This window comes from Paraburkholderia sp. IW21 (assembly GCF_041321145.1).
GTDB lineage: Bacteria > Pseudomonadota > Gammaproteobacteria > Burkholderiales > Burkholderiaceae > Paraburkholderia.
Window position 1 is genome coordinate 1 of sequence record NZ_JBGGWA010000002.1, and the last position, 229367, is coordinate 229367.

Here is a 229367-nt window from a genome sequence, read left to right on the forward strand (position 1 = left end):
TAGCATTAGCGGTTTGAGCTGCTTTCTCTTGCTTACTTCTCTTTGCAGCCGGCAAAGAGAAGTAAGTGCCGCCCCGCACAGGGGCAACGCCAATAGACCACTAACAATTCAAGGAAAGGCCAAAGCCACAGGCAACCAGACAACAAGCGCCGAGCAGGCAAAAAACCAACCCCCAAAGCCCCCGCGCGCAGCGCCGCTTATAATCGAGCATTATTCGCATTCACCAGCAGATCGACAAATGAGCGACACCCCGAGCGACACCCTCTCCACCCTTGCCAAAAGCTTCGAGCCGCACACCATTGAAGCCCACTGGGGCCCCGAATGGGAAAAGCGCGCCCACGCGGCGCCTACCTTCGACGAGAACAAGAAAGACTTCTCGATCCAGTTGCCGCCGCCGAACGTCACGGGCACCCTCCACATGGGCCATGCGTTCAACCAGACGATCATGGACGGCCTCACCCGCTATCACCGCATGCTCGGCGAAAACACCCTGTGGGTGCCGGGTACGGACCACGCGGGCATCGCCACGCAAATCGTCGTCGAGCGCCAACTGGACGCCCAAGGCGTGTCGCGCCACGATCTCGGCCGCGAAAAGTTCACCGAACGCGTCTGGGAATGGAAGCAGCAATCCGGCTCGACCATCACGAATCAGGTGCGCCGCCTGGGCGCGTCGATCGACTGGTCGCGCGAATACTTCACGATGGACGACAAAATGTCGGCCGCCGTGCGCGACGTATTCGTCCGCCTGTATGAACAGGGCCTGATCTATCGCGGCAAGCGCCTCGTGAACTGGGATCCGGTCCTGCTCACCGCCGTCTCCGACCTCGAAGTGGTCAGCGAAGAAGAAAACGGCCACCTCTGGCAAATCCAGTACCCGCTCACGGACGGCTCCGGCCATCTGACGGTCGCCACCACGCGCCCGGAAACCATGCTCGGCGACACCGCTGCGATGGTTCACCCGGAAGACGAACGCTACGCGCACCTGATCGGCAAAACAGTCACGCTGCCGCTCACCGGCCGCGAAATTCCGATCATCGCCGACGACTACGTCGACCGCGAATTCGGCACCGGCGTCGTCAAAGTCACGCCGGCGCACGATTTCAACGACTATCAGGTCGGCCTGCGCCACAAGCTGCCGCAAATCGAAATCCTCACGCTCGACGCGAAGATCAACGACAACGCACCGGAAAAATATCGCGGCCTGGACCGTTTCGAAGCCCGCAAGCAGGTCGTCGCCGACCTCGAGGCGCTCGGCGCGCTCGAATCGGTCAAGCCGCACAAGCTGATGGTGCCGCGCGGCGACCGCACGGGCGTCGTGATCGAGCCGATGCTGACGGACCAATGGTTCGTCGCGATGAGCAAGCCGGCGCCGGAAGGCACCTTCAATCCGGGCAAGTCGATCGCGGAAACGGCCTTGGGCGTGGTTCGCAGCGGCGAAATCAGGTTCGTGCCGGAAAACTGGTCCACCACGTACTATCAGTGGCTCGAAAACATTCAGGACTGGTGCATCTCGCGCCAACTCTGGTGGGGCCATCAGATCCCGGCGTGGTACGGCGAAAACGGTGAAATCTTCGTCGCCAAGACCGAGGAAGAGGCGCGCCAGAAGGCTGCGGAGGCCGGCTACACGGGCCCGCTCAAGCGCGACGAAGACGTGCTCGACACGTGGTTCTCGTCGGCGCTGGTGCCGTTCTCGTCGCTCGGCTGGCCCGACGAAACGCCGGAGCTGAAGCATTTCATGCCTTCGTCGGTGCTCGTCACCGGTTTCGACATCATCTTCTTCTGGGTCGCGCGCATGGTCATGATGACCACGCACTTCACGGGCAAGGTGCCGTTCGACACGGTCTACGTGCACGGTCTCGTGCGCGACGCCGAAGGCCAGAAGATGTCGAAGAGCAAGGGCAACACGCTCGATCCGATCGATATCGTCGACGGTATCGAGCTCGACGCGCTGGTCGCCAAGCGCACCACCGGCCTGATGAATCCGAAGCAGGCCGCGTCGATCGAAAAGAAAACCCGCAAGGAATTCCCGGACGGCATTCCGGCGTTCGGCACGGACGCGCTGCGCTTCACGATGGCGTCGATGGCCACGCTCGGCCGCAACGTCAACTTCGATCTGGCGCGCTGTGAAGGCTATCGCAACTTCTGCAACAAGCTGTGGAACGCCACCCGCTTCGTGCTGATGAACTGCGAAGGTCACGATTGCGGTTTCGGCAAGCCAGAGCAATGCGGCGAATGCGGCCCGGACGGCCATCTGAATTTCTCGTCGGCCGACCGCTGGATCGTTTCGCGCCTGCAACGCGTGGAAGCGGAAATCGCCAAGGGCTTCGCCGACTATCGCTTCGACAATGTGGCCAACGCCCTATACAAGTTCGTATGGGACGAATACTGTGATTGGTATCTCGAACTCGCCAAGGTTCAGATCCAGACGGGTCAGCCGAACCAGCAGCGCGCAACGCGCCGCACGCTGCTGCGCGTGCTCGAGACGGTGTTGCGCCTCGCGCATCCGGTGATTCCGTTCATCACCGAGGCGCTGTGGCAAAAAGTTGCACCGCTGGCGGGTCGTTATCCCGAGGGGAAAGCCGAGGGTGAAGCGTCCATCATGGTGCAGCCTTACCCTGTTGCAGAACCGTCGAAGATCGACGAAGACGCGGAGCAATGGGCGGCCGACCTGAAAGCAGTGATCGATGCGTGCCGGAATCTGCGTGGCGAAATGAATCTGTCGCCGGCGGTCAAGGTGCCGTTGCTCGCTACCGGCAACGCGGAGCGTCTGCGCACCTTTGCTCCGTACGCTCAGGCATTGGCCCGTTTGTCGGACGTGCAGATCATTGCCGACGAGGCGACGCTGGACGCGCAAGCAGATGGCGCGCCAATTGCTATCGTAGGAAATGACAAGCTGGTGTTGAAGGTGGAGATTGACGTAGCCGTGGAGCGTGAGCGCCTGTCGAAGGAAATCGCGCGACTCGGCGCGGAAGTCGTCAAGTGCAATGCCAAATTGCAGAATGAAAGCTTTGTTGCAAAGGCGCCGCCGGCTGTCGTTGAGCAGGAGCAGAAAAGGCTGGCAGAATTCGAAACCACTATCGGCAAGCTGAAAGCCCAATTGGGCCGTTTGCCGGCCTGATCGGCGCTCCATGTCAGCCTCATGGCGGGCCGACAGGGACTCAAGCTAAACCAGAGGATTCAGGGTAATCACATGCTAAAAGTTACAAAGGCGGTATTTCCGGTAGCAGGTCTTGGCACCCGGTTCCTCCCTGCCACGAAGGCAAGTCCCAAGGAAATGCTGCCGATCGTCGACAAGCCGCTGATTCAATATGCGGTGGAAGAAGCCATGGCGGCCGGCATCACCGAAATGATCTTCGTCACGGGCCGCAGCAAGCGCGCGATCGAGGACCATTTCGATAAGTCATACGAAATCGAGGCTGAACTCGAAGCGCGTGGCAAGGACAAGCTGCTGGAACTCGTACGCAGCATCAAGCCGAGCCATGTCGATTGCTTCTACGTGCGCCAGCCGGAAGCGCTTGGCCTCGGCCACGCGGTGATGTGCGCCGAAAAACTGGTGGGCGACAATCCGTTCGCCGTCATCCTCGCCGACGACTTGCTGTACGGCACGCCGCCCGTCATGACGCAGATGATCGAGGTGTTCGACCACTATCACAGCTCGGTGATCGGCGTCGAAGAGATCCCCACTCAGGAAACCAAGTCGTACGGTATCGTCGACGGCAAGGAGTGGGAAGACTCGATCATCAAGATGTCGGGCATCGTCGAAAAACCGGAACCGAGCGCCGCGCCGTCGAATCTCGGTGTGGTGGGCCGCTATGTGTTGAAACCGCGTATCTTCGAACATCTGCGCGCGCTGAAGCCGGGCGCAGGCGGCGAATTTCAGCTGACGGACGCGATTCAATCGCTCCTCGCCGATGAACAGGTACTGGCGTACAAGTACCACGGCACGCGTTTCGACTGCGGCAGCAAGCTGGGTTACCTGAAGGCGACGGTCGAGTTCGCGCTGCGTCACCCGGAAGTGGCAGCCGATTTCGAAGAGTATCTGCGTACCCGTTCGCCGGTGCTGGAAGGCTGAACGGCTGCGCGTTGCGTGAATTAGCCGGGTCGACAGTCGACAGCATCAGCCGGACGTAAAAAAGACGCTGTGCCCGCATTCGCGGGCACAGCGTCTTTTTTTTGGGGTCGCTCGGTTAGGGGCGCGAGGTTAAGCGCTAGCGCGTCAGCGACGTTTCATCAAAAACGTGAAAACCTTGTCGTGCGCCGAGCTCTCGACGATTTCATTGCCGGTTTGCTTGGCAAACGCGGCGAAATCGCGCTGCGAGCCCGGATCGGTGGCCAGCACCTTGAGAATCTGGCCGCTTTCCATGTCGGCGAGCGCCTTCTTGGCGCGCAAAATGGGCAGCGGGCACATCAGCCCGCGCGCATCGACTTCCTTGTGAACCTGAATTTGCATCGACGATGACCTTCGGGATGAGGCGTCGTTCGCGACGCCGGGGAGAGGGTCAAATTCTACAGCAGGCGTCATTTAGCCGCCCGACCTGACGCTGTCGTGCCGATTATCGCAATCCGGCAGCAATAAAGCGCCCTACAGCGTCACCGCCTGCCCGCTTTGCAGCGACTGCCGCAGCGCCATTCCGATCCGCGTCGCTTCGAGTGCGTCGGCTAGCGTAGCCCCCGTTTGCGCGTGCGATGCCGCCCCGCCCTGCACCGCCGCAACGAAAGCACGCGCCTCGTGCAGAAACGCGTCTTCGAACCGATCGAAAAAGCTCGGCGTGCATTCGTTGCGGATGCCCGAGGCGTCGTAGATCTCGACGCGATTCGCCCGCGGATTGTGGCCGATCGCAAGCGCCCCGGCCGTGCCGATCACTTCGCTGTGCGTGTCGTTGCCGTGCGCTTGCGTGCGCGATGCGTAGAACATCGCGAGCTTGCCGTCTTCGAATTCGCAGATCGCCACGCCATTATCGACATCGCCGAATTCCCGCAGACCTTCGTGCAGCGCGACCGCGCCCGCCGCAAACACGCGTTTGGCGCGCGGCTTGCCAAGCAGCCAGCGCGCGACGTCGATGTCGTGCACGGTGCAGTCCAGGAAGATGCCGCCGGAGGTCGCCGCGAAGCGCACGAAGAAGCCGTCGTTGTCGTTCTTGTCGGTGGTTTGCGAGCGCACAAGGAAAGGTCTGCCGATCGCGCCGGACTGGATCTTGTCGAACGCATCCTTGTAACTCGGATCGAAACGGCGCATGAAGCCGATGGTCACCAGCAGATGGGGATAGCGCGCGGCTTCAGCCAATACGCGCTCGCACTCCGCGAGATCCAGCGACAGCGGCTTCTCGCAGAACACATGTTTGCCGGCGCGCAATGCATCGACGATCTGTTGCGCGTGCAACGACGACGGCGTGACGAGCCACACCGCGTCCACCTCGCGATCGGCGAGCAGGTCCGCATAATCGTCGTAAAGACGCGGTTCGGGCAACGCCTCGCGCGCCCACACCCGCTCCTCTTCCAGCGGGCTGCAAGCGGCCACGAGCGCTGCACCCGGCACGCGGTACGCCAGATTCTCCGCGTGACGCTTGCCCAAACGGCCCAAGCCGACCACGCCCAAACGAAGCCGCCCGCCGACCGCCTTCATCACGATGCCTCGCCGAGTTTCACGGCGCGGCCCTCACGCCACGAGCGGGTGGCGGCTTCGGCGAGTTCGAGCGCTTTCAGACCGTCGGCGACGGTCGTACGCACCGGCTTGCCGCGCGTGACCGCGTCGAAGAAATGGGCGATTTCCAGTGCGTAAGCCGCGCGATAGCGTTCAAGAAAAAACGCCTCGGGCACGTCGCTCGACACTTCCGTTCTCGAATACGCGGTGACCTCGGTAGGCCGCACATTGCCCGCCTGCAGCATGCCGGTGCTGCCGAGCACTTCGAAGCGCTGGTCGTAGCCATAGGCCGCACGCCGCGCGGTATTGATCTGGCAGAGGCGCCCGCGCTTCGTGCGGATCGTGACCGCAGTCGAATCGATATCGCCGGCTTCGGCAATCGCTGGATCTGAAAGACAACTGCCGGTGGCGTGCAGCGTGTCGGCTTCGTCGTCGAGAATCCAACGGAAGATGTCGAAGTCGTGAATCAGCATGTCCTTGAAGATGCCGCCCGAGTGCTTGATGTACTCGACCGGCGGTGCACCCGGATCGCGGCTCGTCACCACCAGCATTTCCGGCGTGCCGATCTCGCCCGCATCGATGCGCGCTTTCAACGCGGAAAACGTCGGGTCGAAGCGGCGCTGAAAGCCGATCATGCAGACCACGCCGGCACGCTCCACCGCTTTCGCGCAGGCTCGCGCGCGTTCCAAAGCCAGGTCCACGGGCTTCTCGCAGAACACATGCTTCTTCTGCGCAGCCGATTTCATGATCAGATCCGCGTGCGTGTCCGTGCTCGAACAGATCACCGTCGCGCCAATCGACGCATCGCCCATCGCGCCCTCGATATCCGCAACTTGCGCGCCATGCTCGGCGGCGAGCGCCGCGGCCGCCTCGCGATTCACATCGACCACATACTTGAGCCGCACGCCCGGTTGCCGTGCGAGATTCGCCGCATGAATCTTGCCGATACGTCCCGCGCCGAATACCGCTACGTCGATCGTCTTGACCGCCTCAGTCATCGTATCCTCCCGTGTCCCTGGATTCTTCCACGTTCAATTCGAGCTTGTACGCGAGCGCGATGAACAACGCCTGGCACAAACAGATCGTGCTGGTCAGCGAACGGAATGCAAACGCGCTGCCCTCTTTCACATACAGTTGCGCGGTGGCGTAGCGCGCGAGCGGCGAAAGTTGGCTATCCGTAATAACCAGCGTCTTCGCCTGATGATGATGGGCGACGCGCAGGCAATACTGCGTTTCTTTCCCGTACGGCGCAAAGCTGATTGCGATCACCACGTCGCCCTTCTTCACACTGCGAATCTGCTCGCGGTACATGCCGCCGAAACCGGACACCAGATGCACGCGCTTGGGCGTGTGCTGCAACGCGTAGACAATGTAGCTCGCCACCGGAAACGAGCGCCGCACGCCGATCACATAGATGTTGTCCGCCTGCTGAAGCATCTTCACTGCGGCGTCGAACTGCTTGTCGTCGAGCCCGGCTTCAAGTTCTTCGAGGCCGCCCCGTGACGCCGCGATGAATTCACGCGCGACCGCGCCCCCGGACAACGCGCCGGGTTTCTCGTCGATCAGCTTGCGAATGCGTTGCTGATAACTCGGCGACGAAGTGCCCTGCCCCGTATAAGCCTGACGAAACACCGCCTGCAGATCGGAGAAGCCGGAAAAACCGAAGCGCTGCGCAAAACGCACTACTGCGGACGGATGCACACCGCAACTCGCGGCAATATCGCTGGTGCGATCCACCATCACGCTCGAGCGATGTTGTTCGAGATAGGTCGCGACATTCTTCAATTGACGCGGCAACGCCTCGTAGTTTTCCGCGATGCGCTGCATCAATTCTTCGACACTCGGCAAGTCTTCGGTGCTCTCTTCCGCCATGGCTCTCTCTTCGTTGCTTATTGCAGTGCGGGAGACGCTTTCAAAGGCCGCCGCACGACGTCCTGACGCTGCCGATTATAGGCAGGCCTCTCCTCGAATGGAATGTATTTTCCATTTTTATTTGTCATGAAATTTTAATTGCAACGCTTCGGAAGATGACCTAATCTTGGTCGTGAGCGATGGTGCTTCGGCAACTGCATGTGACCGTTCACCCGGCGCAACCGCCCGCCCGCCGCTCCCTTCAATAACGACAGACCGAGAAAGGTGGAGACAATGAGACTTTGCAAGGGCAAGGCTACGCTCAGGATTCTGGTGACGGCATTGACGTTGGCGACGGGATTCGGTGCGGCGTCGGCCGCCCGCGCGGCTGACGCTCACTTCGTGCTGATCAGTCACGCGCCGGATTCGGATTCGTGGTGGAACACCATCAAGAACGCCATCAAACAGGCCGACGAGGATTTCAACGTCGAGACCGATTACCGCAATCCCCCGAACGGCGACATCGCCGACATGGCGCGTCTGATCGAACAGGCCGCCGCGCGCAACTACGACGGCGTAATTGTCTCGATCGCCGACTTCGACGTGCTCAAGAGTGCGATCGCCAAGGTCACTCAAAAACACATCCCGCTCGTCACGATCAACTCCGGTACCGAGGAGCAAAGCGCGCAGTTGGGCGCAATCATGCACGTCGGCCAGCCTGAATACGCCGCGGGCAAGGCGGCCGGTGAAAAGGCGAAGGCAGCGGGCATCAAGTCGTTCCTGTGCGTGAACCATTACGCGACCAATCCGGCTTCGTTCGAACGCTGCCGAGGCTTTGCCGACGCGATCGACGTCGACTTCAAGGCCGCCACGCTCGACGCCGGCCAGGATCCGACCGGCGTGCAATCGAAAGTGAGCGCGTATCTGCGCAATCACCCGAACACCCAGGCGGTGCTCACGCTCGGCCCGCTGTCGGCCGCGCCGACGATCAAGGCACTGAAGCAGATGGGCCTCGCCGGCAAGGTCTGGTTCGCCACCTTCGACTTCGACAGTGACATCGCGAAGGGCATCCAGGATGGCACGATCCAGTTCGCGATCGACCAGCAACCCTACCTCCAAGGCTATATCCCGGTCGCCGTGCTCGCTATCGTGAAAAAGGAACACACCACCGATCCGGCGAAGATCCGCCAGATCCTGCAGGCGAATCCGAAGTTCCAGCAACGCCTCGCCACCTACGGGCTCGCGCCCGCCTACGGGCCGCGCAATATCGGCTCCGGCCCGGGTTTCATCACCAAGGCCAATATCGACAAGGTCGTCAAGTACGCCGGGCAGTACCGCTAACGCATTTCGCAGGAAGTGAGGACACGGGCAAACCGTTCCGGCAGATATGAAGAAAGTGGATGCGGCCGGCCGCGATCGGCCCGGCCGCCCCACGCCCGCGTTCGTCACGTTTTACGTGCATCACGCGCCACGCGGTCCGCCAACGGCTGCTACTCACCGGCGCATCAAGGAGAGCTTTATGGGCGTAGCCAACCCCTTCCACTCACATCACCGCAAGCAGCCCCCTTCGGGAACGCAGACGCCTTCAGCGTCGACGTCCAGCGGTGCGTCCGCGGCGTCCGACGAGCGTGTACGCAAGGAATCATGGTTCCGGCATCTGCTGAACCGTCCGGAATTCGCCGCCCTGGCCGGCACCGTGATGGTGTTCCTCGTGTTTGGGTTGGCGGCCGGCAACTCCGGCATGTTCAACCTCGACGGCGTGATGAACTGGTCGCAGGTGGCCGCGTATCTCGGCTTGATTGCCGTTGGCGCATGCGTGCTGATGATCGCCGGCGAATTCGATCTGTCGATCGGCTCGATGATCGGCTTTGCGGGGATGATGGTCGCGCTGCCCACCATGTACTTCCATTGGCCGATTGCATTGTCGATCGTGTTTGCGTTCGCGGGTTCGATGCTGCTCGGCGCGCTCAACGGCTACCTGGTCATGCGCACGCGGCTGCCATCGTTCATCGTGACGCTGGCGTTTCTGTTCATCCTGCGTGGGCTCACGCTAGCGCTGTCGGTCATGTTCGCGGACCGCACGATCATCTCCGGCGTGGGCGACGTTGCCGCCCACGACTGGCTCGCCCATACCTTGTTTCAGGGCGTCGCGTTCAAGGGCCTGTTCATCTGGCTAGGCCACATGGGTGTCGTGAAACTGCTCGACAACGGCAATCCGCTCGTGCCGGGCATTCCGAAAGTCCTTCTCTGGTGGTTCGCGCTTGCCGCAGTCTGCGCGTTCACACTCGCCAAGACCCGCTTCGGCAACTGGATTTTCGCGGTCGGCGGGGACGCCAATGCAGCGAAGAACGTCGGCGTGCCGGTGCGGCGCGTGAAGATATCGCTCTTCGTTCTGACCGCGTTCTGTGCGTGCCTGTTCGCCGTGCTGCAAGTGTGCGACATCGGCTCGGCCGCGGCCGACCGCGGCCTGCAGGCCGAATTCGAAGCCATCATCGCGGCGGTGATCGGCGGCACGCTGCTGACCGGCGGCTACGGCTCGGTGATCGGCGCCTGCTTCGGCGCGCTGATCTTCGGCGTCGTGCAGATCGGCATCACCTACACGAATGTCGACTCCGACTGGTTCCGCGTTTTCCTTGGCGTGATGCTGCTGTTCGCCGTGCTTTTCAACCACTACGTGCGCAGTCGCGTCTCGGCGTCCCGCTAACAGGAGTTCATGATGACCGCCATGCAATCGACCGGCGACGACACCATTCTCGCGCTGGAAAAGGTCAGCCGCTATTTCGGCAATGTGATCGCGTTAAGCGACGTCACGTTACGGCTCAAACGCGGCGAAGTGCACTGCCTGCTCGGCGACAACGGCGCGGGCAAATCGACGCTGATCAAAACCCTCGCAGGCGTGCACAAGCCCTCGTCCGGACAGTATCTCGTGGACGGCCAGCCCGTCCTGTTCGAGTCGCCGAAAGACGCGCTCGATCTCGGTATCGCCACCGTCTATCAGGATCTGGCGCTGGTGCCGTTGCTGTCGGTTGCGCGCAACTTCTTTATGGGCCGCGAGCCGCAGAAAAAATTTTTCGGCTTCCTGAACGTGATGGACCTGGAAACCTGCGCCACCACCTCCCGCGACAAACTCGCGGAAATGGGCATCAACGTGCGCGACCCGCATCAGCCGATCGGCACGATGTCCGGCGGCGAGAAGCAATGTCTCGCGATTGCACGGGCGATCCACTTTGGCGCGCGCGTACTGATTCTCGACGAACCTACCGCCGCGCTCGGCGTCAAGCAGAGCTTCAATGTGCTGAAGCTGATCCACACGGCGCGCGCGAAAGGCATCTCGGTGATCTTCATCACGCACAACGTGCACCACGCGTATCCGATCGGCGATTCGTTCACGCTGCTCAATCGCGGTAAATCGCTCGGCACGTTCACGAAGGAAACCATCAGCAAGGACGAAGTGCTCGACATGATGGCCGGCGGCGCCGAGATGCAGAAGATGATCGGTGAACTCGAAGGCACGACGATCTGATTCATTCGCGCGGCTTTTCCGGCGCTTGCCGCGCCGGTCGCCGCGCCCAGCCATTCAGGAACATTCATGGATCATTCCAGCACATCCAGCGGAACCGGGGTCGCGAACGGCAGCGGGTCCACGTCCGCTTCGGCGGCCACGGCCAGCCGCTTCGCGCCGGGCCGCAGCCGCGACATCGTCTGCCTTGGCCGCCTCGCTGTCGATCTGTACGCGCAGCAAGTCGGCGCACGGCTCGAAGACGTGTCGAGCTTCGCGAAGTATCTCGGCGGTTCGTCGGCGAATATCGCGTTCGGCTGCGCGCGGCTCGGCCTTGCATCGGCGATGCTGGCGCGCGTCGGCAACGATCACATGGGCCGGTTTCTGACCGGGACGTTGACGAAGGAAGGCTGCGACGTCAGTCATGTACGCATCGATCAGGAGCGCTTGACCGCTCTCGTTCTGCTGGGTTTGAAAGACCGCGATACGTTTCCGCTGATCTTCTATCGCGAGAACTGCGCGGATATGGCGGTGGATGAAGCGGATTTCGACGAAACGTACATCGCATCGTCGAAAGCGCTCCTGATCACCGGCACGCACTTTTCGACCGAGCAGGTGAACCGCACGAGCCGTCGCGCGCTGGATTACGCACGGCGCAACCAGGTGCGCACCGTGCTCGATATCGACTACCGCCCGGTGCTGTGGGGTCTCACGGGCAAAGCCGATGGCGAAACCCGCTTTGTCGCCAGCGAAGGCGTGACCGCGCATCTGCAGCGCATTCTGCCTTTTTTCGATCTGGTGATCGGCACTGAAGAGGAATTCCGCATCGCCGGCGGCAAGACCGAACTCATCGACGCGCTCGCGATGGTGCGCGCCGTGACACCGGCGACGCTCGTCCTGAAGCGCGGACCGATGGGCTGCCAGATTATCGACGGCAAGGTCCCCGCAACGCTTGACGATGTGCCGATTCAAGGCGGCGTAGAAGTTGAAGTCCTCAACGTGCTCGGTGCGGGCGATGCCTTCGCCTCGGGCTTTCTCTCAGGATGGTTGCGCGATCAACCGCTCGAAGCCTGCGCGCGTGCCGCGAACGCGAGCGGCGCGCTGGTCGTATCGCGTCACGGTTGCGCCCCCGCCATGCCGACGCCCGCCGAACTCGACTACTTCCTGCGCGAAGCAAAAGCCGATCCGCACCGCATGCGCCGCCCCGACCGCGACGCGACGCTCGCGCGCCTGCATCGCGTCTCCCCTGCCCGCAAACAATGGCAGGAAGTGCTCGGCTTCGCGTTCGATCACCGCAACCAGTTCTTCGAACTCGCGCAGCAAACTGGCGCCGACGAAGCGCGCATCGCGCAACTCAAGGGCTTGTTCGTCGAAGCCGTCGCGCAAACGGAAAACACCCTGGATTTGCAAGGCCGCATCGGCGTATTGATCGACGACCGTTACGGTCAGGATGCGTTGAACGCTGCAACCGGCCGCGGCTGGTGGATCGGCCGACCTGTTGAACTACCCGGTTCCGTGCCGCTCGTGTTCGACCACGGCCGCTCGATCGGCACATCGTTGATCGCGTGGCCGCAGGAGCACGTCGTCAAGTGCCTCGTGCAATTCCATCCCGACGAACCGGTCGAGCAACGTCTCGAACAGGAAGCCCAGTTGCGCACGCTTTATGACGCGACGCAAGCAAGCGGCCATGAATTGCTGCTCGAAGTGATCCCGCCAAAGCACGCGCATCTGCCGCAAGCGCCGGACGTCGTGTATCGCGCGTTGAAGCGCCTGTACAACATCGGCATCTATCCGGAATGGTGGAAGCTCGAACCAATGGACGCCGCTCAATGGCAAGCAGTCGATGCGCTGATCGCCGAGCGCGACCCCTACTGCCGGGGGGTGGTGCTGCTCGGCTTGTCGGCGGGTGTCGAGCAATTGAACGAGGGCTTTCGCGCGGCGGCGCAATCGGCAACGTGCCGAGGTTTTACCGTGGGCCGCACGATCTTTCACGAGCCGAGCCATGCCTGGCTGGCAGGCGAAATCGGCGACGACGAACTGATCGCGCGGGTGCGCCGTACGTTCGAAACGCTGATCGCGTCATGGCGTGCGACGCGCGGAGCGACTACCGCGCAGCCCACCCCGGGAAGCCACGCACATCAGGAGCAGGCGGCATGAACGAGCACGTATTGCATCACGATGCGGCGTCCGCCAACGACGCCACCCAGGCCCACGCGCCATCGGGCGGCACCCTCCGCCTGACGACCGCCCAGGCGCTCGTTCGCTATCTTGCCGCGCAACGCGTCGCGACCGAAGACGACGATGGCACCGAGCCGCTCTTTGGCGGCATGTTCGCGATCTTCGGTCACGGCAATGTGGCCGGCATGGGCGAAGCGTTATATCAGCATCGCGAAGCGTTGCCCACACTGCGCGCCCATAACGAACAGGCGATGGCGCATAGCGCGATCGCCTATGCCAAGGCGCACTTCCGCCGCCGCATGATGGCCGTCACGACCTCGATCGGACCGGGCGCCACCAATCTGATCACGGCGGCCGCGCTCGCGCATGTGAACCGTCTGCCTGTGCTGCTGTTGCCCGGCGACGTGTTCGTCTCGCGCGCGCCCGATCCGGTGTTGCAGCAAGTTGAAGATTTCCATGACGGCGGGGTCTCCGCCAACGATGCGTTCAAACCGGTGTCGCGCTACTTCGACCGCATCGTGCATCCGGCGCAGTTGCTCAACGCGTTGCCCCGCGCCGTGCGTGTGCTCACCGACGCTGTCCTGTGCGGGCCCGTCACGCTCGCGTTGCCGCAGGACGTGCAAGCGCAGGCATGGGATTTCCCTGCTGATTTTTTTGCGCCGCGCGTCGTCACGTTTCATTCCCCCGCGCCGCGTGCCGAAGACATCGAGGCAGCTTTTGTCCGTCTGCGTCGCGCCAAACGTCCGCTGATCGTCGCGGGCGGCGGCGTGCTCTATGGCCGCGCGAGCGATGCACTGCACCGCTTCGCGACCGCGCACGGCATTCCGGTGGCGGAAACGCAGGGCGGCAAAGGTTCGCTTGCATGGAACGATCCGCTGAACGCCGGCGCGTTGGGCGTGACCGGCTCGCCTGCTGCGAACGCGCTCGCACACGATGCCGACTGCGTGCTGGCGATCGGCACACGCTTGCAGGATTTCACCACCGGCTCGAACACCTTGTTCACCCAGGCCGACGTGATCGGTATCAACGCCAATCCGTTCGACGGCCTCAAGCATCGCGCGCTGGTCGTCGAAGCCGACGCACGTCTTGCGCTGGAGGCGCTCGCCGAACCCCTGCAAGGCTGGCACGCGGACCGCACCTGGACCGCGCGCGCACACAAACTCGCGGCGAGCTGGCGCGATACCGTGAGTACGCTCACGCATGCACCGCAACGCGATACCGTGCTGCCCTATGAAGGCGACGTGATCGGCGCGGTGCAGCGCTCGAAGGCGAGGTCCGCGACGGACGACATCGTGGTCTGCGCTGCCGGCACCTTGCCGGCCGAATTGCATAAACTGTGGCGCGCCGGCAAACCGGGCGCGTATCACGTCGAATACGGCTACTCGTGCATGGGTTACGAGATCGCCGGCGGCCTCGGCGTGAAGCTCGCGCGCCCCGCGCGTGAAGTGATCGTGATGCTCGGCGACGGCAGCTATCTGATGATGAACAGCGAGATCGCGACCTCGGTGATGGTGGGCGCGAAGCTGATCGTCGTGGTGCTCGACAATCGCGGCTACGGCTGCATCAACCGCTTGCAGCAGGCCTGCGGTGGCGCGCCGTTCAACAACCTGCTCGACGACTGCATGCAAGGCCCGTTCGGCGCCCCGAGGATCGATTTCGCTGCCCATGCGCGCGCGCTCGGTGCGCAGGCCGAGCACGTCGCGAACATCGTCGAACTTGAAGCTGCCTTGCAACGCGCGCGCGCCGCCGACCGCACTTACGTCATCAGCATCGACACCGACCCTGCCCGTACTACCGACGACGGCGGCTGGTGGTGGGAAGTGGCCGTGCCCGAAGTATCGGCGCGCGACACCGTGCGCGCCGCGCGTGCGCAATACGACGCGCAACTCACCGCACGCGCCGCGGCGGCCGACCCCACTGATCGCCCCGGTCACATCGATCACGAATAAGGACGCCCGCATGACTGCTTTCGACGTACGTATCGGCATCAACCCGTTATCGTGGATGAACGACGACCTGCCTTCGCTCGGCGGCGAAACGCCGCTCGAAGTCGCGCTCACAGAAGGACGCCAGATCGGCTACCAGGGCTTCGAGCTCGGCAACAAGTTTCCGCGCGAGCCACAGGCACTGAAGACGCTGCTCGCCCAATACGATCTGGCCTTGGTATCCGGCTGGTATTCCGGACGGCTTGCACGGCGCAGCGTGGAAGAGGAAATCGCCTCGGTCGGCCCGCATCTCGACCTGCTCGCCCAGAACGGCGCGACGACGATGGTGTATGGCGAAGTCGCCGATTCGATCCAGGGCGCACCGCAACCGCTGTATCAACGGCCGCGCTTTTTCAGCGAAGCGCAGTGGGCCGCGTATGCGGCGCGCGTCGAGGAATTCGCGCGCTATACGCTGAGCCGCGGCGTACGGCTTGCTTATCACCATCACATGGGCGCGTATGTCGAGACACCGGCTGACGTCGACCAACTGATGTCGCGCACCAGCGACGCCGTCGGCCTCCTATTCGACGCCGGGCATATTACGTTTGCGGGCGGCGACCCGCTTGCGGTCCTCGATAAACATATCGGACGTGTGTGCCACGTGCACTGCAAGGACGTTCGGCCGGCGGTGATGAAGCTGGCACGCAATCGTAACTGGAGTTTTCTCGACGCGGTGATCAACGGCGCATTCACGGTGCCCGGCGACGGCGCGGTGAATTTTCCGGCGATCATCGATCGATTGAAGCGGCACGGCTATCGCGGCTGGCTGGTCGTCGAGGCGGAACAGGACCCGGTGGTGGCGCCGTCGTTTGAATATGCACAGAAAGGATTCAGGACGTTGCGGACATTGGTTGATGCGCCGCTTGACGCAAGTGACAAGACTAAGCAGGAGGCAGCATGAGTTTATTGGTGAAGGCGCAGCGCGAAGGCCAGACGATCGCGCGGGTGACGCCGGAGTCGGCGTGCTGGCGGTATGTGGGATTTGCTGCCTATCGACTGGAGGCGAAGGAGGTTGTGCATGTGTTTGAGCCGTCTCGAGAGATTTGCATAGTGGTGCTCGCGGGCGCGGTGGATATTGAAACCGCTGACGCTACCTGGCGTTCGCTGGGGTCGCGCGATAGCGTGTTCGAAGATGCTGCGCCGTATGCGGTGTATTTGCCGCCTGGGGTTCGGGTGACCGTTCGCGCTTGCCGCGATGCTGAGGTTGGCGTGGCGAGTGCGCCTGCCAAGGGCGCCTATCCGGCGAGGTTGATTGAGCCTTCGGCGATGAAACGCTCCACGCGTGGGAAGGGGCTGAATACGCGATATGTATGCGATATTCTTCCGCAGACTGAGCTTGCGGAGTCTTTGCTGGTGGTTGAGGTTCGGACGCCCGGTGGGCATGCCTCAAGCTATCCGCCGCATAAGCACGATACCGATAATGTGCCTCATGAGAGCTCGCTCGAAGAGACTTACTATCATCGGCTCGATCCGCCGCAAGGGTTTGCTTTTCAGCGCGTGTATACCGATATGCGTGATATCGATGAGTCGATGGCCGTTGAGGATCACGATGTCGTGATGGTGCCTCGGGGATATCATCCTGTGGTTGTTCCCTATGGGTATGAGTCTTATTATTTGAATGTCATGGCCGGGGGGCAGCGGGTTTGGCATTTTCGTAATGATCCGGCGCATGAGTGGATTATTACTAAGGATAGTTAAGGGATTTTTTTTGCCTTTGGCGGCGGTATTTGGGGGTGGTTTTTTTATGGCTTTGGCCTTTCCTTGATTTGTTTGTGGTCTATTAGCGTTGCCCCTGTGCGGGGCGGCACCTACTTCTCTTTGCCGGCTGCAAAGAGAAGTAGGCAAGAGAAAGCAGCTCAAACCGCTAATGCTAAGCGGCTCCCGCAGTCGGCCAACGGTAGTGGCCCCGTGGAATCCGTGCCCTCCCACCTCAAGCGTTAGTGACAAAGGACTCATTAGCTCCCACTCCGCACTGCGTGCGTCGCGGACCGGTCTGCATGGGAAAACAGGCGCTTCGTTCGAAAACGGGGGGCCATCGGCTTCGCCTCGGCGCGGCGCCGAAACAGGCGATGGTTTGGAACTACTCTTCGGCGCGCGCAGCGCCGCCGGAAGTATGACGCCCTTGTCACTAGCGCCGAATGTGCGAGAGCACGGATTCCACGGGGCCACTATCGTTGGCCGACTGCGAGAGCCGCTTAGCATTAGCGGTTTGAGCTGCTTTCTCTTGCTTACTTCTCTTTGCAGCCGGCAAAGAGAAGTAGGTGCCGCCCCGCACAGGGGCAACGCTAATAGACCACAAACAAATCAAGGAAAGGCCAAAGCCATAAAAAAAAACCACCCCAAATACCGCGGCGAACGCCAGCCAAGCAGTCAGACGCCGAGACCCACGCTACAACACAAGAAACGCGTAACCACGCCCCCCTACGCTACACCTCGGCTACCCCACGCCGAGCCATTCCTGCATCACATCGGGACGCTTCAAAAACGACGCAAGCTCGCCGTCGAAGACGATCTCACCATGTCCCATCACCGCAACCCGGCTGGCGATATCTTGCGCGATCACAAGCCGCTGTTCGATCAGCAGCATCGCCACGCCGCGACCACGCAGCATCCGCAGACACTGCGCGACCTGCTCCATCACCTGGCTCGCCAGCCCCTCGCCGGGCTCGTCGATGACCAGCAGATCGGGGTCGCCGAGCAGCGAGCGGGCGAGCGTCAGCATCTGCTGCTCCCCGCCCGATAATGCGCCGGCTCGCGTGCGCTTTCTTTCGCGCAGAACGGGAAACAGTGCGTAAGCGTCGTCGAAGGCGAAGCGCGGCGTGCGGCTGCGAGCGCGCGGCGCGACACCGAGTTGCAAATTCTCTTCGACGCTTAGCGTCGGAAAGACGTCGCGATGCTCCGGCACGTAACCGAGTCCCAGGCGGGCGATCTCGAAGGTGCGCAGGCCGCCGAGTGCGTGGCCGGCAAACTGCAATGCACCCTCGCTGCGCACGAGGCCCATGAGCGCGCGCGCCAGCGTCGAGCGGCCGGAGCCGTTGCGCCCGACCAGCGCGACGACCTCACCCGCGTCGATCCGCAACGTGACGCCATGCAACGCCTGGCTCGCGCCGTACCAGGCGTTCAGTTGCCGAATGTCGAGTAAGGCGGTCATGTGCGCAAGCCATCGCCGAGATAAGCGGCGCGCACCGCCGCATTCGCGCGAATCGCCGCAGGTGTGCCGGTCGCGATGATGCGGCCTTGCACCAGTACGGAAATCCGATCGGCGATGGCGAACACAGCGTCCATGTCGTGCTCGACCATCAGCAGCGTGCGGCCGGCGCTGGTCGAGCGAATCAGTTCGATGGCGCGTGCCGCTTCGGCGCGGTTCATGCCGGCGGTGGGCTCATCGAGCAGCAAGGTGTGCGCGCCACCCGCGAGCGCGAGGCCGAGGTCGAGCGCGCGCTGCTCGGCATAGCTAAGCGTGCCGGCCTGGATTTGCCGGCGCGCGCTTAAGCCCACTGCTTCGAGCACCTGCTCGGCGCGCGTGTCCACCACGCGTGAGCCGCTGAAACGCTGCCACCAGCGCGTGCGGTCGCGCTCGGCCAGCATGGCCGCACAGCGCAGGTTGTCGAACACGCTGAGGCGCGCGAACACGCTGGTGGTCTGAAAACTCCGTGCGAGGCCACGGCGCGTAATCGCGGCCGGCGATAGACGCGTGATCTCCGCGCCGAACAGATCGATGCGCCCGGCGCTCGGCCGCGCGCCTCCTGCGATCAGATTGAAGAGCGTCGACTTGCCGGCGCCGTTCGGGCCGATCAAAGCATGGCGCTCGCCTGGCTGGATCGCAAGATCGACGCCCCGCAAAATCTGCGTGGCGCCGAAGCGCTTTTCGATGCCGTAAAGCGCAAGGGCCGGAATCATCACGCGTCTCCGATGGTCGGCGTGGCGCGGGCGCGAACGGCAAGACGTGCTTGTGCCCGAACCGCGTAGCGCGCTGCGAGCGCCCCCAGCGCGGCCAGAGCGAAAACCGCAGCGCCGAGCCAAAGGTGCGACCAGGCCGTCGCCAGCGGCATGCCGATGACGTTGAAGGCCGCGCCATCGTCCGCGCCGAATTGCGCGGCGTATGCCCACTGCACCGCGAGCACAACGGCCGGCGTCCACAGCAACACAGATACCGCGCCCCATAGATAAGCCGCCCCGCACATGCGCCAGCCGTATGTGGCGACGCGTGCCGTGTGCCGCTGTACAAAGGCCGCCAGTCCATCCGGCGACGCCACGACGATCACGATAAAGAACAGTCCCAGATAGAACAGCCATGCCCGCGTGACGCTCGCCACCGCGACGCTGAAAAACGTCAGGACGACCGCGCCCGCGACCGGCCCGAAAAACGCCGCCGTACCGCCGATCACCGTCGCAATCAGCACGGCGCCCGAGCGCATCATGCCGACGCTTTCCGTCGACACCAATTCGACATTGATCAGCCCCAGGGTGCCTGCGATGCCCGCAAAAAACGCGGACATCACCACCACGCCGTAGCGGATGCGGCGCGGATAGCAGCCAATCGCCGCAGCGCGCGCCGGATTGTCGCGCACGGCATTGGCGAGCCGCATGAAGGGTGTGCGCGACAACGCGAACATCGCCACGCTCGCCAGCACGCACCACAGCGCGATCAGCGCATACGCCTCACGAGCCGGGCCGAAACGCCAGCTTGCGAGCATCGGCCCGCTCGCGCGATCGATCGGCACGCCGGCCTCGCCGCCGAACCAGTCGGGCAGCGTCCACGCGGCTGCCGCGACGAGTTCGCCGATGCCAAGCGTGATCATCGCGAAGGCCGTGCCGGCGCGCCGCGTCGAGACGAAACCGAACAGCACGCCGCACAGCGCGGCGCCAATGCCGCCGATCAACGGCAGCAGCACGAGCGGCACGCCGACGCGGTTGAACACCTGCGCGGCGATGAGCGCGCCGAGGCCGGAATAAGCGGCATGACCGAACGACAGCAAACCCGTCTCGCCGAGCAGCAGGTTGTACGAGAGCGCGAACACGATCATCGCCGCGGTCTGCGCGAGATAGGCGAGCAACCAGCCTTGTGGCCACACAAAGGGCGGCACGGCGAGGAACAGGACGAGCGCGAGCCACGGCGCAAGCGGGCGCCACATTGGGCGCGCCGCTCCGGCGTGCCATGCGGATGGGTCCGGCGGCTCACGCATGGTCGTCACGCCGGCCGAAAAGTCCGCGCGGGCGCAACGCCAGCATCGCGACGAGCAGCAGATAGGGAATCAGCGGCGCGAGTTGCGCGAGCGTCAGCGTGTCCCATCCGGACGGCAGCGCGCCTCCGAAAATCGACGTGAAATCGCCCAACGACACGTCGCTCGCCACGGCAAAGGTCTGCACGCAGCCGACGATCAGCGACGCCGCCAGCGCCCCGCTCAGCGAACCCAATCCGCCGATCACCACCACCACGAACACGATCGACCCCAGCGAGTCCGCCATCGCCGGTTCGATCACGAAGAGCGGCGCGCCGATCACGCCGGCCAACGCCGCGAGCGCCGTGCCCGCCGCGAACACGCCCGTGAACACGCGCGGCACGTTGTGGCCGAGCGCTTCGACGGCGCTCGCGTGCGTGAGCGCGGCGCGTACGATCAGCCCCGCCCTGGAGACCCGCAGCACCGCATACAGCGCCGCCAGCATCGCCAGCGACACCGCCATCATGAAGGCCCGATAGCGTGCGAAGGCTGCGCCGTAGACGGTGAACAACGGCCCATCGAGCGCGGCTGGAACGGTCGCACTGAGGGGACTCAAGCCCCAGCCGAGCTTGACGAGTTCGCCGAGCACATACGCGGCGCCGAAAGTCAGCAGCAACTCGGGGAGATGACCATGCACCCGCACGCGGCGCAGCAACCAACGCTCCAGTGCCGCGCCGATCAAGCCGACGATCAGCGGCGCGACCCCCAGCGCAGTCCAGAAACCCGCATGCGCCGCCACTGAAAAGCCGACGTAAGCGCCAAGCATATAGAAGCTCGCGTGCGCGAAATTCAGCACGCCGAGCATGCTGAAAATCAGCGTCAAGCCCGCCGACAACATGAAGAGCAGCAGGCCGTAACTGACACCATTGAGCAGATTGATGACGAACGACTGCACGCGCCTATTCCGCTTGCTCAGCGACGGTCAGCGGTTCGAGCGCCGCGCGCAATGGCGCAGGCAGCGCGACAGGACGACGCGTGACGCGATCCACGTACACGTGCACGAAATGGCCCTGCGCGGCGGGTTGATCTTCGCCTTCCTTGAAAAGCCCCACTTCGTAATGCACGCTCGACGTGCCGAGCCGCACCACCCGCAAGCCCGCTTCGACGCGCTCGGGAAACACCAGCGGCGCGAAGTAGTTGCAATGCGTCTCGACCACGAGGCCGATCGTCGGACCGTGCTCGATGTCGAGCGCACCGGCGCGGATCAGATACTCGTTCACCACCGTGTCGAAGTAGCTGTAATAGATGACGTTGTTCACGTGGCCGTAGACGTCGTTGTCCATCCAGCGTGTGGTGATCGGCAGAAAATGCGGGTAGGCGGTTCGCGCGGCGGGTGCGGGTTTGTTCATCGTAGCGTGGCGTAGGGGTTGGCTTGCTGATTGTCCTGGTGGTTATCGTGGAGGGAGCGGCCCGGTTAAGTAGATACAGGCCATACCGTGCTCCTCCCCGAGCGCGAAATCCTGGGTCAGGCTCGTTGTCCAGGCTTACTGCCCCGGCTTTTCGACAAACTCGAACGGCAAGCCGCGCCGCCGCATCCATTCGCCGAGCGCTTGACCGGTGCCCGCGCGCCATGGCCGCAATTTCGCCGGCTCGATCAGCCGGTATTCGAGCAATTCCGGCGACAGCGCGATCGTTCCGTACGCCTTCACGTGATACGCGATGATGAGTTCGTTCTTGCGAATGAATTCATACACGCCGATCAGCTCGACCGTCTCCGTGTGCAGTGAGGTTTCTTCCAGCACTTCGCGGGCGATGCCCTCTTCCGGGGTCTCGCCGTTTTCCAGAAATCCGGTGATCAGCGCGAACATGCCTTCCGGCCACGCAGCGTTGCGCGCGAGCAGGATCTTGCCCTCGTACTCGACGATCGCCGCGACCACCGGCAGCGGATTATTCCAGTGGACGTAGCCGCATTCCATATCGGGACAGGTCTGACGAAGGCGGCCGCCTTCGTGCTCGGCATCGGCGCGCTCGATCAAGGGCGTGGCGCAGCGCGGACAAAATCGGTGTTCGGTCATGGCGAGTGGGTCGTCTCTTTGTGTTTTGGGTCTGATTATGTTGGGCGTCGAGCTTGCGTGCCGCGCGCTGTTCGGCGCATTGTCAAGTGCGAGGTTTCAACGCCTCGTGCAGCGTCTCGTTCCTGCGCCTCGTGCAGCGTCTCGTTCCTGCGCCTCGTGCAGCGTCTCGTTCCTGCGCCTCGTTCATGCATTTCGTTCCTACGTCTGGGTCACCACGCGGTTCCAGCGCGATTCACGCCGCGCATAGTTCGCGCACTTCGGCTGCGAAACGCTCGACGGTTTCGGGCTGCGTGTCCCAGGCGCACATCAGCCGGCAACCGCCCGCGCCGATGAACTCGTAGAACTTCCAGCCCCGCGCGCGCATCGCTTTGGCGGCTTGCGCAGGCAGTTGCGCAAAGACCGCGTTCGATTCGCCCGGGAACATGATGCTGACGCCGGGGATTTCCTGCAACCGCGATTGCAGCAATTGCGCCATCGCATTGGCATGACGCGCATTGCGCAGCCAAACGTCGTTGTCGAGCAGACCGAGCCACGGCGCGGAGATGAAGCGCATCTTCGAAGCCAGTTGGCCGGCCTGCTTCAGCCGGTAGGCGAAATCGTCGGCGAGCGCGCGGTCGAAGAACACCACGGCTTCACCGACCGGCAAACCGTTCTTGGTGCCGCCGAAGCACAGCACGTCGACGCCCGCGCGCCACGTGATCTCGGACGGATGCACATCGAGCGCCGCGACCGCGTTCGCAAAACGCGCGCCGTCCATATGTACCTTCAGATGACGCCGCTTGGCGATCGCCGCAATCGCGCGCACTTCCTCGACGCTGTAGACGGTGCCCACTTCCGTCGCTTGCGTGAGCGTGACGACCTTCGGCTTCGGGTAGTGAATGTCCGCGCGGCGCGTGACGACGGCTTCGATCGCGTCCGGCGTGAGCTTGCCGCCGACACCCGGCGCGGTCAACAGCTTCGAGCCGCCCGAAAAGAACTCGGGGCCGCCGCATTCATCGGTTTCGATATGAGCCAGTTCGTGGCAGATCACCGAGTGATACGACTGGCATAGCGACGCCAGCGCCAGCGAATTGGCGGCCGTGCCGTTGAACACGAAAAACACTTCGCAGTCGGTCTGAAACAACTCGCGCAGACGATCGCAGACCTGGTTGGTCCAGGAATCGTCGCCGTAGGCCGGCTCGTGGCCGCTGTTGTTGGCGGCGATCAGCGCGTCGAGCGCTTCGGGACAGATGCCGGCGTAGTTGTCGGACGCGAAATGTTGCATGGCAGGCGGCGCGCCCGGCGACAGGCGCGCTCAGATGACGGGAAAGCGGTCATTTTAGTGCGCTGGTGAGTTATTTGTTTTTCGATCGCTTGCCGGAACGTGGGGTGGCGGGTTCGACAGTGGCGTGTTTTCGCTGAACTGTTGAGCGAATGGCTTGCCGTCCGACCGCATCGGTGGCAACAACTGAAGCAGTAGATTTTGGACGGCGGCATGCTCAACACTTACGTGTTTCGCCGAGACGCAAGACCGACGAGCGTACCGTGCGCGCGGCGGCGGGCGGTTGCCGCGGATCAGTCCCCGCCCGGCGTCGCCAGGAAAGCAGTTAGTTGCAACCGCAATTGGGCATGCGGTCGCGGCCGCGAGGCATGCGCGCCACGATGACCAGGCCGGCCGCGCCAAGCACCAGCGCCCCGGCCGCCAGCCATAGCGCCGGCGAAAACGACCCTGTGTGTGCGGCGATCGGCGCGGCCACCAGCGGACCGATGATCTGACCGACACCATATGCCGCGGTCGCATAGCCCATCAGGCCGGCCGCCTCGTCGCCATGCAGACGCCGTGCTTCGCGCATCGCGAACAGCGTAATCGCCGTGAACGGCAGACCGATCAGGATGCTGCCGAGCGAAAAGCCGCCCGCCGTCGGCCAGACGATCCCGAGGGCAATGCCGCAGGCTTGCAGCACGTAGCAGCCGGCGAGCAGCGCGCGGTTGTCCCAATGTACCGGCAGGCGCGCCGCCAGCAGCGCGCCGACGATCAACGCCACCCCGAACATCGGCCAGAACAGATCGGGCCAGGACGAGCCTGGCAGCGCGTGGCGTGCGATCACCGGCAAGAACGTCGCGGTGATGATGTAGCCGAAGCCGGGCACACCGTAGAGCACGATTAGCCAGAAGGCGTCGGCGCGGTGCGGCGTGCGGCCTGTGGGGGGCTGGCCGGTGGGCGCGTGTTGGCTTGCAAGAACGCGTGTGGCTGCCGCGCTTGTACGGAGAGCCGCGCCTCCCGAGGTGGTATCGGACGCGGTCCTGAACACCGGCCAAATCACCATCGACAACACCGCGGCGATGAGCCCGAAGCCGATCCACCCCGCCGTCGCGCCATAGCCGCCGGCCACGCTGACCAGCAGCCCCGTCCCGACGATGCCGACGCCCGGGCCCGTATAGATCACCCCGCCCCACCCGTGCGCGCCGAGCTCCGCGAGCCGCCGCAATCCCCACTGCGATGCGAACACGAAGGTCCACGCGCTGACCACGCCGGCGACGAAGCGCACGACGGCCCACACCCAGAACTGGTCTGTCAGGCCCATCGCCAGCGTCAGCAAGACCGTCACCACAAGCCCGACGCGCACCATGCGCGCCGGCGCGACCCGCAGCGCCGCGCAGGTGACGGCACCGACGAAATAGCCTGCGTAGTTGAACGACGCGAGCCAGCCGCCATGCTGGATATCGAGCTGCGGCTGACCGAAGGCGCCGCCGTGGAGCATCAACGGTAAGAGCGGCGTGAACGCGAAGCGTCCAATGCCGAGCGCCACGGCCAGCGTGAGCATGCAGGCGAGCGCCGCGCGGCGGGCGGCGTGAGGTTCGGCGGTGGCTTCGTGCGCGCTGGAGGTGAGATCGTTCATGGGCAGACGTTAAATGAAATCGGGCCGGCGGTCACCGGTTCTTCCATCCATATTAGCTTGACCTTTCAATCACTAAAAATGAATAATTCGGATATCACCCATCACCGAGAGAGAATCATGGATCTGGCCGCCTTGACCATTTTCCGTGCTGTCGTGCGGGAAAACGGCGTGACGCGCGCCGCCGCCAAGCTCAATCGCGTGCAATCGAATGTGACGACGCGCATCAAGCAGCTTGAGGAGCAACTCGGCACCGACCTGTTCATCCGTGACGGCCGCCGCCTCGTTTTGACGCCCGCGGGTGAGACGCTGCTGCCCTACGCGGAACGTTTGCTCGCGCTCGCCGACGAGGCGCGTCATGCGGTGCGCGAGGACCGTCCGAGTGGGCGTTTGCGTTTGGGCACGATGGAAAGCGTCGCGGCGACGCGTCTACCCGGATTGCTCGCGCGCTATCACCAGCAGTGGCCGGATGTCGCGCTCGAACTCGAAACCGGCACAACGGGCAAGTTGATCGAACGGGTCCGCGAATTCGAAGTGGATGCCGCGTTGGTAGCGACGCCACTCGATCCTGCTGCACTTGGCGAAGTATTCGAAACGGTGCCGGTATTCAGGGAAGAGCTGGTGATGCTGACGCCGCGGGGGCATCGGCCGATTCGCGAGGTGCGGGATGTTGCTCTATCGACGCTAATCGCGTTCGAGCGCGGATGTGCTTATCGGGCTTATATCGAGAAGTGGTATCTGGAGCATGGTGTGAGGCCAGCCAGGGTGCTGGAGCTGGGTTCTTACCATGCAATTGTGGCTTGCGTCGCCGCCGGCGCAGGGGTGGCCGTGGCGCCGAGGTCAGTGCTGGATTTGCAAGCCGATGCCAGCAATATCGCGGTTCATGAGCTTCCCGACATTGGCATGATTGAAACGCTGCTTGTCTGGCGGCGAGGGCATTTTTCTTCCGCGCTCAATGCGTTGAGGCAGACCCTCGTGGCGCGGGAGGATGCGGCAACGGTGGCTGCGGCGGCTGTGACAGGCGTAGCTTGAACCTTTGCCCGCCCGACGTCGGGAATGCGCGACGGCGACCGTTATAAGACGAACCATCAACCGCACCGCGCCAAGCCACGCAGAGGAAAAACAAAGCGCGACGAGGCACGCACAACCCAACGAGGCACGACAAGGAGCGGTCGGGTCCAAAAAACCGAAGGCCACGCGAGACGCCCAGATAACCGGCGCCCTGCGTGGCCCAATCAAACCCCGATCAAATCAAAGCTGGGCTTCGACCCAACCCTTCACGCCTGCCAGTGCCGCAGGCAAATTCGCCGGTTCGGTACCGCCGGCCTGCGCCATATCCGGCCGACCGCCGCCCTTGCCACCGACCTGCTGCGCAACGAAGTTGACCAATTCACCGGCCTTCACCTTCTTGCTGGCATCCGCTGTGACACCGGCAATCAGACTCACCTTGCCGCCCTCAACCGAGGCCAGCACGATCGCCGCGCTCTTCAGCTTGTCCTTCAGCTTGTCGACCGTCTCGCGCAACGTCTTCACGTCCGCGCCTTCAAGCGTCGCAGCCAACACGTGCACGCCGGCCACTTCGATTGCCTGACCGGCAAGCTCATCGCCCTGGCTCGAAGCCATCTTCGACTTCAATGCGCTCAGCTCCTTCTCCAGCGACTTCACCTGATCCTGCACCTGCACGATCCGCTGCGTCAGTTCCGACGGCTGCGCCTTCAACACGGCCGCAGCCGCATTGATCCGCGCGTCAAGATCCTGCACGAAGCGCACGGCGTTATCGCCCGTGATCGCTTCCACGCGACGGATACCCGCAGCCACGCCGCCTTCCATCACGATCTTGAAGAAACCGATGTCGCCCGTGCGGTGCACGTGCGTACCGCCGCACAGCTCACGCGAGAACCCGAGGTCGAGCACGCGCACTTCGTCGCCGTACTTTTCGCCGAACAGCGCCATCGCGCCGCCCTTCACCGCTTCGTCGAACGGCATGACCTTCACGATGCCCGGCGCGTTCGCCAGCACTTCCGCGTTGACGATCGCTTCGACCTGACGGATCTGCTCGTCCGTCATCGGCGCGTTGTGCGCGAAGTCAAAACGCGTCTTGTCCGGATCGACCAGCGAACCCTTCTGTTGCACGTGCGAACCGAGCACTTCGCGCAGCGCCTTGTGCATCAAATGCGTAGCCGAGTGATTGCGGGCCGTGCGGGCGCGGCGCACCGCGTCGATTTCCGCCTTTACGACGTCGCCGACCTTCAGCGCACCCTGCTCGAGCGTGCCGTGATGGCCGACCACGTCGGCCTGCACCTTCAGCGTATCGGCGACGGCAAAGCGCACGCTCGCGTTGGCGAGCAACCCCTGGTCGCCGACCTGGCCGCCCGATTCCGCGTAGAACGGCGTGTGATCGAGCACGACGACTGCCTGCTGGCCATGCGCCACTTCCTTGACCGATACGCCGTCCACATACAGCGCGATCACCTTCGCATCGTCGAAGACGATTTCTTCGTAACCGTGGAACGTCGTCTTGGCGCCCGAATATTCGAGCCCTTGCGCCATCTTGAACTTGCCCGCCGCACGAGCCTGCTCGCGCTGACGCGCCATTGCTTCGTCGAAGGCGGCTTCGTCGACCGACACTTCGCGCTCGCGGCACACGTCCGCTGTCAGGTCGAGCGGGAAGCCGTACGTGTCGTGCAGCTTGAATGCGAGTTCGCCGTCGAGCGTCTTGCCGCCCTTGGCATCCAGGTCGGCCAAGGCGCTTTCCAGAATCGACATGCCGTGCTCGATGGTCTCGAAGAAGCGCTCTTCTTCCTGACGCAGCACGTCGGTCACGCGTTGTTCCGCTTCCTTCAGTTCCGGATAGGCGCCGCCCATTTGCGCGACGAGGTCCGGCACCATGCGGTGGAAGAACGAACCCTTCTTGCCCAGCTTGTAGCCGTGGCGGATCGCGCGGCGCACGATACGGCGCAGCACGTAGCCGCGGCCTTCGTTGCCCGGAATCACGCCGTCGACGATCAGGAACGAGCACGCGCGAATGTGATCGGCGATCACCTTCAGCGAGTTGTTCGTCAGATCGGTCACGCCGGTCTCGCGGCCAGCCGCTGTGATAAGCGCCTGGAACAGGTCGATTTCGTAATTGCTGTGCACGTGCTGCAGCACCGCGGCGATACGCTCCAGCCCCATGCCGGTGTCGACGCACTGCTTGGGCAGCGGCGTCATGTTGCCTTGCGCGTCGCGGTTGAACTGCATGAACACGAGATTCCAGATCTCGATGTAGCGGTCGCCGTCTTCTTCAGGCGATCCCGGCGGGCCGCCCCATACGTCCGGGCCATGGTCGTAGAAGATTTCCGAGCACGGACCGCACGGGCCGGTGTCGGCCATCTGCCAGAAGTTGTCCGACGCGTAGCGCGCGCCCTTGTTGTCGCCGATGCGGATGATCCGCTCGACCGGCACGCCGACTTCTTTCGCCCAGATGTCGTGCGCTTCGTCGTCTTCGTGATAGACGGTGACCCACAGCTTGTCTTTCGGCAATTGGTACACGCCCGTCAGCAATTCCCACGCGTAGTGGATCGCGTCGCGCTTGAAGTAGTCGCCGAACGAGAAGTTGCCCAGCATTTCGAAGAACGTGTGGTGACGCGCGGTGTAGCCGACGTTTTCCAGATCGTTGTGCTTGCCGCCGGCGCGCACGCTGCGCTGCGCGGTCGTGGCGCGCGAATACGGACGCGATTCCGCGCCGAGGAACACATCTTTGAACTGCACCATTCCCGAATTGGTGAAGAGCAGTGTCGGGTCGTTGCCGGGCACAAGGCTCGACGAGCGAACGATCGTATGGCCCTTCGATTCGAAGAACTTGAGGAATTTCTCGCGGATTTCGGCGGCTTTCATAGCGTGCGGGGGACGGTCCTGGCTGTTACCGGCGGCATCATGGGATGCGCCAACTGTTTGTTTCTTAAACGACTGATTATACGGGATCGGCGCCCGTGCGCGGCGGCGCCTCCCCGCCTGCTCGTACAGTTAGCCATTCGGCCAGGTTTGGCCGGGTAGCGCAGGACATGGCGAGGCGCGCCATTCGTCCTATGCCGTTCGGCTGACTGCGCCCACGCCCGGGAATCGCTTAAGATTGCCCACATCTGCGGCGACTTGCGCGCCGCTTTGCTTACCTAGGAGACATCGAAGAATATGGGCGCTCTCAGTCATATCCGCGTGCTGGACCTCACACGCGTGCTCGCCGGGCCCTGGTGCGCGCAGACGCTCGCCGATTTCGGCGCGGACGTCATCAAGATCGAACGCCCCGAGGTCGGCGACGACACTCGCCACTGGGGGCCGCCATACCTGAAAACGCCCGAAGGCGCCGATACGCGCGAGGCGGCCTACTATCTCGCGGCGAACCGCAACAAGCGCTCGGTCACAGTCGATATTGCCTCGCCCGAGGGCCAGCGGATCATCCGCGAGCTGGCCGCGCAGAGTGACGTGGTCCTCGAGAACTACAAGGTCGGGCAGTTGAAGAAGTACGGCCTCGATTACGCGTCGCTAAAGGCAGTGAAGCCCGATCTGGTCTATTGCTCGGTGACGGGCTTCGGGCAAACCGGGCCGTACGCGCAGCGGGCCGGCTACGACTTCATCGTGCAAGGCATTGGCGGCTTCATGAGCATTACCGGCGAGCGCGACGGCCAGCCGGGCGGCGGCCCGCAAAAGGCCGGCGTAGCGATCGCCGACCTGATGACCGGCATGTATTCGACCATCGCCGTGCTCACGGCGCTTACGCACCGCGACCGCACGGGCGAAGGTCAGTACATCGACATGGCGCTGCTCGACGTGCAGGTCGCCATGCTCGCCAACATGAATTCGAACTATCTGGCGAGCGGCCAGCCGCCGGTGCGGTGGGGCAATGCGCATCCGAACATCGTGCCCTACCAGACCTTCCAGACAAGCGACGGCTGGATCATCGTCGCGGTCGGCAACGACGGGCAGTTCCGCAAGTTCGTCGAAGCCGGCGGCCATCCCGAACTGGCCAACGACGAGCGATTTGCGACCAACCCGGCTCGCGTGCGCCACCGCGACATTCTCGTGCCGATCCTCGCCGACATGGTGCGTCTGCAGGGCAAGCAGCAATGGCTCGCCGCGCTGGAAGCCGCGGGTGTGCCATGCGGGCCGATCAACGATCTGAGTGAAGTGTTCGAGAACGAGCAGGTGGTGGCGCGTGGAATGCGGGTCGATCTGCCGCACCCGTCGGGCGGCACGGTCAAACTGGTGCGCAATCCGATCAATATGACCGGGACGCCGCCTGAAGCGCTGGCCCATCCGCCGACGCTCGGCGAGCACACCGACAGCATCCTGCGCGATGTGCTCGGTTATGACGGGGCGCAAATCGCGGCATTGCGGGCACAGTCGGTGATTTGAGTGCGGCGGCGGCACGGCGGCACGGGCTTAGTGCGCTTTCGGAAGTGTGCCGGCGCAGCCCGCTCGACGGCACCTCAATCCCGCCGGCCCAAAGAGGCCAGCCAGTCGCGCCCTTCGTCCCAATCGCCGAGCCCGCTGTCGGCATTGACATGACCGCGTGGGCCGATGTCGATCCAACGGCTGCCCCAAGCGTTCGCGCAAGTCTGCGAAAACGGCACGCCGCCATAAGGATCGTCGCTGCTCGCCACGACGATGCTCGCGAACGGCAAGCGCGTGAGCGGCACGGGCGCGAAACCGCTGGCGTCCCGCGGAAAATGTGTCCCGGCCGGATCGGGCACGGCGACGAGCAGCGCGCCCGCCACCTTCGCAAGCTGAGTGGCGTTCGCGTACTGCGACGCCCAGGAAGCGGTCGCCAGGCAGCCGAGGCTATGCGCGGCGAACACCACCGGGGCATCGGCGGCGGCTACGGCAGCGTCGAGCGTGCGGCACCAGGCCTCGCGCGCCGGATGATCCCAATCCGGCATCTGCACGCGCACGAAGGCGGGATCGAGCGCCTCCCAGCGTGTCTGCCAGTGGCCGATTCCCGAATTCTGATAGCCCGGCAGCACGAGCATGTTTAATTTTTGTGCGCTCATCGCGTTCCCCGTCGCAGTGTGGTCAGTCTGTTTATCGGTGTGCCGAAGCCGCCGTTCAATGCATCACGCGGCCTACGCCCACGCCACGCGGATCGGCCGCGGGCTCGGGCGTCGTACCTTCGACGCGAATCATCTGCACGTCGCCGTTGAACGGCTGCCCTTCCAGCGTGTAGCCCTTGGCTTTCAACTGGTCGGCCAGCTCGCCCGTGATCGGATGGTACGGCTCAAAGTAAATCGTCTTCGGCGGCAGCAACTGATGATGGAACCGCATCGCGGCCAGCGCATCGGCGGGCGCCATCTTGAAGTCGTACAGGTTGGTCATTACCTGGAAGATCGAGGTCAGGATCCGGGAGCCGCCAGGCGTGCCGATCACGAGCGACACCTTGTTGTCTTTCAACAGGATGGTCGGCGTCATCGAGGAAAGCGGCCGGCGTCCGGGCGCCACGGCATTCAGATCGTCGGCCGTTGCGCCGGCGGGACTGGCGGCAGTGGGCTTGGTCACGAAGTCGTCCATTGCATCGTTGAGCACGAAGCCGCCGCCGTCCACCACCACGCCGGAACCGAAGGGCCCGTTCAGCGTGTAGGTGTTCGACACCGCGTTGCCCCATTTGTCGACCACCGAGAAATGCGTGGTTTGCGCCTTTTCCGGCATTGCGTCGCCCAGGCCTCCTTTGACTGGGATGGCGCCGGGCACTTCGTCCGGTTTCACTTCGTCGGCGCGTTGCGCGAGGTAGGTGTCGCTGGTGAGTTTGTCGACCCGCACTTTGTACGAATCGGGGTCGCCGATGTATTGCTGGCGATCGGCGAACACGCGGTCTTCGATCTGCGCGATCAGATGGATATACGGCACGGAATTCAGCTCGACGCCGTCGAAGACCTGCTTCAGGTCGGCTTTCATCTTCAGCATCTGGATCAGCCCGATGCCGCCCGAGCTCGGCGGCGGAGCGGTCACGACCTTATAGCCGTTCCAGTCGGCGGTGAGGGGCTGGCGCCAGACGGCCTTGTACTGAATCAGGTCCTGCTTCGTGACCAGCCCGTGGCCGTACATCTGCTGGGCGATCAGATCGGCGGTGCGGCCTTCGTAGAACTCACGGCCGCCGTCGCCGGCGATGCGCGAGAGGGTCTGCGCGAGTTCAGGCTGACGGAACGTCACGCCCGCTTTCAGGTTCGAGAAGTAGGCATCGAAATTGGTCTTGCCGGCGAAGTTTTTCGCCGCCGCGTCGTGGCGCTGCTGCAACCACGGCTCGACCTTGAAGCCGTCGGTGGCATAACGGATCGCGGGCGCCAGCACCTGCTTCCACTTCAGCTTGCCGAAGCGCTGCTGCGCCTCCCACATACCCGCGACGGTGCCCGGCACACCCACCGCGCGATGGCCGACGAGGCTCATGCCCGGTAGGAGATTGCCTTTATCGTCGAGGTACATGTCGCGAGTCGCCTGTTGCGGTGCGCGCTCACGGTAGTCGAGAAAGTACGGTTTGCCGTCCATGAACAGTGTCATGAAGCCGCCGCCGCCGATGTTCCCCGCATCCGGATAGGTCACGGCCAACGTGAAGGCGATCGCCACGGCAGCGTCTACCGCGTTGCCGCCGGCGGCGAAGATCTGCTGCGCGGTGTCGGCGCTGTAGCGATCCGGCACGGCCACGGCCGACGCCTCGAGCACAGCCTTAGGCGGCGGCGTTTTCGCCAGCGCGGTGGCCGGCGCGACGCAACTGCCGGTGAACGCGGCGAACACCGCCGCGACTGTCGCGATTCGGGCGAAAGACAAAGAGGCGAAAGGCGCGCGAGGCGCGTCATGCGTCGGGACGGACATCCGAGAAACTCCGGGAACTAAGGGCGCCATATTGCATGAACGGAAAGCGTCTGTGCAAGGCGGTCCAATGGGTGAGGTGGGGCGATCCGCGCAACCGCGCCGGATTGCGGGCGCGCTGCACGGCAGAGCACGGGCAGCGCAACCCGCAACAGGTTGAGCGGCGCGCGGGGTGCGCAGCGCGGCGACCCGGCTTGCGCGGCATGCACGCACAGCAGCGCCGGAGAAATCACTGGGCGGGCATGCGGTCTCCGCGCCGGCGAGAGCCGCTGCCGCTCGCATCCTAAGGCGGTAACGTGCCCGTCAACAAAGCGTTTTACCTCCTGTTACAGCACCTTAAACCCAGCTTGCAGGATACCGCCGGAGCGCAAAAAACCGTCGAAACCGCTCAAACGTTGGCTGCGCGCCGCACTCGGCCGCCGCGACCGGACGCGTCAGGTAGAATTGACGAATAAGTGGGCGCATTGCGCGCCCCGGACCGACTTTCACCTTCTCGCATGAATACCGAACGCAACGACGCGCCAGCGGCATCCAATTTCATCCGCAACATCATTGACGAAGACAACCGCACCGGCAAGTGGGGTCAGCGCGTCGAAACGCGCTTTCCGCCTGAGCCGAACGGCTATCTGCATATCGGCCACGCCAAGAGCATCTGCCTGAACTTCGGCGTGGCACGCAGCTACGGCGGCGTGTGCCATCTGCGCTTCGACGATACGAATCCGGAAAAGGAAAGCGTCGAGTACGTCGACTCGATCACCGACTCCGTGCGCTGGCTCGGCTTCGAGTGGGAAAAAGACGGCAAGGAACAGCTTTACTTCGCGAGCGACTATTACGACAAGCTGTACGAATTCGCCGAACTGCTGATCGAACGCGGCAAGGCCTATGTGGACAGCCAGTCGGCCGAAGAAATGCGCGCGAACCGCGGCTCGGCCAGCGAAGTCGGCACACCGTCGCGCTTCCGCGATCGTTCGGTGCAGGAAAACCTCGACCTGTTCCGCCGCATGAAAGCCGGCGAGTTCAAGGAAGGCGAGCACGTGCTGCGCGCGAAGATCGACATGTCGTCGCCGAACTTCAACATGCGCGATCCGGTCATCTACCGGATCCGCTTTGCACACCACTACCGCACCGGCGACACATGGTGCGTGTACCCGATGTACGACTACACGCACTGCATCTCGGACGCGCTGGAAAACATCACGCATTCGCTGTGCACGCTCGAGTTCGAAGACCACCGTCCGCTATACGACTGGATTCTGAACGAGCTGGCCGAAGCCGGCATCTTCACGCGTCCGCTGCCGCAGCAAATCGAGTTTTCGCGCCTGAACCTGACTTACGCGATCACCAGCAAGCGCAAGCTGCTGCAACTGGTGACCGAAGGCCACGTCGATGGCTGGGACGATCCGCGTATGCCGACCATCGTCGGCGTTCGCCGCCGCGGTTTCACGCCGGAAGCAATTCAGTTGTTCTGCGAACGCATTGGCGTCACCAAGGTCGATTCGTGGATCGACATGAGCGTGTTCGAAGGCGCGCTGCGCGACGATCTGGATGAGAAGGCGCCGCGCACCGCGGCCGTGCTCGATCCGGTCAAGCTGATCATCGACAACTTTCCCGAAGGCGTGACCGAGCCCTGCAGCGCGCCGGTCCATCCGCATCATCCGGAACAAGGTGTGCGCGAATTCCCGATTTCGCGCGAGTTGTGGATCGAGCGCGACGACTACACCGAGACGCCGCCGAAAGGCTACTTCCGCCTGTTCCCGGGCAACAAGGTGCGCTTGCGCTACGGCTATGTGATCGAGTGCACGGGCGCGGATAAGGACGAGAACGGCAACATCGTCGCCGTTCACTGCAACTACTTCCCGGACAGCAAATCGGGCACCGAAGGCGCGAACACCTATAAGGTCAAGGGCAACATTCACTGGGTCAGCGCGGCAACCGCGTACGCGGCCGAAGTGCGCATCTACGACCGTCTGTTCAAGGAACCGCAGCCGGACGCCGGTGGCCGCGAGTTCCTCGAAGCGCTGAATCCTGACTCGAAGCGCGTGGTCAACGCCTATCTGGAGCCGGGTGCGCGCGACGCGCTGCCGGAACAGCGCTATCAGTTCGAGCGCCATGGCTATTTCGTCGCCGACCGCGTCGATTCGAAACCGGGCAAGCCCGTGTTCAATCGCATCGTCAGCTTGCGCGACAGTTGGGGCAAGCCGGCGTAAGCCGGCGGCACATCTGAAGTTGAATACGGCGTGCCTCTCGTGAGCGAGATGCACGCCGTTTCGTTGCATCATGTTCCATCCATAGTGACAACGTGGCATACGTGCACACGCCAGTCCGGGAGGTCCGATGAAAGTTGCAGTCCGCCGCGCGGCGAGTGCAGGGGGCATGGCTCAGGGCACGCGCCACGCGCCTGCCATTCCTGCCGCGCGCATGACCCGCGCCGCACGCATCGCACACAGCATGCGTTGCGCATTCGGCGTGCTGGTCACGTCCGGCGTGGTGTCGCTCGCCTGCCCCGCTCATGCAGACGAACTGACCGGCACGTTGAAGAAAATCCACGACGACGGCGTGGTCGTGCTCGGCGTGCGTGAAACGTCGATTCCCTTCTCGTACTTCGACGGCAAGCGCACGGTCGGCTATTCGCAGACCATCGCGCTGAAGATCGTCGACGAAATCAAGAAAAAGCTCGGCATGCCGCAACTGAAGGTACACGAAATCACCGTGACCTCTTCGAACCGTACGCCGATGCTGCTGAACAATCAGATCGATCTGGAATGCGGCTCGACCACGCACACAGTCGAGCGCGAGAATGTGGCCGCTTTCTCGAACAGTTTCTTCCAGTACGCGGTACGCATGATCGCGCGCAAGAGCAGCGGCATCACCGATTTTCCGGACCTGGCCGGCAAGGCCGTCGTGACGACCGCCGGCACCTCCGACGAACACCTGCTGCGCCGCCTGAACACCGAAAAGCACCTGAACATGCGCATCACCAGCGCGCGCGATCATCAGGAAGCGTTCGAGGCGGTCAGGGATGACCGGGCCGCGGCCTTCGTGATGGACGAGCCGATCGTGTACGGCTTCAAATCGACCGCCCCGCACCCCAACGACTTCGTGGTAACCGGCACGCCGCTCGGCTATGAGGTCTACGCCTGCATGTTTCGCAAGGGCGACGAGCCGTTGCGCACGCTCGTGAATGGGGTGATCACGCGCGGCCAAACTTCCGGCGACGCGGAACGTCTGTACAACCAATGGTTCACGCAGCCGATTCCGCCGCACGGCATCAATCTGAAATTTCCGCTGTCGGGGCAGAACCGCGCGCTGTTCGCGCATCCGAACGACCGCGCGCTCGACTGAAGGATCAGATCGTCCACGCTGCCGCGGCCGCCGTGGCCGTTATGGCTGCGATCGTGGCTGCCGGGCGCAACAGCGCGCCCGCTAAAGCGAACGATGCAGTTCCGCGAGCGAAAGCGTGGTCTGAAAAAGCCGTGTGAGACTGCGGCTCGCATACTTTTCGACCTCGTCCGGCGAGGCCCAACGGTACGCGTCCATTTCTGGGATCAGCGTGCCGTCCGAGCGGCGCGGAAACAATGACGTGCAGGTACACAAAGTCAGATCGAGTTCGTCGGCATGAGCCCGCGCCCCGAACAGATGCAGGTCCTTGTCGCGCCGGTAAACGAACAGACCGAGATCGTTCAGTCGTTCAGCTGCGATCGCGATACCCGTCTCCTCGACCATCTCGCGCAGCGCCGTGACGTGAGGTGCCTCGCCCTCTTCGCCGTGACCCTTCGGAATATCCCAGTGAGACGTTTCGGTGGCATGCGCGAGCAGCACCCGGCCGTCCGGATCGAGCAACACGATGCCGCACGAAACGACGCGCGCGCTCATTGCCGCACCGCGCTACCGGCCTCACCCGCGGCTTCGCGCCACGCCGGCGGGAAGCCGGCGCGCATCGTCATACCAGCCCGCACGCTCAGTGCTTTTTCTGCAATTGCCAGCTACCGCCGCCCTGCTTGCAGAACTGCGGGCGCAGGTTCATCGACTGCCCTTTCGCGTTCAGAGCGACGCCGAGGTCGCGGCAAGTACGCTCGCCGTCCTTCGCGGTACTCGCGACGGTGATCGTCGCGTCGATCTTCACGCTATTGCCGGTACCTTCGTTGACCCAGCTCATGCTTTCGCCGTCCTGTTTTTCATCCAGCGCGGTGAAAACGGCCTTCTTGATCGAGTCGACGTCGCGTTGCTTCATGTAGCTGATCGGCGTGTCGTTCAGAAAACCGAGGTTGGCTGCCTGCGCGCCGATCGCTCCGCCAAGCAGCAGACCACCGACGGTCAGGTGAATCAAGGCACGGGTTCGCATCAACATGAAGGGTTCTCCTCGAAGAGTGTTTCAGGCGGTCTCGAGCACGCTCACAGCGGCTCGTGATCTGGACCCCAAAAGCATAGCATGTCGCCCTCGACGTGACGGTCTGAAGCTGGCTTGTCTCGACCTGCAGCGACCTGGAGCGCCTCGCTGCACGCGCAGCAGGAACGGCGACCGCCCAAATTTTCGGACGAGTCTCATATCTTCTTATGAAACGTCTTCTTAAGATAGGCCTATTGCGCAACAGCGCGGATCACACTTCCTACGCCTCATCATGGATCTCTCTCTCGCCCTGGAAACCCTCGCCGTCGCGCTCGCGTTGCTTTGCGTCGCGCTCGTGCCGGTCGCCATCCACCGCGATCCCGGTCTCGCACGGCGCATCGTGCGGATGGACGGATTACCTCATGCGCGCTGGCCTAATCTGCTGACGCGCGTCGGCATTGCGTGCCTGCTGATGTCGTTCGCACTGCTGCTGGTCGCCTGCTATTACATTCTCATCGACACGGGCAACTGAGCATGGCCGCGGCGGCACATGCCGCCCCAACCGGCGACACGATCATCACCCGTTGATCAATTCGCGGCAGCCTTGTTTCCCGCTTCATATCCATCTGTGAGCGTATTCAGAAACGCCACGATGTCCTTGATCTCGGCGTCGTCGAGGGCCGGCTTGTCACCCCGCTTGCGATCGAACGGCGCCTCGGTATTCAGATTGGCCCAATAACGCTGCGGCAGATCGTCGAACTTCTGCACTTTCCCCTTCGAGACCGGATAGAACTTTTCCGGATTCGTGTCGCGTTCCGCATAAAAGCGCACCACCTGATCCAGCGAATGATAAATACCGTTGTGGAAAAAGCTTTTCTTCAACGCTACGTTGCGCAATGTCGGCGTGCGGAAGATGCCGCAAAACTCGGCACGCCCCTGCAGATCGGTACGTTCCGGTCCACAGGCGCCGAGGTCGTAAAAATGCGGATCGCGATTCACCGGCAGCGCGCGGTTGCGCGGCACGCCGATTGCAATCAGACCGAAATCGCTGAACTGTGGCGGCGCACCGTCTCTCGCGCGCTGGCTAATATGGCAGCTCGCGCAATTGCCCTTCTTTTCGTCGTTGAAGATTCGCAGACCGTGAAGCTCAGCTTGGGTCAGTTGTGCTTTGCCCGCCAGATAGGCGTCGTACTTGCTGGTGTACGGATAGAACAGCTCAGGCGTTTGTTCGAAGGTCTCCAGCGCCTGAAGCACGGCTTTGAAGGTGGCGTCGTCGCTATCGAAAATGTGCTCGCCGAATGCCGCGCGGAATGCGTCGGCATACGGAGCCGCTTTCACCGCGGCCGTGACCTTCGTTGCCGTGCTGCCCATTTCGAACGACGACAGCAGTGGAATGCGCGCCTGGTCCGAACCCCGGTCGACCCGCCCGTCCCACGTCAAGCCGCCGGTCGGGCCGGCATCCACGCTTTCATCGCCTTCGTCGTCCGACTCGTGAAAGTGCTCGGCAAACGCCGGTACCGATTGCAGATATTTGAGCGTGGGCGCGGCGCGCATGCCCGTGCGATGCATGTCGCTGCCGCCCAGTTGGACCGACAGCGAATTGGCTGGCGAGAACCCATGATCGGGACTATGGCACGACGCGCACGCCAGCTTGCCCGAACCGGACAGCGACGCGTCGAAGAACAACTGTTTGCCGAGCGCGGTCATCTGCCGCACGGATTCGTAGACTTGGGCGCGGGTCTGACCGGCTTCCGGGGCGGCCGTTTGCACACCAGAGGCCGCCACGGGCGCGGACGCAAGCGATCCATTCGCTTTTGCCTCGATGCCCGCAGTTGCCTTGGCGCTCATATTCGCCCTCGCGCCCGCCGTGGCCTCTGCTGCCGCCGTGCCTGCATCGCACGCCGGCAAGGTCAGGGTCATGGCCGCGAGCACCATCGTCAGCACCGAGCCGATTCCAGCCGGCCCCGCGCGCCGCCGCGCTTTCGGCCGAACCGCCGTTTTCCGAATCCCCGCCAGATCAAGCCGCATATGAATGATGTCAGTTGCGATATCAAGCCCGCGAGCATATTTCATTGATATGTCGCCCCAATGACATCCAGCCGACTAAAATTCTAAAATCCAAGTAATTCGTAATCGATTACATCTTTCTGTCAAATTTCTTAGTCAAACTTTCGCCGGCGGCCATTCGTGTAAGTACCGCACGCGGCCCGTCCCCAACGCGACAGAGAGAACACACACCCTATGAACACAAAATGGATCTGCGCGACGCCTATCGCGATCGCAGCAGCGCTGAGCCTGTATGCATGCGGCGGCCATGAAGTCACACAACCGGATATCACCTCGATCAAGACGGTCGTGGTGATTTACGCGGAAAACCGCAGCTTCGACAATCTGTACGGCAACTTCCCGGGCGCGAACGGTCTGCAGAACGTGACGGCGACGAGCGCCGCGCAAGTCGACCGCGACGGCACGCCGCTCGCGACGCTGCCGCAAGTGTGGAACGGTCTGACGCAAACCGGCGTGACGCCGGCGGTGACTCAGGCGATGACGGCCAACCTGCCGAACAGCCCCTTCGCCATCGACGACCCGAAGGGTTTCAACACGCCGATCACCGCCGCGACGCGCGATCTGTATCACCGCTTCTATGAAAATCAGATGCAGATCAACGGCGGCAAGAACGACAAGTTCGCTGCGTGGGCGGACTCCGGCGGCCTCGTGATGGGCCACTACTCGCTCAACGCCGACCAATTGCCGCTCTGGAAGATCGCCCAGCAATACACGCTGGCCGACAACTTCTTCATGGGCGCATTCGGCGGCTCGTTCCTGAATCACCAGTGGCTGGTTTGCGCCTGCACACCGACCTATCCGAACGCGGACAAGAGCCCGGCAGCCGGCTCGATCTCGTCGGTTGAAAGCGACGGCGTCACGCTGAAGGTCGCGGCCAACTCGCCGGCTTCAGCCTTGAGCGGGCCACCGAAATACATTCTCTCGGGCAACCTGACGCCGGACTTCTACGCGATCAACACGATGCAGCCGCCGTATCAGCCGAGCGGCAACAAGGCGGCTGCGGGCGGCGACGCCAACCTCGCCGATCCGGGCGCAGCCACCACGCTGCCGGCTCAGACACAACAGCACATCGGCGATCTGCTGAACAACGCCCAGGTGTCGTGGGCGTGGTACGGCGGCGCGTGGGGCGCGGCGGTATCGGCGGCGCAAACCGGCACGTCGAACGTGATCTACGGCGCCAATCTGACGGCGCCGAACTTCCAGCCGCATCATCAGCCGTTCAACTACTTCGCCGATCTCGCACCGGGCTCCGCGAACCGCTCGCAGCATTTGCTGGACGGCGGCCTCGCGGGCGCCGAGTTCATCAAGGCGATCGATGCCGGCACGCTGCCGCAAGTGTCGTTCTACAAGCCGCAGGGCAATCTGAACGAGCACCCGGGCTACACCGACGTCAGCTCGGGCGATCAGCACATTGCCGATGTGATCTCGCATCTGCAGAAGAGCCCGCAGTGGAACAACATGCTGGTGGTCGTGACGTACGACGAGAACGGCGGCTTCTGGGATCACGTGGCGCCGCCGAAGGCCGACCGCTGGGGTCCGGGCACGCGGATTCCGGCGCTGATCATCTCGCCGTACGCGAAGAAGGGTTACGTCGATCACACGCAATACGATACGACGTCGATCCTGCGCTTCATCACGCACCGCTTCTCGCTGCCGACGTTGCCGGGTATCGCGGCGCGTGACGCTGCGCTGGTCAGCAACGGCAGCAAGCCGATGGGCGATTTGACGGCCGCACTGAACATCAAGCAGTAGGCAGCAGCGCCCGCGGACAAGTGTGCGAGGGATCCGCGTTCAGCAATAGGCGACTGGCCTCAGGCGATCAGCAATACGCCGGCGGAGAAAGTCAGTGAGCAACAGTCCGCCTCATGGCAGGACGCTTTGACGGGGCAGCTTCGGCTGCCCTTTTTTGTTTTGTTCACGCGGACCCATGACGAGGCACGCGGCTCGTGGCGAACCCAGGCTGCGGCACAACGCGTTTGCATGACCGGCGTATGCTTCGACCCAAGGCGCAATCGCTCCCGTCGATGGCGGCTCGAAACCCCCACCAACGTCTTGCAGGTTTGCCCACTCATCCAGGAGTTCGACGACATGACTGAAAAAACCATCAAGGTCCCCGGCCCCGATCATCCCATCACGGTCGAGCCGGACAAAGCCCGTGTGGTGGTCACGGTAGCCGGCCGCGTAATCGCCGACACGCGCAACGCGCTCGTACTGCGCGAGGCGTCGTATCCGGCGGTGTATTACATTCCGCGCAACGACGTCGAAATGACACTGCTGGAACGCACCGATCATGCGACCTATTGTCCGTACAAGGGCGAGTGCGCTTATTACAGCATTCCCATAGGGGGCGAGCGGACGGTGAATGCGGTGTGGACCTACGAGTCGCCCTACGCGGCCGTGAAAGAGATCGCTCAGCGCCTCGCGTTCTATCCGAACCGGGTCGATTCCATCGATGTGCAACCGGCGGGGTGAATGGCAAGGCGCGCATCGCACCCTTGGGGCTTCGATGCGCGGCGCAGGCATTTGAAGTACGGCAGGAGGGACTCGAACCCCCCACCCTCGGCTTAGAAGGCCGATGCTCTATCCAGCTGAGCTACTGCCGTAATGAAGAGAGGCGATGCTACACGAACGTGTACAACGTGCATCGCCCGCAATGAGAACCCGCTATCGGGCATTGGAACCTGTGCAGTATGACGCCACAGGGTTCGTGGAATACCGAAATTCTAACTGACCGGGCGGCGGACTGGAAATCTCACCCCGCGCGCGGCAGCCCAGATCGGCGATCGCCACATCACAAAACAAACGGGCCCGGCAGCTTGAGCCGGGCCCGGATTATAACCGATCGCTACTCGGCCGCCAGCACGCCGCGGGCGGCAGCAGGCATATAGAACGCAATCAGACCGGCTGCGGGTGCAACATGAACCAGCCGAGGAACACGATCCCCGCGATCACGCAGTACAAGCCGAACGAAGCCAGACGTCCGCGACCTTCGAAATAGCGCATCAGGAAACGCACGCTGAGATAGGCGGCGATCGCGGTCAGCACGCCGCCGAGCAATGCATCGGCGAGTTGGCCCGGCGCATGGAACAGCTTGGGCACTTCGAGCACGCCCGCTGCGAAGATGATCGGCGTGCCGAGCAGGAACGAGAATTCGGCGGCCTTCTCGGTCGTCAGGCCGGCCGCATTGCCCGCGATCATCGTCAGACCGCTGCGCGAGAAACCCGGAATCAACGCGCCGATCTGTGCAAGACCGACCAGAAACGCCTGGCGGAAGCTCAGCTTCTCCGGCGCCCGATGCGCGCGCGCGCGTTGCAGACGATCGCCGAACCACAGCAGCACGCCGTTGATAATCAGCGCGACCGCGACGATGCGCAGATCGTGAAAGAGCCGCTCGAGCCGCTTCTCCAGCAGCAAGCCGACGAGGCCCGCGGGAATCGTGCCGATGATGAGCGCCCACATCATGTGCGCGTCGTCGTTGCGACGACCGCCGAACGAAGCGAAGAAGCCGCGCACCAGCGCGCACCAGCGCTTGCGGAAGTACCACAGCAGCGCGAACGCCGTACCGAGGTGCAACGCGACGAGGAACGGCAGCAGTTGCGGCGCATGCTTGTCGATATGCATACCGAACAAGGCGGGCACGAGCAGCGTGTGGCCGAGGCTGCTCACCGGAAACAATTCGGTGACGCCTTGCAGCACGCTCAGGAAAATCAGAAACGACAGGTTCACGCGGCGTCCTTGTAAGGAAAATGTCGGGAAACAGCACGCCGCGGAAAGAAGAGTCGGCGCATCAAAAGCGCACCGATTATGCCTGGCTGCAATGTCAGCGCCAAGCGTTTGAACCGCATTCGAAGAAATATTGATGCGCTGCGTCACAACTGGAAACCGTTGTTACGCCGCAGAAAAGAAACGGGGCGCCGTCGACGGCCGCCCTGCGATCATGAGGAATTCAGTACGCCTGAAGCGCGAGGCGCTTGCCGGGCGCGCACTGACGCGACGCCGCAGGCGTCAGACAGAGGTTGAATCAGCGCTCGAGCTTGTAGAAGAAATAGACGGTGCTGACTGCGAACATGCCGAACAGTGCCACACCCATTGCCATTGCGAGATCCATCACGCCTCCTGAGCCGGTCTGGCCCGGCAGTCGAAACTACCGGGCAGTCAGCGGATTATCGGCAAAGATGGTGCCTCCGCGACACCCGCAATTTCCCCAGAAGGGTTTCCCCGTAGCGTAAAGCAGCGCAAAATCGTCCTCTCGCACGGCGCCATGCGGCGCGTTCAAACGGCCTCGACCCGCATCCAACCCATTCAAACCTTTATCAACCCAGCCCATCGACCATGCCCCTCTCTCCGCAACAGGACATTCTCGAGATCGCCCAGGACGCCTCCGTGCTCCGTTTCGCGCCGCAAGCAGGCGGCCGTCTTTTATCTTGGACAGTCGACGGCGAAGCGGTGATTCATTGGCCTGAGAACGCCGACTGGAGCCAGCCCGCCAGGATTCGCGGCGGCAACCCGCTGCTGTTTCCGTTTCTCGGCCGACATCGCGTGGACGGCAAGATCGGCTACTGGCGTGACGCAAAAGGCACGGTGCGCGAGTTGCCGATGCATGGCTTTGCACGCGACCTGCCCTTCGACGCCCATGCCGATGTGCACGGCGCCGGCTTGCGCATGACCCTCACCGACAGCGACGTGACCTGCGGCGGCTATCCGTTCGGCTTCCGTTTCGAAGCCGCGTACCGGCTCGTCGATGCGCAGACGCTGGAAGTCACTCTGAGCACGGCCAACACCGGCCGCGCGCGGCTGCCCTACTACGCAGGCCATCACTTCTACTTCACGCTCCCGCACACGCAGCGCAGCGCGACTTCGCTGGAACTGCCGCACACCGAACGGCGCCATCAGCAGGACGACGGCTCGATCAGCGCGGCCGAGCCGGGTGCGGCGCGCTACACGCTCGACGAGGCGCGCATTCAGGACCGTTTTCATTGCCTCGTCGGCGCGCCGGACCAACCCGTGCGCCTCGTTGCCCCCGGCCTGAACCGGCTCGTCACGATCGACCTGCAACGGCCCGGCTCGGTGCCCTGGTACGCGGTGACGACATGGACCGAAGCCGCGGATTCGGACTTCTACTGCGTCGAGCCCTGGCTGGGGCTGCCGGACGCGATCCACAACGGCCTGGGGCTGCGCTGGCTCGAACCGGGACAACACGAGACGGCTGCGCTGCGCATCAGCGTGAGCAAGCTGGGCTGATTGCCGGTTTTTTTGCACCTTTCCTCCCGGTGAGGTTTCGCGGCGTTTCGTCGCGTTCCTCACTGCGCGTGGCTTCCTCCATGCCCGTTTTCGGATGCTGCAGCGCAAAACCGTTAGAATCGGACGCTTTGCATCTACCTGCCGCGTGATCGGGATCGGCGCGTGGCAGCGCTTTGCGAGGTCCAATGCTTAACACAACAAGAATGATGAAACGGCTCGCCTGCGCGTCGTTGCTGGCGGTGCTCGCGGCCTGCGGGTCCGCTCCGGTGGGGCCCGGCTTTTACCGCGTCGAACGGGGCGATACGCTGTCGAAGATCGCGCGCAGCAACCGGCAGTCGGTGCAGAGCATCGCGCGCTGGAACAATCTGACCAACCCGGACAGCATCGAGATCGGGCAGGTGCTGCGTGTCACGCCGCCGGGCAATGCGGCGTCGACAGGCGACGCGATACGCAGTAGCGGTGGCGCGAGCGCTTCCGCCGCGCCGCGCCCGGCACCTGGCGATAGCGCGCCGACGTCAGCGCCGGCTTCGACGATCTCGCTGGTGTGGCCGGCTGACGGCACGGTGATACGGCGCTTCGACGGCGCCCGTTCAAAGGGCATCGATATTTCTGCGGCGGCGGGCACTCCGGTGGTCGCCGCCGCGCCCGGCACGGTGGTCTATGCGGGCAACGGCTTGCGCGGTTACGGCAATCTGCTGATCGTCAAACACAATGCCGACTACCTGACCGCCTATGCACACAACCGCGTGCTGCTGGTGAAGGAAGGTCAATCGGTCACGCGTGGCGAAAAAATCGCCGAAATGGGCGACACCGATACCGACCGCGTCATGCTGCACTTCGAACTGCGCTATCAGGGCCGTTCGATCGACCCGTCACGGGCACTCCCGGCCCGCTAGCCGGTGGTGTGCTCGCTATCCGGCGTCAGGCATGCCATCTGCACCCACGGTCGGGGAACCCGGCGTGCTATAAAGCGCCCAATCCGATACACGACGTGGCCTCGCGCCACGTCTTCCTCGTCTTCTGTAAGGAATTGCAATGAAGAGCGCATTTGCGTCTGTAGCGAGTGCCGCGGCGATCGGCCTCGGCCTGCTGACGCTCGGCAGCCTCGGCGGCTGCTCCAGCACCACCACCATGACCTACCTGCCAAGCGGCGACACCGGCTTTGCGATCAACTGCAGCGGCAGCGACGCGAGTTCCAGTTGGGCCGAGTGCTACAAGCGCGCGGGTGAAGTTTGCGGTAATTATGGCTACGACGTCGTGTCGAAGGACGTCGACAACGGCGCCACCTCGGGCGGCTCGGTCGGCGGGATTTTCGGCGCGAATGTGAAAAACCGCTCGATGGTGGTTCGCTGCAAGCAGTAAATACCCGTGGCGGTGCGAGACGCTGCGCCGCTCAAAAAAAAGCCCGGCACGAGGCCGGGCTAACGGGGGTTCGGCGCATATCGGCAAAGGACCGGTTCACCATGCGCCAGAACAGAATCTAACAACCCGCTTTTACAAGCGCAATCTATTAATTTCAGGGGCAATGTGATACGACGTACGGATTCCGCATTATGTGAAGCAAAAATGTCGGAAATGGCCAGGTTAAACGCGCTCTGAGATTGGATGCGAAGCACCATTGATCCGGCAATTCAAACCCCGCGAATCGCGCGCCCCGCCGAGCAAAACAAGGACCTACTTGAATTTATCGAAAAAGCCTGACGAATGGCTTTTGTCCGATTTCCCCTAGCCTTACCCAGCTTGACTTGGACGAAATAGGCGGTATTTAGCTTTAGTGCGCTAACGCACCATGCCGATGTATTAACCGATATTGAACGACTTAATAATAGTCCGGTTTATCCACAATAAATTCGCGAACAGCGAATGTATAAAAATTTTTAAATCCACCGACAAATCGCGATGCTTTCAAATCGCCTTCGATTATTGAGCCGATCAATCGGATGATAAGCATTGACGCCGATTCAATCAAGCTGGCCAAATAGCTAAAATCGGTCCATTAAAACCAGCGCTTACATGACTCGCAAACCCAGTTCGGTCACGAGCACGGCTGCCTGCTGATGTGAAATCGTCGCGCCTTTGAAGAGCCCGGCATCGACGAGCCGCACGCCGCTCAGGTCTGCCTCGCGCAAGTCCGCTCCGTCGAAGCGCGCGCCCTTCAGATGTGCATCCTTCAGACTGCCGCCGTCGAAGATCGCCTCGCGGAAATCGACCCCCGCCAGATCGGCGTCGGAAAAATCGAGTTGCCGCAGTATGGCCTTGCGAAACGACAGGCCACGCAAATGCGCGCCCACCAGCAACGTTTCGACAAAACTCAGACCCAGCGCAGCGACATTCTCGAAGTTCGCGCCAGTCAGCTTGCAACCGTGAAACGACGCCGAGGCAAGCTTGGCGCGCCGCCAGTTGGTGTTGTTGAGATCGCTCGACTGGAAAGCCGCGTCGACCAGATCAGTCGATGCAAAATCCGCCTCGCGGCCGCGGCAACGGACCCAACGTGTGTGCGACAGCGTCGCGCCGAAAAATGAAGTCTCGACGATCGTGCAGCGATGAAACTCGGCGCCGCGCAGATCGAGTCGCGACAGATCCGCGCCTTCGAAATCGCAATCGGTGAAATGAAGCGGCTCCTGAGTCACCGCCTGATTTGCCGCACTGTTCGCCGCGATGAGGCGCTCCACGTCGGCGCGCGTGAGGGTGGCGTCGGCAACCACGTGAGCTTGCGCGCCCGAAGCCGGCGCCGTTGAATCCAGTGACATGAAGGTTCAGAATCAATTTCGAAAGACCCTAAGCGTACCGGAACGCGTGCCGCCCTGGCGGTCTGCGCCGATGGTTTATAGTAACGGCCCCGTCAGAACCCGCCTTACCATGACCTCTAACGACGCCACCCATAGCCCGCTGTACGCCACGCTGCTCGCCGAAACCGCGAAAATCGGCTGGGCCGAACTCGAACGCTTTTTCGCACGCGGCATCCTGCTGCGCGTCGCGCGCGACCTCGATCTGGTGAGCGTCGCCGAAGCCATCGCCAGCGACGACACCGCGCAGGTCGCACAATGGCTGTCTTCCGGCCTCGTCGAACGCGTGCAGGCGGAAACCGCCGCCGATTTCGCCGCGCGCGATCCCGATCTGTGGGCGGTGGTCGTCTCGCCGTGGGTGTGCGTGCAGGAACGCAATTGACCGACCCCGCGCACGCCCCGAAGGAAGTCCCCTTGGGGGGCGCCCCGAAGGAAGTCCCCTTGGGGGGCGCCCCCTTGGGAGACCGCGCGGCCACGACGGCGCCCGCCGTCCCTGTGCGCTGGCACCGCCGGGTATTGACACTGGCGTTTCCCATCGTCCTCGCCAATCTGACCCAGCCGATTCTCGGCGCAGTCGACACCGCCGTCGCCGGGCATCTGGACGGCGCGTCCTATCTCGGCGGCGTGGCGCTCGGCGGGCTGTTCTTCAACTTCGTGTTCTGGGGCTTCGGCTTCCTGCGCATGGGCACCACCGGCCTCGTCGCGCAAGCGCACGGCGCGGGCGACCACGCCGAGTTGCGCAACAACGTCGTACGCGCGCTGTTGCTCGCGGCCGCGATCGGGGCAGCGGTGCTTGTGCTGCAAGTGCCGCTGATCGGCTACGCGTTGCGCGCGATCGGCGGCAGCGACGCGGTGCAACGCCACGCGCAGATCTACTGCCACGCACGCATCTGGGCCGCACCGCTCGCGCTCGGCAATTATGTGGTGCTCGGCTGGCTGCTCGGTACGCAGAAGGTACGGCTCGCGCTGCTCTCGCAAGTGTTCATCAACAGCGTGAACATCGCGGCGGTGCTGCTGTATGTGTACGTATTCGACTGGGGCGTGGCCGGCATCGGCGCAGCCACGGCCACGGCCGACGCGCTCGGCTTCGTACTCGGCGCCGCGTTGCTGTGGCACGGCAGGCCGCGCGGCCTGCCTGCACTGAACCGCGCCGCCCTGTTCGACGCCACGGCGCTCAAACGTCTGGTGGTGCTGAATCGCGACATCTTCGTGCGCACGCTGTGTCTGCTAGCGTCGTTCGGCTGGTTCGCGCATCTCGGCGCAAAGCAAGGCGATGCTACGCTTGCCGCCAACGCGCTACTGCTCAATTTCCAGACTTTCATGGCCTACGGGCTCGACGGCTTCGCGCACGCTGCCGAAGCGCTGGTCGGCGCGGCGATCGGCGCACGCGACCGGCATGCTTTCGCGCAGGCCATCAAGGTGACGGCGTTGTGGTCCGCGCTCGGCGCGCTGGGTTTCTCGCTGGTGTACTGGGGCGCGGGTTCATGGATCATCGAACGTCTGACCGATCAGGCCACGGTGCGCGCCACGGCTGAAACTTTTCTGCCGTGGGCCGCGCTCTCGCCGGTGATTTCCGTGTGGGGTTTTCTGCTCGACGGCGTGTTCATCGGCGCGACTCGCACACGCGAATTGATGATGTCGATGGTGGTGTCGTTTGCCGTATTCGTGGCGGCGTCGTGGGCGTTGCTGACGCTGTACGGCAATCATGGCCTGTGGGCCGCGATGCTGATCTTCATGGCCGCACGCGGTGTCACGCTCGCGCGCTTTTTGCCGGGCGTCGTGCGCGGCATGGCGGGCGCGGCCGCCTAGCCTTTGCGCGGGCGAGGAGCGTTGCACCGCGTTGCTTTGCGCATGCCGTCAACTCTGCGGCCAATGCCCTGCCCAACGAGCGCTCAAGGCGAGACCGGCGCGGGCGTCATGGCGGGCGGCCGGTCGTCGGTGGGTACGCCGTGGTAGTCGACAGGGTCTTTCGGCGGCGGGCCACCATGATGGCCCGAAGAATCGTTGACACAGCCGGCGAGGCCGGCAGCCAACAGCAACGCAATCAACAAAACGCGGTTCATAGACTCTCAGACAGAACATTAATAATGGCAGCCAGGCGCCGGGAGTCTACCTGCAAAACGCATTTCACGACGTCGCGGCAAGCAGTCTCCCCCCTGCCATTTTGTCACGCGTGACCTACTATAAAGGCACAGCCGCATGTCATAGGAGACTGCCATGGACGCTGAATCGATCGCAGGTCTGATTGGGCTTGCAATAGGTCTGCTCGTGCTGCTTGCTCTATCGATATTCGAAGCGAGAACCTACAGGCGCGAACACGACGGCGAAGGCATGGTGCATCACTGGATCACTCATCAACACATGCCGCACTGGACGCGTCGCCGGCATTGAGCCGAGAAACCGGCTGCTCGTGCGCGTAGCTGCAAATGCGAGCGCAGCGCCCCATCAGCAAATCGCTACGTGCAATTTTCCCGTCCGCTGTCGACGTCAAGTCGTCGCGGGCGGTCAGCCTTGCGTACCACCCGCCCTATTTGCACGCACCCCTCTCTCGCTCCGTGTAGGCACATGCCTTGCTCAGGATCAGCTTACAAGGAGCGTGCGTCTTGCACGTCCATCGTCCCGGCGTGCGTACGCCGGACCAACCGTACTACGCGGCCCGGCAGTCCCGAGGGCCCGACAGGGAGAAATCAAATGACCGTCGGAACCATACTGATTATTGTCCTCATCCTGCTGCTGATCGGCGCGCTGCCGAGTTGGCCGTACAGCAGCGGATGGGGCTACCGGCCGACCGGCCTGCTCGGCGTCGTGCTGATTATCGTGATCGTGTTGTTGCTGATGGGACGCATATAGCCATACCCCTTCGAGCTCATTTTCAGTCCGACGTATTTCGTGGTTGACTCTGGCACCCACTGCCACGTAGAATCTCGGATTCGTCGGAGCGTAGCGCAGCCTGGTAGCGCATCTGATTTGGGATCAGAGGGTCGAAGGTTCGAATCCTTTCGCTCCGACCACGAAAAAGCAATACGAAACCCGCGTCGCCTTCGGCTTCGCGGGTTTTGTGCTTTTGGGCTTCAGGGAAGCCCACACCGCAATCCGAGTCAAGGAGATACGCATGAATCTGATTCTCTGGCGTCACGCCGAGGCTGAAGATTTCGCCGCCAGCGATCTCGCCCGCGCGCTAACCACGCGAGGTCGCAAGCAGGCGCAAAACGTCGCCAAGTGGCTGCGCACCCGCTTGCCCGACGACGCGGTGATCCTCGCGAGCCCTGCGGTTCGCACGATCCAGACCGCGGAAACCTTGAGCGACCAGTATCGCGTGGTGCGCGAACTCGCGCCGAACGCGAGCGCCGTTGACGTGCTCGAGGCCGCCGGATGGCCCAAAGGCATCGCACAGACGGTGGTGATCGTCGGCCATCAACCGACGCTCGGCCACGTTGCGGCACGTCTGCTCGGCAACAGCGAAGCGAGTTGGCCGCTAAAGAAAGCCGGCCTATGGTGGATCGAAAGCCGCGAACGCGACGGCGACGACCAGGCCGTCCTGCGCGCGGCGATGAGCCACGATCTGATCTAAGGCCGCCCCTTTAAACCAGCGCGGCCCCATGGGTCGCGCAGAAACAACACCCCCAGCGCGCCGCGCCCAACATGACAAGCCGCGCGCGCCCAGCTTACGGGCAGTCATCCAATCGTCACAGCTTTGCCATGCGAGCGTCACCAGGCGTTACTACATTGGCGAAAAAAGAAATCTCCCTTTTTTCGACCAGGACGCCCCATGCGAGAACTGCCGACGCCCACCCTGCCCCTCGCTTCGATCTTCGAACCGCGTCGTCTGCCGCGCGCCGAGGAGACGGTCACCGCCCAGCATCGCCTGCAAGTCACGTGGGCCCGCACCGACGAGGAACTGCGCGAAGCCCAGCGTCTGCGCTACCGTGTATTCGCCGATGAAATGGGTGCACGTCTCACGGGCCCTGCGGGTCTTGACGTCGACTCCTTCGATTCGTACTGCGACCATCTGCTGGTGCGCGATCTCGATACGTTGAAGGTAGTCGGCACATATCGCGCGTTGCCGCCGCATCAGGCCGCACGGATCGGCCGCCTGTATGCGGAAAGCGAATTCGACGTGTCGCGTCTTACGCACCTGCGCGCGAAGATGGTCGAGGTCGGCCGCTCGTGCGTCCACCCCGACTATCGCAGCGGCTCGGTGATCATGTCGCTGTGGGCCGGGCTCGCCGCTTACATGAAGTACAACGGCTACGAGACGATGCTCGGCTGCGCCAGCGTTGCGATGGTCGACGGCGGCCACTACGCGGCGAATCTGTATTGCGCGCTGCGCGACAACGCGTTGACGGCACCGGAATATCGCGCGTTTCCGCATACGCCGCTGCCCGTCGACGAATTGCGAACGGGTGCCGACGTAGCACCACCGCCGCTGGTGAAGGGCTATCTGCGTCTGGGGGCGAAGATCTGCGGCGCGCCGGCCTGGGATCCCGACTTCAATACCGCGGACTTTCTGACGCTGTTCCGTCTCTCGGATATCAACGCGCGTTATGCGCGGCACTTCCTGGGCGATGCGTTGCCGCGCTAGGCGGCGTACGAGCCACCCGGTTGCTCGGGTCGACGGCAACGCACATAAAAAAAGCCCGGCACATCGCCGGGCTCCGTCCATTTGAACCGCATGACCTTCAATCGTCCGTATAGACCACGCGATACGGGATGCCAACTTTCTCCCACTCCGCAGCCTCCTGGATCAGGCTGTAATCCGTCAGCGGATTGTTAGCCACCCATTCGTTCGGCAAACGCGCCTCATAACCGCCATTGACCTGAGCGACTGCGATACCCGGCAAGCCGACGTCGGCACGCCGGCGGCACAGCAGCGCCGCAAGCCGCAGACAGAACAACAGCGGCCATTCCACTTCGCGCGTTTGCGACAGCTTGCCGAGTTTGCCCGCGTGGCCGAGCACCAGCGCGGCGAGCCGCGCCTGGTCGGTGCGCGAAAAACCCGGCATGTCGGCGTTACTGGCGATATAGGCCGAATGCTTGTGATACGCGCTGTGCGAAATCGACAACCCGATTTCGTGCAAGGCCGCAGCCCAGTTGAGGAACATGCGGTTCTCGACGCGGCGCTCATCGTCGGGCTCGGCAAACTGGTCGTAAAAGCGCACCGCGAGTTCACCGATACGCCCGGCCTGCGCGCGATCCACGCCATAGCGGCGCATGAAACCTTCCGCCGTCAACGTGCGCATGTCCTCGTGCTGCGAACGGCCCAGCAGGTCGTACAGCACGCCGAGGCGCAGCGCGCCGTCTGTCGTATCGACGTAATCGACGCCGAGTTCGTCGAACACCGCGATCATGATCGACAGCCCGCCCGCCAGCACGGGAATGCGATCGCCCTTCAACGCGACCAGCTTCAGACGATTGACGTTCTCCGCCTTGATCAGGGCGCGCTTGAGCCGCTCGAGGCCGCCGCGCGAAATGCCGTGCGTGACGCCCGGATCGTTGAAACCATTTGCCTCGACCAGTTCGGCGAGCGCCCTTGCCGTGCCGGACGAGCCGATCGCCTGCTCCCAGCCGGTTTTCTTGTACTCGGCGGAAATGATCTGGATTTCCCGGCCCGCCGCGAGTTCGGCCTGGCGCATCGTATATTCGTCGACATTGCCCGCCGGAAAGAACGCGCGGCTATGGCTCACGCAGCCGATATACAAACTTTCCATCTTGATCGGCGTGTAGTGCGAGCCGATGATGAATTCCGTCGAACCGCCGCCGATGTCGACCACGAGACGTTTGCCCGCGCTCGCGGGCACGGAGTGTGCTGCCCCCGCGTAGATCAACCGCGCTTCTTCGCGCCCGGCGATCACTTCAATGGGGAAGCCGAGCGCGGCTTGCGCCTCGCCGAGAAATTCGCTCGCGTTCTTGGCGATACGCAGCGTATTGGTGGCAACGGCACGAACGTGGTCGGGATGAAAGTCACGCAACCGCTCGCCGAAACGCTTGAGCGCATCCCAGCCGCGCACTTGCGAGGCACGGTCGAGCATCTTGTCGCGCGACAGACCGGCGGCCAGGCGCACCGGTTCGCGCAATGCATCGACCTGATAGATCTGGCTGCCCGCGTCGGTTTCCTCGACCCGGCCCACGATCAGCCGGAAGCTGTTCGAGCCCATGTCGACGGCGGCGAGGAGTTGTGGAGTGGTGACCATCGAGTAAGCGGACTCCATGCGCGCGAACGCGGCGGCGGTGGATACGGAAGGTGCCGGATGTCCACTCGTTGCCCTGGACGCCTGATGACCGGCCGCGCTGTTCAAAGACGCCATTCTAAGCGTACCGGACCTCACGATGTCACCTCGCAGTGATGGGTGTGCGCCATGGTCCCATATACACTGCGTCATATTGACGACACGCAACGAATACAGCGTAGAATTTATAACGTCGAGAATGTCATAACAACGTCATCATACTGTGAGAATTTCCGAGCGTCTTCGTGCCTCCCTCCCTGACATTCCATTCTCGCTGCCGATGTCCATCCGCTACCCCTTATTGAATCGCGAGCTGGGCATTCTGGGTTTCAACGAGCGTGTGTTGGCACAAGCTGCCGACCCAGCCGTCCCTTTGCTCGAACGCCTGCGCTTCATCTGCATCACCAGTAGCAACCTCGACGAATTCTTCGAAGTCCGCATGGCCGGACTGCAGGAACAGATGCGCGACAACCCCGGCGCGTTGTCGCCGGACGGCATGTCGTTGCAGCATGTGTACGACCTCGTGGTCGAGCGCGCGCAGAAGCTCGTGCATCGTCAATACACGATGCTGCATGAGACGGTACTCACCGCACTCGAAGCAGAAGGCATCTATTTTCACGGCACCGAGGCGTGGAACGAAGCGCAGACCGAATGGGCGCGCAACTATTTCTTCGACGAACTGCTGCCGGTGCTCACGCCGATCGGCCTCGATCCGGCGCATCCGTTCCCTCGCGTGCTCAACAAGAGCCTGAACTTCGTCGTCGAACTCGAAGGCAAGGACGCGTTTGGCCGTCAGGCGATGATGGGCATCGTGCAGGCACCCCGCGCGTTGCCGCGCCTCGTGCGCATGCCGCAGGAATTGTCGGGCTATCCGCACGGTTTCGTGCTGCTGAGTTCGCTGCTGCAACGCTTTGTCGGCGAGTTGTTTCCGAATCTCGTGGTGCGCAGTTGCAACCAGTTTCGCATCACGCGCAATAGCGAACTGTTCGTTGACGAAGACGAAATCACCAACCTGCGTGTCGCGTTGCAGGGCGAACTGCCGGCGCGGCATCTGGGCAACGCGGTGCGGCTCGAAGTCTCGGCGGAGACGCCTGCGCACGTCGTGCGGCGCCTGCTCGACGAAAGCAGTCTGTCGGACAAGGATTGCTATTACGCCGACGGCCCCGTGAACCTGGTGCGGCTGATGCAATTGCCGGAGATGGTGGACCGCCCCGACCTGAAGTTCATGCCGCATATCCCCGCCATTCCGCAGCAAGTGGCCAACAGCACCAGCATGTTCGACGTGATCGATCAGGGCGACGTGCTGCTGCATCACCCTTACGAGAGCTTTCAGCCGGTGCTCGAACTGCTGTTGCAGGCGGCCAAGGACCCGAACGTGATGGCGATCAAGCAGACCATCTACCGCACCGGCACCGATTCGCCGCTCATGGACGCGCTGATGCAGGCCGCGCGCAACGGCAAGGAAGTCACGGTGGTGGTCGAACTGCTCGCGCGCTTCGACGAAGAAACCAACATCAACTGGGCCTCGCAGCTCGAAGCAGTGGGCGCGCACGTCGTGTACGGCGTGGTGGGCCACAAGTGCCACGCGAAGATGATGCTGATCGTGCGGCGCGTCTCGGCGGCCGGCAAGACCACGCTCAAACGCTATGTGCATTTGGGCACCGGCAACTATCATCCGCGCACCGCGCGTCTTTATACCGACTTCGGCCTGATGACCGCCGATCAGAAGATCTGCGAGGACGTGCATCATGTGTTCCAGCAACTGACCGGCATCGGCGGCGAACTGAAGCTGCATGAGTTGTGGCAATCGCCCTTCACGCTGCATCCGAAACTGCTCGACGCGATTCGCGCGGAAGCCGAGCATGCGCGCGCCGGCAAGAAGGCGCGCATCGTCGCGAAGATGAACGCGCTGCTCGAGCCGACCGTGATTGCGGAGTTGTACGAGGCGTCGCAGGCCGGTGTGAAGATCGATCTGATCGTGCGGGGCGTGTGTTCCTTGCAACCGGGCGTGCCGGGCCTGTCGGAGAACATCACGGTGCGCTCGATTGTCGGGCGCTTCCTTGAGCATCATCGCATCTACTACTTCTACGACGGCGGCAAGGAACAGGTGTATCTGTCGAGCGCCGACTGGATGGACCGCAACTTCTTCCGCCGTGTCGAAGTGGCGTTTCCAATCAACAACCGGCGCCTGAAGCGGCGTGTGATCGCTGAAGGCCTGTCGGCCTTTCTCGGCGACAATCAGTCCGCGTGGCTGATGCAAAGCGACGGTCACTATCGGCGGCGGCGGCCGGGCAAATCCTCGCGCAATGCACAGATGAGTCTGCTGGGAAAGTTCTGTTCGTGAGTTCGCGCGGTCGTGATTGTGTTCGCGTGCCGCTAAACGAACTGCGCGCATAAAAAAGCCCGCCTTGTTTCCAGGCGGGCTTTCTCGTAAGGGCGATGCTTTTAAACCGGTGCCGGTTGCCGACGTGCGGTGCGATACACCGGGAAGCGTACGGTGAACGTGCTGCCACGCCCCTCTTCGCTCTTCACGTCGAGCTGTGCGTCGTGCCGTTGCAGCACGTGCTTGACGATCGCGAGGCCGAGCCCTGTACCCCCCGTATCACGCGAGCGGCTGCGATCGACGCGATAGAAGCGCTCGGTCAGCCGCGGAATGTCCGCAGCCGGAATGCCCAGGCCACTATCCGTGACCGAGAAAACCGCACTGCCGCCGTTGGCATGCCAGCTCACCCTGATCGCCCCGCCGTCCGGCGTATAGCGGATCGCATTGGTCACGAGGTTGCCCAAAGCGCTGAGAATTTCCGTTTCGACGCCGGTGACGGTGAGCCCATCGTCGGTATCGAACACGATTTTGTGATGGTCGCTCGACAGGCTTTCCGCGTCGTCTTTCAGATGCCGCAGCACCGCGCGCATATCGATCATCTGATCGCTCGGCGGCTTGTTGTCGCCTTCCAGTTTGGCCAGCACCAGCAGATCGCTGACGATATGGCGCATGCGCGACGCCTGCTGCTCCATCAGTTCGAGATAGCGCGAACGTTCGACATCGCTTAGCGGCAGCTCGCGCATCGTCTCAAGAAAACCCGACAAGACGGTCAGCGGCGTCTTCAGTTCATGCGAGACGTTGGCGACGAAGTCGCGCCGCATCGCGTCGGTGCGCTCCAGCTCAGTAATGTCCTGCGACAGCACCAGCTTGCGATTTTCGCCGTAGGGAAACACCTGCACCGACAGCACGTTCTGGCGCTTGTCACCCATGCCGCGCATGATCAGCATCTCTTCGTAGCGATGCGAATTCAGGTAGCGGACGAAATCGGGCTGGCGCACCAGATGCGTGATGTGTTGCCGCAGATCGCGTTTCGCGTCCAGACCGAAATGGACTTCGGAGATCGCGTTGCACCACTCGATCTGATCGTGGTCGTCGAGCATCGCGACGCCGTTCGGCGAGGCCTGGATTGCCTGGATGAAACGCGAATGCTGCTGCTCGACCTGACGGACCTGCGCATGCCAACGCTTCGCGAGCTTATGCAAACGGTAGTAGATTTCGCCCCAAATGCCGGGAGCGCTCGGCACTTCGCCGTAGACCGGCGCGTCGAGCAAACGCCACAAACGCTGCTTGTGGAAGGTGCTAAAGACACTCTGCGCGAGCAACATAACGATCGCGAGGGCCAGCCCTGCCTTGACGTTGAGGAGTGCGCCGACCACCACGCACGCAACAGCCAGCAGCACGACCGACACGATGGAGCGCGCCCAGATGATGTTCATGTTCTAGCGATCGAAGAGAAAACCGTGCGCGCCGTGATCGGAAATCGCGACGCCTAACGTAACCTAGGTGACCTATGCGGCGTTTGCGGCGTTTGTGACATCCATGACGCGTTGGGGCTCTAGCGCCGTTACGCTTACCCGCGCCAACCGCCGCTCAGGCGCTCTTCGCGAGCCGGTAGCCGCTGCCGCGTACCGTCTCGATCATAGCATCGCACCCGGCCGGCTTGAGCGCCGCGCGCAGACGCTTGATGTGCACGTCCACCGTGCGCTCTTCCACGAACACATGGTCGCCCCACACCTGATCGAGCAGTTGCGTGCGGCTGTGCACGCGCTCCGGGTGCGTCATGAAGAAGTGCAGCAGACGGAATTCGGTCGGGCCGAGATCGAGCTTGACCTCGCTGCCTTCGGCGTGCGCGGCCACGCGGTGCGTCGCCGGATCGAGTTTCAGGCCGTTGATCGCGACCAGGTCTTCAGTCAACTGCGGAGCACGGCGGCGCAACACGGCCTTGATACGCGCCATCAGCTCTTTCGGCGAGAACGGCTTGGTGACGTAGTCGTCGGCGCCGATTTCGAGGCCGAGCACTTTGTCCTGCTCGTCGCCACGCGCGGTCAGCATGATGATCGGAATATGCTTGGTGCGCTCGTTGTTGCGCAGATCGCGGGCGAACGCGATGCCCGACTTGCCCGGCAACATCCAGTCGAGCAGGACGAGGTCGGGCAATACGTCGCTGATCAGGTTCTGCGCCTGTTCCGCGTTGTACGCGCGAATCGGGCAGTGACCCGCGTGTTGAAGATTGACCGAAATCAGTTCGGAAATGGCGGGCTCATCTTCAATGACGAGAATGCTGCTGGGCATCGGCACCTCTGATCCTTATAACTGATTAACTGAGGGCTTCGCGTTCGAGCGCGTCGCGCGACTTGTGGCGCACGTCGGTACCCTTGACGATGTAGATGATGAATTCGGCGATGTTCTTCGCGTGATCGCCGATCCGTTCGATCGCCTTGGCGATGAACAGGAAATCGAGGCCCACGGAAATCGAACGCGGATCTTCGGTCATGTACGAGATCAGCTTGCGTACGAACGCGCGGAATTCCTCGTCGATCGCCTTATCGTCGCGCACGATCTGCGCGGCGGCCACCGTGTCGAGGCGCGCAAATGCGTCCAGCGCACGGCGCAGAATCGACACCGCCATTTCACCCGACAATTTGATCTCGGCGATATTGATGGTGCGCGAGGCGCCGTCTTCCATCAGGCGCTTGGTGCGCTTGGCGATCTTTTCGGCTTCGTCGCCGGCACGTTCGAGATTCGTGATCGTTTTCGAAATCGCGATCAACAGGCGCAGGTCACGCGCGGCCGGCTGACGGCGCGCAATGATGTTGCTGCACTCTTCGTCGATTTCGATTTCCATCGTGTTCAGGCGCTCTTCGGCCGCGATCACCTGTTCGGCGACGTCGAGGTCGAAGTTGTTGAGCGCGATCATCGCGTTGACGATCTGCGATTCGACGAGGCCGCCCATTTCGAGGACCTTCGACGAAACGAGATTCAGATCGGCGTCGAACTGGCTGGACAGGTGTTTATCGGACATGTCGTACTCCCTTTTTTTGCTCGTCGACGGCTTAGCCGAAGCGGCCGGTGATGTAGTCCTCGGTTTCCTTGCGGACCGGCTTGATGAAGATCTTTTCGGTGTCGCCGAATTCGATCAGCTCGCCAAGGTACATATAGGCAGTGTAGTCCGAACAGCGGGCCGCCTGTTGCATGTTGTGGGTCACGATCACCACGGTGTAATCGCTCTTCAATTCAGCGATCAGCTCTTCGATGCGGCCCGTCGAAATCGGATCCAACGCGGAGCACGGCTCGTCGAGCAACAACACTTCGGGGCGAATCGCGATGCCGCGTGCAATACACAGACGCTGCTGCTGACCACCCGACAAACCATAGCCGCTCTGGCCCAGCTTGTCCTTCACTTCGTTCCACAGCGCGGCCTTCGTCAGCGCCCATTCCACGCGATCGTCCATTTCCGAGCGCGGCAGCGTTTCGAACATCTTCACGCCGAACGCGATGTTGTCGTAGATCGACATCGGAAACGGTGTCGGCTTCTGGAACACCATGCCGATCCGCGCGCGCAGCAGCGAAATATCGCGCTTGGAGGTCAGCAGGTTTTCACCGTCCATCAGGATCTCGCCTTCGGCGCGTTGCTCCGGATAGAGCGCGTACATCTTGTTGAAGGTGCGCAGCAGCGTGGACTTGCCGCAACCCGACGGGCCGATGAACGCGGTCACCTTGCCTTCGGGAATCTGCAGATTGATGTTCTTCAGCGCGTGATACTTGCCGTAGAAAAAGTTCAGGTCGTTGACCTCGATCTTCGGACGCGACGACGCTTGTGCCTGGCCGCTCTGGGCGGGATCGAAGCCGGCGGGCGCCGTGGGACGCGCGAGCGGATTGAGTTGAGTTTCTGCCATATTCATCGGATTACACTCCGCCCTTACTTATTCGAAAAGATCGTGCGCGCGAGGATATTCAATCCCAGCACCGCGAGCGTGATCAGGAAAACGCCGGCCCACGCGAGCGATTGCCATTGCGCAAACGGGCTCATCGCAAACTTGTAGATGGTGACCGGCAGGTTCGCGACCGGCTGGCCCATGTCCACCGAGAAGAACTGATTCGACAGCGCCGTGAAGAGCAGCGGCGCGGTCTCGCCTGCAATCCGGGCGACGCCGAGCAGCACGCCGGTGATAATGCCCGCGATCGACGCCTTCAGTGTGATCGACAGGATCATCTTCCACTTCGGCGTGCCGAGTGCGAAAGCGGCTTCACGCAGCGCGTTCGGCACCAGTTTCAACATGTTCTCGGTGGTGCGGATCACGATTGGAATTTGCAGCAGCGCAAGCGCGAACACGCCGGCCCAGCCGCTGAAGTGACCCATCTTCGCGACGACCAGCGCGTACACGAACAGACCGACCACGATCGACGGCGCCGACAACAGGATGTCGTTGATGAAACGCGTGATGCTCGCGAGCCAGCCTTTCTGACCGTATTCCGCGAGATACACGCCGGCCAGAATGCCGATTGGCGTGCCGACGAAAGTCGCGAGCCCGACCAGCATCACACTGCCGACGATCGCGTTGGCAAGACCGCCGCCATCGGTATTCGGCGGCGGGGTGGATTGCGTGAACAACTCGACCGACAAACCGCCGATACCCAGATGCAGCGTCGTATAAAGAATCCACACGAGCCACAGCAGGCCAAACGCCATGGCCGCGAGCGACAGGGTCAGCGCAACTGCATTCTTCACGCGGCGGCGGCCTTGCAGACGCACGCGCATCGCTTCGAGCGCTGCCGCGTCGTTCGAACCCGGCATATTCAACGTGGACTGGCTCATTTCGCGCCCTCCCCTTTTTCGAGGCGAAGCAGCATGAACTTCGAGATCGCCAGCACGACGAAAGTAATCACAAACAGAATCAAACCGAGTTCCATCAAGGCCGACGTATGCAGACCGGGATCGGCTTCCGCGAATTCGTTCGCAAGCGCCGACGTGATGCTATTGCCCGGCGAAAACAGCGACACGTTATCGAGCAGATTGGTGTTGCCGATCACGAAGGTCACCGCCATCGTCTCGCCGAGCGCGCGGCCGAGGCCAAGCATCACACCGCCGATCACGCCGCTCTTGGTAAAGGGCAGCACGATCTTCCACATCACTTCCCAGGTCGTGCAACCAATGCCGTACGCCGACTCCTTCAGCAGCACCGGTGTGACTTCGAACACGTCGCGCATCACCGAGGCGATGTACGGGATGATCATGATCGCGAGAATCACACCCGCGCACAGAATGCCGATGCCGATCGGCGCGCCCTGGAACAACGCGCCGACAAACGGAATTCCGCCGAGCACCGCGCCGAGCGGTTTTTCGAACCACGTCGCGAAGATCGGTGCGAATACCAGCAGGCCCCACATACCGTAGACGATCGACGGAATCGCAGCGAGCAGCTCGATCGCAATGCCGAGCGGCCGACGCAGCCACGCAGGCGCGAGTTCGGTCAGGAAAAGCGCGATGCCGAAGCTGACCGGCACCGCGATGATGAGTGCAATGAGCGAGGTCGCGATCGTGCCGTAAATGGGCACCAATGCGCCGAATTGCTTGCTGGGTGGATCCCAGTCGGCGGTCCACAGAAACGCGAAGCCGAACTGCTTGATCGACGGCATCGAGGCGACGATCAGCGAAACGATGATGCCGCCGAGCAGCAGCAGCGTAATGATGGCGGCGAGGCGTGCAAGGCCGCCGAAGATGACGTCGCCGGCGCGGCTGGGCGCTTTCTGTTGCGACGCGCTGCCGGGCGGTGTCGATCTCGCCGCGCCGGACGCTAAATGGATATCGGACATGAGAGCCTGATGGACCTGTTTCCAGTTGCCGTATGACACTTGTCGTGCGGCGGGTAATGCGGGGTGAGACTGGTGTAATGCCGTTGGCCGTCCTCACATGAGGACGGCCAACGTGTTTCGAAAGGCTTGCTTCTTACCGCAATGCTCAGTCAGCGATCGGCTTGCCCGAAGCGTCCTTCACCTTCGCTTTCCATTGCGTGCGGATTTCCGCCACAACCGAATCCGGCAACGAGATGTAGTCCAGATCGTTCGCGGCTTGCGTGCCGTTCTTGAACGCCCAGTCGAAGAACTTCAGCGTTTCGGTGCCTTGCGGCGCCTTGTCTTGCGTCGTGTGCAACAGCACGAACGTCGCGCCGACGATCGGCCATGCGTTCTTGCCCGGCTCGTTCGTCAGGATCTGGTAGAACGACTTCGACCAATCCGCGCCCGCTGCCGCTGCCTTGAACGTTTCCGTCTTCGGCTCGACCACCGTGCCCGTCGAATTCTTCAGGCCGACGTACGTCATGTGGTTCTGCTTCGCGTACGCCCATTCCACGTAGCCGATTGCGCCCGGCAGACGTTGCACGAAAGCCGCAACGCCGTCGTTGCCCTTGCCGCCCGTACCCGTCGGCCAGTTGACCGTCGAACCTTCACCGACCTTCGACTTCCAGTCGGCGTTGACCTTCGACAGGTAGTTCGTCCAGATGAAGCTGGTGCCCGAACCATCGGCGCGGCGAACCACGGCGATGTCGGTGTCCGGCAGCTTGACCTTCGGGTTCAATGCAACGATCGCCGGATCGTTCCACTTCTTGATCTTGCCCAGATAGATGTCGCCGAGCACTTCGCCCGACAACGTCAGCTCAGCCGGCTTCACGCCCGGTACGTTGACCACCGGCACCACGCCGCCGACCACCGTCGGGAACTGGAACAGACCGTCCTTGGCGAGCTCGTCGTCCTTCAGCGGCGCGTCCGAACCGGCGAAGTCGACCGTCTTCGCGACGATCTGCTTCACGCCGCCCGACGAGCCAATACCTTGATAGTTAACCTTGCCGCCGCCCGACTTCTGGTAGGCATCGGCCCACTTCGTGTAAATCGGTGCTGCGAAGGTGCTGCCCGCGCCGGTGATGTCTGCGGCTTGTGCTGCGATCGCGAAAAATGCGCCAGCAACGCCAGCGAACACGGTTTGCATCAATTTCATGAGACCTCCAAGGGTGTGAGCGGTGTGAGCAAGTAACACGAACACCGCGAAGCTTAGGGTCTCTTTGTGACAGTAACGTGACTAACCGTGAAACGGATGTGACAGCCGGATTACTAAAATGAAAGGCGTTGAGACGGCCAAAACAACAGTTCGACGGCGTTGTTGCCGTAACAGTACAGGTTAGACGAAAAAGATGGGGCGCGAACGTTTGCGTGTCTGGACGGGCGCCGCGGGGATGGGGGACCTGGCGGGTAGGCGGAGGGTGCCGTGTCTTTGCAGATGGCTACGGGGCAATCTGATCGTCGCCCCGTCCGCCCTGTTCACAAAGTGCGCGGCTTAAGCCGTAGCCTGCTTCACGGCGCCGGCGATAGTCTCTGCATGGTGAAGCGCGTCGGCGACATTTTCCGCTTCGACCATCACACGCAGCACCGGCTCCGTGCCGGATGCACGGATCAACACGCGACCGCGGCCGTTCAACGCACCCTCGGCGTTGCTGATGGCGCGGCGGATCACGTCGCTCCCCTTCCAGTCCGCGCCGGGCTGCATCCGCACGTTGATCAGCTTCTGCGGGAACAGCGTGACGCCGTGGAGCAGGTCGGCGAGCGTCTTGTCGCTGCGCTTCATGGCGGCCAGCACCAGCAGTGCCGAGACGATGCCGTCACCGGTCGAATGACGGTCCAGCGACAGAATATGGCCGGAGCCTTCCGCACCCAACTGCCAGCCATGCTCGCGCAACTGCTCAAGCACGTAGCGATCGCCCACCGCCGCCCGGACGAACTTCACACCGGCTTTCTGCAGCGCGACTTCGACGGCCATGTTGGTCATCAAGGTGCCGACCGCGCCTTCCACTTTGCCGTCTGTCGCCATCCGGTCTTTGACCAGCACGTATAGCAGTTCGTCGCCGTTGTACAAGCGGCCCGCCGCATCCACCACCTGCAACCGGTCGGCATCGCCGTCGAGCGCGATGCCGAGGTCCGCGTGGTTCGCGCGCACTGCGCGTACCAGCGCATCCGGAGCGGTCGCGCCGACGCCGTCGTTGATGTTGAAGCCGTTCGGCGCGACGCCGATCGGAATCACGTCGGCGCCGAGTTCGTGGAACACGTGCGGCGCGACGTCGTACGCGGCGCCGTGTGCGCAATCGACCACCAGCTTCAGGCCGCGCAGGTCGAATGCAGCCGGGAAGGTGCTCTTGCAGAACTCGATGTAACGACCGGCTGCGTCATCGAGGCGCCGCGCCTTGCCGAGTTGCTCGGATGACGCGCACGCGAGCGGCAGATCGAGCTGCTCTTCGATCTGCGATTCCACTTCGTCAGGCAACTTGTTGCCGTCGGCGGAGAAGAATTTGATGCCGTTGTCGTAGTACGGGTTATGCGACGCGCTGATCACGACCCCTGCGGCGAGCCGCAGCGCACGCGTCAGATAGGCGATGCCCGGCGTCGGCATCGGGCCGGCCAGCATGACGTCGACACCGGCCGCGGAAAAGCCCGCTTCGAGCGCGGCCTCGAGCATATAGCCCGACACCCGTGTGTCTTTACCGATTAGTACCGTGGGCCGTGCGCCGGTTCTCGCCCAGCGGTCCGCACCCGCAAGCACCTTGCCGGCAGCGTAGCCGAGCCGCAATACAAACTCCGGCGTAATCGGCCCTTCGCCGACTTTGCCTCGAATCCCGTCCGTTCCGAAATAACGACGTGCCATCTTCTATGTGCCTCCTTGGCTTTTTTGGTTCAGCCGCGCGTGCGGTTGTGATTCGCCGCTTCGCGCATGGCTGCCCATACCTTCAATGCATCCACGGTTTGCGCGACGTCGTGCACGCGCAAAATTGCCGCGCCCCGTTCGGCCGCACACACCGCTGCTGCGATGCTGCCCGCGACACGCTCCGGCGCAGGACGTCCGATTACCGCGCCGATCATCGACTTTCGCGACATGCCGGCGAGAATAGGGTACGACGGCTCGGCTCGCGGTGCCGTGTCCGGCAGATGCGCGAGCAACGCGTAATTGTGTTCGATCACCGCTTTGCCGAAGCCGAAACCCGGGTCCACACTGATACGAGCACGGGCGATGCCCGCTTGCTTCAAGGCCACTACCCGTTCTTCGAGAAACTGGCGAACCTCGCTAACCACATCATCATAGGCGGGCTCACCGAGTTGCATGGTCTGCGGCTCGCCGAGCATGTGCATCACGCATAGACCGCATTCACTGTCGCGTACGGCATCGATAGCGCCGACCATCCGGAAACCCCAGATATCGTTGATCAGGTCGGCACCCGCAGTCAGTGCGTAGCGCATCACTTCCGGCTTGTATGTATCGACCGACAGCGGCACATTCGCGCCGTGCAACTGCTCGACCAGCGGAATCACCCGCTCCAACTCTTCATCGAGCGGCACTGGCGGCGCCCCTGGGCGGGTCGACTCGCCGCCGATGTCGACGATATCCGCTCCGTCGAGCAGCATGCGCTCGGCCTGCCGCAGCGCTTCGCCGCGCACCGCGTATTTGCCGCCGTCGGAAAAAGAATCAGGCGTGACGTTCAGGATGCCCATGACCAACGGGCGTTCAAAGGTCAGCTTGAAGCGGCCGCATTGCAGCGGTTCCGGCAAGGGAAAAGAAGGAAATTCGACTTTCGACACGTAGCGGTCAATCACGTAATACGGATAAATGCAAAACGGGCCGGTGTGAAACACACCGGCCCGCACTTTCTGCTGGTTGCCTATCAGGCCGGCGCGGTCGCGCTACCCGGCTTGACCTCGGTGCCCGGGCTGCCGCCCGACGAGGCGTCGCTTGCCGACGGCGTCGAGCTCTTCGGCGAACGCGGCGGACGGCCTGCCATGATGTCGTTGATCTGATCGGCGTCGATCGTTTCCCACTCCATCAGTGCGGCGGTCATGGCTTCGACCTTGTCGCGGTTCTCGTCAAGCAGGCGCTTGGCGAGGTTGTACTGCTCGTCCAGCACGCGGCGGATTTCCGCGTCGACCTTCTGCTGCGTCGCTTCCGAAATGGTGCGCGTGAAACCACGGCCAAACGGCGTTGCGTCGTTCTCGTCGTCGACGTAGACCATCGGTCCCAGCGCGTCCGTCATACCGAAGCGAGCCACCATGGCGCGGGCCGTAGCCGTTGCCTTGTTGAAGTCGTCCGATGCGCCGGTGCTGATCAGGTTCAGGAACAGCTCTTCCGCGACACGGCCACCGAACAGGATTGCGAGGCGATCCAGCAGGTAGTCCTTCGAATACGTTTCGTTGTCATGCTCCGGCAACTGCCACGTGACGCCCAGCGCACGGCCGCGGGGGATGATCGTGACCTTGTGCACCGGATCGGCCTTCGGCAACAGTTTGGCGATGACCGCGTGACCCGACTCGTGATACGCCGTGGCGCGCTTCGACTCTTCGCGAATCACGGCCGACTTGCGCTCCGGACCCATGAAGATCTTGTCCTTCGCGTCTTCGAAGTCGTTCATTTCAACGATGCGCTTGCCCCGGCGTGCAGCAAACAACGCTGCTTCGTTCACGAGGTTCGCCAGATCGGCGCCCGAGAAGCCAGGCGTGCCGCGTGCGATGACCGCCGCGTCGACGTCGTTCGAAATCGGCACCTTGCGCAGGTGAACCTTCATGATGTGTTCGCGGCCGCGGATGTCCGGCAGACCGACGTACACCTGGCGGTCGAAACGGCCCGGACGCAGCAGTGCCTTATCGAGCACGTCCGAACGGTTCGTGGCAGCGATCACGATCACACCGGAATTCGCCTCGAAACCGTCCATCTCGACCAGCATCTGGTTCAAGGTCTGCTCGCGTTCGTCATTACCGCCGCCCATGCCGGCGCCACGATGACGGCCAACCGCGTCGATTTCGTCGATGAACACGATACACGGCGCGTGCTTCTTGGCCTGCTCGAACATGTCGCGCACTCGAGCCGCGCCCACACCCACGAACATTTCGACGAAGTCCGAACCCGAGATGCTGAAGAAAGGCACCTTCGCTTCGCCAGCGATCGCACGCGCCAGCAACGTCTTACCGGTTCCGGGCGGCCCGACCAGCAGCACGCCGCGTGGAATGCGCCCACCTAGCTTCTGGAACTTCTGTGGATCGCGCAGAAAGTCGACCAGTTCGGAGACTTCTTCCTTGGCTTCGTCGCAACCGGCGACGTCGGTGAAATTGATTGCGTTGTTGTTTTCGTCGATCAGACGTGCACGGGATTTACCGAACGAGAACGCACCGCCTTTCCCGCCTCCCTGCATCTGTCGCATCATGTAGAACCAGAAGCCGATGATCAGGATCGTCGGTCCGAGGTAGTACAGCGCAGACACTAGCGCATTCGGTTCGTCATCAGCCTTGCCGCTCACCTGAACGCCATATTTCATCAGATCGCCGACCATCCAGATGTCGCCAGGCGACACGATCTGGTACTTCTGGCCGTCTGCTGGAGTGACCGTGAGGTTCCGCCCCTGGACAATGACGTTCTTGACTTTGCCGTTCTTCGCGTCGTCCATGAACTGCGAATAGGAAACGCCTTCCTGGACACGGGGCTTGTCGAACTGCTTGAACACCGTAAACAGCACCAGTGCGATAACCAGCCACACTGCTGCCTTCGAAAACATATTGTTGTTCAAAGCACCACTCCTTCACTTAGACGGGCGCCTACATTTGCCTTGCGGCACCACGAAAGCATTCTAATCCAGTCCGCAGACCCCTGCCATAACGTTTCGCTACCACATAAATAGCGCAGCGGGCCATCAGAGCACCGATTTCCGGTGCCGCTGGCCCTGTGACGGCGGATGCGGACCTTCTTGCAGCGCGCCTATGCGGACCGCTTGAGATGCTTACCCAAAATAAACGTTTCTGACGACTTATCCCGCGAGGCTTTCGGCTTGCGGGCCGCCACCATCTTGAACTGGCGCTTGAACTTTTCGACAATCTGGCTGTAACCACTGCCGTGAAAACATTTGACTAAAAGGGCACCATCCGGCTTCAGATGATTTTGCGAGAATTCCATCGCGATATCGCAAAGATGCTCGATTCGCGCGGCATCCGCCACAGCCACTCCCGACAGGTTGGGCGCCATATCCGAAATTACAAGGTCAACCTGGCGTTCTCCCACCAATTCTTCCAGTTGAAGCAGAACCGAGTCTTCGCGGAAGTCGCCCTGAATGAAATGGACGTCGGCGATCGGCTCCATCGGCAGCATATCCAGCGCGATGATCGTGCCATCGATGCCGCCTTCACGCTCGGCGTCGCGCTGCGCGCCCTTTGCGAGCTTGTTACGGGCGTACTGACTCCAGCTACCCGGCACCGAGCCGAGGTCGACAATCACCTGGCCTGGCCGGATCAGCTTGTCCTGTTCGTCGATTTCCTTCAGCTTGTAGGCTGCGCGGGCGCGGTAACCCTCCCGCTGCGCCATTTTTACGTACGGGTCGTTGATGTGATCGTGCAGCCACGCCGTGTTGAACTTGTTTTTTGCCATTAAACGTTGAACTCTTGCTGCGCTATGTCGCGCTTTAGCGGATAATACGCGGTTAATTCTCGCGGCCACCGCCAAAACTGGCAGTCATCCGCGATTCTGTTGTTCTGACGTGCCGCCCTGCCGAATCATCGCATCGACCCAAATCGACCGAATCGATCGGTAATGCAGGTGCCACCATTTTAGTCGAGTCTCCCACTTTCCATGCCAGCCCTTAAAGTCTCTTCCGACCAACGCGCCGAGTTGCGCTCCCAGGCACATGCGCTCAAACCGGTCGTGCTCGTCGGCGCCGAAGGCTTGACCGACGCTGTGCTATCCGAGATCAAGGTCCACCTTGGCGCCCATCAACTGATCAAGATCCGTGTGTTCGGCGACGAACGCGAAGAGCGCATCGCCATCTACGAACAAATCTGCGACAAGCTGAGCGCGGCCCCAATCCAGCATATCGGCAAGCTGCTGGTGATCTGGAAGCCGGAAGCGGCAATACAACCGGCCGTGAAGGCCAAGCGCGGCGCGCTGCCGAGTGCCCGCGAAGCGGCTGTAGAAGCCAAACCCGGGAAAGGCCGCGCACCGCGCGTGGTCACGGTGGTGAAGCCCAGCGAAATCCCGATGCGCAAACCGAAGGCAAAAGCCGTCGTGGTGCGCGGCAATGAACGCGTCACGCAAGGCGGCAACATCAAGCGGGCCAAGAAGCGCCAGACCAGCGCGAAGCGCGCGCATCAGTCGTCGAAGTAAGCGAGTGATGAGAGGTGCGGACGGTGTCCGCACCTTGGGGTGAACTGTTCAGGCCGCCTGGGTAGTACCTGTTTGGGTCGCGCTGCTCGAGTAACGCCGCCCCGGGTATCACTACAGGCAAACCCGCTCAAGCAAGCCGGAACCTTGCCACTCAACTGGTTACTTTCCCGGCAGCGCTGCGAGCGCCCTGGTCCGCGGTCACGACGCCAGCACCCGCCGGCAGCTTCCACACCAGCGCCACGCCCAGCAGGCTTTCGATCAGATAGAACAGACTCGATACGCCGTGCAGGATGCCGAAGCGCATCGCATACGCCGAATGCCCGACGTCGCTGCCCGCTTCGAGCGCGGCAACGCGCATTGCATTCATGAACGGCTGCAACGCAAAGTAACCCACCAGCACGCACACCAGCATACCGGCGATCAACCAGCGCAAACGGCGATACGCCTCGCTGCCGCGACGAACCAGCACGTTCGCAAGACCTAGCAGCAAAATACCGCACACCGCGCCCAGCACGCCTTCAATGCGAAACAGTTGCGCCGCCACGGCGCCCGCTGTCATGCGGTCGAGCGACGTAAACAACACCGGCGCGACAGCATAGCCGATAGTCAACAGACTACCGACCCACACCACCGTGAGCAGACGGAACAGTCGATGCGGCATCAGGGACACCGGGGCCGCCTTCACACGTAGCTAACTGCGATGATTTCGTACTCGCGCACGCCGCTCGGCGCCTGCACCGATGCAACGTCGCCTTCCGACTTGCCGATCAGCGCGCGCGCGATCGGCGAGCTGATCGAAATGAGGCCGTGGTCGATGTCCGCTTCGTCGTCGCCGACAATCTGATATTTAACCGAAGCACCGGAACCGAGGTCTTCCAACTCCACAGTCGCACCGAACACCACGCGGCCGTCTGCCTCCACCTTGGACGGGTCGATAACCTGCGCACCGGCCAGCTTGGATTCGATTTCGGCAATACGGCCTTCGATGAAGCCCTGCTTTTCCTTCGCCGCGTCGTATTCCGCGTTTTCCGACAGATCGCCCTGGGCACGCGCTTCCGCGATCGAATTGATCACCGAGGGACGCTCAACCGATTTCAGGCGCTGCAATTCATCGCGCAACATTTCCGCGCCGCGCTTCGTCAATGGAACAGTGCTCATAAACAACTCTATGCAAAAAACAGCCGTAAAAAAAATCACCGCGGTTAAGTGCATTCCGCGAGGGCCAGAGCGCGGGACAAAGCCCGGGCCCAAGCACCTGCGGAACGCCGCTTAACCGCGGCACTTACATCTTGGACAGGTATTCGAAGCCTTAGTTTAGGCGAGCGTGGAGGCCTTGTAAATCATAGACTTCCAGGTTCTTCAAATAGCGCAAACCTTCCACTGCGGCCCGTGCGCCAGACATTGTCGTGTAGTACGTGACCTTGTTCGCCTGTGCGCTCATGCGGATCGAACGCGAATCGGCGATCGCCGCGCGGGTTTCGTCGACCGTGGTGAAGACCAGCGCGATTTCGCCGTTCTTGATCATGTCGACGATATGCGGACGGCCGTCCTTCACCTTGTTGACGACCTTGACCGGTACGCCGGCCGCTTCGATCGCGGCAGCCGTACCCTTGGTCGCAACGATCGGATAGCCGAGTTCGTGCAGCATGCGCGCGACTTCGACCGCCTTCGGCTTGTCGGCGTCCATCACGGTCAGCAGCACCGTGCCCGATTCCGGCAGACGCGAACCTGCCGCGAGCTGCGACTTGAACAGCGCTTCGCCAAACGTCTGACCCACGCCCATCACTTCACCGGTCGAACGCATTTCCGGTCCGAGCACCGGATCGACTGCCGGGAACTTGACGAACGGGAACACCGCTTCCTTCACGCTGAAGTACGGCGGATCGATTTCCTTCGTCACGCCCTGTTGCGCGAGCGTCTGGCCGACCATCGCGCGCGCCGCGATCTTCGCGAGCGGCAGGCTGGTCGCCTTCGAGACATACGGCACGGTACGCGACGCACGCGGGTTCACTTCGAGCACGTAAATCACGTCCTCTTTCGAACCGTCCGCCTGCGGCACTTGCTGAATCGCGAATTGCACGTTCATCAGGCCGATCACGTTCAGCGCCTTGGCCATTGCGCCGGTTTGGCGCTTCAGCTCGGCAATGGTCTCCTTCGACAGCGAGTACGGCGGCAGCGAGCAAGCCGAGTCGCCCGAGTGCACGCCCGCCTGTTCGATGTGCTCCATCACGCCGCCGATGAACACGGCTTCGCCGTCGGAGATGCAATCGACGTCGCATTCGATCGCGTCGTTCAGGAAGCGGTCGAGCAACACCGGCGAATCGTTCGACACCTTCACGGCCTCGCGCATGTAGCGCTCGAGGTCGCGCGGCTCGTGGACGATTTCCATGGCGCGGCCGCCCAGCACGTACGACGGACGCACCACCAGCGGATAGCCGATTTCGTCGGCCAGCTTCAGTGCTTCGTCTTCGGCACGCGCGGTGCGGTTCGGCGGCTGACGCAGGCCGAGGTTCTGCAGCAGCTTCTGGAAACGCTCGCGATCTTCAGCCGCGTCGATCATGTCCGGCGACGTGCCGACGATCGGCACACCGTTCGCTTCGAGATCGAGCGCGAGCTTCAGCGGCGTTTGACCACCGTATTGCACGATCACGCCAACCGGCTTTTCCTTATCGACGATTTCGAGCACGTCTTCGAGCGTCAGCGATTCGAAGTACAGACGATCGGACGTGTCGTAGTCGGTCGAAACGGTTTCAGGGTTGCAGTTGACCATGATCGTTTCGTAGCCGTCTTCGCGCATGGCGAGGGCGGCGTGCACGCAGCAGTAGTCGAACTCGATGCCCTGGCCGATCCGGTTCGGGCCGCCGCCCAGCACCATGATCTTCTTGTTGTTGGTCGGGTTCGCTTCGCACTCGTCTTCGTACGTGGAGTACATGTACGCTGTTTTCGTTGCGAACTCCGCCGCGCACGTATCGACGCGCTTGTACACCGGGCGCACGTTCAGCTCGATACGGCGTTGCCGCACTTCCGGCGGCTTCGCGCCGAGCAGCCTGGCGAGGCGGCGATCCGAGAAGCCACTTTGCTTCACATACTTGAGTTCTTCCTTCGACAGGCTTGCCAGCGTGCGACCGGCCAGCGCCTTCTCCTTCAGGATGATCTGTTCAATCTGCGCGAGGAACCACGGATCGATCGAAGTCTCTTCGAAAATTTCCTCTGCCGTCATGCCGATACGGAACGCATCGCCGACGTACCAGATGCGATCCGGACCGGCTTCGCCGATCTCGCGGATGATCTCGTCGCGGTTATCGGTCTTCTCGTCCAGCCCGTCGACACCGACTTCCAGACCGCGCAGCGCCTTCTGGAACGATTCCTGGAAGGTACGGCCGATAGCCATCACTTCGCCGACCGACTTCATCTGCGTGGTCAGGCGAGAATCGGCTTCGCGGAATTTTTCGAATGCGAAACGCGGGATCTTGGTGACGACGTAGTCGATGGTCGGCTCGAACGATGCCGGGGTTTGGCCGCCGGTGATTTCGTTTTTCAACTCATCGAGCGTATAGCCGCAGGCGAGCTTCGCCGCGACCTTCGCGATCGGGAAGCCGGTGGCCTTCGACGCCAATGCCGACGAACGCGACACACGCGGATTCATTTCGATCACGACCATCCGGCCGTCTTTCGGATTGATCGAGAACTGCACGTTCGAACCACCGGTGTCGACGCCGATCTCGCGCAGCACCGCGAGCGATGCGTTACGCAGGATCTGGTATTCCTTGTCCGTGAGCGTTTGCGCCGGCGCGACGGTGATCGAGTCGCCGGTGTGGATGCCCATCGGGTCCAGGTTTTCGATCGAACAAACGATGATGCAGTTGTCCTTTTTATCGCGGACCACTTCCATCTCGTACTCTTTCCAGCCAAGCAGCGATTCTTCGATCAGCAGTTCGCGCGTGGGCGACAGATCGAGGCCGCGCTTGCAGATCTCTTCGAATTCGTCGCGGTTGTACGCGATACCGCCGCCGGAACCGCCGAGCGTGAACGACGGACGGATCACGACCGGATAACCGCCGCTGCCCGTTTGCACAGCGATGTCGGCCTGAACCTGCAGCGCTTCTTCCATCGAATGCGCAGTGCCCGACTTGGCCGAACCGAGGCCGATCCTGGTCATCGCGTCTTTGAACTTCTGACGGTCTTCGGCCTTGTCGATCGCCTCCGGCGAGGCGCCGATCAGCTCGACCTTGTACTTCTCCAGCACGCCGTGCGCGTGGAGATCCAGCGCGCAGTTCAGCGCGGTCTGGCCACCCATCGTCGGCAGGATCGCGTCCGGGCGTTCCTTGGCGATGATGCGCTCCACCACTTCCCACGTGATCGGCTCGATGTAGGTCACGTCGGCCGTGTTCGGGTCGGTCATGATCGTCGCCGGATTGCTGTTGACGAGAATGACCTTGTAGCCTTCCTCGCGCAGCGCCTTGCATGCCTGCGCGCCCGAGTAGTCGAACTCGCACGCCTGGCCGATGATGATCGGACCCGCGCCGATAATGAGGATGCTCTTGATGTCTGTCCGCTTGGGCATAACGCTCTCGCTAATGTATTCCTGAATTCTTTCCGTCGGCGCGCGTCGTTATTACGTTGCGCGCGCTCTGTTTTGTGCGGCTCGCCGTGCTTCGCCCTGAGTGCGCCGATCGCGTTGCGAGCCGCGCGCCGCTGGGGCGCTTCACAAGACCTAAGCCGCTGCGGTCTTGCCCGCCTTTTTTTCGTCCATCAACGCCGTGAAGCGGTCGAACAGATAGGCGATGTCGTTCGGGCCGGGCGACGCTTCCGGGTGGCCCTGGAAGCAGAAGGCCGGCTTGTCGGTCAGTGCGAAGCCTTGCAGCGTGCCGTCGAACAGCGAAATGTGCGTGACTTGGGCGTTGGCCGGCAGCGTGTCGGCGTCGACTGCGAAGCCATGGTTCTGCGACGTGATGACCACCCGGCCGTCGCCAAGATCCTTTACCGGATGGTTCGCGCCGTGGTGGCCGGTCTTCATCTTCAGGGTCTTGGCGCCGAGCGCGAGGCCCATGATCTGGTGGCCGAGGCAGATGCCAAAGGTCGGAATGCCGCGTTCGATCAGTTCCTTGGTGGCAGCGATTGCGTAGTCGCACGGCTCCGGGTCGCCGGGGCCGTTCGACAGGAAGATGCCGTCCGGGTTGAGCGCGAGCGCGTCAGCCGCGGAGGCTTGCGCCGGCAGCACGGTGACGTGGCAGCCACGCTCGGCCAGCATGCGCAGGATGTTGTACTTGACGCCGTAATCGAAAGCGACCACGCGGTACTTCGGCGCATTCTGCTTGCCGTAGCCCGTGCCCAGACGCCATTCGGTCTGGGTCCATTCGTAGCTTTCTTTCGTCGACACGACCTTCGCGAGGTCCATACCCGACAAACCCGGGAACGAGCGCGCGAGTTCGATTGCCTTGGCTTCGTCATCCGAACCGGCGAGAATCGCACCGTTCTGCGCGCCCTTGTCGCGCAACACGCGGGTCAGCTTGCGGGTGTCGAGTCCGGCGATGGCAACGACGCCTTCGTCTTTCAGGTATTGCGGGAGCGTGCGCTCCATGCGGAAGTTCGACGCGAGAACCGGCAGATCGCGAATGATCAGGCCGGCGGCATGGACTTTCGTGGCTTCGACGTCTTCGGCATTCACGCCGACGTTACCGATATGCGGATACGTGAGGGTCACGATCTGGCGCGCGTAGCTCGGGTCTGTCAGGATTTCCTGATAGCCGGTGATAGCGGTGTTGAACACGACTTCGCCGATCGTATGCCCTGGGGCGCCGATCGAGTAACCACGAAAGACCGTGCCGTCGGCGAGTGCGAGCAAAGCGGGAGAAAATGACGGCAACACGGGAGACTCCTTGGGGGAACACCCTGTTGCCGACCTGTCTATCCGACTGCGAGCCGCAGCGAAACGCATCGACACGATGCGCGCGCAGACTCGCTCGCGTACTGCTGGTGACGTCGCAAAGGGCGCGATGGGTCCATTGTGTGGACGGATCGGCTGGGTGCGGGGCGTCAAAAGCGCGCGGCGGATGAACGGTATGGGAGAGGTAGGCGCTAGGGTGCGGGTTGATAAGCTCAAACCTTGGAATTATAGCGTGAAACTACCCTTCCCTCCAAATCCGAGATGGCGAGCCGGCGTAGCAGAGCCCGCCCCGAACCCGACCAAAGTCTTGCTGCATATGCCTCGGAAGCCATCGGGCAAGTTTTGCACGAGCCAGAATCGGGATAGAATCGGTAAATATGACACCCCACCCCGCGAACCGCATGCGGGTGCCTCAAGCCTCCTGTTCGGCGTGCAGGTGCGTCGGACGAACCCGCGTGCGGCCAGGCAGCACGTACCAGATGGCGCTCAACACTTGCAACGCCACCAGAATGCCCCAGGCGGTCAGATGCGCAGCTGGCGGATAGTGGCCGCCGCTGGCCGGCCAGCGCGTCAGCACCGCCCCGACGCCGATCTGGAAGCCGAAAATCAGCAGAAAGATGATCAGTGTCAGCGTGGTATTCACCCGGCCGATCATCTGCGCCGGAAAGTGCCGTGCCATCACCGCGTAGCTGAGAATGCCGGTGCCGCCGAAAATCCCGTACGCCGCCCACAGCAGGCTCGCCGGCAATGGCACGCTGAACATAATCAGCAACTGGGTCAGCACGTAGAGCGCCATGCCGATGCCGCAAAACACATACAGCGAGATGCCGCGTCGCTCAAGGCTGCGCGCCGCCGCGCCGAAACCCACGCAGCCTGCCATCATCGCGAAGCCGAGAATCGACACCAGCGACGCCGCTTCACCCGGCGCGAAACCCTGCACGTCGCGCAGCCAGGCGCCGACCCACAGCGACTGCATCGCGTAGAACACGCCTTGCGTGACGATGGAAAACGACCCGATCTTCCAGAACGCCGCGCTTCGCAGGATATGCAGGGTTCCTTTGAACTGGGCGCCGATGCTGGCCTGGCGGTGAGTTTCCCTGGTGTCAGGCACGAGCGTCCACTGAGCCACCGCCACCAGCACGGTTAGCAGGCCCAACCCGACGCTGACCGCGCGCCAGCTCGCAAACGTCAGCACCCAGGTCAGCGGCGAGCCGACCATCACGCCGCCGAAGCCGCCGACCGCCATCACCAGCCCGTTCATCAACGGCAGACGCCCTGGCTCGAAATGCTGCGCCAACGCCTTGAAGGCAGCGCCAAGACATACCGAGACGCCGACGCCGATCAGCAACCGTCCGAACATCATCATGCCGACGCTGTGCGCTGCGCCGAACACCCATATTCCGAGCGCGGCAAACAGCATGTTGAGCGCCGTCACGCGACGCGCGCCGAAGTGATCGAGCAGCACGCCGGCCGGAATCTGCGCCCCCGCGAAGCCGAGGAAATACAGACTGGTCAGCACGCCCAGGTTGGCGGCCGACAAACCGAGATCGTGCGTGATGAAGGGCGCAAAGCCGAGATTGACGCCACGAAACACGTACGAAACGAAGTAACCGGCGGAAAACAGCAGAAAAACGCGCAACTGGGTCGACGACATAGGCTTTGAATTAGGCGGCCGGCCTGGCCGAAGCAGGAACGATAAAGGAAATCCGCCAAACCCGCCCGCAATGATCCGCACAATGAAAAACGCCGTCACCACTGGTGACGGCGTTGAAAAAACACGGTGCGTGATCGGAGCGCAATTCATGCGCTGCCCCCGCAACGCATGTGGTCACTACCGTGGGAGCCGCTTTTGGTCTACTTACCCTTCTTCGCGTTGGCCGCGGTCTTCGGGCGGCTATCTGCCGCGGCCTTCGACGCCTTGCTGGACGTGGAAGCCGACACCTTCGTCACCTTGCCCTTGCTGGCGCCGGACGCGGTCGGCTTGCCGGCCTTGCCTACCGGCTCGGACACCTTTATCACGGCGGAGCGGCCACGACCCCTTTTCTTATCGTAGCGCGAATCGCTCTTCGTGTCTGCGACGCGGGTGCCGATCTTCTCGACCCCGCCACCCTGCACGTCGGTCGCGATACGCTCCGGACCCGGTTCGCTCGGCATAGCCTTGCCGACCGGCACGTGCAGTACGATCACCTGGCCACGCGAAACGTGATCGCGATGCGTGCGATTCCATGCCTTCACCTGACCAACCGAGACACCATAACGCAATGCAAGAGCCGCCATCGACTGATTGCGGCGCACGCGGATCAGCATCTTGCGGGTATCGGGAACGTCGGGCTCCATTGCCAGCACCGCGCTTTCGGCGACGTCCGCGCTGATGTCCTCGTCGTCGTCCGAACCGCGTGGCACGACGATCGTCGAGCCCGGCTTCAGACGCATGCCTGCCGGAATCTTGTTCACTTCCATCAGCGTGTCGGCGTCGACACCGATCTTTTGCGCGATCGCCGCCGGCGCCGCGCGCTCCGTGACCGTATAAGTAGTCCACGACGACAGCGAACCGGAGTACGACTTCAGATTGCGTTCGAATGCGCTCGCGTTGTCGAACGGCAAGAGGATTTGCGGCTGCGTTGCGCCGAGAATCACCGGCTTTTTGAATGACGGGTTCAACGAACGGAATTCGTCCAGCGACATATTCGCGAGTTTCGCCGCCGTGTCCACGTCGATATCGTGCGCGGTGGTGACCGTCACGAAATACGGGTGGTTCGGAATCGGCGGCAGCGTGAGCCCGTACATCTGCGGGTTCATCACGATGTTCTTCACCGCCTGCAGTTTCGGCACGTAGTTGCGCGTCTCGTTCGGCATGCGCAGACTGAGGTAGTCGGTGGGCAGCCCCGCCGCCTCGTTGCGGGCGATCGCGCGCTGCACGTTGCCCTCGCCCCAGTTGTACGCGGCGAGCGCAAGTTGCCAGTCGCCGAACATGTCATGCAGACGCGACAGGTAGTCGAGCGCGGCGCTGGTTGAAGCCAGCACGTCGCGGCGTTCGTCCTGCCACATGTTCTGCTTGAGGTTGTAGGTGCGGCCCGTGCCCGGCATGAACTGCCACATACCGGCCGCCTTCGCCACCGACAACGCCTGCGGGCTGTACGCTGACTCGATGAACGGCAGCAAGGCAAGCTCGGTCGGCATATGGCGCGCTTCGAGCTCTTCGACAATGTGGTACAGGTATTTCTGCGAGCGCTCGGTCATGCGCTGCACGTAGTCCGGACGCTGCGCATACCAGTTGACCTGCATGTCGACGAGGTCGGTTTGCAGATCCGGCATTTGAAAACCACGGCGAATACGACTCCACAAGTCGGCGTCCGCGCTCGTCAGTTGAGTGACCGAGCCTTGGTCGACGTTGATCGTCTCTTTGGCGGTGGCTGTCTTACGAAGGGCGTCGGCTACGGCTTGCTGACTGGCGGGGGTTGTTGCGGTGGTCGCGCTATTCGTCGCCGGTCCCTGGCTCGCGCAAGCGGCGAGTGTCAGGACCAACAACGCACTTAAGATAAATCGCATGAACGTCTCGGTTTCCACAAGGGCTGGAATTTGCAGCCGATAGTACGAAACGAAGCCGTTTACGTCAATCGGAAATTACGAAAAAACCAAGCAAATCTTAGGCTTGGCGAATTTTTGCGATTCTTCGCGTGAGGAACACCCTTATGCCAACCGGGTCAACGGAAGCGGTTTTTCCATTCGCGCATCAGCGTGAACGCCGTTAATCGATCAGGCACTTTTTCGTGCAGCTGCTCCTTCAACGTCGCTTGAACCACCGGATTGCCGGCGCGCAAAAACGGGTTCACTGCGCGTTCGTGGGCGATGGTGGTGGGCAGCGTCGGCACCTGACGCGCGCGCAATTCGCTCGCCTTGTCCCGCCAGGCCTGCAGTTCGGCGTTGCCCGGCTCACAGGCGAGCGCGAAGCGGATGTTCGACAGCGTGTATTCGTGGGCGCAGTGGACCTCGGTGGCGCCAGGCAGCGCGGCCAGCGAATCCAGCGACGCCAGCATCTGCGCGGGCGTGCCTTCGAACAGCCGGCCGCAGCCGCACGCGAACAGCGTGTCGCCGCAAAACACGTGCGGCGTGCCGCGCGGATCCGCCGCCTGAAAATAGGCGATATGGCCGCTCGTGTGACCGGGCACGTCGAGCACGCTGAATTCGAGCGCGGGCGCCGAAATCGTCACGTGATCACCATTTTCCAGACGGTGTGTGACGTGCCGGATCGCCTCACCGGCGGGGCCGTACACGGGAACAACCTGGCCATTCAGCAGATCGGCCACCCCACCGACATGGTCTTGATGATGGTGCGTGAGTAAAATAGCGCTCAACCGCCAACCCCGTTTCGCCAGATAGGCGCGCACGGGGGCGGCCTCACCCGGATCGACGACCACCGCGTGATGCCCGTCGGAAACGACCCAGATGTAATTGTCTTCAAACGCCGGGACCGGTACGTACTCGAGCGCATTCATAGGCGACGCATTCTCTGATATGACTGACCGAGCAATTATAGACTGGCCCGCCTGGACCGATTCGCCACCCGGCCGCTACGTGCTCGACTGGGAGCAGACCCAGCTCGATCGCGTGGTGTCGGACGTGTTCGGTTACCATGCGCTGCAACTCGGACTGCCGCAACTCGATGCACTGCGCGAAAACCGCATGCCGTGCCGCGGGCTGGTGCTCGATGCCGCCAGCGGCGCGAGCGCGCCCTACACTTTTCCGCGAGGCTTGGGGCGCGCCGGAAATGGCTTGAACAACGGCGCTTCGCAAGAGCTTCCCGCGCCGGCAGGACGCAGCGCTGTCTGGTGCGATCTGCTCGACTTACCGTTCGAAGCGCAAAGCGTCGACCTGATCGTGATGCCGCATACGCTGGAATTCACCAGCGACCCGCACCGGCTGCTGCGCGAAGCGGAGCGGGTGCTCATGCCCGAAGGCCAGTTGATCATTCTCGGCTTCAACTCGCTGTCGCTGTGGGGCGCGCGTCAATCGGTCGGCAAGATGACCGGCCGGCCGTTCGTGCCCTCGGCAGTCGATCTGATCGCCTTCACGCGCCTGAAAGACTGGATCAAGCTGCTGGGTTTCGACCTTGAACGCGGGCGCTTCGGCTGCTATCGTCCGCCGCTCGGCAGCGATCAGTGGCTGTCTCGCTATGGCTTCATGGAAGCCGCCGGCGACCGCTGGTGGCCGATTTTCGGCGCCACCTACATGATCAAGGCGATCAAGCGCGTGCGCGGCATGCGCCTCGTCGGCCCACTGAAAGTGAAGAAACCTGTCCTCGCTGCGGGCCTCGCGCCCGCAGCCACACCGAACACACGCAACCACACTCAATGACTTCCGACATCATCGATATTTATACCGACGGCGCCTGCAAAGGCAACCCGGGCCCCGGCGGCTGGGGCGCGCTGCTGCGCTTCGGCGACCAGGAAAAAGAACTGTTCGGCGGCGAAGCCAACACCACGAACAACCGCATGGAATTGATGGGTGTGATCGCCGCGCTCGAGGCGCTCAAGCGTCCTTGCAAAGCTGTCGTACATACCGACTCGCAGTACGTGCAAAAAGGCATCAGCGAGTGGATTCACGGCTGGAAAAAGAAAGGCTGGATCACGGCTGCCAAGCAGCCGGTGAAGAACGCCGATCTGTGGAAGCGGCTCGATGCGCTGGTCGCGCAGCACGACATCGAATGGCGCTGGGTGCGCGGTCACAATGGGCACCCGGAAAACGAACGCGCCGACCAGTTGGCTAATCGCGGCGTCGCGTCACTCGCGGAAATGTGATGCCTGCCGGGATGTCCGCTACGGCATCCAAGCGTGCGCCCTTCTTTTTTCAGCATTTTTTGAAGCAGGCTAATCCGACATGCGTCAACTCATCCTCGATACCGAAACCACCGGCCTGAATGCACGAACCGGCGACCGGATCCTTGAACTCGGTTGCGTCGAAATGGTGAACCGTCGGCTGACGGGCAACAACCTGCATTTCTACATCAATCCGGAACGCGACAGCGATCCGGGCGCACTGGCGGTTCACGGGCTGACCACCGAGTTTTTGAGCGACAAGCCGAAGTTCGCCGAGATCGCCGATCAGATTCGCGATTTCATTCAGGACGCGGAACTGATCATTCATAACGCGCCGTTCGACATCGGCTTTCTCGATGCCGAATTTGCGCTGCTGGGTATGCCGCCGGTGAAAACCTACTGCGGCGAGATCATCGATACCTTGGCGCGCGCCAAGCAGATGTTCCCGGGCAAGCGCAATTCACTCGACGCGCTGTGTGACCGTTTCGGCGTCAGCAATGCGCACCGTACGCTGCACGGTGCACTGCTCGACTCGGAATTGCTCGCCGAAGTTTACCTGGCGATGACGCGCGGTCAGGAAAGCCTCGTCATCGACATGCTCGGCGACTTGCACGGTGGCGGCGATGCACACGCACCGCGTGTCGCGCTCGACTCACTGGAACTGGTCGTGATCTCCGCCAGCGACGACGAACTCGCTGAGCACCAAGCCGTGCTCGACGGTCTCGACAAGGCGATCAAAGGCACGAGCGTATGGCGTCTCGAACCCACCCCTGCCGCGGATGCGCAAACCGCTTAAAAAGTACTTTACGACGAGAAAAATCCCTGACATAATTCGGCTCTCTTCGGGTGGTTAGCTCAGCGGTAGAGCACTGCCTTCACACGGCAGGGGTCACAGGTTCAATCCCTGTACCACCCACCAGATTCGCGTGACCCGCAAGAGAAAGCCCTCGAACGAAAGTCGAGGGCTTTTTTGTTTTTGCATGCATCACCGAATTTGATCGCGCGCAGGTGCATTGATCCGCAGTTGCACTTGCTGCGCTTCGAAGTCAACACCAAATCTTCGTACGATTGTAGTCGCCAAATACTGCTGATATAGTCAGCTCTCGGGTACTCGCCCCGTCTACTTTTTTCACCTCATTCGACTACAGGGAGGCGCCACATGTTCGCAGTGCATATCGTCGTCCCTGGGATGGTCTCACGACCGTTCTCGCGACCTTAAAGTCGTCGCGTCGTCGCTCACGCGGTTCTGCCTGAACACGCAGTCCGCGCACTTCCCAGACAGTCCGTAGTCTCATTGCCGGTACATTCCGGCACGCCTGACTGTCTCTTCCTTTCGCTTCTGACTGGAACCTCGGTGCGCTCACGCGCCACCGGGTCGTGACAAATGACTAGCAAAAAACTCGACTTTCGCGGACAAGCCTTCAAGGACGTCCTCGGCTTCACCTTCCTTCACTGGGCGCAGCAGCCTTGGCGCATCTTCGTGATTACCGCGCTGGTGCTGCTCTCGGCACTAGCCGACGTGCTCACGCCGATGTTCGCCGGACGGCTCGTCGACGCGATTGCAGCCGGCTCCGCCAGCAACGCCGTCGCATGGCACGCGGCGATCACGGCCTTCTGCGTATTGAGCGCACTTGGACTCGGCGCCACGCTGCTTCGCCAGGGCGTGTACTTCAACATCATCAAGCTGACGCTCAGGATGATGAGCGAGATCGCCGCGAACGCGTTTCATCGCGTGCAACGTTTTTCGACGGACTGGCACGCCAACAGCTTCGCCGGCTCCACGGTGCGCAAGATTACACGCGGCATGTGGGCGCTCGACCTGCTCAACGACACGCTCTTGATCGCGCTGTTCCCGTCGCTGGTCATGCTGGTCGGCGCGACGGCGTTGCTCGGCTGGCGCTGGCCGGTGATGGGCGCGGTCGTCGGCGTCGGCTCCGTGCTGTATATCGCGGTGACCGTTGCCATATCGCTCGGCTTCGTTGCGCCCGCCGCGCGCCTTGCGAACGCATGGGACACGCGTATGGGGGGCGCCCTCGCCGACGCGGTCAGTTGCAACGGCGTGGTGAAAGCGTTCGGCGCCGAAGCGCGCGAAGAAATCCTGCTTGAGCGTGTGATTGGCAAGTGGCGTCATCGCACGCGCCGCACGTGGATTCGTGGCACGATCAACGGTGGCTTGCAGGGCGGCATGCTGGTGGCGATCCAGGCTGCGATTCTCGGGGCCGCGCTGCTGTTGTGGGTGCGCGGCGAGGCGAGCGTCGGCGACATCACGTTCGCATTGACAATGTTCTTCATGCTGCAAGGCTATTTACGCGACGTGGGTATGCACATCCGCAACTTGCAGCGTTCGGTCAACGACATGGAAGAACTGGTGTCGCTGGAGAGTCAGCCGCTTGGGATCGAGGACCACCCTGGCGCAGGTCCGATCGTGATCGGCAAAGGCGAGATTCGCTTCGAACACGTCAAGTTCCACTACGGCGCGAAAGCCACGCCGCTCTATGACAACTTCTCCGTGCGCATCGCGCCGGGAGAACGCGTCGGGCTGGTCGGGCATTCGGGTTCGGGCAAGACGACCTTCATCAAGCTGATCCAGCGGCTGTACGACATTTCGGAAGGCCGGATCACAATCGACGGCCAGGACATCGCCCGCGTGCGGCAAGCATCGTTGCGCAGTCAGATCGCGATCGTTCAGCAGGAGCCGGTGCTGTTTCACCGCTCGCTGGCAGAGAACATCGCTTATGCGCGGCCAGGCGCAAGCCGCGCCGAGATCGAACGCGCTGCGAGGCTCGCGAGTGCTCACGACTTTATCGCGGCGCTGCCCCAAGGCTACGACACGCTGGTGGGGGAACGCGGGGTCAAGCTCTCGGGTGGCGAACGTCAGCGCGTGGCCATCGCACGTGCGTTCCTCGCGGACGCGCCGATCCTGATTCTGGACGAAGCGACCTCGAGTCTCGACAGTGAAAGCGAGGTGCTGATCCAGCAGGCCATGGAGCGGCTGATGATGGGCCGCACGACGCTGGTGGTGGCGCACCGTCTTTCCACCGTGCGAGCGCTGGACAGATTGCTGGTACTGGACAAGGGCAAGGTCATCGAAGAAGGCAGTCACGAGACACTGATCAAGCTTGAGAACGGCCTGTACCGGCGGTTATTCGAACGTCAGGCGCTGGAACTCATCAAGGGCTTGAACGACTCGGAAGTCATGCCCAAGGCCGATGGCGCGAGGACGAATCGAACCGACGACTCAAGCTTGCTGGTAGGGAAGTAAGCTGCACCAGGCCCGTTCGACAGTGCGGCAGGCGTTCGGCGCGCCGCAGCCCGATGCGCCGAACGCGTCGGCGCCCTGCAACTACACCACGCCTGCAGGCAGCCCGACGCCGCGCGCCATGCCGGTAGCCGCGAACACCATCAAAACCAGCAGTACCGTCTGGATCACGCTGAGGCGGGCGTACAAACGCGCTTTTCGGAGATCCGGCGCGGTGCCCTTTCTGATACAGGCGCGCCAGCGCAGCAGCGCCAGCATCGACGGGATCTCGAGGACAAGAATCAGCACGAGCAACGTCATCTTGACGTGAAAAAGCGGTTCATGAAGGTAATAGTCGGCACCCTTTTCGAAACCGCCGAAGGCGCGCATCAACCCGGTGACGATCAGCACCAACGCCGAGATACCCCACTTTGTGTCGGCGCGGAGTACGGACCGCAACGCAGCAGGCACGCTGGCCCGCCGCAGCGCCCAGGTGCGCCGGAGAATCGAGGCGAGCGCAAAGCCATAAGCGAGCAGATGAAGGGCGGCAAGCAACCAGCGAACCAACATGGCGACTCCTGCAAACGACGCGATACGATCGAAGTATGTCTCTCTCGCCCGCATGGAAGCGCCGGGCGGCACGGTTCATTAGCGACTACGCTCACTTTACGACGCTTACTTCGGCCACGGGTGTGGCCGAGTGCACACAGCGTGCAGATTCAAACTTGCTGCAGCGATGTATCAAGCGCACGCGCGGCGGCCCGATCGCCTTCGGTAGTCAACGCGGCACGGAATACAGTTTGCCGGTTGTGGCCCGCCGCTGCGGGCGAATCCCACAGCAATTCGATCTTTTGATGTCGGCCAAAACCGCCGCGCGTCAAGGCAGGTGCCGCAGCCGCGCCGACAGGCGCAGTATGCCCACTTGACTCACCGGCCACACCGAACGCCACCGCAGGGGTGCGTGTCGGCGTCGCGCTCGTGCTCTGCCCGGCCGGCCAACGCACTGACAGTTCGCGGGCGTCGTACTGCCCCACTTTGCGACGCTCAGCCCAGACGATCACAGTGCGTGTCGCCGGATCGAGCGCGACGGCATAGCGGCCGATCGCAAAGCGGCGCGCGGCGATATTGGTTCGCCACAGCGCACGCGGCCGGCAGATCCACACGACAGCCGCGTACAACGCCGGCGCAGCCAACAACCAGCCATTGGTGGCCGCCACCGCTTGCGCGGCGCGGCGCCAACCGGCGCTCGCCACAAACGCACCGACCGACCACACTGCAAACAGGAATCCAAGGAAAGCAAACAGACGCAGCGCCTGCCGCAGCCATTGCGGCAGCGGATGCAACGGACGCTCGGCCACGGCGCGCGCGCCCGGCAGGAAGATCAGCAGGAACAGGAACACCAGGTTGATGCACGCCCACGGCGAGGACACCATCGCCGACAGCGACGCGCCCAGATCCATCTGCGCCATCGAGAAAAGCCAGCGAACGAGGAGCACGAGACCGATGGCGCGCAACGCGAAAATCGTTCCGGCGCCGGGCGCCGCGTTCGCACGCGTCTCTTTCGTTCTCGCCAAAGCATCCTCCTGTCGTCGGCGCCGCAAGCCAAATTCGCGGCACGGCCATTATAGGGATATTACGAAGAGTGGCTCATGCTCGCCGGTCGCAAAACCCTACTTTCTGCCGCTCACACGCAAAAACGCGGCGCGTATGCAACAACGCCCCGCGGGCGAGATGCACGCGGGGCGCTGCTGGAGCCGCCGGACCGTCCCATCGCCGGGGCCGCCTAAAGCGCCCGAGCAAGCCGGCCTGACTGCGCGTACTTATCGTACATTAGCTGGCGTTGACTTCGCGCAGCACCGTGCGGTGCTTCTGACGCAGCAGTTCTTCGTAAGTGGCGACGTAGTTCTGCGCCATCACCTTCGACGAGAAGCGCGCTTCGAACGCCGCACGCACCTTGGCACGCGGCAGCGTGTGCAGACGCTTCACCGCGGCAACCGCGCTGATTTCGTCTTCGACGACAAAACCCGACACGCCGTTTTCGATCACTTCCGGCACCGAGCCGCGATTGAACGCGATCACCGGCGTGCCGCACGCCATGGCTTCGATCATTACCAGACCGAACGGCTCCGGCCAGTCGATCGGGAACAGCAGGGCGTGGGCGTTGCCGAGGAACTCGGTCTTTTCGGATTCGCTGATTTCGCCGATGTATTCGACGTGCGGCAACGCCATCAGCGGCTTGATGACCTCGTCGTAGTATGCGCGGTCAGCCTTGTCGAGCTTGGCGGCAACCTTGATCTTCATACCGGCTTGCTGGGCGATGCGAATCGCGGTATCCAGGCGTTTTTCCGGCGAGATTCGGCCGAGGAACGCCAGGTAGCCCGGCTCGACGTCCTTGATCGGCGTGAGCAGGTTTTCCGGCAGGCCGTGATAGACGGTTTGCAGCCAGTTCGCCTGTTGCAACGGGATACGCTGGTTGTCCGAAATCGACACCACCGGCACGTCGCTGAACGTGTTGAAGATCGGCTGCAGTTCCGGCAGATCGAGACGGCCGTGCAGCGTGGTCAGGAACGGCACCGGCTGGCGGGCGAACAGCGAGAACGGGTAGTAATCGATGTGGAAATGCAGCACGTCGAATTCGTCCGCGCGGCGGCGCACTTCTTCGAGCAGCAGCATGTGCGGCGCCATCACGTCGCGGATGGTCGGGTCGAGGCGCAGCGCCTGCGGCCAGAATGCTTCGAGTTTCGCCGAGGTTTGCGAATCGCCGCTCGCGAAGAGCGTAACGTCGTGGCCCTGTTCAACCAGCGCTTCGGTCAGATAGGACACAACGCGTTCCGTACCACCGTAAAGCTTGGGAGGAACCGCCTCGTGCAAGGGAGCGATTTGAGCGATTCGCATAATGAAGAACTCCTCGTAAAAAATCAGGCAAAGATATTGCGTTTGGTAAAAGCGACTCGCTTGCTCGCCAGGGCAGTCTGGCCGGATATGCCGGCGCGGGCCTGATTCTTTCGAGAAATCCTGCGATGGATCGCTTGGGTAGTGAGCCCAGATCAACTGCTCGCTGTCTGCGCATGTGCCGGTAAACGCACACATGGCACCTACGTTGACAAACTGTCAGATATTTCGCTGAGCCGACGGAGCATGCATTATGGGTGCCGCGAATCTCGCTGCACCACAACATTTCAAAGTCTTTACGTTGTTACAAAGGCGAAACACTTTACAAACCCTTGTTTTATAAGACAGTTCTACAGTAGCAACTGGCTTGCAACGCCGATCTTGAACGAGGCCGCCGTGAGCCCCTGCGTCAACTTGGCTGGCGGCCATGGAAGAAATGCCGCACCGCAATTGAATGCAATCTGTAATTGTATCCCGAAATATTGCGCAGCCTGCATGAACCACCGCCGCGTCGGCGGGTCGGGCGACAGCAGGTCACCGTCGTCTATCGCGAAAACAGTCGCGCCATCGCCCGGATACACCGGGCGCAATCGCTTTTGCATGTTTACAATGCGAGGCATCGGCTTCGCGGCGAACGCTTTTGCTGTGGCCCGTGCTTTGCATGCACAACCCGAAACACATCGACCTCACGATCAATTGGAACACTTAACCATTGCCCAGCGTAATGCCCAGAACGCAAAGCTTGCGAGCTATGCGCATCGGCCGCTTGCGTTTCTTTTCCGCTTTATCCGCCGCCACCCGCTCGCGCATGCGATCGTCCTGTGCAGCGTGTTTGCGGCCGTGGGCTGTGCGCTCGCTTCGCAATACGCGATCAAGCACCTGATCGACGTGCTCGGCGAAGGCCGGCATCACCCCGGTCCGCTGTGGGGCGCGTTCGCCATCCTGGTCGGCCTGATCGCCGCCGACAACCTGCTGTGGCGAGTCGGCGGATGGGTCGCCGCGCATACGTTCGTGGTCGTGACCGGCGACTTGCGGCGCGACCTGTTCCAGTATCTAAGCGGCCACTCGCCCACTTACTACTCGGAGAAACAGCCGGGCATGCTGGCGAGCCGCATCACGGCAACCTCGAACGCGGTTTACACCGCTGAAAACACCACCGCCTGGAACGTGCTGCCGCCGTGTATCGCCGTGCTCGGCGCGATCGTCATGATCACCGCCGTGAATCCGCTGATGGCGGGCGGCCTGATGCTGTGCTCGGCCATTCTGTCGGTCGTGCTTTATAAACTCGCCGGGCGCGGGTCCGCTCGCCATCACCACTTCGCCACCAAGGCGGCGTCGGTGGACGGCGAGTTGGTCGACGTGATCAGCAATATGGGCCTCGTGCGCGCCTTCGGCATGACGTTTCGCGAACAGCAGCGTTTCGGCGCGACGGTCAAAGCGGAAATGGAAGCGCGCCAGCAGAGCCTGCTGTATCTGGAAAAGCTGCGTCTGCTGCATGCGGTAATCACCGCGCTGCTGTCGGCCGGCTTGCTAGGCTGGGCGCTCTGGCTGTGGGATCAAGGCAAGGCGACCTCCGGCGACATCGTGCTCGTCAGTTCGCTCGGCTTCACGATCTTGCACGGCACACGCGATCTGGCCGTGGCGCTCGTCGATGTCACCCAGCACGTCGCGCGGCTCGCTGAAGCTGTACGTACGCTGCTCGAGCCGCACGGCATGCCGGACCGCGACGGCGCGGCCGAGCTCGTGCCGCAAGGTGGCCGCGTCGATTTCGAAAGCGTGACGTTTGCTTATCCGCGCCGCCGGCCGATTCTCGATCACTTCGATCTGCATATCCAACCGGGCCAGCGAGTCGGCCTGATCGGCAAGTCGGGCGCGGGCAAATCCACCGTGCTGGCGCTGCTGCAGCGTTTCTACGAGACGCAAGGCGGCGCGATCAAGATCGACGGCCAGGACATCGGCGCGATCACCCAGGACAGCCTGCGCCATGCAATCGCACTGGTGCCGCAGGATATCTCGCTGTTCCATCGCACGGTGTACGAGAACATCGCTTATGGCCGTCCTGAAGCAAGCCGGGAAGAAGTCGTCGCTGCCGCGCGCGAAGCCCGCTGCAGCGATTTCATCGACGCCATGCCCGAAGGGTTCGACACGATCGTCGGCGACCGCGGTGTGAAGCTGTCCGGCGGACAACGTCAGCGAATCGCGATTGCGCGGGCGATCCTGAAGAACGCGCCGATCCTGCTGCTCGACGAAGCCACCTCGGCGCTCGACAGCGCCTCGGAAGAGGCGATCCAGAAGGCGCTAGACCGGCTGATGGTGGGCCGCACGGTGATCGCGATCGCACACCGGTTGTCGACGCTGAACAACTTCGACCGGATCATCGTGATGAGCCAGGGCAAGGTCATCGACGACGGCAGTCCGGAAGAGTTGCGCCAGCGCCCGGGCCTGTATCGCGATCTGCTCACCAAGCAGCACGGCAAAGGCACGACGTTGCACGTCGGCGGCAAGAAGGTCGACGAACAGCACGTGGTCTGAGCAACGCGCCGCCCGGCGCTATCCAGACAACAAACAGAAAAGCCGCTTTCGAGCGGCTTTTCTGTTTTCCCGGGCAGTGGTACTCGGCCTGAATAGCCGCCTATCCGGCCAAGGTTTCGCGCACCGGCTTCTTACCCGACGCGGCACGTGCTTTCACGCTTCTGGCGCGCTTCGCGGCGTCCACGCTCTGCAGATCGCGCATGAAGTTATCGCGCCACACCGACACATTGTTCTCACGCAGTTGCACCATCATGTCGCGATGACGCGCCTGGCGCTCCGCAAGCGGCATCTCCAGCGCCCTCGCGAGTGCCTCGGCCATGCCGTCGAGGTCGACCGGATTGACGATCAACGCACCGTCCAGCTCCTGGGCGGCGCCCGCAAAGCGTGACAGCACGAGCACGCCGGGATTTTCCGGATCCTGCGCCGATACATACTCCTTGGCGACGAGGTTCATGCCGTCGCGTAGAGGCGTAACGTAGCCGACATGCGCCGTACGAAATAGCGCGGCCAACACCGAGCGCTCGTACTGCTTGTGGATGTAGAGAATCGGCGTCCAGTCCAGTTCGGCGAAGCGGCCATTGATGCGCCCCGACTCCCCTTCGAGCTGCAAGCGGATGTCCTGATAAGCGTGCATATCGGCGCGTGTCGGCGGTGCGATTTGCAGGAACGACACCTTGTTGCGTTGCGCGGTCACGTGTTCCAGCAGGCGCTCGAATGCGCGGAAGCGCTCGACCAGTCCTTTCGAATAATCGAGGCGGTCCACGCTCATGATCAGCTTGCGCGAATGCAGCGCCGTCTTCATCGTGCGCACCGGCTTGCCGCGCTCGCCCGCTTTCGCGAGCTCGGCGATTTCGTCCGGATAGACGCCGATGGGATAAGCCGCCGCGCGCAACGTGCGACCGAACGCGTGCACGGTCAGCGGGCCGCTGGCCGATACGTCGACCGTGCCGGTCGCCTCGTTGACGATGTAATCGCAGAACGCGCGCAGATCCGGCGCGGTCTGGAATCCGAGCAGATCGAACGAACACAGCGCTTCGACCAGTTCGCGATGCGGCGGCACCGCCAGCAACACCTGCGAAGCTGGAAACGGAATATGCAGAAAGAAGCCGATGCGATTTTTCACGCCCGCCGCGCGCAACGCTTGAGCGAACGGAATCAGGTGATAGTCGTGGACCCAGATCACGTCGTCTGCGCGCAGGAGCGGCACGAGCTGCTGCGCGAGCCAGGCGTTGACGCGGCAATAGCCTTCGAAATCGTGCCGGTGGTACTGCAGCAGATCGGCGCGATAGTGGAACGCGGGCCACAGCGTGGCGTTCGAGAAGCCGCGGTAGTACTGGTCGTAGTCGCGGCGCATCAGCGCGATGGTCGCGAAGGTCACCGGGCCGCGCTCTTCAACCTTGATCTGCGGCTGGCCCGAGCTCAGCACGTCGCCGCTCCAGCCGAACCACATGCCGCCGGTTTCCTTCAGCGCGTCGTACACACCAACCGCGAGACCGCCCGCCGCCGGGCCGCCCTCCGAGATCGGCGCAACCCGGTTCGATACGATGATCAGTCGACTCATGAAACGCGATTCCTGATGCAGTACGTGATGTACGTTGGACGATACGGCCTGACCCTCATGTTCGGCGTGCCTTCGCGACAATCGATTCCAACCAGTCGAGCAGCGCCGATACCGATTCGATGCGCGTATGCGCCATCGTGTCGCCCGCGCCCACCTTGATCGACAGGCCGCCGCGTTCGTTGACCACGGCAAAGCCTTTCTCGTCGGTCAGATCGTCGCCCGCAAATACCGGTGTGCGGCCGACGAACGGCGGCTCGTCCAGAAACGCGCGCATTGCGCGGCCCTTGTCGACGTCCTTCGGTTTGATTTCGTAGACCATCTTGCCCGGCTGCAAAACATACGAACCGGGATAATCGGCAACCAGCCGCTCGGTAGCCTCGCGTGCCACCGGTTCGCGGTCCGGCGCGTTGCGATAGTGCAGCGCCAGCGCCGCGCCCTTGATTTCAAGGAGCATGCCGGGATGTTCGTTGACGACCTGCGCGAGCACCTGCTCCATGCGCAACAGTCGCTCGTCATGAAAACCGATGCGCTGCGTGTCGCCATTCGCATCGCGCCGCTCGGCGCCGTGCAAGCCGGCGATCGGCAGATCAGGCATGCCGAGAAAGCCGTCGATGCTGTCGATGCCGCGGCCCGACACGACCGCCACCGCGCCGTTCGTCAGACTTCGCAGCCCGGTCAGCAACGCGATCACGCGCGGTTGCACCAGCACGCCGTCCGGCGTGGGCGCGAGTTCGACGAGCGTGCCGTCGAAGTCGAAGAAAAATGCCGTCTCGCTGGGAGACAGAACAGCCGGAAGTGCTTGCATCGGTTAATTTGCCTTTCAGCCTTCTGCGGCCGGAAAAGTGTGCGCATCTTACCGCGCATCCGTCAATTTTTCGAGAAAGTAAGCCGGGACACAAGCCCGGTCGAGCGATACGGCCGATGCCGCTGAAAATTGCGTTCAAAAAGAGAACAATCCGGCTTCAGTCAGCTTTCAGCCGCCTGCGTCAAATTGCCTCGCAAGCCGCGCACCCAAGGGCACCGCGCAACGCCATCGGACATTTTGCGATACAGTCGCAGCCACGTAGACCATTGCAGTACGGCCATATTTGCACACTATGACGGGCCGCGCGCTTCACGCGACCATGCCGCGCCCGTTCAGGCGCAGCATCACGCGCCGCTCTTCAATCGAGTCATCGAACCCTGCCTTGTTCCCAATCATCTCGTCCCGACATCCGCAGCCGAACCTCGCGCCACCACGCCGGGCCGGGTCCAGCCGCCTGTTCGCGCTGGCCGTCATGGTGGGCGCGCTGGCCACGCTAACCGGCTGCACGCATCGCGCCGAACCGTGGCGGTTGACCAACGTGACCGGCCACCTGCCGGACCTCGATTTCACGCTGACCGGCGATGACGGCCGTTCCGTGACCGCTGATTCATTTAAAGGCGACACGTCGCTCGTCTACTTTGGCTACACGCATTGCCCGGATGTTTGCCCCGAGACGATGGGCCGCCTGATGCAGGTACTCGGCAAGCTCGGCCCGGACGCACAGAAAGTGCGCATTCTGTTCATCACCGTCGACCCGGCGCGCGACACCCCGAAAGCCTTGCACGATTACGTCGGCGCCTTCGATTCGCAACACGCCGAAGGACTGACCGGCACCGACTGGCAAATCGAGTCGCTCGCCAAGCGCTACCGGATCGCCTATCAGATGGAAAAGCGCGACCCCAACGGCAACTACGAAGTCACCCATAGCTCGGCCGTCTACGTGTTCGACCAGCAAGGCCACGCGCGCCTGCTCGCTACCGATCACGATACTCCCGATGCGATCGCACAAGACCTCCGCCGTCTCATTCATGACCGTTCCTGACCTTTCCCGAGTTCAACCATGTCGATCAAGATCAAGACGTTTGCCGCACTGAGCTGCACCCTCGCCCTCTCGTTCGGTTTCGCCCCGGCAGCGCTTGCCGCCGGCGCTCACGCAATCAGCGTCAAGGACGCGTGGGTGCGCTGGCTGCCGAACAACCTGCCCGCCGCCGGCTACGTGACGCTGATCAATGCGAGCGACAAACCGGTCGACCTCGTCGATATATCGAGCCACGATTACGGTGACGCGATGCTGCATCAAACCGTGTCGAACGGCTCGACGCAGAAGATGGTGATGGTCGACAAGCTGACGGTGCCCGCGCACGGCCAGGTCGCGATCGCGCCGGGCGGCTATCACGTGATGCTCAAGGACGCGAAACATAAGATCGCACCGGGCGACACCGTGCATCTCACGCTGAAGTTCTCCGACGGCGAAACGCTCGATACGCCGTTCGCCGTCAAGTCGCCCGCCCAAACCAGGTAACGCGCTCCGATGAACCTGCTCTACTGGCTCGATCCCTGGGAGTTTTCGCCGACCGTCGTGATCGCCTTGCTGGTGCCGGCGATCCTGTTCGTGCGCGGCGCGCACAAAGCGAAGGTGTCGCTGGCGCGGCGCATTTCCTTCTGGTTCGGGCTGGTTGCGCTGTATGTCGTGCTGCATACGCGGCTCGATTATTTCTTCGAGCATGAGTTCTTCATGCATCGCGCGCAGCATCTGGTGCTGCATCACCTCGGGCCGTTCTTCATCGCGCTCTCGTATCCGGGCGCCGCGTTGCGTGCGGGCATTCCTTTTAGCTGGCGGCAACGCTTCGTGCGCCCCGCGCTGGACACCCCCGTGGTGCGCAGGCTGCTCGACGTGGTCATGCATCCGGTCGTTGCGGTCACCTTGTTCGTCGGGCTGATTTACTTCTGGCTCATATCGCCGATTCATTTCGTGGCGATGCTCGACTGGCGGCTTTATCGCGTGATGAACTGGAGCATGGTGATCGACGGCCTACTGTTCTGGTGGCTCGTGCTCGATTCGCGGCCGGCGCCCCCGGCGCGTTTGTCGCCCGGCAAGCGCGTGCTGGTGGTGATTGCCGCGATTCCGCCGCAGATCATCCTCGGTGCGTTCATCTTCTTTACGCCGCACGAGCTCTATCCGATTTATTCGATCTGCGGCCGCGCCTTCACGTGGCTGAGCCCGATGCGCGATCAGCAGATTGGCGGGCTGTTGCTGTGGATTCCGGGTTCGATGATGAGCGTAATCGGCGCACTGGTGGCGTTGCGTCACTGGATGCGGCTTTCGGCGCGCGGCCGTCTGCGCGGCGAACGACGTGCAATGGCGGCGCAAGGTATGGCACGAGCCGCCTCGGTGCCCGCGAGCGGCCCCCGCTGATACCGTTAATTTCAAAGCGATTGAAGCGAGATCGGCACGCAAGCGCCGACCTCATTTACAGCCGGGTCTAGGCTGAACGCATCCACACGTGCGGGATGCCGTCCTCTTCGTGAATCTCCGAGACCGGCGTAAAGCCGAATGCGCCGTAGAAACCTTGCAGATGCGCCTGCGCATGCAAACGGATCGGCGTATCGGGCCACTGCGCCCGGATATGCGTGAGCGAGCGTTCGAGCATCGCGTTGCCGAGGCCGATGCCGCGGAATGCCGCTGTTGTCAGTACCCGGCCGATGCGGATATCGGTGTCGTCGGCATCAGGCAACAGGACGCGCAGATAACCTGCGAGCGGCGGTTGTCTTTCACCGGGGCCATAGGCAAACAGATGCCATGCGTCCGTGTCGAGCCCGTCGACGTCGCCATACACACAGTTCTGCTCGACGATGAACACCGCGCTGCGAGCGGCCAGCATCGCATAGACTTCGGCGGTCGTGAGTTCGGTGAAGGCTTTCCAACGCCATTCGAGCTGTGCCAGGAGTGGTGTGGCGGCGGTTTGCTGCAGTTCAGTCATGAAAGGCTTCAAAAAGAGGCGCGCCTATACGGCCGGCGACGATGCGGAATTATGCCGCACTCAGCCGCCATGCGCGGCGCGCGCTTTCGACGCCTCTTTGTGGCTATACATCGCAGCATCAGCCGCCGCCAGCAATTCCGCGACCGATGCATGCCGCGCAGAATCGTATTGAATCTGACCGACGCATTCAGGGCATGTCACGATGAATCGCGCTGACGCCAGCGCCCAGCGGAAAACCCGCTAGCTGCTGACAAAGGCCGGCTCGACGGGCCGCCCAAGACATTCGATCAAGTTGCCGGGGCCACACAAATGCAGTGCGCCGACGACCACCAAGGTCCGCTCCGGCCGCCCAAGCAGTTCCGTCACGCGCGCCGCCCACACGCGATTGCGTGCATCGAGAATGGCGTGGCGGATGCCAGGAAGGTTGAACATCGGCGACTCGACGGCGATCTGGTGAACGGCTTGCAAATCGCCGTGCAGCCAGGCCGCGTGCATCCGCTCGAGCGTGCGCTGCGGCTCCTCGAGATCGGACATCAGCATGCCGAGCGCGGTGCCGACGGCTTGGAGCGGAATCGATTCGAGCAATGCCGCCACGTCCTGTGCGGTCTCGAGATACTGATAGGGCTTGGCTTGCGTGAGCGCCGAGCGCAGCATGCGCGGCTCGACACCTTCAACGACCTGCTGAAACAGCGTGGGCGCAACGATCAGCGCAGCCCACGGACGCAAATCGACGAGCGGCGCCAGCGGACCTTCGGTGGGCCACGCCGCCTGCAGCTGATTCCAGGCATCGGCGGAGAGCAAGGGCTGCAGTTGATCGGCACCACCCTGCGGGTGGGCCTTCAGAAACGGCAGGATTGTAGGCGGGTCCGATTCGAAGACCAACGCTTCGGCCCAGTCATAGGCTTCGGCAATCCATGGCGGCGTTCTGCGGCTCGTCGCGGGAAACAGATGCATGGAGCCGAGCAGGCGAACGTGGGAGCCGGTGAGTTTCAGGTACATGCAGCCTCGGTGTGGGCAGCCCATTGCGCAAAGAGGCAATCGGGCAATTCAATCCGTGAAGCGCAGCGCGGCGCGCCGGTTCACGGGCCCGCGCGAGCGCGGTGTTCGCCGTGAAGGCGATGTACAGCACAAAGACCATCTGCGAAATGTACCGATCCAGTCGCTATGCGCGACCTGAACACGCAGACAGGATGACAGGAACCGGGACGCACGATGTACAAAAAAGAAAAGCCCCGAAATGTCGGGGCTTTTCTTTACATCAACTACTGGAGGCGCGAGCCGGAGTCGAACCGGCCTAAACGGCTTTGCAGGCCGCTGCATAACCGCTTTGCTATCGCGCCGCAAGCGGACTGGAACCTAGCTACAGATTCGCAGATTGTCTGGTGGCCAACCGGACGAACCTGAACGATCGGCCAACCAAACAAAAAGGGAAGCGTTGCTTCCCCTTATGTATGGAGCGGGAGACGAGGCTCGAACTCGCGACCTCAACCTTGGCAAGGTTGCGCTCTACCAACTGAGCTACTCCCGCATTGCCCTACTTCACAACGCCTTGCCCTTTTACTTCGCCAAACAATGCGTTGCTTCAAAAATTGGAGCGGGAGACGAGGCTCGAACTCGCGACCTCAACCTTGGCAAGGTTGCGCTCTACCAACTGAGCTACTCCCGCATTATGCTGCTAACTGCTGCCTTATTACTTCAACTACTCTCTTACTGCCACCGACGTTTCGAACTGCGTGCATCGGAGAAACGAGATTATGGAGAAACGGCTGAAACGTGTCAACCCCTTTTGCGAATGTCTTTAACTGAACAGATTTCACTCATGCGCCGGAGACGTGCAGGCACGCTTCGGCCGCCTTTCTTGTTCCATTCGATCAGGCAACGCCGCCCCGCTCGCGAATCTGCGGCCATGCGAGCTTCATGTAATAGAGCATCGACCAGATCGTCAGGAATGCAGCCAGATAGATCAACCACAGGCCCCATACACGCGTGTCGACAAAGACGCCGCCAAACGGCAACGGGCCGTAGAACAGCAGCATCGGAATCGCCACCATCTGGCAAACGGTCTTGAACTTGCCGAGCGAATTCACCGCGACGCTCTTGGAGGCACCGATCTGCGCCATCCATTCGCGCAGCGCCGAGATCGCGATCTCGCGGCCGACAATCACGAGCGCGATCGCTGAATCGATCCGCGCGAGTTGCACCAGCACCAGCAACGCGGCCGTCACCATCAGCTTGTCGGCGACCGGATCGAGAAACGCGCCGAACGCCGAGGTCTGATTCCATTTGCGGGCCAGAAAGCCGTCGAACCAGTCGGTGAGCGCCGCCAGAATGAAGATTGTCGCGGCGGCCAGATTGCGGTGCGCCGGGCTCATCATCATGTCGGGCAAATAGAATACGCCGACGACGAGCGGAATCAGGACGATCCGCAGCCAAGTCAGGAAAATCGGGAAATTAAACGGCATGGGCAGGCGCAGCGTCTGACAAGGGAGATGCAATTGTGCCGTGTCACAAGGCCTGCCACAAGCAAAGCGGCGCGCGGGCCTTGGCACGCGCGCCGCTTTGGCGCTGTTTATCGGGCGCTTATCGACCGTATATCGGGCGCTCGTCCGCGATTCGTTGCCGGCGCATCGTGCGATGCGCGCGCCGCGCGGCACACCTCGGATCAGTGCAATTGCCGGTAGATCTGCTCGGCGAGCGACTGCGAAATCCCTTCGACGCTCGCGAGATCTTCGATACTCGCCGCGACCACGCCGCGCAGTCCGCCGAAGCGCGCGAGCAACCGCTGGCGCCGCTTGGCGCCCACCCCTTCGAGCTCCTCGAGCCGCGACGTCTGCCGCGTCTTGCCGCGTTTCGCGCGCATGCCGGTAATGGCGAAGCGGTGAGCCTCATCGCGGATCTGCGCAACCAGCATGAGTGCCGCGCTTTCCTTGCCGAGTTCGAGCGCCGCGCGGCCGTCGGCGAAAATCAATGTTTCGAGGCCCACCTTGCGCCCCTCCCCCTTCGCGACACCGACCAGCATGCCGGTATCGAGACCCAGTTCCGTGAATACCTGACGCGCGATTTCGACCTGACCCTTGCCGCCATCGATCAGCACAATGGTCGGCAAAATGCCGCCCGCCGCCACCGGCTCCGCGCCCTCCGCTGCGATTGACGGGTCGGCGGCCACGTCGGATTGCAATGCGGCGGCTTCGTCGGCGGCGTTCGCAGCCGCTTGCGCGACCATCTTCTCGTAGCGGCGCGTCAGCACCTGGCGCATCGCCGCGTAGTCGTCGCCGGGCGTGATGCCCGTGATGTTGTAGCGGCGATACTCGGACGACTGCATCTTGTGATGGTGATACACCACGCACGACGCCTGCGTCGCCTCGCCCATCGTGTGGCTGATGTCGAAGCACTCGATACGCAGATGCGCCAGGTCGTCGCACTCCATCCCGAGCGTGTCGGTGAGCGCGCGCGTGCGGGCCTGCTGCGAGCCTTGTTCGGAAAGCAGGCGTGCCAGCGCGAGCCGCGCGTTCTGCTCCGCCATGGCGAGCCAGGCGCGCCGCTGACCTTGCGGTTGGCGCAGCACCGTTACCTTGTGGCCGGCTTGCTCGATCAGCACATCGACCAGCTCGCGCGTAGCCGGCGCGTGGCTGACCACGAGCACCGGCGGCACGCGATTGCCGATGTAGTGCTGCGCGATGAATGCTTCGAGAACTTCGGCTTCGATGCCGCCGGTCGCGCGGCCTTTGCGGAGCTTCGATGAGTCGGCGTCGGGATCGGACTCAGCGGCGTCATCGGCCTCGACTGCGGCGTCGTCCTCTTCCGATGGCATCTCCTGCGCGATGGCGAGCGCGTCAGTTGCATCGAACGATGCGTTCGCGCTGGTTGCGGCTTCTTCCAATGCCGAGTCCGCGCCGCTCGCGGCATCGGCCAACACGTCATCGCCGCGGCCCTCTTCAAGGCCACCCTCGTCGACAGTCAAGGCGCTTTCCACATGCGCCGGGAAATAGGCCTTGTCGCCCAGATGCCGTCCGCCGCGCACCATCGCGAGATTCACGCACACGCGTCCGCCGAGCGCCACCACCGCGAGAATGTCGACATCGCTGTCACCGCCGACTTCAATCGCCTGCTGATGCAGCACCGTCGACAGCGAACTCATCTGATTGCGCACCGCCGCCGCCTGCTCGAACTTCAACTCGCTCGCGAAGGCGTGCATTTTCTGCTCGAGCTCGTTCATCACCTCGCCCTGCCGGCCGAGCAGAAAGCGCGAGGCGTTGGCGACGTCGCGCGCGTAGTCCTCTTCGCTGATCGCCGCGACGCACGGCGCCGTGCAACGGCCAATCTGATGCAGCAGACAGGGCCGCGTGCGATTGTTGAACACGGAGTCCTCACACGTGCGCAACTGGAAGACGCGCTGCAGGATCTGGATGCTCTCGCGCACGGCCCATGCACTCGGGAACGGTCCGAAGTATTGATTCTTGCGATCCACCGAGCCGCGGTAATACGCCATGCGCGGAAACCTGTGGCCGGTGAGCTTGAGGTACGGATACGACTTGTCGTCACGAAACAGGATGTTGTAACGCGGCGCCAGCGCCTTGATCAGATTGTTCTCGAGCAACAGCGCTTCGGCCTCGGAGCGCGTGACGGTTGTCTCGATGCGCGCAATGCGCGTCACCATCATCGCGATGCGTGGCGAGAGTTGCGTCTTCGTGAAGTAGCTTGAAACACGCTTCTTGAGATCGCGCGCCTTGCCCACGTAGAGCACCGCGCCGTGCGTATCGTAATAGCGATACACGCCGGGCAGATGCGGCAATTGGGCGAGCACTTTTTTCGGCTCGAAAACGTCGATTGCTTCAGGTTCGCTCATGCAGAATCGGTTGGCTGGGACAGTGACGCGAAGCCTTGCCCTGCGTGCCGCACGCCGAGTGATCACTTACGCGCGGAACTGCATACAAGTGCTTTAGAATCGCCAGTTTAGAGCATTCCGCGTGCGTTCGAACCGCGCTGCATCGAATGGCGCCATGCAGCGGCGCAGGCCGATGCCCCCGCCCTGCAGTCTCGCCACACCACGCCCTGTTCGAACTTGCAACCCAGGCCACCATGTTCTCCGCTACGCCCCCTTCCGAACAGCCCGCTGCCGCGCCCACGGCAATTGCCTGCGATATCTTTTGCGCGGTGATCGACAATTTCGGCGACATCGGCGTGTGCTGGCGCCTCGCGCGCCAACTGGCGGCCGAGCACGGCTGGCAGGTGCGCGTGTTTGTCGACGACCTGCATGCGTTTCAGAAGCTGTGCCCGTCGCTGGCTCTGGATCGCCCACGCCAGGCGGTCGGCGACATCGTCATCGAGCATTGGCACGAGCCGGCGCACGCGGGCGACACGCTCGACGTGGCCGACGTCGTGATCGAGGCCTTTGCATGCGAACTGCCGCCGATCTACGTCGCCGCGATGGCGCGGCGCGAGCGCGCGCCGGTGTGGTTCAACCTCGAATATTTGAGCGCTGAGGACTGGGTGGCGGATTTCCATCTCCGGCCATCGCCGCATCCGCGCTACCCGCTAACCAAAACATTCTTTTTCCCAGGACTCGGCCCGGGCACCGGCGGCGTGCTGAAGGAACGGGATCTCGACGCCGCGCGCGCGGCCTTCGAAGCGTCGCAGTCGGCGCGCGAAGCCTGGTGGCTGAACAACACCGGCCGGGCGCCGCCACCTGCGACCGCCACGGTCGTCTCGCTGTTCGCCTACGAAAACCCGGCCGTCGACAGTCTGCTGGAGCAATGGCGCGACGGCACCGAGCCGGTCGTCCTGCTGGTGCCGGAAGGCCGGATTTCGGGCGCCGTCGCGCGTTTTTTCGGTCTGCCTTCGTTCGCCGCAGGTTCGAATGCCGAGCGCGGCGGCCTCACCGCCCACGCGCTCGCTTTTACCGAGCAACCGGGCTACGACGCGCTTCTGTGGGCAAGCGACCTCAATTTCGTGCGCGGCGAAGATTCGTTCGTCCGCGCCCAATGGGCCGCGAAACCTTTCGTCTGGCACATCTACCCCCAAGCCGACGACGCCCATCTGCCGAAGCTCGACGCCGCGCTCGCCCACTATGCCCGCACGCTGCCCGCTGCCGCGCGCGACGCCCTCGCGCGCTTCTGGCATGCGTGGAACGGCGCCGGTCAGCCGGACTGGGCGGATTTGCAGCGCCACCGCGCGACCTTGAAGCAACGCGCAGCCGAATGGGCAGCCGAATTAGCCCAAGTGGGCGACCTCGCCCGAAATCTGGCCTTGTTCGCAAAAAGTCAGCTAAAATAAGCGGTTATCCAACGGCCGACGACGCAAGCGCGGCCCGATCGCAGCGTTGAACCTTAGCCGCCACGCCTGGCGAAACCGCCGGCAAACCCGGCATCGAAAGAGGCATGATCGGCTCTCAGCTTGGTCAGTGAGGGGCGGACATGTCAAAAAAGGGGCGCATCCTGTCGATCGGCGCCACTCGTGACCACGCCCGCACAGGGTAAAAAGCAGGTAACGGATTGCAGGGTTTGCAGCCCCGCCGCGGGTCACCGCGGCAAAAGCCGGCCACGCTTCACGCACCACTCCGGCTGGTGCCGCTCCAAGCGGCGCAGCGCCGAAGTGCAAGAAGCGCCGAAGCCGCTTGCGCCGTATGCCGTTGAGCAACAGTTGAAGCTACTCATTTCGTACAGGACAGTTTTATGAAGACCGCACAGGAACTCCGCACCGGCAACGTAGTAATGATCGGCGCAGACGCGATGGTCGTGCAAAAGGCCGAATACAACAAATCGGGCCGCAACTCCGCCGTCGTCAAGATGAAGTTCAAGAACCTGCTGACCGGCGCAGGCATGGAAAGCGTGTACAAGGCAGACGACAAGTTCGACGTCGTCGTGCTGGAACGCAAGGAAGTGACGTACTCGTACTTCGCCGACCCGATGTACGTGTTCATGGACGCCGACTACAACCAGTTCGAAGTCGAAGGCGAAATGATGGGCGACGCCCTTCATTACCTCGAAGACGGCATGGCTTGCGCAGTCGTGTTCTACAACGAGAAAGCCATCTCGGTCGAACTGCCGACCACGCTGGTCCGTGAAATCATCTATACGGAGCCGGCTGTCAAGGGCGATACGTCGTCGGGCAAGGTGTTGAAGAACGCCAAGCTGACCACTGGTTTCGAACTGCAAGTGCCGCTCTTCTGCAGCATCGGCGACAAAATCGAAATCGATACGCGTACGCACGAGTACCGCAGCCGCGCCTAAGCGCCTGCAGCCTCAATCCCGTGCCGGAGCAAGTCCGGCACGGCGATAAACATGGCAAAGAAAAAGCGCCCACTTCGGGCGCTTTTTCTTTTTTGCGCCGCCGTGTAGGGTCGAGGAAAACTTTACCGGGTAAATTCTCAAAAATACCGGGCCATCGCTTCTATCTGCCCGTTCCGCATTCAACAGACCATTGATAAGCTTAATTAGTCTCTTTGGCACAGTCCCTGCTTCTCCGAGGTACAGGCCGCTATGGCATTTTCCCCCAACCCGGAGATGCGACATGAATAACGACATCGCTGAAGGCAAGTGGAAGCAAATGATCGGCAAGGCAAAGACCGCATGGGGCGAATTGACGGACGACGAGCTGACCAAGGCACAAGGCCGCGCCGACAAACTGACCGGGCTGATCCAGGAGCGTTACGGCCAGACCCGCGAGCAAGCGGAACTTGAAGTACGGCGCTTCTTCGACAGCAACCGGGATTTCTGACCGGCCCAGTGAAGGAAGTACAGGTGTCCTACCCGCGCGTCGCATCGCATCAGGGAGGGCGCCCACCGAAAGTAAAGGACCAGAACTACGTGAGTCGAATCGCTACCGCTCTGCTTGCACATCGTGTTACTCGATTTGCGCCGCGCCCATGCCAATTGGCGTGCGATTGTTCCACAGCCGTGGCAGACCTTACCTGCGCGGCGCGGGCATTCGACCGACCGTACCGGCCAGCCATTGCGCCCGTGCCGCGCGCCAGAGTATCGGCGCCGCGTCCCGGGTATTCCGTCAATCTAAAAAATAGCGCTCGCCATGCCACACGCCCTGATTGTTGAAGACGATCCCAATAGCCTGTCAGGCCTGTCCGCCATCCTCGCCGCCGACGGCTTCTCCGTCGACACAGCGACTACCATCGCCGAGGCTCGGGCCGCGCTGACACGCTTCATCCCTGACGTCGTTCTGGTCGACCTGAATCTGCCGGACGGCAGCGGGCTCGATCTATTGCAGCACCTGCCCGCGCATCCGCCCGGCGGCGCCTTGCCGGTGATCGTGATGACCGGCAACGCGACAGTCGAGAGCGCGATTGAGGGCCTGCGGCACGGGATCTGGGACTACCTGCTCAAACCGGTCAATATTCCGCGCCTGCGCAGTCTGCTCGCGCGCATCCCGCGTCCGTATGAACTGACCGAAGAAGTCCGGACGCTGCGTTCGTCGCTGCGTCAGCTCGGCCGTTTCGGCTCGCTAATGGGCCGCAGCGGGGCGATCCAGCATGTCTACGACACGATCGAACATATCGCGCCGACCGAAGCCGCCGTGTTGATTTCCGGCGAAACCGGCACGGGCAAGCAGATCGCAGCACGCACACTGCACGACATGAGCCGGCGCCGCAAAGGACCGTTCATCATGTTCGATTGCAGGACGGCGGGCAGCGTCGCCGCGCACGGCTCGCTCGACAGCCTCCTGTTTGGTCATGAGCGCGGCGCGTTCGGCGGTACCGAGCAGCGCGAGCCCGGCCTGTTCGAACAGGCGAGCGGCGGCACACTGTTCATCGACGAAATCGCCGAGCTGCCGCGTGCTCAACAGGAGGCGCTGCTACGCGCGCTCGATTCGCAGACCTTCATGCGGGTCGGCGGCACGAATCAGGTGGTGACCGATTTCAGGCTGATTGCCTCGACGCGCAAAAATGCGCGCGCGGCAGTCGCCGACGGCAGCCTGCACGAAGATCTTGCACTGCGTCTCGACGCGGCCGCCGTGACGCTCCCGCCCCTGCGCGAACGTGGCGAAGATCCGGCGCTGATCGCCCAGGCCATCGTCGACGAGTTGAATCACGATGCGACCGCGCGCAACACGCCGGAAGTCGCCAAGCAGGTCGGACCAAACTTCTTGCGCGAGTGTCTTTCGTACGAGTGGCCGGGCAATGTGCGGGAGTTGCAGGAACGCGTGCGGCGTGCCTATCACGCGTCCGGCGACGTGCTGGAATCGTTGCGCGCCGACGAAGCGGGCTCGGCCAACGGCCGCGATCTGAACGGCAGCCGCGTGCAGGTCACCGTCGGCACGCCACTCGCCGACGTCGAGGAAATGCTGATTCGCGCGACGCTCGATGCGGTCGGCGGCACACGGCATCGCGCGGCGTCGTTGCTGGGGATCAGTCCGAAGACGTTGTACAACAAGCTGCAGCGGATGCGGTTGAACTGAGTTGGACAGGCTTCGCGAAAGCTGAGCTTGAATAAAAGACGGCGCCCGGAAAAAAGGCGCCGTTTTTTTGCTTGGCCTCAACCCTTTGCTGGCTCCCTATGCAAACGCGCTACGCAGCAAGGCCTGCGCTTGCAAATACTGCGGCTCGGCTACCAGCTTGCTCCACTTCAGCGCCTTGCCGCGCGGCCGCATGCGCTTCAGGCGCTGCCGCGATTCCTTCGACGGCGTGAAGCGCAGCGCGTCCAGCACCTTCTCCGCTTCGTCCGGCTGATTGCAGATCAGCACCATGTCGCAACCGGCTTGCAGCGCCGCGGTTGCGCCTTCCGTCAGCGTGCCGCCTTGGCGCGCGGCTTCCATCGACAGGTCGTCGCTGAACACGGCGCCCTCGAAACGCAGCTTGTTGCGCAGAATGTCCTGCAACCAGACGCGCGAGAAACCCGCGGGCTTCGAGTCGACCTGCGGATAGACCACGTGGGCCGGCAGCACCGCCCCGAGGGAAACACCGAGCCAATCGTACGGCGCCACGTCGTCGCGGATGATCTCGTCGAGCGAGCGGTCGTCGACCGGCATGGCGACATGCGAGTCCGCATGTGCGAAACCGTGCCCAGGAAAGTGCTTGCCGCAATTGCTCATGCCGGCCAACGCGAGACCATGATTGAGGCTCTTCGCCAGCAAGGTCACGACACGCGGATCGCGATGGAACGAGCGATCGCCAATCACTTGTGACTGGCCATAGTTCAAATCGAGCACCGGCGTAAAACTCATGTCGATACCGCACGCGCGCAATTCCGCCGCGAGGATATAACCGACTGCGGTCGTCACCTTGGTGGCGTGCAGTACGTCGCTGTCCCACAGCGCGCCCAGCTTGCCCATCGCCGGCAGCATGGTGAAGCCGTCGGTGCGAAAGCGCTGCACGCGGCCGCCTTCGTGATCGACTGCAATCAGCAGATCATCGCGGATCGCGCGGATCGAATCGGTCAGCGCGATCAGTTGGGCGCGGCTCTCATAGTGGCGCGCGAACAGGATCACGCCACCCGTCATCGGATGAGCAAGGCGGCGTTTGTCATCGTCGTTCAGCGTTTTGCCGACCACGTCGAGCATCACCGGTCCGGGAGTGGTTTTCATCGAATTCCGCTAGAAAAAAGCTGAGACAAAGAAAGACGCGGCCGGCGTGTGCCGCATTCAAAATATTTTTTACTCGTCACTGGCGGGGGCGCGCGGGGCGTCCGGCCCTCGCATCATTTCCCCGGTTTCGGCGATCACGAACGACACCGCGTAGTCGCGCTCGTCACTGATCGTCACGCGCGCCGTGATGCCGCGTGCGTCGAGCCATTCGGCCAGCTCGCCGGATGCCACCACCATGGGCTCGCCGCTCGGCTTGTTGAGCGTTTGCAGTGCGCGCCAGGTCATCGGCCAGCGCATGCCCAGGCCGATCGCCTTCGAGAACGCTTCTTTAGCCGAGAACCGCGTGGCGAGAAACGCGAGACCGCGCGCCGCCGATCGCGCCTCGCGTGCGTGATAAACACGCAGTTCGTCAGGGCCGAGCACCTTTTCGGCGAAGCGGCCGTTGGTGCGCGTCATCACCGCGGCCACGCGGCTGACCTGAACGATGTCCGTGCCGATGCCGTAGATCGCCATGCCCGGTGCCCCGCAGCGTTACGCGCGTGCGCCGAGACGGGCGGCGACCATGATCGCCTTCATCTCGCGCACTGCGTTGTCCCAGCCGGCGAAAATCGCATGGGCGACGATCGCGTGGCCGATATTCAGCTCGACGATGCCTTCGATCGCGGCGATCTGCTGGACGTTGGTGTAATGCAGACCGTGGCCCGCATTCACCTTGATGCCGAGCGTTGCGCCGAATTCGACGGCGCGCACCACACGCTCGTATTCGTGCTGCTGTTCAGCAGGATCGTGTGCTTCGGCATAGCGGCCCGTGTGCAGTTCGATCACCGGCGCGCCCGCTTCGTGCGCGGCGCGGATTTGCGTTTCGTCCGGATCGATGAAGAGCGACACACGCGAATTCGCTTCGGCGAGTTGCTTGCATGCCGCACGCACCGCTTCGAACTGGCCGGCGACGTCGAGACCACCTTCGGTCGTCAGTTCCTGACGCTTTTCCGGCACGAGGCAAACGTCGTGAGGCTGGACTTCACAGGCAATGTCGAGCATTTCCTGTGTGACCGCGCATTCCAGATTCATGCGCGTTTTCAACAGCGGCCGCAGCTTGCGCAAGTCGGCGTCGACGATATGGCGGCGGTCTTCACGCAAGTGCAGCGTGATAACGTCAGCGCCCGCCTCCTCGGCCATCAATGCGGCGCGAATTGGATCGGGGTAAGACGTGCCGCGCGCATTGCGCAGCGTGGCGACGTGATCGATGTTCACGCCCAGGTCAATCACATTCGGCGACGTAAGAAAGAAGCTCATAGGTTCTGCAAGTCGATCAGGATCTGGCGCGTCGCCAGCGGCGTGCCGCCAAGGTAGGTGTTGAGCAGAAAGCGCATCAGCGTTTTGCTTTGCGCCACGGTCTGCGCTCGATGGTAATCGTCCTGCTCCATATCGAGCAAGGTTTGTCCCGCGACCACTGGCCACTGTGCGGGCAGATCGTCGGACGCTTCGCGCACGCCGCGCTCCGGATCGAACACATAGCGGCCTTCGGCCTGCACCGCTTTGCGCGCGACGGTGCGATCGAGCGCCATCGCATAGCCGGTTTCGCGCAGCAGCACACGCTCGAAAGAACGCAGCACCTGCACGGGCGGCTCGTCATGCGCGAGGCGCGTCATGGTGACGACGTAGTGATGGAACAGTTGCGGGTGCGGGTCTTCGCGTGCGCAGAATTTGACCATCAGTTCGTTGACATAGAAACCGCAGAGCAGCGCATCACCCGCCAAGGGCAACATGCCGCCGACCCATTCGGCACCGGTCAGCGTGCGCACTTCCGATTTGCCCGACCACGACAAGGCGAGCGGCTGGAAGGTCTGCAACACGCCGCGCAAAGCGGAGTGCGGACGCTTCGCGCCCTTCGCGACGAGCGCGAGACGGCCGTGATCGCGCGAGAGCACGTCGATGATCAGACTGGTCTCGCGATACGGATAGCTGTGCAGGACGAAAGCGGGTTGCTCAGCGATCCGGTAATCAGAGGCGGAGGGGCGAGGCGCGCGGCGCGCCGGCGCTTTGCGCGGCGCGCCTTCGGCGCCCTGCGCGCTTTTGGCACTCGAGGAGGGTTTTTGGGTACCACGAGCCGGTTTGGACGGCTCGCGCGCCGACGCTGCCGGCTCCGAGTCGTCCGGTTCAGCGTCGGAATTCCGCGTCATCCACGCGTCATTCGTACCCATACGCACGGAGTCCGGCTTCGTTGTCGGCCCAGCCGCTCTTCACCTTGATGAAGGTCTCCAGATACACCGGGCCGTCGAACAGCTTTTCCATGTCGAGACGCGCTTCGGTGCTGATCTGCTTCAGCTTGGCGCCCTTCTGGCCGATGATCATCGCCTTGTGCGTATCGCGTTCGACCATGATGGTCGCGAAAATGCGACGCAGACGGCCTTCGGTTTCGAACTTGTCGATCAGCACGGTGCTGGTATACGGCAATTCGTCGCCAGTCCAGCGGAACACTTTTTCGCGCAGGATTTCGGCGGCGAGGAAGCGCTCGCTGCGATCGGTCAGGTCGTCTTCGCCGTAGATCGGCGCGCCTTCCGGCAGGAACGGCTTGACCGTCGCCATCAACCGCTTGATGTCCTCGGGATGCTTCGCCGACAACGGCACGATCTCGTTGAACTGGCGCAGCGCGCTCACCTGCTGCATGAACGGAAACAGCGAATCCTTATCCGACACGCGATCGAGCTTGTTCGCGATCAGCAGGGTGGGCACCGACGGCGGGATCAGGTCGAGCACCTTCTGATCGTCCGGACCGAAACGCCCCGCTTCGATCACGAACAGGATCGCGTCGACGGAAGTCAGCGTGGACGTGACCGCGCGGTTAAGCGAGCGGTTCAGCGCGCCACTGTGCTTGGTCTGGAAGCCCGGCGTATCGACAAAGATGTACTGCGCGTCTTCGAGCGTGTGAATGCCGGTGATGCGATGGCGGGTAGTCTGCGCCTTACGCGACGTAATACTGACTTTCTGGCCGACCAGCGCGTTCATCAGCGTGGACTTGCCGACGTTAGGGCGGCCGACGATCGCGACCATGCCGCAGCGAAAACCAGTGGGAGTGGGAGCGTTCATATTCGGGCTACGGCAGGTTCAGATCGACGCGCGGGGAGTGGCGCGCCGATGGCAATCAATGGCCCGCATCGGCGACACGGGTTTGCACCGCGTCGGCTACGCCGGGTTCGTGTTCAGTTTGCGCGGGCACGCCAGGCGCCGGCACGGCGGCGCCAGGTGTGGCTTCGCGGCTACGGTGCTTGTCGACGCCGCGGACGGCGGCGACTTCCGGTTTGGCGTCGGCGGGTTTGGCGTCCGCGGCCTTCGTGTCTGCGGGCTTTGCGCCTTCGGATTTGGCGTCCGCAGATTTGCCGTCCAACTTCTCGGCTGACTTGTCCGTCATGGCTTTGTCAGCGGACCTGTCGCTCGCGTGAACGGTCGCCTTATCAGCTCTTTCAGCCTTATCCGCGCGCTCCGACTTGTCCTGTCCGCTGTATTCGACATGCGCGGCGCGAATCACCGCCAGCGGCGCGGACGTCGCGGTTAGAGTCGGACGTTCCGCTGCGGACTCTGCTGCCGGCACGGTGCGAGCCTCACCGCGCCCGGCTCCGCGTTCATTCTTTCGATCCGGGCTGCGTAAATCGAGCGCGGCCTGCACGCCGGTCACGCCGGGCACGATCTCCGGCTCGGCATTCTTCGCCGCGCGGGCGCCTTTCGAACGCTTGGACTTGGCGACCACGGCGGGCGCCGCGGCCATCACCTCGTCGAGCGCCTTCTTGGCTGCGGCCTGCTCGGCCGCACGACGGCTCGCGCCGGAACCGGACACTTTGACTTCCAGCTTCGGCACCGTGCATTCGACTTCGAATTGTTGATTGTGCGCCGCACCATGAGTCGCGACGACCGTGTACGTGGGCAGCGCGATCTTGTGGCCCTGCAGATATTCCTGCAGCAGCGTCTTGGCGTCCTTGCCGAGCGTGCGTGGATCGATGTGATCGAGAATCGGCACGTAAAGACGCTTGATGACCGTCTGGGCGGCGTCGAACCCACCGTCGAGGAATATCGCGCCCAATACGGCTTCGAGCGTGTCAGCGAGGATCGAAGGCCGGCGGAACCCACCGCTGCGCAGTTCGCCCTCACCGAGGCGCAGGCCTTCGGAGATATTGAGGGCCTGAGCGATTTCGTAAAGCGACTGCTGTTTGACCAGGTTGGCGCGGACGCGCGAGAGGTCGCCTTCATCCAATTTGCTGAAACGTTGGAACAAAAGCGCAGCCACCGCGCAATTTAGAACGGAATCGCCGAGAAATTCGAGCCGTTCGTTATGCGTGGAACTGTGACTGCGGTGCGTTAAAGCCTGGCGCAGCAATTCCGCATTGCGAAATTCATAGCGCAGACGGCTTTCCAACGGAGATAGGGGCATGGGCAGAGTATAACGCGGGCGCCTGCCCCGCCGAAAACGCGGGACGGCCAGCGGAAAAAGCGTGTTGAAGCGACGTTACCGCAGATTCTTAAAGTAGCGTGATAACACGCCGCGACTGATGTGGCCTACGTGTGGGCCAGCGCCGCGGCGTGTCGTGCAATCATGCATGCGTGCTCAGTGGAATGAACCGATGCGTTTCAGATTGCTGAAGTTCATCCAGATAAAAAACGCGCGGCCAACAACATTCTTATCCGGCGCAAAACCCCAGTAACGGCTGTCCGCGCTGTTATCGCGGTTATCGCCCATCATGAAGTAATTGCCCGGCGGCACTTTGCAGATGACGCCGCGTGCGTTGTACGTACAATTATCGCGATACGGATAATCTTCGGCACCGACAATGAACGGCGGCACGGCCGGGTTGTTCAGGATCGCGTTCTTGCGGCCACCGAGATCTTCTTCGAACTGCTTCGCATAACCGAGACGCTCTTCATCGAGGTAGTCCGGCAGCGGTGTTTCCGGCACAGGCTTGCCGTTGATCGTCAGTTGCTTGTCCTGATAGGCGACGGTGTCGCCCGGCAGGCCGATCACGCGCTTGATGTAGTCGACCGATTCGTCTTTCGGGTAGCGGAACACCACCACATCGCCGCGCTCAAGCGGACGGCCTTCCGTGATCTTTGTATTGGTGATCGGCAGACGGATACCGTATTCGAATTTATTGACGAGAATGAAGTCGCCCACCAGCAGCGTCGGCACCATCGAACCGGACGGAATCTTGAACGGCTCGACCCCGAACGAGCGCACCAGGAACACCACCAGAATCACCGGGAAGAAGCTCGCCGAATACTCGAGCCACCACGGTTGACGCAGCTTGTCCTCACGCAGACGCGCGCGCGTTTGCGCCGCGTTCTCGTCGGCGAAACGCTCGCCGACGCGTGCCTGCTGGCGGTCGAACTCGGCGACCACGGCGTCCGCCGCGCGGCGCCGTTGCGGCACGAAAACCAGTTTGTCTGCGACCCATGCAACGCCCGTCAAAATGACGAGCACAAAAAGAATCAGCGCAAAATTCATAGTGTTCCGTTGTTCGTCTTATTTGTCTTCGACACGCAGGATCGCGAGGAAAGCCTCTTGCGGAATCTCAACGGACCCCACCTGCTTCATTCGCTTCTTGCCTGCCTTTTGTTTTTCGAGCAGTTTCTTCTTGCGGCTGATATCGCCGCCGTAGCATTTTGCCAGCACGTTCTTACGCAATGCTTTAATGTTTTCGCGCGCAATGATGTTCGCGCCGATGGTGGCCTGAATCGCGACGTCGTACATCTGGCGCGGAATCAGTTCGCGCATTTTCGCCGCGACTTCACGACCGCGGTACTGGCTTTGCGAACGATGCACGATCACCGACAACGCATCCACCTTGTCGCCGTTGATGAGCATGTCGACCTTCACGACGTCAGCCGCGCGGTATTCCTTGAACTCGTAGTCCATCGACGCATAGCCGCGTGAGATCGACTTCAGACGATCGAAGAAATCGAGCACGACTTCGCCCATCGGGATTTCGTAGGTCAACTGGACCTGGCGGCCGTGGTACTGCATGTTGATCTGGCTGCCGCGCTTTTGCGTGCACAGCGTGATCACCGAGCCGACGTAGTCTTGCGGCATGTATAGATTGACGGTAACGATCGGCTCGCGCACTTCTTCGATCTTCGACGGCTCCGGCATCTTGGCCGGATTTTCCACCATGATGATCGTGCCGTCCCGCTGCAGGACTTCGTACACCACGGTCGGCGCCGTGGTGATCAGATCCATGTCGAACTCGCGCTCGAGACGCTCCTGCACGATTTCCATGTGAAGCAGGCCGAGGAAGCCGCAACGGAAACCGAAGCCGAGCGCCTGCGAAACTTCAGGCTCGTACTGCAGCGAGGCGTCGTTCAGCTTCAGCTTTTCCAGCGAGTCACGCAATGCGTCGTACTGGTTGGCTTCGATCGGATAGAGACCGGCGAACACCTGCGGCTTCACTTCCTTGAAGCCAGGCAACGGCTCGGCCGCAGAACGATTCACCAGTGTGACGGTGTCGCCCACCTTCGCCGCAGCCAGCTCCTTGATGCCGGCGATGATGAAGCCCACCTGCCCGGCCGACAGCGATTCAAGATTCTTCGACTTCGGCGTGAACACGCCGATGTGCTCGACCGGATACTGCGCGCCGGTCGCCATCATGCGGATCTTGTCTTTCGGGCGCAGCGTGCCGTTGACAATACGCACCAACATCACGACGCCGACGTAGTTGTCGAACCACGAGTCGATGATCAGCGCCTGCAGCGGCGCTTGCGGATCGCCCTTGGGCGGCGGCACCTTGGCGATCAGTGCTTCGAGCACGTCTTCGACGCCGAGGCCGGTCTTCGCGCTGCAACGCGTGGCGTCGGTTGCGTCGATGCCGATCACGTCTTCGATTTCTTCGATTGCGTTCTCGGGATTCGCGGCCGGCAGGTCGATCTTGTTGAGCACCGGAATCACGTCGACGCCGAGCTCGATCGCCGTGTAGCAGTTGGCGACGGTTTGCGCTTCCACGCCCTGGCTTGCGTCGACGACCAGCAGCGCGCCTTCACATGCGGACAGCGAGCGGCTGACTTCGTACGAGAAGTCGACGTGGCCCGGCGTGTCGATCATGTTCAGGTTGTAGATCTGCCCGTCACGGGCTTTATACGTCAATGCGGCGGTTTGTGCCTTGATGGTGATGCCGCGCTCGCGCTCGAGATCCATTGAGTCGAGCACTTGAGATTCCATCTCGCGGTCGGACAAGCCACCGCAGATCTGGATGATGCGATCGGCGAGCGTCGACTTGCCATGGTCGATGTGCGCAATGATCGAGAAGTTACGAATATGATCCATTCAGTGCCGATCAAGCGAAAAAGGCGCGCTCGGACAATAGCGGAGCACGCCTTGTAAGTAGGTGAAAAACCTATCTATTTTAGCCGAAAAGGCTATCGCCCGGCGCATCTTGCGAAGCTCGGGCGGAAAAGACGGCTCAGGAGAGACGCGAAACTGGGTGTGAATGGTGCGCGTTTTGCGGCTGGTTTGGGCCCTGTGCAACCGCATCAGGACGCCGCGGCGACGCGTGCAGCGAGCGCGGTACGAACCCGCGCTGCGTCAAGGTGATAGTGACACAGTTCGACGCCGTCGCAGACCAGAACCGGCACGAGTTCGTTGTATCGCGCTTCCAGCAAGGGATCGGCGTCAACGTCGACGACTTCCACTTGCGCGCCGAATTCGACCAGCAACGGCTCGAGCGCGGCACGCATGTCGTCGCATAAGTGGCACCACGCGCGCCCGTAGAGCGTGAGCGGCGCCACCGCTTTCACTTCTGCGCGCTGCGCGGGCGAATCGGCACGAACTGCGTGTTCTCGCCGCGGCGGACCAGCAGCGCCACCATCTTCTGCGAATCGAGGTGCGCGGTCAGGTCGTCGAACTGCTTCGCGCTCGTGATATCCATATCGCCCACACGCAGTACGATGTCACCCTTTTGCAGACCGACGCGCAATGCCGGACCGTCTACGGCGTCGATCTGCACGCCGTTGCGCAGTTTCAGCGCCTTCATCTGGTCAGCCGGGATATCACTCACGGCGAGACCCAGCACGTTGGTGGCGCGTTGCTTAGGCACCGGCGCCTTCTTCGCATCCGCCTTGGCAGTCTTGTCCGGCTGCATCTCGGTAATCGTAACCGGCAGATCGCGCGTCTGACCCTTACGCCAGATCGTAACGGTCGACTTGGTGCCCGGCTTCGTATCGCCGACCATGCGCGGCAAGTCCGTTGCCGTGTCGACCGAATGACCGTTGAACTTCAGGATGATGTCGCCCGGCTGCACGCCGGCCTTGTCCGCCGGACCACCCGGCTCGACGCTGCTGACCAGCGCGCCCTGCGCCTTCGGCAGACCGAGCGAGTCGGCCACGTCCTTCGTCACTTCACCGATCGCCACCGCGATCCGGCCGCGCACGACCTTGCCCGATGCCTTCAGCTGGTCGGCCACGCGCATCGCCTCGTCGATCGGAATGGCGAACGAGATGCCCATGAAACCGCCGGTGCGGCTGTAGATCTGCGAATTGATGCCGATCACTTCGCCCTGCATGTTGATCAGCGGACCGCCCGAGTTACCTGGATTGACGGCCACGTCGGTCTGGATGAACGGCAGGTAGTCGCCTGTATCACGCCCCTTGGCGCTGACGATACCGGCTGTCACCGTGTTCTCGAGACCGAACGGCGAGCCGATCGCGACCACCCACTCGCCCACGCGTACCTTGTTGGAGTCGCCGATCGTGATGGTCGGCAAATTGGCCGCACTGATCTTCACGACGGCAACGTCGGTCCGATCGTCGACGCCGATCAGCTTCGCCTTGAATTCGCGCTTGTCGGTGAGCGTGACGTAAATGGTGTCCGCGTCGTCGACCACGTGCGCGTTCGTCATCACGTAACCGTCCGCCGACAGGATGAAGCCGGAGCCGACGCCGCTGTTCTGTTCAGGACCGCTGTTGTCTGGCGAGTCCTGGCTGCCGCCGCTACCGCTGCCGCCGTTATCGCCACCGCGCGGTGTTGTACCCGGCGATTGCGGTGACTGCGGCAACGGGATGCCGAAGAAGCGGCGGAAAAACTCCGACATGTCGCCGTCGTCCATGCCCGGCGGCAACCCGCCGCGGACACCACTGTTCGACACGCGCGTGGTCGTGCGAATGTTGACGACCGCCGGGCCAACCTTGTCGACAAGGTCGGTAAAGTCAGGCAGATTGGCGGCGGGAGCCGCAGACGCCGTATGCGGTACGAGCGGCAAACACACCGCTACCACCGCGGCCGCGAGGAATTTGCGCACCGAGAAAGTCGTCATATCTTAGCAAGCCGAGGGATTCAGGATTCGGAGGATTACTTCGGAGCTTTGTATTCTATGGCAGACGCAAATTGCTGCAATGTCGTCTGTGGCACTTCACCAAGCAGAGTAATCCAGAAGTCGCCGCGGCGCTTGACCAGCACGTGCGTCGCGCCGCTGCTACCCGCGCCTTCCTTGCGGGTATTGTTCTCGACCGGCTCGACGAACACCGAAATAGCCGCGAGGCCGTCGGAGAAGACCGCCTGGTCGACCGGAATGGTCGGCTGGCCCGCGTCACGCGCGGCCATGGGACGGCGCAATTCACGAATCTTGCGGAAGCCCGGCACCGTGGGCGCGATCTGCCAACCTTGCGCGGCCATATCGACCGGCTCGACTGGCGGACGCACGACGGTCCAGCCGGCCGTGTTGCGAATACCATTGACGATGGCGGCCTTGTCGACCGGCACGCCGATACGAATCTGCGAAAACGCCAACTGCTCAAGCACCTGACCGTTCGCGTCAAGTGTCTGTGCACGCAGCAGCAGGCCGGTCTTCTTGTCGGCCCACAGCTTGTAAGCAAAGCGATATGCGTCTTTCGGATCGAGCTCGATCACCTGGCTGTCGACGCCCGCAACGCGGTCGTCACCGAGCAGTTTCGGCTCGTACACAGACAGCACCTGTTCGCCGCTTACAGCCAGCAGCGCGGGAAACGAGTCCTTGCTCTGGCGCTTCTCGACCACACACAGATGCCGCTCCGGCACGAACGTGTAGAGGTCTTCGTTATGACGCAGCATTTTGCGCGGCTTGCCGTCGAGGCTTTCGAGTTGCTCGAATTCGCCGTCCGTGCGGGTTGCGTAGTGTGCGATCCGCGACGTCTGAACGAAATTGCCGCGTTGATAGACGAACGCGCCCTCGTAGTTTTGCTGTTGTGCAGCCTGATGGATCCGATCGAGCAACTCCGCAGCCGTACGGCGCACGACGAGCGGATCGCCGGTTTGGGCAAAAACCCGCGGTGTAGCAGACAACAATACCGCTGCACAGAACAGAAATGCCGGCAGCCGCCCCCAGATAGTCGTTTTATTCAACCGCGGAGTCTGCATCAAACTATTGGCCTTGCGTAGAAACTGCGGCAGCGCGAATCAGCGGCATCGAGCCCGGCATGACCGGTTGTTGCGCGAATTGCTGGTGAGCTTCCAGATACTGATCGAGACTTGCGTCACGAATAATGTTGGCGTCTTGTGCGACGGGCTGCACAGTAGCGACAGGCACCGAAGCCATTGCCACGCGCTGCAGCGAATCACCATGCGACTGGAGCGACGCGACTTGCGTTACGCCCGGGCCGCCTGGCACGCCTTGCAACTGCGGCACGACGATCCACGTCAGCGTGGCAGCGGCGGCAGCGACAGCAAAAGCCGGCACAACGCGGCGACGCAACGCCAGCAAACGGCGCGCGACCGGCATCGCGGCAGGTGCGAGCACGTGCGGCTCGTTATCGAAACGTGCGGCAAAACCGTTCAGGAACGCGCTGCTCGCCGCCGGGCTGATCGCCAGATCGTCGGAACGCAAGGCGTCGCCGATCAGGTGATAGCACGACCAGGCGGCACGACCTTCGCCGTCCAGTTCGGAAACAAACGTGTTCAGATGCTCTTCGCCGAACAACTCACTGTCGACAAAAGCGGACAGACGCTCGCCGCGCGAGCTGACTTGCGATTGCATCGAGACCGACCCCATGATGCTCCCCATCTTACAAATACCCCGTAGTGACACCACTAATCCAGATATTGCACCCGCGCCCCGTCTAGCCGGCTGGTGTTTACCAGCGCTTGCCTTCAGGAGTGTCAAGCAACGGACGCAATTTTGCCGCAATGGCTTCGCGAGCGCGGAAAATTCGTGATCTGACTGTGCCGATTGGGCAACCCATCATCTCAGCGATTTCCTCGTAACTCAAACCTTCAATTTCACGAAGAGTAATGGCGGTGCGCAACTCTTCCGGCAAAACCGCCATTGCAGCATTGACCGTCTCAGCGATCTGCTTGCTCATCAACATCGACTCAGGCGTGTTGATATCCCTTAGTTGGTCGGCGTCCGAGAAAGTTTCAGCTTCTTCAGCATCTGCTTCGGTTGAAGTCGGTGCGCGCCGCCCTTGGGTCGCAAGGTAGTTCTTTGCCGTGTTGACCGCAATCCGGTACAACCACGTATAAAACGCCGAGTCGCCGCGAAATTGCGGCAATGCCCGGTACGCCTTGATAAAAGCGTCCTGGGCGACGTCTTCCACTTCGGCGGGGTCCCGCACGAGGCGCGAGATCAGCCTGAGAATCTTGCGGTGGTATTTGGAGACCAGAAGCTCGAACGCGGCCTTGTCGCCCTTCTGGACGCGCTCGACCAGCACCTGATCAATTTCTTTTTCGCTCACCTGATAAATCCGTTAACTATAGGGCGCATGGCGGGGGACCATTGTAGCGTCCCCATCATCCCGGCACGTTACTCCGGTAACAGCGGTTACAGTCTTTACAGTCAAGCACCGGCGCCACACCGGCCCAGCACGGCCAGTTCCCGGAAGACGGACGCTGGAAGCGCGTCGGCAGCAAGAAATAATGCGCGGGAGCGCCCTTGGTCCGGCACCAGCGCCAGGACGAGCAGGCGATCGCTCCATTGCGAGCAGCCGGCAATGCGGCCCTGTGCCAGCAAACTGCCGCCCCGGTCCCAGGCAGACAGTCCGTCCCGGCCGATTTTCAACGCGGCGGGCTGTGCACGTTCATGTTTCGTCACGTAGAGCGCCAGCAGTGCCACCACGACAAGCGTCAACGGAAGCGCCCGCCATGCGCCGAGGTGCCACGCGAGGCAGGTAAAGACGGCCAACGCGGCAGTCAGCACGAAAAAACCCAACGCAGCGCGCATGGAGACGGAGCGCCGCAACGTAATTCGTTGCGGCGCTCCACCGAGCCTTGCCGATTCGAGGAAAGCCACCGGCAAAACCGGTGTCGTCGACTGGCGCGTCACCAAACGATCAGGCAATCAGGTGCGCTTGAAAACCAGTGTGCCGTTCGTGCCGCCGAACCCGAACGAGTTCTTCAGCGCGACGTCGATCTTCATCTCCCGCGCCGTGTTGGCGCAGTAATCGAGATCGCAAGCCGGGTCCTGATTGAAGATGTTGATCGTCGGCGGCGACACCTGATGATGCACGGCCAGCACGGTGAACACGGACTCGAGACCGCCGGCGCCCCCCAACAGGTGGCCCGTCATCGACTTGGTCGAATTCACGACCATATCTTTGGCGTGGTCGCCGAAAGCGCGTTTGATGCCGGTGGTTTCAGCCAGGTCGCCGAGCGGCGTGGACGTGCCATGCGCGTTCAGGTAATTCACCTGATCCGAGTTGATGCCCGCGTTCTTCATGGCGGCCAGCATGCAGCGGCGTGCGCCGTCGCCGTCTTCCAGCGGCGCGGTCATGTGATAGGCGTCGCCGCTCATCCCATAGCCGCTGACTTCAGCGTAAATCTTCGCGCCGCGCGCCTTCGCATGTTCGTACTCTTCGAGCACCATCACGCCGGCACCCTCGCCCAGCACGAAACCGTCGCGATCCTTGTCCCATGGACGGCTCGCGGTTGCCGGATCGTCATTGCGTTGCGACAGCGCGCGCGCCGCCGCGAAGCCGCCGATACCGAGCGGCGACACGGTGGATTCCGCCCCGCCGGCGATCATCACGTCGGCGTCGCCGTATTCGATCAGGCGCGAAGCCTCGCCGATACAATGCAGACCCGTGGTACATGCAGTCACGATCGCCAGATTCGGACCCTTGATGCCGAACTTGATCGACAGATGGCCCGAGATCATGTTGATGATCGACGCCGGCACGAAGAACGGCGAAATACGGCGCGGGCCGCGATTCAGCAACTCGGTCTGCGTGTTTTCAATCATCGGCAAGCCGCCGATTCCTGAACCGACCACCACGCCGATACGCTCCGAGTTCTCGTCGGTGACTTCGAGGCCGCTGTCCTGCATAGCCTGGATGCCGGCCGCGATGCCGTAATGGATGAACGTATCCATGTGGCGCGCTTCCTTACCGGGGATGTAGTCCTCGATATTGAAACCCTTCACCTCGCCGGCGAAACGAGTCGAAAAGTTCGACGCATCGAACTTCGTGATATTGGCAATACCCGACTTGCCGGCGACCAGATTGGCCCAGCCGTCGGCAACATTATTGCCAACAGGCGAAATCAGCCCCAGGCCTGTAACAACAACACGACGGCGGCTCACGGTAACCCCTTTTTCATAGATGACAAAAGCAAAAGCCACAGCGGCCACAGGAACTTGCCCTGTGTGCCCTGTGGCTGTTAAGCCGCCCCCACACCTGGTGTTTCACACCAGGTCTCCCCGAGGGGGCAAGAAAACTTGGGGCGGCCCGGCGTTTTCTTGAAAGTCGGCAATCGCGCGAAAAGTTGCGCTGTCAGCATCGCGGGCTCCTGCACGGCAAAAAGCGCCAGCCCTGCTGGCGCCGGGAACCGGCGCGGCAGGGCGTCATACGCCGCCAACGCAGAAACGCAGGCGCGAATGACCTTAGGCCTTGACGTTCGCGCGAGCGTAGTCGATCGCTTGCTGAACGGTGGTGATCTTCTCGGCTTCTTCATCCGGAATTTCCATGCCGAATTCGTCTTCGAGGGCCATCACGAGTTCAACGGTGTCGAGCGAGTCGGCGCCGAGGTCGTTCACGAACGAAGCTTCGTTCTTGATTTCAGCTTCTGCAACGCCGAGTTGTTCTGCGACGATCTTCTTGACGCGCTGTTCGATATTGTCCATTAACCCCTCCAAGGGAAAAGAAGTTCAAAAATACAGGTGCGCGCATTTTATCAGGTTTGACCCGGCAAAAAAGCGGCGCATCGGGTTCCTGTCAAGGCATGCGCCTTACGCTTTTGCAAACGCATCAAGGCGCGGATAGTAACCGAAATTGGTTACGACATGTACATTCCGCCGTTCACATGCAATGTCGTGCCGGTGATATAACCCGCTTGCGGCGACGCGAGGAACGCAACGGCGTGGGCGATATCATCCGGGCTGCCCAGGCGCCCGAGCGGAATCTGCGTCTTCAGCGCGGTTTGCTGTTCTTCAGGCAGGGTCTTGGTCATGTCGGTGTCGATGAAGCCTGGCGCGACGCAATTGACGGTGATGCCGCGGCTGCCGATCTCACGTGCAAGGGCGCGCGTCATGCCTGCTACGCCCGCTTTCGCGGCAGCGTAATTGACCTGCCCCGGGTTGCCGGCTGAACCGACCACCGACGTTATGTTGATGATACGACCGCCCCTGGCCTTCATCATTGGGCGCAACACCGCGCGCGACAGACGGAAGACCGACTTGAGATTGGTGTCGATCACCGCGTCCCAGTCGTCATCTTTCATGCGCATTGCGAGCTGGTCTTGCGTGATGCCGGCGTTGTTCACCAGCACGTGCAGCGCACCGAATTCCTTCACGGTGCCGTCGATCAGCGCTTCGGCTGCGGCGGCATCGTTCACGTTGAGCACCGCGCCGCGGCCGTTCACGCCGGCCGCGTTAAAAGCTTCGCTGATCGCGGCCGCGCCGCTTTCGCTGGTTGCCGTGCCGATCACCGTCGCGCCCTGGCGCGCCAGTTCCATCGCGATCGCACGGCCAATGCCGCGCGACGCGCCCGTCACGAGTGCGATCTGCTTGTCGAGAGTCTTTTCCATCTGTCAGTCCGAATGCCCTTTCGGAGGGCTGATTGATTCTTGATGCCGATCCTGGTGCCAATTCCTGGCACTTTGTAGCGCGGCGTTCAGCTCGCGGTCACCAGCTTGAGCGTTTCTTCGAGCGAAGCCGGATCGAACACGGACGCACCGACCAGATTGCCGTCGATACGCTTGGTCAAACCCGCAAGGACCTTGCCAGGACCGCATTCGATCACGTGTGTGACGCCCTGCCCAGCCATCGCCTGCACGCTTTCGACCCAGCGCACTGCACCCGCCGCCTGACGCACCAGCGCATCCTTGATCTTTGCCGGCTCGTTGACCACCGCGACGTCGACGTTGTTGATCACGGGAATCGACGGCACCTGCACGTCGACGCCGGCCAGATACTCGCGCAATTGATCCGACGCTGGCTTGAGCAGCGACGAGTGGAACGGCGCCGACACGGGCAGCGGCAGCGCGCGCTTTGCGCCCTTCGCCTTCGCGACTTCGCACGCTTTTTCGACCGCGGCCTTGTGGCCGGCGATCACGACTTGCGCCGGCGCATTGAAATTCACTGCTTCGACGACACCCGCAACCGACGCTTCCGCGCACACCGCGCGGACCGCGTCGTCATCGAGGCCGAGAATCGCGGCCATGCCGCCTTCACCGACCGGCACAGCCGTTTGCATGGCCTGGGCGCGAAAACGCACGAGCGGCACAGCATCGCGAAACGCGATGGCGCCCGCCGCGACCAGCGCGGTGTATTCGCCGAGGCTATGACCGGCGAGGATGGCCGGCTTCGGGCCGCCCGCAGCCAGCCACGCACGATAGATCGCATACGCGGCGGTCAGCATGACCGGCTGGGTATTGGTGGTGAGATTCAGATCTTCGGCGGGGCCTTCGGCAATCAGCTTGCCGAGGTCCTGATTGAGTGCATCGGACGCTTCCTGAACCGTCTCACGCACGACCGCGTGATCGGCGAATGCGTTGAGCATGCCGACCGACTGCGAACCTTGCCCAGGAAAAACGAACGCAAATTTCATATCGTCCCCAAAATCGATGTTGTCAGATGTGGGTGGCACGCACCGGATTGATGGCTCGCGCGCTCAAGCGTAGTCGAGCGCCGCAAAGAGCGCTCGCCATAACGTCGCCGCTATCAGTAGCGGATAACCGACGCGCCCCACGTGAAGCCGCCGCCGACGCCTTCGATCAGCACGTTCTGTCCGCGCTTGATGCGGCCGTCGCGCACCGCGACGTCGAATGCGAGCGGAATGGACGCAGCCGACGTATTGCCGTGCTCGCCCACTGTGACGACCATGCGTTCCTGCGGCAAGCGGAGCTTGCGACAGGTGCTTTGCATGATGCGGATATTGGCCTGATGCGGGATCAGCCAGTCGATCTGCTCGGCCGACAGATTGGCCTTCGCGAGCGCTTCGACCGCGACCTTTTCGAGCACATTGACAGCGAGCTTGAACACCGCCTGCCCGTCCATGTGCAGGAACGCGCTGCCCTCGATCACGCCGCGGTTCACATTGCCCGGCGTGCAGAGAATGTTCGAATGGCTGCCGTCGGCGTGCAATGCGCTTGCCAGCACGCCCGGTTCTTCCGATGCCTGCAGGATCACCGCGCCCGCGCCGTCGCCGAACAGCACGCAGGTGGTGCGGTCTTTGAAATCGAGAATGCGCGAGAAGGTTTCCGCGCCGATCACGAGCGCTGTGCGATGCTGGCCGCTGCGAATGAAGCTGTCCGCCGTGGCCACCGCGTAAGCGAAGCCCGAACAGACGGCCTGCACGTCGAATGCCGCGCCGTGATTCTTGATGCCGAGCTTGTTCTGCAACAGGCACGCGGTACTCGGAAACACGAAGTCCGGCGTGGAGGTTGCAACAATGATCAGATCGATGGATTGCGGATCGATATCAGCCGCTTCGATCGCGCGCTGCGAGGCGATCAGCGCCAGATCGCTGGTGGTGACATCGGGTTCGGCGAAGTGGCGCGCATGGATACCCGTGCGGGCGACGATCCATTCGTCGCTCGTCTCGACGCCCTGCCTGGCGAGACGTTCAGCCAGATCCTGATTGGTGACGCGCCCGGGTGGCAGATAGCTGCCCGTGCCCAGCACGCGGGAATAAATTGTCGATTGAGCCATTATGCCTTCGAGGATTGCGCAGCGTAGGGCTCGGCCGGCTGGCCTGCGATCGGGCTTGCGTGACCCGCACCGCTCGCGTCGCGCGCCGCCTGTTCGAGAGAACTCGCGTTCTCCTCCATTGCTCGCGCAAGGCGTTCCAGCACGCCGTTTTTGACGGCATCATACCCGCGTTTGATAGCCCATTCAAACCCGTAGGCATCCGCCGAACCGTGGCTTTTAATCACCAGCCCGCGCAAGCCGAGCAATGCGGCGCCATTGTATTGCCGATGGTCGACACGTTTCTTGAAGCGCATCAATACCGGCAATGCGAGTACCGCCATCACCTTGGTAAGCCACGAGCGGCCAAACTCTTCCTTGATGATGTTGGAAAGCATCTGCGCGAGGCCTTCCGACGTCTTCAACGCGACGTTGCCGACAAAACCGTCGCAGACGATCACGTCGACCGTGCCCTTGAAGATGTCATTGCCTTCAACGTTGCCGTGAAAGTTAAGTGTACTCGCGCGCAGCAGTTCGCCGGCACGTTTGATGGTGTCGTTACCCTTGATGACTTCTTCGCCGATGTTGAGCAGACCGATGGTGGGCCGCTCGCGGCCTTCGAGCGCGGACACGAGCGCGTGCCCCATCTCGGCGAACTGCAACAGATGCTGCGGCTCGCAATCGACGTTGGCGCCCAGGTCGAGCATCATCGTGTAACCAGTGGGATTGGGCAGTGCGGATGCGATCGCCGGGCGTTCAATGCCCGGCAACGTCTTCAGCACGTAACGCGAAACCGCCATCAGCGCGCCGGTGTTGCCGGCGGAAATGCAGGCTTGCGCCTCGCCTTCCTTGACGCGGTTCAGCGCCACGCGCATGGACGAATCTTTTTTCTTGCGCAGCGCGACTTCAACCGGATCGTCCATGGCGACGATCTCGGAAGCGGGTACGACGGTCAGCGCCGGCAGGTCTTGTGCCTTCAACTTCTTCAGCTGCGCACGAATCGCACTTTCAATGCCGACGAGCAGCAATTGCGCGTCGGGGTGCGAATGAACGAAGTTGACGGCAGCGGGAACGGTCACGGACGGGCCGTGGTCGCCTCCCATGCAATCTATCGTGAGCTTTACTGTCATGGAGTGCGACGAATTTCAGGCGCCCTGCATGGGACCGTAGCAAGCGCTAAAGCGCCAACTGCGATCGACACAAAAAAGCGGCAGTTGAATGCCGCCTTTTTGCCGAGCCGGGAAAATGTCAAGCGAGCCGATCGCCACGCGAAACGCCAAGGGCGCAACGCAGTGAAACGATTAGTCGTTCTTCGTCTTGATGACTTTCTTGCCGCGATAGTAGCCGTTCGGGCTAACGTGGTGACGCAGATGCACTTCGCCCGTGCTCGGTTCCACGGCCAGCGGCGCTGCCGTCAGGAAATCGTGCGAACGGTGCATGCCGCGCTTCGACGGCGACTTCTTATTTTGTTGAACTGCCATGACTAACTCCTAAAAATTTTCCGAATTCTAACACAGCCCGACCCGGTGTCCGCCATTGACCGAATGGCCAATGCGCCCGCTTCGCGCTCCCATGCAACTGTTCAGTGCTTCTTGTCGCCCGGCTCACCGCGCTTGAGACTTTCGAGCGCCGCAAACGGATTGGGCCGCTCGGGCTCACCGCCCTCACCGGCTTCGTCCGGCGCAGCCTCGTCGCCCTCGCCTTCTGCGCCAGCCACACCAGAGACGAGGCTCTCGTGCACTTCGGGACACACCTCGTGCTTGGGCACGAGCGGCAAGGAAAGCAGCAACTCTTCTTCGATCAAGTCGATGAGATCGAACTGGCGCGAGCCCACGATCACTTCGACTTCATCCTCGTCGAGCGGAAACTCTTCGGCTTCCGCCTCAGTGCTGACGATCCGGTAAGTTGCATCGACGTTGAACGCCTGCGAATACGGCTTCATACACCGTTGACATTCGAGCCATGCAGCGCCGTGAATCGCCAGCCTTAAATACGGCTGCGGACCCTCGGTGCCGTCGTCCTGCAATTCCGGCTGCGTTGCACCCTCGGCTTGCCAGGTGAACGCGGCGTCGCGCTCTGGCGCTTCTGCCGGGACTTCGTTTAACATGCGCGGCAGTTGCGAGACGCGCACGACACCCGCGGCCTGACGCCCACTTCGCGCAAATTCGAATAGATCGAGCTCATGCGGGTCGGGCAGACCAGCAGGGTTGCCAGGATGTTGAGTCATGTGCGCTCCTGCGTCGGCAAGGATTTCGCCGGGGTAAATCGGTTTGCGCTGCGGCCCGCGAAACCCGCACATTACCTACACGGGGGCTCGCCTTCGCAATAGCATACCGATGAAAAGCCCGAAATCATATCCGTTTTGTCTTTTCGAGTCAAACACTTAAGCCCGTACGCGCGCGCTGCCCGCGCAACCCCGTACGCTCCGCCTCTCTAGCCGTTGGTTGACCATGCCAGATTCCCTCAATCGCCCGCCCCGCCTGATTCTGGCGTCGAGTTCGCCGTATCGTCGCGAGCTGCTCGAGCGCCTGCGCGTTCCGTTCGATGTCGTCGTCCCGGCGATCGATGAGACGCCGCTCACCGGCGAAACGCCCGAGGCGACCGCGCTGCGCCTCGCCGAGGCGAAGGCCCGTGCAGTGGCAGACAAACTCGACAACGGCGAAGCCGCGCTCGTGATCGGCTCCGATCAGGTCGCCACCTACGACGGCCTTCAGATCGGCAAGCCCGGCACGCATGACAAGGCGCTCGCCCAGCTGCAGGCAATGCGCGGCCGCGAAGTGTTGTTTCATAGTGCGCTGTGCCTTTTCGACCACCGCTCCCGCACGCCGCAAGCCGTAGACGTCATCACCCGCGTGCAGTTCCGCGATCTGCCGCACGCCGCGCTCGAGGCCTACCTGCGCGCTGAAACGCCTTACGACGTCGCGGGCAGCGCCAAATCCGAAGGCCTCGGCATCGCGTTGCTCGAAGCCATTCACTCGGACGACCCGACCGCACTCGTCGGCCTGCCGTTGATCGCACTGTCACGCATGCTGCTCGCCGTGGGTTATCCACTCCTGGGGGCGCAATGAGCGGCACCTTATATCTGATCCCGAACACGCTAGGCGAAGGCGATGCCGACGCGCTCGACGCCGTCCTGCCCGCGCCAGTGCGCGCCCGGGCGGCGTCGCTGCACTATTACATCGGCGAAAACGCGAAAACCACCCGCGCTTTTCTGAAGAAGGTCGGCACTGAAAAACCGATTCAGGACATCGAGATTCGCGAACTGAACGTCAACACGCCGGCCGGTGAGATCGACAAGCTACTCGCCCCGCTGCTGGCCGGCACGGATGCAGGCCTGGTTTCCGAAGCCGGCTGCCCGGCGGTCGCCGATCCGGGCGCACTGCTCGTGCGCCGCGCGCACGAGCGCGGCGTGAAGGTCGTACCGTTTGTTGGACCGAGTTCGATTCTGCTGGCTTTGATGGCTTCCGGCCTGAATGGCCAGAGCTTTGCGTTCCATGGCTACCTGCCGGTCGACGCCACCGAACGGGCCAAGCGTTTGCGCGACCTGGAGCAGCAGTCGCGCAAAGGAAAACAAACACAGATCTTTATCGAGACGCCGTATCGGAATCGCGCCTTGCTCGACACCTTGCTGGCAACCTGCGCGCCGTCGACCTTGGTTTGCGTCGCGGTCGATCTGACGCTGGAAACTGAAACCATCGCCAGCCGCACCGTGGCGGACTGGAAGAAGAAACCCGCTATCGATCTGCACAAGCGGCCGGCAATTTTCCTGATCCTCGCTGTCTGACCGCCGTGGCCCAGGCGCTGATCGACGCGCCAGTCACGTTTAAAGGAAAAACCAAAAAGCCCCGCGCGATCGAGGCCGCGCGGGGCTTTTCATACTAATTTTCCTACTCAATCATCGCAGGCTCATCTTCCCGCCAAGCGCCATCGCATGAACGGCACCGCTGCCCACCGCTGCGCCGAACTTGCGCGCAACGCGGTCCGTAATGCTCTCTTTCACCGTGTAGTCGACAATATCGGGCGCTTTGAAGAGGTCGCGTGCAACGTAATCCGCGTCGCCGAAACCGTCGGCGAGACCCAGTTCGACGCTCTTCTGCCCGGTCCAGAAGAGGCCTGAGAACATGTCCGGGGTTTCGTGAAGCCGCTGGCCGCGCCCCTTGCGTACTGCGTCGATGAACTGCGCATGGATCTGATCAAGCATGTCCTGTGCATGTTCGTCCATCTTCGGCGTTTCCGGCGAGAACGGATCGAAAAAGCCCTTGTTCTCGCCGGAAGTGTGCAGACGCCGCTGAATGCCCAGCTTGTCCATCAAGCCGGTAAACCCAAAGCTGTCCATCAGAACGCCAATCGAACCGACGATGCTCGCCTTGTCCACGTAAATCTTGTCTGCCGCCGCAGCCGCGTAATAGCCGCCCGACGCACACATGTCGCCGACCACGACATACAACGGGATCGACGGATACTTGGCCCGCAAACGGTGAATTTCGTCATAAATAATGCCCGCCTGCACCGGACTGCCGCCCGGGCTGTTGCAGCGCAGGATCACGCCTGCCGTACCCGCGTCGTCGAACGCGCTTTCCAGCGCCGTGTTGATATCTTCGGCGTTCGCATTGGCATCAGCGGAGATTTCGCCGTCAAGCGACACCATTGCCGTGTGGCGGCCGGTGGTGGAGACTTTGTCGCCGGAGAAATCGAAGGCGCCCCATACCGCCAGCAGCAAGACGAGCAGGAACACAAAGCGGAAGAAGATCTTCCAGCGGCGTGCCGCGCGCTGTTCGTTGATTGCCGCGAGCGCGATACGCTCGAGCGCGGCGCGCTCCCAGCCCGGCTCATCGGCAGGCGTGCGGGTGCGGCCTGTGAGGGACGGTTCCTTGGGTTCGGGAGTCAAATTGTCGGACATGCGGAGGAGTGGAAAGGTCTAAAGAGGAGAAAAATCAGGGGATGGCCGGGCGTAGTTCGCCGTCAGGCAACCAGAACACGGCACGGCCTTCGGGCGTATCGCGTTCGTCAACCTGCACGGGACGCAAGCGACCGCCGCGACACGGGCCGCCCACGCATTTGCCGGTATCAGGCGCGTAAATCGCGCCATGTGTGGCGCACATCAAGTATAAACCGGACGATTCGAAGAACTGCCCTTCGGCCCAGTCGAGCTCCATCGGCACGTGGGCGCAGCGATTCAGATACCCGTAGGCGCGGCCGTCATAGCGAACAAAAAATACCACGACGTCGTCGCCGCCGAGCTTCGCCGCGCGCCGTAGGCCCGCACCGCCGTCCACCAGTTCCTCGGACGCGCAAATGCGAACCGCTGGCGTGGCCGCTTCAGCCGCACCCGTACTCATGCGTTTTCTCGCAGCCAGCCGGACAGCGCGCTCACACTCGAGGCGACGAATTTGGGCGACAGCGCGGTCAGCGAGCCGGCCGGATGCGCTCCGTAGGTCACACCGATGCCCGCGACACCGGCATTGATCGCCATCTGCAGATCGTGCGTCGTATCGCCGACCATCACCGTGCGCGCCGGATCCTGCCCCAGTTCACGCGTGAGCTCATGCAGCATGGCCGGATGCGGCTTCGAGAACGTTTCGTCCGCGCAGCGAGTGCCGTCGAACAGGCTCGTGAGACGCGACTGGTCGAGCGCGCGGTTCAAACCGACGCGGCTCTTGCCGGTCGCCACGGCCAGCAGATAGCCCTGGTCGCGCAACTCCTGCAGCATCTCGCGCACGCCGACGAACAGCTCGGTGGTCTGATCCTTCACTAAATAGTGGAAGCGATAGCGCTCGGCGAGGCGCGGGTAATCGGCCGGATCGAGCGTGGGCGCGGCGATTTGCAACGCGTCGCGCAGGCCGAGGCCGATCACGTAGCTGGCGGCCTCGTCGGCGGGAACCGGCAAGCCGAGATCGCGGCACGCCGCCTGGATGCTCTGCGTGATGTGGGCGGTCGAATCCATCAGCGTCCCGTCCCAGTCGAAGACGATCAGATCAAATTGCTCTCTAGCCATGCGGTGTCGACTCCGGGTTTGACCCATTTCGTAATTCACTGAGCTGCGCCACGAAACTGCGGCATTCGGCCGGCAGCGGCGCCTCGAACTGCAAAGGCGCGCCGGTTGCCGGATGCGTCAGCTTAAGACGGTATGCGTGCAGGAACATGCGCTTCAGGCCCGGCTTCGCGTTGGCGCGCGCCAAGGCCTTGTTGAGCGCGAAGTCGCCGTATTTGGTGTCGCCGACGATTGGCAGTTCCAGATGCTGCAAATGGACGCGAATCTGATGCGTGCGGCCGGTCTTCAGTTCCGCCTCGAGCAACGCGTACTCCGGCCAACGGTCGATCAGGTTGAAGACCGTGTGCGACACGAGGCCGTCGGCCTGCACGCGCACCCGCCGTTCGCCGTCCGCGGTCAGATACTTGTGCAGCGGCTCCTTGACCGCGCGGCGGCGGCCCCAGTCGCTCGCCCATTCGCCATGGACGCACGCATAGTAGCGCTTATCCATCTTGTTCTCGCGAATCTGCTCGTGCAGGTTGACCAGGGCGGTGCGCTTCTTGGCGAGCATCAGGATGCCGGACGTCTCGCGGTCCAGCCGATGCACCAACTCGAGGAATTTTGCCTGCGGGCGCGCTTCGCGCATCTGTTCGATCACGCCGAACGCGACGCCGCTGCCACCGTGGACCGCCACGCCGGCCGGCTTGTCGATGACGAGCATGTGCTCGTCTTCGAAAATAATTTTGAAATGGGCCGCCGGCACGGGCGCCTGGGCGATCGTTTCGTTCGGTTGAGCGACACGAATGGGCGGCACGCGCACCAGATCGCCGAGTTCAAGACGGTACTGCGCGTCTATCCGGCCCTTATTCACCCGCACCTCCCCGCTGCGCAGGATGCGGTAGATATGGCTTTTCGGCACGCCCTTACAGACGCGCAACAGGAAGTTATCAATGCGCTGTCCGGCCGCACTATCGTCGATCTCGATCATCGAGACCTGGTCGCTTGCGACCGATTTCTGGGATATTTTGCCTAACTCTTTCATTATGAATATAATTTGCCCAGCAGTCTGCGGCGGCCGGCGCAGTGTCCGGAATTCGGGTGGATTGCGCAGGTGCAAGCGATAAACCATTATTTTACTTGCGCCGGGGTCTGGTTGCTCACCCTGAAAATGAGATGCAACATGTTGCACGCACGAAGTCAGTACCCGGCAGGGACGGCGCCCACAGGCGCGTTCGGTCAAGGTCGGCTTCGACGGTAACGGAATTTTGGTGAAAAAGAATTTAACTTTCAGCTTCGGTAGCGGGCGGTCTGACGCCCTGCTGTACGAAGCTGCAGGTTGCGAAAATACGGCGTGCGCCCGAGGCGTCTTGTAGAAAGTACAAGACATGGCGACGTCAAAATGAGGCGAGACACCCCCAGCGAGAAAAGACGCGCCCCTTGCGCGAACTTCCCGTTGCGGCATGACCGCAGCCTCCGACCCTCCGGTCACGCGCCCAGTTGGCGCACCGGCGCGAGTGGACGAAGGCTTATGAAGGTCTGCTGGCAGAACCCGCGGCGTGTCGGGTCGTTATTTGAAGCCGTGTTCGCATGTGCCCTGCGGCACCGCGCCCATTTTTCAATGGGCCGGGCCCTCCCAGGCAATTCTCCTGCCATTTTTCCCGCTCCAGCGTGCTTGTGAAAACACAATAAGGCGCGGCATGCCGCTGCCCTCCTGGCTCTCGCGACTGACAACCGCGCAGCCGAGGGTTAGCTAAGCCGCCTGGAGCCGTTCAATGAAACGAATGTTGTTCAACGCGACGCAGCAGGAAGAACTGCGCGTCGCCATCGTAGATGGGCAAAAACTCATCGATATCGACATCGAAACCGCCGGTCGCGAACAGCGCAAAGGCAATATTTACAAGGGCATCATTACCCGCATCGAGCCGTCGCTCGAAGCCTGTTTCGTCAACTACGGCGAAGACCGCCACGGTTTTCTGCCGTTCAAGGAAGTCGCCCGTCAGTATTTCCGTGACGGCGTCGACATGCGCTCCGCGCGCATCCAGGACGCGCTCCGTGAAGGCCAGGAACTGATCGTTCAGGTCGAAAAGGAAGAGCGCGGCAACAAGGGCGCAGCCCTCACCACGTTCATTTCGCTGGCAGGCCGGTATCTCGTTTTGATGCCGAACAACCCGCGTGGCGGCGGCGTGTCGCGCCGGATCGAAGGCGACGACCGTCAGGAACTGCGCGAAACCATGGCGCAGCTGCAATTGCCGGAAGGCATGAGCATCATCGCGCGCACGGCCGGCATTGGCCGCAGCGCCGAAGAGCTGCAGTGGGATCTGAATTACCTGATGCAACTGTGGCGCGCGATTGAAGCCGCGTCGCAAAGCGGTTCGACCGGTCAGCCGATGCTGATTTATCTCGAATCGAGCCTCGTTATTCGGGCGATTCGCGACTATTTCCAGCCGGATATCGGCGAAATCCTGATCGACACCACGGAAATCCATGACCAGGCCCGCGCCTTCATGGACATCGTGATGCCGGACAACGTCAGCAAGGTGAAGCGCTACCACGACGACGTGCCGCTGTTCTCGCGCTTCCAGATCGAACACCAGATCGAAACGGCGTACTCGCGCACGGTGCCGTTGCCGTCGGGCGGCGCAATCGTGATCGACCACACCGAAGCGCTGGTTGCAATCGACGTGAACTCGGCCCGCGCCACCAAGGGCGCCGACATCGAGGAAACCGCTGCGCGCACCAACCTCGAAGCCGCCGACGAAGTCGCCCGCCAGTTGCGCCTGCGCGACCTGGGCGGCCTGATCGTGATCGACTTCATCGACATGGAATCGACCAAGAGCCAGCGTGAAGTCGAACAACGCCTGAAAGATGCGTTGAAGCACGACCGTGCGCGCGTCCAGATGGGCAAGATCTCGCGTTTCGGCCTGATGGAACTATCGCGTCAGCGTCTGCGCCCGGCCTTGTCGGAAGGCAGCCACGTGACCTGCCCGCGCTGTAACGGCACGGGCCACATCCGCGATACCGAATCGTCCGCGCTGCAAGTGCTGCGGATCATTCAGGAAGAAGCGATGAAGGAAAACACCGCGGCAATTCATTGCCAGGTGCCGGTTGAAGTGACCGCCTTCCTGTTGAACGAAAAACGCGCCGAGATCAACAAGATCGAATCGCGTTTCAAGGTCAACGTCGTTCTGATCCCGAACAAGCACCTCGACACGCCGCATTACAAGCTCGAGCGTCTGCGCCACGACGATGCGCGCCTCGACGAACCGCGCGCTTCGTGGAAGATGGCCGAAGAAGCGGCCCGCGAACTGGAATCGGAAACCGGTTACAGCAAGCGTGCCGAGGAAGTAAAGCCGAAGCAGGAAGCGGCGGTCAAGGGCATCACGCCTGAGAAGCCGGCGCCGAGCGCGCCGGTTCGTCCGGCAGCCACGCCCGCTCCGGTGGCTGTCGCCTCGGCCAGCGGCGGTTTTATCGGCTGGTTGAAGAATCTGTTCGGCATGCAGCCGGCAGCACCGGCGCCGGTTGCGCCGGCTACGACCGAAAAGCAGACGCGTCCGCAACGCGGCGAACGCACGGAGCGCGGTGAGCGCACCGGCGAACGCGGCGGCGAACGCAACCGCAATCGCCGTGGCGGCGCTGGCGGCCGTGATGCAGCAGGCCGTGCCGAAGGCACGACCGGCGGCCGTCAAGCTCAAGGTCAGCAGCCGTCGCCGCGTCGCGAGGAACGCGAACCGCGTGAAGGCCGCGAGGCTCGCGAAGGCCGTGAGCCGCGTGAAGCACGTGAGTCGCGCGAGCCGCGAGGCAATCGCGAGCCGCGTGAGGCACGCGAAGGCCGCGAACCGCGCGAGGCCAGAGAGCCGCGTGAAGGTCGCGAGGGCCGTGACCGCGACACGCGTGGCAGCGACCGTACGGAAACTGTCGACGGCGCACCGCGCGCCGAGCGTGGCGAGCGCCCGGAACGCCGTGAACGTGGCGAGCGTGCTGAACGTGGCGAGCGCCGCAAACAGCAGCCGGAAGCCGCAGATGCATTGACGCAAAGCGAAGAGCAATCCGAAGAACTGGCGCAAAACCAGACAGCCTTGGGCGAAAACGGTGCGCCTGTCGATCAGGAAGCGGTGGCGCGTGAGGGTGAAGAGCGCCGTCGTCGCCGTCGCGGCCGTCGTGGCGGGCGTCGTGAGCGTGAAGAAGACGTGAACGGCAACCTGGCTGCGGACGTCGCGGAAGCTGAAGGCGACAACACCGGTGTGACCGAAGAGGCACCGGTGCGCACCGCGCACCAGCCGGTCGAGCACAAGGCTGAAGTCAACGAAGCGAACGAAGTTAAGCCTGTAGAAGTGGTTGTCGCTGCTGTCGCCACGGAAACTGCTGTCGTCAGCGAACTGCATGCTGCGGCCGAAACGCCGGTTCTAGCTTTTGAGAAGGCCGCCAAGTCGGAAACGATCGTTCCGGTCGCGGAAGCGCCGGTGGCACACGCTGCTGCCGTGCCGCTCGAAACTGTGCCGGCAACGCCGGCCGCCAGCGAGACGGTTTCGCTCGTGGAACCGGTCAGGCACGTCGAAGCGCCGGTCGAAGCTCGGGTTGAAACCCCTGCCGAAGCGCGGGTCGAGACGCCGGCAGTTGCGCCGGCCGTTGAAGCGCAAGCCGTACCGGCCCCGGTCGAAACCGCGGCCCTCGCCGCAATGGTCGAAGCACCGGCGGCCCAGCCGGCGCCGCAAGCCGAGATCGTCGAACCGCATCCGGCCGTTGCCGCGGTTGCTCCGGCAGATCTGCCGGCAGCGGTCGAGCCGGCACCAGTCGCTGCGACGCCGCAAGCGCCTCAGGCCCCGCGTAACGGCGGTGTGTCGGCGGAAGCCCTGAAACCGGTGCTTGAACAAGCCGGTCTCGTCTGGGTGGGTACGGACGCCGACAAGCTGCGCGCCGCGCAGGAAGCGGCTGCGCAGGCGGCCAAGCCGGTTCGCGTGGGTCGCGAGCGTAAAGCGTTGCCGCCGGCCGAAACCGCGCCGATGCAAATGGTTGAAACCGGTAAGCACTCGCAGTAAGCGGACCGTTGCCATGCAAAAAGCCCGCCCTCACCGGCGGGCTTTTTGTTTTATGACCACCCCGCCGACACCCAATCGAGTGCCATGCTGCTCCCCGTATACCCCGACAGCGCCTGAGGTCCGACAGCCACCGGACGCATTTCCGCTAGAATGAAGATTCAGGTTCCGATCGCAGCACACATTGCAGCACCCAACGAAGCATCAAGCGAAGCAATTCATGTCCCGACGCATCATCCCTGTTGCCGATCTCAGCGCGATACCGGTCATTTCCGGCCCCGCGCAGGCGCCCAATGGCGCGCTGCACGATACGCTGGCGCGCCCGCTGCGCGACCTGCGCATTTCGGTAACGGATCGCTGCAATTTTCGCTGCGTCTACTGCATGCCGCGTGCGGTGTTCGACAAGGACTACGCGTTCCTGCCGCATAGCGCGCTGCTCAGCTTCGAGGAAATCGAACGGCTGGCGCGGCTCTTCGTCGCGCATGGGGTCGAAAAAATCCGTCTGACGGGCGGCGAGCCGCTGCTGCGTAAAAATCTCGAATTCCTGATCGAACGGCTCGCGCAACTGACCACGCCGGAAGGCCGCCCGCTCGATCTGACTCTGACCACCAACGGCTCGCTGCTGGCGCGCAAGGCGCGCAGCCTGAAAGACGCCGGCCTGACCCGCGTGACGGTGAGCCTCGACGCGCTCGACGACACCCTGTTTCGCCGCATGAACGACGCCGACTTCGCGGTCGCCGACGTGCTGGACGGAATCGCCGCGGCGCATGCGGTGGGACTCGCGCCTGTGAAGGTCAACATGGTCGTCAAGCGCGGCACCAACGACAGCGAAATCGTGCCGATGGCGCGTCATTTCAAAGGCTCTGGCGCGGTGTTGCGCTTTATCGAATACATGGACGTAGGCACGTCCAACGGCTGGAACATGACCGAAGTGCTGCCTTCCGCAGACGTCGTGACGCGCATCGCCGAGCATTTCCCGCTCGTGCCGCTCGAAGCGCACAGCGCAGCGGAGACCGCCCAGCGTTGGGGTTACGCCGATGGCAGCGGCGAGATCGGCGTGATTTCGAGCGTGACCCGGGCGTTTTGCGGCAGCTGTACGCGGGCGCGCCTGTCGACCGAGGGCAAGCTGTACCTGTGCCTGTTCGCGTCGTCCGGTCACGATCTGCGCGCGTTGCTGCGCAACGGTGCGAGCAACGCCGATATCGCCACTGCCGTCGCCGAAATCTGGCAAGCCCGCAGCGACCGTTATTCGCAATTGCGTGGCAGCAGCGCAGTCGAATCGCGCACGCAGGATGGCCGCCGCGTGGAAATGTCGTACATCGGCGGCTAAGCGGCCGAGCCAATGAACCCGACACGCGAACACATCACCGGTCTGGTCCTCGCGGGCGGGCGTGGCATGCGCATGGGCGGGGTCGACAAGGGGTTGCAAACATTGCACGGCGAGCCGCTCGCCTCTCATGTCCTGAGGCGCCTCGCGCCACAAGCCGGCGCCTTGCTGATCAGCGCCAATCGTCATCCTGAGGTCTACACCGCGCTCGGCAAGCCGTTCGGCGCCAAGGTGCTCGCCGATACCGTGCCCGGTTTTCCCGGCCCGCTAGCGGGCTTGCTCGCCGGGCTGCGCGCGGCCGGAACCGCGTATGTGCTGAGCGCGCCCTGCGACACGCCGGGACTGCCCGCCGAACTCGCCCTGCGTCTCGCGCAGGCATTGGACTCGACCCAGGCTGACATCGCCACCGTCAAGACCTCTGACGCCGAAGGCCACGTATCGCTCCATCCGGTGGTCGCGTTGCTGCGCGCGAGTCTCGCGGACGACCTGGCAGCCTTTCTGGAAGCCGGTGAACGCAAGGTCCGCGCGTGGTACGCGCGCCACAAGACGGTGGAAGTCACCTTTACCGACGAGCGCGCGTTTTACAATATCAATTCGTTACAAGAACTCGCCGACCTCGAACGTTGTTGAGGCCCCGGTTGAAATTCCGCTCCGGCCGCCCGGCACCAGCCGCTTCCGCCTCCGGTCGCGACGTCCAGCTCCTCATGACCACGCCTAACGAATTTTCCCGCTGCGTCGCGCAGTACGATCCTCACGCGCTACCTGTTTCGGCCGCCCAGGCGATCGTCCGTCAGTGGGCCTTGCCGGTCACCACGGTCGAATGCGTGCCGTTGCGCGACGCGCTCGATCGCGTGCTGGCGGCCGACCTCGTGTCGCCAATCGACGTCCCTTCGCACGACAACTCGGCCATGGACGGCTACGCGTTCAACCGCGCGGCGCTAGAAACGGGTGAGTCCACGGTCGAATTGACGATCGTCGGCAAGGCGCTGGCCGGCCATCCGTTCGCGGGCCACGTTGACGCTACACAATGCGTGCGCGTCATGACCGGCGCCTGCATGCCGGCCGATTGCGACACCGTCGTGCCGCAAGAGCTCGTGGAGCGCAGCGCCGCTTCCACCTCGATCCACCTGGCGGCCAACGCGGTACGGGCGGGCGCCAACCGGCGCCTCGCCGGTGAAGACCTCGCCCGCGGTCATGCCGCGCTACGCGCCGGTCGCATCATGCGAGCGTCGGACCTCGGTTTGCTGGCTTCGCTCGGCATTGGCGAAGTCAATGTGCGGCGGCGTTTGCGCGTCGCATTTTTCTCGACCGGCGACGAATTGCGCTCGCTCGGCGAGCCGCTCGACCCGGGCTCGGTGTACGACAGCAATCGCTACACGCTGTTTGCGATGCTCCGGCGCCTGAACATGGACACGCTCGATCTCGGCGTGGTGCGCGACGAACCCGCCGCGCTCGAAGCCGCGTTGCGCAGCGCCGCGGGCAGTGCCGACGTGGTGTTGACCTCGGGCGGCGTCTCGGTCGGCGAGGCGGATTTCACCAAGCAATTGCTGCAAACGTTCGGCGACGTCGCCTTCTGGAGCCTCGCGATGCGCCCTGGCCGGCCGCTCGCTTTTGGCCGCGTCTGGTCCGGCGAGCAACCGGGTCTCGGGCTGCCCGCGCTATTCTTCGGCTTGCCGGGCAATCCAGTCGCTGTGATGGTGACGTTCTATCAAATCGTCCGCGAGGCGCTGCTGTTGATGTCCGGCGCGACGCCGCAGGCGCTGCCGGTCTTGCGCGCCGCCAGCCGCGAGGCAATCCGCAAGCGCGCCGGCCGCACCGAGTACCAGCGCGGTGTGGCCGAGCACGATGCGCACGGTCAATGGCATGTCACGCCAACCGGCTCGCAAAGCTCCGGCGTGCTGAGTTCGATGAGCGAAGCAAATTGCTTCATCGTGCTCGGGCACGATGAAGCCGATATTGCCGAAGGTGAACACGTCGATATCATGCTGTTCGACGGTCTCATCTGACGCACTGGCTTGACGCAGCCATTGCCGCACGTTTGCAGCTTTACCCATTACCACTAGACATACGGGTTTGACTTACATGAAAAAACAGATCTCGTTCATTGCACCGGGACAGACGGCCAAGGCACTGATCCTCGTGTACCTGACGTTCTCGGTGCCGATCGTGCTGCTCGGCGTGCTGGTGGCGTTCATACGCTACGGCTCGGTTGAACTGAGCACCGTGTTCAGCGCGTTGTTGCTGAATGCGATTCTGGGCTTCATCCTGCTGTGGATTGCATGCCACGCTTACAACTGGGTCGCGTCGCGCTTCGGCGGCATCGAAATCCAGCTGACCGACGCGCCGGAAGAGGCTTAATGACCGCGACGATCCGCGCTGCGACGTCCGAGGATACCGGCGCCATCTTCGCGCTGACGCATCCTGATTCAGCTGGATCGCCCCGTTCGCGCCGCGCCGAACTCCACACCAGATAGCCCCGCTCGACGCTCAAGACTACGTTCAGCCTCGTGTTCCTGAAACCGACCGGCGGCGTCGCAACAACGCAGCCCAGACGATCAAGTCCGGCTCTACGGCTCGTCGGCATCCACGCCCGAGAGCGCATCGCCGAGCAACCCGCTAGCCTCGTCACCAGGCAACGCCTCGACGTCGCGCAGCTTGCGGCTCATGACGCGGGTGCGCGTTTCCGCGGCTTCGATCGAACGCGTGACGGTTTCCAGTTGCGCCTTGGTCTTTGCCAGCACGTCGCCGAATTTGCCGAACTCCGTTTTCACTGCCCCGAGCACTTGCCAAACCTCGCTCGAACGCCTTTCGATCGCAAGCGTGCGGAAGCCCATCTGCAAACTATTGAGCAATGCGGTGAGCGTGGTCGGGCCGGCAATCGTCACGCGATAGTCGCGTTGCAGCATGTCCGTCAGGCCCGGCCGACGCAGGATTTCCGCGTACAGGCCTTCGGTCGGCAGAAACAGCAGCGCGAAATCCGTGGTGTGCGGTGGCGACACGTACTTCTCCGCAATCGTGCGCGCTTCGGCGCGAATCCGCGCTTCGAGGGCACGTGACGCCTCTTCCACCGCAACCGGATCGGCGCGCTCCTGCGCCTCGATCAGACGCTCGTAGTCTTCACGCGGAAATTTGGCGTCGATCGGCAGCCAGACTGGCGTAGCCACATCACCCTGCTCCGCGCGGCCCGGCAACTTGATCGCGAATTCGACGCGATCGGCGCTCTTCGGCACGGTCGCGACGTTCTTCGCGTATTGATCCGCGGTGAGCAACTGTTCGAGCAACGCCTCGAGTTGCACTTCGCCCCATGTGCCGCGCGTCTTGACGTTGGTGAGCACCTTCTTCAGATCGCCGACACCCGCGGCGAGGGTCTGCATTTCACCCAGACCGCGATGCACCTGTTCCAGGCGGTCGGACACCAGCTTGAACGATTCGCCCAGGCGTTGTTCGAGCGTAGCGTGCAATTTCTCGTCGACGGTGCGACGCATTTCTTCGAGCTTGGCCGAGTTGTTCGTCTCGATGTCTTTCAGTCGCTGCTCGATAGTCGTGCGTACTTCGGCGAAGCGGCGATCGTTCGCCTCGGTGAGCTGCCCCAGTTGCAAGGTCAGCGTTTCACCGAACTGCTTGAGCGTGCGGCCTTGTTCGTCACGCGCCTGTTGCGCCTGCTGCTGCAGGCTGTGACGCACCGCGTCGAGTTGCTGCGCGAAGCCGTCGATCTTGCCGCCCTGCACCGTCGTCATACTGCCGAATTGCGATGCCAGCGTTTGCTGAAAGTGAGCGAACCCGCTGCTTTGCTCCGTGCGCGACACGCGCGCCGTTTCGGTGATGTCATTGCGCAGTTGCCGCTCGAGCCGCTCATAAGCATGCGACTGAGCATCTGCTGCTGTGTCGATACGCTCGCTGAGAGTCTCGAATTGCTCGCTCTCGCCCGCGCGGCTATGGCCGCGCATCAGCAACGCCAACGCGATGATCAATGCGACCGCCAGCACCGCGACGGCCGCCACCAGAACCATGGTCATGAACGCGCCCGGCCGATGACCTCGGGGTTGATCGGATTCGGCGGCCGGCCGGCACGCGGACCTTCACCCAGCGCTGCGATCAGATTGTCCGCGGCGCGGTTCGCCATGGCGCGGCGCGTGGCTTCGGTCGCGCTGGCAATGTGCGGCGTCAGCACGACATTGGGTACGGTCAGCAACGCTGGATTCAGATTCGGCTCGCCTTCGAACACATCCAGACCGGCTGCGGCGATCTGCCTGGAACGCAGTGCCTCGACCAGCGCCGCATCGTCGACAATGCCGCCGCGAGCGACGTTGGTGAGCGTCGCAGTCGGCTTCATCTGCGCGAGTTCGGCCGCGCCGATCGTGTGATGGCTTTCCTTCGTGTACGGCAAGACGAGCACCACGTGATCCGCGCGTTGCAGCAGGTCTTGCTTGGACACGTATTCCGCGTTCAACTCGGCTTCGATTTCCGGCGCCACCCGCGAACGGTTGTGATAGATCACCTGCATGTTGAAGCCCTTCGCGCGACGAGCCAGCGCCTGCCCGATTCGGCCCATGCCGATCACGCCGAGCGTCGAGCCGTACAGGTCGGTGCCGAGAAAGCCGTCATACGCCCACTTCTGCCACTGGCCCGCACGCAGCCAATGCTCCGATTCGGCGATGCGCCGCGCCGCGGCCATCATCAACGCCCAGCCGAAATCCGCGGTCGATTCGTTCAGCACGTCCGGCGTATTGGTGCCGAGCACGTTCGCCGCGTTGAACGCGGCCATGTCGAAGTTGTTGTAGCCCACCGCCATGTTCGACACCACGCGCAGACGCGGCGCGGCCGCGAGCACGGCCGCGCCGACCGGATCGCCTACGGTCAGCGCGCCGTCTTTATCCGCGAGACGGCGCGTCAGTTCATCGGCGGACAACACGTCGCCCTGGTGCCAGTCGACGTCGAAATACTGTTTGAGCCGTTCGATCACATCGGGAAAAATCGGACGGGCGACGAGGATCTTCTGCATTGCAATTCTCCGAATAGCGCGTCGAGTTCAATTGCCTCGGCGTCAAGGTAAGCGTCAAAAAAACAACCAGCCGCCGACGAAAAACAGCGGCAGCAACACCACAACCGACCAGCCGAGATACGCGAAAAAACTCGGCATGCGAATGCCCCGCGATTCCGCGATCGCCTTCACCATAAAATTCGGCGCATTGCCGATGTACGTATTGGCGCCCATGAACACTGCGCCGGCCGAGATCGCCGCGAGCGTGGTGGCGCCAGTGGTCATCAGCGTCTGCGCGTCGCCGCCGGCCAGGTTGAAGAACACGAGGTAAGTCGGCGCATTGTCGAGAAACGAAGATAGCAGGCCGGTGGCCCAGAAATACATCAGGTCGTGCGGCTGCCCGGACGGGTCGTTGACCAGATGGACGATGCCCGCAAACGCGCCGGCCTCGCCGGCACGCAGGATTGTGATGACCGGCGCGATCGTTACGAAGATGCCGGCAAACAGCTTGGCGACCTCTTCGATCGGCGCCCAGTTGAAGTCATTGCCGGCGCGTGCCGCACGCGGCGTCAACGCCAGCGAGAGCACGGTGACGCCGATCAGCGCGACATCGCGCACGGCATTTTGCAGCGCGACGTGCGTGCCGAACACGTCGAATACGACGCCCGGCTTCCAGAGCCCGCTCATCAAAACCAGCGCAATCACGGCAGCGAGAAACACGAAGTTGATCTTGCCGTCGATGCCTAGCGGCGGCGAATCGGGCGTCGGATCGAGAAAGCGCGAGCGCTCCTCTTCGCGCCGATGAAAATAGTACGAGTCCAATACATAGAACCCGACCAGTAGCACCACGCAGACGAACAGCATCGGCAACGCCAGATGCGTGGTGGTCCAGAAGAAACTCACGCCCTGCAGAAAGCCTAGAAAGAGCGGCGGATCGCCGAGCGGCGATAGCGAGCCGCCTGCGTTTGCAACCAGAAAGATGAAGAACACCACCACATGAACGACGTGCTTGCGGTTGTCATTGGCCCGCAGCAATGGGCGGATCAGCAGCATCGCCGCGCCCGTCGTGCCCATGATGCTGGCCAATAAGGTGCCGAGCGCGAGAATCGCGGTATTCAGACGCGGCGTGCCATGCAGATTGCCGCGCACGCAGATGCCGCCCGCGACCGTATAGAGCGCGGTCAGCAACACGATAAACGGAATGTATTCTTCGAGCACCGCGTGCATCAGCGTACCGAATGCGGCGCCCGTGCCAAACGTAAGCGCAAATGGCACCAGGAACAGGAGTGCCCAAGCTGCAGCGATCTTGCCGAAATGGTGATGCCAGAACGCCGGCGCGATCAACGGAAACACCGCGATCGACACCAACACGCCCGCAAACGGCAAGCCCCACAGCGCCGACAAAGTCGCGCCGTCGAGCGTAGCCGCCGAAGCCAGTTGGGGCCACCCCGCGAGCGTCAGTGCAGCGGCGAACACCATGCGCGTCCACACGGCATGTCGTTTCATATCTTTGAAGTCCTTGTTACAGCGGGCCGCTGCGTGCGCCGTTAGGCGACACCGTGGCTCGCCCCGCTCAGGCGCCACGCACGACGATCACATGCACCCGATAAGGCCCATGCGCACCCAGCACGATGGTCTGTTCGATATCTCCGGTGCGCGACGGGCCGGAGACAAAATTGACCGCGCGCGGAAGTTCGCCGCGTTCGCTGCGGATCAGGCCAAACGCCTCTTCATGTCCTGAGACGATGCGCGAAGCCGGCACGATGGCAATGTGGGTCTCCGGCAACAGACCCGCGGATGCGTAGGTTTCCGGCCCGGACAACAGGACCAGCGTGCCGGTCTCCGCAGTCGCGCAGAAGCAGCCGGTGAGTCCGACCACGTCGCCATCTACCGGCTTGCGGAATTCGACGGTGAGGCCGGCTTCGGCCCATTGCAGATCTTGCAGGGTTTGCCATGCGATTGCCTGCAGCGGCAAGGCGTGGCCGGTGAGGTAGCGATGCGCGGCGGCAGGCACGTCGCTCAGTGACTCGACCGTGTCGATAGTGGTTGCCATTTTTTGCGCTTCTTCGACGAAGCGCGTGATCAGATCGGCCGGCATCTCCGGACGCGGGCCCGCCGGATGGCGCGCCAGGTAATCCGCGGCAGCTTCGCGCTCGGAAGCCGATGGCTCAGGCTCGCGCCCTTGCGCCGCGCGGATGCGCGCCAGGATGTTGCGGCGGGCAATCGATGTGTCCATATGCGAAATCCTCGTGTCGACAGCCGTGCGATATGAGGCGGATTATACCGGCCACCCTGCGCGCGAACACCCTGGCCGAACGGCCTATTCCCGCGTGTCGAGGACGCAGCCCGCGCGCAATCTGTCCGATATCCACGCAGGCGCCGCGTTACTTCGCAGCGTCTTCCTCAGGTTGCGCGATGCCGAACACCTGACGCAAATACGCCAGATAGGCCTTGTCCTCGCACATGTTCTTGCCCGGCGAATCCGACAGCTTCGCCACCGGCTGACCGTTGCAGCGAACCATCTTGATGACGATCTGCAGTGGGTTGTATCCCAGGTCGTTGGTCAGATTGGTTCCTACGCCGAATGCCAGCTTGCAGCGGCCGCGGAAACGCTCGTAAAGTTGCAGCACTTTGGGAATGTCGAGCGCGTCGGAGAACACGAGAATCTTGGTGCGCGGGTCGCAGCGGTTCGCCTCGTAATGCTTGAGCAAGCGCTCGCCCCAGTCGAACGGATCACCCGAATCGTGGCGCGCGCCGTCGAACAGCTTGCAGAAGTACATGTCGAAGTCGCGCAGGAAGGCTTCCATGCCGTACACGTCGGACAGTGCGATCCCCAGGTCGCCGCGGTATTCCTTGGCCCACATTTCGAAGCCGAAGATCTGCGAATCGCGCAGCCGCGGACCGAGCGCCTGACACGCTTGCAGATATTCATGCGCCATCGTGCCGAGCGGCGTGAGGCTGTGCTTCAGCGCGTAGAAGACGTTGCTGGTGCCGGCGAACTGCTCGCCCAGATCGTCTTTCAGCGTGAGGATCACTTCTTCGTGCCATTGCTTTGAGAAGCGGCGGCGCGTGCCGTAGTCGGCGATCTTGCAGTCGGCGAATTCCGGGCGGGCGCCCAGCAACTTGATCTTCTCGACGAGACGGCCGCGCCCTTCGCTATAGTCCGGCGATTGCTGGGTGTTGCGGAAATAGACCTCGTTGACGATCGCGAGCATCGGAATCTCGAACAGGATCGTATGCAGCCACGGCCCCTTGATCTCGATGTCGATTTCGCCATTGCCCTTCGGCGACGGTTCGATCGAAATGTATTTCTCGCTCAGATGAAACAGCGCGAGAAACTCGATGAAATCGCCCTTGATGAAGCGCATCCGCCGCAGGTAATCGAGCTCGTCGTCGGTAAAGCGCAACTCGCAAAGCTTGCGCACTTCGTCGCGAATTTCGCCGATATACGGCACGAGATCGACATTCGGCGTGCGGCAGCGAAACCGGTACTCCACATTCGCCGCGGGAAAGTGATGCAACACCACTTGCATCATCGTGAACTTGTACAGATCGGTGTCGAGCAGCGAAGTAATAATCATGATGGTGCGAACTGGACTGCAGGAAGAACGGAAGGCTTGGCTCGACCAAACGCGTCAACCCATGCGCGTGCGGCGCGCCCCGTGCGCGCCAGCCTGATGCATGTTACCCGAATGCGTCCGGATTCAGCGCGCCGGCGGCTGTCGCGCCGGACGCCATAAACTAATCACGAAAACATATAAAAGGCGTTGCCCGATGCCGCATACGCCTCTTGACGTTACGTTACAATAGCGCTTTTGGCGTTTCCGCCTCCCAAGATACCGCATGCAGGAGCTGCCTGAATGACTCACGTTGTGACCGAAAGCTGCATCAAGTGCCGCTATACCGACTGCGTCGATGTGTGCCCAGTGGACTGCTTTCGCGAAGGTCCCAACTTCCTCGCGATCGACCCCGATGAATGCATCGACTGCGCTGTGTGCGTGGCCGAGTGCCCGGTGAACGCCATTTATGCCGAAGAAGACGTGCCGGGCGACCAGCAGCACTTCACCGAGCTGAATGCCGATCTGGCGAAGAACTGGCCGAGCATCACCAAGACCAAGGCGCCACTGCCGGAAGCCGACGAATTCAAGGACGTGAAGGAAAAACTGGCGCTGCTCGTGCGCTGAGCGATGTGGCCTGTCCGCCCGCCGTTGCATTCGAATCAAATCGAGATGAACGCAGGGTATTGACAGGTGCTTAAGCTGCTCCTACAATTTCGCTTCTCTGCTGTTTGTTGTTCTGTTCCTCGATAGCTCAGTCGGTAGAGCGCCGGACTGTTAATCCGTAGGTCCCTGGTTCGAGCCCAGGTCGAGGAGCCAAGAATTGCGAAAGCCCGTTAACCAATACGGGCTTTTTTATGTAGATCAAGTTGTACTGCTGTTCCTCGATAGCTCAGTTGGTAGAGCGCCGGACTGTTAATCCGTAGGTCCCTGGTTCGAGCCCAGGTCGAGGAGCCAAAAATTTGAAAGGCCCGCATCCGTGCGGGCCTTTTTGTTTTGGGCCATTCATTTCAACGCCGGATCAGGTAGTCCGAGTCGGCGGTCAACCGTCTGTGCGGCCAAACGGTGGCGCATGACCTGGGGCATTTGCAGTAGCCCTCTGGGACGCACGCCGTTATACGATGGCGTTTTATCGGCGCAGCGCTCTCGCGCGCGCCCAACCCAAGCGCTCATTCCCGGCCACCTCATGAAACCCACCTCATTGCGCATCGCGCTTGCCGCCGCCACCGCCCTGGTCTTGTCTTCGGCACATGGCGAAGAAGTCGCCAGCGTCAATACCAACTTCCACATCACGGGTTCCGACCGCGTGGTCGTCGAAGCCTACGACGATCCACTTGTCCAAGGTGTGACGTGCTACGTTTCACGGGCGCGCACCGGCGGCATCAAGGGCACGCTTGGCATTGCCGAGGATCCGACTGAAGCGTCGATCGCCTGCCGGCAGGTGGGCGCGATCCGCATCACCGGCCCGCTCAAACAGCAAGCCGACGTGTTCTCGGTAAGCATGTCGCTGATCTTCAAGTCGCTGCACGTGGTGCGGGTGGTCGATGCGAAGCGCAACACGCTGGTGTACTTGACCTACAGCGATCGCGTCGTCAGCGGCAGCGCGAAAAACAGCGTGAGCGCCGTGCCGATGCCGGCCGGCACCACGATCCCGGTCAAGTGAACGCAGCTCTACGGCAACGCGCACGCGGCAAGAGCGGCGGCAACTGCAGCGGCAGCGGCCACAGCGCGCTACACTGAGCGGTCAAGCCGGACCGCCGGACTGCCAGACTTTCACCATGACCGCTCATCGCTTCCAGGATTCCGCCCGCTACTGGCGCACGCCGCTTCTGCCCGGCGCGGATCTGCTCACGGCCGAATATCACGATCACGAGTTCACGCCGCATTGGCATGATGCGTACACGATTCCGGTGATCGTCGCGGGCGCCGAGGGCTATCGGTATCGCGGTTCGGACTATGTGGCCGAAGCGGGAAGCGTGCCGATCATCAATCCCGGCGAGCTGCACACGGGTTCGAAAGCGGTCGAGGCAGGCTGGCGCTATCGCGTGATATATGCGCCGGTAGATTTCATTCACGAGCTTGCCAATGAAGTCGCCGGCAAGCCGCAAGCCTTGCCGTGGTTCGCGCCGGGCGTCATCCGCGATCCCGATCTGGCGCAGCGGCTGGCGCGCGCGCACTGTCTGCTGGAGGCCGGCGACGACCCGCTCGCCGCCGAGGCCGCGATGCTCGACGCGCTGTCCACCTTGCTGGTCCGCTACGCGCAAACGCAACCTGAAGCGCCGCGCCTCGCCGCCGACGACGCCCGCGTCGCGACGATGCAGGAGCGCCTGACCGGCGACCTCGCCGAAGCTGTCACGTTGGCCGAGGTCGCGCGGGCAGCAGGCCTATCGCCCTTTCACGCCGCGCGCCTTTTCACGCAGACCACCGGACTGCCGCCGCACGCGTGGCGCAACCAGGTGCGCTTGCAGCGCACGCTCGCGCCATTGCGGGCGGGCGTTTCCGTGACGGATGTCGCCGCGGCAAGTGGCTTTACGGATCAGAGTCATTTCACGCGCCATTTCCGGCGCGTGTTCGGCGTGCCGCCGGGGCGCTGGCAAGGCAGCTGACGCGGGCTCACGGGACGACAGGACGCCGCCTGCCGGAAAAGGGGTGTGGTTACAACGTTAGCGAGGCGCCTGGCCGGCCGTTCGGCCTTCCTCAAGGCAGCATACGTGTCCGCACCGGCCGCCCGCGAAGCCGGCCCACGTAGCAATGCAATCTCTGGACGACCTCCTCAGGGGGCCGCTCCGATTGGCCCCGCCCTCCGCATCCAGCCGCCTCGGGCATTGGAACAACCCGGTCAACGAGGAACCGCCTTTCGCATCATCTACGCGCCCACCGCAAGAACGTACAAGCCCCGCCCAGCCACGCCCGCTATCCTTCGCGCATCCAGGAGGCAAGATTGACCCATTCCCACCCAGGCCAGCGCTCAAGCACAGGCCACATAAAAGAATTCACCGCCGGCGCGCGCGACATCATCCCGATGATGGTCGGCGCGGCGCCCTTCGGCGTGATCTTCGGCACGCTGGTCGCGTCCGGCCCGCTGCATCTATGGCACGGGCAACTGATGTCGCTGGTCGTGTTCGCCGGCTCCGCGCAATTCATCGCGCTCGGCCTGATCGCCGGCCACGCGAGTTTTGCGGTGATCTGGGCGACCACGCTCGTCGTCAACCTGCGTCACGTGCTGTACAGCGCGACGCTGGCGCCGCACGTCGCCCATTTGTCCGCGCGCTGGCGCTGGGCGCTCGGCGCCCTGCTCACCGACGAAGTCTTCGCGGTCGCCTGGGAGCACTACCGGCATCGGGAGCCCGGCACAGTCGGCCCGCACTACTTCTTCGGCGCGGGTCTGGCCATGTACCTGAACTGGCAGCTCTGGACCGTTGCCGGTCTGCTGTTCGGCGCGGCTTTTCCGGGCCTGCAGTCGCTCGGGCTCGATTTCGCGATGGTCGCTACCTTCATCGCGATCGTGGTGCCGCAACTCGTCGCGCTGCGCTATATCGCAGCGGCCGCAACCGCAGGCACATTGGCCTTCTTCTGGCAGGCGTGGCCGTACAAGCTGGGCCTGCTCGGCGCCGTGTTCGCGGGCGTGGCAATCGGTGTCTTGCTGTCGGCGCCGCGATTTGGGCGAGGCACGCGGGGAAATCGCGAATCCTCGCGAGGCGCTTCGCGCGAAACCTCGCAAGCCCCCCGGCGGAAAACCTCGACGGAAACCATGGAGGCATCTCAATGAACTATGTCATTCTGATCCTCGGCATGGCGGCCATTACCTGGGTGATCCGCGCCGCCGTCTTCGTGCTCGGCGACCGGCTGGTGTTTCCGCCGCTCGTGCGCACCGCCCTCGGCTTCGTGCCGGTTACCGTGCTGACGGCGATCATCGTGCCGATGGCGGTCTCGCCGCACGGCGCCAACGCCGAATTGACGTGGCGCAATCCGCAACTGGTCGGGGCGCTGGCGGCCATCGCGGTCAGCGCGCTGACGCGGCGGCCGCTCCTGACCATCGCGGTCGGCCTGACGGTCTTTTTTGTCTGGCAAGGCGTCGTGCTCAGATAAGCGCAAACGGCGCCCACAACGGTGCCGGCGTCACCCGGCTGCCGCACACCGCGCGCGCAACCGGGCGACGGATCCCTCTAAAACCGCCGCGAACACCCCGCCTACCCTTAAGTTTCCCTTCATTCCGCCGATATGAAGTCGAGGTCCGCGCGTCGGGATTGTGATGACATCCCGCTGGCTATGCGGCAACAGGCTGGAATCAACCGCGCCGGTATCGGCGTCGTGTCTCACAGGTCCGGGTACGGCCGAACGGCATGACGAAGCCGCGCGGCAGCACCAAACGGGGTAACACATGGGTCAAATCACCCTCACGCTCAAAGACGAGACCATTGCGACGCTGCGCAAGGACTTCGATGCTTTTCTGCGGGTCTCGCTGAAGCTCGATCCGCAGTTCGCGACGCCGTCGTTCGAGGATTTTTTGCGCGCCAAGCTGCTCGACAATATGGTGCCGCTGACCGAACACGCGGTTCAGCGGATGCTTCAGGGCGGCCAGTACGCATGGGCAAAACGCACGCTGGACAAGGAGTTTCCGGACGTCGTCGCGATCCTGATGCGGCAGGCGGGCGAATTCGGCTTCGGCTTCGCGGCCCGCTCGGAATGGACGCCGGAAGAGCTCGCCAAGCAGTGCCGCGACTGGGCGGCGGCCATCGTCAAGGAAGCGGAAGGCGACGCGGCGCTGATCGATCCGCTCGCCGCGCAGATCAAGAGCGAGGCAAAGGATATTCAGGCGCTCGAGGAGATCATGCAGACGCCGGCCTGGCGGCTGGTGGAATCGCTGCGCCAGCGCGTCTACGAGGCCAAAGTGGCGTGCGAAACCGGCGTGGGCAGCACCGCGCGGGAAAAGCTCGGCGAGTTGCGTGGACTATTGCGCCTGGGCATTTCGCACGGCTCGTTCCAGAAGCAGGAAGCCCAGCAGATCATGGAATATCTGCGTCTGCTGAAGCCGGAAATTTTTGTCGAAGAGCCGTATGACGTGTTCTCGCGCCTCGCCGCATGGCTACGCAATTTCTTCGTGCCGCCGCGTCCGGTGCAGCAACAGCAGCACCGGCAGTCGCGCTAATAGCGAGTCGGAGCCGCTTGCAGGCAGTGAGGGCGGCCACTGAGAGCAGCCACCGCGGTTCTGGGGTGCAAGAGGCCGACCGGCTGCAACGTGGTTCCTCGTGCAAGAAGCCGTTTAAACGCGGCCTCGAAGGCGCCCAAAACCGGCGCCCTACTCCGGCGCAGCGCCTCAATCCCACATCTTCCTGAGTTTCGCTCCAATCTCGATCTTCGCCTGCGCCGCCGCAGCCAGCCCGGCCACTGTCGGCGCGCTCGGCACCGGCACACGCGGCCATGCGTAAGCATCGAACAACGGCATCAGATGCGCCGGAATAAAGCGCGTGCGCGATGCCCACACGTGACGGTCGCCCATATGCGTCTGGTTGTGCACATAAAACCGCTGCGGCACGACGATATGCAGGTCCTCCTTTGCGCGCGTCATCGCCACGTACAACAGGCGCCGCTCCTCGTCGATTTCCTCCTCGCTGCCGGTGCCGAGATCCGACGGAATGCAGCCGTCGACGCCGTTCAGCACGAACACGTTGCGCCACTCCTGCCCTTTGGCCGAATGAATCGTGGACAGGATCAGGTAGTCCTCGTCGATCAGCGGCACGCCCGATTCGTCGCTGGTGGCGTCGGGCGGATCGAGCGTCAGCTCGGTCAGGAAGCGTTCGCGCGACGCATAGGTGCCCGCGATGCTTTCCATCTGCAGCACGTCCGCATGACGGATCGCGGCGTCCTCGTGGTTGCGCTCCAGATGCGGCTCGTACCAGCGCCTTACCATTTCGAACTCGGCGGGCCAAGGCGTCTGCCGCCCGTACACGCTCGACATCAGCTTGACGAACGGATGCCAGTCTTCCTGCGCGCGAGCGGGCGGTGCAAAGGCGGCCAGCGCGCCGCCGGCGCTATGGGTGAGATCGGCCGGATTGCCGGCGCCCGCACGGCCTGCGATCTCGTCCAGCACCTTCGCGGCGGTAGCAGGCCCTACGCCCGGCAGCAATTGCACGACGCGAAAACCGGCGACGCGGTCGCGCGGATTTTCCGCCCAGCGCAGCACGGCGAGCACATCCTTGACGTGCACCGAGTCGAGAAACTTCAGGCCGCCGAACTTCACGAACGGAATATTGCGCCTGGTCAGTTCGATCTCGAGCGCGGCGCTGTGATGCGCGGCGCGAAACAGCACCGCTTGCGATTTGAGCGTCATGCCCTGCTCGCGCGCTTCGAGCACCTGCTCGACGATGTAGCGTGCCTGATCCGCTTCATCGGCGACCGTCACCAGACGCGGACGCTGCGCCGAGGCCTTGTCCGTCCACAAATTTTTCGTGTAACGCTCGCTCGCGAGCTCGATCACCGCATTCGACGCCGCCAGAATCGGCCCGGTCGAGCGGTAGTTGCGCTGCAGTGTGACCTGTTTGGCGGGGGGATTGAAGTGCGCCGGGAAGTCGAGAATATTGCGCACGGTCGCGCCGCGAAACGAATAGATCGACTGGGCGTCGTCGCCGACCACGGTCAAGCCGCGGCCATCGGGCTTCAGGGCGAGCAGGATCGACGCCTGCAGGCGGTTGGTGTCCTGGTACTCGTCGACCAGCACATGATCGAAGCGCGCCGACAGATCGGCCGCGATCGCAGGCTCGGCGGCCATATGCGACCAGTAGAGCAGCAGATCGTCGTAGTCGAGCACGCTTTGCTTCTGCTTCGCCTCGACGTATGCGGCGAACAGCATGCGCAGATCGGCTTCCCAGTCGCGGCACCAGGGGAATGCGTGGTTGAGCACATCGGCAAGCGACGCGCCGGTGTTCACGACGCGCGAGTAGATCGCGAAGCACGTCCCCTTGGCCGGAAAACGCCGCTCTTTCGCCGACAAACCGAGTTCGTGGCGCACGAGATTCATCAGGTCGGCGGAATCCTCGCGGTCGTTGATCGTGAAGGCGGGCGCGAGCCCGATCAGGTCCGCGTACTCGCGCAACAGCCGCGCGCCGACGCTATGGAAGGTGCCCGACCACGTCAGCCCCTGTGTCAACGCGGCCCGCGCACCGAGCGCCGCGCCGGCGATGCGCGTGACGCGACGGATCATTTCAAGCGCCGCACGGCGTGAAAAGGTCAGCAGCAGGATGCGGCGCGGATCGGCGCCCTTCACCACCAGATTGGCGACCCGATGCGCCAGTGTGTTGGTCTTGCCGGAGCCGGCGCCCGCTATTACCAGCAGCGCGCCGGGCGGCGCGCCAGGGCTGTCGGCGCCGTATTCGACGGCTTCGCGCTGCGCCTCGTTGAGCTTTGCCAGCCAGGCGGCGGTATCGGACGGTGGCGGAGATTCAGCGACAGAGAGCACGGTGGATTCGGGCCTGAGGTGGGGATGGGACGGCGACGCATACTGTATATCCATACAACTACCGGAGACAAGCGACCCTTTTTTCCGCACCGCGCCTCAGGGGTTCTCTCCTCCGCGAGCGGCAACGGAGCGGCGCCTGAGCGGAAAGCGAACACAAAAATGGCCCGGGCGCATGCGCGCACCGGGCCATTTTCCGTCGGCGAAGAACAGCCAGATGTCCGCGACGCCTGGCTGTTCCTCAGGACGTCGGCTTTAGTGCTTCACTTCAGCACCGCTGTCCTGATCAGCCGCCTGACCCTGCATGTTCATCTTCATTTCGTTGTTGGCGGTCTGCTTGTCCGCCTTCTGGTTGATCTTGGCGTTGCGCACCTGCTCCTTATATTGCGACTTGGCAGCCTTTTGCTCATGCTTCAACTCTGCCCGGGACGCCTTCTTCGACGCCTTGTATTCGGCATTAGCCTGTGCATTGGCGTCGCGCTTCTGGACCAGCGGATCGGTCGAACCCGACGCGGTCAGGCGGGTCGGCGCCGGTGTCACCGGCTGCATGCCCTGCGCAGCGGGTGCTGCGGGCGCGACCTCGGCGCCTTGGGTCTGGACCTGTGCCTGGCCGCTCATACCGGCCGCCGGTTGCACGGTCTGCGCGAGCGCGGCGGTAGCGGCAAAGGCAGTGAGGGCGGTACCGATCAGGAGTGTACGAATCTGGGTCATGGCTAATCCTCTCTAGAGTTGTTGTGACGCGGGCGTCGTGTCTGGCACGGCACATCGCTATGCTTCACTTGCGCGCCTCGCCCCGTCTGTTCGTTGCCGGAAAAATCCAGCAGGCTTTCCTGCAGACCTGCACTTTACGAGTCAAATTCGTAACATACGACCAGTGTTACGGAACGTTTCACTTTCTGACAACTACATAACATCTGCCGCCAATTGCGTGGGCGGGACCGAGAGCGCCCGGACTTCCATCCACCGCAAGCTTCTGGCTTATGATGCGAACCCCTGCTTCAAGGTGCAAATGCCATGCCCAACCTCGATTTCACACTGACCGGCGACTACGTCGAACTGCACAATCTCCTGAAGATAACCGGGCTTGCGGACAGCGGCGGCTCGGCAAAAATGATGGTCGCGGACGGCGCGGTAACCGTCGACGGCCAGGTCGAAACGCGTAAAACCTGCAAAATTCGCGCGGGCCAAGTGGTGCTCCTCGGCGATACGCGGATCGCGGTGCACGAGGCCTGAAGCGCTGCGAGGCACGCCGGGTTCCATCCCAGCGCGCCGCTCAAACCACACAGTCCGGAAACGCGGAGGACCGCACGCACCAAAACCGTGCCTCTTCCATCGACAGCATTGCGCCTAAGCAATAAGCTGTCAGTTTCCACAACAAACAATCGGCTGACAGCCGCCCTACGCTTTCGCCGCGCCTCACTCAGCCGCCGCATTTCGCCACCGCTGGCGCGCGAGTGGTGCGACTTGAGCTCGCTGCCACGCTGTCGCCACTTCCGCTGCTAAGCGCTCCATGACTCAATCCGGCTTCACCCGGGTGGCCGCCCGGCCGCCGACCCTCTCCCGCCACGCCGCCGACACCGCCCGGCTCGCCGCTCCGCTCGCCATTGCGCAACTCTCGCAAATGGCGATGGGCGTCACCGATACGATCCTGCTCGGCTCGCTTGGCCCCGACGCGCTCGCCGCCGGCGGCCTGGGCGCCAACCTGTTCTTCGTGGTGGTCACGCTGCTGCAAGGCGTGCTGACCTCCGTCAGCGTGAGCGTGTCGCACGCGCGCGGCGCGCAGGACGAAGGCCGCGTGCCACATATCTACTGGACCGGCCTCGTGTTGTCGGTGCTGCTCTCGGTGCCCGCGTTCTTCCTGCTGTCGTTCGCCACGCCGGTCCTGCTGGCCTTCGGCGAACCCGCCCTGCTTGCGCACAACGTCGGCGAATATGCGGCGGTGCTGCGCTGGGGTTCGCTCGGCAGTCTGATCGGCGTCGGCCTGATGCGCTCGTTCCTGCCGGCCATCGGCGCGGCCAAGCGGCTCTTGTGGGTGTCGCTCGTTAGCGTGCTGGTCAACGGTTTTCTCAACTACGGGCTGATTCACGGCGTCTACGGATTGCCCCGCCTCGGCTTTCTCGGTTCGGCGGCGGCCACCTCGATCACCGTCTGGTTGAGCGCGCTCGTCCTGATGGCTTTGTTGCATCTGCGGCCACGCTATAAACATTTCGTCGTCGCCACCCGGCCGAACGTGCCGTTGATGGGCGAACTGTTCGGCATCGGCTGGCCGGTCGCGATCACTTATGGCGTCGAATCGACGTTGTTCCTCGCCACCGGCCTGATGGTCGGCCTGCTCGGCGAATCGCAACTGGCCGCGCATCAGATCGCGTTGAACGTCGCCTCCGTGGCCTTCATGGTGCCGCTAGCGATCGGCCAGGCGGCCAACGTGCGCGTCGGTTTCTGGGCCGGCGCCGGACAGCCGCTCGCCGCCCGTCACGCGGGCTTCGTCGCGCTGGCGCTCGGCGTCGGCTTCATGACGCTGTCGGGCATCGTGCTGATCGCGGCGCCGCACTGGATCGTCGGGCTGTATCTGCATCTCGACGACCCGGCCAACGCGGCCACGGTCAAGCTGGCGAGTTCGCTGCTCGGCGTGGCCGCGATCTTCCAGATCGTCGACGGCATGCAGACGGTCGGCTCGGGGTGCCTGCGCGGCCTGAAAGACACCCGCGTGCCGATGATCGCTGCAGCGTTCGGCTACTGGGTGATCGGCTTTCCGACCGGCTACACGCTGGCGTTTCACTTCGGCCTCGGCGCGCGCGGCTTGTGGTGGGGACTCGCGGCCGGTCTCGCCAGCGTCGCCCTGCTCATGACGCTGCGCTTTCACAAGCTGAGCTTGCGGCGCGTGCCGGTCACGCCGCCTGCCCAGTCGGCGTGAGCTAGGCACAGCACGGATTGTTGGTTGCACGCGCAACCAACAACGCCGACGGCCACCATGCGAAGCCCGGCGTCATCGCCACGCCGAAGAACGAACGCCCGTCGGCCTGATTCCCCTTAGAATGCTTTTCTCGACAGCGTGAACGCACCACCTGCGCTGCCGCCATGAAAAGCCTGTAAACAAGGGAGACAACAGCGTGCCGCGGCATCAAAACGAAAAGCAAACCGCACAGCACCTCAAGTGCGCCTTCAGCACGTCCCGGGGGGAGTTCTTTCGGGAAACCACGAGACGTTTTTTCCTGCTGTGCTGCGCAGCGGCATTTTTGACTGCCTGCGCCACGAAACCACCTGCCTACGCGTTCGATCGTCCGGTCACCCACGCACTGCCCGCCACGGAAATAACGCCGCTCCGCACGGCCCTCGCGCGGCCCGAAGCCGCGCACCCGGATCAGTCCGGCTTCCGCATCCTGTCGAGCGGCACCGACGCGTTGCAAATGCGCATTGCGCTCGCGCGCGCAGCGACGAAAACCCTCGACATGCAGTACTACATCGCCAATGAGGACACCACCGGCAAGCTGCTGCTCGCCGCCGCGCTCTACGCGGCCGATCATGGCGTAAGAGTGCGCATGCTGGTCGACGATCTGAACTTCAAGGACATCGACCGTGTGATGGCGGGCCTGAACTCGCACGACAACATCGAGATCCGCGTCTTCAATCCGTTCGGCAGCGCGCAGCAAGGCATGTTTGAACGCACCACTAACGTGTTCACGCAGCTCAGCCATTTCACGCGCCGCATGCACAACAAGTCGATGATCACCGACAACCAGTTGGCGATTGTCGGCGGCCGTAACCTTGGCGACGAATATTTCAGCGCCAGCGAAACGCTGCAGTTCCGCGACCTCGACGTGCTGGCTGCCGGTCCGGTAGTGGCCGACGTCTCCGCCAGTTTCGACGCCTACTGGAACAGCAGCATTGCCTATCCGCTGCGGGTGCTGAACAAACAGAAGTTCGATCCGAAAGATCTCGACCAGACGCGCGACGAGCTGCGCCAGCACTGGCGCACCAACGCCGATCCGTACAACGCGAAACCGCTGAACGCGACACCGCTCGCCTCGCAGATCGCCAGGGATCAACTCGGCTTGACGTGGGCGCCGGCCGAATTCAAGGTGGACTCGCCGGAGAAAATCGCACACCCGTCGCCGGACTACGTCAGCCCGCCGATGCAACGATTGACCGAGCTGATGCGCGACGCGCAGAAAGACTTCCTGGTCATTTCGCCCTACTTCGTGCCACACGAGGCCGGCGTCAAGGCGGTCGGCAAACTGACTCACCGTGGCGTACGCATCGCCGTCCTCACCAACTCGCTCGCCGCGACCGACGCGGTGGCGGTGCAAGCCGGCTATAACCCCTTCCGCGTGCCGCTGCTGCAACAGGGCGTGGAGTTGTACGAATTCAAGCCGCAGCAGGACACGCCGCCTGCCGGTATCGCCGGATCTAAATCGCGCGCCAGTCTGCACGCGAAAACCTATGTCATCGACAACAAGATTCTGGTGATCGGCTCGATGAATCTCGATCCGCGCTCGGCCAATCTGAACACCGAGCAGACGCTGGTCATCCATAGCCCACCGCTCGCCGAACAGGTCGCGCAGATCTTCCAACGTGCCATCGCGCCCGACGCAAGCTACCGCGTCACGCTCGCCGATGCGGCGCAACTCGCGTACTTGCGCTCGATCGGCGCGCCGCTTTCGCCGCTCGTCTGGACCGACGTGGAAGACGGCAGGCGCCGCACCTATATCTTCGATCCGCAAGCAGGTTTTTACCGGAATGCGCTAACCGGTCTATTCTCTCTATTGCCTGTCAACGCAGAACTTTGAGAAGCGGAGTTGAACCATGACCGAAGACGTACGAATGGAGCGCGACACGTTCGGTGAGATCGCCGTGCCGAACGCTCGTCTATGGGGTGCGCAGACGCAGCGCTCGCTGCAGAATTTCCGCATCTCGTCCGAGAAGCAATCGCCTGAACTGATCACCGCGCTGGCCGTCATCAAGCGCGCCGCCGCCGAGGTCAACCTGGGTCTGGGTGTGCTCGACGAGAACAAGGCGAAGGCGGTCATGCAAGCGGCCGACGAAATCATCGACGGCAAACACCCCGAAGAATTTCCGCTCGCCGTGTGGCAAACCGGCTCCGGCACGCAGACCAATATGAACCTCAACGAGGTGATCGCGAACCGCGCGAGCGAGCTGCTCGGCGGCGAGCGCGGCGAAGCGCGCAAGGTGCATCCAAACGACGACGTGAACCGCGGCCAGTCGTCGAACGACGTGTTTCCGACTGCCATGCACGTGGCCGCCGCCTATGGAATCGTCAAGCATCTGCTGCCCGCGTTGAAGACGCTGCGCGATACGCTCGGCGGCAAGGCGAAAGCCTTCGCCGACATCGTCAAGATCGGCCGCACGCACTTGCAGGACGCCACGCCGCTCACGCTCGGCCAGGAGTTTTCAGGCTACGTCGCGCAACTCGATCACGGCATCCGTCACGTGGAATCGGCGCTGCCGCATCTGTACGAACTCGCGCAGGGCGGCACCGCGGTCGGCACCGGTTTGAATGCGCATCCGCAGTTCGCCGACAAGGTTGCCGCGGCGATCGGCAAGCTGACCGGCTTGCCGTTCGTCTCGGCGCCGAACAAATTCGAGGTGATGGCCGCAGCCGATGCGCTGGTGTTCGCGCATGGCGCGCTGAAGACGGTGGCGGCGAGTTTGAACAAGATCGCCAACGACGTCCGCTGGCTCGCGAGCGGTCCGCGTTGCGGCCTCGGTGAATTGTCGATTCCAGAGAACGAACCGGGCAGTTCGATCATGCCGGGCAAGGTCAATCCCACCCAATCCGAAGCCTTGACGATGCTGTGTTCGCAGGTATTCGGCAACGACGTCGCGGTGAATATCGGCGGCGCGAGCGGCAACTTCGAGCTGAACGTGTTCCGGCCGATGATCGCGCACAACGTGCTGCAATCGATCCGTTTACTCGCGGACGGCGCGCGCAGTTTCAACGACAACTGTGCGGTGGGCATCGAGCCGAATAGCGCGCGCATCGATACTTTGCTCAACGAATCGCTGATGCTGGTGACAGCGCTCAATCCGCACATCGGCTACGACAAGGCCGCGCAGATTGCGAAGAAAGCGCACAAGGAAGGCACCACGCTGAAGACGGCGGCGCTGGCGCTCGGCTATGTCACCGAGCAGCAGTTCGACGAATGGGTGCGGCCGAACGATATGGTCGGGCATTCGGCCGTCTGATCGGCGATGTGATCGGCCGACGTTTGACGGGGCTGGCCGATTGCCCAATATGATTTGAGCAGCAGGCTACGCGGAGCACGGGGCGCGTGGCCTGCCGGTGACACTTGCCGGCGACGGCGCGTACCCGCAACGCCGGGCCGATGCCGGCCGAAGCGGCACGCCAGAACAAGCGCCGCTTAAAGCTTCCCCTGCATCACTTCTTCCGGCTTCAGTTCGACGATCGCGTCGAGCGCTTCCTTCACGTCCATGGCGTACCTGGCGAGGCGCTTCTGCTCGTCCGTTTCCGGCACGAACGCCGGCACCGGCACGGGGTGGCCGTTCTCGTTGACGGCGACCATCACGACAAGGCAATCAGTGGTTTGCAGCAGCTCGCCGCCCTTCGGATCGCCTGCCTGCACCGACACGTGGATGTGCATGCTGGTGCGGCCCGTCGCCACGACCCGCGCGCGCAGTTCGACCAGATTGCCGACCAGAATCGGCCGGCGGAAGCGAATATTGCCCACGCTGACCGTCACGCAATAGCGCCCCGACCACACCGCCGAGCAGGCGTAAGCGGTCTCGTCGATCCACTTCATCAATGCGCCGCCGTGCACCTTGCCGCCGAAGTTGACCGAGGTCGGTTCGGCGAGGAAGCGGAAGGTGGTTTCGGAACGGTCCAGCGGCGCTATGGGAGGGGTGCTCATCTTGACTCCGGTCAATCGGATGCATGGAAAGGAGGCGATTATACGAGCGCAATATTGACCGCGTCGCGGGTCGGATGGGGTTTTCTTGCCGGATTGCGGTCTGGATGGCCGCCATGCTTCGCCGAGCTTTCGCATGGCCGACGTCGGCGTTGATCAGCGCCAGATCGATGCCCGTCGGAAAAAGCGGTCGCGCCCGCGCGGGGGCCTATTTATGGACGGTAATGCCTTCGTCGATCGTGCCGTACATCGTGATGCTGCCCGTGCCCGCACCCGAGTTCGAACCGGCACCGCCCTGCGCGCACGCACTGAACAGCAGAGCCGCGGCAGCGGCGGCAAGAAGAAATTTCATGGCAGCGTGTTCCTGCAAAGACAGGCTTCGATTCTAGCCTGGCGAGCCCGAGCGACGCCGAAGGGCGCGTTGGCCGGCCGTGCCACCGCGTTTTCGTAGCGGCTGCATTCGATCATTCACGCTAAGCTGAAACATCGAATGCGGCAGACCGATACAGTGGACTGCATGGCGCCCCGCGCGCGCCGCCAACCGGAGACCCCCATGCCCGCCAACCTCGCAGACGAACAAAACCATTTCCCTGGCTTGAGCCGCATTGGTGCGCTGCTCTCCGACCCCGGCCGCGCCGCCATGCTCTGGGCGCTGATGGACGGCAGCGCCCGCCCGGCCGGTGAGCTGACAATGATCGCCGGGCTGTCGCCGTCGGCGGCCAGCGCTCATCTCGCGCGCCTGACCGACGGCGGCTTGCTCGCGCTCGAAGTGCGCGGCCGGCATCGCTATTTCCGCATCGCGTCGCCGGATATTGCCGCGTCCATCGAAGCGCTCGCCAACGTCGCGCAAGTCAGCGCGCCGCAACGGGCCGTGCCGCGTCCGGTGCGCACCGTACCGGTCGACATGCGCTACGCCCGCACCTGCTACGACCATATGGCTGGCGAACTGTCGGTGCGCGTGTTCGAGCGGCTGGTCGAGCGCGGCCTGCTGACGCTGCATGGCTCGTCGCTCGAAGCTACCGCCGACGGCACCGCCCGTTTCGCCGACTGGGGCATCGACCTGTCCACCCAGAAAAGCCGCCGGCGCCGCTTTGCGTGCACCTGCCCCGACTGGAGCGAGCGGCGCCCACACCTGGGGGGCGCGCTCGGCGCGGCGCTGCTCGATTCGTGGACCGCGCACGGTTGGGTCGAACGCACGGAGCGGCCGCGAATTTTGCGTATCACGCCGGCAGGCCACCGGCATTTCGAGGCGTTTCTGGCCGCCTGAGCCGCGCTTGAATGCCGGATGCGAAATTGCGCAATCCGCTTACCCAACGGCTTATCGAGACCTTTTGTTACAAGCTGGTGAGGCGGCCTTACAAATGTGGGGGTCTTGAAACAAACCGCGCGGGTACAGTGGTTCACGGATGCCGCAGGATGCCGCGTCCGTCGGAGACCGATCATGAGAACAGTGACCACCCCCCAACATTCAAAACGCCGGATCACCGGCTACACGCTGATCGCCGGCGCTGCTTTCCTGCTTGCGGCGCAAGCCACCCTCGCGCAGGAAGCCGCACAGGCCCCGCCGGGAGCGTTCACGCAAAATACCGATCCGCCGGGGCGCGTCGCGCGACTGAACTACACGGCCGGCACCGTGACCACCGAACCGGCCGGCGCAACCGACTGGTCCTACGCGCAGATCAATCGTCCGCTCACCACGGGGGATCAGCTATGGAACGATCAAAACGCGCGCTCCGAACTGCATATTGGCTCGACGGCGGTACGTCTGGGCTCGTCCACCAGTCTCGACCTGCTGAATCTCGACGACAACAGCGCGCAACTCAAAGTTGCGCAGGGCACGTTGTCGGCGCGCGTGCGCGAACTGTCGCCCGGTTCGTCGTATGAAATCGACACGCCGAATCTGGCGCTCGGCCTGAACGGCCCGGGCGACTATCGCGTCGACGTCGCGCCGGACGGCAGCACGACCACCGTCACCGTGCGCAGCGGCAGCGCGACCGTCTACGGCGACAGCGGCCAGGTGCCGGTTGCCGCCGGGCAGCAGATCCGCTTTGCCGGCACCAACCTGCAACAGGTCGCCGACACCGGCGCGCCCGGCCTCGACGGTCTGGATCAGTGGGCGGCGAGCCGCGATGCAGCGGAAGACCGCTCAGTGTCGGCGCGCTACGTGTCACGCGACATTCCCGGCTACGAGGACCTCGACGCCAACGGTACGTGGCGCAGTAGTCCTCAGTACGGTGAAGTGTGGGTGCCGCGTGCAACGCCCGCCGGGTGGGCGCCTTACCACGACGGCCATTGGGTGTGGCAGGCGCCGTGGGGCTGGACCTGGATCGACGACGCGCCGTGGGGCTTCGCACCCTACCACTACGGCCGCTGGGCCCAGGTCGACGACGCGTGGGCGTGGGTGCCGGGACCCATCGTGGTCAGCGCGCCGCCCGTCTACGCGCCGGCGCTGGTTGCCTTCGTAGGCGGCGGTGGCGGCGGGGTCGACTGGGGCGTGAGCCTGGCAATCGGCGGGGCGGTCGCGGCCGGCGTCGCGTGGTTCCCGCTCGGCCCGGGCGAACCGTGGCATCCACGTTGGGGCGGCCACGATCACTGGAGTCCTCGTTACTACGATCGCGTCAACCAGACAACGATCGTCAACAACTACAACCGCAACGTCACCAACGTGAATGTGAACAACATTCACAACACGTACATCAACTATCGCGCGCGGGGCGGTGTGACCGCAGTGCCGGCGACGGCCTTCGTGCATGGGCAACCGGTTGGACGCTTCGCACAGAAGGTCGATCCGCAACAATGGCGTAACGCGAAGATCAATCCGGGCGGCCCGGGGATCGCGCCGGTGCGGGAAAGCTTCGGACCGGGCCAGCGCAACGCGAATTACCGACCGCCGGCCGGCGTAATGACACGCCCGGTGATCGCGACCCGCAGTCCGGCAATGCCGGCCGCTTACCACGACAATCTCGCGCAACGATTCGCACAGAGCGGTGGACGGGTGCCGGGAGCGGGCGCGCCGATCGTGCGGACCACGGTGCCGGCGCACATGGCGGGCGGCCCGGGCGCCATGCCGGTGCAGAACGTGCGGGTCGTGCAGTCGCATATGGCCGGGCGGACGCCGGGCGCGGCGCCGGGTGCGCCGGGTGCGCCCGCCAGCATGCAACAGGCCGGCCAGCGGCCGGGCGAAGCGTCGTTCAACGGCCAACCGCGACATGGTGGTGAACCGCAAGCGCGGCCAGGCATGCCGTCGCAAATGACCAACACGCGGCAGCAACCCAACGAAACCGGTCATCCGTTCAATGGCGTGCCGCGTCCGCCGCAAGCGAACGGCGCCAACCCGAACGCTTACACGCAGCAGCACGGCATGGCGCAACAAGCGGGTCGGCAACCGGGCGCCGAAGGACGGCATGAACCTGCATGGACACAACCGCACACGCCGATGGCCCAGCAGACGCAGCAGCATGGCGGTCCGCAGGAGTTGACCGGCCGGCCGGGGTTCGCGCAACAGCCCGGCGCGCAAGCGAATGCGGGTATGCAACAGCATGGCGTACCGCGTCCGGCCGAGAACCCGGCCGCAGCGCAGCAGCAGGCGCGCCAGCCGGCGTTTCATCCGCAGCCGCAGCCGCGGCAACCGCAGCAGGCTCAGCGACAACCTGAGCCGCAGGCGCCGCGCCCAGCGGAAGTTCACGCCCAGCCTCAAGCGCCGCGGCAGCAGGAATTCCATCCGCAGCCGATGCAACAGGCGCAGCAGCCCCAACCGCGCCAGGAGTATCGTCCGCAGCCGGTGCAGCAGGCGCGTCCCGAACCGCGTCCGCAACAGGTGCAACCGCAGCCGCGTCCGGAGTTCCATCCGCAGCCCGTGCAGCAGCCGCGTCCTGAGCCGCGTCCGCAGCAAGCGCAACCGCAGCCGCGTCCGGAGTTCCATCCGCAGCCCGTGCAGCAGCCGCGTCCTCAACCGCAGCCGGCGCAGCAGGCGCGCCCCCAACCGCAGCCGCAGCACGCGGAGCAGCATTCGAGCGGCGCCAACCGCGACGAGCATCACAAAGGCTAAAGGCTACGCACGAAGCTAAACGCGTCTACGTCTTTCAGGCGGTAGGCAACGGCGGCAAGAAAAAACCCCCGCGATGTGAATCGCGGGGGTTTTTCTTTGAGCAGGCTGCGGAGAAACCGTTCAGACCGCCATCGGCGCCGTCAGCGGCTCGTGATGCCGGTAACCGACCAGCGAGAAATCCGACGGCTCGATCTTCTCGAGCCATTCCGGCTCGTACACGCCGGTTTTCGCATAGTCCGGCACCCGGTCCGAGATCGCGAAGGCCGGGCTTTCGTAGGGTTCGCGCGTGAGCTGCTGCTGCAACATGTCGAGCTGATTCTCGTAGATGTGCGCGTCCCCAATGAAGTAGGTAAACCAGCGCGGTGTGTACCCCGTCAAGCGGCCGACCAGGTGCAGCAAAGCCGCGCCTTCGGTCAGGTTGAACGGCGTGCCGAGACCGACATCGTTGCTGCGAATGTATAGGCACAGCGAAATTTCACGGCGCGCGACGTTCGGCAGGAACTGATAAAGCAGGTGGCAAGCGGGCAAAGCGATCTGGTCCAGCACCGTAGGGTTCCATGCATGAAACAAAATGCGCCGGTCGGCCGGGTTCTGCATGATCGTGTCGAGACACTGGCGCAGCTGGTCGATCGCTTTGTACAGCAGCACTTTACGGTCGCCGTCTTCTTCGAATTCGGTCACCACCTGAAAGCCACGCGAGGTGGCGTCGGCCAACTGTGCACTCGCACTTGCGTCGAGCACCTTGTAGGCCGGCCACTGGCGCCACTGCACGCCGTACACGTCGCCGAGATCGTCCGGGCCCTGGCGATACGGATTGGCGAGCCACTGCGGATTCTGGTTTGCGTTCGCATCCCACACCTTGCAGCCAAGGTCGCGAAAATCCGCGGCGCTGCGCGAAGCGCGCAGAAACCCGACCAGTTCACCGACCGCCGACTTGAATGCCAGCTTTTTCGTGGTGACGGCGGGAAAGCCCTGCTGGAGGTCGAAGCGCAACATTGCGCCCGGCATGCTGATGGTGCGGATGCCGGTGCGGTTCTCCTGCCACGTGCCGGTGTCGAGAATCGTGCGGACGAGGTCGAGGTATTGTTTCATGCGGGTTCCTTCGACGAGGCGCGCGCCTGGGTAGGCGCACACGCCACGGAGATTGAGCGGAAAACCCGATTTTAACAAGCGCAGCCAGGCGGCGCCCGGTCGCGGCCTGCAGCGGCGAAAATATCGAAGAGAACCACCCCTTAGAGATGCGGCACCGAAGCCGGCAACTCGCCGTGCGGCACGGCCAGCGGTTCGCCTTCCATATGGCGCATGCCGTGCGAGCACAGCAAACGGTACAACGTCACGCGCGAGATGCCGAGTTCCTGCGCAGCATCGCCGAGACGCCCGCGATGACGCAGGAGCGCGAGCTCGATCGCCTGGCGTTCAGCCGCTTCGCGCGCCTGTGCGAGCGACACGGGCACGATCTCCACATATTCGGCCAGCTCGAGATCACGCGCCGTGATCGCGCGCCCTTCCGACATGACGATGGCGCGCCGCACGCGATTGATCAACTCGCGCACGTTGCCCGGCCAGCCGTAGTTATGCAGCGCCGCGATGGCATCGGGCGCGAAGCCGCGCAACCGGCGGCTTGCATCTTTCTTGAACCGTTCCAGCATGTGCCGCGCCAGCAATTCGATATCCTTCCCACGCGCACGCAGCGGTGGTTCGTCGATTTGCAGCACGCACAGGCGGTGATACAGGTCGGAACGGAACCGCCCTTCGATCATCGCGGCCGTCATGTCCACATGAGTTGCCGAGATGATGCGCACGTCGACGTCGATGGAACCGTGGCCGCCTAGCCTCTCCACCTTGCGTTCCTGCAGGAAGCGCAGCAGGCTCGCCTGGCTTTCGAGCGGCAGGTCGCCGATTTCGTCGAGAAACAGCGTGCCGCCGTTGGCCGCTTCCACGCGCCCGATCTTGCGCTGATTGGCGCCGGTGAACGCACCGCGCTCATAGCCGAAGAGTTCGGATTGCAGCAGATGCGGCGGAATCGCGCCGCAGTTGATCGGCACGAACGGCGCATTGCGGCGCGCCGAGCGTTCGTGGATCGCGACCGCGGTCAACTCCTTGCCGGTGCCCGATTCACCGGAAATGAAAACCGGCGCGTCGGTCATCGCCACTTTGCGGATCGAGCGGAACAGCGCGAGCATCGCGTCGCACGAACCGACCATTTCGCCTTCGGCGCCTTGCGATCCATCGTTCGATGCCGGCTCGCCGAGCGAGATCATGCCGTAGGCGTGACCGACCGAATCGACGATCCGGTCGCCCGAGTACGGCACCGTTACATAGTCGAAACAGTAGTCGCGCACGAGCCGGCGCAAGGCGGCGTCCTGCAATTGCCCCGGTGTGGTGGCGGCGACCCAGCCCACGTTCGGCATGGTGAGGCAGGACTCGAAGGCGGCGATCTCGTGTGGCTGAAAATCGCTAGACAGATCGAGCAAGCCGCCCGCCGCCATTCCGGCGCGAACAGCACGGCGCACGTCGCGCGCCGACCCCACGACTTCGACATGCCAGCCGCGCTGATGAAAGCGCGTATTCAACTCGGCGCTCGGATCGCGTGAAACGTAAATCAGTTGCCGCGTTGCGGGTTCCATTATTCAGATCCTCTCGTCAACGAACGTTAAGGATGACGCACGCACCTGAACCAAGGTTCAGACACGCTGACTCGTTCGGGATTCGCAAAATAGCAAAAACCGAACGGCCATTCCATTCCGTGCGGACAGCTGATCCCCAAGAAAGCGGCGTGTGTGTTTGAGACGGCCCGTTAGCGGGCTTTTTTAAATCTGAAGCTGTTTTCGAGAGCTTACTATACGCGCGCCACTTGGAAAACAATTATGCGAATTTAATCGGAGACCCCTTACCCAGCAAGGCCCGGCGACCCGTGAATTGTTATTCAACCTATGAATAAAACGCGTGTGGAAGCGCTTTTCCTGGCGTTCAGCCGACGGTAGTTCATACCGCTTCGATTCACGAATCGCAGGTATTTTCTCCCTATCGTTTCAGCGCTGAAACGTTTTTGTCCGATTTCCCAGCTGTTACTCCGAGGTATGCGGGGCACATCCAGATGCACCAATGGATTGCGACTCATGGCACACGTTTCGCTAAATGCTGTGCACCAAGGAGACACATCATGCGATTCGTTTTCCGCATCGACCTGAGCAGCATCGCACCTTGCGCGGCACTGTGCGCCGCAGTGGCTCTGATCGCGCTGCCTGCCGGCGTCGATGCACAGGAATCCGCCCTGACTCGATCCGCCACGCTGGCCGAAACCGCCGCTGCCGGATCCGCCACCCTCGCGAGCCCGGCGCCCGCAGTGGCGGCCGCGCCGGACCCGACGGCCACCGAAATCCCCCAGCTTGCCGACGACGTGCCGAGCATTCCCGCCGCGGCGGCATCCGTGAACGATATTTCGCTCGACGACCAGGTGCTGTCGCGGCAGCGCGGCGGTGCGGTCGGCATGGTGATGGTGGCCGCGACGCCGCAGTTGATGCGCGGCAATGGCGGAGGCAGCAACGTGACGCTATGGGACGAGATCGCTCCGCCCCCGCCGTTGCCGATTCCGGTCGACGCCGCGCGCGCTGCACAGAGCAACGTCGCCAGTTACCAAAGAAAGTAGCCGGACCAGATTAGCGGTGCAAATCGGCGGCTGTGGTGTGCCCAACACACCCCACGCTCACAAGACGAAAGCAAGGACCGACATGACTACTCCCATCCGGACGCCGCGCGCACCCACGCCGCCGGCGGCGTCGCCCACCCTGTTGCCTGCCACTTTGGCAACCGTCGTCGCGCTGCTCACCGCGTGTTTCACCGTCGATGCGCTCGCGCAACAGGCCGTCAATCCAGGCGACGTCATTGTCGAGCGTACGGTCACCCCGCGCGACGCCTTCGTGCCGGTCCCGAGGAATCAGGACCCGGTCGCGGTGCGCGCCACCACCTTCCCCGCCAATACGTTCAATCCGGCGCTCGCCCAGCTCGTCGGCGATACCGATCTGACGAATGCGCACGGGTCGAGTGGCGTTGCCGAAGCCGGAGGACTCGGTGGCACCGGCATGCAGGCAGTCACGCAAATCCTGAGCGGCAAGGCAACCGGCAACACCGTCGCACTGAACGCCGGCGGCATCGGCATGCCGGGTCCGGGTATCGGCGGGACCATCACGTCCTCGGTGACGGGCGCGCTGGCCCCCCTGTCGAACGCGCTAAGCGGCTCGCTTGGAGGTCTGAAATGAGCGCGCTCAAATCCCGCTCGCTGCGTGCGGCGCTGTGCGTCTGCATGGGTGGCGCCGTCTTCGTGTCGGGCCACGCCCAAGCGCAATCGGTGCCGCAGATCGGCGCTGACTCGACGATCGGCAATGGCGCCGGCGCAGGGGTCACCGGCGCGTTCACGGTCAATGAAACGGCCGGCATCAACAACGCGCAGCTCAATCAGGTCACGGTTTCAAACGGCGGCGTGGTCGGCAACGACAACGCCAGTGTGCAGAGCGCGTCGGTGGCCGCGAAGGTCACGAATGCGCGGGCCTCGATCGAAGCCAATGCTTTTTCGCATACATCCGGTGCGATGTTGGTGAACCAGTCCGCCGGAGCAGGAAATCTGCAGCGCAACAGCACCCAGCTGGGTACTGCCGCGCTCGGAGTCGAGACCGTCTCGGATGGGGAGCTATCCGCGACGGCCCCGAAAAACGGAGGTCCGGGTCAATCCATCGGGGTTCATAGCGTACGCGAGGCAAACATATCCAGCGATGCCTTCAGGAACGTCAGCGGGATCGTGCAGATCAACCAGACAGCCGGCGCCGGTAATGCCACGGCAAACAGTTTTGTGCTCCGTCCCCCGGCGGGCACTTTTTTTAACTGACCACACTTAAGTATCGGAGCGAATCATGAAGCGCACTCTCATTGCTGCAGCCGTCCTCGTCGCCGCATCCAGCAGCGCGTTTGCCGCACCGCAAAAGGCCTACCTGTTCAATGCCACGCTGGTCGGTGAAGCGGTCGGCGTCGAGGGTCTGGTAGGCCTGTTTGGTTGCGTGCACGTGTCCAGCACGGCGGGCGCGGTCATCAACAACAACCAGTCGGTCATCGTGAATGCGACGCTCAATCCGCAGGCGCAGAGCTATACCACGGGTAAGGTGACGACGACCGTCAACAACAATTCGTCGTCCATCAAGGGCGGCGGCGCGGTCTTTGCCGTGGAGACGCAAAGCCGCTCCTCCATGTCCTCTTCCTCGCAAGGCTATCAAGCCTCGGCCGGCTATGCGTACGGCAATCAAAGCAGCGCGGTGGCGGGCGGCGGCTATGAAACCAGCCGGCAGGCATCGGCAATCGAAGGCGGCTTCAGCCACACCAGCCAGAATTCCGGCGCCCATATCGCAGCAGGCGGCTCGATCGGCGGCGGCTACAACTATCAGGTCCACAACGGGCCGCACGCCGGCAGCGGTTCGTTCCATGCAGGCGGCGGATTCCAGGCCGGCTATAACGAATCGAGCTACGCCAACAAATCAGGCGTAGCCGGCGGCTTCGAAGCATCGGAAGCATCCGGGCAAGGCAAGGTGTGGGGCTACAAGGCCAATGAAGGCTCGGGCTTCGTCGCGGTCGGCGAACAATCGTCCGGCTACTCGAATAGCAAGTCGTCCTCCACCGAGGCTTATGGCGCAGCCTGGGGAATCGACGCGAGCCTGGCCACCACGGACGTGACGACCCGGGGTTCGGTGACGCAGCACATCAACACCCAGGCGGCGGGCACGCTGACCGCGACCACGGGCGCCAATGCGGCTAACGGCGTGTCGGGCAACCTCGGCATCAACATCGCCGAAGGCATCAGCAACGCGCAAAGCAACGACGTGGCGCTCGCTTCGGTCGACATCGGCAACGTGTTCGGCAACGCGCAGATCTTCAACGCGCAATCGTCGGGCGGCACCGCCAGGATCAACAACTTCAATCTGAATGCGTCGATCGGAGACGGCTCGCTGTCGGGTGTGACGGGCAATGTCGGGGTGAACGTGGCCTCGGGCATCGGCAACGTGCAGAACAACAGCCTCGCGGGCGCAGTCACGACAGCCACGCCGGGCAACGCGTTGACGACAGCCATGGTCGCCACGGATGGCAACTCGCAGACCGCCGGCATGACGGTCACGGGTCAATTCCAGGGCACCGCGATGCTGGGTGCAGGCTCGCTCGCCAACGCATCCGGCAACATCGGCGTGAATATCGCCGGCGGCGCGGGCAACCTGCAACACAACGGCCTTGCAATCGCTGCGCTGAACAGCGGCCACTAAGCCGTCAGCAGGCGCAAGAAGCCTGAAAGAAGCAATCGGGAGGAACGCGCCGGCGGCCATTGAAGCGGCCGGCGCGTGCATAAGCGGGAGACCAGCATGTCCGGGTTCAAGGGGTTCCGGGCGCTACAGTTCGCCGTAGCGCTGGCAAGTTGCACGCTGTGCGTGGGCCATGTCGACGCACAGGCGACCATCGACACGTCCACGCTGGCGGGCGTTCCGTTGACCAAGACGGTTCGTTCGATGAAGGACATCCGTTACAGCCACATCGTCAACCAGCAGTTCGACTACAGCTGCGGTGCGGCGGCCCTCGCTACCCTCCTCAAGTACGGCTATGGCATCGACATTCCGGAGACCGAACTGATCCGCCGGATGATGGTTTTCTCGACGCCCGAGATCGTTGTCAAAAATGGCTTCTCGATGCTCGACATGAAGAAGTTCGTCGAGACCATCGGGTTGCGCGGCCGCGGCTTCCGGGTCAACGCCGACGCGCTCCAACACTTACAGATCCCCGTGATGGTTCTCATGAACATCGACGGGTACGAGCATTTCGTGATCGTCAAGCATGCACAGGAAGGCCGCGTCTTCATTGCGGATCCGGCGCTCGGCAATCGCATCGTGCTCGAAGGGGACTTCGCCAGGACCTGGAACGGCCTTGTGTTCGCGGTTCTCGGCAAACCCTTCAGGGAGGATTCACCGCTGTTGCAGGACAACGAGTCGCTCGCGCTCAAGCTTCGCGCCAGCGCGCTGGCCAATGGCACTGCGGCGACTCCCTTTGTCGAGTATGGCTTGATCAAGGCAGACCTGTTCTGACCCAACCATGAAGCGCCATCTTTCACCGTTAGGCCTCGCAATCTGCATCATGATGTGCGGCCTGACCAGCAGCGCCTATGCGTCACAAGGCGCCGGCTCGCCACCATTGCCTGAATTTCCTGCTTCACATGACATCGAGTCGGCCGCCATCAAGGTGCAGATGGTGGACGACGACGTCCTCGCCAATCAGACCGGCAAATATGCCGGCGCCACGATGATTTCCGGCTTCGTGCTGAATGTCATTTCGCAATGGCACTTGCCCAATGGCGTGAGCGCCACAGCCCAAGGGACGCTCGCTGCCGTGCAGAACACGGCCGGACAAGTGACCAGTACCGTCAACACGCTTGCGAGCGTGACCGGCGGCGGCCCCGGCAATTCCGCGGCCAACTCGGGGGCCAACCCCAACGCGCGGGCAAACGGCGGACAGAGCATCTCGGTCAACGGCGTTTCGCAAGTCACGCAGGTGGCCGGCGATCGCAACGTCGGCGCGAACTCCGCACTCATTGATTTCAACAATAACGCCGTGACGCTGACGGGCACCGCCAATGCACCGTCGGCAGCGGCCAGCAATTCGACCGGGTCCATCAAAGCCGGCATTTCGTTCGGCAGCAACGGCATCAGCGTCGCGTTGCAGACTCCGGCCGGGCTCGCCACCCAGACCATCACGCCAGGCAACGGGCAAATCGCCCAGTTGCTGCAGATTGCAGGCAATAACCAGCAAGTCGCCAACGCGTTGCAGTTGCATTTGCAGACGCAGCAAATGTCGGCCGCGATGATCCGTCAGCTCGGCGTACTACAAGCTCTGCAAAACAGGAGATGACCACGCGGGCCGCCACCCGCCGACCGCAGCACAGGCAGTACTGATACACGGCAGCGCGCCGCCAGGAGGCAGGGGGCACGCCGCCGGAACACCGGGGGAACAAAAAATGACCAATTTTTCATCGATAAAAGTGCCGCGCATGGCACTGGCGGCCATTCCGGCCGCCGTCATGCTATTCGCACTTTCGCCGGGGGCGAGCGCGCAGGCGCTCGCTGGACAATCGGTAGAAGATCGTCTCAACACGTTGATGCGCGTGGTCGACGAGCAGCAGCGGCAGATTCACTCACTCGAGCGCCAGGTTACCAATCTGGAAATGGCGCAACGCGGCCGCGGCGTGCCGGGTTATGGGGCGCCGGCAGGCAGCGAAGCCGTGGCCGAACAACCCGGCGCCGACGGCCTGCCAATGCCGCTGCCGCTGCTCGCTCAGGTCAATCCGGGTGCTCCCGCACCGGGCGGCAACACAGGCACGGCGACCGGCGTGCCGGTCAATCCGCCGCCGCCCGAAGGCAACGGCGCGGGCGGCTTGCCGGCCGCCACCGACGGCAGCGGTGCGATCGGCACGACCCAGAAAGCCAGCGAACCGGTGCGCACCCAGGCCGAGGAAGCGGTCGTGCAGCGCGAACATGCGCCGCTCTTCGATCACAAGCTGACGATGGACTGGGGCATCAGCGATACCTACTACGATCGTCGTCAGTTGCAGTTGTCGGGCTTCCTCGCGCTCGACGCGATTTTCCTCGGCAACATCAACCTGGGTGAGACCAAGTCGCACCAGGTGATGGCCGATCTCGATACGCGCTACGGTCTGACCGACCGCATGAGCATCGATGTCGACGTACCGTACATCTACCGGCATAGCAACTTCATCGTCGGCGGTGCGGGCGGCGCGGCGAGCACGCTCTCGGACGCGTCGGTGAACGGCAGCGCCATCGGCGACGTCAACTTCGGGATCTACTACCAGTTCCTGAAAGAAACCAACAGCCTGCCGGACGTGGTCGGCAGCCTGCGTATCAAGGCGCCCACCGGCACGTCGCCGTTCGGTGACAAGCTGGTGCAGGTGGACGCCAACAACACCAACCTGGTGGCGCCAAGCAAGCTGCCCACCGGTACCGGCTTCTGGAACATCACGGCCGGCGTCTCGCTGTTGAAAACCTACGACCCGGTGGTGCTGTTCGGCAGTCTTTCGTACACCTACAACCTCGCGCGCTCGTTCGCGGATATCTCGTCGGTGCAAGGGCAGACCCAGCCGGCGACGGTCAAGCTCGGCGACATCCTGCAGTTCGGCGGCGGCGTGGCGCTGGCCTTTTCCGACAAGGACTCGGCCAGCATCTCCTACACGATGGCGCTGGAACCCGAATCGAAGACGCGGGCGCCTGGCGGCACATACGAAAAGGTACCCGGCAGCGAAACCACGGCGGCGGCATTGAATTTCGGCTTGAACCACGTCGTGAACAAGCATCTGACCATCAACGGTTCGGTTTCCGTCGGCTTGACACCCGACGCGCCGAACTTCGTGGTCGGCGTGCGGTTTCCTTATACATTCTGACGTGTCAACGATAAGAGGTCGAACGTGCGTGAATCACCTCATCTGACCAGTGTTACTCCGGTGGCGGGAGCAGGCTCACACATGACGCTTGCGCTGCCGAAGGCGATACCTGCGGGCCGCCCCGTCGAAGCCGTAACGAGCCGGCCTGCGGTAGCGGCGATCGACACGCGTGCCGCACGCGCAGGCGGTTCCCCGGCGGCGCGTGCGCAAGCCGAACGCATGCTGCTGTATGTGGCACGCACGCCGGACGAACCCCTCATCGCGCATCTGAAGAGCCGCGGCTGGAACGTCGCGGTGGCCCGCTCGGCGCATGAACTCGGCAGGCTCGTGAAACCCGACGTGGCCTGCGCCGGCATCGTCGATCTGACAAGCTTTCCGCCGCGCGATCTGGACGGGCTCGAAACGGGTTTGCGCCAGCAACAGGTCGGCTGGATCGCGCTCGCCACCAACGAACGGCTCAGCGATCCGCAGGTGCGGCGCCTCGTGCGCCACTACTGCTTCGACTATGTGAAGATGCCGGTGGCGAACGCGACGGTCGACTATCTGGTCGGCCACGCATTCGGCATGGTGACGCTTTGCGAGCCGGAACTCGCCCCGCCTGTCAGCGAGGCCGGCGACGAGGAAATGGTCGGCACCTGCGAGGCGATGCAGCAACTCTTTCGCACCATCCGCAAGGTGGCGAATACCGACGTGAGCGTGTTCATTTCCGGCGAATCGGGCACCGGCAAGGAGCTCACCGCACTCGCGATCCACGAACGCTCGCCGCGCCGCAAGGCGCCGTTCATTGCGATCAATTGCGGCGCGATACCCCATCATTTGTTGCAGTCCGAACTATTCGGCTATGAGCGCGGCGCCTTCACGGGCGCGAATCAGCGCAAGATCGGCCGGGTCGAAGCCGCCGACGGCGGCACCCTGCTGCTCGACGAAATCGGCGATCTGCCGCTCGAAAGCCAGGCGAGCCTGTTGCGCTTTCTGCAGGAAGGCAAGATCGAGCGCCTGGGCGGCCGCGAATCGATTCCGGTCGACGTGCGCATCATTTCGGCCACTCACGTCGACCTCGAAAGCGCGATGCGCGAGGGGCAGTTCCGTGCCGACCTGTTTCACCGCCTGTGCGTGCTGCGAGTGGATGAACCGCCCTTGCGCGCGCGCGGCAAAGACATCGAAATTCTCGCGAATCACATTCTGCACAAGTTCAAGACCGACAGCGCGCGCAAAATCCGCGGTTTCGCTCCATCGGCGATCGAGGCGCTCTACAACTACAACTGGCCCGGCAATGTGCGCGAACTGATCAACCGGGTGCGCCGCGCGATCGTGATGGCGGAGAACAAGCTGATTTCCGCCGACGACCTCGACCTCGCACACTTCACCGCGCAACAAACCATGAGCCTCGCGCAAGCGCGCGACGCCGCCGAAAAGCGCGCGATCGAAGCGGCGCTGCTGCGCCATCGTCACCGGCTTAACGAGGCGGCGATGGATCTGAATATTTCGCGCGTCACGCTATACCGGCTGATGAGTCAGCACGGGCTGAGGGAATTGAGCGCCGCCGACGATCCCCCGCAGGGATGACCCGGCCGAAGCCCCTGACGCGCGGTGGCCCCCACGTGCGCGTCAGGTAGAATCACTCCGGTTACATTCCCCTTTCCATTCGATGACGACGCTCACTCTGATCGTCGCTCGCGCCAATAACGGCGTGATCGGCCGCGACAACCAGTTGCCCTGGCGACTTCCCGAAGACCTTGCGTTCTTCAAGCGCACCACGATGGGCGCGCCCATCATCATGGGCCGCAAGACGCATGAATCGATCGGCCGGCCGTTGCCGGGACGCCGCAACATTGTCGTGACACGGGATGCCGCACGGCGCTTTCAGGGCTGCGATGCCGCCACCACCCTCGAGGAGGCGCTGCAGCTGGCCGCTCAGGACCAGGCGCCGGAAGCGTTTCTGATCGGCGGCGCGCAACTCTACGCGGAAGGTTTGCGTCAGGCGGACAAGCTGATCATCACGGAGATTTCCGTCGACTTCGAAGGCGACGCGACGTTCCCGGAACTCGATGAGAACGAGTGGGAAGAAGTCGCGCATGAAACGCATCGTGCGGATGCGCCGAACGATTTCGACTATGCGTTCGTGACTTACAAGCGCAAGGGCACTTGAAGTGCTGTGCTGAGCCGGGCGCATCAGGCTCCTGGCATTCAGCACTGACCGCCGGCTACCACGCACCCACGTATAAAAAACGCCACGCAATTGCCTGCGTGGCGTTTCTTGTTTGTGGCCTGCTTGCGCGGCCGGACCGCGGCGGTCCACGGCCGGTTTAAGCGAACCGCTTACTGCCCGGCGATCGTCATGCGTTCGATCAGCACCGAGCCCGTTTCCTTGGTGCCGCGCGTGATCGTATCCGCACCGATCGCGACGATGTGGCGGAACATCTCCTGCAGCGTGCTCGCCACCGTGATTTCCTCGACCGGATACTGGATCTTGCCGTTCTCGACCCAGAAGCCCGACGCACCGCGCGAATAATCGCCCGTCACGTAGTTCACGCCCTGCCCCATCAGTTCGGTCAACAACAGGCCCGTACCGAGCTTCCTCAGCATTGCTTCGAAGTCGTCTTCCGGACGCGTGTTCGAGCTCCGCAGCGACAGATTGTGCGAGCCGCCGGCATTGCCGGTGGTCTGCATGCCGAGCTTGCGCGCCGAGTAGGTGGACAGGAAGTAGCCTTCCACCACGCCGTCTTTCACCACCGAACGCTGTTTGGTGCGCACCCCTTCTTCGTCGAACGGTGCGCTGCCCATCGCCCGCGCGACGTGCGGATCTTCGACCACCTGCACGTGCGGCGCGAACACCGGCTTGCCGAGGCTGTCGACGAGGAACGAGGTCTTGCGATACAGCGCGCCGCCGCTCGTGGCCTGCACGAATGCGCCGAGAATACCGGCGGCGAGCGGTGCTTCGAACAGCACCGGCACCTTGCGGGTATCCAGACCCCGCGCGCCGATGCGCGCCAGCGCGCGTTGCGCGGCGTAGCGGCCCACCGCTTCCGGATCGGCCAGCTCATCCGCGCTGCGAGTCGATGTGTACCAGTCGTCGCGCTGCATGTTGCGCGCGCTGCCGGCAATCGGTGCGCAGGCGATGTAGTGGCGCGAATACGGATAGCCGGCGAGGAAACCGCGCGAGGTGGCCAGCACGAATTGCGAGTGCTGTGCCGACACGCTCGCGCCTTCCGAGTTCTTGATCTGCGGGTCGGTGGCGAACGCGGCGTCTTCCGAGCGGCGGGCGATTTCCACCGCTTCGTCCGCGGACAGGTTCCACGGGTGATACAGATCGAGGTCGCGCGGCGCGGTTTCGAGCAACTCGGCTTCGGCGAGACCCGCGCAGTCGTCTTCGGCGGTGAAGCGGGCGATGTTGTAGGCCGCCGCGACCGTGTCCTTCAAAGCCTGCGACGAAAAGTCCGAGGTGCTCGCGTTACCGCGCTTGTTGCCGATGAACACCGTCACGCCGACCATCTTGTCGCGGTTGTGTTCGATCGTCTCGACTTCGCCGCGCCGCACGGAGACGGACAGGCCGTCGCCTTCGGAAATCTCGGTTGCCGCGTCGGTGCCGCCGAGCGACTTCGCGTGACGAAGGATGTCCGAGGCGATTTCCTTCAGCTCATCCTGGGTATGCGGAAAAAAGCGCTGCTTGACGTCCATGTCTGCTGCCATTGTCGTTGCCGTCCTGTTCGGGGCCGAGCGGCCCTGTATGTTCGCCCATGCCACGCACGGGCGTGTGCATTGGCGTCGTTAAGCATCCCGCGATCATAGCAAGGTCCGCGAAGCTGTACCTGGCATTCGATGAGCCTTCCTTTGCCTCGGCCTGGCTCGGGCTTCGTCCCAGCCGGCCGGGTTTGCAAAGCGCGCGCGGGGCCTTGTGCGCAGCAGCACGGCAGGCCCGGGAGGCGCGGCACGATACAATATAGGTATGACACGCAAAACCCGCATTCAACCCATCGAATCCGCCGAGCCGGAAGTCGACGAAAACGGCTACGACCGTCCCAGCAAGTCCCAGCTCAAGCGCGACATGCACGAGCTGCAGGAGCTGGGCTCGGCGCTGATCGCGCTGCCCAAAGACGCGCTCAAGCGTATGCCGATGCCCGAAAAGCTCGACGACGCCGTGCGCGAGGCGCGCCGCATCACCGATCACGAAGGCAAGCGCCGCCAGGTGCAGTATGTGGGCCGCGTGATGCGCTCGCTGCTGGACGAGGAAACCGCCGCGCTGCGCACCGCGCTCGACACCTACAACGGCGTCAACAAGGCGGAAACGGCCAAGCTGCACTGGATCGAGCGCACCCGCGAGAAACTGCTCGCCGACGACGCCGCGCTGACCGAATTCATCCGCCAGCACCCGAACGCCGACCCGCAGCAGGGCCGCACGCTGATCCGCAACGCCCGCAAGGAAGCGCAGCAAAGCAAGCCGCCGCGCTACTTCCGCGAGCTGTTCAAGTGGATCAAGAACGCCGACGGCCCGTCGGCGGAGACCGATTCCGACGCCGAAGACGCCCTGGAAGACGACGATGACGACCGAGACGCATAAGGTGACGCGTAAGCATCCCGACGAAATCGTGATCGGCCTCGTGTCGATCAGCGACCGCGCGTCAACCGGCGTGTACGAGGACAAGGGCATTCCGGCCTTGCAGGAATGGCTCGGCGCGGCTTTGACCTCGCCGCTGCAGGTCGTCACCCGCCTCATTCAGGACGACGCGCCCACTATTTCCGCCACATTGATCGAACTGGTGGACGACATAGGCTGCGATCTGGTGCTGACGACCGGGGGCACAGGTCCTTCGCGCCGCGACGTGACCCCCGAAGCAACCTTGGCCGTGGCCACGAAGGAAATGCCGGGTTTCGGCGAACAGATGCGCCAGATCAGCCTGAATTTCGTGCCGACGGCGATTCTGTCGCGCCAGGTGGCGGTGATCCGCGAAACCGCGGCACACGCGGCGCTCATCATCAACTTGCCGGGTCAGCCGAAGTCGATCAAGGAAACGCTGGAAGGTTTGCGCGACGCCGATGCGGGCGGCGCGGTGAAGGTGCCGGGCATTTTCGCCGCAGTACCCTACTGCATCGACCTGATCGGCGGCCCGTATGTGGAAACCAACGCCGACGTGGTGAAGGCGTTCCGGCCGAAGAACGCGCAGCGCGCGCCTCGGCAGGGATAAAGCCGGCGAGTTATTCCGCGGCCGTCGATTCCGGGGCCGACGCGGCCGACGGAATCAGGAAGTGCTCGCGGTAGTACTTCAGCTCGTCGATCGATTCATGGATGTCGGCCAGCGCCGTGTGCATCGCACGCTTCTGGAAGCCCTTGTAGATGGCCGGCTGCCAGCGGCGGCACAATTCCTTCAGCGTGCTGACGTCGAGATTGCGGTAATGGAAAAAACGCTCGAGGTCCGGCATCCAGCGGGCCATGAAGCGGCGGTCCTGGCAGATCGAATTGCCGCACATCGGCGATTTGCCCGGCGGCACATAAGCGCCAAGAAAGTCGCGAATCTGTTCGGTGGCGTCGGCTTCGCTCACGGTCGACGCCTTCACGCGGTCGATCAGGCCCGAGCGGCCATGCGTGTTCTGGTTCCACTGATCCATTTTGGCGAGCGTCTCGTCGCTCTGATGAATCGCCAGCACCGGGCCTTCGACGAGCCTGTCGAGCGTCGAATTCGTCACCACCACCGCGATTTCGATGATGCGGTCGGTGTCCGGCTCGAGCCCGGTCATTTCCATGTCCAGCCAGACGAGATTCATGTCGCTGCGCACGAGCGGCGGCTGTTCGGTGGATGCGAGGATGTCAGTCATGAAGGCAACCCTGATGGCCGGGCAGACGGCTTCGCTGGAAGCCGGCTTGCCACGGCGATTGTTCGTTTGAGATTGGTTTGAGCCGGTTTGGGCCGGTTTGGACTTATCGCCCCCGCCCCAAGGCGGGAAGAAACATATAATTCTCGCATAGATACCACGGAATCCCCGGATGCCTACCCTGTACTTCACCGTTCTGTTCGTCGTCGCCGTCGTGGCGATGGTCGGCACCAAACTGTGGCTCGCGTCGCGGCAAATCCGCTTCGTCGCCGGCCATCGCGAGCAGGTGCCGAGCCAGTTTGCCGGCACCATCGCACTGACCGCGCACCAGCGCGCAGCTGACTACACCGTCGAACGCACGCGCCTCACGATGATCGAAATCGTTGTCAGCGCCGCGGTGCTGATCGGTCTGACATTGCTCGGCGGCGTCCAGGCGCTCGATCTGGCGACCTCCGATTGGCTCGGCCGCGGCTACGTCGGCCAGATCGCGCTGGTCGCGGCGGTGATCGCGATCACCGGCGTGATCGACCTGCCGTTCGAGTACTACCGGCAATTCGTGGTCGAACAACGCTTCGGCTTCAACCGGATGAGCAAGGGCATTTTCTTCCTCGATCGTCTCAAGGGCGTGCTGCTCGGCGCGGCGTTCGGCCTGCCGCTACTGTTCGTCGTGCTGTGGCTGATGAACCAGGCCGGCAGCCTGTGGTGGCTATGGACGTGGGTGGTGTGGGTGGCGTTCCAGATGCTCGTGCTGGTGCTGTATCCGTCGTTTATCGCGCCGCTCTTCAACAAGTTCGAACCGCTCAAGGACGAAGCGCTGAAAAGCCGCATCGAAGCACTGATGCAGCGCTGCGGTTTCGCCGCCAATGGCCTGTTCGTGATGGACGGCAGCCGCCGTTCGGCGCACGGCAACGCCTATTTCACCGGCTTCGGCGCGGCCAAGCGGATCGTGTTCTTCGACACGCTGCTCGCACGCCTGTCGGGTAAGGAAATCGAAGCGGTGCTCGCGCACGAACTCGGTCATTTCAAGCGCCGTCACGTGATCAAGCGGCTGATCGTCACGTTCGCGATCAGCCTCGTGATGCTCGCCCTGCTCGGCTGGCTGACGCAATGCGTGTGGTTCTACGAAGGGCTGGGCGTGCGGCCGTCCTTGATCGGCGGCAATAGCGGCCTCGCGCTGGTGCTGTTCTTCCTCGCGTTGCCGGTATTCCTGTTCTTCGTAACGCCGCTCGGCAGCCTCAGCTCGCGCAAGCACGAGTTTGAAGCCGACGCCTTCGCTGCGACGCAAACCGATGCGCAAGACCTCGTCAACGCGCTCGTCAAGCTGTACGAGGACAACGCGTCGACGCTGACGCCCGATCCGCTCTACACCGCGTTCTATTACTCGCATCCGCCGGCGTCGCAGCGGATCGACCGTCTGCTGCGGCACGCATGAGCGCCCGCTCCCCGAAAGCGCCGCGTGCGCCGTCCAGCACGCGCGTAGGCGGCCTCGTGATCGCCGCTCATGGGCGCCACTACCTGGTCGCGCCGGAAGACGGCAGCCCGATGCTCCAGTGCTTCCCGCGCGGCAAGCGCAGCGAAGTGGCAGTCGGCGATCGCGTGATCTACGAGCCGACTTCGGCGGATCAGGGCGTGATCGTCGAGATCGGCGAACGCCGCAATCTGCTGTATCGCTCGGATCAGTACAAGTCGAAGCTCTTCGCAGCGAACCTCGATCAATTGCTGATCGTGCTCGCGACCGAACCCCATTTCAGTGAAGACCTGCTTGGGCGCGCGCTGGTTGCCGCTGAGGCGCACGGGTTGAAACCATTGATCGTACTCAACAAGATCGACGTGACCGGCGAGCTGGAGGGCGCGCGCAGGCGGTTGGAATCTTATCGCGCGCTTGGCTACACCGTGGTCGAAGTGTCGATCAAGATGCAACCAGAGGCCGCGCGTGTCGCGTTGATCGAACATCTGCAAGGGCATTCGACGCTACTGCTCGGCCAGTCGGGCATGGGCAAATCGACGTTGGTGAATCTGCTGATTCCGAATGCCGAAGTCGCCACGCGCGAAATCTCGACGGCGTTGAACAGCGGGCGGCATACCACGACCTTCACGCGGCTCTACCCGTTGGTCGGTGGCGACGGCGGTGCGCTGATCGACTCCCCGGGTTTCCAGGAGTTCGGCCTGCATCACCTGACCGAAGGCAGGCTCGAACGTGCGTTTCCGGAGTTTCGCCCGCTGCTGCCGAACTGCCGCTTCTACAACTGCCATCACTTGCAGGAGCCGGGTTGCGCGATTCTCGAAGCAGTCACTGATGGCCGCATCCGGCGCGAACGGCATGCACTGTATGCGCAACTCGTGCACGAAGCCGGCCAGATTGTGCGCTAACGCGCGTTGCCGTCAACCTTGGACTCACCATGAAATTGATGCGCGCGCCGAACCTGATCATCGGACAGCATTGGGTCAATGTGCTGGAGATGGCGGGCATCGCTTGCGAGTTGCACAACCGGTATCTCAACGGTGCGCTCGGCGATATTCCGGCGGATCAATGCGCACCTGAGCTGTGGCTAGTCGATGAACGCGACGAAGCGATGGCTCGCCGCCTGATCGATGCGGCTTTGCATGGACCCGCGGCAGGCTCGCCTTCGTGGCAATGCCGGCAGTGCGGCGAAACGCTCGAAGCGCAGTTCACTGTGTGCTGGCAGTGTGGGACCGCGCGTAACCCGCTGGATGGGTGAAGCGGTTCGGCAGACGCAATTCGGGGCGAAGCCGCTGGGCGCCAAGCCATCGTGGCGTAGGCAATAAAAAAGCCGGACATGTGTATCTGTCCGGCTTTCTTATGCACTGCGTTAGCGTGGCCTCAAGCCAGCCACACCGCAATCGTCAGCATCAGCAATAAAATCATCCACAGCACCACCGCGCGCCACACGAGGCCCACAGCCGATTGCAGCGTGCGCGGCGTGCAGTCGTCGCCGACCTGCATCGGGCCGCCGTCGCCGGTAGCCAGTGCGTCGAGGCTCGACTGCTCGGCGAGCGGCCCGCTCAACCGTGCGCCCAGCGCCCCACTGCCCGCGGCCAGCAACACGCCGTCATTGGCATCCGGCCACTGGCGGGCATGGTTGCGCCATGCATAAATCGCGTCTTCGAAATTTCCGACAATCGCGAAGCCCAGCGAGGTCAAGCGCGCCGGCACCCAGTCGATCACGAAGAAAGCCCGCTGTGCGAAGCTCGAAAACGCAGCAGTGCGATCGTCGACCGGGCGTGCCCACGTGCGCGCCAGATACTCGGCAATCCGATACAACACCGCGCCCGCCGGCCCAACCGGAATCAGGAACCAGAAGAACACACCGAAGACATGCCGATGCGAGGCCACCACCGCGTGAATCAGCGTATGACGCACGATTTCGCTGACGGGCATGTCGACGGTGTCGAGGCCGGTCCATTCATTCAGGATTTCGCGCGCGCGCGGCACATCGTCGTTGTTCAACGCGAGGTGGATGTCGGTGAAGTAGTGGCTGAACTGCCGGAAGCCAAGCGTGAAGTACAGCACCGCGACGTTCCACAGGAACGCCAGCGCAAAGTGAATGTGATAGAGCACGTAGTAGACGAGCGCCACGGCCAGCGTCCACGGCACCACGACCACGAGCCATGCGAGCAGGCCATGCCTGGGCTTGCCGGCGTCGAATCCGTGCGCTGCCGACTCCGCATGGTATTGAAGCAACGCGGACACCGGATTGTTCAGCGAGAGCGCGCGTACCTGTTCAATGATCAGAGCCAGCAATACGGAGAAAAAAGTCATGCGGTGCGCCGTGCTTTTCGAGTTTTTACGGTTGTTTTATAACGATAGCACAGGGTCGGATGCGACTGAGCGCAGACGTTGACAAACACCCGACAACTGCACAACCCGATGCGGCTCACGCTGCGAGGAAGCGATAGAAGTTGCGCAGCATCGCAGCCGTCGCGCCCCAAATGAAATAGTGACCGCCCACCTGCCTCTCGCGATCTTCGGCTTCCGCGGACGCGGCCCGCGGATAGGGCATGGCGAAGAAGCGGCGCTCGCCGCCTTCGTAACGAAACACACGCTCTTCGTGATGCGCGGGGTCCATCAGAAAAGCGAGCGGCACCTCGAATACTTCTGCTACTTCGAGTGCATCCACTTGCAACGTGAATGGCGGATGCACGAGACCGATCACGGGCGTCACGCGAAACCCGGTGCCCGTCAGATAGTCGGGCAACGCACCGAGAATTTCGACATGCGACGGATCGAGGCCGACCTCTTCCTGTGCCTCGCGCAATGCCGTGGCCGTCGCATCCTGGTCGAATGGTTCGTGACGGCCACCAGGAAAGCTCACCTGGCCAGCGTGGTCGTTCAGATGGTCGGCACGTTGAGTCAGCAACACGGTGAGGCCGTTGTCGCGCACCACCAGTGGCACCAGCACGGCGGCAACGCGCGGATCGACGTGCGTATCGCGCCAAGGCGTTTCGATAATCGGCTCAGGCGCCCATCTAAGGCGCTGCTCGAAACGCCCACGCAGACCATCGGGCGTCAGACGCCCTGCGGTCACAGGTGGCAGATCGGCGCCGGTCGCTTCGACGGGCAGAGTTTCGGGCTCAAAAACGGGGCGGATCAACGGGTCTCTCTGAACGAGCGGATAGGGGACATGCCGCTATTTTGACCTGGCAAACAAAAAAGCACCCGCGAGGGGTGCTTTTTCTTACAGCTTTTACGCTTGCGGAGCAGCGCGGTCTTTCTTCGCGACCAGCTTTTCCTTGATCCGAGCCGACTTGCCCGAACGGTCGCGCAGGTAGTACAGCTTGGCACGGCGCACATCGCCACGACGCTTCACGACGATGCTTGCCAGCAGCGGCGAGTACGTCTGGAACGTACGCTCGACGCCTTCGCCCGACGAAATCTTGCGGACGATGAACGACGAATTGAGACCACGGTTACGCTTGGCGATCACGACGCCTTCGTAAGCCTGAACACGCTTACGCGTACCTTCAACCACGTTCACGCTGACGATCACCGTATCGCCGGGGGCGAATTCGGGGATGGTCTTCTCGCCGAGGGCGCGGCCGATTTCTTCCTGCTCGAGTATTGCAATCAGATTCATCACTGACTCCTAAGTCCATCTTGTCGGCGTTCGTACCTGCCTTGCGGCTACGGCCCCGATAGAGGATGGGTTCACATCTGGCGCCGTACACGCATGTGCGGTGCCGCCTATGTCCGCTCGAAAGACCGAGGCTTTACGCCTTCGACTCTTCCTTCGCGAGACTCGTAAGCCATGCCTCGTCGGCACGGCTCAACATCTTGTTCTTTCTGGCCTTCACGATCAGATCGGGCCGTTTGTTCAACGTATTGCGCAAGGCTTCACGCCGGCGCCACGCTTCGATTTCCGCATGATGGCCGCCGAGCAGCACATCCGGCACACGCACGCCGTTGTATTCCTCCGGACGCGTGTAGTGCGGACAATCCAGCAGCACGTCGACGAAACTGTCCTGCACTGCCGATTGCGAGTCGTTGAGCACACCGGGCAACTGACGCACCACGGCATCCATCAACGCCATTGCCGGCAATTCGCCGCCTGACAGCACGAAGTCGCCGAGACTGACTTCTTCGTCGACGACACGGTCGAGCAAACGCTGATCGATCGCCTCGTAGCGCCCGCACAACAGGATCAGACCGGGCTCGGCCGCGAACTGCATGACACGATCGTGATTCAACGTAGCGCCTTGCGGCGACATCATCACGACGCGCGACGCGCCGATGCCCTGCTCCGCCTGCGCCGCTTTCGCCGCACCGATCGCGTCTTCCAGGGGCCTGGCCAGCATCACCATGCCGGGGCCGCCGCCGTACGGGCGATCGTCGATTGTGCGGTAATTGTCGGTAGTGAAATCGCGTGGATTCCACGTGCGCAACCCGTAGCGCTCCTGCTTCGCCGCACGGCTGGTGATACCCCAGTCGGTCAGCGCACGAAACATATCAGGAAAGAGCGTCACGACATCGAACTGCATCGCTCTCTCCATTCAGCGAGTTATTTAGTAATCGGCTTCCCAGTCGACGATGATCTGCTTCGCCGCCTGATCCACCGTTTTGACAAAGACGCCGACGAACGGGATCAAACGCTCGCCGGTGACCGGCTTACCGCTTTTGTCGGTATCCGGGTATTCGATGCGCAACACCGAGTGCGCACCGTTGTCGATCATGTCCGCGACCTTGCCGAGGCTGACTCCGGCAACGTTCACCACATCCAGGCCGAGCAGGTCGACCCAGTAGAATTCGTCGGCTTCGAGAGCCGGAAATTCGCTGCGGCTGATATAGATGCGAGAGCCGCGCAACGCCAGTGCCGCGTCGCGGTCAGCTACGCCGCCCAGATGCGCAACGACACTGTCACTATGCGTTTTTGCCTGCAATGACGGCGCCGACTTGCGCTCGTGGCCTTTCACCAGCCACCAGCGTTTGGCGCTTAGCAACGCGTCTCCGCCGTGACCGGCATCCGCATGAGCGGCCACCTTGACCCAGCCTTTGAGACCGTAAGCGTCGACGATTGCACCGACCTCGACCGCATCGGCCGGCCAGCTTTCCGCTGTTTCCGCACGCATTTCTGCTGCATTGGAACCGGCGCTTGCAACTTTGGCTTTCGCCTTGCCTTCGGTTCCCTCGACCGCTTTGCGGACGAATGCACCGAACGGCGCCTGACCAGACGTCTTCGCGCGCGGGGCGGCCGCTTTTGCCTTTACGCGACCTGAATTACCGGAATCACGCTCGGACATGAGAGAACCTCGAAGAGAACCTCGCCGCCAACTTTGACGTCTGCTTCAGCAAAACTCGCGCATCGGACTGCTCACGCGAGCTGCGCGAGCCGCCGGCCGAACCGACGACGATACGCACGCTAGCTACCATTAAGCAGCCGGCTGCGCCTTTTGCGCTTCCTTCACGAGACGCTCGACGGTCGGCGACAGTTGTGCGCCAACGCCTTGCCAGTACGTCAGGCGGTCTTGAGCGATACGCAGCGACTCACCCTTCGTAGCGACCGGGTTGTAGAAACCAACGCGTTCGATGAAGCGGCCGTCACGACGGTTACGCGAATCGGTTGCGACGATGTTGTAGAACGGGCGCTTCTTGGAGCCGCCACGAGCCAAGCGGATGATGACCATACTAGAATCCTTGAAAACCGGGGTTCGGAACGACTGAAACACGCGATTATAGCGGGAAACCGACACCATAACAAACACTTACCGGGATAAACTGGGCAACGGGGTTGCGCCGGCCGGCCGGACGGGCACCCCGGACCACGCCGGAACGCCCGAATTACCTGACGGAACGCCTGTGAAACTCCTGCCGCCATCTGCGTTTTTTTTCACTTCGGTTGCCATCGTTGCGCAGGCTGTCTGCTTTGCGCGAATTATTGGATTTTCCCTATTCGCCGGCTTTTCGCGCACCGTCCGCATGCAGATCTTGCGAACTGGGGCAGCGTCGTTGCTCGCCGCCACTGCCCTGCCCGCTTTCGCCGCCCTGCCGATCGAGCGCATCAAACTGCCGCCGGGCTTTCATCTCGAAGTGCTGTCGGACGCGGTGCCGAGCGCGCGGGCTATGGCGCTTTCGCCGAAAGGCATTCTTTATGTAGGCAGTCTCGACGGCCACGTCTACGCGCTCGAATTGCACAATGGCCGCGTGACGGCTCGCCATGTGATCGCATCCGGGCTGGAAACGCCGGCGGGTGTGGCGTGGCGGGATGGCGCGCTGTATGTCTCCGCCGTGTCGAAGATTCTACGCTTCGACGCGATCGACTCCCACCTGAACGACCCACCCCAACCTGCCGTCGTCACCGACAAACTGCCTACAGAGACGCATCACGGCTGGAAATTCATCGCTTTCGGGCCGGACGGCAAGCTGTACGTGCCGCAAGGCGCGCCCTGCAACGTCTGCCTGAAAGACCGGGACCGCTTTGGGCTGATCGGCCGCATGGACCCCGACGGCAGCCATTATGAAATCGTGGCGCGCGGCATACGCAATACGGTCGGCTTCGCCTGGCATCCGTCGACGCACGAGTTGTGGTTCACCGACAACGGCCGCGACCTGATGGGCGACGACGTGCCGGACGACAAGCTCAACCACGCGCCACGCGCAGGGATGGATTTCGGTTTCCCGTATTGCCAAGGCGGCGACACCCCCGACCCGGAATTCGGCAAAGACCATCCATGCAGTTCGTTCACGCCGCCGGTAGTCAAACTCGGCGCGCATGTCGCCTCACTCGGCATGCGCTTTTACAGTGGCTCGATGTTTCCGGCCGCTTACCGAGACAATATTTTCATCGCCGAGCATGGTTCATGGAATCGCAGCAAGAAGGTCGGCTACCGCGTCGTGCGAGTGATCACCGGCCCGGACGGCAGCAACGCGCATCAGGAAGTATTTGCCGAAGGCTGGCTCCAGCCCGGTGAAGCGGTATGGGGCCGCCCCGCAGACGTGCAGCCGATGCCTGACGGTTCGCTGCTGATCAGCGACGACTACGCCGGTGCGGTCTATCGCGTTACCTACTTGGCGCCTTAGCCGTAACCGCCGCGCAGCTGCGCGCTCAGCCCACCCGCCCCGACAACCCCGCTACGCCCATCAGTCACCCGCGCTGCCGAGGCAGTCGCCCACAGCGTGACCCGCGGCGCTCACAAATCACCCACGCCGTCGATGCGCTCGTTCGCCGCGCGACCGACACCACGCAGCGTGGCGTAGAATGCGCGTCGGTCCGCGCCCACCGGCGCGCCGCTCCTTTCGACCGCCTGTCACTCTGTTCTCGCCTACATGTCCACCCTTGCTTCGACTTCTCAGCGCTTCAGATCCAAGACGATTACCGCCGCACTGGCGTTCTTCTTCGGCAGCCTCGGCGCCCACCGCTTCTATCTGTACGGCATGCGCGACATTTACGGCTGGGCTCAGCTGCTCGGTACGCTGATCGGCATCCCGGGCGTCATGCTAGTGGTGGCAAGTGAGCGGGCCTCGATGCTCGGCTGGGCGCTCGCGTTTTTCGGCGCCGTTTCGCTGCTCGCCGCGTTTCTCGCCGCGATCGTCTACGGACTGCGTCCGGATGAAAAGTGGGACGCGCAGTTCAATGCGCAAACCCAGCGCAAAAGCCGGTCCGGCTGGACGGTCATTTTCATCGTGATCTTTTCGCTGCTGATCGGCGCGTTCCTGCTGATGACGGGCCTCGCGATCTCGTTCCAGACTTACTTCGAAGGCCAGGTTCAAGCCGCCAAGGCGCTCTCGCAATAACCGCCGGCGGCGCCGCGCTAAAAAAGATCCAGTTGAGGATTATTGGGCACCGGCGTTTCGGCACGCGGCGACTCGACCCGGCGAAAGTGCGACATATCCAGAATGCCGCGATCACGCTGGTTCAATCCCAAACGGCGCACCGCTTTCTGGAACCGCTGCTTTAGCAGGTCCGCCCACAAGCCCTCTCCCTTCATTCGAGAGGAGAAGGACGCGTCATAGTCCTTCCCGCCCCGCATATCGCGCACGCGGCTCATCACCCGGTCGGCACGATCGGGAAAATGCGCCGCGAGCCAATCCTTGAATAGCGGCGCGACTTCCCACGGCAAGCGCAGCACGATATAGCTCGCATTGCAGGCGCCCGCCTCCGCACAGGCCTCAAGCACGCGCTCCATGTCCGGCTCCGTGACGAAAGGAATCACCGGCGCGATGCTGACACCGACCGGAATGCCCGCCTCGCTCAGCGTGCGGATCGTGCGCAAGCGACGCGACGGCGTGGCCGCACGCGGCTCAAGCGTGCGCGCGATTTCCGCATCCAGCGTGGTGATGGTGATGGCCGCCATGAACTGCCCGTGCGCCGCCATGGGCGCGAGCAGATCGAGATCGCGCTCGATCAGCGACGACTTGGTGATCGCCGCGAACGGATGACCGCGTTCGCTGAGTACCTCAATCACCCGCCGCGTGAGGCGTAAGTCACGCTCGGCGGGCTGCCAGGCGTCCGTATTGACACCGAGTGCGATGGGTTCCGGCACATAGGATTTCTTTGACAACTCGCGCTCGAGCAATTCCGGCGCATTGATCTTCGCGTAGATGCGGCTTTCGAAGTCGAGCCCGGGCGACAGCCCCAGATAACTGTGTGTAGGTCGCGCGAAGCAGTAGATACAGCCGTGTTCGCAGCCGCGATAAGGGTTCAGCGACACGCTAAACGGAATATCCGGCGACGCGTTGCGCGTGAGAATGGTCTTGGCCCGCTCTTCGAAGACCTGCGTGCGTAATACCTTGGACCCCCCATCTTCGTCCGACGGCGAAAGCCAGCCGTCGTCCACTACTTCGCGCTGGTCGACTTCATAGCGGCCTTGCAGGTTCGTCACCGCACCGCGCCCTTTGCGAGGCGCGGGTGGAGCGATCGGAAATTCGTTGGCGGAGTGGGTGTCGGGATCGGTCACGGCTGGAGCACGCAAAAAACAACACGGCGCAAAACACCTGTATAAATATACAGTGTTTACGCCGTTTGTCGAGTCCCGCCGCGCGCTTGCCGCGTAAGCTAATCGCCCACTGCAATCGTCAGCGTTTCCTTGATCTCTTCCATCACCACATAGCTCTTCGACTGCACCGCGCCCGGCAGTTGCAGCAGGATATCCCCTAGCAGCTTCCGGTAGTCGGCCATTTCGCCAATGCGCGCCTTGATCAGATAGTCGAAATCGCCCGACACAAGGTGGCATTCCAGCACCTCGGGGATCTTCTGAACCTCGCGGCGGAACTGGTCGAACATGTTGCCGCTTTTGTGATCCAGCGTGATCTCGACAAACACCAGCAGCGCCGCGCCCAGATCGGCCGGATTCACGCGCGCGTGATAGCCGGTGATCACGCCGTCACGCTCCATCCGCTTGACGCGCTCGATGCACGGCGTAACCGACAGCCCGACCTGTTCGGCGAGGTCTTTCATCGCCATCCTGCCGTCCTGTTGGAGGAGCCGCAGAATCTTGTGATCGAGCTTGTCGAGGGTGCGGACCGGTTGGCGTTGTGTACGCATGATGTTTTTGCTGAAAATCTTGAAAATACAATAACAAAACCTACCTGACTGTTAATAGTATAGCGGATAACACTGGGCGATCCGCGTTACACCTCGTTAATCGAATGAATTCAAACGAATCGACGAGCACGCCGCCCTCAGATCTCTTACTGGATATCCTGGAGCAGCTATGCGAGTCATCGTTTTGGGCAGTGGCGTCGTCGGTGTGACGAGTGCTTATTACCTGGCGCGCGCCGGTCATGAAGTGACCGTCATCGATCGCGAGGCCGGCCCGGCGCTCGAAACCAGCTTCGCCAATGCCGGCCAGATCTCGCCGGGCTACGCGTCGCCGTGGGCCGCACCGGGCGTGCCGCTGAAGGCCGTCAAGTGGATGTTCCAGAAGCATGCGCCGCTGGCGATCCGCCTCGACGGCACCCAATTCCAGCTGCAATGGATGTGGCAGATGCTGCAGAACTGCACGTCGTCGCGTTATGCGGTGAACAAGGGCCGCATGGTCCGCCTCGCCGAATACAGCCGCGATTGTTTGCAAGCGCTGCGCGCCGAAACTGGTATTCAGTACGAAGGCCGCACCGGCGGCACGTTGCAGGTATTCCGCACGCAACAGCAGTTCGACGGCGCCGCGAAAGACATCGCCGTGCTGCAGGACGCCAACGTGCCGTATGAACTGCTGTCGCCGGCCGAACTCGCGCACGCCGAACCGGCGCTCGCCGCCGTCTCGCACAAGCTGACCGGCGGTCTGCGCCTGCCGGGCGACGAAACCGGCGACTGCCAGATGTTCACCACGCGCCTCGCCGCGCTGGCCGAGCAACTGGGCGTCAAGTTCCGCTACAACACGCCGATCGACGCACTCGCCATGGCGGGCGACCGCATCGCCGGCGTGCAATGCGGCGATGAACTGGTGCGCGCGGATTCGTTCGTCGTGGCGCTCGGTTCGTACTCCACCCACTTCCTGTCCGGCCTCGTGAAGATTCCGGTGTACCCGCTCAAGGGTTATTCGATCACCGCGCCGATCGTCAACGAAGCGTCCGCGCCGGTTTCGACCGTGCTCGACGAAACGTACAAGATTGCGATCACACGCTTCGACGACCGGATTCGCGTCGGCGGCATGGCGGAGATCGTCGGCTTCGACAAATCGTTGCGCGAGGCGCGCCGCGAAACGCTGGAGCTGTGCGTGAACGATCTGTTCCCGGGCGGCGGCGATACGTCGAAGGCTACGTTCTGGACCGGCCTGCGTCCGATGACGCCGGACGGCACGCCGATCGTCGGCCGCACTCCTGTGCCGAACCTGTTTCTGAACACGGGCCACGGCACGCTGGGCTGGACAATGTCGTGCGGCTCGGGCCAACTGCTGGCCGACGTGATGTCGGGCAAGCAGCCGGTGATCAAGGCGGATGATCTGTCGGTGCATCGCTATTTCGGCGAGACCGGTGGTGCGCATCGTCCGGCTTATGCTTGAGGTTTAGGGATCAAAGATTAACGCTTCGCGAGCGGTTGAGCCGGTTTTGCCATCCCAGACAAACCGGCCCTTTTACGCACGAGCATTCGCTATAGCTCGAGAGAAGTGCAGCGTCAGAATTGATCTTCCGACAACCCCAGCACACTCTCCCCACCCTTCGCGCTGACGATCGACGCTTCCAACGCCGACGCCAGCGGCAATACATGCTCCGCGTAGAACTGCGCGGTCGCGATTTTCGCGCCGTAGAACGACGGATCTTCGTCGCGCTTTTCAGCGGCGACCAGCAACGCACGCGCCATCTGCCAGCCGCCGAGCACAATGCCCGCGAGCTTCAGATACGGCACGCTGCCAGCAAACACCGCATTCGGATCGCTCTTCGTGTTGGCCAGGATGAAATCGACCGCCGCGCTCAGCGAGCGATGCCCTTGGGCCAGGTACGTCTTCATCGATTCGAACGCAGCGCCTTGTTGCGCGCCGAGTGCCTCGACCGTTTCAGCAACACCGGCCAGCAGCGACTTCGCCACCTTGCCGCCGTCGCGCACGGTCTTGCGGCCGATCAGGTCGTTGGCCTGAATCGCGGTCGTGCCTTCATAGATCGGCAGGATCCGCGCATCGCGGTAGTACTGCGCCGCGCCCGTTTCTTCGATGAAACCCATGCCGCCATGCACCTGCACACCCAGGCTCGTGACGTCGATCGACAGCTCGGTGCTCCAGCCCTTCACGATCGGCACGAGGTATACGTAGATTGCCTGATGTTCGGCGCGTTTTGCCTCGTCCGGATGACGATGTGCGATATCGCAGTGGGCCGCGGCGACATACGCCAATGCACGCGACGCTTCGGTGAGGCCGCGCATTGTCGCCAGCATGCGGCGCACGTCCGGGTGCTGGATGATCGCCACCGACTGCTTCGCGGAGCCATCCACGGGCCGGCTCTGCACGCGATCCTTCGCATACGCGACGGCCTTCTGATACGCACGATCCGAGATGCCGACACCTTGCATGCCCACCGCGAAACGCGCCGCGTTCATCATGATGAACATGTATTCGAGGCCGCGATTCTCTTCGCCGATCAGATGGCCGATCGCGCCGCCGTGGTCGCCGAATTGCAGCACCGCGGTCGGGCTCGCCTTGATGCCGAGCTTGTGTTCGATCGACACGCAATGCACGTCGTTACGTTCGCCGAGCGAGCCGTCTTCGTTGATGAGGAACTTCGGCACGATGAAGAGCGAAATGCCCTTCACGCCTTCCGGTGCATCAGGCGTGCGCGCCAGCACGAGATGGGCGATGTTCTTCGCCATGTCGTGCTCGCCCCACGTGATGAAAATCTTCGTGCCGAACAGCTTGAACGAACCATCGCCTTGGGGCTCGGCGCGCGTGCGCACCATCGCGAGATCGGAGCCCGCCTGCGGCTCGGTCAGGTTCATCGTGCCGGTCCACTCGCCGGAAATCAGCTTGGGCACGTAGGCTTGTTTTTGCGCTTCGGTACCGGCGGTCAACAGTGCTTCGATCGCGCCGTCGGTCAGCAAAGGGCACAGCGCAAACGACAGATTCGACGCGTTGAGCATTTCGACGCACGGCGTGGCGATCAGCTTGGGCAGGCCCTGGCCTTCGTAGTCGACCGGATGTTGCACGCCTTGCCAGCCGCCTTCGCCGAACTGGCGGAACGCGTCCTTGAAACCGGGCGTGGCGGTGACCACCCCCTCTTTCCAGCTGCTCGGATTGCGATCGCCTTCGACGTTCAACGGCGCCAACACTGCGCCGCACAATTTCGCCGACTCTTCGAGCACGGCTTGAGCCGTGTCGAGGTTCGCGTCTTCGAAGCCCGGCAGCGTCGCGATATCTTCGAGACCGGCCAGTTCTTTCATCACGAACAGCATGTCCTTGATAGGCGCCGTATAGCTCATTTCAGTTCTCCTCCTGTCCAGATATAAAAAGGGCGCTGGACTTGATAGGTCCCGCGCCCTTTTGCGTGCTGCCAGACGCCTTTTACACGGCGCTGCGGCGCTTAGCCGAGCTCGCTAACGAGTTCCGGCACGATCGTGAACAGGTCGCCCACGAGACCGTAATCGGCAACGCTGAAAATCGGCGCTTCCGGGTCCTTGTTGATCGCGACGATCACCTTCGAGTCCTTCATGCCGGCCAGATGCTGGATCGCACCCGAGATGCCGACTGCGACGTACAGTTGCGGCGCGACGATCTTGCCGGTCTGGCCGACCTGATAGTCGTTCGGCACGAAACCCGCGTCGACCGCAGCACGCGATGCGCCCAGCGCTGCGTTCAGCTTGTCGGCCAGCGGCTCGAGAATTTTCGTATAGTTTTCACCGTTGCCCAGACCGCGGCCACCCGAGACGATGATCTTCGCCGACGTCAGTTCCGGACGGTCCAGCTTCGTGACTTCACGGCTCACGAACTGCGACAGGCCGCTATCGGCTGCGGCTTCGATCTTCTCGACCGTTGCGCTGCCGCCTTCGGCTGCTACTGGGTCGAAACCGGTCGTGCGAACCGTGATGACCTTGATCGGGTCTTGAGATTGCACCGTCGCGATCGCGTTACCTGCATAGATCGGGCGCTCGAACGTGTCGGCGCTGTCTACTGCGGTGATGTCGCTGATCTGCGCGACATCGAGCTTTGCGGCGATACGCGGCGCGATGTTCTTGCCGTAGGCAGTCGCCGGCGCGAGGATGTGCGTGTAGTCCTTCGCGATGTTCATGACCGTCGCTTCGACGTTTTCTGCCAGGCCCGCTGCGAGTTGCGGCGCGTCGGCCAGCAACACCTTCGAAACGCCTGCAATCTTCGCAGCCTGATCCGCGGCCGCCTGTGCGTTGTGACCTGCCACCAGCACGTGAATATCACCACCGATCTTCTGCGCCGCTGCAATCGTGTTCAGCGTGGCGGCCTTGATCGACGTGTTGTCGTGTTCTGCTATTACCAGATTCGTCATTTCGTCCGTCTCCTTACAGCACCTTGGCTTCGGTCTTCAGCTTCTCGACCAGCGTCTTCACATCCGGCACCTTCACGCCGGCGGAGCGCTTCGGCGGCTCGACAACCTTCAGCGTCTTCAGGCGCGGCGTCACATCAACGCCGAGGTCTTCCGGCTTGACGACTTCCAGCGGCTTCTTCTTGGCCTTCATGATGTTCGGCAGCGTCACATAGCGCGGCTCGTTCAGACGCAGATCGGTAGTGACCACGGCGGGCAGCATCAGCGACAGCGTTTCAGCCCCACCGTCCACTTCACGCGAAACGGTCGCTTTACCGTCTGCAACGACCACTTTCGATGCAAACGTGGCTTGCGGCAGGTTAGCCAACGCAGCCAGCATCTGGCCGGTCTGGTTCGAATCGTCGTCGATCGCCTGCTTGCCGAGGATGATCAGTTGCGGCTGTTCCTTGTCGACCAGCGCCTTCAGCAGCTTGGCGACGGCCAACGGCTGCAATTCTTCAGACGACTCGATCAGGATCGCACGGTCCGCGCCGATCGCCAGCGCCGTGCGCAGCGTTTCCTGCGCTTGCGTGACGCCTGCCGACACAGCGATCACTTCGGTCGCCACGCCTGCTTCCCTCAGACGAACCGCTTCTTCAACCGCGATTTCGTCGAACGGATTCATCGACATCTTCACGTTCGCGATGTCGACGCCCGTGCCGTCCGATTTCACTCGAACCTTCACGTTGTAATCGACCACTCTCTTGACTGGCACCAGGATTTTCATGCACACGCTCCAAAGTTACGAATACGTCAACCCAACGAACATTATAACGACTGCCCTTTCGCGGCAGCCGTGTCGCGGGCGCTTTAGCAGGAGGATATCGCTCCTCAGCGGCGTGACGGCAATATCGAACGATCGTTCTATTTTAATCCCGAAAAAACCCGGGCGACAACCCCGGGTCCCGACTCACGACTCTAATTTTGCATTGCCGTCATATCTTGCTACGTTTGAAGGCCGTCGAATCACCACGCGGTGATCACAGCGCCGCCAAATTTGCTCTCGACAAACTGCTTCACTTCCGGTGAATGATAAGCCGCGACCAGCTTGGCGACCCACGGCTTGTTCCTGTCAGCTTCGCGGATCGCAATGATGTTCACGTACGGGCCCTTCGGGTCTTCGATCGCGATCGCATCCTGCTTCGGCTTCAGACCCGCTTCCATCGCGAAGTTGGTGTTGATCGCGGCGGCTTCCACGTCGTTCAGCGAGCGCGGGATTTGCGCGGCGTCGAGTTCGACGATCTTCAGCTTCTTCGGGTTGTCGACGATGTCGAGCGGCGTCGCCTTCAGACCTGCGTCCGCGCGCAGCTTCAGCAGACCCTGCTTTTGCAGCAACAGGAGTGCGCGGCCGCCGTTGGTCGGATCGTTCGGCACCGCAATCTTCGCGCCCGGCTGCAATTCGGCCAGCGTCTTGATCTTCTTTGAATAAATGCCCATCGGGTACGTGACCGTATCGGCGATGCGGATCAGCTTGTAGCCGCGGTCCTTCACCTGGGCCTGCAAGTACGGGTCATGCTGGTAGCTGTTCGCGTCCAGATCCCCACCGGCGAGCGCCGCGTTCGGCTGCACGTAGTCGGAGAACTCGACGATCTTGATGTTCAGACCGTTCTTTGCCGCGACGGTCTTCACGACTTCCATGATCTGCGCGTGTGGACCGCCTGTGACGCCGACCTTGATCGTGTCTTCAGCGCGAGCCGCCGTGGCGGCGGCGAACAGCGAGGCGGCGCCAAGCGTGGCGACCAGCTTGAGGATGAAACGACGTTGCATGATGAACCTTTCCGAATCTATCGATTCTGTTGAGAGAGTGTCCCCAAACCTGTCGCTTTGCGCCAGGCCCCCGAGGGGGCGAGAAAACTTGGGGTGACCCGGCGTATTCTCGAGGGGTTCCGATGACCCTTGTTTATTTGTGACTCAGACGACGCACGAGCCAATCCCCGAACGACTGCACCAGTTGCACGAACACGATCAGGATCACCACGACCGTCAGCATCACTTCCGGCAGGAAACGCTGATACCCGTAACGAATGCCCAGATCGCCGAGCCCGCCGCCGCCAATTGCACCGGCCATCGCCGAATAGCCGACCAGCGACACGAAGGTAATCGTCAACCCGGCGACCACGCCCGGCAGCGACTCCGGCAACAGCACCTTGAAGACGATCTGGCTGGTGGTGGCGCCCATCGCCTGCGCCGCTTCGATCAGACCGCGATCGACTTCACGCAGCGCGGTTTCGACCAGACGCGCGATGAACGGCGCGGCTGCAATGGTCAGCGGCACCACGGCCGCAGCCGTGCCGATCGAGGAACCGACCACGAGGCGCGTGAACGGAATCACCGCGACCAGCAAGATGATGAACGGCGTCGAACGCACCGCGTTGACGACTACGCCCATCACGCGATTCACGGCGATGTTCTGCAACACGCCCTGACGGTCCGTCAGATACAGCAGCACGCCGAGCGGCAAACCGACCGCTGCGCCGACCAGTCCGGAAATGCCCACCATCACGAGCGTTTCCCAGAACGACTGGACGAACATATCGAACATTTCACTCAACATACGACAGCTCCTCGACCACCACACCCTGTTCCCGCAGATACGTCAGCGCCTGCGCCACCTTCGTCGGTTCACCGCCCGCGAGTACCGCGAGCGAGCCGAACGCCTGCCCCTGGATCTCGTCGATCTGGCCGTGCAGGATGTTGAAGTCGAGTTCGTAGCGGCGAATCGTTTCCGACAGGATCGGCTGATCGACGCCCGAGCCGGTGAACGCGAGGCGCAGCAAGTGGCCGCTGCCGGTTTTAAGGCGCTCGGCCACGCGCGCTTTCATGGCGGGCGGCAGTTCCTGCGCGATCACGTCGCCGATCAATGCGCGCGTCACTTCATGATGCGGTTGCAGGAATACGTCGATGACCTTGCCCTCTTCGACCACGCGGCCGGCATCGAGCACCGCGACGCGGTCGCAGACCTGCTTGATCACGTCCATCTGGTGCGTGATCAACACGATCGTCAGGTTCAGTTCGCGGTTGATGCGCTTGAGCAGGTCGAGGATCGCACGCGTGGTTTCGGGATCGAGCGCGGAAGTCGCTTCGTCGGACAGCAGCACTTTGGGCTTGCTCGCCAGCGCACGCGCGATGCCGACGCGTTGCTTCTGGCCGCCGCTGATCTGCGCCGGATAACGATCCTTCTGCGCCGACAGCCCGACCAGTTCGAGCAGCGGCAGCACGTTCGCCTCGATCTCGTCGCGTTTCATAGCGGCGAGTTCGAGCGGCAACGCCACGTTTTCGTAGACGGTGCGCGACGACAGCAGGTTGAAGTGCTGGAAGATCATGCCGATCTCGCGGCGCGCCTCGCGCAGTTGCGCGGCAGGCAGCGTCGTCAGATCGCGGCCGTTGACGACGATGTTCCCTTCGCTCGGGCGCGTCAGCAGATTGAGGGTGCGCACGAGCGTACTCTTGCCCGCGCCGCTGCGGCCGATGATGCCGAACACCTCACCCGCCGGAATCGACAGATTGACGTTGTGCAGCGCTTCGACCCAGCCCCGAGGCCCTGCGAAGCGCTGAGAGATATTGCGTATTTCGATCATGGAAAAACGAAACGGCGGAGTTTGCCCGCGAGCGTTTTGTGCTCCCGGCAAGCGGCCGCCGTTGCTTTTATTAGGATTTGAGCCGGCGATTCTACCGCAGGGTCGACATTCTCTTTAATAATCAATTACGATCTTTTCATAACCACAGGGCATTAGAGGCTCGCCCCGGGCGAGATTCTTAGGTGCAGAAGCTCGCTGCGACTATGATCGGGCGGATCAAAATCAGGACACACGGCGGCTATGGAAACAACTCGATCCGGCAATGTGCGTCCCACTGCGGGCGTCCGGAAAAGCGGCGCTGCGTTGCGTTCGACGGTCACGACAAGCGACGGCATCGAACTCCCGCTGTATCGCTGGTCCGCCAGCGCGCCGCTGCGCGCCACGGTGGCGCTGCTGCACGGGCTTGCAGAACACGCGGGGCGTTACGCCGCGCTGGCGGATCGGTTGAACTCGGCCGGTATTGAACTGGTGGCGATCGACCTGCGCGGCCACGGGCATGCGCCGGGCAAACGCGTGTGGGTGAAGCGCTTCGACAACTATCTGCTCGATGCCCAGGCTTTGCTCGATGAAGTGGCCACCGGTTGCGCACCATTGTTCCTGATGGGCCACAGCATGGGCGGCGCGATCGCCGCACTCTATGCAGTCGAACGGCTCGAAACGAGCGGGCGTCCACTGAGCGGTCTGATCCTGTCGAGCCCCGCGCTCGCGCCCGGCCGCGACGTGCCGCGCTGGATGCTCAAGCTGAGCCAGGTCATCAGCCGCCTATGGCCGACCTTTCCGGCAATGAAAATCGATGCGGCGTTGCTGTCGCGCCTTCAGCCCGTTGTGAACGCCAATCGCAATGACCCGTTGGTTCATCACGGCGCGATCCCGGCGCGCACAGGCGCAGAACTGCTGCTGGCGATGGCGCGCATCGAGCGTGGCCGCGCGGCGTTGCGGGTGCCGCTGCTGGTGTATCACGGCACCGCTGACAAGCTCACCGAACCCCAAGGCAGCCGCGAGTTCGGCCAGCACGCGGGTTCACCGGATAAAACGCTTACGATGCACGAAGACAGCTATCACGAGACGATGAACGACCTCGACCGCGATCGGGTGATCGGCGCACTGATCGAGTGGATCGAGAAGCGCCTGCCCAAAGCCTGAGCGTCAGCCAGCATGGAGACTCCAGGCTTCTGCCCGCCAGAGTGTCTGGACCCACCCCGCGCCAGGAATGGCCCGGTTAGCGCTTCCAGTCAGGCGGACGCTTGTCGATGAATGCCTGGACGCCTTCGAGCGCCGAATCGTCCATCATGTTGCAGGCCATGGTCTGGCCGGCGAGCTGATACGCGGCTTCGATGCCCATTTCGAGTTGGCGATAGAAGAGGCCTTTGCCAGCGCTCACAGCTTCGACGGGCTTCGCGCAAATGCTTTTGGCGAGCCTCGCCACCTCGGCGTCGAGCGCGTCCGCCGGAGCAATGCGATTCACGAGACCCTGCTGCTTCGCCTGGAGCGCATCGATGAAATCGCCGGTCAGCAGCATGTCGAGCGCGGCCTTGCGCGACAGATTGCGCGACAGCGGCACCGCAGGCGTCGCGCAGAAAAGACCGAGGTTGACGCCCGAGACGGCAAAACGCGCGGTATCGGCGGCGACCGCCAGATCGCACATCGCGACCAGCTGACAGCCGGCCGCCGTGGCGATGCCGTGTACGCGCGCGATCACGGGTTGCGGCAACCGCTGGATCGTCAGCATCAGCTTCGTGCAGCGCGCGAACAACGCCTGGTAATACGCCAGCGACGGCGCCGCGCGCATTTCCTTCAGATCGTGTCCCGCGCAGAACGCGCGGCCCGCGCCGCCGATCACGACCACTCGCGCATTGGACTCCGCCAGCGCCGACAGGGTTGACTGCAACGCGTCGAGCAAAGCTTCGGAGAGCGCGTTGAATGCATCGGGCCGGTTCATCGTCAATCGCACGACGCCCGGCACGCCATAGGCGTCGTGTTCGATCTCCACCAGTGGAGCGCTGCGCACATCGGCATTCATGGCTGACTGCTCCTTGGGTTGATACATGAGTTCGCGCGTCGCCGCGGCTCAGATCCCGGCCAGCGCGCGCACATGCGCGACCACGCTGCGTCCGAGCGCCGACAGGTTGTAGCCGCCTTCGAGACAACTGACGATTCGCCCACGCGCATAGCGCTTCGCGATCTCGCGCACCTGATCCGTGATCCACGCGTAATCGTCTTCGACGAGACCCATGTTGCCGAGATCGTCCTCGCGATGCGCGTCGAAGCCAGCCGAGATAAAAATCATCTCCGGCTTGAATTCATGCAACCGCGGCAGCCACAGCATATCGACCGCCTCACGCACCGCCATGCCTTGCGAGCGCGCCGGCATCGGCACGTTGCACATGTTCGGCGCCTGATTGTCGGCGCCGGTGAACGGATAGAACGGATGCTGGAAGATGCTGCACATCAGCACCCGCGAGTCGCCCGAAAACGCCGCTTCGGTGCCGTTGCCGTGATGGACGTCGAAGTCGATGATCGCCACGCGCTGCATGCCATGCACTTCAAGCGCATGGCGCGCGGCGATCGCGACGTTGTTGAAGAAGCAGAAGCCCATCGCACGCGCCGGTTCCGCATGGTGGCCAGGCGGGCGCACGCTGCAGAACGCGTTGTCGTAGCGGCCTTCGATCACCGCGTCGGTCGCGGCCACCGCAGCGCCGGCCGCGCGCAACGCGGCCTGCAAGGTATGCGGGTTCATCGACGTGTCGGGATCGATTTCGGCGAGGCCCTCCGCAGGCGAGCGGCTGCGGATGTAATCGACGTGTGCTTGCGTATGCACGCGCAGCAGCGCGGCTTCGTCGGCAAGCGGCGGCGACTCGCGCTCGATCAGCGAATCGATGCGGCTTGCGATCAGTTGATCTTCGATTGCCTGCAGGCGCGCCGGGCATTCGGGATGCCATTGCCCCATATCGTGCAGCAAACAATCGGCATGGGAATAAAAGCCTGTTGCCATGATTCTCTTCTGCGGCGCGGCGCCTTCGAGGCGCGCGCGGCGTGTCTCCGTCCAAGGGCGCGCGCACTGGGCGCGCCAACACTCGTCAAGTTACCACACGACGCAGCTGTGACGCCGCGGGCACAGTTTTGCAGAAGGCGTCGGGTATACTGCCCCGATCCGTTTTTCCCCTGTCTCTTTCGCACTGCGCCCCTAGCTCACTATGACCGTCAAGCTTGCTCTGTCCGCACGAAACCGGCTACGCATGAAGACCGTGGCCGCCGCACTGTCCGTCGCATCGTGCATGTTCATGGCAACCAGTCCGGCGATCGCGCAAAGCGCCGGGAAGAAGCCGCCGCTGCGGCTCGCGCAAAGCCAACCGCAGCCGGTGGTGCCGCAAGGGCAAACCTTCGAAGAAGAGATTATTCCCCAGCGTTACGCGAACAACCCGAATGTCGACGCGTTCATCAACGACATGTCGGCGCGCTACGACTTCGACGAAGCCGCGCTGCATGCCCTCTTCGCACGCGTGAGCTATTCGGCCACGGCGGTCAAGCTCGTCACGCCCTCGCCTTCGCCGTCGGTCAAGAACTGGCGCGTATATCAGTCGCGCTTTCTCGATCAGGTTCGCATCAACGCCGGCGCGCGCTTCTGGCGCGCCAACCAGGCGACGCTGCAGCGCGCCTACGAAGAATTCGGCGTGCCGCCGGAAGTGGTCGTCGGCATCATCGGCGTGGAGACGATCTACGGCCGCTTCATGGGCAACTTCCGCGTGCTCGACGCGCTGACCACGCTCAGCTTCGACTATCCGAACACCGCCAATCGCGCGGATCGCCAGGCGACCTTCCGCAAGAATCTCGCAGACTACCTGGTGTGGACGCGCGATTCGCAAATCGATCCGACCACGGTGCTCGGCTCCTACACTGGCGCGATCGGGATTCCGCAGTTCCTGCCGAGCAGCATCGTGCAATACGCGGTCAGCTACGACGGCAACAAGCAGATCGATTTGCGTACGAGCCAGGCGGATGCGATCGGCAGCGTGGCGAACTATCTGCGTCAGAACGGTTGGGAAAACGGCCGGCCGGTGGTGTGGAAGATCGGTTCGGACGCCGGCAGCCTGGGCGTTGCGCAAGCCGCCGCCGACGGTCAACCGGAGCCGCACTGGCCGCTCGACCAATTGCTGCGCGCCGGGCTGCTGCTGAACGAGCCAGAGCTCGATATCGCGTCGGAAGCCGCCACGCCGGTGACGGTGGTCGATCTGCCGTCGCCCGGGCGCGGCACGGAGTACATGCTGGGCTTGAAGAACTTCTATGTGCTGACGCGCTACAACCGCAGCTTCTTCTACGCACTCGCGGTCTATCAATTGGGCGAGCGGGTCAAAGCGCAGATGCAGGCTAGTGACGCGGCCAACGCCAGCAGCAATGCGGTGGCGCCGGCAGCGGCTTCGCAATAAGCTGCGCGGCGGTTGTTGCCACGCTCTCGCCGCTTCACGGGCGAGCGACACAAAAAAAGCGCCGGCATAGTCCGGCGCTTTTCTATTGGCTGGCGCTACGACGTACGCTTAAGCCGGAAACACACCCGTCGACAGATACCGGTCGCCACGGTCGCAGACGATGAACACGATCGTCGCATTCTCCACCTGGTGTGCAACGCGCAGCGCCACTTCGCAGGCGCCGCCGGACGAGATGCCGGCAAAGATCCCTTCGACCGAAGCCATGCGCCGAGCCATCGCTTCAGCAGCGGCCTGGCTTACGTTTTCCACGCGATCCACTCGGCTGCGATCGAAAATCTTCGGCAGGTAGGCTTCCGGCCACTTGCGGATGCCCGGAATGCGCGACCCTTCTTCCGGCTGCGCGCCGATAATTTCGATCGCCTGATTCTGTTCTTTCAGGTAGGTGGACACGCCCATGATCGTGCCGGTCGTGCCCATCGACGACACGAAGTGCGTGATGCGCCCTTCGGTGTCGTGCCAGATTTCCGGGCCCGTGCCTTCGACGTGCGCGGCCGGATTGTCCGGGTTCGCGAACTGGTCGAGGATGAGGCCCTTGCCTTCGCGTTGCATCTGCTCGGCGAGATCGCGCGCGTATTCCATGCCGCCCGTGACCGGCGTCAGCACGATCTGCGCGCCATAGGCGGCCATGCTCTGACGGCGCTCCACCGACAGGTCTTCCGGCATGATCAGCACCATCTTGTAGCCCCGGATCGCCGCCGCCATAGCCAGCGCGATGCCGGTGTTGCCGCTGGTCGATTCGATCAGCGTGTCGCCCGGCTTGATGCGCCCGCGTGCTTCCGCTTTCTTGATCATCGACAGCGCCGGACGGTCCTTCACCGAACCCGCGGGATTGTTGCCCTCGAGCTTTGCAAGGATCACGTTATTGCGGCTGCGGATCTCGTCGTCAGGGAGCCGGACGAGTTGCACGAGGGGCGTATTGCCAATCGTGTCTTCAATCGTTTTGTAAGCCATATCGGTTCGAGTGCAGTCGATGCGCGGAGTCTTCAATCCATCGATTCTAAACCACCGTGCGTGCGGCTGCCGTGCGGCCCTTCTGTCCGCATGGATGCAGGCGTCGACCAGCGAGCGCGCAGGGCGACCGGTCACCGCGCAAAAGGCTGCGTAAAGCGCCGTGCAAAAAGGCTGTGCGAAGAACCGCGGACCAATCACGCGCGAACCACGCCTCCCAGCGCAAAAAGCCCGCGGTTGAGAACCGCGGGAGCCAGTCATCTGCATGACAGCTGAAGGAGTGTACTGACCCACTCCGACCATGAAGGGGAACGACGGTAGCGGACCACGCGCGCCGGTAACCAGCCCCGCGCGCACGGCCCGCGTCAGGCTATTTCTTTACCGCCACAGTGGCGTTGTTCTTTTGGGTATTGGCCGAGGCGGCCGCATTGGCGCCATTGCCCGCAGCGGTCGCGCCCTTGGTCTGTGAAGACGCCGCAGCCTGCGTGTTAGCAGCCGCGCCAGCCGGACCGACAGCGAGACCCTCCGCCTGCAGGCGCTCGACGGTATGCCCGCCCATGCCTTTGACGCGCTTGCCGAGATCGGCCGGGTCCTTGAACGGACCATGCGCCGAACGCTCGTCGAGAATGGCTTTCGCTTTGGCAGGACCGATGCCCTTGATGCCGCGCAACGCATCCTCGTTGGCAGTGTTGACGTCGACCGCGGCATACGCGTGGCCGAAAGCGGCCAGCATCGCCGCGGTAACCAGAATTTTTCGAAACATATGGAATCTCCCTCGTACAACCGGTTGGCGACCATCACCAACCGGGAGATTCCAGTTTAAAGAGGTATCCGAAAGATTTACACCTGGCCGAATAGCCAACGTACGTATCGATCGACACCTTCCTGCACGCTCAAAAACGGCGCATCGTAACCGGCGGCACGCAGCTTCGTCTGGTCGGCCTGCGTGAAGCATTGGTACTTGCCGCGCAATGCATCGGGAAACGGAATGTAGTCGATCAGCCCGCGCTGCACCTGATCCGCGAGCGACAAAGGCGGCTCGTTGTTCAGCGAACGCAGAGTGTTGACCACCGTGCTGGCGATATCGTTGAATGGTTGCGCACGGCCGCTGCCGAGGTTGAAGATGCCGGACTTGTCCGGATTGTCGAAGAAAAACAGGTTGACCTTCACCACGTCTTCGATAGAGACGAAATCGCGTGTCTGCTCGCCCGCGGCATAACCGTTGTACTCGCCGAACAGCTTGACCTTGCCCTCGGCGCGGAACTGGTTGAAGTTGTGAAACGCCACCGACGCCATGCGCGCCTTGTGCGTTTCGCGCGGCCCATACACGTTGAAATAACGGAAGCCGGCGATCTGGCTCTTCGCGGTGGGCAACACGCGGCGAATCACCTGGTCGAACAGGAACTTCGAATAACCGTACACGTTCAGCGGCTGCTCGACTTCGCGCTCTTCTACGAAGCGGTTCGAGCCGCCGTACGTTGCCGCCGAAGACGCGTACAGAAACTGGACGTTCTGTGCGAGACAGACATCGAGTACTTCACGGCTATAGCGGAAGTTGTTGTCCATCATGTAGCGGCCGTCGGTTTCCATCGTGTCCGAGCAGGCACCTTCGTGGAAAATCGCGCGCACTTTGCCGAAATCGCCCCGTTTGAAGCGTTCGACGAATTCAGTCTTGTCGAGATAATCGTCGATCTCGCAGTCGACCAGATTCTTGAACTTGTCCGCGCGCGAAAGGTTATCAACCGCGATGATGCGTTGTTCACCGCGCTCGTTGAGCGCCTTCACGAGATTGCTGCCGATAAAGCCGGCCGCGCCGGTGACGATGAGGGTCATGATGATCCTGCGGTAATGATTTTCAGCTGCCGCGCCGCGGATTCCTTTTTTTTGCCACCGAAGGGCGCAAAGCGAAGAATCCGGCGGCCCGCATCAATGAAAGAGTTCGTCGTAGTTGACGGTGGCGGTGCCGAGTTTGCCGACCACGATGCCGGCCGCGCGATTCGCGAGTCCGACCGCCTCGACCAGCGTCAGGCCCGCGCCGAGCATGGCGGCGAGCGTGGCGATCACGGTGTCGCCCGCGCCCGACACATCATACACTTCGCGTGCAACGGCCGAAGTGTGCAGGATGCCGTCTTCGGAGAAGAGCGTCATGCCCTCCTCCGACCGCGTCAGCAACAGCGCCTTGAACTCGAGATCGGCGCGCAGCCTGGTCACGCGCGCGATCAGATCTTCCTCGGATTTCCACTGGCCGACCACCTCGCGCAACTCGGCGCGATTCGGCGTGATCAGCGTCGCACCGCGATAGCGCTCCCAATCGTCGCCCTTCGGATCGACCAGCACCGGCTTGCCCGCTGCGTGCGCCTTCGCGATCATTTGCGTGACATGCGTCAGGCCGCCCTTCGCATAATCCGACATCAGGATCACGTCGTGCGACGGCAGCAGGTCGTCGAAGCGCTGAAGGCTCGCAAGCAGCACTTCATGCGCCGGCGAGTTTTCGAAGTCGACGCGAAGCAACTGCTGCTGACGCGACAGCACGCGCAGCTTGATGGTGGTGAGCAGCGCCGGGTCGCGTTCGAGATGCGGCGTCACACCGCTTTCGCTGAGCAACTGCACGATGCGCTCGCCGGGCTCGTCATGACCGACCACGCACAGCAAGCCCGCCTGCGCGCCGAGCGCGACCGCATTGCGCGCCACGTTCGCGGCCCCGCCGAGGCGGTCTTCCTGACGCTGCACATGCACGACCGGCACCGGCGCTTCCGGCGAAATACGGTTCACGTCGCCGAACCAGTAGCGATCGAGCATCACGTCGCCGACCACCAGCACGCGCGCGGCACCGAGCCGTTCGCGCCGCACCACGGCGAGCTTCGGCGCCAGCGTGGACGCAGCGGCCTCAGGCATTGCTGGAGACAGCGGCCGGAAGTTCAGAGGGCTGGGCATAGGGTCGTCCGATCGAGTGATAGTCGATGCCGAGCTCGGTCATCGCGTCCGGTTCGTACAGATTGCGGCCGTCGAAAATCAGCGGCGACTTCAGCACCGATTTCAGATGCACGAAATCCGGGCTCTTGAATTCCTTCCATTCGGTGACGATCACGAGCGCGTCGGCGCCGGTGAGCGTCTCGTCCTGGGTGCTCGTGAACGTAAGGCGCGCGAGCTGGTCAGGTGCATCGTGCAGATCCATGGCGAACACGCGGCGCGCTTCGGTCACGGCCACCGGATCGTACGCGCGAACCTGGGCGCCGCGCGCCAGCAGTTCGGCGATGACGCGACGGCTCGGCGCCTCGCGCATATCGTCGGTATTCGGCTTGAAGGCGAGCCCCCACACGGCGAATGTACGGCCGCTCAGATCTTCGCCGAGCTTGCCCGCGATCTTGTGCACCAGCACGTCCTTCTGCTTGTAGTTCACTTCCTCGACCGCTTCGAGAATGCGCAGATTGTGGCCGCTTTCGCTGGCGGTGCGGATCAGCGCCTGCACGTCCTTGGGGAAACACGAGCCCCCGTACCCACAACCGGCATACAGGAAGTCATAGCCGATACGCGGGTCCGAACCGATGCCGCGACGTACCGCTTCGATATCCGCACCGACCCGGTCCGCCAGGTTCGACATCTCGTTCATGAACGAGATGCGCGTGGCGAGCATCGCATTGGCTGCGTATTTCGTGAATTCAGCCGAGCGCACGTCCATATACAGCGTGCGTTCGTGATTGCGGTTGAACGGCGCGTACAGGCGCTTCATCAGTTCGCGCGCGCGCAGGCCGGCTTCGTCTTCGTCGCTGCCGAGCACGATGCGATCAGGGCGCATGAAGTCGTCGACGGCCGCGCCTTCCTTCAAAAATTCAGGGTTGGAAACCACCGAGAATCGGTGTTGCTCGCTGTCGGCGAGCCCGCGCCTCGCCAGTTCCTCTTCGACTACCGCGCGCACGCGCTGCGCAGTGCCGACCGGCACCGTCGATTTGTCGACGATGACCTTGAACCCGGTCATCGTGCGGCCAATGTTGCGCGCGGCCTCAAGCACATATTGGAGGTCGGCCGAACCGTCTTCATCGGGCGGCGTACCGACCGCGATGAACTGCACGTCGCCGTGCGCCACGCTCGCTGCGATATCCGTCGAAAACGTGATGCGCCGCGCCGCGCGTGTGCGGGCGATGATCTCCAGCAAGCCCGGCTCGTGGATCGGCACGCCGCCGTTGTTGAGGATTTCGATCTTGCGTGGATCGACGTCGAGACAGAAGACGTCGTGGCCGATTTCGGCGAGACACGCGCCAGTGACGAGGCCGACATAGCCTGTGCCGATAATGGTGATTTTCATACGCTTTCCGGTAGAGGGTTCCGGTGGGAGTTTCTCGTAGTAAACAAGGCCGTCATGGTCCGGTTCGGCATGCCTCGCCTATTGGACCGCCGTCGTTGCGGCGCGGCTAGGCGATTGCGCGCGCGATCAATTCGACGCCGTGATCGGTTCGACGCGACGCGGCGCATAGGTTTCCCAACCGCTGCAACCCGGGCACTGCCAATAGAAAAGCCGCGCCCTGAAACCGCAATTCTGGCACGTATACCGTGGCAGATTTTTGGTGCGCTGACGGATTAGCGTGCGCATCAGTTCGAGCTCGCTGCGCCGGGGCTCTTCCGCGACCGCTTCCTGTGCCTCCAGTAGACGCGTCATGCCCGCCAGATTCGGCGACTTCTGCATCTGCGAGCGCGCCAGTGCATGCGCGGCATCGGGCCCGCGCAACGCCGCGACGTGCTGATACGCGACATCGAGCAGATCGTTCGACGGATAGCGGTCCACCCACGTGGTAAGCAGGTCGGCGCCATCCTGCGGGCGGCCGAGCGCCTCGTAGGCCTTCATCAGCTTTTCCGCGACGAGCGGCAGATAGGCCGGATTCTGTTCCTCGACGCGCCGCCATTGGGCGATGGCCGCGTCTTGCGCGCCACCGGCCGCGTCGACGTCGCCGAACAGGATCGTGGCGCGCACGTTGGTCGAATTCGCCTTCAGGGCAAAGCCGAGCTGGCGGCGCGCCTCCTCCGCGTTCTTCTGTTGCAGCGCTTCCTGGGCGAGCTCGCAATGGAACTGCGCGATTTCCTTGTCGAGCGATTCGGCGCCCATCGTTTCCAGGTGGCGCGCAGTGTCGATCGACTTGATCCAGTCTTTCTCGATCTGGTAGATGGTCAGCAATGCGCGCTGCGCGCCCAACGCGTAATTGCCGGTTTCGAGCGAGCGGAAGGTCTCTTCGGCGCGGTCGAGCAAGCCGGCTTTCAGGAAGTCCTGGCCCAGTTCGTACAGCGCGTGATCGCGCTCGGTGACGGGCAGATCCGTGCGGCTCAGCAGATTCTGATGCACGCGAATCGCACGGTCCGTTTCGCCACGGCGCCGGAACAGATTACCCAGCGCGAAGTGCAACTCGACCGTTTCGGGGTCGAGCTTGACCACTTCGATGAACGCATCGATCGCCTGATCAGGCTGCTCGTTGAGCAGGAAATTCAGGCCGCGGAAGTAGGAGCGCGGCAAGCTGGCGCTTTCGGACAGCAGCGTCTTGAGGTCGTAGCGCGCGGCCATCCAGCCAAACGCAAAAGCGATGGGTATGACAAGCAGCCACCAGAAGTCTAGATCCATGCGATTAATGCAAATGTTCGGGAAAGCGGAAACGGAAAGCCGTGCTTCAACGGCACGGCAGAAGACAACTTAGATCAGCGGCGGCATGGGCGGTTGCTCGACCACCACGGGGGCTTCGCGCGCCACCCGCAGTTCGCGCTTGAGCCGGCCATTCTCCATGCGCAGGCGCACCATGGCCGGCATCGACGACACCAGCCCGGCCAGCAGCCCCACCACGAAGAACGCGAGGCCGATCAGGATCAAAGGCGCCGACCACGCGTAGCCAGCGAGGAAATTCAGCGTAGCGGGTTGTGTATTGGAGAGCGCGAGCACCAGCAGCAGCACGAACACCAGCACACGGATCAGCCAGACGATAAATTTCATGAATAGGTCTCTTGACGGCAGTTGCGGGGTGACGCCGGCTTGATGACGCGTCGCGCCACGGTGTTGCCCGCGCCGAAGTGACCCGTATTGTAATTGAAGCCCTCGCGGCTGGGCAGGAACTGGCGGATAGAGGACTTGCGCGAGGTGTGCGTTGCCGCAAACGAACGCGTCCGCGGGGTGTTCGGGCGAACGAAAACTACGGACGAAAAAAAAGCGCCCGAAGGCGCTTTTTCTGGTCTTTTGCCGTCTGGCTTTGGCCGCTGACGCTGCCGATGCCACGCTGCCGACCCGCGCAGCAAAGCATTTACAGATCGTCATCCGGCTCTTCGGCCTTCATCGGCTCGCCCGCGCGACGATCTACCCGCTCGCGCAACTCCTTGCCGGGCTTGAAGTGCGGTACATACTTCTCAGGTACCAACACCTTCTCGCCCGATTTCGGATTACGCCCGACACGGGAGGGACGACGGTTGAGGCCGAAGCTGCCGAAGCCGCGAATTTCGATGCGATGACCGTTGGCAAGCGCCTCCGACATCGCATCAAGCATCGTCTTCACCGCGAAATCCGCATCTTTAAGTACAAGCTGCGGAAATCGCGTAGCCAGCTGGGCGACCAATTCCGATTTGGTCATACTGCAGCAGACCCCTTAAGAAAACGCTGGGCTTACTGGTTCTGGCCGTCGAGCTTGGCCTTCAGCAGCGCGCCGAGGTTCGTCGTGCCGGTAGCAGCCGAGCTCGAATCCGACGAAGCCAGGCCGCGGATCGCTTCCTGTTGCTCAGCCGAATCCTTGGCCTTGATCGACAGGTTGATACCACGCGACTTGCGATCGATGTTGATGATCATCGCATTGACCTTGTCGCCGTCCTTCAGCACGTTGCGAGCATCTTCCACGCGGTCTTGTGCGATTTCCGAAGCGCGCAGGTAGCCTTCGACTTCAGCCGACAACGTAACCACTGCACCCTTCGCGTCCACCGTCTTGACCACGCCGTCGACGATCGAACCCTTGTCGTTCATTGCAACGAAGTTGCTGAACGGGTCGCCTTCGAGCTGCTTGATACCCAGCGAAATGCGTTCCTTCTCGACGTCGATGCCGAGAACGATCGCTTCCACTTCGTCGCCCTTCTTGTACTTGCGAACCGCTTCTTCGCCCGTTTCGCTCCACGACAGGTCCGACAGGTGAACCAGACCGTCGATGCCGCCCGGCAGACCGATGAAGACGCCGAAGTCGGTGATCGACTTGATTGCGCCTTGCAGCTTGTCGCCCTTCTTGAAGTTGCGGCTGAAGTCGTCCCACGGGTTCGGCTTGCATTGCTTCATGCCGAGGCTGATACGGCGGCGGTCTTCGTCGATTTCGAGAACCATGACTTCGACTTCGTCGCCCAGCTGAACAACCTTCGACGGTGCGACGTTCTTGTTCGTCCAGTCCATTTCCGACACGTGGACCAGGCCTTCGATGCCCGATTCCACCTCGACGAATGCGCCGTAGTCGGTGATGTTGGTGACCTTACCGAACAGGCGCGTGCCCGACGGGTAACGGCGCGAGATGCCTTCCCACGGATCGTCGCCCAGTTGCTTGATACCCAGCGAAACGCGGTTCTTCTCTTGATCGAACTTGAGAATCTTCGCGGTGACTTCCTGGCCAACCGACAGCACTTCGCTCGGGTGACGCACACGACGCCATGCGATGTCGGTGATGTGCAGCAGGCCGTCGATACCGCCGAGGTCCACGAATGCGCCGTAATCGGTGATGTTCTTCACCACGCCTTCCACGATCGCGCCTTCCTTCAGCGTTTCGAGCAGCTTTGCGCGCTCTTCGCCTTGGGTTGCTTCGATCACGGCACGGCGCGACAGCACGACGTTGTTACGCTTGCGGTCGAGCTTGATGACGCGGAATTCCAGCGTCTTGCCTTCGTACGGGGTCGTGTCCTTGACCGGACGCGTGTCAACCAGCGAACCCGGCAGGAACGCGCGGATGCCGTTGACCATGACGGTCATGCCGCCCTTGACCTTGCCCGTGATCGTGCCGGTCACGAGTTCGTTGTTGTCGAGCGCCTTCTCCAGCGACAGCCACGAAGCCAGGCGCTTCGCCTTGTCGCGCGACAGGATCGTGTCGCCATAGCCGTTTTCCAGCGCGTCGATCGCGACGGAAACGAAGTCGCCCGCCTGCACTTCTACCTCGCCCGCGTCGTTCAGGAACTCTTCGAGCGGGATGTAGGCTTCGGACTTGAGACCAGCGTTGACGACCACGAAGTTGTGGTCAACACGCACGACTTCGGCGGAGATCACTTCGCCGGCGCGCATGTCTTGCTTGGTCAGCGACTCTTCGAACAGAGCCGCAAAAGATTCGGTATTCGGGTTGGAAGTTTGCAGGTCGGACATAAAAATCAAAATTTGCATGGTTCTCGCGGTGCCCGGCTGGCCGGACGGTCAGCAACTTCGGCAAGGATGCGAATGCCACGCGGGGTTAAAGGGTTAATACACGCTCCACGCCACGCGCGGAGCACCTACTGACTACGGTACTTCTACTGCGCCCACCGCTCAAACGCTACTCAAACATCAAGCATGCGGGACCCATGCTTCATACCACTGCACCACCTGCTCAACCGACTGGTCGATCGACAATGCGGAGGTATCAAGCAGCTTTGCATCCGCTGCGGGCTTGAGCGGCGCGGCTGTGCGCTGACTGTCGCGCTCGTCGCGCTCACGCAAATCCCGGAGCAAGTCATCCATATTAGCAGAAAATCCTTTTTGGATCAATTGCTTATGCCGGCGCGCCGCGCGGGCCTCGACGCTGGCGGTCATGAACACCTTCAGTACGGCGTCCTGGAAGATCACGGTGCCCATGTCGCGGCCGTCGGCGACCAGTCCCGGTTCCTTACGGAAAGCCCGCTGGCGCGCCACCAGCGCGGTTCGCACGGGCGCGTGCACGGCAATCGCCGAGGCGCGGCTGCCGACTTCCTCCGCGCGAATATCGGTGGATACATCAGTGCCGTCGAGTTGCGCCAGCCCTTCGCGAAAGGTGATGTGCAAGTCGTCGATCAGGTTTACAAGGGCGTCTATGTCGTTCGCCGCGACGTTGTAGCGAATGCTGGCCAGCGCGGCGAGCCGATACAGTGCGCCGCTGTCCAGCAAGTGGAAGCCGAGGCTTGCTGCAACCAGCGCGGCCACGGTGCCTTTGCCGGAGGCACTCGGGCCGTCGATCGTAATGACGGGCGTTTGGTGAAAGGGACGGGTCGGTTTCATCGAAAAAGTCGCACGTCAGTCGATTCGGGGACGAATCAGGGTTGAGCGAGCGCGGTGAAGCGCTCGAAATAATCGGGGAACGTCTTGCCGACGCACTTCGGGTCGTTGATCCGGATCGGCACGCCGCCGAGACTCACCAGCGAGAAGCACATCGCCATGCGGTGATCGTCGTAGGTGTCGATCGCGGCGTTCGGGATCAGCGTTTCAGGCGGCGTGACGACGAGGAAATCCTCACCCTCCTGCACCTGCGCGCCGACCTTGCGCAGTTCCGTCGCCATTGCGGCGATCCGGTCGGTTTCCTTCACGCGCCAGCTGGCGATGTTACGCAGCGTGGTCGCACCGTCGGCGAACAGTGCGGCGACGGCGATCGTCATCGCGGCATCGGGAATCAGGTTGAAGTCCATGTCGATCGGGTCGAGCTTGCCGTTGTCGTTGCCGACACCGCGTACTTCAATCCAGTCGTCGCCCATCTGCAGGTTCGCGCCCATCTTGATCAGGGCATCGGCAAAGCCGACGTCGCCCTGGATGCTGGCCCGCCCGACGCCTTCCACCCGCAACGGGCCGCCGCCGAGCGCGCCGGCCGCCAGAAAATACGATGCCGACGACGCATCGCCTTCCACCATGATCGTGCCCGGCGACTGATAACGCTGCCCCGCCGGCACGACGAACTGGTGCCAGCCGTTGCGTTCGACCTTGATGCCGAAGCGCTCCATCAGCTTGATCGTGATTTCGATGTACGGCTTCGAGATCAGTTCGCCGTCCACCTGCACAGTGCTCACGCCGCTTTCGGTACGCAACAGCGGCAGCGTCATCAGCAGCGAGGTCAGGAACTGGCTCGACACGTCGCCGCGCACGCGGATCGGCGCGTCGGCCAGAATCCGCGCCGGGCGAATCCGCAACGGCGGATAGCCTTCATTCTCTTCGTAGTCGATCGTCGCGCCGATCTGCCGCAAGCCGTCGACCAGGTCGCCGATCGGCCGCTCGTGCATGCGCGGTACGCCGTGGATACGATAGTCGCCACCATTGACCGCGAGCGCCGCGGTCAGCGGCCGCACCGCCGTGCCGGCGTTGCCGAGGAACAGGTCGGCCGTGCGCGCCGTGAACGCGCCGCGCGTGCCGGTCACGACACAGGTGTCGCCTTCACGCTTCAACCGCACGCCGAGCTTTTCGAGCGCCTCGAGCATCACGCGCGTATCGTCCGAATCGAGCAGGTTCGTGATGGTCGTTTCTCCCTCGGCGAGCGCCGAGAGCAGCAACACACGATTCGAAATGCTCTTCGAACCGGGCAGGCGAACCGTGCCGGACGCACGAGAAAATGGTCCGAGATCGAGGAATTCCATGATTGAGTCCAGTTTCCGGTTATTTCGAGGCATCGCCGAGGGCGGCCCCGGCAGTGCGCTGTTCCTGCCATTCGCTGCGCGCGACCCGCGAGCGGGCGAACACGGCTTCGAGCGCGGCGCCGTCGGCGGCGTCGATTGCCGCGCGTAAGCGCGCGAGCACCGCTGTGTAGGCATCCAGCTCATCCAGCAGCGCAACGCGATTCGCGACGCACACGTCACGCCACATTTCCGGGCTCGACGCGGCGATGCGCGTGAAGTCGCGGAAACCGCCGGCGGCGAATGAGAATTTCAGCGCGGCGTCGGGCGAATTGAGAATCTGTTCGACGAGCGCGAATGACAGCACGTGCGGCAAATGACTGACCGAGGCGAGCACGCGGTCATGCTGGTCGGGCGCCATGTCGCGCACGCAAGCGCCGGTTGCGCGCCACATCGCGGCAACGCGCTCGACCGTTTCCGGTGCATTCTCCGGCAGCGGGCACAACACGACATTGCGGTTCACATACAGGTCAGGCAAGGCGGCATCCGGGCCGCTCGCCTCACGCCCGGCAATCGGATGCCCCGGCACGAACTGGGCGACGCGCGCACCGAGCGCCGCACGGGCAGCGGAAACCACGTCGGACTTGGTGCTGCCGGCGTCGGTGACGATCGTGCCTGCCTCAAGAAACGGTGCAATGCGTTGGAGCAACGGCTGCGTCTGGGCGACGGGCGCGGCAAGCAGCACAAAGTCTGCGCCGGACAGCGCATCACGCAACGCGGCGTCGTCATTCAGCGCCGCGGCTGCGTCGATCACGCCCAACGCCAGAGCGCGGGCTGTCGACGCGGACGAACGCCCGACGCCGATCACCGTGCGCGCGCCTGCCACCTCGCCCCGCTCGCGCAGCGCGCGCGCAAGCGATCCGCCGATCAGGCCGACACCGAAAATCACCAGCTTATTAAAAGAGAACGCGGCCACGTCGGTCACAGAAAAAGCGCGCTATTCATGCAAATGAGGCGCGCGGGTCAAGGTCTACCGCTTACGCGGTGGCGAGCGTCTTTTCGAGCGCCGCAAGGAACGCTTCGTTTTCTTCCGGCAGGCCGATCGTGATGCGCAGCCATTGCGGCAACCCATAATTGCCGACCGGGCGCACGATCACGCCCTGCTTCAGCAACGCCAGGTTGACCCGGTTGCCGGCTGCGTCGTCGTTGCCGACGCGCACCAGCACGAAGTTGCCATCTGACGGCACGTACTCGAGACCGAGTTTGTCGAACGCTTCGGTCAGACGACGGTAGCCTTGCGCGTTCAACGCCGCACTCTGTTCCAGAAACGCCTTGTCATTTAGCGCGGCGATCGCAGCGGCCTGCGCCAACGTGTTCACGTTGAACGGCTGACGCAGACGGTTCAGCAGATCCGTCAATTCAGGCTGCGCAATCGCGAAGCCCACGCGCAAGCCCGCCAGGCCAAACGCCTTCGAAAACGTGCGCGACACCAGCAGATTCGGATAACGACGCACCCACGCAATGGAGTCGTAGCGTTTTTCTTCCGGCAGATACTCCGTGTACGCCTCGTCGAGCACAACGGCCACGTGAGGTGGCACCCTATCCAGAAACGCTTCGAGCTTCGCGCCTTCGATGAACGTGCCGGTCGGATTGTTCGGGTTGGCGACGAAGATCAGGCGCGTATCGTCGGTGATCGCGGCAAGCATGGCCTCGAGATCGTGACCGTACTTGACGGCCGGCACGACGATCGCGCGCGCGCCCACGCCTTGCGTGGCCAGTGCGTAGACCGCGAACGAATACTGCGCGTAGACGATCGACTGCCCCTTCTCGACGAATGCATGTGCGGCGATTTCGAGGATGTCGTTGCTGCCGTTGCCAAGTGTTACCCAGTCGGCCGGCACACCGTAACGCTCGCTCAGCGCCGCCTTCAGTTCGAATGCATTCGCGTCCGGATAGCGGCCGAGTTCGCTGGCGGCCTGCGCCATCGCGCGCTGTGCCGATTCCGGCATGCCGAGCGGATTTTCGTTCGACGCGAGTTTCACGATGGTCGCTTCGTCGAGGCCGAACTCGCGGGCCACTTCCGAAATCGGTTTGCCGGCGATGTAAGGCGCAATCGCGCGAACATAGGAAGGACCGAAGGACGTTGTCATGAAAATCTCCGAACGACTAATTAGTAGTAGATGAATATGCGGTAGGCGCGCCCGACCGGCATGAGCGCGCCTCGACAGACCTTAGCGGGCGCGCGGATACGAGCCGAGTATCTTCAGGAACGCGGCCTTCTGGCCGAGTTCGGTCAGCGCGGCGGCGACCGCCGGTTCGTCGCGATGGCCTTCGACGTCGATATAGAAGTAATACTCCCACGTGCCGACGCGCGCCGGGCGCGACTCGAAACGGGTCATGGATACGCTATGTCGCGCCAACGGCTCCAGCAGCTTGAACACGGCGCCCGGCTCGTTCGCCACCGAAACGATCAACGATGTCTGGTCATGCCCGCTGACGCCGGTCCGCTCCTTGCCGATCATGACGAAACGCGTGCGATTGTGCGGGTCGTCCTGGATCAGCGCGTAGGCCACTTGCAGGCCATAGTGCGTCGCGGCACGATCGCCCGCGATGGCCGCAACGGCTGGGTCTTCCGCCGCCATGCGCGCGGCTTCGGCATTGCTCGACACCGCCTGGCGCTCGAGATGCGGCGCGTTGGTCGCGAGCCAGCGCTGGCACTGGGCAAGCGCCTGCGCATGCGCGCACACGCGCTTCACGCCGGTGAGACCGCCGTTCAGCGTCAACAGATTGTGGTGAATCGGCAAGGCCAGTTCGCCACCAATTGTGAGTTGCGTTTGCAACAGCAGATCGAGCGTACGCGACACCGCGCCTTCGGTCGAATTCTCGACCGGCACGACGCCGAATTCCGCGGCGCCGGCTTCCACCGAGCGAAACACTTCGTCGATCGACGGGCACGGCAGACCTTCGATCGACTGACCGAAGTACTCGTGCATGGCCTGTTCGCTATACGTGCCGATCGGGCCGAGATAAGCGGCCTTGATGGTCTTTTCGAGCGCGCGGCTCGCGGCCATGATCTCGCGCCAGATTGCGCTGATATGTTCGCTCGCGAGTGGCCCGTCGCTCATGTCCTGCAAGCGCGCGATCACCTGCTGTTCGCGCTCCGGCCGGAACACCGGCGCATTGAAATGCTTCTTGACCTCGCCCACTTCGAGCGCCACCGCGGCACGCTGATTGAGGAGCGCGATCAACTGCGCGTCGAGCGCGTCGATGCGTTCGCGAAGGGGTTTGAGTCGGGTATTGAGTTCGTCGTCCATGCGTGAAAACGGCCCTGCCGGGTAACTGCTGGAAAGGATGCGCGCGCCTGAAGGTCCAGGACAATCAGGCGCTGCGCTGTTCGAATTCCTTCATGTATTCGACAAGCGCTTTGACGCCTTCGAGCGGGACAGCGTTATAAATCGACGCCCGCATGCCGCCGACGGACTTGTGGCCCTTTAGCTGCACCATTCCCCGCGCTTTTGCGCCGGCCAGGAAATCTTCGTTGCGCGACTCGTCGACGAGAAAAAACGGTACGTTCATCCGCGAGCGGGAGCCACGCTCGACCTTGTTCAAATAGAAGCCGCTCGAATCGATCGCGTCGTACAACAGCTTCGATTTTTCGAGGTTACGCGCTTCCATCGCAGCAAGGCCACCCTGCTTCTTCAACCACTTGAACACCAGTCCCGCGATGTAGATCGCGTAGGTGGGTGGCGTGTTGTACATCGAATTGTTCTCGGCGACGGTCTTCCACTCGAACGCCGACGGACAGATCGACTGGGCGCGATCCAGCATGTCTTCGCGCACGATCACGACCGTCACGCCCGCCATGCCGATGTTCTTCTGCGCGCCGCCGAACAGCACGCCGTATTTGGCGATGTCCATGGGGCGCGACAGGATATGCGACGAGGCGTCGGCCACCAGCGGAATATCGCCGAGATCGGGAATCTCGAATGTCTCGACGCCGTGGATGGTCTCGTTGGTGCACAGATGCACGTAAGCCGGATCGTCCGACAGTTGCCATTCGGAACGTGCCGGCGCGCGCGTGAAGCCTTCGGCCGTCTGGCCGCTCGCCGCGAGATGCACCGTGCCGTACTTTTGCGCTTCCTTCAGCGACTTCTGCGACCACGAACCGGTCACGACGAAATCCGCGCGCGGTTTCGCGCCCATCAGATTCAACGGCACGATCGCGTTTTCGCCCAGGCCGCCCCCTTGCAGGAACAGGATGCGGTGGCTGGCCGGCACCTCGAGCAACTCACGCAGATCCACTAGCGCTTCCTCGTGGATCGACATGAATTCTTTGCCGCGATGGCTCATTTCCATCACGCTCATGCCACTGCCCTGCCAATCGAGCATCTCGCCGGCTGCCTGGCGCAGCACTTCTTCTGGCATGGCCGCGGGGCCGGCGGAGAAATTAAAGACGCGCATCGTGAGATCCTGGAAGCTGGCGCGAGCGTGACGACGCACATTTAACGACAATTTCGCGCCCAAAAAGAAAATGGCCGTCTGCGCGTGTGCGCAAACGGCCATTATCGCATTGTCACCGCCAACCCGCCAAACCCCGCATGCCGTATGGCTTGCGAGAGGCGGCCAACGCGATGTCAGCGCAGCCTTTCGACTGTTGACTTACTCAGCCGGCCTCACTGAGTCGACTTACTTCGCCGACTTGACCGAAGCGACTTCCTTGTCAGCCTGGTCACGCGTTGCCTTGATCGATTGCGGCATGTACTTTTGCATCAAGCCGTTCACGACGTCGCGGCCAACCTGGTCCTGGACCTGGATGAACTTGCGGCCGGTCGGGCTCTTGTAGAACGTGGTCAGATCCTTGATTTCCGACGTGCTGTAGTACTTTGCGTAAGCGTCGTACTGAGCTTGCATTGCGTCCTGGCGGAAGCTGTCCGTTGCGAACACCTGGCCTGCGCCGTCAACCAGCTTCGGCACTGCGTTCTTTTGCAGCGCCGGGACGGAAGCCTGCTTCTGCTTATCCGTCATCGTCTTGTTTTCGCTCAGGGCGTCCGACAGGATAGCCGGAACCAGTTGCTTGGCTTGCATTTGCGCGCTGTTGCCGATTGCACCGACGAGCTTCTGTGCGTCGATTGCGTCCAGCAGGTCCTTGATTGCAGCCTGCTTGGCCGGATCAACCGGTGCCGCGGCAGCAGCCGGAGCCGCCGGTGCCGAGCTCTGAAGCGCTTGAGCCATGGCGAAGGTCGGCACGAGGGCAGCCAGCAACATCAGTTGTTTGAATCGTTTTTGCATCATTACTCCCTAAGAGAAATTAATTTGAACTGTGAGCCGCGCGGGATGCGTATCGGCCCGATACGCCTTATTTCCCAGCGCAGCTTTCAACCAATCACTGAAAACTGAAAGCCGCCGACGCGAATCAGGCCGCACCACCGTCTTCACCGCCGTTGTCGCCTTCGGCAGGACCTTCGGTGTCGCCTTCCACATCTGCATCTACATCTACATCCGCTTCCGCCTCAGCAACCTGTTGCAGACCTGAAAGCTTGGTCCCTTCATCAAGGCTGATGAGTGTAACACCTTGGGTTGCGCGCCCCATTTCGCGAATTTCCGATACCCGCGTACGAATCAGCACGCCCGTATTGGTGATAAGCATGATCTGCGCTTCCGAATCCACCAGCGTGGCGGCGACCACCTTGCCGTTACGTTCCGACGTCTGGATCGCGATCATTCCCTTCGTACCGCGGCCGTGACGGGTGTATTCGGTGATCGGCGTGCGCTTGCCGAAGCCGTTTTCGGTTGCGGTAAGCACCGACTGCTGCTCGTCGCCCGCCACCAGCAACGCAATCACGCTCTGGCCGTCTTCGAGCTGCATGCCGCGCACACCACGCGCTTCACGACCCATCGGACGCACGTCGTTTTCATCGAAACGCACCGCCTTGCCGGAATCCGAGAACAGCATGACATCATGCTGGCCGTCCGTGATGGCGGCGCCAATCAGGTAGTCGCCGTCATCCAGGCCGACCGCAATAATACCCTTGCGCAACGGCCGGCTGAAGGCTTCCAGCGGCGTCTTCTTTACCGTTCCCAACGCAGTGGCCATGAACACGAACTTGTCGGCCGAGAACTCCTTGACCGGCAGCACGACCGTGATCTTCTCGCCGTCCTGCAACGGGAACATATTGACGATCGGCCGGCCGCGAGAATTCCGCGAGCCCTGCGGCACTTCATAGACCTTGACCCAGTAGACTCGGCCGCGATTCGAAAAGCACAGGATGTGATCGTGCGTGTTGGCGATAAACAGCGTGTCGATCCAGTCGTCTTCCTTCATGGACGTGGCCTGTTTGCCGCGACCACCGCGCTTCTGTGCGCGATATTCGGACAACGGCTGCGATTTCACGTAGCCGGCGTGCGACATGGTCACGACCATTTCTTGCGGCGTGATCAGGTCTTCGGTGTTCAGCTCGGTTGCGTTCAGCTCGATCTTCGAACGGCGCGCGTCGCCGAATTCGGCTTTGATCGACGTCAGTTCGTCGACGATGATTGCCGTAATGCGTTCCGGGCGAGCCAGGATGTCCAGCAGGTCGGCGATTTGCGCCATCACTTCGCGGTACTCGCCGATGATCTTGTCCTGCTCCAGACCCGTCAGGCGTTGCAGACGCATCTGCAAGATTTCCTGAGCCTGGGTGTCGGACAAACGGTAGAGGCCGTCGGACTGCATACCGAATGACGGATTCAAACCGTCCGGACGATAAGCCTCACGGCCGCCGGCCGTCGCGTTTTCCGTCTCGGCGCGCGACAACATTTCGCGCACCAGCGACGAATCCCACGGCCGCGCCATCAATTCCTGCTTGGCGATCGGCGGAGTCGGCGCGGCCTTGATGATCGCGATGAACTCGTCGATGTTGGCCAGCGCGACCGCCAGACCTTCGAGCACGTGACCGCGTTCGCGAGCCTTGCGCAACTCGTATACAGTGCGCCGCGTCAGCACTTCCCGGCGATGCGACAGGAAGCACGCCAGCATTTCCTTCAGGTTCAGCAGCTTCGGCTGGCCGTCGACCAGCGCGACCATGTTCATGCCGAAGGTGTCCTGAAGCTGGGTCGCCTTATACAGATTGTTGAGAACGACCTCCGGCACTTCGCCGCGCTTCAACTCGATCACGACGCGCATGCCGCTTTTGTCGGATTCGTCGCGGATGTCGGAGATGCCTTCGAGCTTCTTCTCGTTGACCAGTTCGGCGATGCGCTCCAGAAGCGAACGCTTGTTCACCTGATACGGCAACTCGTCGACGATGATCGACATGCGTTGGCCGCGGTCGATTTCCTCGAAGTGCGTAAGCGCGCGCATCAACACGCGGCCGCGGCCGGTGCGATAGCCGTCGCGCACGCCGGCCACGCCGTAGATGATGCCGGCGGTCGGGAAATCAGGCGCCGGGATGATCTCGATCAGTTCGTCGATCGTGGCTTCCGGGTTTTTCAGCAGGTGCTGACAAGCGTCGACAACCTCGTTGAGGTTGTGCGGCGGGATGTTGGTCGCCATGCCGACCGCAATTCCGGACGAGCCATTGATCAGCAGATTGGGAATACGCGCCGGCAGGATGGCCGGCTCGTTTTCGCTGCCGTCGTAGTTCGGCGTGAAGTCGACGGTTTCCTTGTCGATGTCGGCCAGCAGTTCGTGGCCGATCTTTGCCATGCGGATTTCGGTGTACCGCATCGCCGCGGCGTTGTCGCCGTCGACCGAACCGAAGTTGCCCTGACCGTCCACCAGCATGTAGCGCAGCGAGAAATTCTGCGCCATCCGGACGATGGTGTCGTAGACAGCCGTGTCGCCGTGCGGGTGATATTTACCGATGACGTCGCCGACAATACGCGCCGACTTCTTGTAAGCCCGGTTCCAGTCGTTGTTCAGTTCGTGCATCGCGTACAGCACGCGCCGGTGTACCGGCTTCAGGCCATCGCGGACATCGGGAAGCGCACGCCCCACGATCACGCTCATCGCGTAATCGAGATACGAACGGCGCATTTCCTCCTCTAGGGAGATTGGCAGAGTCTCTTTGGCGAATTGATCCATTATCCGTATCTTTTACGTGCCAAGGCGACGGAAATGCCGCGCCTTCGCGTAAGCATTGCAGGCGCAACGCATCACGCGATTCTAACATGCCGCGCATCCGCCCCCGGCGGGGGTACGTATACCTATTAGCGGGCGAACCCACGGGCATCTGGACGCCCCACCGTCGATCGAGGGCAGGCTCGATTCGTGCGTGGGCCAATCCGCCGCTCAGCCATGACTGGCGGCCCCTCCAAGGAATTGCTTTTGTTGCGCATGCACCACAATTGGCGGGCGTTTTGATCGGGGGCAGATTTTTTTATCGTCGGAAGGGAACGATATGGCAAAATGCCAACGCACAAAGAGTTAGACACTGCTCGAAGTCTACACAGCACGTTTTTTGTTCTACACCGATGTTATACTTCGAGCAATGTATGACTTGTCTTCGTCAACAGGCTCGCAGTAAACCTGCGGTAATCTCAATTTCGAGAGGAGAAATATGAATAAACTTTCAAAGCTCGCGTTCATTGCAGCTACCGCAGTTATGGCTGCATCCGCCATGGCGCAATCGGTGCCGGCGTCGCGACAAGCCACGAACGACAACTGGGTGAATGGTACCGGCGAATACGTGTGGATGAACGGCACGAACGAGCTTTGCTGGCGCGATGCATTCTGGACGCCGGCAACGGCCAACGCTAAGTGCGATGGCGCCCTGGTTGCCCAGGCTCCGACCCCGCCGGCTCCGGTCGCACCTCCTGCACCCGCTATCACGAGCCAAAAGATTACGTATCAGGCCGACGCACTGTTCGACTTCGACAAGGCTATCCTGAAGTCGAGCGGCAAGGAAAAGCTGGACGATCTGGCATCGAAGATCGGCGCGCTGAACCTTGAAGTCGTCGTCGCAACGGGTTACACGGACCGTATCGGTTCGGACAAGTACAACGACCGTCTGTCGCTGCGTCGCGCTCAAGCTGTGAAGTCGTACCTGGTCAGCAAGGGTATCGAATCCAACCGTGTTTACACGGAAGGCAAGGGTAAGCGCAACCCGGTCACGACCGGTTGCAACCAGAAGAACCGTAAGCAACTCATCGCCTGCCTCGCACCGGATCGCCGCGTGGAAGTCGAAGTTGTGGGTACTTCGAAGCAGTAAGCTACAAAATACCGCAGTATTAAAGCCCCGCTTCGGCGGGGCTTTTTTTATGCCGACGCTTCAGACGCCCCGCGCTTTCTCCGGGCTTGCCCGCACCGGGCACAGGAATAGAGCGGGCCACCCGGTGCGCGGCATTTTGCCGCCCCGTCTCTCGGCCTATATACTCAGGGTTTATCCTCGAGCGCCCGCTCACCGCTCTCATCGAGGCAGCTTCCGCTATGACCAACGCCGATCCCCACGAACTGCAGAAATTTAGCGACCTTGCTCATCGTTGGTGGGACCCCAATGCCGAATTCAAACCGCTGCATGAACTCAATCCGATTCGCCTGGGCTGGATCGACACGCACGCGCATCTCGCCGGCAAGACCGTGCTGGATATTGGCTGCGGCGGCGGCATTCTGTCGGAGTCGATGGCAGGCTTGGGCGCACATGTGAAGGGAATCGACTTGTCGAGCCAGGCACTCGGTGTGGCGGATCTTCACAGCCTTGAAAGCGGTGCAACTGTTAACTATGAAGAAATCGCCGCTGAGGCGCTCGCCGCGCGCGAACCCGGCACGTACGACGTCGTCACCTGCATGGAAATGCTCGAGCACGTGCCCGAACCGGCCGCTATCGTCGAGGCGTGCAAGACGCTCGTGAAACCTGGTGGCTGGGTGTTTTTCTCCACGCTGAACCGCAACGTGAAGTCCTATCTGTTTGCGGTGATCGCCGCTGAGTATGTCGCACGGATGCTGCCCAAGGGCACGCACGACTACGCGCGCTTCATCCGTCCGTCGGAATTGGCGAGCTTCGTGCGCGCCGCCGGCCTGCGTACGGTCGACATCAAAGGTATCGTCTACAACCCGCTCAGCAAGCATTTCACGCTGTCCGACGACACGAGCGTGAACTACATGCTCGCTTGCCGTCGCGACGTCTGATCCCCCGACCTGCACTGACCCCTGCCCAATCAATGAGTGATCCCACGCCCCTGCCCCAACGCGAAGACAACGATGATGCACTCGGTCTTTGCCAGGCTGTGCTGTTCGACCTCGACGGCACGCTAGCCGACACCGCACCCGATCTCGCCGCCGCCGTCAACAAAATGCGCCATGATCGCGGCCTCGAGATGGTGCCGCTCGAGGACCTGCGCCCGCTGGCGTCCGCTGGCGCACGCGGGCTGATCGGCGGGGCCTTCGGGGTCGGCCCCGACCATCACGAGTTCGCGTCGATGCGCGAGGAGTTTCTCGCCAACTACGAAGCGGACTTGTGCATCGAGACCACGCTGTTTCCAGGCATCCTCGAATTGCTCGACGATCTCGACGCACGGGGCGTGCGCTGGGGCATCGTGACGAATAAGGCCGCAAGGCTGACCGAGCCGCTGATCGCGCAACTCGGCCTTGAAGAGCGCGCTGGGTGCGTGGTGAGCGGCGACACGACCGCGCATTCGAAGCCGCACCCGGCGCCTTTGCTGCACGCCGCGCGCGAACTGGACATGGTGCCGGAACGCATCGTCTACGTTGGCGACGACCTGCGCGATGTGCAGGCGGGCTTCGCAGCCGGCATGAAGACCGTCGCGGCCGCCTACGGCTACTGCGGCAACGACATTCCGCCGACGCAATGGCACGCGCAGCATGTCGTGCAATCGCCCGCTGAATTACAGAAGCTGCTGCGCGATATCGGCTGAGCGTACTGCGAGCACAACGCGCGCACGGCGCACGCGGCGGCGCAACGATAAAGTGAGCAGGCGACAAGGCAATCAGCCAAGACGTGGCCGTCAAACTATTGTAAAATCTACGCTGGCCCATAAGTATTGGGCAACGAACCGCGGGGGCGACCTGGTTTCGACAGGGGTTGCGAAGCGGCTAGGGCATACCGAGGACCCGTCACCTCGTTAATCAATGGGAAAAACGTAACTGCAAACGACGAAACGTTCGCACTGGCAGCCTAAGGGCCGCCGTCCTCTGCCTAGTTCACTGACGGGCTAGAGTCGCAAGACCGGTAGCAATACCGACAGAGGTCATATACGTCAGTTAAGCCTTGGCGGCGTCACGACGCCCGGGTCGAAAACCTAGTGAATCGCCGTCACGCAGCGTGTTCGTCCGCGTCGTGGTGGTTAAATCAAATGACAGAACTAAGTATGTAGAACTAGTCGTAGAGTGCTTCTGGACGCGGGTTCGATTCCCGCCGCCTCCACCAGAACACCGCTTCAAGTTGCACGTTCAAGTTGCACCATCAAGACTCACTCAAACCCGTAAGCGGCTTGCCGCTTACGGGTTTTTTTGTGACCTGTCGCTCCAAGCCGGTGACCCGCGCCGCTGAAACAATGGAATAAACGCCTCCGCTGAATCGTTTAATCTCCACGCGCGGCCGCACGCCGCGTCCCGCGCGAGACCAACATCAAAATCCGGAGCCGACATCATGCGCAAGACTCTCTTCTGCCTCTCCACGCTTACGCTGCTCGCACTGCAACAAACCGCTTTCGCGGAACCGCCGAAGATCGATAATGGCCGCTTCGTCACTGCGGACGGCATGACGCTCTATACCTTCGACAAAGACACCAAGCCCGGCACAAGCGCCTGCACCGGCGCCTGCATGAACACCTGGCCGGCAGCGATGGCGAGCCCGTCGGACAAACCATCAGGCGACTGGACGTTGATCCCCTCCGCCGAGGGCAAACAGCAATGGGCGTACAAAGGCCATCCGCTGTATCGCTACGCAGCCGACAAGCAGGCGGGCGATATGAAGGGGGATGGCTTCAAGGACATGTGGCATGCGGCAAAGCCTTGACCGATAGCCGCTCGCGCGACACCAGGCGAAAACGCCGGCAGAACGCCGGCGCTGCAAACCGAACACGAAAAATTCGAACGCTTACTGGTCTTTAGGACACTGCAGGTTACAACCATTCGGATCGCCGTTGTCACCGCGCTTGCGCATGGCTGACTTCTTGTTGGACTGGTATTTGTCCGACGGCGCCGACGCGGCAAACGGCATCTGCGGATGTTCGGCAAGACGGAACTGATCTTGCAAAATGCCGCCCGGCACACCCGGCGAATTTTGTGCAAACGCCGGCGGAACGGTAGCGAGAAGCGCACCCGCCGTCGCAACGGCAGCACATGCGTGAAGCAGAACTTTCATATCGTTTCGGCGCGGCACGGCGCGCGATCAAGGCGTAAGCGGAAGGCTAGAGATTATCCCAAACGAACCTCATACGCAGCGCCAACGGCACCTTTATGTTTACAGGCTCTTACACCGCAACGGATTCGCCAAGCCCCACATCGAGATCGAGCAGTTTGCCGCAGTCGCGCGGATCGTAACCGTCGAGCTGTTCGACACTATGCCGAAACGCAGCGCCGCGCAGCAATTCGATCACTGTCGAGAGCGGCGTGCGCTCAAGCCGCGCGCGGTCGCACGCGAAGTAATAGTCTTCGTCGACGACCGGAATGAAGTCGAGCCCGAAGTGATGCGCCGCCGGCTCGACGCCGAAGCCCACATCCGCCATGCCGCTCGCCACAAACGCCGCGATCGCCGAATGCGTGAGTTCCGTCGACGCATAACCGTTGACCCGGTCCGGATCGACCCCGACGTTTCGCAGCGCGAGATCGAGCAGCATGCGCGTGCCGGAGCCGGGCTGACGATTGACAAAGCGAATGTCGTCGCGCGCCAGATCGCTTAGGCCGCCGATTCCCTTGGGGTTGCCCTTGCCGAGAAAGAGGCCCTGCTTGCGCCGCGTGAGATGCACGAGCACGTGACGCTGCGGATCGAGCCAGCGCCGATACGTATCGGCGCATACCGCGCGGAACTCGCCGAGCGGGAGATGAAAACCGGCCAGGTCGCATTCGCCGCGAGCAAGCGCACTGACCGCATCCGCACTGTCGCGGTACTTGATGACCACCGGAAGATCGTTCGCGACCAGCGCCGTCACCAGCGCCGCGACGGCATAACCGTGCGAGGCGTGAATCCGCACATCGTCCGCGGGTGGCGCGAGCCAGCGGTTCAGATCGCTGGCCACTTCACTGGCAAGCGCCTGCATGTTGCCGTCCAGCCGCTCGCCGCACAGACGCTGTGCCCGCAATACCGCTTGCCCGAGTTCGGACAGCACCGAGCCGCGCCCGCGCTCCTTTGCAATCAAAGGACCGCCCAAACGCTCCTCGATGCTGCGCAACAAACCCCACGCATGCCGGTAGGACAAACCCTTAAGCGTCGCCGCCTGCGCGATGCTGCCGGATTCATCCACCAGCGCGAGCAGCGGCACCACGTCCGACAGGCTTGCCTCGCGGCCGTCCGCACCCTTCACAACCAGCTGTGCCTGGCATTCGATCTTGATCATATATGTTCAATTCTTTCCTATTGCACGAGGCGTTTTGCCCGCCTATCGTTCGGCTATCCCATATCGAATAAACGAAGCATACGTGCACGTATTATGAATAACAAGTGCATATATGACTTTTGGAGGAGCCCCACTTGGACGATTCCCACGCCATCGCGCCGGAACAGCTCGTGCAGCGTCACGCGCAGCCGGGCATGTCGCTACTAGCGGTACTGCACGCAATTCAGGACGAACTCGGCCACGTCCCGCCCGACACGGTTGCGCCACTCGCGCAAGCCATGAACCTGTCGCGCGCGGAGGTCCACGGCGTCATCACCTACTATCACCACTTCCGCACGCAGCCCGCCGCGCCTGTCACGGTGCAGCTGTGCCGCGCGGAAGCATGCCGCAGCATGGGCACCGAAACGCTTGCGCAGCATATTGAGGCGCACACCGGTTGCCGTTTCGATGCAGAACATCAGCATGGCGCGACGGTGGAGCTGGAATCGGTGTATTGCCTGGGCCAATGCGCGTTGTCGCCGGCGCTAATGCTGAACGGCACGCTGCACGCCAAGGTCACGCCCCAAAAGTTCGACGCGCTATTCGCGGCCGCCAGCAAACGCGTGGAGGTCACGGCATGACGCGCATTTATGTTCCCTGCGATTCGTCGGCGCTGGCACTGGGTGCCGATGCATTGGCTCACGCAATCGAATCCGAAGCCGCACGCCGAGGCATGGAAATCGAACTGGTTCGCAACGGCTCGCGTGGCTTGCTGTGGCTTGAACCGCTCGTCGAAGTCGCCACGGCTGCGGGCCGCGTTGGCTACGCGAATGTGGAAGAGACCGACGTCGCGGCATTGTTCGATGCCGGATGGATGGAGGGCGGCGAGCACGCCCGCCGTGTCGGTCTAGTCGACGATATTCCGTATCTGAAGATGCAGCAGCGTCTGACGTTCGCACGCATCGGAATCACCGATCCGCTCTCGATCGACGACTATGTCGCGCACGGCGGTCTCGAAGGCTTGCGCAATGCGTTGCAAACCGACGGCGACGCCGCCTGCGAAGCCCTGATCGAATCGGGCCTGCGCGGCCGCGGCGGCGCGGCGTTTCCGGCCGGCATCAAATGGCGCACGGTGCGCGGCACTGAAGCAGCACAAAAGTACATCGTCTGCAATGCGGATGAGGGCGATTCCGGAACCTTCTCGGATCGCCTCGTGATGGAAAGCGACCCGTACGTGCTGATCGAAGGGATGATCATCGCGGGCATCGTGACCGGTGCGACCGTCGGCTACATCTATGTGCGCAGCGAGTATCCGCATTCGATCGCGACGCTCGACGCCGCGATCGCCAAAGCGCGCGCCGCCGGCTGGCTTGGCGCCAGCGTGCTCGGCTCGGCGGCGCATCGCTTTGAACTGTTCGTGGCGAAGGGAGCGGGCTCCTATGTTTGCGGCGAAGAAACCGCCCTCCTTGAATCGCTCGAAGGCAAACGCGGCATCGTGCGCGCGAAGCCGCCGGTACCGGCGTTGGTCGGTCTGTACGGCCAGCCGACAGTGATCAACAACGTCATCACACTCGCGACGGTGCCGATCATCTTCGCGCGCGGCGCGGCATTTTATAAAGACTTCGGCATGGGCCGCTCACGCGGCACGCTGCCGTTCCAGCTCGCGGGCAATGTGAAGCAAGGCGGTCTGGTCGAACTGGCGTTCGGTGTCACGCTGCGCGAATTGCTCTACGACTACGGCGGGGGCACCGCCAGCGGACGACCGGCGCGCGCGGTACAAGTCGGCGGCCCGCTCGGCACCTATCTGCCGGAAAGCCAGTGGGACATTCCGATCGACTATGAGGCGTACGCGGCAGTCGGCGCGGTGGTCGGCCACGGCGGCATCGTCGTGCATGACGACACCTCGAATCTCGCCGAGCTCGCCCAGTACGCGATGCACTTCTGCGCGCTGGAATCGTGCGGCAAATGCACACCGTGCCGGATCGGCTCGACGCGCGGCGTCGAAGTGATCGGGCGAATCCGCAACGGCGACACGTCCACGCGGCAAGTCCAATTGCTGCGCGATCTGTGCGACACGATGGTGTCCGGTTCGCTGTGCGCGATGGGCGGCATGACGCCGTTCCCCGTGCTGTCCGCGCTCGACCATTTCCCCGAAGACTTCGGTCTCGACAACGCGCACGATCACGCGCCCAAAGCGGCTGCGGCCTGACCCAGGAACCCATCATGTCCGACGTGCTCAACTCCCCTGCCGGCGCCCCGAACGAAGCCCCCTCGGGGGGTGGCTGCGGTTCCGGCAATTGTGCGTGCAAGTCGCAAGCACAACAACGCGCCACGCGCTCGCCCTTTGACGAAACCGACTACGGCACGCCGCTGCGCCATGCCGACGTCGACGTCACGCTCGAAATCGACGGCCAGGCGATAACGGTGCCGGCCGGCACCTCGGTGATGCGCGCCGCCGCGGAAGCCGGCGTGAACGTGCCGAAGCTCTGCGCGACCGATTCGCTCGAACCGTTCGGTTCATGCCGCTTGTGTCTGGTTGAGATCGAAGGCAAGCGCGGCTATCCGGCCTCGTGCACCACGCCGGTTGAAGCCGGCATGAAGGTGCGCACGCAAACCGACCGTCTGCAGTCGCTGCGCCGTAACGTAATGGAGCTGTACATCTCCGATCACCCGCTCGATTGCCTGACCTGCCCCGCCAACGGCGATTGCGAATTGCAGGACATGGCGGGCGTCACCGGCTTGCGCGAAGTTCGCTACGGTTTCGACGGCGCGAATCACCTCAAGGACAAGAAAGACGAATCGAATCCTTACTTCACGTTCGACCCGGCGAAATGCATCGTCTGCAATCGCTGCGTGCGCGCGTGCGAAGAAACGCAAGGCACGTTTGCGCTGACCATCGCCGGGCGCGGTTTCGAATCGCGCGTGGCGGCGAGCGAAAACAAGCCGTTCATGGAATCGGAATGCGTGTCGTGCGGCGCGTGCGTTGCCGCCTGCCCGACCGCGACCTTGCAGGAAAAGACCGTCGTCATGCTCGGCCAGGCTGAGCATTCGGTCGTCACGACATGCGCGTATTGCGGCGTCGGCTGCTCGTTCAAGGCGGAGATGAAGGGCAATCAGGTCGTGCGCATGGTGCCGTATAAAAACGGCCAGGCGAACGAAGGCCACGCGTGCGTGAAAGGCCGCTTTGCATGGGGCTACGCGACGCACAAGGACCGCATCACCAAGCCGATGATCCGCGCGAAGATCACTGATCCGTGGCGCGAAGTCAGCTGGGAAGAAGCCATCAACTACGCGGCGTCGGAATTCCGCCGCATTCAGGCGAAACACGGCCGCGATTCGATCGGCGGCATTACCTCGTCGCGTTGCACGAACGAGGAAACGTATCTGGTGCAGAAGCTCGTGCGCGCCGCGTTCGGCAATAACAACGTCGACACCTGTGCACGCGTGTGCCACTCGCCGACGGGCTACGGTCTCAAGACCACGATTGGCGAATCGGCAGGCACGCAGACTTTCGCCTCGGTCGATAAGGCCGACGTGATCATGGTGATCGGCGCGAATCCGACCGACGGCCATCCGGTGTTCGGCTCGCGTCTGAAGCGCCGCATCCGCGAAGGCGCGAAGCTGATCGTCGTCGATCCGCGCCGCATCGATATTGTCGATACGCCGCACGTGAAGGCGTCGCATCATTTGCAATTGCGTCCGGGCACCAATGTGGCGGTCGTCAATGCGCTCGCGCATGTGATCGTGACCGAAGGCCTGCTGAACGAAGCGTTTATCGCCGAGCGCTGCGAAACGCGCGCGTTCGAGCAATGGCGTTCGTTCGTCGCCCTGCCCGAGAACGCG

The 229367-nt window shown here is 62.7% G+C and carries 208 protein-coding genes, 8 tRNA genes and 1 other RNA gene (1 of these 217 running past the window's edge); 89 read left to right on the plus strand and 128 right to left on the minus strand.

Annotated features, from left to right (window positions below; all coding sequences use genetic code 11):
* The first annotated feature begins 238 nt into the window (after positions 1-238).
* Positions 239-3118, plus strand: coding sequence for a valine--tRNA ligase (locus tag ACAX43_RS03810; protein ID WP_370707108.1), 2880 nt, complete (start codon positions 239-241; stop codon positions 3116-3118).
* A 72-nt stretch (positions 3119-3190) separates the two neighbouring features.
* Positions 3191-4072 (plus strand): UTP--glucose-1-phosphate uridylyltransferase GalU, encoded by an 882-nt coding sequence (galU, locus tag ACAX43_RS03815; protein ID WP_370707109.1) that lies wholly within the window; start codon positions 3191-3193, stop codon positions 4070-4072.
* Positions 4073-4216: 144 nt separating this feature from the next.
* Here the strand turns inward: galU and ACAX43_RS03820 are convergent, their stop codons facing one another.
* From ACAX43_RS03820 to ACAX43_RS03835, 4 genes are all read right to left on the minus strand, one after another.
* Positions 4217-4444: a sulfurtransferase TusA family protein gene (locus ACAX43_RS03820; protein WP_025600552.1), complete on the minus strand. Its 228-nt coding sequence runs from the start codon at positions 4442-4444 to the stop codon at positions 4217-4219.
* 138 nt (positions 4445-4582) lie between these two features.
* Positions 4583-5623 (minus strand): Gfo/Idh/MocA family oxidoreductase, encoded by a 1041-nt coding sequence (locus ACAX43_RS03825; RefSeq protein ID WP_370707718.1) that lies wholly within the window; start codon positions 5621-5623, stop codon positions 4583-4585.
* Positions 5623-6639: an inositol 2-dehydrogenase gene (iolG, locus tag ACAX43_RS03830; RefSeq protein WP_370707110.1), complete on the minus strand. Its 1017-nt coding sequence runs from the start codon at positions 6637-6639 to the stop codon at positions 5623-5625. Before iolG ends, ACAX43_RS03825 begins: the two co-directional genes overlap by 1 nt.
* Entirely contained in the window at positions 6632-7513 is an 882-nt protein-coding gene (locus tag ACAX43_RS03835) for a MurR/RpiR family transcriptional regulator (RefSeq protein WP_370707111.1), read from the minus strand. The genes iolG and ACAX43_RS03835 overlap by 8 nt, the downstream gene beginning before the upstream one ends.
* A 273-nt stretch (positions 7514-7786) precedes the next feature.
* On the opposite strand from ACAX43_RS03835, the gene ACAX43_RS03840 reads away from it, so the two are divergent.
* The 7 genes from ACAX43_RS03840 to iolB all read left to right on the plus strand — a co-directional run bounded on the left by ACAX43_RS03840 (position 7787) and on the right by iolB (position 16852).
* Positions 7787-8833: a sugar ABC transporter substrate-binding protein gene (locus ACAX43_RS03840; RefSeq protein ID WP_370707112.1), complete on the plus strand. Its 1047-nt coding sequence runs from the start codon at positions 7787-7789 to the stop codon at positions 8831-8833.
* Between the two features lie 178 nt (positions 8834-9011).
* Positions 9012-10196, plus strand: a complete 1185-nt coding sequence (locus ACAX43_RS03845) for an ABC transporter permease (protein ID WP_370707719.1) — start codon at positions 9012-9014, stop codon at positions 10194-10196.
* Between the two features lie 21 nt (positions 10197-10217).
* Positions 10218-11015: an ATP-binding cassette domain-containing protein gene (locus ACAX43_RS03850; protein ID WP_370707720.1), complete on the plus strand. Its 798-nt coding sequence runs from the start codon at positions 10218-10220 to the stop codon at positions 11013-11015.
* A gap of 66 nt (positions 11016-11081) precedes the next feature.
* Positions 11082-13148 (plus strand): 5-dehydro-2-deoxygluconokinase, encoded by a 2067-nt coding sequence (gene iolC / locus ACAX43_RS03855; protein ID WP_370707113.1) that lies wholly within the window; start codon positions 11082-11084, stop codon positions 13146-13148.
* Entirely contained in the window at positions 13145-15118 is a 1974-nt protein-coding gene (gene iolD / locus ACAX43_RS03860; protein WP_370707114.1) for a 3D-(3,5/4)-trihydroxycyclohexane-1,2-dione acylhydrolase (decyclizing), read from the plus strand. The genes iolC and iolD overlap by 4 nt, the downstream gene beginning before the upstream one ends.
* Before the next feature lie 10 nt (positions 15119-15128).
* A complete protein-coding gene (gene iolE / locus ACAX43_RS03865) occupies positions 15129-16055 on the plus strand; it encodes a myo-inosose-2 dehydratase (RefSeq protein ID WP_370707115.1) in 927 nt (308 codons plus the stop codon).
* Positions 16052-16852, plus strand: a complete 801-nt coding sequence (iolB, locus tag ACAX43_RS03870; protein ID WP_370707116.1) for a 5-deoxy-glucuronate isomerase — start codon at positions 16052-16054, stop codon at positions 16850-16852. The genes iolE and iolB overlap by 4 nt, the downstream gene beginning before the upstream one ends.
* A 739-nt stretch (positions 16853-17591) precedes the next feature.
* Here the strand turns inward: iolB and ACAX43_RS03875 are convergent.
* From ACAX43_RS03875 to ACAX43_RS03910, 8 genes are all read right to left on the minus strand, one after another.
* The gene (locus tag ACAX43_RS03875; RefSeq protein WP_370707117.1) at positions 17592-18305 is read right to left on the minus strand and encodes an ABC transporter ATP-binding protein; all 714 of its coding nucleotides are present in this window, start codon (positions 18303-18305) and stop codon (positions 17592-17594) included.
* Entirely contained in the window at positions 18302-19054 is a 753-nt protein-coding gene (locus ACAX43_RS03880) for an ABC transporter ATP-binding protein (RefSeq protein ID WP_370707118.1), read from the minus strand. Before ACAX43_RS03880 ends, ACAX43_RS03875 begins: the two co-directional genes overlap by 4 nt.
* Positions 19054-20340, minus strand: a complete 1287-nt coding sequence (locus ACAX43_RS03885; RefSeq protein ID WP_370707119.1) for a branched-chain amino acid ABC transporter permease — start codon at positions 20338-20340, stop codon at positions 19054-19056. The genes ACAX43_RS03880 and ACAX43_RS03885 overlap by 1 nt, the downstream gene beginning before the upstream one ends.
* Positions 20333-21271 carry a branched-chain amino acid ABC transporter permease gene (locus ACAX43_RS03890; RefSeq protein ID WP_370707120.1) on the minus strand — a complete coding sequence of 313 codons (939 nt, stop codon included), beginning with the start codon at positions 21269-21271 and terminating at the stop codon, positions 20333-20335. The genes ACAX43_RS03885 and ACAX43_RS03890 overlap by 8 nt, the downstream gene beginning before the upstream one ends.
* A 4-nt stretch (positions 21272-21275) precedes the next feature.
* Positions 21276-21725, minus strand: coding sequence for an acyl-CoA thioesterase (locus ACAX43_RS03895; RefSeq protein WP_370707121.1), 450 nt, complete (start codon positions 21723-21725; stop codon positions 21276-21278).
* 135 nt (positions 21726-21860) lie between these two features.
* Positions 21861-22391 carry an NUDIX domain-containing protein gene (locus ACAX43_RS03900; protein ID WP_370707122.1) on the minus strand — a complete coding sequence of 177 codons (531 nt, stop codon included), beginning with the start codon at positions 22389-22391 and terminating at the stop codon, positions 21861-21863.
* A gap of 232 nt (positions 22392-22623) precedes the next feature.
* Complete coding sequence (locus tag ACAX43_RS03905; RefSeq protein WP_370707123.1) at positions 22624-23655, minus strand: low specificity L-threonine aldolase; 1032 nt, start codon at positions 23653-23655, stop codon at positions 22624-22626.
* A 322-nt stretch (positions 23656-23977) separates the two neighbouring features.
* Positions 23978-25270, minus strand: coding sequence for a YbfB/YjiJ family MFS transporter (locus ACAX43_RS03910; RefSeq protein ID WP_370707124.1), 1293 nt, complete (start codon positions 25268-25270; stop codon positions 23978-23980).
* Positions 25271-25387: 117 nt separating this feature from the next.
* On the opposite strand from ACAX43_RS03910, the gene ACAX43_RS03915 reads away from it, so the two are divergent.
* Positions 25388-26299, plus strand: a complete 912-nt coding sequence (locus ACAX43_RS03915) for a LysR family transcriptional regulator (RefSeq protein WP_370707125.1) — start codon at positions 25388-25390, stop codon at positions 26297-26299.
* A gap of 219 nt (positions 26300-26518) precedes the next feature.
* Here ACAX43_RS03915 and alaS read toward each other — a convergent pair whose 3' ends face one another.
* A complete protein-coding gene (gene alaS, locus ACAX43_RS03920; RefSeq protein ID WP_370707126.1) occupies positions 26519-29143 on the minus strand; it encodes an alanine--tRNA ligase in 2625 nt (874 codons plus the stop codon).
* Between the two features lie 294 nt (positions 29144-29437).
* On the opposite strand from alaS, the gene ACAX43_RS03925 reads away from it, so the two are divergent.
* Entirely contained in the window at positions 29438-30658 is a 1221-nt protein-coding gene (locus tag ACAX43_RS03925) for a CaiB/BaiF CoA transferase family protein (protein ID WP_370707127.1), read from the plus strand.
* 74 nt (positions 30659-30732) lie between these two features.
* Here the strand turns inward: ACAX43_RS03925 and ACAX43_RS03930 are convergent, their stop codons facing one another.
* A complete protein-coding gene (locus ACAX43_RS03930; RefSeq protein ID WP_370707128.1) occupies positions 30733-31293 on the minus strand; it encodes an RBBP9/YdeN family alpha/beta hydrolase in 561 nt (186 codons plus the stop codon).
* 55 nt (positions 31294-31348) lie between these two features.
* Positions 31349-33103 carry a gamma-glutamyltransferase gene (ggt, locus tag ACAX43_RS03935; protein WP_370707129.1) on the minus strand — a complete coding sequence of 585 codons (1755 nt, stop codon included), beginning with the start codon at positions 33101-33103 and terminating at the stop codon, positions 31349-31351.
* Between the two features lie 494 nt (positions 33104-33597).
* Here ggt and ACAX43_RS03940 point away from each other — a divergent pair, with 494 nt between their 5' ends.
* Together ACAX43_RS03940 and ACAX43_RS03945 are read left to right on the plus strand one after the other, a co-directional pair.
* A complete protein-coding gene (locus ACAX43_RS03940; RefSeq protein ID WP_370707130.1) occupies positions 33598-35307 on the plus strand; it encodes a glutamine--tRNA ligase/YqeY domain fusion protein in 1710 nt (569 codons plus the stop codon).
* A 127-nt stretch (positions 35308-35434) separates the two neighbouring features.
* Positions 35435-36442, plus strand: a complete 1008-nt coding sequence (locus ACAX43_RS03945; RefSeq protein ID WP_370707131.1) for a transporter substrate-binding domain-containing protein — start codon at positions 35435-35437, stop codon at positions 36440-36442.
* Between the two features lie 81 nt (positions 36443-36523).
* Here the strand turns inward: ACAX43_RS03945 and ACAX43_RS03950 are convergent, their stop codons facing one another.
* Both ACAX43_RS03950 and ACAX43_RS03955 read right to left on the minus strand, forming a co-directional pair.
* Entirely contained in the window at positions 36524-36973 is a 450-nt protein-coding gene (locus ACAX43_RS03950) for an NUDIX hydrolase (protein WP_370707132.1), read from the minus strand.
* Between the two features lie 85 nt (positions 36974-37058).
* Positions 37059-37448, minus strand: coding sequence for an RT0821/Lpp0805 family surface protein (locus ACAX43_RS03955; protein ID WP_370707133.1), 390 nt, complete (start codon positions 37446-37448; stop codon positions 37059-37061).
* Between the two features lie 271 nt (positions 37449-37719).
* Here ACAX43_RS03955 and ACAX43_RS03960 point away from each other — a divergent pair, with 271 nt between their 5' ends.
* Complete coding sequence (locus ACAX43_RS03960) at positions 37720-37959, plus strand: hypothetical protein (protein ID WP_370707134.1); 240 nt, start codon at positions 37720-37722, stop codon at positions 37957-37959.
* Positions 37960-38015: 56 nt separating this feature from the next.
* Here the strand turns inward: ACAX43_RS03960 and ACAX43_RS03965 are convergent, their stop codons facing one another.
* The gene (locus ACAX43_RS03965; RefSeq protein WP_370707721.1) at positions 38016-39362 is read right to left on the minus strand and encodes a cytochrome-c peroxidase; all 1347 of its coding nucleotides are present in this window, start codon (positions 39360-39362) and stop codon (positions 38016-38018) included.
* Positions 39363-39668: 306 nt separating this feature from the next.
* Between ACAX43_RS03965 and ACAX43_RS03970 the strand changes: the two genes are divergently transcribed.
* Positions 39669-41246, plus strand: coding sequence for an acid phosphatase (locus ACAX43_RS03970; RefSeq protein WP_370707135.1), 1578 nt, complete (start codon positions 39669-39671; stop codon positions 41244-41246).
* 336 nt (positions 41247-41582) lie between these two features.
* A complete protein-coding gene (locus ACAX43_RS03975; protein ID WP_370707136.1) occupies positions 41583-41966 on the plus strand; it encodes a DUF427 domain-containing protein in 384 nt (127 codons plus the stop codon).
* A 57-nt stretch (positions 41967-42023) separates the two neighbouring features.
* On the opposite strand, the gene ACAX43_RS03980 is transcribed toward ACAX43_RS03975, so the two are convergent.
* A tRNA-Arg gene (locus tag ACAX43_RS03980) sits at positions 42024-42097 on the minus strand.
* A gap of 292 nt (positions 42098-42389) precedes the next feature.
* Positions 42390-43220 carry an undecaprenyl-diphosphate phosphatase gene (locus ACAX43_RS03985; protein WP_370707137.1) on the minus strand — a complete coding sequence of 277 codons (831 nt, stop codon included), beginning with the start codon at positions 43218-43220 and terminating at the stop codon, positions 42390-42392.
* A gap of 606 nt (positions 43221-43826) precedes the next feature.
* On the opposite strand from ACAX43_RS03985, the gene ACAX43_RS03990 reads away from it, so the two are divergent.
* From ACAX43_RS03990 to ACAX43_RS04000, 3 genes are all read left to right on the plus strand, one after another.
* Positions 43827-44735: an aldose epimerase gene (locus tag ACAX43_RS03990; protein ID WP_370707138.1), complete on the plus strand. Its 909-nt coding sequence runs from the start codon at positions 43827-43829 to the stop codon at positions 44733-44735.
* Positions 44736-44920: 185 nt separating this feature from the next.
* Positions 44921-45631, plus strand: a complete 711-nt coding sequence (locus ACAX43_RS03995) for a peptidoglycan DD-metalloendopeptidase family protein (protein WP_370707139.1) — start codon at positions 44921-44923, stop codon at positions 45629-45631.
* Between the two features lie 139 nt (positions 45632-45770).
* Entirely contained in the window at positions 45771-46097 is a 327-nt protein-coding gene (locus ACAX43_RS04000) for a hypothetical protein (protein ID WP_370707140.1), read from the plus strand.
* Positions 46098-46744: 647 nt separating this feature from the next.
* Here the strand turns inward: ACAX43_RS04000 and ACAX43_RS04005 are convergent.
* Positions 46745-47485, minus strand: a complete 741-nt coding sequence (locus tag ACAX43_RS04005) for a pentapeptide repeat-containing protein (RefSeq protein ID WP_370707141.1) — start codon at positions 47483-47485, stop codon at positions 46745-46747.
* 109 nt (positions 47486-47594) lie between these two features.
* On the opposite strand from ACAX43_RS04005, the gene ACAX43_RS04010 reads away from it, so the two are divergent.
* Together ACAX43_RS04010 and ACAX43_RS04015 are read left to right on the plus strand one after the other, a co-directional pair.
* Positions 47595-47903, plus strand: coding sequence for a DUF2288 domain-containing protein (locus tag ACAX43_RS04010; RefSeq protein ID WP_370707142.1), 309 nt, complete (start codon positions 47595-47597; stop codon positions 47901-47903).
* Between the two features lie 74 nt (positions 47904-47977).
* Complete coding sequence (locus ACAX43_RS04015) at positions 47978-49330, plus strand: MATE family efflux transporter (protein WP_370707722.1); 1353 nt, start codon at positions 47978-47980, stop codon at positions 49328-49330.
* A gap of 83 nt (positions 49331-49413) precedes the next feature.
* Here ACAX43_RS04015 and ACAX43_RS04020 read toward each other — a convergent pair whose 3' ends face one another.
* A complete protein-coding gene (locus ACAX43_RS04020) occupies positions 49414-49584 on the minus strand; it encodes a hypothetical protein (protein WP_370707143.1) in 171 nt (56 codons plus the stop codon).
* Positions 49585-49738: 154 nt separating this feature from the next.
* Here ACAX43_RS04020 and ACAX43_RS04025 point away from each other — a divergent pair, with 154 nt between their 5' ends.
* The 5 genes from ACAX43_RS04025 (at position 49739) to ACAX43_RS04045 (ending at position 52103) form a co-directional block, all read left to right on the plus strand.
* A complete protein-coding gene (locus ACAX43_RS04025) occupies positions 49739-49912 on the plus strand; it encodes a hypothetical protein (protein WP_370707144.1) in 174 nt (57 codons plus the stop codon).
* Between the two features lie 300 nt (positions 49913-50212).
* Positions 50213-50371: a DUF3309 family protein gene (locus ACAX43_RS04030; RefSeq protein ID WP_370707145.1), complete on the plus strand. Its 159-nt coding sequence runs from the start codon at positions 50213-50215 to the stop codon at positions 50369-50371.
* 84 nt (positions 50372-50455) lie between these two features.
* A tRNA-Pro gene (locus ACAX43_RS04035) sits at positions 50456-50532 on the plus strand.
* A 101-nt stretch (positions 50533-50633) separates the two neighbouring features.
* Complete coding sequence (gene sixA / locus ACAX43_RS04040; RefSeq protein WP_370707146.1) at positions 50634-51092, plus strand: phosphohistidine phosphatase SixA; 459 nt, start codon at positions 50634-50636, stop codon at positions 51090-51092.
* A gap of 198 nt (positions 51093-51290) precedes the next feature.
* Entirely contained in the window at positions 51291-52103 is an 813-nt protein-coding gene (locus ACAX43_RS04045) for a GNAT family N-acetyltransferase (protein WP_370707147.1), read from the plus strand.
* 97 nt (positions 52104-52200) lie between these two features.
* Here ACAX43_RS04045 and ppx read toward each other — a convergent pair whose 3' ends face one another.
* Complete coding sequence (gene ppx / locus ACAX43_RS04050) at positions 52201-53826, minus strand: exopolyphosphatase (RefSeq protein ID WP_370707148.1); 1626 nt, start codon at positions 53824-53826, stop codon at positions 52201-52203.
* 202 nt (positions 53827-54028) lie between these two features.
* On the opposite strand from ppx, the gene ppk1 reads away from it, so the two are divergent.
* Positions 54029-56092 carry a polyphosphate kinase 1 gene (gene ppk1, locus ACAX43_RS04055; RefSeq protein WP_370707149.1) on the plus strand — a complete coding sequence of 688 codons (2064 nt, stop codon included), beginning with the start codon at positions 54029-54031 and terminating at the stop codon, positions 56090-56092.
* 101 nt (positions 56093-56193) lie between these two features.
* On the opposite strand, the gene phoR is transcribed toward ppk1, so the two are convergent.
* From phoR to ACAX43_RS04110, 11 genes are all read right to left on the minus strand, one after another.
* Entirely contained in the window at positions 56194-57507 is a 1314-nt protein-coding gene (phoR, locus tag ACAX43_RS04060; RefSeq protein WP_370707150.1) for a phosphate regulon sensor histidine kinase PhoR, read from the minus strand.
* Positions 57508-57661: 154 nt separating this feature from the next.
* Positions 57662-58363 (minus strand): phosphate regulon transcriptional regulator PhoB, encoded by a 702-nt coding sequence (phoB, locus tag ACAX43_RS04065; protein WP_370707151.1) that lies wholly within the window; start codon positions 58361-58363, stop codon positions 57662-57664.
* A 25-nt stretch (positions 58364-58388) separates the two neighbouring features.
* Positions 58389-59093: a phosphate signaling complex protein PhoU gene (gene phoU, locus ACAX43_RS04070; RefSeq protein WP_370707152.1), complete on the minus strand. Its 705-nt coding sequence runs from the start codon at positions 59091-59093 to the stop codon at positions 58389-58391.
* A gap of 31 nt (positions 59094-59124) precedes the next feature.
* On the minus strand, positions 59125-59973 hold the full coding sequence (pstB, locus tag ACAX43_RS04075; RefSeq protein ID WP_370707153.1) for a phosphate ABC transporter ATP-binding protein PstB: 849 nt from the start codon (positions 59971-59973) through the stop codon (positions 59125-59127).
* 17 nt (positions 59974-59990) lie between these two features.
* Positions 59991-60887: a phosphate ABC transporter permease PstA gene (gene pstA, locus ACAX43_RS04080; RefSeq protein WP_370707154.1), complete on the minus strand. Its 897-nt coding sequence runs from the start codon at positions 60885-60887 to the stop codon at positions 59991-59993.
* A complete protein-coding gene (pstC, locus tag ACAX43_RS04085) occupies positions 60884-61885 on the minus strand; it encodes a phosphate ABC transporter permease PstC (protein WP_370707155.1) in 1002 nt (333 codons plus the stop codon). Before pstC ends, pstA begins: the two co-directional genes overlap by 4 nt.
* A 145-nt stretch (positions 61886-62030) precedes the next feature.
* The gene (pstS, locus tag ACAX43_RS04090; RefSeq protein WP_370707156.1) at positions 62031-63062 is read right to left on the minus strand and encodes a phosphate ABC transporter substrate-binding protein PstS; all 1032 of its coding nucleotides are present in this window, start codon (positions 63060-63062) and stop codon (positions 62031-62033) included.
* Positions 63063-63398: 336 nt separating this feature from the next.
* On the minus strand, positions 63399-64757 hold the full coding sequence (gene glmM, locus ACAX43_RS04095) for a phosphoglucosamine mutase (protein WP_370707157.1): 1359 nt from the start codon (positions 64755-64757) through the stop codon (positions 63399-63401).
* A 29-nt stretch (positions 64758-64786) separates the two neighbouring features.
* Entirely contained in the window at positions 64787-65686 is a 900-nt protein-coding gene (gene folP / locus ACAX43_RS04100; protein WP_370707723.1) for a dihydropteroate synthase, read from the minus strand.
* 83 nt (positions 65687-65769) lie between these two features.
* On the minus strand, positions 65770-67659 hold the full coding sequence (gene ftsH, locus ACAX43_RS04105; protein ID WP_370707158.1) for an ATP-dependent zinc metalloprotease FtsH: 1890 nt from the start codon (positions 67657-67659) through the stop codon (positions 65770-65772).
* A 188-nt stretch (positions 67660-67847) separates the two neighbouring features.
* Positions 67848-68510 carry an RlmE family RNA methyltransferase gene (locus ACAX43_RS04110; RefSeq protein ID WP_370707159.1) on the minus strand — a complete coding sequence of 221 codons (663 nt, stop codon included), beginning with the start codon at positions 68508-68510 and terminating at the stop codon, positions 67848-67850.
* Between the two features lie 201 nt (positions 68511-68711).
* On the opposite strand from ACAX43_RS04110, the gene ACAX43_RS04115 reads away from it, so the two are divergent.
* Complete coding sequence (locus ACAX43_RS04115) at positions 68712-69242, plus strand: YhbY family RNA-binding protein (RefSeq protein ID WP_370707160.1); 531 nt, start codon at positions 68712-68714, stop codon at positions 69240-69242.
* A gap of 151 nt (positions 69243-69393) precedes the next feature.
* Here the strand turns inward: ACAX43_RS04115 and ACAX43_RS04120 are convergent, their stop codons facing one another.
* The 7 genes from ACAX43_RS04120 to gloB all read right to left on the minus strand — a co-directional run bounded on the left by ACAX43_RS04120 (position 69394) and on the right by gloB (position 79625).
* Positions 69394-69903 (minus strand): DUF4149 domain-containing protein, encoded by a 510-nt coding sequence (locus ACAX43_RS04120; RefSeq protein WP_370707161.1) that lies wholly within the window; start codon positions 69901-69903, stop codon positions 69394-69396.
* Between the two features lie 20 nt (positions 69904-69923).
* Entirely contained in the window at positions 69924-70400 is a 477-nt protein-coding gene (gene greA / locus ACAX43_RS04125) for a transcription elongation factor GreA (protein WP_370707162.1), read from the minus strand.
* Positions 70401-70551: 151 nt separating this feature from the next.
* Positions 70552-73806 (minus strand): carbamoyl-phosphate synthase large subunit, encoded by a 3255-nt coding sequence (gene carB / locus ACAX43_RS04130; RefSeq protein WP_370707163.1) that lies wholly within the window; start codon positions 73804-73806, stop codon positions 70552-70554.
* Between the two features lie 150 nt (positions 73807-73956).
* Positions 73957-75111 carry a glutamine-hydrolyzing carbamoyl-phosphate synthase small subunit gene (gene carA, locus ACAX43_RS04135; RefSeq protein WP_370707164.1) on the minus strand — a complete coding sequence of 385 codons (1155 nt, stop codon included), beginning with the start codon at positions 75109-75111 and terminating at the stop codon, positions 73957-73959.
* A 430-nt stretch (positions 75112-75541) separates the two neighbouring features.
* Complete coding sequence (locus ACAX43_RS04140; RefSeq protein ID WP_370707165.1) at positions 75542-76783, minus strand: nitrate/nitrite transporter; 1242 nt, start codon at positions 76781-76783, stop codon at positions 75542-75544.
* Between the two features lie 200 nt (positions 76784-76983).
* Positions 76984-78678 carry a transglycosylase SLT domain-containing protein gene (locus ACAX43_RS04145; RefSeq protein WP_370707166.1) on the minus strand — a complete coding sequence of 565 codons (1695 nt, stop codon included), beginning with the start codon at positions 78676-78678 and terminating at the stop codon, positions 76984-76986.
* 155 nt (positions 78679-78833) lie between these two features.
* Positions 78834-79625 carry a hydroxyacylglutathione hydrolase gene (gloB, locus tag ACAX43_RS04150; RefSeq protein ID WP_370707167.1) on the minus strand — a complete coding sequence of 264 codons (792 nt, stop codon included), beginning with the start codon at positions 79623-79625 and terminating at the stop codon, positions 78834-78836.
* Between the two features lie 19 nt (positions 79626-79644).
* On the opposite strand from gloB, the gene ACAX43_RS04155 reads away from it, so the two are divergent.
* The 5 genes from ACAX43_RS04155 (at position 79645) to ACAX43_RS04175 (ending at position 84207) form a co-directional block, all read left to right on the plus strand.
* On the plus strand, positions 79645-80484 hold the full coding sequence (locus ACAX43_RS04155) for a class I SAM-dependent methyltransferase (protein ID WP_370707168.1): 840 nt from the start codon (positions 79645-79647) through the stop codon (positions 80482-80484).
* A complete protein-coding gene (gene rnhA / locus ACAX43_RS04160; protein WP_370707169.1) occupies positions 80481-80927 on the plus strand; it encodes a ribonuclease HI in 447 nt (148 codons plus the stop codon). Before ACAX43_RS04155 ends, rnhA begins: the two co-directional genes overlap by 4 nt.
* Before the next feature lie 79 nt (positions 80928-81006).
* Positions 81007-81741 carry a DNA polymerase III subunit epsilon gene (gene dnaQ / locus ACAX43_RS04165; protein ID WP_370707170.1) on the plus strand — a complete coding sequence of 245 codons (735 nt, stop codon included), beginning with the start codon at positions 81007-81009 and terminating at the stop codon, positions 81739-81741.
* A 48-nt stretch (positions 81742-81789) separates the two neighbouring features.
* A tRNA-Val gene (locus ACAX43_RS04170) sits at positions 81790-81864 on the plus strand.
* Between the two features lie 465 nt (positions 81865-82329).
* A complete protein-coding gene (locus ACAX43_RS04175) occupies positions 82330-84207 on the plus strand; it encodes an ABC transporter ATP-binding protein (protein WP_370707171.1) in 1878 nt (625 codons plus the stop codon).
* A gap of 81 nt (positions 84208-84288) precedes the next feature.
* Here ACAX43_RS04175 and ACAX43_RS04180 read toward each other — a convergent pair whose 3' ends face one another.
* The 4 genes from ACAX43_RS04180 to ACAX43_RS04195 form a co-directional block, all read right to left on the minus strand.
* Positions 84289-84753 carry a DUF2214 family protein gene (locus ACAX43_RS04180; protein ID WP_370707172.1) on the minus strand — a complete coding sequence of 155 codons (465 nt, stop codon included), beginning with the start codon at positions 84751-84753 and terminating at the stop codon, positions 84289-84291.
* A 149-nt stretch (positions 84754-84902) separates the two neighbouring features.
* Positions 84903-85757 (minus strand): hypothetical protein, encoded by an 855-nt coding sequence (locus ACAX43_RS04185; RefSeq protein WP_370707173.1) that lies wholly within the window; start codon positions 85755-85757, stop codon positions 84903-84905.
* A gap of 256 nt (positions 85758-86013) precedes the next feature.
* The gene (locus ACAX43_RS04190; RefSeq protein WP_370707174.1) at positions 86014-87078 is read right to left on the minus strand and encodes a glycosyltransferase family 4 protein; all 1065 of its coding nucleotides are present in this window, start codon (positions 87076-87078) and stop codon (positions 86014-86016) included.
* Positions 87079-87425: 347 nt separating this feature from the next.
* Complete coding sequence (locus ACAX43_RS04195) at positions 87426-87677, minus strand: hypothetical protein (protein ID WP_370707175.1); 252 nt, start codon at positions 87675-87677, stop codon at positions 87426-87428.
* A gap of 94 nt (positions 87678-87771) precedes the next feature.
* Here ACAX43_RS04195 and ACAX43_RS04200 point away from each other — a divergent pair, with 94 nt between their 5' ends.
* Complete coding sequence (locus ACAX43_RS04200; protein WP_370707176.1) at positions 87772-89607, plus strand: ABC transporter ATP-binding protein; 1836 nt, start codon at positions 87772-87774, stop codon at positions 89605-89607.
* 100 nt (positions 89608-89707) lie between these two features.
* On the opposite strand, the gene otsA is transcribed toward ACAX43_RS04200, so the two are convergent.
* Together otsA and otsB are read right to left on the minus strand one after the other, a co-directional pair.
* A complete protein-coding gene (gene otsA, locus ACAX43_RS04205) occupies positions 89708-91168 on the minus strand; it encodes an alpha,alpha-trehalose-phosphate synthase (UDP-forming) (RefSeq protein ID WP_370707177.1) in 1461 nt (486 codons plus the stop codon).
* Between the two features lie 55 nt (positions 91169-91223).
* Positions 91224-91973, minus strand: a complete 750-nt coding sequence (gene otsB / locus ACAX43_RS04210; RefSeq protein WP_370707178.1) for a trehalose-phosphatase — start codon at positions 91971-91973, stop codon at positions 91224-91226.
* A gap of 472 nt (positions 91974-92445) precedes the next feature.
* Here otsB and ACAX43_RS04215 point away from each other — a divergent pair, with 472 nt between their 5' ends.
* The 3 genes from ACAX43_RS04215 to ACAX43_RS04225 are packed head-to-tail and all read left to right on the plus strand — an operon-like array spanning position 92446 to position 94389.
* The gene (locus tag ACAX43_RS04215; RefSeq protein WP_370707724.1) at positions 92446-93015 is read left to right on the plus strand and encodes an SCO family protein; all 570 of its coding nucleotides are present in this window, start codon (positions 92446-92448) and stop codon (positions 93013-93015) included.
* A gap of 18 nt (positions 93016-93033) precedes the next feature.
* Positions 93034-93495, plus strand: coding sequence for a copper chaperone PCu(A)C (locus tag ACAX43_RS04220; RefSeq protein ID WP_370707179.1), 462 nt, complete (start codon positions 93034-93036; stop codon positions 93493-93495).
* Positions 93496-93504: 9 nt separating this feature from the next.
* Entirely contained in the window at positions 93505-94389 is an 885-nt protein-coding gene (locus ACAX43_RS04225) for a cytochrome c oxidase assembly protein (RefSeq protein WP_370707180.1), read from the plus strand.
* Between the two features lie 67 nt (positions 94390-94456).
* Here the strand turns inward: ACAX43_RS04225 and ACAX43_RS04230 are convergent, their stop codons facing one another.
* The 7 genes from ACAX43_RS04230 to uvrC all read right to left on the minus strand — a co-directional run bounded on the left by ACAX43_RS04230 (position 94457) and on the right by uvrC (position 99800).
* Positions 94457-94954, minus strand: coding sequence for a GNAT family N-acetyltransferase (locus ACAX43_RS04230; RefSeq protein ID WP_370707181.1), 498 nt, complete (start codon positions 94952-94954; stop codon positions 94457-94459).
* Positions 94955-95194: 240 nt separating this feature from the next.
* Positions 95195-95953, minus strand: a complete 759-nt coding sequence (locus tag ACAX43_RS04235; protein ID WP_370707182.1) for a TraB/GumN family protein — start codon at positions 95951-95953, stop codon at positions 95195-95197.
* Between the two features lie 267 nt (positions 95954-96220).
* A tRNA-Cys gene (locus ACAX43_RS04240) sits at positions 96221-96294 on the minus strand.
* A 112-nt stretch (positions 96295-96406) separates the two neighbouring features.
* Positions 96407-96482: transfer RNA gene (locus ACAX43_RS04245), tRNA-Gly, on the minus strand.
* 62 nt (positions 96483-96544) lie between these two features.
* Positions 96545-96620, minus strand: a tRNA-Gly gene (locus ACAX43_RS04250).
* A gap of 205 nt (positions 96621-96825) precedes the next feature.
* Positions 96826-97416, minus strand: coding sequence for a CDP-diacylglycerol--glycerol-3-phosphate 3-phosphatidyltransferase (pgsA, locus tag ACAX43_RS04255; RefSeq protein ID WP_370707183.1), 591 nt, complete (start codon positions 97414-97416; stop codon positions 96826-96828).
* A 200-nt stretch (positions 97417-97616) separates the two neighbouring features.
* Positions 97617-99800 carry an excinuclease ABC subunit UvrC gene (uvrC, locus tag ACAX43_RS04260; protein ID WP_370707184.1) on the minus strand — a complete coding sequence of 728 codons (2184 nt, stop codon included), beginning with the start codon at positions 99798-99800 and terminating at the stop codon, positions 97617-97619.
* A gap of 233 nt (positions 99801-100033) precedes the next feature.
* Between uvrC and earP the strand changes: the two genes are divergently transcribed.
* The 4 genes from earP (at position 100034) to ACAX43_RS04280 (ending at position 104362) form a co-directional block, all read left to right on the plus strand.
* Positions 100034-101227 (plus strand): elongation factor P maturation arginine rhamnosyltransferase EarP, encoded by a 1194-nt coding sequence (gene earP / locus ACAX43_RS04265; RefSeq protein WP_370707185.1) that lies wholly within the window; start codon positions 100034-100036, stop codon positions 101225-101227.
* Positions 101228-101625: 398 nt separating this feature from the next.
* Complete coding sequence (gene efp / locus ACAX43_RS04270; protein WP_370707186.1) at positions 101626-102183, plus strand: elongation factor P; 558 nt, start codon at positions 101626-101628, stop codon at positions 102181-102183.
* A 280-nt stretch (positions 102184-102463) separates the two neighbouring features.
* The gene (locus tag ACAX43_RS04275) at positions 102464-102670 is read left to right on the plus strand and encodes a CsbD family protein (protein WP_370707187.1); all 207 of its coding nucleotides are present in this window, start codon (positions 102464-102466) and stop codon (positions 102668-102670) included.
* A gap of 309 nt (positions 102671-102979) precedes the next feature.
* A complete protein-coding gene (locus ACAX43_RS04280) occupies positions 102980-104362 on the plus strand; it encodes a sigma-54-dependent transcriptional regulator (RefSeq protein ID WP_370707188.1) in 1383 nt (460 codons plus the stop codon).
* 96 nt (positions 104363-104458) lie between these two features.
* Here the strand turns inward: ACAX43_RS04280 and nagZ are convergent, their stop codons facing one another.
* From nagZ to ACAX43_RS04390, 22 genes are all read right to left on the minus strand, one after another.
* The gene (gene nagZ / locus ACAX43_RS04285; RefSeq protein WP_370707189.1) at positions 104459-105487 is read right to left on the minus strand and encodes a beta-N-acetylhexosaminidase; all 1029 of its coding nucleotides are present in this window, start codon (positions 105485-105487) and stop codon (positions 104459-104461) included.
* Between the two features lie 69 nt (positions 105488-105556).
* Entirely contained in the window at positions 105557-106000 is a 444-nt protein-coding gene (acpS, locus tag ACAX43_RS04290) for a holo-ACP synthase (protein WP_370707190.1), read from the minus strand.
* Between the two features lie 18 nt (positions 106001-106018).
* Entirely contained in the window at positions 106019-106783 is a 765-nt protein-coding gene (pdxJ, locus tag ACAX43_RS04295; RefSeq protein WP_370707191.1) for a pyridoxine 5'-phosphate synthase, read from the minus strand.
* Positions 106780-107691, minus strand: coding sequence for a DNA repair protein RecO (gene recO / locus ACAX43_RS04300; protein WP_370707192.1), 912 nt, complete (start codon positions 107689-107691; stop codon positions 106780-106782). The genes pdxJ and recO overlap by 4 nt, the downstream gene beginning before the upstream one ends.
* Positions 107678-108577 (minus strand): GTPase Era, encoded by a 900-nt coding sequence (gene era / locus ACAX43_RS04305; RefSeq protein WP_370707193.1) that lies wholly within the window; start codon positions 108575-108577, stop codon positions 107678-107680. The genes recO and era overlap by 14 nt, the downstream gene beginning before the upstream one ends.
* Positions 108578-108632: 55 nt before the next feature.
* The gene (gene rnc / locus ACAX43_RS04310; protein ID WP_370707194.1) at positions 108633-109913 is read right to left on the minus strand and encodes a ribonuclease III; all 1281 of its coding nucleotides are present in this window, start codon (positions 109911-109913) and stop codon (positions 108633-108635) included.
* A 174-nt stretch (positions 109914-110087) separates the two neighbouring features.
* Positions 110088-110981 carry a signal peptidase I gene (gene lepB / locus ACAX43_RS04315; protein ID WP_370707195.1) on the minus strand — a complete coding sequence of 298 codons (894 nt, stop codon included), beginning with the start codon at positions 110979-110981 and terminating at the stop codon, positions 110088-110090.
* 18 nt (positions 110982-110999) lie between these two features.
* Positions 111000-112793 (minus strand): translation elongation factor 4, encoded by a 1794-nt coding sequence (gene lepA, locus ACAX43_RS04320; protein WP_370707196.1) that lies wholly within the window; start codon positions 112791-112793, stop codon positions 111000-111002.
* A 206-nt stretch (positions 112794-112999) separates the two neighbouring features.
* Positions 113000-113263, minus strand: coding sequence for a glutaredoxin family protein (locus ACAX43_RS04325; protein ID WP_370707197.1), 264 nt, complete (start codon positions 113261-113263; stop codon positions 113000-113002).
* Positions 113260-114777 (minus strand): DegQ family serine endoprotease, encoded by a 1518-nt coding sequence (locus ACAX43_RS04330; RefSeq protein WP_370707198.1) that lies wholly within the window; start codon positions 114775-114777, stop codon positions 113260-113262. The genes ACAX43_RS04325 and ACAX43_RS04330 overlap by 4 nt, the downstream gene beginning before the upstream one ends.
* A gap of 35 nt (positions 114778-114812) precedes the next feature.
* Entirely contained in the window at positions 114813-115856 is a 1044-nt protein-coding gene (locus ACAX43_RS04335; RefSeq protein ID WP_370707725.1) for a MucB/RseB C-terminal domain-containing protein, read from the minus strand.
* 4 nt (positions 115857-115860) lie between these two features.
* Complete coding sequence (locus ACAX43_RS04340; RefSeq protein WP_370707199.1) at positions 115861-116487, minus strand: sigma-E factor negative regulatory protein; 627 nt, start codon at positions 116485-116487, stop codon at positions 115861-115863.
* Positions 116488-116569: 82 nt separating this feature from the next.
* The gene (gene rpoE, locus ACAX43_RS04345) at positions 116570-117169 is read right to left on the minus strand and encodes an RNA polymerase sigma factor RpoE (protein WP_073431795.1); all 600 of its coding nucleotides are present in this window, start codon (positions 117167-117169) and stop codon (positions 116570-116572) included.
* Positions 117170-117270: 101 nt separating this feature from the next.
* Positions 117271-117756, minus strand: a complete 486-nt coding sequence (locus tag ACAX43_RS04350) for a protein YgfX (RefSeq protein ID WP_370707200.1) — start codon at positions 117754-117756, stop codon at positions 117271-117273.
* 15 nt (positions 117757-117771) lie between these two features.
* Entirely contained in the window at positions 117772-119010 is a 1239-nt protein-coding gene (gene fabF, locus ACAX43_RS04355) for a beta-ketoacyl-ACP synthase II (RefSeq protein ID WP_370707201.1), read from the minus strand.
* 300 nt (positions 119011-119310) lie between these two features.
* Positions 119311-119550, minus strand: a complete 240-nt coding sequence (acpP, locus tag ACAX43_RS04360) for an acyl carrier protein (RefSeq protein ID WP_004197638.1) — start codon at positions 119548-119550, stop codon at positions 119311-119313.
* Positions 119551-119702: 152 nt separating this feature from the next.
* On the minus strand, positions 119703-120452 hold the full coding sequence (fabG, locus tag ACAX43_RS04365) for a 3-oxoacyl-ACP reductase FabG (protein ID WP_370707202.1): 750 nt from the start codon (positions 120450-120452) through the stop codon (positions 119703-119705).
* An 86-nt stretch (positions 120453-120538) separates the two neighbouring features.
* Positions 120539-121474, minus strand: a complete 936-nt coding sequence (gene fabD / locus ACAX43_RS04370; RefSeq protein ID WP_370707203.1) for an ACP S-malonyltransferase — start codon at positions 121472-121474, stop codon at positions 120539-120541.
* 113 nt (positions 121475-121587) lie between these two features.
* Positions 121588-122577, minus strand: a complete 990-nt coding sequence (locus tag ACAX43_RS04375) for a beta-ketoacyl-ACP synthase III (protein ID WP_370707204.1) — start codon at positions 122575-122577, stop codon at positions 121588-121590.
* A complete protein-coding gene (gene plsX, locus ACAX43_RS04380) occupies positions 122577-123683 on the minus strand; it encodes a phosphate acyltransferase PlsX (protein WP_370707205.1) in 1107 nt (368 codons plus the stop codon). The genes ACAX43_RS04375 and plsX overlap by 1 nt, the downstream gene beginning before the upstream one ends.
* 171 nt (positions 123684-123854) lie before the next feature.
* Positions 123855-124034, minus strand: coding sequence for a 50S ribosomal protein L32 (rpmF, locus tag ACAX43_RS04385; RefSeq protein ID WP_047844776.1), 180 nt, complete (start codon positions 124032-124034; stop codon positions 123855-123857).
* Positions 124035-124135: 101 nt separating this feature from the next.
* Positions 124136-124780 carry a DUF177 domain-containing protein gene (locus ACAX43_RS04390; protein WP_370707206.1) on the minus strand — a complete coding sequence of 215 codons (645 nt, stop codon included), beginning with the start codon at positions 124778-124780 and terminating at the stop codon, positions 124136-124138.
* 223 nt (positions 124781-125003) lie between these two features.
* Between ACAX43_RS04390 and ACAX43_RS04395 the strand changes: the two genes are divergently transcribed.
* Together ACAX43_RS04395 and ACAX43_RS04400 are read left to right on the plus strand one after the other, a co-directional pair.
* Positions 125004-125621, plus strand: coding sequence for a Maf-like protein (locus tag ACAX43_RS04395; protein WP_370707207.1), 618 nt, complete (start codon positions 125004-125006; stop codon positions 125619-125621).
* Positions 125618-126337, plus strand: coding sequence for an SAM-dependent methyltransferase (locus ACAX43_RS04400; protein ID WP_370707208.1), 720 nt, complete (start codon positions 125618-125620; stop codon positions 126335-126337). The genes ACAX43_RS04395 and ACAX43_RS04400 overlap by 4 nt, the downstream gene beginning before the upstream one ends.
* Before the next feature lie 111 nt (positions 126338-126448).
* Here the strand turns inward: ACAX43_RS04400 and ACAX43_RS04405 are convergent, their stop codons facing one another.
* From ACAX43_RS04405 to ACAX43_RS04420, 4 genes are read right to left on the minus strand one after another with little or no spacing between them, the layout of a single operon-like run.
* On the minus strand, positions 126449-127453 hold the full coding sequence (locus ACAX43_RS04405) for a S49 family peptidase (protein ID WP_370707209.1): 1005 nt from the start codon (positions 127451-127453) through the stop codon (positions 126449-126451).
* Positions 127454-127487: 34 nt separating this feature from the next.
* Positions 127488-127892 carry a Rieske (2Fe-2S) protein gene (locus ACAX43_RS04410; protein WP_370707210.1) on the minus strand — a complete coding sequence of 135 codons (405 nt, stop codon included), beginning with the start codon at positions 127890-127892 and terminating at the stop codon, positions 127488-127490.
* The gene (locus ACAX43_RS04415) at positions 127889-128548 is read right to left on the minus strand and encodes an HAD-IIIA family hydrolase (protein ID WP_370707211.1); all 660 of its coding nucleotides are present in this window, start codon (positions 128546-128548) and stop codon (positions 127889-127891) included. Before ACAX43_RS04415 ends, ACAX43_RS04410 begins: the two co-directional genes overlap by 4 nt.
* Positions 128541-129566, minus strand: a complete 1026-nt coding sequence (locus tag ACAX43_RS04420; RefSeq protein WP_370707726.1) for an RluA family pseudouridine synthase — start codon at positions 129564-129566, stop codon at positions 128541-128543. The genes ACAX43_RS04415 and ACAX43_RS04420 overlap by 8 nt, the downstream gene beginning before the upstream one ends.
* Before the next feature lie 730 nt (positions 129567-130296).
* On the opposite strand from ACAX43_RS04420, the gene ACAX43_RS04425 reads away from it, so the two are divergent.
* The 5 genes from ACAX43_RS04425 (at position 130297) to ACAX43_RS04445 (ending at position 137242) form a co-directional block, all read left to right on the plus strand.
* A complete protein-coding gene (locus ACAX43_RS04425; RefSeq protein WP_370707212.1) occupies positions 130297-133560 on the plus strand; it encodes a ribonuclease E/G in 3264 nt (1087 codons plus the stop codon).
* Between the two features lie 217 nt (positions 133561-133777).
* Positions 133778-134887, plus strand: a complete 1110-nt coding sequence (gene moaA, locus ACAX43_RS04430; protein ID WP_370707213.1) for a GTP 3',8-cyclase MoaA — start codon at positions 133778-133780, stop codon at positions 134885-134887.
* A gap of 12 nt (positions 134888-134899) precedes the next feature.
* Positions 134900-135514, plus strand: a complete 615-nt coding sequence (mobA, locus tag ACAX43_RS04435) for a molybdenum cofactor guanylyltransferase MobA (protein ID WP_370707214.1) — start codon at positions 134900-134902, stop codon at positions 135512-135514.
* A 74-nt stretch (positions 135515-135588) separates the two neighbouring features.
* Positions 135589-136890: a gephyrin-like molybdotransferase Glp gene (gene glp / locus ACAX43_RS04440; RefSeq protein ID WP_370707215.1), complete on the plus strand. Its 1302-nt coding sequence runs from the start codon at positions 135589-135591 to the stop codon at positions 136888-136890.
* Positions 136891-136966: 76 nt separating this feature from the next.
* Positions 136967-137242 carry a hypothetical protein gene (locus ACAX43_RS04445; protein WP_054036190.1) on the plus strand — a complete coding sequence of 92 codons (276 nt, stop codon included), beginning with the start codon at positions 136967-136969 and terminating at the stop codon, positions 137240-137242.
* Positions 137243-137451: 209 nt separating this feature from the next.
* Here ACAX43_RS04445 and rmuC read toward each other — a convergent pair whose 3' ends face one another.
* From rmuC to pncB, 5 genes are all read right to left on the minus strand, one after another.
* Positions 137452-138900: a DNA recombination protein RmuC gene (rmuC, locus tag ACAX43_RS04450; RefSeq protein WP_370707216.1), complete on the minus strand. Its 1449-nt coding sequence runs from the start codon at positions 138898-138900 to the stop codon at positions 137452-137454.
* Positions 138897-139886, minus strand: a complete 990-nt coding sequence (locus ACAX43_RS04455; protein WP_370707217.1) for a 2-hydroxyacid dehydrogenase — start codon at positions 139884-139886, stop codon at positions 138897-138899. The genes rmuC and ACAX43_RS04455 overlap by 4 nt, the downstream gene beginning before the upstream one ends.
* A 54-nt stretch (positions 139887-139940) precedes the next feature.
* The gene (locus ACAX43_RS04460) at positions 139941-141371 is read right to left on the minus strand and encodes a sodium:proton antiporter (RefSeq protein ID WP_370707218.1); all 1431 of its coding nucleotides are present in this window, start codon (positions 141369-141371) and stop codon (positions 139941-139943) included.
* A 67-nt stretch (positions 141372-141438) separates the two neighbouring features.
* A complete protein-coding gene (locus tag ACAX43_RS04465) occupies positions 141439-142101 on the minus strand; it encodes a lactate utilization protein C (RefSeq protein ID WP_370707219.1) in 663 nt (220 codons plus the stop codon).
* 148 nt (positions 142102-142249) lie between these two features.
* On the minus strand, positions 142250-143446 hold the full coding sequence (gene pncB / locus ACAX43_RS04470) for a nicotinate phosphoribosyltransferase (protein WP_370707220.1): 1197 nt from the start codon (positions 143444-143446) through the stop codon (positions 142250-142252).
* A 279-nt stretch (positions 143447-143725) separates the two neighbouring features.
* Here pncB and fdxA point away from each other — a divergent pair, with 279 nt between their 5' ends.
* The 8 genes from fdxA to ACAX43_RS04510 all read left to right on the plus strand — a co-directional run bounded on the left by fdxA (position 143726) and on the right by ACAX43_RS04510 (position 148571).
* Positions 143726-144049 (plus strand): ferredoxin FdxA, encoded by a 324-nt coding sequence (fdxA, locus tag ACAX43_RS04475; protein ID WP_054036179.1) that lies wholly within the window; start codon positions 143726-143728, stop codon positions 144047-144049.
* Positions 144050-144165: 116 nt separating this feature from the next.
* A tRNA-Asn gene (locus ACAX43_RS04480) sits at positions 144166-144241 on the plus strand.
* Between the two features lie 62 nt (positions 144242-144303).
* Positions 144304-144379, plus strand: a tRNA-Asn gene (locus ACAX43_RS04485).
* Between the two features lie 229 nt (positions 144380-144608).
* Complete coding sequence (locus ACAX43_RS04490) at positions 144609-145085, plus strand: CreA family protein (RefSeq protein WP_370707221.1); 477 nt, start codon at positions 144609-144611, stop codon at positions 145083-145085.
* 115 nt (positions 145086-145200) lie between these two features.
* Entirely contained in the window at positions 145201-146028 is an 828-nt protein-coding gene (locus ACAX43_RS04495; RefSeq protein WP_370707222.1) for a helix-turn-helix domain-containing protein, read from the plus strand.
* Between the two features lie 335 nt (positions 146029-146363).
* Positions 146364-147191 (plus strand): AzlC family ABC transporter permease, encoded by an 828-nt coding sequence (locus ACAX43_RS04500; RefSeq protein ID WP_370707223.1) that lies wholly within the window; start codon positions 146364-146366, stop codon positions 147189-147191.
* Positions 147188-147511 (plus strand): AzlD domain-containing protein, encoded by a 324-nt coding sequence (locus tag ACAX43_RS04505; RefSeq protein WP_370707224.1) that lies wholly within the window; start codon positions 147188-147190, stop codon positions 147509-147511. The genes ACAX43_RS04500 and ACAX43_RS04505 overlap by 4 nt, the downstream gene beginning before the upstream one ends.
* Before the next feature lie 292 nt (positions 147512-147803).
* Entirely contained in the window at positions 147804-148571 is a 768-nt protein-coding gene (locus tag ACAX43_RS04510; RefSeq protein ID WP_370707225.1) for a DUF4088 family protein, read from the plus strand.
* Positions 148572-148739: 168 nt separating this feature from the next.
* Here the strand turns inward: ACAX43_RS04510 and ACAX43_RS04515 are convergent, their stop codons facing one another.
* Both ACAX43_RS04515 and ACAX43_RS04520 read right to left on the minus strand, forming a co-directional pair.
* On the minus strand, positions 148740-150932 hold the full coding sequence (locus ACAX43_RS04515) for an ATP-dependent helicase (RefSeq protein WP_370707226.1): 2193 nt from the start codon (positions 150930-150932) through the stop codon (positions 148740-148742).
* A 198-nt stretch (positions 150933-151130) separates the two neighbouring features.
* Complete coding sequence (locus tag ACAX43_RS04520; protein WP_370707227.1) at positions 151131-151586, minus strand: hypothetical protein; 456 nt, start codon at positions 151584-151586, stop codon at positions 151131-151133.
* 303 nt (positions 151587-151889) lie between these two features.
* Here ACAX43_RS04520 and ACAX43_RS04525 point away from each other — a divergent pair, with 303 nt between their 5' ends.
* The 4 genes from ACAX43_RS04525 to fumC all read left to right on the plus strand — a co-directional run bounded on the left by ACAX43_RS04525 (position 151890) and on the right by fumC (position 157079).
* Positions 151890-152108 (plus strand): RNA-binding S4 domain-containing protein, encoded by a 219-nt coding sequence (locus tag ACAX43_RS04525; protein ID WP_172311306.1) that lies wholly within the window; start codon positions 151890-151892, stop codon positions 152106-152108.
* A 277-nt stretch (positions 152109-152385) separates the two neighbouring features.
* Positions 152386-153789, plus strand: a complete 1404-nt coding sequence (locus ACAX43_RS04530) for an MATE family efflux transporter (RefSeq protein ID WP_370707228.1) — start codon at positions 152386-152388, stop codon at positions 153787-153789.
* A gap of 196 nt (positions 153790-153985) precedes the next feature.
* A complete protein-coding gene (locus ACAX43_RS04535) occupies positions 153986-155662 on the plus strand; it encodes a phospholipase D family protein (protein ID WP_370707229.1) in 1677 nt (558 codons plus the stop codon).
* A 16-nt stretch (positions 155663-155678) separates the two neighbouring features.
* Positions 155679-157079 (plus strand): class II fumarate hydratase, encoded by a 1401-nt coding sequence (fumC, locus tag ACAX43_RS04540; protein WP_370707230.1) that lies wholly within the window; start codon positions 155679-155681, stop codon positions 157077-157079.
* Positions 157080-157255: 176 nt separating this feature from the next.
* Here fumC and ACAX43_RS04545 read toward each other — a convergent pair whose 3' ends face one another.
* Both ACAX43_RS04545 and ACAX43_RS04550 read right to left on the minus strand, forming a co-directional pair.
* Positions 157256-157762 (minus strand): acyl-CoA thioesterase, encoded by a 507-nt coding sequence (locus ACAX43_RS04545; RefSeq protein WP_370707231.1) that lies wholly within the window; start codon positions 157760-157762, stop codon positions 157256-157258.
* 205 nt (positions 157763-157967) lie between these two features.
* Positions 157968-158111, minus strand: coding sequence for a hypothetical protein (locus ACAX43_RS04550; RefSeq protein ID WP_370707232.1), 144 nt, complete (start codon positions 158109-158111; stop codon positions 157968-157970).
* Between the two features lie 201 nt (positions 158112-158312).
* On the opposite strand from ACAX43_RS04550, the gene ACAX43_RS04555 reads away from it, so the two are divergent.
* Together ACAX43_RS04555 and ACAX43_RS04560 are read left to right on the plus strand one after the other, a co-directional pair.
* On the plus strand, positions 158313-159026 hold the full coding sequence (locus ACAX43_RS04555; RefSeq protein WP_370707233.1) for an ArsR/SmtB family transcription factor: 714 nt from the start codon (positions 158313-158315) through the stop codon (positions 159024-159026).
* 174 nt (positions 159027-159200) lie between these two features.
* On the plus strand, positions 159201-161807 hold the full coding sequence (locus ACAX43_RS04560) for a DUF6600 domain-containing protein (protein WP_370707234.1): 2607 nt from the start codon (positions 159201-159203) through the stop codon (positions 161805-161807).
* Between the two features lie 120 nt (positions 161808-161927).
* Here ACAX43_RS04560 and ACAX43_RS04565 read toward each other — a convergent pair whose 3' ends face one another.
* Together ACAX43_RS04565 and ACAX43_RS04570 are read right to left on the minus strand one after the other, a co-directional pair.
* Positions 161928-162899 (minus strand): thymidylate synthase, encoded by a 972-nt coding sequence (locus ACAX43_RS04565; RefSeq protein WP_370707235.1) that lies wholly within the window; start codon positions 162897-162899, stop codon positions 161928-161930.
* Positions 162900-163039: 140 nt separating this feature from the next.
* Positions 163040-164434: a sigma 54-interacting transcriptional regulator gene (locus ACAX43_RS04570; protein WP_370707236.1), complete on the minus strand. Its 1395-nt coding sequence runs from the start codon at positions 164432-164434 to the stop codon at positions 163040-163042.
* A gap of 536 nt (positions 164435-164970) precedes the next feature.
* Between ACAX43_RS04570 and ACAX43_RS04575 the strand changes: the two genes are divergently transcribed.
* The 9 genes from ACAX43_RS04575 to ACAX43_RS04615 all read left to right on the plus strand — a co-directional run bounded on the left by ACAX43_RS04575 (position 164971) and on the right by ACAX43_RS04615 (position 173428).
* Entirely contained in the window at positions 164971-165456 is a 486-nt protein-coding gene (locus tag ACAX43_RS04575; protein ID WP_370707237.1) for a hypothetical protein, read from the plus strand.
* A gap of 82 nt (positions 165457-165538) precedes the next feature.
* The gene (locus tag ACAX43_RS04580) at positions 165539-166066 is read left to right on the plus strand and encodes a hypothetical protein (protein WP_370707238.1); all 528 of its coding nucleotides are present in this window, start codon (positions 165539-165541) and stop codon (positions 166064-166066) included.
* Positions 166063-166689, plus strand: a complete 627-nt coding sequence (locus tag ACAX43_RS04585) for a hypothetical protein (protein ID WP_370707239.1) — start codon at positions 166063-166065, stop codon at positions 166687-166689. The genes ACAX43_RS04580 and ACAX43_RS04585 overlap by 4 nt, the downstream gene beginning before the upstream one ends.
* A 25-nt stretch (positions 166690-166714) precedes the next feature.
* Entirely contained in the window at positions 166715-168106 is a 1392-nt protein-coding gene (locus ACAX43_RS04590; protein WP_370707240.1) for a hypothetical protein, read from the plus strand.
* A 96-nt stretch (positions 168107-168202) separates the two neighbouring features.
* Positions 168203-168916, plus strand: a complete 714-nt coding sequence (locus ACAX43_RS04595) for a C39 family peptidase (protein ID WP_370707241.1) — start codon at positions 168203-168205, stop codon at positions 168914-168916.
* Between the two features lie 7 nt (positions 168917-168923).
* Entirely contained in the window at positions 168924-169736 is an 813-nt protein-coding gene (locus ACAX43_RS04600; RefSeq protein WP_370707242.1) for a peptidase C39, read from the plus strand.
* A 106-nt stretch (positions 169737-169842) separates the two neighbouring features.
* Positions 169843-171279, plus strand: a complete 1437-nt coding sequence (locus ACAX43_RS04605) for a hypothetical protein (protein ID WP_370707243.1) — start codon at positions 169843-169845, stop codon at positions 171277-171279.
* Positions 171280-171360: 81 nt separating this feature from the next.
* Complete coding sequence (locus ACAX43_RS04610) at positions 171361-172845, plus strand: sigma 54-interacting transcriptional regulator (protein WP_370707244.1); 1485 nt, start codon at positions 171361-171363, stop codon at positions 172843-172845.
* A gap of 82 nt (positions 172846-172927) precedes the next feature.
* Positions 172928-173428, plus strand: a complete 501-nt coding sequence (locus ACAX43_RS04615; protein ID WP_370707245.1) for a dihydrofolate reductase — start codon at positions 172928-172930, stop codon at positions 173426-173428.
* 170 nt (positions 173429-173598) lie between these two features.
* Here ACAX43_RS04615 and pmbA read toward each other — a convergent pair whose 3' ends face one another.
* Positions 173599-174969 (minus strand): metalloprotease PmbA, encoded by a 1371-nt coding sequence (gene pmbA, locus ACAX43_RS04620; RefSeq protein ID WP_370707246.1) that lies wholly within the window; start codon positions 174967-174969, stop codon positions 173599-173601.
* 256 nt (positions 174970-175225) lie between these two features.
* On the opposite strand from pmbA, the gene yjgA reads away from it, so the two are divergent.
* Together yjgA and mog are read left to right on the plus strand one after the other, a co-directional pair.
* Positions 175226-175837, plus strand: a complete 612-nt coding sequence (yjgA, locus tag ACAX43_RS04625; protein WP_370707247.1) for a ribosome biogenesis factor YjgA — start codon at positions 175226-175228, stop codon at positions 175835-175837.
* Positions 175818-176462 (plus strand): molybdopterin adenylyltransferase, encoded by a 645-nt coding sequence (mog, locus tag ACAX43_RS04630; RefSeq protein WP_370707248.1) that lies wholly within the window; start codon positions 175818-175820, stop codon positions 176460-176462. Before yjgA ends, mog begins: the two co-directional genes overlap by 20 nt.
* Before the next feature lie 10 nt (positions 176463-176472).
* On the opposite strand, the gene orn is transcribed toward mog, so the two are convergent.
* A complete protein-coding gene (orn, locus tag ACAX43_RS04635) occupies positions 176473-177090 on the minus strand; it encodes an oligoribonuclease (protein WP_370707249.1) in 618 nt (205 codons plus the stop codon).
* Between the two features lie 169 nt (positions 177091-177259).
* Here orn and ACAX43_RS04640 point away from each other — a divergent pair, with 169 nt between their 5' ends.
* From ACAX43_RS04640 to ACAX43_RS04650, 3 genes are read left to right on the plus strand one after another with little or no spacing between them, the layout of a single operon-like run.
* Positions 177260-178519: a M48 family metallopeptidase gene (locus tag ACAX43_RS04640; RefSeq protein WP_370707250.1), complete on the plus strand. Its 1260-nt coding sequence runs from the start codon at positions 177260-177262 to the stop codon at positions 178517-178519.
* Positions 178516-179457 (plus strand): ribosome small subunit-dependent GTPase A, encoded by a 942-nt coding sequence (gene rsgA / locus ACAX43_RS04645; protein WP_370707251.1) that lies wholly within the window; start codon positions 178516-178518, stop codon positions 179455-179457. Before ACAX43_RS04640 ends, rsgA begins: the two co-directional genes overlap by 4 nt.
* A 29-nt stretch (positions 179458-179486) precedes the next feature.
* The gene (locus tag ACAX43_RS04650) at positions 179487-179807 is read left to right on the plus strand and encodes a DUF2007 domain-containing protein (protein ID WP_370707252.1); all 321 of its coding nucleotides are present in this window, start codon (positions 179487-179489) and stop codon (positions 179805-179807) included.
* A gap of 122 nt (positions 179808-179929) precedes the next feature.
* Here the strand turns inward: ACAX43_RS04650 and ACAX43_RS04655 are convergent, their stop codons facing one another.
* The 6 genes from ACAX43_RS04655 to rpsP all read right to left on the minus strand — a co-directional run bounded on the left by ACAX43_RS04655 (position 179930) and on the right by rpsP (position 184227).
* On the minus strand, positions 179930-180868 hold the full coding sequence (locus tag ACAX43_RS04655; protein WP_370707253.1) for a CobD/CbiB family protein: 939 nt from the start codon (positions 180866-180868) through the stop codon (positions 179930-179932).
* A gap of 115 nt (positions 180869-180983) precedes the next feature.
* Positions 180984-181700, minus strand: coding sequence for a CoA pyrophosphatase (locus tag ACAX43_RS04660; protein WP_370707254.1), 717 nt, complete (start codon positions 181698-181700; stop codon positions 180984-180986).
* 93 nt (positions 181701-181793) lie between these two features.
* Positions 181794-182183: a 50S ribosomal protein L19 gene (gene rplS, locus ACAX43_RS04665; RefSeq protein ID WP_370707255.1), complete on the minus strand. Its 390-nt coding sequence runs from the start codon at positions 182181-182183 to the stop codon at positions 181794-181796.
* A 133-nt stretch (positions 182184-182316) separates the two neighbouring features.
* The gene (gene trmD / locus ACAX43_RS04670) at positions 182317-183084 is read right to left on the minus strand and encodes a tRNA (guanosine(37)-N1)-methyltransferase TrmD (protein ID WP_370707256.1); all 768 of its coding nucleotides are present in this window, start codon (positions 183082-183084) and stop codon (positions 182317-182319) included.
* A gap of 24 nt (positions 183085-183108) precedes the next feature.
* Positions 183109-183843, minus strand: coding sequence for a ribosome maturation factor RimM (gene rimM / locus ACAX43_RS04675; RefSeq protein WP_370707257.1), 735 nt, complete (start codon positions 183841-183843; stop codon positions 183109-183111).
* A gap of 129 nt (positions 183844-183972) precedes the next feature.
* A complete protein-coding gene (gene rpsP / locus ACAX43_RS04680; protein WP_006050280.1) occupies positions 183973-184227 on the minus strand; it encodes a 30S ribosomal protein S16 in 255 nt (84 codons plus the stop codon).
* A gap of 292 nt (positions 184228-184519) precedes the next feature.
* On the opposite strand from rpsP, the gene ACAX43_RS04685 reads away from it, so the two are divergent.
* Both ACAX43_RS04685 and ACAX43_RS04690 read left to right on the plus strand, forming a co-directional pair.
* Entirely contained in the window at positions 184520-185620 is a 1101-nt protein-coding gene (locus tag ACAX43_RS04685; protein ID WP_370707258.1) for a sorbosone dehydrogenase family protein, read from the plus strand.
* 246 nt (positions 185621-185866) lie between these two features.
* Positions 185867-186334 carry an NINE protein gene (locus ACAX43_RS04690; protein WP_370707259.1) on the plus strand — a complete coding sequence of 156 codons (468 nt, stop codon included), beginning with the start codon at positions 185867-185869 and terminating at the stop codon, positions 186332-186334.
* A gap of 17 nt (positions 186335-186351) precedes the next feature.
* Here the strand turns inward: ACAX43_RS04690 and ACAX43_RS04695 are convergent, their stop codons facing one another.
* Positions 186352-187497, minus strand: coding sequence for a PA0069 family radical SAM protein (locus ACAX43_RS04695; protein ID WP_370707260.1), 1146 nt, complete (start codon positions 187495-187497; stop codon positions 186352-186354).
* 98 nt (positions 187498-187595) lie between these two features.
* Entirely contained in the window at positions 187596-188084 is a 489-nt protein-coding gene (locus tag ACAX43_RS04700) for an Lrp/AsnC ligand binding domain-containing protein (RefSeq protein WP_370707261.1), read from the minus strand.
* A 169-nt stretch (positions 188085-188253) separates the two neighbouring features.
* Here ACAX43_RS04700 and ACAX43_RS04705 point away from each other — a divergent pair, with 169 nt between their 5' ends.
* A complete protein-coding gene (locus ACAX43_RS04705; protein WP_370707262.1) occupies positions 188254-189540 on the plus strand; it encodes a D-amino acid dehydrogenase in 1287 nt (428 codons plus the stop codon).
* A 113-nt stretch (positions 189541-189653) separates the two neighbouring features.
* Here ACAX43_RS04705 and ACAX43_RS04710 read toward each other — a convergent pair whose 3' ends face one another.
* The 6 genes from ACAX43_RS04710 to ACAX43_RS04735 form a co-directional block, all read right to left on the minus strand.
* A complete protein-coding gene (locus tag ACAX43_RS04710; protein ID WP_370707263.1) occupies positions 189654-191444 on the minus strand; it encodes an acyl-CoA dehydrogenase in 1791 nt (596 codons plus the stop codon).
* Positions 191445-191545: 101 nt separating this feature from the next.
* Positions 191546-192481: an electron transfer flavoprotein subunit alpha/FixB family protein gene (locus ACAX43_RS04715; RefSeq protein WP_370707264.1), complete on the minus strand. Its 936-nt coding sequence runs from the start codon at positions 192479-192481 to the stop codon at positions 191546-191548.
* 13 nt (positions 192482-192494) lie between these two features.
* On the minus strand, positions 192495-193244 hold the full coding sequence (locus ACAX43_RS04720) for an electron transfer flavoprotein subunit beta/FixA family protein (RefSeq protein ID WP_370707265.1): 750 nt from the start codon (positions 193242-193244) through the stop codon (positions 192495-192497).
* 239 nt (positions 193245-193483) lie between these two features.
* Positions 193484-194284 (minus strand): MetQ/NlpA family ABC transporter substrate-binding protein, encoded by an 801-nt coding sequence (locus ACAX43_RS04725; RefSeq protein ID WP_370707266.1) that lies wholly within the window; start codon positions 194282-194284, stop codon positions 193484-193486.
* A 133-nt stretch (positions 194285-194417) separates the two neighbouring features.
* Complete coding sequence (locus ACAX43_RS04730; RefSeq protein WP_370707267.1) at positions 194418-195071, minus strand: methionine ABC transporter permease; 654 nt, start codon at positions 195069-195071, stop codon at positions 194418-194420.
* Positions 195061-196095 carry a methionine ABC transporter ATP-binding protein gene (locus tag ACAX43_RS04735; protein ID WP_370707268.1) on the minus strand — a complete coding sequence of 345 codons (1035 nt, stop codon included), beginning with the start codon at positions 196093-196095 and terminating at the stop codon, positions 195061-195063. The genes ACAX43_RS04730 and ACAX43_RS04735 overlap by 11 nt, the downstream gene beginning before the upstream one ends.
* A 240-nt stretch (positions 196096-196335) precedes the next feature.
* Here ACAX43_RS04735 and ACAX43_RS04740 point away from each other — a divergent pair, with 240 nt between their 5' ends.
* Entirely contained in the window at positions 196336-197238 is a 903-nt protein-coding gene (locus tag ACAX43_RS04740) for a lysophospholipase (protein ID WP_370707269.1), read from the plus strand.
* A 76-nt stretch (positions 197239-197314) separates the two neighbouring features.
* Here ACAX43_RS04740 and ACAX43_RS04745 read toward each other — a convergent pair whose 3' ends face one another.
* The gene (locus ACAX43_RS04745; protein ID WP_370707270.1) at positions 197315-198115 is read right to left on the minus strand and encodes an enoyl-CoA hydratase; all 801 of its coding nucleotides are present in this window, start codon (positions 198113-198115) and stop codon (positions 197315-197317) included.
* Between the two features lie 48 nt (positions 198116-198163).
* Complete coding sequence (locus tag ACAX43_RS04750; RefSeq protein ID WP_370707271.1) at positions 198164-199087, minus strand: histone deacetylase family protein; 924 nt, start codon at positions 199085-199087, stop codon at positions 198164-198166.
* A gap of 283 nt (positions 199088-199370) precedes the next feature.
* Between ACAX43_RS04750 and mltB the strand changes: the two genes are divergently transcribed.
* The gene (gene mltB, locus ACAX43_RS04755) at positions 199371-200519 is read left to right on the plus strand and encodes a lytic murein transglycosylase B (protein ID WP_370707727.1); all 1149 of its coding nucleotides are present in this window, start codon (positions 199371-199373) and stop codon (positions 200517-200519) included.
* Between the two features lie 108 nt (positions 200520-200627).
* Here mltB and cysM read toward each other — a convergent pair whose 3' ends face one another.
* The 17 genes from cysM to gyrA all read right to left on the minus strand — a co-directional run bounded on the left by cysM (position 200628) and on the right by gyrA (position 220065).
* Positions 200628-201530 carry a cysteine synthase CysM gene (cysM, locus tag ACAX43_RS04760; protein ID WP_370707272.1) on the minus strand — a complete coding sequence of 301 codons (903 nt, stop codon included), beginning with the start codon at positions 201528-201530 and terminating at the stop codon, positions 200628-200630.
* A 367-nt stretch (positions 201531-201897) separates the two neighbouring features.
* On the minus strand, positions 201898-202290 hold the full coding sequence (locus tag ACAX43_RS04765; RefSeq protein WP_370707273.1) for a ComEA family DNA-binding protein: 393 nt from the start codon (positions 202288-202290) through the stop codon (positions 201898-201900).
* Positions 202291-202367: 77 nt separating this feature from the next.
* Positions 202368-203360 (minus strand): ADP-glyceromanno-heptose 6-epimerase, encoded by a 993-nt coding sequence (rfaD, locus tag ACAX43_RS04770; protein ID WP_370707274.1) that lies wholly within the window; start codon positions 203358-203360, stop codon positions 202368-202370.
* A 93-nt stretch (positions 203361-203453) separates the two neighbouring features.
* Positions 203454-204461 carry a D-glycero-beta-D-manno-heptose-7-phosphate kinase gene (rfaE1, locus tag ACAX43_RS04775; protein WP_370707275.1) on the minus strand — a complete coding sequence of 336 codons (1008 nt, stop codon included), beginning with the start codon at positions 204459-204461 and terminating at the stop codon, positions 203454-203456.
* Positions 204415-205830: a UDP-glucose/GDP-mannose dehydrogenase family protein gene (locus ACAX43_RS04780; protein ID WP_370707276.1), complete on the minus strand. Its 1416-nt coding sequence runs from the start codon at positions 205828-205830 to the stop codon at positions 204415-204417. The genes rfaE1 and ACAX43_RS04780 overlap by 47 nt, the downstream gene beginning before the upstream one ends.
* A 126-nt stretch (positions 205831-205956) precedes the next feature.
* Positions 205957-207132 carry a lipopolysaccharide assembly protein LapB gene (gene lapB, locus ACAX43_RS04785; RefSeq protein WP_370707277.1) on the minus strand — a complete coding sequence of 392 codons (1176 nt, stop codon included), beginning with the start codon at positions 207130-207132 and terminating at the stop codon, positions 205957-205959.
* A 69-nt stretch (positions 207133-207201) separates the two neighbouring features.
* Complete coding sequence (locus ACAX43_RS04790) at positions 207202-207495, minus strand: lipopolysaccharide assembly LapA domain-containing protein (RefSeq protein ID WP_074282569.1); 294 nt, start codon at positions 207493-207495, stop codon at positions 207202-207204.
* 304 nt (positions 207496-207799) lie between these two features.
* Complete coding sequence (locus ACAX43_RS04795) at positions 207800-208123, minus strand: integration host factor subunit beta (protein WP_370707278.1); 324 nt, start codon at positions 208121-208123, stop codon at positions 207800-207802.
* 32 nt (positions 208124-208155) lie between these two features.
* Positions 208156-209889 carry a 30S ribosomal protein S1 gene (rpsA, locus tag ACAX43_RS04800; RefSeq protein ID WP_370707279.1) on the minus strand — a complete coding sequence of 578 codons (1734 nt, stop codon included), beginning with the start codon at positions 209887-209889 and terminating at the stop codon, positions 208156-208158.
* A 159-nt stretch (positions 209890-210048) separates the two neighbouring features.
* Positions 210049-210735: a (d)CMP kinase gene (gene cmk, locus ACAX43_RS04805; protein WP_370707280.1), complete on the minus strand. Its 687-nt coding sequence runs from the start codon at positions 210733-210735 to the stop codon at positions 210049-210051.
* A gap of 35 nt (positions 210736-210770) precedes the next feature.
* Positions 210771-212075, minus strand: a complete 1305-nt coding sequence (gene aroA / locus ACAX43_RS04810; RefSeq protein WP_370707281.1) for a 3-phosphoshikimate 1-carboxyvinyltransferase — start codon at positions 212073-212075, stop codon at positions 210771-210773.
* A 19-nt stretch (positions 212076-212094) separates the two neighbouring features.
* Complete coding sequence (locus tag ACAX43_RS04815; RefSeq protein ID WP_370707282.1) at positions 212095-213036, minus strand: prephenate dehydrogenase; 942 nt, start codon at positions 213034-213036, stop codon at positions 212095-212097.
* 52 nt (positions 213037-213088) lie between these two features.
* Positions 213089-214201 carry a histidinol-phosphate transaminase gene (hisC, locus tag ACAX43_RS04820; RefSeq protein WP_370707283.1) on the minus strand — a complete coding sequence of 371 codons (1113 nt, stop codon included), beginning with the start codon at positions 214199-214201 and terminating at the stop codon, positions 213089-213091.
* Positions 214202-214282: 81 nt separating this feature from the next.
* Positions 214283-215365, minus strand: coding sequence for a prephenate dehydratase (pheA, locus tag ACAX43_RS04825; protein WP_370707284.1), 1083 nt, complete (start codon positions 215363-215365; stop codon positions 214283-214285).
* A 64-nt stretch (positions 215366-215429) separates the two neighbouring features.
* The gene (serC, locus tag ACAX43_RS04830) at positions 215430-216512 is read right to left on the minus strand and encodes a 3-phosphoserine/phosphohydroxythreonine transaminase (protein ID WP_370707285.1); all 1083 of its coding nucleotides are present in this window, start codon (positions 216510-216512) and stop codon (positions 215430-215432) included.
* 225 nt (positions 216513-216737) lie between these two features.
* Entirely contained in the window at positions 216738-217340 is a 603-nt protein-coding gene (locus ACAX43_RS04835) for a DUF2059 domain-containing protein (RefSeq protein WP_370707728.1), read from the minus strand.
* A 124-nt stretch (positions 217341-217464) separates the two neighbouring features.
* Positions 217465-220065 carry a DNA gyrase subunit A gene (gyrA, locus tag ACAX43_RS04840; RefSeq protein ID WP_370707286.1) on the minus strand — a complete coding sequence of 867 codons (2601 nt, stop codon included), beginning with the start codon at positions 220063-220065 and terminating at the stop codon, positions 217465-217467.
* A 523-nt stretch (positions 220066-220588) separates the two neighbouring features.
* Between gyrA and ompA the strand changes: the two genes are divergently transcribed.
* The 5 genes from ompA to ACAX43_RS04865 all read left to right on the plus strand — a co-directional run bounded on the left by ompA (position 220589) and on the right by ACAX43_RS04865 (position 224005).
* Complete coding sequence (gene ompA, locus ACAX43_RS04845; protein WP_370707287.1) at positions 220589-221239, plus strand: outer membrane protein OmpA; 651 nt, start codon at positions 220589-220591, stop codon at positions 221237-221239.
* A 218-nt stretch (positions 221240-221457) separates the two neighbouring features.
* Positions 221458-222156 (plus strand): bifunctional 2-polyprenyl-6-hydroxyphenol methylase/3-demethylubiquinol 3-O-methyltransferase UbiG, encoded by a 699-nt coding sequence (gene ubiG, locus ACAX43_RS04850; RefSeq protein WP_370707288.1) that lies wholly within the window; start codon positions 221458-221460, stop codon positions 222154-222156.
* Between the two features lie 32 nt (positions 222157-222188).
* Positions 222189-222902 (plus strand): phosphoglycolate phosphatase, encoded by a 714-nt coding sequence (gene gph, locus ACAX43_RS04855; RefSeq protein ID WP_370707289.1) that lies wholly within the window; start codon positions 222189-222191, stop codon positions 222900-222902.
* A gap of 142 nt (positions 222903-223044) precedes the next feature.
* Positions 223045-223414, plus strand: a transfer-messenger RNA (tmRNA) gene (ssrA, locus tag ACAX43_RS04860).
* A gap of 222 nt (positions 223415-223636) precedes the next feature.
* Positions 223637-224005 carry a hypothetical protein gene (locus ACAX43_RS04865; RefSeq protein WP_370707290.1) on the plus strand — a complete coding sequence of 123 codons (369 nt, stop codon included), beginning with the start codon at positions 223637-223639 and terminating at the stop codon, positions 224003-224005.
* A gap of 81 nt (positions 224006-224086) precedes the next feature.
* Here ACAX43_RS04865 and ACAX43_RS04870 read toward each other — a convergent pair whose 3' ends face one another.
* Both ACAX43_RS04870 and ACAX43_RS04875 read right to left on the minus strand, forming a co-directional pair.
* Positions 224087-224353: a hypothetical protein gene (locus tag ACAX43_RS04870; protein WP_370707291.1), complete on the minus strand. Its 267-nt coding sequence runs from the start codon at positions 224351-224353 to the stop codon at positions 224087-224089.
* A 109-nt stretch (positions 224354-224462) separates the two neighbouring features.
* Entirely contained in the window at positions 224463-225545 is a 1083-nt protein-coding gene (locus ACAX43_RS04875; protein ID WP_370707292.1) for a substrate-binding domain-containing protein, read from the minus strand.
* Between the two features lie 134 nt (positions 225546-225679).
* On the opposite strand from ACAX43_RS04875, the gene ACAX43_RS04880 reads away from it, so the two are divergent.
* The 3 genes in view from ACAX43_RS04880 to fdhF are tightly spaced (at most 14 nt apart) and all read left to right on the plus strand, a layout consistent with a single transcriptional unit that may run on beyond the window.
* On the plus strand, positions 225680-226165 hold the full coding sequence (locus ACAX43_RS04880) for an NAD(P)H-dependent oxidoreductase subunit E (protein WP_370707293.1): 486 nt from the start codon (positions 225680-225682) through the stop codon (positions 226163-226165).
* The gene (locus tag ACAX43_RS04885) at positions 226162-227733 is read left to right on the plus strand and encodes a formate dehydrogenase beta subunit (RefSeq protein WP_370707294.1); all 1572 of its coding nucleotides are present in this window, start codon (positions 226162-226164) and stop codon (positions 227731-227733) included. Before ACAX43_RS04880 ends, ACAX43_RS04885 begins: the two co-directional genes overlap by 4 nt.
* A gap of 14 nt (positions 227734-227747) precedes the next feature.
* Positions 227748-229367, plus strand: the 5' portion of a protein-coding gene (fdhF, locus tag ACAX43_RS04890) for a formate dehydrogenase subunit alpha (RefSeq protein ID WP_370707295.1). The gene runs 1353 nt beyond the window's last position; 1620 of the gene's 2973 nt are visible here — the first part of the coding sequence; it begins with the start codon at positions 227748-227750; its stop codon lies beyond the right edge, outside the window.

Excerpts from the sequence above, each read along its gene's own strand:
- ACAX43_RS03810 (WP_370707108.1), top strand. The coding sequence starts at position 239 with ATGAGCGACACCCCGAGCGACACCCTCTCCACCCTTGCCAAAAGCTTC.
- galU (WP_370707109.1), top strand. The coding sequence starts at position 3,191 with ATGCTAAAAGTTACAAAGGCGGTATTTCCGGTAGCAGGTCTTGGCACC.
- ACAX43_RS03825 (WP_370707718.1), bottom strand. The coding sequence starts at position 5,623 with ATGAAGGCGGTCGGCGGGCGGCTTCGTTTGGGCGTGGTCGGCTTGGGC.
- iolG (WP_370707110.1), bottom strand. The coding sequence starts at position 6,639 with ATGACTGAGGCGGTCAAGACGATCGACGTAGCGGTATTCGGCGCGGGA.
- ACAX43_RS03835 (WP_370707111.1), bottom strand. The coding sequence starts at position 7,513 with ATGGCGGAAGAGAGCACCGAAGACTTGCCGAGTGTCGAAGAATTGATG.
- ACAX43_RS03840 (WP_370707112.1), top strand. The coding sequence starts at position 7,787 with ATGAGACTTTGCAAGGGCAAGGCTACGCTCAGGATTCTGGTGACGGCA.
- ACAX43_RS03845 (WP_370707719.1), top strand. The coding sequence starts at position 9,012 with ATGGGCGTAGCCAACCCCTTCCACTCACATCACCGCAAGCAGCCCCCT.
- ACAX43_RS03850 (WP_370707720.1), top strand. The coding sequence starts at position 10,218 with ATGCAATCGACCGGCGACGACACCATTCTCGCGCTGGAAAAGGTCAGC.
- iolC (WP_370707113.1), top strand. The coding sequence starts at position 11,082 with ATGGATCATTCCAGCACATCCAGCGGAACCGGGGTCGCGAACGGCAGC.
- iolD (WP_370707114.1), top strand. The coding sequence starts at position 13,145 with ATGAACGAGCACGTATTGCATCACGATGCGGCGTCCGCCAACGACGCC.
- iolE (WP_370707115.1), top strand. The coding sequence starts at position 15,129 with ATGACTGCTTTCGACGTACGTATCGGCATCAACCCGTTATCGTGGATG.
- iolB (WP_370707116.1), top strand. The coding sequence starts at position 16,052 with ATGAGTTTATTGGTGAAGGCGCAGCGCGAAGGCCAGACGATCGCGCGG.
- ACAX43_RS03875 (WP_370707117.1), bottom strand. The coding sequence starts at position 18,305 with ATGACCGCCTTACTCGACATTCGGCAACTGAACGCCTGGTACGGCGCG.
- ACAX43_RS03880 (WP_370707118.1), bottom strand. The coding sequence starts at position 19,054 with ATGATTCCGGCCCTTGCGCTTTACGGCATCGAAAAGCGCTTCGGCGCC.
- ACAX43_RS03885 (WP_370707119.1), bottom strand. The coding sequence starts at position 20,340 with ATGCGTGAGCCGCCGGACCCATCCGCATGGCACGCCGGAGCGGCGCGC.
- ACAX43_RS03895 (WP_370707121.1), bottom strand. The coding sequence starts at position 21,725 with ATGAACAAACCCGCACCCGCCGCGCGAACCGCCTACCCGCATTTTCTG.
- ACAX43_RS03900 (WP_370707122.1), bottom strand. The coding sequence starts at position 22,391 with ATGACCGAACACCGATTTTGTCCGCGCTGCGCCACGCCCTTGATCGAG.
- ACAX43_RS03905 (WP_370707123.1), bottom strand. The coding sequence starts at position 23,655 with ATGCAACATTTCGCGTCCGACAACTACGCCGGCATCTGTCCCGAAGCG.
- ACAX43_RS03910 (WP_370707124.1), bottom strand. The coding sequence starts at position 25,270 with ATGAACGATCTCACCTCCAGCGCGCACGAAGCCACCGCCGAACCTCAC.
- ACAX43_RS03915 (WP_370707125.1), top strand. The coding sequence starts at position 25,388 with ATGGATCTGGCCGCCTTGACCATTTTCCGTGCTGTCGTGCGGGAAAAC.
- alaS (WP_370707126.1), bottom strand. The coding sequence starts at position 29,143 with ATGAAAGCCGCCGAAATCCGCGAGAAATTCCTCAAGTTCTTCGAATCG.
- ACAX43_RS03925 (WP_370707127.1), top strand. The coding sequence starts at position 29,438 with ATGGGCGCTCTCAGTCATATCCGCGTGCTGGACCTCACACGCGTGCTC.
- ACAX43_RS03930 (WP_370707128.1), bottom strand. The coding sequence starts at position 31,293 with ATGAGCGCACAAAAATTAAACATGCTCGTGCTGCCGGGCTATCAGAAT.
- ggt (WP_370707129.1), bottom strand. The coding sequence starts at position 33,103 with ATGTCCGTCCCGACGCATGACGCGCCTCGCGCGCCTTTCGCCTCTTTG.
- ACAX43_RS03940 (WP_370707130.1), top strand. The coding sequence starts at position 33,598 with ATGAATACCGAACGCAACGACGCGCCAGCGGCATCCAATTTCATCCGC.
- ACAX43_RS03945 (WP_370707131.1), top strand. The coding sequence starts at position 35,435 with ATGAAAGTTGCAGTCCGCCGCGCGGCGAGTGCAGGGGGCATGGCTCAG.
- ACAX43_RS03950 (WP_370707132.1), bottom strand. The coding sequence starts at position 36,973 with ATGAGCGCGCGCGTCGTTTCGTGCGGCATCGTGTTGCTCGATCCGGAC.
- ACAX43_RS03955 (WP_370707133.1), bottom strand. The coding sequence starts at position 37,448 with ATGTTGATGCGAACCCGTGCCTTGATTCACCTGACCGTCGGTGGTCTG.
- ACAX43_RS03960 (WP_370707134.1), top strand. The coding sequence starts at position 37,720 with ATGGATCTCTCTCTCGCCCTGGAAACCCTCGCCGTCGCGCTCGCGTTG.
- ACAX43_RS03965 (WP_370707721.1), bottom strand. The coding sequence starts at position 39,362 with ATGGTGCTCGCGGCCATGACCCTGACCTTGCCGGCGTGCGATGCAGGC.
- ACAX43_RS03970 (WP_370707135.1), top strand. The coding sequence starts at position 39,669 with ATGAACACAAAATGGATCTGCGCGACGCCTATCGCGATCGCAGCAGCG.
- ACAX43_RS03975 (WP_370707136.1), top strand. The coding sequence starts at position 41,583 with ATGACTGAAAAAACCATCAAGGTCCCCGGCCCCGATCATCCCATCACG.
- ACAX43_RS03990 (WP_370707138.1), top strand. The coding sequence starts at position 43,827 with ATGCCCCTCTCTCCGCAACAGGACATTCTCGAGATCGCCCAGGACGCC.
- ACAX43_RS03995 (WP_370707139.1), top strand. The coding sequence starts at position 44,921 with ATGCTTAACACAACAAGAATGATGAAACGGCTCGCCTGCGCGTCGTTG.
- ACAX43_RS04000 (WP_370707140.1), top strand. The coding sequence starts at position 45,771 with ATGAAGAGCGCATTTGCGTCTGTAGCGAGTGCCGCGGCGATCGGCCTC.
- ACAX43_RS04005 (WP_370707141.1), bottom strand. The coding sequence starts at position 47,485 with ATGTCACTGGATTCAACGGCGCCGGCTTCGGGCGCGCAAGCTCACGTG.
- ACAX43_RS04010 (WP_370707142.1), top strand. The coding sequence starts at position 47,595 with ATGACCTCTAACGACGCCACCCATAGCCCGCTGTACGCCACGCTGCTC.
- ACAX43_RS04020 (WP_370707143.1), bottom strand. The coding sequence starts at position 49,584 with ATGAACCGCGTTTTGTTGATTGCGTTGCTGTTGGCTGCCGGCCTCGCC.
- ACAX43_RS04025 (WP_370707144.1), top strand. The coding sequence starts at position 49,739 with ATGGACGCTGAATCGATCGCAGGTCTGATTGGGCTTGCAATAGGTCTG.
- ACAX43_RS04030 (WP_370707145.1), top strand. The coding sequence starts at position 50,213 with ATGACCGTCGGAACCATACTGATTATTGTCCTCATCCTGCTGCTGATC.
- sixA (WP_370707146.1), top strand. The coding sequence starts at position 50,634 with ATGAATCTGATTCTCTGGCGTCACGCCGAGGCTGAAGATTTCGCCGCC.
- ACAX43_RS04045 (WP_370707147.1), top strand. The coding sequence starts at position 51,291 with ATGCGAGAACTGCCGACGCCCACCCTGCCCCTCGCTTCGATCTTCGAA.
- ppx (WP_370707148.1), bottom strand. The coding sequence starts at position 53,826 with ATGGCGTCTTTGAACAGCGCGGCCGGTCATCAGGCGTCCAGGGCAACG.
- ppk1 (WP_370707149.1), top strand. The coding sequence starts at position 54,029 with ATGTCCATCCGCTACCCCTTATTGAATCGCGAGCTGGGCATTCTGGGT.
- phoR (WP_370707150.1), bottom strand. The coding sequence starts at position 57,507 with ATGAACATCATCTGGGCGCGCTCCATCGTGTCGGTCGTGCTGCTGGCT.
- phoB (WP_370707151.1), bottom strand. The coding sequence starts at position 58,363 with ATGCCCAGCAGCATTCTCGTCATTGAAGATGAGCCCGCCATTTCCGAA.
- phoU (WP_370707152.1), bottom strand. The coding sequence starts at position 59,093 with ATGTCCGATAAACACCTGTCCAGCCAGTTCGACGCCGATCTGAATCTC.
- pstB (WP_370707153.1), bottom strand. The coding sequence starts at position 59,973 with ATGAATATGGCAGAAACTCAACTCAATCCGCTCGCGCGTCCCACGGCG.
- pstA (WP_370707154.1), bottom strand. The coding sequence starts at position 60,887 with ATGAGCCAGTCCACGTTGAATATGCCGGGTTCGAACGACGCGGCAGCG.
- pstC (WP_370707155.1), bottom strand. The coding sequence starts at position 61,885 with ATGTCCGATATCCATTTAGCGTCCGGCGCGGCGAGATCGACACCGCCC.
- pstS (WP_370707156.1), bottom strand. The coding sequence starts at position 63,062 with ATGAAATTGATGCAAACCGTGTTCGCTGGCGTTGCTGGCGCATTTTTC.
- glmM (WP_370707157.1), bottom strand. The coding sequence starts at position 64,757 with ATGGCACGTCGTTATTTCGGAACGGACGGGATTCGAGGCAAAGTCGGC.
- ACAX43_RS04110 (WP_370707159.1), bottom strand. The coding sequence starts at position 68,510 with ATGGCAAAAAACAAGTTCAACACGGCGTGGCTGCACGATCACATCAAC.
- ACAX43_RS04115 (WP_370707160.1), top strand. The coding sequence starts at position 68,712 with ATGCCAGCCCTTAAAGTCTCTTCCGACCAACGCGCCGAGTTGCGCTCC.
- ACAX43_RS04120 (WP_370707161.1), bottom strand. The coding sequence starts at position 69,903 with ATGCCGCATCGACTGTTCCGTCTGCTCACGGTGGTGTGGGTCGGTAGT.
- greA (WP_370707162.1), bottom strand. The coding sequence starts at position 70,400 with ATGAGCACTGTTCCATTGACGAAGCGCGGCGCGGAAATGTTGCGCGAT.
- carB (WP_370707163.1), bottom strand. The coding sequence starts at position 73,806 with ATGCCCAAGCGGACAGACATCAAGAGCATCCTCATTATCGGCGCGGGT.
- ACAX43_RS04140 (WP_370707165.1), bottom strand. The coding sequence starts at position 76,783 with ATGTCGTCGACCCAGTTGCGCGTTTTTCTGCTGTTTTCCGCCGGTTAC.
- ACAX43_RS04145 (WP_370707166.1), bottom strand. The coding sequence starts at position 78,678 with ATGCGATTTATCTTAAGTGCGTTGTTGGTCCTGACACTCGCCGCTTGC.
- gloB (WP_370707167.1), bottom strand. The coding sequence starts at position 79,625 with ATGAATGCGCTCGAGTACGTACCGGTCCCGGCGTTTGAAGACAATTAC.
- ACAX43_RS04155 (WP_370707168.1), top strand. The coding sequence starts at position 79,645 with ATGACTGACCGAGCAATTATAGACTGGCCCGCCTGGACCGATTCGCCA.
- rnhA (WP_370707169.1), top strand. The coding sequence starts at position 80,481 with ATGACTTCCGACATCATCGATATTTATACCGACGGCGCCTGCAAAGGC.
- dnaQ (WP_370707170.1), top strand. The coding sequence starts at position 81,007 with ATGCGTCAACTCATCCTCGATACCGAAACCACCGGCCTGAATGCACGA.
- ACAX43_RS04175 (WP_370707171.1), top strand. The coding sequence starts at position 82,330 with ATGACTAGCAAAAAACTCGACTTTCGCGGACAAGCCTTCAAGGACGTC.
- ACAX43_RS04180 (WP_370707172.1), bottom strand. The coding sequence starts at position 84,753 with ATGTTGGTTCGCTGGTTGCTTGCCGCCCTTCATCTGCTCGCTTATGGC.
- ACAX43_RS04190 (WP_370707174.1), bottom strand. The coding sequence starts at position 87,078 with ATGCGAATCGCTCAAATCGCTCCCTTGCACGAGGCGGTTCCTCCCAAG.
- ACAX43_RS04195 (WP_370707175.1), bottom strand. The coding sequence starts at position 87,677 with ATGCAAAAGCGATTGCGCCCGGTGTATCCGGGCGATGGCGCGACTGTT.
- otsA (WP_370707177.1), bottom strand. The coding sequence starts at position 91,168 with ATGAGTCGACTGATCATCGTATCGAACCGGGTTGCGCCGATCTCGGAG.
- otsB (WP_370707178.1), bottom strand. The coding sequence starts at position 91,973 with ATGCAAGCACTTCCGGCTGTTCTGTCTCCCAGCGAGACGGCATTTTTC.
- ACAX43_RS04215 (WP_370707724.1), top strand. The coding sequence starts at position 92,446 with ATGGTGGGCGCGCTGGCCACGCTAACCGGCTGCACGCATCGCGCCGAA.
- ACAX43_RS04220 (WP_370707179.1), top strand. The coding sequence starts at position 93,034 with ATGTCGATCAAGATCAAGACGTTTGCCGCACTGAGCTGCACCCTCGCC.
- ACAX43_RS04225 (WP_370707180.1), top strand. The coding sequence starts at position 93,505 with ATGAACCTGCTCTACTGGCTCGATCCCTGGGAGTTTTCGCCGACCGTC.
- ACAX43_RS04230 (WP_370707181.1), bottom strand. The coding sequence starts at position 94,954 with ATGACTGAACTGCAGCAAACCGCCGCCACACCACTCCTGGCACAGCTC.
- ACAX43_RS04235 (WP_370707182.1), bottom strand. The coding sequence starts at position 95,953 with ATGTACCTGAAACTCACCGGCTCCCACGTTCGCCTGCTCGGCTCCATG.
- pgsA (WP_370707183.1), bottom strand. The coding sequence starts at position 97,416 with ATGCCGTTTAATTTCCCGATTTTCCTGACTTGGCTGCGGATCGTCCTG.
- uvrC (WP_370707184.1), bottom strand. The coding sequence starts at position 99,800 with ATGAGCGAACCTGAAGCAATCGACGTTTTCGAGCCGAAAAAAGTGCTC.
- earP (WP_370707185.1), top strand. The coding sequence starts at position 100,034 with ATGTTCTCCGCTACGCCCCCTTCCGAACAGCCCGCTGCCGCGCCCACG.
- efp (WP_370707186.1), top strand. The coding sequence starts at position 101,626 with ATGAAGACCGCACAGGAACTCCGCACCGGCAACGTAGTAATGATCGGC.
- ACAX43_RS04275 (WP_370707187.1), top strand. The coding sequence starts at position 102,464 with ATGAATAACGACATCGCTGAAGGCAAGTGGAAGCAAATGATCGGCAAG.
- ACAX43_RS04280 (WP_370707188.1), top strand. The coding sequence starts at position 102,980 with ATGCCACACGCCCTGATTGTTGAAGACGATCCCAATAGCCTGTCAGGC.
- nagZ (WP_370707189.1), bottom strand. The coding sequence starts at position 105,487 with ATGAAAACCACTCCCGGACCGGTGATGCTCGACGTGGTCGGCAAAACG.
- acpS (WP_370707190.1), bottom strand. The coding sequence starts at position 106,000 with ATGGCGATCTACGGCATCGGCACGGACATCGTTCAGGTCAGCCGCGTG.
- pdxJ (WP_370707191.1), bottom strand. The coding sequence starts at position 106,783 with ATGAGCTTCTTTCTTACGTCGCCGAATGTGATTGACCTGGGCGTGAAC.
- recO (WP_370707192.1), bottom strand. The coding sequence starts at position 107,691 with ATGGGTACGAATGACGCGTGGATGACGCGGAATTCCGACGCTGAACCG.
- era (WP_370707193.1), bottom strand. The coding sequence starts at position 108,577 with ATGAACGCTCCCACTCCCACTGGTTTTCGCTGCGGCATGGTCGCGATC.
- rnc (WP_370707194.1), bottom strand. The coding sequence starts at position 109,913 with ATGCCCCTATCTCCGTTGGAAAGCCGTCTGCGCTATGAATTTCGCAAT.
- lepB (WP_370707195.1), bottom strand. The coding sequence starts at position 110,981 with ATGAATTTTGCGCTGATTCTTTTTGTGCTCGTCATTTTGACGGGCGTT.
- lepA (WP_370707196.1), bottom strand. The coding sequence starts at position 112,793 with ATGGATCATATTCGTAACTTCTCGATCATTGCGCACATCGACCATGGC.
- ACAX43_RS04330 (WP_370707198.1), bottom strand. The coding sequence starts at position 114,777 with ATGACGACTTTCTCGGTGCGCAAATTCCTCGCGGCCGCGGTGGTAGCG.
- ACAX43_RS04335 (WP_370707725.1), bottom strand. The coding sequence starts at position 115,856 with ATGCAGACTCCGCGGTTGAATAAAACGACTATCTGGGGGCGGCTGCCG.
- ACAX43_RS04340 (WP_370707199.1), bottom strand. The coding sequence starts at position 116,487 with ATGGGGTCGGTCTCGATGCAATCGCAAGTCAGCTCGCGCGGCGAGCGT.
- acpP (WP_004197638.1), bottom strand. The coding sequence starts at position 119,550 with ATGGACAATATCGAACAGCGCGTCAAGAAGATCGTCGCAGAACAACTC.
- fabG (WP_370707202.1), bottom strand. The coding sequence starts at position 120,452 with ATGGAAAAGACTCTCGACAAGCAGATCGCACTCGTGACGGGCGCGTCG.
- fabD (WP_370707203.1), bottom strand. The coding sequence starts at position 121,474 with ATGAAATTTGCGTTCGTTTTTCCTGGGCAAGGTTCGCAGTCGGTCGGC.
- ACAX43_RS04375 (WP_370707204.1), bottom strand. The coding sequence starts at position 122,577 with ATGGCTCAATCGACAATTTATTCCCGCGTGCTGGGCACGGGCAGCTAT.
- plsX (WP_370707205.1), bottom strand. The coding sequence starts at position 123,683 with ATGACAGTAAAGCTCACGATAGATTGCATGGGAGGCGACCACGGCCCG.
- rpmF (WP_047844776.1), bottom strand. The coding sequence starts at position 124,034 with ATGGCAGTTCAACAAAATAAGAAGTCGCCGTCGAAGCGCGGCATGCAC.
- ACAX43_RS04390 (WP_370707206.1), bottom strand. The coding sequence starts at position 124,780 with ATGACTCAACATCCTGGCAACCCTGCTGGTCTGCCCGACCCGCATGAG.
- ACAX43_RS04395 (WP_370707207.1), top strand. The coding sequence starts at position 125,004 with ATGCCAGATTCCCTCAATCGCCCGCCCCGCCTGATTCTGGCGTCGAGT.
- ACAX43_RS04400 (WP_370707208.1), top strand. The coding sequence starts at position 125,618 with ATGAGCGGCACCTTATATCTGATCCCGAACACGCTAGGCGAAGGCGAT.
- ACAX43_RS04405 (WP_370707209.1), bottom strand. The coding sequence starts at position 127,453 with ATGTCCGACAATTTGACTCCCGAACCCAAGGAACCGTCCCTCACAGGC.
- ACAX43_RS04410 (WP_370707210.1), bottom strand. The coding sequence starts at position 127,892 with ATGAGTACGGGTGCGGCTGAAGCGGCCACGCCAGCGGTTCGCATTTGC.
- ACAX43_RS04415 (WP_370707211.1), bottom strand. The coding sequence starts at position 128,548 with ATGGCTAGAGAGCAATTTGATCTGATCGTCTTCGACTGGGACGGGACG.
- ACAX43_RS04420 (WP_370707726.1), bottom strand. The coding sequence starts at position 129,566 with ATGAAAGAGTTAGGCAAAATATCCCAGAAATCGGTCGCAAGCGACCAG.
- ACAX43_RS04425 (WP_370707212.1), top strand. The coding sequence starts at position 130,297 with ATGAAACGAATGTTGTTCAACGCGACGCAGCAGGAAGAACTGCGCGTC.
- moaA (WP_370707213.1), top strand. The coding sequence starts at position 133,778 with ATGTCCCGACGCATCATCCCTGTTGCCGATCTCAGCGCGATACCGGTC.
- mobA (WP_370707214.1), top strand. The coding sequence starts at position 134,900 with ATGAACCCGACACGCGAACACATCACCGGTCTGGTCCTCGCGGGCGGG.
- glp (WP_370707215.1), top strand. The coding sequence starts at position 135,589 with ATGACCACGCCTAACGAATTTTCCCGCTGCGTCGCGCAGTACGATCCT.
- ACAX43_RS04445 (WP_054036190.1), top strand. The coding sequence starts at position 136,967 with ATGAAAAAACAGATCTCGTTCATTGCACCGGGACAGACGGCCAAGGCA.
- rmuC (WP_370707216.1), bottom strand. The coding sequence starts at position 138,900 with ATGACCATGGTTCTGGTGGCGGCCGTCGCGGTGCTGGCGGTCGCATTG.
- ACAX43_RS04455 (WP_370707217.1), bottom strand. The coding sequence starts at position 139,886 with ATGCAGAAGATCCTCGTCGCCCGTCCGATTTTTCCCGATGTGATCGAA.
- ACAX43_RS04460 (WP_370707218.1), bottom strand. The coding sequence starts at position 141,371 with ATGAAACGACATGCCGTGTGGACGCGCATGGTGTTCGCCGCTGCACTG.
- ACAX43_RS04465 (WP_370707219.1), bottom strand. The coding sequence starts at position 142,101 with ATGGACACATCGATTGCCCGCCGCAACATCCTGGCGCGCATCCGCGCG.
- pncB (WP_370707220.1), bottom strand. The coding sequence starts at position 143,446 with ATGATTATTACTTCGCTGCTCGACACCGATCTGTACAAGTTCACGATG.
- fdxA (WP_054036179.1), top strand. The coding sequence starts at position 143,726 with ATGACTCACGTTGTGACCGAAAGCTGCATCAAGTGCCGCTATACCGAC.
- ACAX43_RS04490 (WP_370707221.1), top strand. The coding sequence starts at position 144,609 with ATGAAACCCACCTCATTGCGCATCGCGCTTGCCGCCGCCACCGCCCTG.
- ACAX43_RS04495 (WP_370707222.1), top strand. The coding sequence starts at position 145,201 with ATGACCGCTCATCGCTTCCAGGATTCCGCCCGCTACTGGCGCACGCCG.
- ACAX43_RS04505 (WP_370707224.1), top strand. The coding sequence starts at position 147,188 with ATGAACTATGTCATTCTGATCCTCGGCATGGCGGCCATTACCTGGGTG.
- ACAX43_RS04510 (WP_370707225.1), top strand. The coding sequence starts at position 147,804 with ATGGGTCAAATCACCCTCACGCTCAAAGACGAGACCATTGCGACGCTG.
- ACAX43_RS04515 (WP_370707226.1), bottom strand. The coding sequence starts at position 150,932 with ATGGATATACAGTATGCGTCGCCGTCCCATCCCCACCTCAGGCCCGAA.
- ACAX43_RS04520 (WP_370707227.1), bottom strand. The coding sequence starts at position 151,586 with ATGACCCAGATTCGTACACTCCTGATCGGTACCGCCCTCACTGCCTTT.
- ACAX43_RS04525 (WP_172311306.1), top strand. The coding sequence starts at position 151,890 with ATGCCCAACCTCGATTTCACACTGACCGGCGACTACGTCGAACTGCAC.
- ACAX43_RS04530 (WP_370707228.1), top strand. The coding sequence starts at position 152,386 with ATGACTCAATCCGGCTTCACCCGGGTGGCCGCCCGGCCGCCGACCCTC.
- fumC (WP_370707230.1), top strand. The coding sequence starts at position 155,679 with ATGACCGAAGACGTACGAATGGAGCGCGACACGTTCGGTGAGATCGCC.
- ACAX43_RS04545 (WP_370707231.1), bottom strand. The coding sequence starts at position 157,762 with ATGAGCACCCCTCCCATAGCGCCGCTGGACCGTTCCGAAACCACCTTC.
- ACAX43_RS04550 (WP_370707232.1), bottom strand. The coding sequence starts at position 158,111 with ATGAAATTTCTTCTTGCCGCCGCTGCCGCGGCTCTGCTGTTCAGTGCG.
- ACAX43_RS04555 (WP_370707233.1), top strand. The coding sequence starts at position 158,313 with ATGCCCGCCAACCTCGCAGACGAACAAAACCATTTCCCTGGCTTGAGC.
- ACAX43_RS04560 (WP_370707234.1), top strand. The coding sequence starts at position 159,201 with ATGAGAACAGTGACCACCCCCCAACATTCAAAACGCCGGATCACCGGC.
- ACAX43_RS04565 (WP_370707235.1), bottom strand. The coding sequence starts at position 162,899 with ATGAAACAATACCTCGACCTCGTCCGCACGATTCTCGACACCGGCACG.
- ACAX43_RS04570 (WP_370707236.1), bottom strand. The coding sequence starts at position 164,434 with ATGGAACCCGCAACGCGGCAACTGATTTACGTTTCACGCGATCCGAGC.
- ACAX43_RS04575 (WP_370707237.1), top strand. The coding sequence starts at position 164,971 with ATGCGATTCGTTTTCCGCATCGACCTGAGCAGCATCGCACCTTGCGCG.
- ACAX43_RS04580 (WP_370707238.1), top strand. The coding sequence starts at position 165,539 with ATGACTACTCCCATCCGGACGCCGCGCGCACCCACGCCGCCGGCGGCG.
- ACAX43_RS04585 (WP_370707239.1), top strand. The coding sequence starts at position 166,063 with ATGAGCGCGCTCAAATCCCGCTCGCTGCGTGCGGCGCTGTGCGTCTGC.
- ACAX43_RS04590 (WP_370707240.1), top strand. The coding sequence starts at position 166,715 with ATGAAGCGCACTCTCATTGCTGCAGCCGTCCTCGTCGCCGCATCCAGC.
- ACAX43_RS04595 (WP_370707241.1), top strand. The coding sequence starts at position 168,203 with ATGTCCGGGTTCAAGGGGTTCCGGGCGCTACAGTTCGCCGTAGCGCTG.
- ACAX43_RS04600 (WP_370707242.1), top strand. The coding sequence starts at position 168,924 with ATGAAGCGCCATCTTTCACCGTTAGGCCTCGCAATCTGCATCATGATG.
- ACAX43_RS04605 (WP_370707243.1), top strand. The coding sequence starts at position 169,843 with ATGACCAATTTTTCATCGATAAAAGTGCCGCGCATGGCACTGGCGGCC.
- ACAX43_RS04610 (WP_370707244.1), top strand. The coding sequence starts at position 171,361 with ATGACGCTTGCGCTGCCGAAGGCGATACCTGCGGGCCGCCCCGTCGAA.
- ACAX43_RS04615 (WP_370707245.1), top strand. The coding sequence starts at position 172,928 with ATGACGACGCTCACTCTGATCGTCGCTCGCGCCAATAACGGCGTGATC.
- pmbA (WP_370707246.1), bottom strand. The coding sequence starts at position 174,969 with ATGGCAGCAGACATGGACGTCAAGCAGCGCTTTTTTCCGCATACCCAG.
- yjgA (WP_370707247.1), top strand. The coding sequence starts at position 175,226 with ATGACACGCAAAACCCGCATTCAACCCATCGAATCCGCCGAGCCGGAA.
- mog (WP_370707248.1), top strand. The coding sequence starts at position 175,818 with ATGACGACCGAGACGCATAAGGTGACGCGTAAGCATCCCGACGAAATC.
- orn (WP_370707249.1), bottom strand. The coding sequence starts at position 177,090 with ATGACTGACATCCTCGCATCCACCGAACAGCCGCCGCTCGTGCGCAGC.
- ACAX43_RS04640 (WP_370707250.1), top strand. The coding sequence starts at position 177,260 with ATGCCTACCCTGTACTTCACCGTTCTGTTCGTCGTCGCCGTCGTGGCG.
- rsgA (WP_370707251.1), top strand. The coding sequence starts at position 178,516 with ATGAGCGCCCGCTCCCCGAAAGCGCCGCGTGCGCCGTCCAGCACGCGC.
- ACAX43_RS04650 (WP_370707252.1), top strand. The coding sequence starts at position 179,487 with ATGAAATTGATGCGCGCGCCGAACCTGATCATCGGACAGCATTGGGTC.
- ACAX43_RS04655 (WP_370707253.1), bottom strand. The coding sequence starts at position 180,868 with ATGACTTTTTTCTCCGTATTGCTGGCTCTGATCATTGAACAGGTACGC.
- rplS (WP_370707255.1), bottom strand. The coding sequence starts at position 182,183 with ATGAATCTGATTGCAATACTCGAGCAGGAAGAAATCGGCCGCGCCCTC.
- trmD (WP_370707256.1), bottom strand. The coding sequence starts at position 183,084 with ATGCAGTTCGATGTCGTGACGCTCTTTCCTGATATGTTTCGTGCGCTG.
- rimM (WP_370707257.1), bottom strand. The coding sequence starts at position 183,843 with ATGTCCGAGCGTGATTCCGGTAATTCAGGTCGCGTAAAGGCAAAAGCG.
- rpsP (WP_006050280.1), bottom strand. The coding sequence starts at position 184,227 with ATGGTCATCATCCGCTTGGCTCGTGGCGGCTCCAAGAAGCGCCCGTTC.
- ACAX43_RS04685 (WP_370707258.1), top strand. The coding sequence starts at position 184,520 with ATGCAGATCTTGCGAACTGGGGCAGCGTCGTTGCTCGCCGCCACTGCC.
- ACAX43_RS04690 (WP_370707259.1), top strand. The coding sequence starts at position 185,867 with ATGTCCACCCTTGCTTCGACTTCTCAGCGCTTCAGATCCAAGACGATT.
- ACAX43_RS04700 (WP_370707261.1), bottom strand. The coding sequence starts at position 188,084 with ATGCGTACACAACGCCAACCGGTCCGCACCCTCGACAAGCTCGATCAC.
- ACAX43_RS04705 (WP_370707262.1), top strand. The coding sequence starts at position 188,254 with ATGCGAGTCATCGTTTTGGGCAGTGGCGTCGTCGGTGTGACGAGTGCT.
- ACAX43_RS04710 (WP_370707263.1), bottom strand. The coding sequence starts at position 191,444 with ATGAGCTATACGGCGCCTATCAAGGACATGCTGTTCGTGATGAAAGAA.
- ACAX43_RS04715 (WP_370707264.1), bottom strand. The coding sequence starts at position 192,481 with ATGACGAATCTGGTAATAGCAGAACACGACAACACGTCGATCAAGGCC.
- ACAX43_RS04720 (WP_370707265.1), bottom strand. The coding sequence starts at position 193,244 with ATGAAAATCCTGGTGCCAGTCAAGAGAGTGGTCGATTACAACGTGAAG.
- ACAX43_RS04725 (WP_370707266.1), bottom strand. The coding sequence starts at position 194,284 with ATGCAACGTCGTTTCATCCTCAAGCTGGTCGCCACGCTTGGCGCCGCC.
- ACAX43_RS04730 (WP_370707267.1), bottom strand. The coding sequence starts at position 195,071 with ATGTTGAGTGAAATGTTCGATATGTTCGTCCAGTCGTTCTGGGAAACG.
- ACAX43_RS04735 (WP_370707268.1), bottom strand. The coding sequence starts at position 196,095 with ATGATCGAAATACGCAATATCTCTCAGCGCTTCGCAGGGCCTCGGGGC.
- ACAX43_RS04740 (WP_370707269.1), top strand. The coding sequence starts at position 196,336 with ATGGAAACAACTCGATCCGGCAATGTGCGTCCCACTGCGGGCGTCCGG.
- ACAX43_RS04745 (WP_370707270.1), bottom strand. The coding sequence starts at position 198,115 with ATGAATGCCGATGTGCGCAGCGCTCCACTGGTGGAGATCGAACACGAC.
- ACAX43_RS04750 (WP_370707271.1), bottom strand. The coding sequence starts at position 199,087 with ATGGCAACAGGCTTTTATTCCCATGCCGATTGTTTGCTGCACGATATG.
- mltB (WP_370707727.1), top strand. The coding sequence starts at position 199,371 with ATGTTCATGGCAACCAGTCCGGCGATCGCGCAAAGCGCCGGGAAGAAG.
- cysM (WP_370707272.1), bottom strand. The coding sequence starts at position 201,530 with ATGGCTTACAAAACGATTGAAGACACGATTGGCAATACGCCCCTCGTG.
- ACAX43_RS04765 (WP_370707273.1), bottom strand. The coding sequence starts at position 202,290 with ATGTTTCGAAAAATTCTGGTTACCGCGGCGATGCTGGCCGCTTTCGGC.
- rfaD (WP_370707274.1), bottom strand. The coding sequence starts at position 203,360 with ATGACCCTCATCGTCACCGGCGCGGCCGGCTTTATCGGCAGCAATCTC.
- rfaE1 (WP_370707275.1), bottom strand. The coding sequence starts at position 204,461 with ATGCCCAGCCCTCTGAACTTCCGGCCGCTGTCTCCAGCAATGCCTGAG.
- ACAX43_RS04780 (WP_370707276.1), bottom strand. The coding sequence starts at position 205,830 with ATGAAAATCACCATTATCGGCACAGGCTATGTCGGCCTCGTCACTGGC.
- lapB (WP_370707277.1), bottom strand. The coding sequence starts at position 207,132 with ATGGATCTAGACTTCTGGTGGCTGCTTGTCATACCCATCGCTTTTGCG.
- ACAX43_RS04790 (WP_074282569.1), bottom strand. The coding sequence starts at position 207,495 with ATGAAATTTATCGTCTGGCTGATCCGTGTGCTGGTGTTCGTGCTGCTG.
- ACAX43_RS04795 (WP_370707278.1), bottom strand. The coding sequence starts at position 208,123 with ATGACCAAATCGGAATTGGTCGCCCAGCTGGCTACGCGATTTCCGCAG.
- rpsA (WP_370707279.1), bottom strand. The coding sequence starts at position 209,889 with ATGCAAATTTTGATTTTTATGTCCGACCTGCAAACTTCCAACCCGAAT.
- cmk (WP_370707280.1), bottom strand. The coding sequence starts at position 210,735 with ATGAAACCGACCCGTCCCTTTCACCAAACGCCCGTCATTACGATCGAC.
- aroA (WP_370707281.1), bottom strand. The coding sequence starts at position 212,075 with ATGGAATTCCTCGATCTCGGACCATTTTCTCGTGCGTCCGGCACGGTT.
- hisC (WP_370707283.1), bottom strand. The coding sequence starts at position 214,201 with ATGACAACGTCCTTCGGTCCTTCCTATGTTCGCGCGATTGCGCCTTAC.
- pheA (WP_370707284.1), bottom strand. The coding sequence starts at position 215,365 with ATGGACGACGAACTCAATACCCGACTCAAACCCCTTCGCGAACGCATC.
- serC (WP_370707285.1), bottom strand. The coding sequence starts at position 216,512 with ATGCGCGTCTTTAATTTCTCCGCCGGCCCCGCGGCCATGCCAGAAGAA.
- ACAX43_RS04835 (WP_370707728.1), bottom strand. The coding sequence starts at position 217,340 with ATGCAAAAACGATTCAAACAACTGATGTTGCTGGCTGCCCTCGTGCCG.
- gyrA (WP_370707286.1), bottom strand. The coding sequence starts at position 220,065 with ATGCGCCGTTCGTATCTCGATTACGCGATGAGCGTGATCGTGGGGCGT.
- ompA (WP_370707287.1), top strand. The coding sequence starts at position 220,589 with ATGAATAAACTTTCAAAGCTCGCGTTCATTGCAGCTACCGCAGTTATG.
- ubiG (WP_370707288.1), top strand. The coding sequence starts at position 221,458 with ATGACCAACGCCGATCCCCACGAACTGCAGAAATTTAGCGACCTTGCT.
- gph (WP_370707289.1), top strand. The coding sequence starts at position 222,189 with ATGAGTGATCCCACGCCCCTGCCCCAACGCGAAGACAACGATGATGCA.
- ACAX43_RS04865 (WP_370707290.1), top strand. The coding sequence starts at position 223,637 with ATGCGCAAGACTCTCTTCTGCCTCTCCACGCTTACGCTGCTCGCACTG.
- ACAX43_RS04870 (WP_370707291.1), bottom strand. The coding sequence starts at position 224,353 with ATGAAAGTTCTGCTTCACGCATGTGCTGCCGTTGCGACGGCGGGTGCG.
- ACAX43_RS04875 (WP_370707292.1), bottom strand. The coding sequence starts at position 225,545 with ATGATCAAGATCGAATGCCAGGCACAGCTGGTTGTGAAGGGTGCGGAC.
- ACAX43_RS04885 (WP_370707294.1), top strand. The coding sequence starts at position 226,162 with ATGACGCGCATTTATGTTCCCTGCGATTCGTCGGCGCTGGCACTGGGT.